The organism is Nonomuraea sp. NPDC001699 (assembly GCF_053596455.1).
Genome location: NZ_JBSFGF010000019.1, coordinates 1 through 191260, shown reverse-complemented (window position 1 = coordinate 191260; position 191260 = coordinate 1). Strand labels below are relative to the sequence as shown.

169 protein-coding genes, 4 tRNA genes, 1 pseudogene and 1 riboswitch are annotated in these 191260 nt (G+C 71.1%); of the genes and pseudogenes, 95 read left to right on the top strand and 79 right to left on the bottom strand.

The genetic code is table 11. The features are described 5' to 3' along the window. Positions 1–340: 340 nt before the first annotated feature. Together ACWCSU_RS39490 and mgrA are read left to right on the top strand one after the other, a co-directional pair. A complete protein-coding gene (locus ACWCSU_RS39490) occupies positions 341–2431 on the top strand; it encodes a S9 family peptidase (RefSeq protein WP_449941940.1) in 2091 nt (696 codons plus the stop codon). Continuing rightward, positions 2428–3426: an L-glyceraldehyde 3-phosphate reductase gene (gene mgrA, locus ACWCSU_RS39485; protein WP_449941939.1), complete on the top strand. Its 999-nt coding sequence runs from the start codon at positions 2428–2430 to the stop codon at positions 3424–3426. The genes ACWCSU_RS39490 and mgrA overlap by 4 nt, the downstream gene beginning before the upstream one ends. Before the next feature lie 41 nt (positions 3427–3467). Here the strand turns inward: mgrA and ACWCSU_RS39480 are convergent, their stop codons facing one another. Further along, entirely contained in the window at positions 3468–5843 is a 2376-nt protein-coding gene (locus tag ACWCSU_RS39480) for a lysylphosphatidylglycerol synthase transmembrane domain-containing protein (RefSeq protein ID WP_357708098.1), read from the bottom strand. Between the two features lie 459 nt (positions 5844–6302). Between ACWCSU_RS39480 and ACWCSU_RS39475 the strand changes: the two genes are divergently transcribed. Then, positions 6303–8315 carry a molybdopterin-containing oxidoreductase family protein gene (locus ACWCSU_RS39475; protein WP_449941938.1) on the top strand — a complete coding sequence of 671 codons (2013 nt, stop codon included), beginning with the start codon at positions 6303–6305 and terminating at the stop codon, positions 8313–8315. Here ACWCSU_RS39475 and ACWCSU_RS39470 read toward each other — a convergent pair. Next, complete coding sequence (locus ACWCSU_RS39470) at positions 8293–9045, bottom strand: alpha/beta hydrolase (protein ID WP_357708094.1); 753 nt, start codon at positions 9043–9045, stop codon at positions 8293–8295. The two genes, ACWCSU_RS39475 and ACWCSU_RS39470, sit on opposite strands and share 23 nt — an antisense overlap. A gap of 93 nt (positions 9046–9138) precedes the next feature. On the opposite strand from ACWCSU_RS39470, the gene ACWCSU_RS39465 reads away from it, so the two are divergent. Further along, entirely contained in the window at positions 9139–9711 is a 573-nt protein-coding gene (locus tag ACWCSU_RS39465) for a PadR family transcriptional regulator (protein ID WP_449941937.1), read from the top strand. Here the strand turns inward: ACWCSU_RS39465 and ACWCSU_RS39460 are convergent. Beyond that, complete coding sequence (locus ACWCSU_RS39460) at positions 9698–10624, bottom strand: N-acetyltransferase family protein (protein WP_449941936.1); 927 nt, start codon at positions 10622–10624, stop codon at positions 9698–9700. The genes ACWCSU_RS39465 and ACWCSU_RS39460 overlap by 14 nt on opposite strands. A 75-nt stretch (positions 10625–10699) precedes the next feature. Between ACWCSU_RS39460 and ACWCSU_RS39455 the strand changes: the two genes are divergently transcribed. Further along, positions 10700–11149 (top strand): hypothetical protein, encoded by a 450-nt coding sequence (locus tag ACWCSU_RS39455; RefSeq protein ID WP_357708089.1) that lies wholly within the window; start codon positions 10700–10702, stop codon positions 11147–11149. On the opposite strand, the gene ACWCSU_RS39450 is transcribed toward ACWCSU_RS39455, so the two are convergent. From ACWCSU_RS39450 to ACWCSU_RS39435, 4 genes are all read right to left on the bottom strand, one after another. Further along, complete coding sequence (locus ACWCSU_RS39450; RefSeq protein WP_449941935.1) at positions 11115–12038, bottom strand: zinc-binding dehydrogenase; 924 nt, start codon at positions 12036–12038, stop codon at positions 11115–11117. The genes ACWCSU_RS39455 and ACWCSU_RS39450 overlap by 35 nt on opposite strands. A 24-nt stretch (positions 12039–12062) precedes the next feature. After that, the gene (locus ACWCSU_RS39445; RefSeq protein WP_357708087.1) at positions 12063–12446 is read right to left on the bottom strand and encodes a VOC family protein; all 384 of its coding nucleotides are present in this window, start codon (positions 12444–12446) and stop codon (positions 12063–12065) included. Between the two features lie 4 nt (positions 12447–12450). Further along, positions 12451–12771, bottom strand: coding sequence for a DMT family transporter (locus ACWCSU_RS39440; protein ID WP_364101167.1), 321 nt, complete (start codon positions 12769–12771; stop codon positions 12451–12453). 33 nt (positions 12772–12804) lie between these two features. Continuing rightward, a riboswitch (guanidine-III (ykkC-III) riboswitch) is annotated at positions 12805–12863 on the bottom strand. 25 nt (positions 12864–12888) lie between these two features. Continuing rightward, entirely contained in the window at positions 12889–13686 is a 798-nt protein-coding gene (locus ACWCSU_RS39435; protein ID WP_397045242.1) for a class I SAM-dependent methyltransferase, read from the bottom strand. Between the two features lie 103 nt (positions 13687–13789). Here ACWCSU_RS39435 and ACWCSU_RS39430 point away from each other — a divergent pair, with 103 nt between their 5' ends. The 3 genes from ACWCSU_RS39430 to ACWCSU_RS39420 all read left to right on the top strand — a co-directional run bounded on the left by ACWCSU_RS39430 (position 13790) and on the right by ACWCSU_RS39420 (position 16896). Beyond that, positions 13790–15595: an acyl-CoA dehydrogenase gene (locus ACWCSU_RS39430; RefSeq protein WP_357708084.1), complete on the top strand. Its 1806-nt coding sequence runs from the start codon at positions 13790–13792 to the stop codon at positions 15593–15595. Positions 15596–15661: 66 nt separating this feature from the next. Then, positions 15662–16600 (top strand): MBL fold metallo-hydrolase, encoded by a 939-nt coding sequence (locus ACWCSU_RS39425; protein WP_449941934.1) that lies wholly within the window; start codon positions 15662–15664, stop codon positions 16598–16600. A gap of 71 nt (positions 16601–16671) precedes the next feature. Then, entirely contained in the window at positions 16672–16896 is a 225-nt protein-coding gene (locus ACWCSU_RS39420; protein WP_364101178.1) for a hypothetical protein, read from the top strand. A gap of 6 nt (positions 16897–16902) precedes the next feature. Here the strand turns inward: ACWCSU_RS39420 and ACWCSU_RS39415 are convergent, their stop codons facing one another. After that, the gene (locus ACWCSU_RS39415; protein ID WP_357708081.1) at positions 16903–17196 is read right to left on the bottom strand and encodes a Dabb family protein; all 294 of its coding nucleotides are present in this window, start codon (positions 17194–17196) and stop codon (positions 16903–16905) included. A gap of 79 nt (positions 17197–17275) precedes the next feature. On the opposite strand from ACWCSU_RS39415, the gene ACWCSU_RS39410 reads away from it, so the two are divergent. From ACWCSU_RS39410 to ACWCSU_RS39395, 4 genes are read left to right on the top strand one after another with little or no spacing between them, the layout of a single operon-like run. Next, positions 17276–18007 (top strand): NUDIX hydrolase, encoded by a 732-nt coding sequence (locus tag ACWCSU_RS39410; protein ID WP_357708105.1) that lies wholly within the window; start codon positions 17276–17278, stop codon positions 18005–18007. Beyond that, entirely contained in the window at positions 18004–18858 is an 855-nt protein-coding gene (locus ACWCSU_RS39405; RefSeq protein ID WP_357708079.1) for a molecular chaperone DnaJ, read from the top strand. The genes ACWCSU_RS39410 and ACWCSU_RS39405 overlap by 4 nt, the downstream gene beginning before the upstream one ends. An 11-nt stretch (positions 18859–18869) precedes the next feature. Continuing rightward, positions 18870–19805 carry a hypothetical protein gene (locus tag ACWCSU_RS39400; protein WP_449941933.1) on the top strand — a complete coding sequence of 312 codons (936 nt, stop codon included), beginning with the start codon at positions 18870–18872 and terminating at the stop codon, positions 19803–19805. Then, positions 19802–20974 carry an adenylosuccinate synthetase gene (locus ACWCSU_RS39395; RefSeq protein ID WP_449941932.1) on the top strand — a complete coding sequence of 391 codons (1173 nt, stop codon included), beginning with the start codon at positions 19802–19804 and terminating at the stop codon, positions 20972–20974. Before ACWCSU_RS39400 ends, ACWCSU_RS39395 begins: the two co-directional genes overlap by 4 nt. Positions 20975–21015: 41 nt before the next feature. Here the strand turns inward: ACWCSU_RS39395 and ACWCSU_RS39390 are convergent, their stop codons facing one another. The 3 genes from ACWCSU_RS39390 to pdhA are packed head-to-tail and all read right to left on the bottom strand — an operon-like array spanning position 21016 to position 24547. Further along, complete coding sequence (locus ACWCSU_RS39390; protein ID WP_449941931.1) at positions 21016–22461, bottom strand: dihydrolipoamide acetyltransferase family protein; 1446 nt, start codon at positions 22459–22461, stop codon at positions 21016–21018. Between the two features lie 17 nt (positions 22462–22478). Continuing rightward, entirely contained in the window at positions 22479–23459 is a 981-nt protein-coding gene (locus tag ACWCSU_RS39385) for an alpha-ketoacid dehydrogenase subunit beta (protein ID WP_357708074.1), read from the bottom strand. Then, positions 23456–24547 carry a pyruvate dehydrogenase (acetyl-transferring) E1 component subunit alpha gene (gene pdhA, locus ACWCSU_RS39380; RefSeq protein ID WP_449941930.1) on the bottom strand — a complete coding sequence of 364 codons (1092 nt, stop codon included), beginning with the start codon at positions 24545–24547 and terminating at the stop codon, positions 23456–23458. Before pdhA ends, ACWCSU_RS39385 begins: the two co-directional genes overlap by 4 nt. Positions 24548–24775: 228 nt before the next feature. Between pdhA and purS the strand changes: the two genes are divergently transcribed. The 4 genes from purS (at position 24776) to purL (ending at position 28715) form a co-directional block, all read left to right on the top strand. Beyond that, entirely contained in the window at positions 24776–25021 is a 246-nt protein-coding gene (gene purS / locus ACWCSU_RS39375; RefSeq protein WP_357708072.1) for a phosphoribosylformylglycinamidine synthase subunit PurS, read from the top strand. Positions 25022–25242: 221 nt separating this feature from the next. Next, positions 25243–25632: an ATP-binding protein gene (locus ACWCSU_RS39370; protein WP_352320494.1), complete on the top strand. Its 390-nt coding sequence runs from the start codon at positions 25243–25245 to the stop codon at positions 25630–25632. 150 nt (positions 25633–25782) lie between these two features. Continuing rightward, positions 25783–26466, top strand: a complete 684-nt coding sequence (gene purQ, locus ACWCSU_RS39365) for a phosphoribosylformylglycinamidine synthase subunit PurQ (protein ID WP_357708071.1) — start codon at positions 25783–25785, stop codon at positions 26464–26466. After that, positions 26463–28715, top strand: a complete 2253-nt coding sequence (gene purL / locus ACWCSU_RS39360; RefSeq protein ID WP_449941929.1) for a phosphoribosylformylglycinamidine synthase subunit PurL — start codon at positions 26463–26465, stop codon at positions 28713–28715. Before purQ ends, purL begins: the two co-directional genes overlap by 4 nt. A gap of 56 nt (positions 28716–28771) precedes the next feature. Here purL and ACWCSU_RS39355 read toward each other — a convergent pair whose 3' ends face one another. Further along, positions 28772–29653, bottom strand: coding sequence for a hypothetical protein (locus ACWCSU_RS39355; RefSeq protein WP_449941928.1), 882 nt, complete (start codon positions 29651–29653; stop codon positions 28772–28774). Positions 29654–29849: 196 nt separating this feature from the next. Here ACWCSU_RS39355 and ACWCSU_RS39350 point away from each other — a divergent pair, with 196 nt between their 5' ends. Genes ACWCSU_RS39350 through ACWCSU_RS39340 form a run of 3 tightly spaced genes read left to right on the top strand, consistent with a single transcriptional unit; the run spans position 29850 to position 34072 of the window. Continuing rightward, positions 29850–31862 (top strand): adenylate/guanylate cyclase domain-containing protein, encoded by a 2013-nt coding sequence (locus ACWCSU_RS39350; protein ID WP_449941927.1) that lies wholly within the window; start codon positions 29850–29852, stop codon positions 31860–31862. Between the two features lie 32 nt (positions 31863–31894). Then, a complete protein-coding gene (locus tag ACWCSU_RS39345) occupies positions 31895–32557 on the top strand; it encodes a Crp/Fnr family transcriptional regulator (protein ID WP_449941926.1) in 663 nt (220 codons plus the stop codon). A 45-nt stretch (positions 32558–32602) separates the two neighbouring features. Next, complete coding sequence (locus ACWCSU_RS39340) at positions 32603–34072, top strand: MFS transporter (protein WP_357708064.1); 1470 nt, start codon at positions 32603–32605, stop codon at positions 34070–34072. Here the strand turns inward: ACWCSU_RS39340 and ACWCSU_RS39335 are convergent. Then, positions 34033–34779 (bottom strand): methylenetetrahydrofolate reductase, encoded by a 747-nt coding sequence (locus ACWCSU_RS39335; RefSeq protein WP_449941925.1) that lies wholly within the window; start codon positions 34777–34779, stop codon positions 34033–34035. The genes ACWCSU_RS39340 and ACWCSU_RS39335 overlap by 40 nt on opposite strands. Positions 34780–34789: 10 nt before the next feature. Continuing rightward, a complete protein-coding gene (locus ACWCSU_RS39330; protein ID WP_449941943.1) occupies positions 34790–35443 on the bottom strand; it encodes a TetR/AcrR family transcriptional regulator in 654 nt (217 codons plus the stop codon). A 72-nt stretch (positions 35444–35515) separates the two neighbouring features. Here ACWCSU_RS39330 and ACWCSU_RS39325 point away from each other — a divergent pair, with 72 nt between their 5' ends. Further along, entirely contained in the window at positions 35516–36937 is a 1422-nt protein-coding gene (locus tag ACWCSU_RS39325; RefSeq protein WP_449941924.1) for an MFS transporter, read from the top strand. On the opposite strand, the gene ACWCSU_RS39320 is transcribed toward ACWCSU_RS39325, so the two are convergent. Continuing rightward, complete coding sequence (locus tag ACWCSU_RS39320) at positions 36898–38778, bottom strand: ABC transporter ATP-binding protein (protein ID WP_357708061.1); 1881 nt, start codon at positions 38776–38778, stop codon at positions 36898–36900. The genes ACWCSU_RS39325 and ACWCSU_RS39320 overlap by 40 nt on opposite strands. Positions 38779–38812: 34 nt before the next feature. Then, complete coding sequence (locus ACWCSU_RS39315) at positions 38813–40891, bottom strand: PhoX family protein (protein ID WP_449941923.1); 2079 nt, start codon at positions 40889–40891, stop codon at positions 38813–38815. A 129-nt stretch (positions 40892–41020) separates the two neighbouring features. On the opposite strand from ACWCSU_RS39315, the gene ACWCSU_RS39310 reads away from it, so the two are divergent. After that, positions 41021–41443, top strand: coding sequence for a sterol carrier family protein (locus tag ACWCSU_RS39310; RefSeq protein WP_364101302.1), 423 nt, complete (start codon positions 41021–41023; stop codon positions 41441–41443). Here the strand turns inward: ACWCSU_RS39310 and ACWCSU_RS39305 are convergent. Beyond that, positions 41440–42882, bottom strand: a complete 1443-nt coding sequence (locus ACWCSU_RS39305) for a hypothetical protein (protein ID WP_449941922.1) — start codon at positions 42880–42882, stop codon at positions 41440–41442. The genes ACWCSU_RS39310 and ACWCSU_RS39305 overlap by 4 nt on opposite strands. A gap of 142 nt (positions 42883–43024) precedes the next feature. On the opposite strand from ACWCSU_RS39305, the gene ACWCSU_RS39300 reads away from it, so the two are divergent. The 4 genes from ACWCSU_RS39300 (at position 43025) to purM (ending at position 46781) form a co-directional block, all read left to right on the top strand. Then, a complete protein-coding gene (locus ACWCSU_RS39300; RefSeq protein ID WP_357708057.1) occupies positions 43025–43432 on the top strand; it encodes a MarR family winged helix-turn-helix transcriptional regulator in 408 nt (135 codons plus the stop codon). Positions 43433–43524: 92 nt separating this feature from the next. Then, positions 43525–44271, top strand: a complete 747-nt coding sequence (locus ACWCSU_RS39295) for an SDR family NAD(P)-dependent oxidoreductase (protein WP_449941921.1) — start codon at positions 43525–43527, stop codon at positions 44269–44271. A 51-nt stretch (positions 44272–44322) separates the two neighbouring features. Beyond that, complete coding sequence (gene purF, locus ACWCSU_RS39290) at positions 44323–45759, top strand: amidophosphoribosyltransferase (protein WP_357708055.1); 1437 nt, start codon at positions 44323–44325, stop codon at positions 45757–45759. Then, complete coding sequence (purM, locus tag ACWCSU_RS39285) at positions 45756–46781, top strand: phosphoribosylformylglycinamidine cyclo-ligase (protein ID WP_357708054.1); 1026 nt, start codon at positions 45756–45758, stop codon at positions 46779–46781. The genes purF and purM overlap by 4 nt, the downstream gene beginning before the upstream one ends. Positions 46782–46828: 47 nt before the next feature. Here purM and ACWCSU_RS39280 read toward each other — a convergent pair whose 3' ends face one another. The 3 genes from ACWCSU_RS39280 to ACWCSU_RS39270 all read right to left on the bottom strand — a co-directional run bounded on the left by ACWCSU_RS39280 (position 46829) and on the right by ACWCSU_RS39270 (position 49203). After that, positions 46829–47374, bottom strand: coding sequence for a CGNR zinc finger domain-containing protein (locus ACWCSU_RS39280; protein ID WP_449941920.1), 546 nt, complete (start codon positions 47372–47374; stop codon positions 46829–46831). A gap of 370 nt (positions 47375–47744) precedes the next feature. Continuing rightward, a complete protein-coding gene (locus ACWCSU_RS39275; RefSeq protein ID WP_357708052.1) occupies positions 47745–47972 on the bottom strand; it encodes a DUF3073 domain-containing protein in 228 nt (75 codons plus the stop codon). Between the two features lie 151 nt (positions 47973–48123). Then, complete coding sequence (locus tag ACWCSU_RS39270) at positions 48124–49203, bottom strand: Leu/Phe/Val dehydrogenase (protein WP_357708051.1); 1080 nt, start codon at positions 49201–49203, stop codon at positions 48124–48126. 106 nt (positions 49204–49309) lie between these two features. Between ACWCSU_RS39270 and ACWCSU_RS39265 the strand changes: the two genes are divergently transcribed. Together ACWCSU_RS39265 and bldC are read left to right on the top strand one after the other, a co-directional pair. Beyond that, complete coding sequence (locus ACWCSU_RS39265; protein ID WP_357708050.1) at positions 49310–50173, top strand: hypothetical protein; 864 nt, start codon at positions 49310–49312, stop codon at positions 50171–50173. Between the two features lie 322 nt (positions 50174–50495). Continuing rightward, a complete protein-coding gene (gene bldC / locus ACWCSU_RS39260; protein ID WP_013133571.1) occupies positions 50496–50699 on the top strand; it encodes a developmental transcriptional regulator BldC in 204 nt (67 codons plus the stop codon). A 121-nt stretch (positions 50700–50820) separates the two neighbouring features. Here the strand turns inward: bldC and ACWCSU_RS39255 are convergent, their stop codons facing one another. Next, the gene (locus ACWCSU_RS39255; RefSeq protein WP_357708049.1) at positions 50821–51408 is read right to left on the bottom strand and encodes a TetR/AcrR family transcriptional regulator; all 588 of its coding nucleotides are present in this window, start codon (positions 51406–51408) and stop codon (positions 50821–50823) included. Between the two features lie 281 nt (positions 51409–51689). Between ACWCSU_RS39255 and ACWCSU_RS39250 the strand changes: the two genes are divergently transcribed. The 4 genes from ACWCSU_RS39250 to ACWCSU_RS39235 all read left to right on the top strand — a co-directional run bounded on the left by ACWCSU_RS39250 (position 51690) and on the right by ACWCSU_RS39235 (position 55705). Then, on the top strand, positions 51690–52682 hold the full coding sequence (locus ACWCSU_RS39250; protein ID WP_364101235.1) for a LacI family DNA-binding transcriptional regulator: 993 nt from the start codon (positions 51690–51692) through the stop codon (positions 52680–52682). 208 nt (positions 52683–52890) lie between these two features. After that, positions 52891–53139 (top strand): hypothetical protein, encoded by a 249-nt coding sequence (locus ACWCSU_RS39245; RefSeq protein WP_357708046.1) that lies wholly within the window; start codon positions 52891–52893, stop codon positions 53137–53139. Positions 53140–53270: 131 nt separating this feature from the next. Further along, entirely contained in the window at positions 53271–54116 is an 846-nt protein-coding gene (locus tag ACWCSU_RS39240) for an N-acetylmuramoyl-L-alanine amidase (RefSeq protein ID WP_357708044.1), read from the top strand. Then, positions 54113–55705, top strand: a complete 1593-nt coding sequence (locus ACWCSU_RS39235) for a beta-N-acetylhexosaminidase (protein ID WP_449941919.1) — start codon at positions 54113–54115, stop codon at positions 55703–55705. The genes ACWCSU_RS39240 and ACWCSU_RS39235 overlap by 4 nt, the downstream gene beginning before the upstream one ends. 7 nt (positions 55706–55712) lie before the next feature. Here the strand turns inward: ACWCSU_RS39235 and ACWCSU_RS39230 are convergent, their stop codons facing one another. From ACWCSU_RS39230 to ACWCSU_RS39220, 3 genes are read right to left on the bottom strand one after another with little or no spacing between them, the layout of a single operon-like run. Further along, a complete protein-coding gene (locus ACWCSU_RS39230; protein WP_449941918.1) occupies positions 55713–56273 on the bottom strand; it encodes a GNAT family N-acetyltransferase in 561 nt (186 codons plus the stop codon). Positions 56274–56293: 20 nt separating this feature from the next. Further along, positions 56294–57346 carry a quinone-dependent dihydroorotate dehydrogenase gene (locus ACWCSU_RS39225; protein ID WP_357708040.1) on the bottom strand — a complete coding sequence of 351 codons (1053 nt, stop codon included), beginning with the start codon at positions 57344–57346 and terminating at the stop codon, positions 56294–56296. A 6-nt stretch (positions 57347–57352) separates the two neighbouring features. Continuing rightward, entirely contained in the window at positions 57353–58003 is a 651-nt protein-coding gene (locus ACWCSU_RS39220) for a response regulator transcription factor (protein ID WP_357708038.1), read from the bottom strand. A gap of 18 nt (positions 58004–58021) precedes the next feature. Between ACWCSU_RS39220 and ACWCSU_RS39215 the strand changes: the two genes are divergently transcribed. Continuing rightward, positions 58022–58396 carry a tautomerase family protein gene (locus ACWCSU_RS39215; protein WP_449941917.1) on the top strand — a complete coding sequence of 125 codons (375 nt, stop codon included), beginning with the start codon at positions 58022–58024 and terminating at the stop codon, positions 58394–58396. Between the two features lie 39 nt (positions 58397–58435). After that, entirely contained in the window at positions 58436–59815 is a 1380-nt protein-coding gene (gene lpdA, locus ACWCSU_RS39210) for a dihydrolipoyl dehydrogenase (protein WP_357708034.1), read from the top strand. Between the two features lie 56 nt (positions 59816–59871). Here the strand turns inward: lpdA and ACWCSU_RS39205 are convergent, their stop codons facing one another. After that, positions 59872–60336: an anthrone oxygenase family protein gene (locus ACWCSU_RS39205; protein WP_449941916.1), complete on the bottom strand. Its 465-nt coding sequence runs from the start codon at positions 60334–60336 to the stop codon at positions 59872–59874. 116 nt (positions 60337–60452) lie between these two features. Between ACWCSU_RS39205 and ACWCSU_RS39200 the strand changes: the two genes are divergently transcribed. Further along, positions 60453–60941, top strand: a complete 489-nt coding sequence (locus tag ACWCSU_RS39200) for a hypothetical protein (protein ID WP_449941915.1) — start codon at positions 60453–60455, stop codon at positions 60939–60941. Here ACWCSU_RS39200 and ACWCSU_RS39195 read toward each other — a convergent pair whose 3' ends face one another. Continuing rightward, entirely contained in the window at positions 60942–61772 is an 831-nt protein-coding gene (locus ACWCSU_RS39195) for a nucleotidyltransferase family protein (RefSeq protein ID WP_449941914.1), read from the bottom strand. It abuts the gene before it with no gap. A gap of 138 nt (positions 61773–61910) precedes the next feature. Here ACWCSU_RS39195 and ACWCSU_RS39190 point away from each other — a divergent pair, with 138 nt between their 5' ends. The 7 genes from ACWCSU_RS39190 to ACWCSU_RS39160 all read left to right on the top strand — a co-directional run bounded on the left by ACWCSU_RS39190 (position 61911) and on the right by ACWCSU_RS39160 (position 68748). Next, positions 61911–62678 (top strand): hypothetical protein, encoded by a 768-nt coding sequence (locus ACWCSU_RS39190; RefSeq protein WP_449941913.1) that lies wholly within the window; start codon positions 61911–61913, stop codon positions 62676–62678. Between the two features lie 79 nt (positions 62679–62757). After that, a complete protein-coding gene (locus ACWCSU_RS39185) occupies positions 62758–63225 on the top strand; it encodes a hypothetical protein (RefSeq protein WP_449941912.1) in 468 nt (155 codons plus the stop codon). Between the two features lie 76 nt (positions 63226–63301). Next, the gene (locus tag ACWCSU_RS39180) at positions 63302–64018 is read left to right on the top strand and encodes an ABC transporter ATP-binding protein (RefSeq protein ID WP_357708026.1); all 717 of its coding nucleotides are present in this window, start codon (positions 63302–63304) and stop codon (positions 64016–64018) included. Further along, complete coding sequence (locus ACWCSU_RS39175) at positions 64015–64740, top strand: ABC transporter permease (protein ID WP_449941911.1); 726 nt, start codon at positions 64015–64017, stop codon at positions 64738–64740. The genes ACWCSU_RS39180 and ACWCSU_RS39175 overlap by 4 nt, the downstream gene beginning before the upstream one ends. Continuing rightward, entirely contained in the window at positions 64737–65918 is a 1182-nt protein-coding gene (locus tag ACWCSU_RS39170) for a sensor histidine kinase (RefSeq protein WP_449941910.1), read from the top strand. Before ACWCSU_RS39175 ends, ACWCSU_RS39170 begins: the two co-directional genes overlap by 4 nt. 3 nt (positions 65919–65921) lie before the next feature. Beyond that, positions 65922–66548 carry a response regulator transcription factor gene (locus ACWCSU_RS39165; protein ID WP_357708022.1) on the top strand — a complete coding sequence of 209 codons (627 nt, stop codon included), beginning with the start codon at positions 65922–65924 and terminating at the stop codon, positions 66546–66548. Between the two features lie 157 nt (positions 66549–66705). Continuing rightward, on the top strand, positions 66706–68748 hold the full coding sequence (locus tag ACWCSU_RS39160; protein WP_449941909.1) for a cellulose binding domain-containing protein: 2043 nt from the start codon (positions 66706–66708) through the stop codon (positions 68746–68748). 54 nt (positions 68749–68802) lie between these two features. On the opposite strand, the gene ACWCSU_RS39155 is transcribed toward ACWCSU_RS39160, so the two are convergent. Next, positions 68803–70632 carry a protein kinase domain-containing protein gene (locus ACWCSU_RS39155; RefSeq protein ID WP_449941908.1) on the bottom strand — a complete coding sequence of 610 codons (1830 nt, stop codon included), beginning with the start codon at positions 70630–70632 and terminating at the stop codon, positions 68803–68805. Between the two features lie 151 nt (positions 70633–70783). Beyond that, a complete protein-coding gene (locus tag ACWCSU_RS39150) occupies positions 70784–71767 on the bottom strand; it encodes an ArsR/SmtB family transcription factor (RefSeq protein WP_357708019.1) in 984 nt (327 codons plus the stop codon). 141 nt (positions 71768–71908) lie between these two features. Between ACWCSU_RS39150 and ACWCSU_RS39145 the strand changes: the two genes are divergently transcribed. Beyond that, the gene (locus ACWCSU_RS39145; protein ID WP_449941907.1) at positions 71909–72757 is read left to right on the top strand and encodes an isocitrate lyase/PEP mutase family protein; all 849 of its coding nucleotides are present in this window, start codon (positions 71909–71911) and stop codon (positions 72755–72757) included. Here the strand turns inward: ACWCSU_RS39145 and ACWCSU_RS39140 are convergent. Then, entirely contained in the window at positions 72697–73275 is a 579-nt protein-coding gene (locus tag ACWCSU_RS39140) for a hypothetical protein (RefSeq protein ID WP_449941906.1), read from the bottom strand. The genes ACWCSU_RS39145 and ACWCSU_RS39140 overlap by 61 nt on opposite strands. A gap of 186 nt (positions 73276–73461) precedes the next feature. Here ACWCSU_RS39140 and ACWCSU_RS39135 point away from each other — a divergent pair, with 186 nt between their 5' ends. The 3 genes from ACWCSU_RS39135 to ACWCSU_RS39125 all read left to right on the top strand — a co-directional run bounded on the left by ACWCSU_RS39135 (position 73462) and on the right by ACWCSU_RS39125 (position 76556). After that, on the top strand, positions 73462–74070 hold the full coding sequence (locus tag ACWCSU_RS39135) for a DUF6461 domain-containing protein (RefSeq protein ID WP_449941905.1): 609 nt from the start codon (positions 73462–73464) through the stop codon (positions 74068–74070). Between the two features lie 294 nt (positions 74071–74364). Then, positions 74365–75174, top strand: a complete 810-nt coding sequence (locus tag ACWCSU_RS39130) for an endonuclease/exonuclease/phosphatase family protein (RefSeq protein WP_449941942.1) — start codon at positions 74365–74367, stop codon at positions 75172–75174. Positions 75175–75977: 803 nt separating this feature from the next. Continuing rightward, positions 75978–76556 (top strand): site-specific integrase, encoded by a 579-nt coding sequence (locus ACWCSU_RS39125; RefSeq protein ID WP_449941904.1) that lies wholly within the window; start codon positions 75978–75980, stop codon positions 76554–76556. 32 nt (positions 76557–76588) lie between these two features. On the opposite strand, the gene ACWCSU_RS39120 is transcribed toward ACWCSU_RS39125, so the two are convergent. The 5 genes from ACWCSU_RS39120 to ACWCSU_RS39100 form a co-directional block, all read right to left on the bottom strand. Then, positions 76589–76903, bottom strand: a complete 315-nt coding sequence (locus ACWCSU_RS39120; protein ID WP_449941903.1) for a hypothetical protein — start codon at positions 76901–76903, stop codon at positions 76589–76591. 123 nt (positions 76904–77026) lie between these two features. After that, positions 77027–77103: transfer RNA gene (locus ACWCSU_RS39115), tRNA-Phe, on the bottom strand. A 5-nt stretch (positions 77104–77108) separates the two neighbouring features. Continuing rightward, positions 77109–77183 (bottom strand) — tRNA-Asp (locus tag ACWCSU_RS39110). A gap of 91 nt (positions 77184–77274) precedes the next feature. Further along, positions 77275–77347, bottom strand: a tRNA-Glu gene (locus ACWCSU_RS39105). After that, positions 77348–78853 (bottom strand): metallophosphoesterase family protein, encoded by a 1506-nt coding sequence (locus ACWCSU_RS39100; protein WP_364101293.1) that lies wholly within the window; start codon positions 78851–78853, stop codon positions 77348–77350. Positions 78854–78940: 87 nt separating this feature from the next. Between ACWCSU_RS39100 and ACWCSU_RS39095 the strand changes: the two genes are divergently transcribed. Then, positions 78941–79291 (top strand): metallopeptidase family protein, encoded by a 351-nt coding sequence (locus ACWCSU_RS39095; protein WP_397045324.1) that lies wholly within the window; start codon positions 78941–78943, stop codon positions 79289–79291. Positions 79292–79400: 109 nt separating this feature from the next. Beyond that, entirely contained in the window at positions 79401–80687 is a 1287-nt protein-coding gene (locus ACWCSU_RS39090; protein WP_357709938.1) for an MFS transporter, read from the top strand. Here the strand turns inward: ACWCSU_RS39090 and ACWCSU_RS39085 are convergent, their stop codons facing one another. Continuing rightward, positions 80688–80981 (bottom strand): PspC domain-containing protein, encoded by a 294-nt coding sequence (locus ACWCSU_RS39085; protein ID WP_357709940.1) that lies wholly within the window; start codon positions 80979–80981, stop codon positions 80688–80690. It lies immediately after the preceding gene. Between the two features lie 91 nt (positions 80982–81072). Between ACWCSU_RS39085 and ACWCSU_RS39080 the strand changes: the two genes are divergently transcribed. Further along, positions 81073–82227 (top strand): acyl-CoA dehydrogenase family protein, encoded by a 1155-nt coding sequence (locus tag ACWCSU_RS39080; protein ID WP_449941901.1) that lies wholly within the window; start codon positions 81073–81075, stop codon positions 82225–82227. Positions 82228–82276: 49 nt separating this feature from the next. Continuing rightward, a tRNA-Lys gene (locus ACWCSU_RS39075) sits at positions 82277–82349 on the top strand. Positions 82350–82711: 362 nt separating this feature from the next. On the opposite strand, the gene ACWCSU_RS39070 is transcribed toward ACWCSU_RS39075, so the two are convergent. The 3 genes from ACWCSU_RS39070 to ACWCSU_RS39060 all read right to left on the bottom strand — a co-directional run bounded on the left by ACWCSU_RS39070 (position 82712) and on the right by ACWCSU_RS39060 (position 84993). Beyond that, positions 82712–82834: a hypothetical protein gene (locus ACWCSU_RS39070; RefSeq protein WP_449941899.1), complete on the bottom strand. Its 123-nt coding sequence runs from the start codon at positions 82832–82834 to the stop codon at positions 82712–82714. Between the two features lie 172 nt (positions 82835–83006). Beyond that, the gene (locus ACWCSU_RS39065; protein ID WP_449941897.1) at positions 83007–84434 is read right to left on the bottom strand and encodes a DEAD/DEAH box helicase; all 1428 of its coding nucleotides are present in this window, start codon (positions 84432–84434) and stop codon (positions 83007–83009) included. A 352-nt stretch (positions 84435–84786) separates the two neighbouring features. Further along, on the bottom strand, positions 84787–84993 hold the full coding sequence (locus ACWCSU_RS39060) for a cold-shock protein (protein WP_020545593.1): 207 nt from the start codon (positions 84991–84993) through the stop codon (positions 84787–84789). A 948-nt stretch (positions 84994–85941) separates the two neighbouring features. Between ACWCSU_RS39060 and ACWCSU_RS39055 the strand changes: the two genes are divergently transcribed. Both ACWCSU_RS39055 and ACWCSU_RS39050 read left to right on the top strand, forming a co-directional pair. Continuing rightward, positions 85942–86307, top strand: a complete 366-nt coding sequence (locus ACWCSU_RS39055; protein WP_357706770.1) for a hypothetical protein — start codon at positions 85942–85944, stop codon at positions 86305–86307. Positions 86308–86415: 108 nt separating this feature from the next. Beyond that, positions 86416–86856 carry a hypothetical protein gene (locus ACWCSU_RS39050; protein ID WP_449941894.1) on the top strand — a complete coding sequence of 147 codons (441 nt, stop codon included), beginning with the start codon at positions 86416–86418 and terminating at the stop codon, positions 86854–86856. Between the two features lie 26 nt (positions 86857–86882). Here the strand turns inward: ACWCSU_RS39050 and ACWCSU_RS39045 are convergent, their stop codons facing one another. Beyond that, on the bottom strand, positions 86883–88004 hold the full coding sequence (locus ACWCSU_RS39045) for an FAD-dependent oxidoreductase (RefSeq protein WP_449941893.1): 1122 nt from the start codon (positions 88002–88004) through the stop codon (positions 86883–86885). Between the two features lie 63 nt (positions 88005–88067). Here ACWCSU_RS39045 and ACWCSU_RS39040 point away from each other — a divergent pair, with 63 nt between their 5' ends. Further along, entirely contained in the window at positions 88068–88520 is a 453-nt protein-coding gene (locus ACWCSU_RS39040; protein ID WP_364099435.1) for a MarR family winged helix-turn-helix transcriptional regulator, read from the top strand. 42 nt (positions 88521–88562) lie between these two features. Here ACWCSU_RS39040 and ACWCSU_RS39035 read toward each other — a convergent pair whose 3' ends face one another. Next, positions 88563–89501: an alpha/beta fold hydrolase gene (locus tag ACWCSU_RS39035; protein WP_449941892.1), complete on the bottom strand. Its 939-nt coding sequence runs from the start codon at positions 89499–89501 to the stop codon at positions 88563–88565. Between the two features lie 90 nt (positions 89502–89591). Here ACWCSU_RS39035 and ACWCSU_RS39030 point away from each other — a divergent pair, with 90 nt between their 5' ends. Together ACWCSU_RS39030 and ACWCSU_RS39025 are read left to right on the top strand one after the other, a co-directional pair. Beyond that, positions 89592–90179 carry a TetR/AcrR family transcriptional regulator gene (locus ACWCSU_RS39030; protein ID WP_449941891.1) on the top strand — a complete coding sequence of 196 codons (588 nt, stop codon included), beginning with the start codon at positions 89592–89594 and terminating at the stop codon, positions 90177–90179. A gap of 167 nt (positions 90180–90346) precedes the next feature. Beyond that, positions 90347–90934, top strand: coding sequence for a hypothetical protein (locus ACWCSU_RS39025; RefSeq protein WP_449941890.1), 588 nt, complete (start codon positions 90347–90349; stop codon positions 90932–90934). Here ACWCSU_RS39025 and ACWCSU_RS39020 read toward each other — a convergent pair. Next, positions 90894–91805, bottom strand: coding sequence for a LysR family transcriptional regulator (locus ACWCSU_RS39020; RefSeq protein ID WP_364099444.1), 912 nt, complete (start codon positions 91803–91805; stop codon positions 90894–90896). The genes ACWCSU_RS39025 and ACWCSU_RS39020 overlap by 41 nt on opposite strands. Before the next feature lie 250 nt (positions 91806–92055). On the opposite strand from ACWCSU_RS39020, the gene ACWCSU_RS39015 reads away from it, so the two are divergent. Continuing rightward, on the top strand, positions 92056–93816 hold the full coding sequence (locus ACWCSU_RS39015) for an adenine deaminase C-terminal domain-containing protein (protein ID WP_449941888.1): 1761 nt from the start codon (positions 92056–92058) through the stop codon (positions 93814–93816). A gap of 62 nt (positions 93817–93878) precedes the next feature. Then, complete coding sequence (locus ACWCSU_RS39010; RefSeq protein ID WP_357706784.1) at positions 93879–94547, top strand: YczE/YyaS/YitT family protein; 669 nt, start codon at positions 93879–93881, stop codon at positions 94545–94547. Between the two features lie 77 nt (positions 94548–94624). On the opposite strand, the gene ACWCSU_RS39005 is transcribed toward ACWCSU_RS39010, so the two are convergent. Both ACWCSU_RS39005 and ACWCSU_RS39000 read right to left on the bottom strand, forming a co-directional pair. After that, positions 94625–95209 carry a hypothetical protein gene (locus ACWCSU_RS39005; protein ID WP_449941886.1) on the bottom strand — a complete coding sequence of 195 codons (585 nt, stop codon included), beginning with the start codon at positions 95207–95209 and terminating at the stop codon, positions 94625–94627. Positions 95210–95233: 24 nt separating this feature from the next. Beyond that, positions 95234–95404: a hypothetical protein gene (locus ACWCSU_RS39000; RefSeq protein WP_357706786.1), complete on the bottom strand. Its 171-nt coding sequence runs from the start codon at positions 95402–95404 to the stop codon at positions 95234–95236. A 266-nt stretch (positions 95405–95670) separates the two neighbouring features. On the opposite strand from ACWCSU_RS39000, the pseudogene ACWCSU_RS38995 reads away from it, so the two are divergent. Both ACWCSU_RS38995 and ACWCSU_RS38990 read left to right on the top strand, forming a co-directional pair. After that, positions 95671–96168, top strand: a pseudogene (locus ACWCSU_RS38995) (RNA polymerase sigma factor); the annotation flags it as partial. Continuing rightward, a complete protein-coding gene (locus ACWCSU_RS38990; protein ID WP_449941884.1) occupies positions 96165–96770 on the top strand; it encodes a hypothetical protein in 606 nt (201 codons plus the stop codon). The pseudogene ACWCSU_RS38995 and the gene ACWCSU_RS38990, both read left to right, overlap by 4 nt. Before the next feature lie 127 nt (positions 96771–96897). Here ACWCSU_RS38990 and ACWCSU_RS38985 read toward each other — a convergent pair whose 3' ends face one another. The 3 genes from ACWCSU_RS38985 to ACWCSU_RS38975 form a co-directional block, all read right to left on the bottom strand. Next, a complete protein-coding gene (locus ACWCSU_RS38985) occupies positions 96898–98070 on the bottom strand; it encodes a sensor histidine kinase (protein ID WP_364099459.1) in 1173 nt (390 codons plus the stop codon). A 75-nt stretch (positions 98071–98145) separates the two neighbouring features. Next, positions 98146–99657, bottom strand: coding sequence for a glycerol kinase GlpK (glpK, locus tag ACWCSU_RS38980; protein ID WP_357706791.1), 1512 nt, complete (start codon positions 99655–99657; stop codon positions 98146–98148). 21 nt (positions 99658–99678) lie between these two features. Then, positions 99679–100524 (bottom strand): MIP/aquaporin family protein, encoded by an 846-nt coding sequence (locus tag ACWCSU_RS38975; protein WP_357706793.1) that lies wholly within the window; start codon positions 100522–100524, stop codon positions 99679–99681. Between the two features lie 83 nt (positions 100525–100607). Here ACWCSU_RS38975 and glpD point away from each other — a divergent pair, with 83 nt between their 5' ends. Next, positions 100608–102278 carry a glycerol-3-phosphate dehydrogenase gene (gene glpD / locus ACWCSU_RS38970; protein WP_449941881.1) on the top strand — a complete coding sequence of 557 codons (1671 nt, stop codon included), beginning with the start codon at positions 100608–100610 and terminating at the stop codon, positions 102276–102278. A 10-nt stretch (positions 102279–102288) separates the two neighbouring features. On the opposite strand, the gene ACWCSU_RS38965 is transcribed toward glpD, so the two are convergent. The 3 genes from ACWCSU_RS38965 to ACWCSU_RS38955 form a co-directional block, all read right to left on the bottom strand. Next, the gene (locus tag ACWCSU_RS38965) at positions 102289–103275 is read right to left on the bottom strand and encodes a S66 family peptidase (protein WP_364099467.1); all 987 of its coding nucleotides are present in this window, start codon (positions 103273–103275) and stop codon (positions 102289–102291) included. Next, a complete protein-coding gene (locus ACWCSU_RS38960; RefSeq protein ID WP_364099470.1) occupies positions 103276–104433 on the bottom strand; it encodes a HesA/MoeB/ThiF family protein in 1158 nt (385 codons plus the stop codon). It lies immediately after the preceding gene. 151 nt (positions 104434–104584) lie between these two features. Continuing rightward, positions 104585–105865 (bottom strand): MFS transporter, encoded by a 1281-nt coding sequence (locus ACWCSU_RS38955; protein WP_449941878.1) that lies wholly within the window; start codon positions 105863–105865, stop codon positions 104585–104587. A gap of 419 nt (positions 105866–106284) precedes the next feature. Between ACWCSU_RS38955 and ACWCSU_RS38950 the strand changes: the two genes are divergently transcribed. The 4 genes from ACWCSU_RS38950 (at position 106285) to ACWCSU_RS38935 (ending at position 108899) form a co-directional block, all read left to right on the top strand. Further along, entirely contained in the window at positions 106285–106875 is a 591-nt protein-coding gene (locus ACWCSU_RS38950; RefSeq protein WP_449941876.1) for a hypothetical protein, read from the top strand. Positions 106876–106882: 7 nt separating this feature from the next. Then, the gene (locus ACWCSU_RS38945) at positions 106883–107377 is read left to right on the top strand and encodes a hypothetical protein (RefSeq protein ID WP_449941874.1); all 495 of its coding nucleotides are present in this window, start codon (positions 106883–106885) and stop codon (positions 107375–107377) included. Between the two features lie 84 nt (positions 107378–107461). Then, positions 107462–107965 (top strand): hypothetical protein, encoded by a 504-nt coding sequence (locus tag ACWCSU_RS38940; RefSeq protein ID WP_449941872.1) that lies wholly within the window; start codon positions 107462–107464, stop codon positions 107963–107965. 25 nt (positions 107966–107990) lie between these two features. Next, the gene (locus ACWCSU_RS38935; RefSeq protein WP_449941870.1) at positions 107991–108899 is read left to right on the top strand and encodes a cation diffusion facilitator family transporter; all 909 of its coding nucleotides are present in this window, start codon (positions 107991–107993) and stop codon (positions 108897–108899) included. On the opposite strand, the gene ACWCSU_RS38930 is transcribed toward ACWCSU_RS38935, so the two are convergent. The 11 genes from ACWCSU_RS38930 to ACWCSU_RS38880 form a co-directional block, all read right to left on the bottom strand. Then, positions 108872–109657, bottom strand: coding sequence for a hypothetical protein (locus ACWCSU_RS38930; RefSeq protein WP_449941868.1), 786 nt, complete (start codon positions 109655–109657; stop codon positions 108872–108874). The two genes, ACWCSU_RS38935 and ACWCSU_RS38930, sit on opposite strands and share 28 nt — an antisense overlap. Then, the gene (locus ACWCSU_RS38925; RefSeq protein WP_449941867.1) at positions 109654–110547 is read right to left on the bottom strand and encodes a hypothetical protein; all 894 of its coding nucleotides are present in this window, start codon (positions 110545–110547) and stop codon (positions 109654–109656) included. Before ACWCSU_RS38925 ends, ACWCSU_RS38930 begins: the two co-directional genes overlap by 4 nt. After that, entirely contained in the window at positions 110544–111398 is an 855-nt protein-coding gene (locus tag ACWCSU_RS38920) for an ATP-binding cassette domain-containing protein (protein WP_449941865.1), read from the bottom strand. Before ACWCSU_RS38920 ends, ACWCSU_RS38925 begins: the two co-directional genes overlap by 4 nt. Beyond that, the gene (locus ACWCSU_RS38915) at positions 111395–112198 is read right to left on the bottom strand and encodes a zf-HC2 domain-containing protein (protein ID WP_449941863.1); all 804 of its coding nucleotides are present in this window, start codon (positions 112196–112198) and stop codon (positions 111395–111397) included. Before ACWCSU_RS38915 ends, ACWCSU_RS38920 begins: the two co-directional genes overlap by 4 nt. Continuing rightward, the gene (locus tag ACWCSU_RS38910) at positions 112195–112722 is read right to left on the bottom strand and encodes an RNA polymerase sigma factor (RefSeq protein ID WP_357706814.1); all 528 of its coding nucleotides are present in this window, start codon (positions 112720–112722) and stop codon (positions 112195–112197) included. The genes ACWCSU_RS38915 and ACWCSU_RS38910 overlap by 4 nt, the downstream gene beginning before the upstream one ends. 184 nt (positions 112723–112906) lie before the next feature. Next, entirely contained in the window at positions 112907–113830 is a 924-nt protein-coding gene (locus tag ACWCSU_RS38905; RefSeq protein WP_449941861.1) for an ABC transporter ATP-binding protein, read from the bottom strand. Beyond that, a complete protein-coding gene (locus tag ACWCSU_RS38900) occupies positions 113830–114771 on the bottom strand; it encodes an ABC transporter ATP-binding protein (RefSeq protein ID WP_449941859.1) in 942 nt (313 codons plus the stop codon). The genes ACWCSU_RS38905 and ACWCSU_RS38900 overlap by 1 nt, the downstream gene beginning before the upstream one ends. After that, positions 114768–115733 carry an ABC transporter permease gene (locus ACWCSU_RS38895; protein ID WP_364099505.1) on the bottom strand — a complete coding sequence of 322 codons (966 nt, stop codon included), beginning with the start codon at positions 115731–115733 and terminating at the stop codon, positions 114768–114770. Before ACWCSU_RS38895 ends, ACWCSU_RS38900 begins: the two co-directional genes overlap by 4 nt. Further along, positions 115730–116647: an ABC transporter permease gene (locus ACWCSU_RS38890; RefSeq protein WP_357706819.1), complete on the bottom strand. Its 918-nt coding sequence runs from the start codon at positions 116645–116647 to the stop codon at positions 115730–115732. Before ACWCSU_RS38890 ends, ACWCSU_RS38895 begins: the two co-directional genes overlap by 4 nt. 34 nt (positions 116648–116681) lie before the next feature. After that, the gene (locus ACWCSU_RS38885) at positions 116682–118322 is read right to left on the bottom strand and encodes an ABC transporter substrate-binding protein (RefSeq protein WP_449941858.1); all 1641 of its coding nucleotides are present in this window, start codon (positions 118320–118322) and stop codon (positions 116682–116684) included. A 79-nt stretch (positions 118323–118401) separates the two neighbouring features. Then, entirely contained in the window at positions 118402–120915 is a 2514-nt protein-coding gene (locus tag ACWCSU_RS38880; RefSeq protein WP_449941856.1) for a collagenase, read from the bottom strand. 153 nt (positions 120916–121068) lie between these two features. Between ACWCSU_RS38880 and ACWCSU_RS38875 the strand changes: the two genes are divergently transcribed. Further along, a complete protein-coding gene (locus ACWCSU_RS38875; RefSeq protein ID WP_357706823.1) occupies positions 121069–122025 on the top strand; it encodes a LysR family transcriptional regulator in 957 nt (318 codons plus the stop codon). Between the two features lie 9 nt (positions 122026–122034). Here ACWCSU_RS38875 and ACWCSU_RS38870 read toward each other — a convergent pair whose 3' ends face one another. The 4 genes from ACWCSU_RS38870 to ACWCSU_RS38855 are packed head-to-tail and all read right to left on the bottom strand — an operon-like array spanning position 122035 to position 128109. After that, positions 122035–125031 (bottom strand): alpha-mannosidase, encoded by a 2997-nt coding sequence (locus ACWCSU_RS38870; RefSeq protein ID WP_449941854.1) that lies wholly within the window; start codon positions 125029–125031, stop codon positions 122035–122037. A gap of 25 nt (positions 125032–125056) precedes the next feature. Then, positions 125057–125938, bottom strand: a complete 882-nt coding sequence (locus ACWCSU_RS38865; protein WP_364099523.1) for a carbohydrate ABC transporter permease — start codon at positions 125936–125938, stop codon at positions 125057–125059. 1 nt (position 125939) lies between these two features. Further along, positions 125940–126812, bottom strand: coding sequence for a carbohydrate ABC transporter permease (locus ACWCSU_RS38860; protein ID WP_397045177.1), 873 nt, complete (start codon positions 126810–126812; stop codon positions 125940–125942). Between the two features lie 7 nt (positions 126813–126819). Next, a complete protein-coding gene (locus ACWCSU_RS38855) occupies positions 126820–128109 on the bottom strand; it encodes an ABC transporter substrate-binding protein (protein ID WP_449941851.1) in 1290 nt (429 codons plus the stop codon). Between the two features lie 100 nt (positions 128110–128209). Here ACWCSU_RS38855 and ACWCSU_RS38850 point away from each other — a divergent pair, with 100 nt between their 5' ends. The 3 genes from ACWCSU_RS38850 to ACWCSU_RS38840 all read left to right on the top strand — a co-directional run bounded on the left by ACWCSU_RS38850 (position 128210) and on the right by ACWCSU_RS38840 (position 132999). Continuing rightward, a complete protein-coding gene (locus ACWCSU_RS38850) occupies positions 128210–129235 on the top strand; it encodes a LacI family DNA-binding transcriptional regulator (protein ID WP_449941849.1) in 1026 nt (341 codons plus the stop codon). 114 nt (positions 129236–129349) lie between these two features. Continuing rightward, positions 129350–130582, top strand: a complete 1233-nt coding sequence (locus ACWCSU_RS38845) for a glycoside hydrolase 5 family protein (RefSeq protein WP_449941847.1) — start codon at positions 129350–129352, stop codon at positions 130580–130582. 14 nt (positions 130583–130596) lie between these two features. Continuing rightward, positions 130597–132999 carry an endo-beta-N-acetylglucosaminidase gene (locus tag ACWCSU_RS38840; protein WP_449941845.1) on the top strand — a complete coding sequence of 801 codons (2403 nt, stop codon included), beginning with the start codon at positions 130597–130599 and terminating at the stop codon, positions 132997–132999. Positions 133000–133039: 40 nt separating this feature from the next. Here ACWCSU_RS38840 and ACWCSU_RS38835 read toward each other — a convergent pair whose 3' ends face one another. The 4 genes from ACWCSU_RS38835 to ACWCSU_RS38820 all read right to left on the bottom strand — a co-directional run bounded on the left by ACWCSU_RS38835 (position 133040) and on the right by ACWCSU_RS38820 (position 138787). Continuing rightward, the gene (locus ACWCSU_RS38835) at positions 133040–135031 is read right to left on the bottom strand and encodes an ABC transporter ATP-binding protein (RefSeq protein WP_449941843.1); all 1992 of its coding nucleotides are present in this window, start codon (positions 135029–135031) and stop codon (positions 133040–133042) included. A gap of 12 nt (positions 135032–135043) precedes the next feature. Next, positions 135044–135949 (bottom strand): ABC transporter permease, encoded by a 906-nt coding sequence (locus ACWCSU_RS38830; protein WP_449941841.1) that lies wholly within the window; start codon positions 135947–135949, stop codon positions 135044–135046. Then, entirely contained in the window at positions 135946–136908 is a 963-nt protein-coding gene (locus tag ACWCSU_RS38825; protein ID WP_357706836.1) for an ABC transporter permease, read from the bottom strand. The genes ACWCSU_RS38830 and ACWCSU_RS38825 overlap by 4 nt, the downstream gene beginning before the upstream one ends. 67 nt (positions 136909–136975) lie before the next feature. After that, positions 136976–138787 (bottom strand): peptide ABC transporter substrate-binding protein, encoded by a 1812-nt coding sequence (locus ACWCSU_RS38820; RefSeq protein WP_357706837.1) that lies wholly within the window; start codon positions 138785–138787, stop codon positions 136976–136978. Positions 138788–139007: 220 nt separating this feature from the next. Between ACWCSU_RS38820 and ACWCSU_RS38815 the strand changes: the two genes are divergently transcribed. The 15 genes from ACWCSU_RS38815 (at position 139008) to ACWCSU_RS38745 (ending at position 162230) form a co-directional block, all read left to right on the top strand. After that, entirely contained in the window at positions 139008–140156 is a 1149-nt protein-coding gene (locus ACWCSU_RS38815) for an ROK family transcriptional regulator (RefSeq protein ID WP_357706838.1), read from the top strand. Between the two features lie 17 nt (positions 140157–140173). Further along, positions 140174–141640: a M81 family metallopeptidase gene (locus ACWCSU_RS38810; protein ID WP_364099554.1), complete on the top strand. Its 1467-nt coding sequence runs from the start codon at positions 140174–140176 to the stop codon at positions 141638–141640. Between the two features lie 222 nt (positions 141641–141862). Next, positions 141863–143656 (top strand): S1 family peptidase, encoded by a 1794-nt coding sequence (locus ACWCSU_RS38805; protein ID WP_449941838.1) that lies wholly within the window; start codon positions 141863–141865, stop codon positions 143654–143656. 133 nt (positions 143657–143789) lie between these two features. Further along, positions 143790–144179, top strand: coding sequence for a VOC family protein (locus tag ACWCSU_RS38800; RefSeq protein WP_364099560.1), 390 nt, complete (start codon positions 143790–143792; stop codon positions 144177–144179). A gap of 211 nt (positions 144180–144390) precedes the next feature. Beyond that, positions 144391–144597, top strand: a complete 207-nt coding sequence (locus ACWCSU_RS38795) for a cold-shock protein (protein ID WP_055509312.1) — start codon at positions 144391–144393, stop codon at positions 144595–144597. A 153-nt stretch (positions 144598–144750) separates the two neighbouring features. Continuing rightward, entirely contained in the window at positions 144751–146565 is a 1815-nt protein-coding gene (gene asnB / locus ACWCSU_RS38790) for an asparagine synthase (glutamine-hydrolyzing) (RefSeq protein ID WP_449941836.1), read from the top strand. Between the two features lie 16 nt (positions 146566–146581). Beyond that, the gene (locus ACWCSU_RS38785) at positions 146582–147472 is read left to right on the top strand and encodes an SseB family protein (RefSeq protein ID WP_357706845.1); all 891 of its coding nucleotides are present in this window, start codon (positions 146582–146584) and stop codon (positions 147470–147472) included. Beyond that, entirely contained in the window at positions 147469–147876 is a 408-nt protein-coding gene (locus ACWCSU_RS38780; RefSeq protein ID WP_357706846.1) for a hypothetical protein, read from the top strand. Before ACWCSU_RS38785 ends, ACWCSU_RS38780 begins: the two co-directional genes overlap by 4 nt. A 91-nt stretch (positions 147877–147967) precedes the next feature. Beyond that, the gene (locus tag ACWCSU_RS38775; protein ID WP_357706847.1) at positions 147968–148363 is read left to right on the top strand and encodes a YbaB/EbfC family nucleoid-associated protein; all 396 of its coding nucleotides are present in this window, start codon (positions 147968–147970) and stop codon (positions 148361–148363) included. Continuing rightward, positions 148360–148695: a hypothetical protein gene (locus tag ACWCSU_RS38770; protein WP_364099573.1), complete on the top strand. Its 336-nt coding sequence runs from the start codon at positions 148360–148362 to the stop codon at positions 148693–148695. Before ACWCSU_RS38775 ends, ACWCSU_RS38770 begins: the two co-directional genes overlap by 4 nt. 3 nt (positions 148696–148698) lie before the next feature. Further along, positions 148699–158988: a WXG100-like domain-containing protein gene (locus ACWCSU_RS38765; RefSeq protein WP_449941833.1), complete on the top strand. Its 10290-nt coding sequence runs from the start codon at positions 148699–148701 to the stop codon at positions 158986–158988. A gap of 46 nt (positions 158989–159034) precedes the next feature. Then, positions 159035–159559 carry a hypothetical protein gene (locus ACWCSU_RS38760; protein ID WP_357706851.1) on the top strand — a complete coding sequence of 175 codons (525 nt, stop codon included), beginning with the start codon at positions 159035–159037 and terminating at the stop codon, positions 159557–159559. Continuing rightward, positions 159552–160103: a hypothetical protein gene (locus ACWCSU_RS38755; protein WP_449941832.1), complete on the top strand. Its 552-nt coding sequence runs from the start codon at positions 159552–159554 to the stop codon at positions 160101–160103. Before ACWCSU_RS38760 ends, ACWCSU_RS38755 begins: the two co-directional genes overlap by 8 nt. Before the next feature lie 119 nt (positions 160104–160222). Beyond that, on the top strand, positions 160223–161338 hold the full coding sequence (locus ACWCSU_RS38750) for a family 2 encapsulin nanocompartment cargo protein terpene cyclase (RefSeq protein ID WP_449941830.1): 1116 nt from the start codon (positions 160223–160225) through the stop codon (positions 161336–161338). Between the two features lie 37 nt (positions 161339–161375). Next, positions 161376–162230, top strand: a complete 855-nt coding sequence (locus ACWCSU_RS38745; protein ID WP_357706856.1) for a geranyl diphosphate 2-C-methyltransferase — start codon at positions 161376–161378, stop codon at positions 162228–162230. Here the strand turns inward: ACWCSU_RS38745 and ACWCSU_RS38740 are convergent, their stop codons facing one another. Both ACWCSU_RS38740 and ACWCSU_RS38735 read right to left on the bottom strand, forming a co-directional pair. Beyond that, positions 162231–163034: an MBL fold metallo-hydrolase gene (locus ACWCSU_RS38740; protein ID WP_449941828.1), complete on the bottom strand. Its 804-nt coding sequence runs from the start codon at positions 163032–163034 to the stop codon at positions 162231–162233. Positions 163035–163076: 42 nt separating this feature from the next. Next, a complete protein-coding gene (locus ACWCSU_RS38735) occupies positions 163077–164267 on the bottom strand; it encodes a 4-hydroxybenzoate 3-monooxygenase (RefSeq protein WP_449941827.1) in 1191 nt (396 codons plus the stop codon). 151 nt (positions 164268–164418) lie between these two features. Between ACWCSU_RS38735 and ACWCSU_RS38730 the strand changes: the two genes are divergently transcribed. Continuing rightward, positions 164419–164778, top strand: a complete 360-nt coding sequence (locus ACWCSU_RS38730; RefSeq protein ID WP_364099591.1) for an arsenate reductase family protein — start codon at positions 164419–164421, stop codon at positions 164776–164778. A 5-nt stretch (positions 164779–164783) separates the two neighbouring features. Here ACWCSU_RS38730 and ACWCSU_RS38725 read toward each other — a convergent pair whose 3' ends face one another. Both ACWCSU_RS38725 and ACWCSU_RS38720 read right to left on the bottom strand, forming a co-directional pair. Next, positions 164784–165638 (bottom strand): FRG domain-containing protein, encoded by an 855-nt coding sequence (locus ACWCSU_RS38725; RefSeq protein WP_449941825.1) that lies wholly within the window; start codon positions 165636–165638, stop codon positions 164784–164786. Positions 165639–165704: 66 nt separating this feature from the next. Further along, entirely contained in the window at positions 165705–166577 is an 873-nt protein-coding gene (locus tag ACWCSU_RS38720; protein WP_364099597.1) for a patatin-like phospholipase family protein, read from the bottom strand. 71 nt (positions 166578–166648) lie between these two features. On the opposite strand from ACWCSU_RS38720, the gene ACWCSU_RS38715 reads away from it, so the two are divergent. Next, positions 166649–167215: a hypothetical protein gene (locus ACWCSU_RS38715; RefSeq protein WP_449941822.1), complete on the top strand. Its 567-nt coding sequence runs from the start codon at positions 166649–166651 to the stop codon at positions 167213–167215. Positions 167216–167232: 17 nt separating this feature from the next. Here ACWCSU_RS38715 and ACWCSU_RS38710 read toward each other — a convergent pair whose 3' ends face one another. Then, positions 167233–168072, bottom strand: coding sequence for an NmrA family NAD(P)-binding protein (locus tag ACWCSU_RS38710; RefSeq protein ID WP_364099603.1), 840 nt, complete (start codon positions 168070–168072; stop codon positions 167233–167235). Positions 168073–168295: 223 nt separating this feature from the next. On the opposite strand from ACWCSU_RS38710, the gene ACWCSU_RS38705 reads away from it, so the two are divergent. The 4 genes from ACWCSU_RS38705 (at position 168296) to ACWCSU_RS38690 (ending at position 171534) form a co-directional block, all read left to right on the top strand. Further along, positions 168296–168979: a response regulator transcription factor gene (locus ACWCSU_RS38705; protein ID WP_449941820.1), complete on the top strand. Its 684-nt coding sequence runs from the start codon at positions 168296–168298 to the stop codon at positions 168977–168979. Positions 168980–169067: 88 nt separating this feature from the next. After that, positions 169068–169667, top strand: coding sequence for an NADPH-dependent FMN reductase (locus ACWCSU_RS38700; RefSeq protein WP_357706868.1), 600 nt, complete (start codon positions 169068–169070; stop codon positions 169665–169667). 11 nt (positions 169668–169678) lie between these two features. Further along, positions 169679–170695 (top strand): ATP-binding cassette domain-containing protein, encoded by a 1017-nt coding sequence (locus tag ACWCSU_RS38695; RefSeq protein WP_357706869.1) that lies wholly within the window; start codon positions 169679–169681, stop codon positions 170693–170695. After that, positions 170692–171534, top strand: coding sequence for an ABC transporter permease (locus tag ACWCSU_RS38690; protein ID WP_364099615.1), 843 nt, complete (start codon positions 170692–170694; stop codon positions 171532–171534). Before ACWCSU_RS38695 ends, ACWCSU_RS38690 begins: the two co-directional genes overlap by 4 nt. Before the next feature lie 90 nt (positions 171535–171624). Here the strand turns inward: ACWCSU_RS38690 and ACWCSU_RS38685 are convergent, their stop codons facing one another. Continuing rightward, complete coding sequence (locus tag ACWCSU_RS38685) at positions 171625–172272, bottom strand: hypothetical protein (protein WP_357706871.1); 648 nt, start codon at positions 172270–172272, stop codon at positions 171625–171627. Positions 172273–172924: 652 nt separating this feature from the next. On the opposite strand from ACWCSU_RS38685, the gene ACWCSU_RS38680 reads away from it, so the two are divergent. Beyond that, entirely contained in the window at positions 172925–173386 is a 462-nt protein-coding gene (locus tag ACWCSU_RS38680) for a hypothetical protein (protein ID WP_449941817.1), read from the top strand. Between the two features lie 73 nt (positions 173387–173459). On the opposite strand, the gene ACWCSU_RS38675 is transcribed toward ACWCSU_RS38680, so the two are convergent. Together ACWCSU_RS38675 and ACWCSU_RS38670 are read right to left on the bottom strand one after the other, a co-directional pair. Continuing rightward, positions 173460–176651 carry an ATP-binding protein gene (locus ACWCSU_RS38675; RefSeq protein ID WP_449941815.1) on the bottom strand — a complete coding sequence of 1064 codons (3192 nt, stop codon included), beginning with the start codon at positions 176649–176651 and terminating at the stop codon, positions 173460–173462. A gap of 48 nt (positions 176652–176699) precedes the next feature. Beyond that, positions 176700–177896 (bottom strand): cytochrome P450, encoded by a 1197-nt coding sequence (locus ACWCSU_RS38670; protein WP_357706874.1) that lies wholly within the window; start codon positions 177894–177896, stop codon positions 176700–176702. A gap of 141 nt (positions 177897–178037) precedes the next feature. Between ACWCSU_RS38670 and ACWCSU_RS38665 the strand changes: the two genes are divergently transcribed. Genes ACWCSU_RS38665 through ACWCSU_RS38655 form a run of 3 tightly spaced genes read left to right on the top strand, consistent with a single transcriptional unit; the run spans position 178038 to position 181329 of the window. Next, a complete protein-coding gene (locus ACWCSU_RS38665) occupies positions 178038–179555 on the top strand; it encodes an FAD-dependent monooxygenase (protein ID WP_449941813.1) in 1518 nt (505 codons plus the stop codon). A gap of 19 nt (positions 179556–179574) precedes the next feature. After that, positions 179575–180528 (top strand): NAD-dependent epimerase/dehydratase family protein, encoded by a 954-nt coding sequence (locus ACWCSU_RS38660; RefSeq protein ID WP_357706876.1) that lies wholly within the window; start codon positions 179575–179577, stop codon positions 180526–180528. 51 nt (positions 180529–180579) lie between these two features. Then, the gene (locus ACWCSU_RS38655) at positions 180580–181329 is read left to right on the top strand and encodes a sulfite exporter TauE/SafE family protein (RefSeq protein ID WP_357706877.1); all 750 of its coding nucleotides are present in this window, start codon (positions 180580–180582) and stop codon (positions 181327–181329) included. 14 nt (positions 181330–181343) lie between these two features. Here ACWCSU_RS38655 and ACWCSU_RS38650 read toward each other — a convergent pair whose 3' ends face one another. After that, positions 181344–182063 (bottom strand): hypothetical protein, encoded by a 720-nt coding sequence (locus ACWCSU_RS38650; RefSeq protein ID WP_449941811.1) that lies wholly within the window; start codon positions 182061–182063, stop codon positions 181344–181346. A gap of 197 nt (positions 182064–182260) precedes the next feature. On the opposite strand from ACWCSU_RS38650, the gene ACWCSU_RS38645 reads away from it, so the two are divergent. Next, a complete protein-coding gene (locus ACWCSU_RS38645) occupies positions 182261–183820 on the top strand; it encodes a cellulase family glycosylhydrolase (RefSeq protein WP_449941809.1) in 1560 nt (519 codons plus the stop codon). Positions 183821–183898: 78 nt separating this feature from the next. Here the strand turns inward: ACWCSU_RS38645 and ACWCSU_RS38640 are convergent, their stop codons facing one another. Then, a complete protein-coding gene (locus ACWCSU_RS38640; RefSeq protein WP_449941807.1) occupies positions 183899–184477 on the bottom strand; it encodes a TetR/AcrR family transcriptional regulator in 579 nt (192 codons plus the stop codon). 143 nt (positions 184478–184620) lie between these two features. On the opposite strand from ACWCSU_RS38640, the gene ACWCSU_RS38635 reads away from it, so the two are divergent. Together ACWCSU_RS38635 and ACWCSU_RS38630 are read left to right on the top strand one after the other, a co-directional pair. Next, positions 184621–186150: an MDR family MFS transporter gene (locus tag ACWCSU_RS38635; RefSeq protein WP_449941941.1), complete on the top strand. Its 1530-nt coding sequence runs from the start codon at positions 184621–184623 to the stop codon at positions 186148–186150. 162 nt (positions 186151–186312) lie between these two features. Beyond that, complete coding sequence (locus tag ACWCSU_RS38630) at positions 186313–189216, top strand: helix-turn-helix transcriptional regulator (protein WP_449941805.1); 2904 nt, start codon at positions 186313–186315, stop codon at positions 189214–189216. On the opposite strand, the gene ACWCSU_RS38625 is transcribed toward ACWCSU_RS38630, so the two are convergent. Continuing rightward, positions 189213–191260: M28 family peptidase (locus tag ACWCSU_RS38625; RefSeq protein ID WP_449941803.1), on the bottom strand; the 2048-nt coding region annotated here is incomplete at its 5' end. The two genes, ACWCSU_RS38630 and ACWCSU_RS38625, sit on opposite strands and share 4 nt — an antisense overlap.

Here is a 191260-nt window from a genome sequence, read left to right as displayed (position 1 = left end):
TGCGTTCTTTCGTTGTGTCTTAATTCTTTCAGCCGTTCAAGTCTCTGTCAAATTGACCGGACTTGCTCGACCTGCGGTAATTAAGTCGCGCCCCGCTTCCGGGACAACCCCTCTAACTTACCAGCCTGTCGCTCGGTTAGCGAACCGATCTTCAAACCCGCGAGCCAGAAGGGATTGCCGTCGTGGGACGTCGCAACGCACCAAAGTCACCGGAGTGAAGGGAGTGGGTTGCGCCGCACCTCGTCGGCTCCTAAAGATTAGCAGCGCTCCTGAGCGCTCGGGACGCGTTCGTCATGTCTCCCGGCCACAGAACGATCACGGCCGAACATAGACTCCCCCCGTGAGCAGCAACACGCCGCCAGTGGCGAAGAAGGTACCGACTGAGCGCAACCATCACGGCGACACGTTCATCGACGAGTACGCCTGGCTAAGCAACAAGGACGACCCGGACACAACGGCGTACTTGGAGGCAGAGAACGACTTTCTCAAAGAGCACACCGCGCATCTCGCCGAGCTCCAGGAGCAGGTCTTCCAGGAGATCAAGGGACGCACCCAGGAGACCGACCTGTCGGTGCCGAGCCGCAAGGGGGCGTGGTGGTACTTCACGCGTACCGAGGAAGGCAAGCAGTACGCGGTGTCCTGCCGGGTGCCGGCCGACAGTGACGCGCCGCCGCAGATCACCCCGGGCGAGCGCCTTGAGCGCGAGCAGGTCGTGCTCGACGGCAACGAGCTGGCGGGCGACAGCGCGTTCTTCTCCGTCGGCACCAGCGCCGTCACGCCCGACGGGACGATGCTGGCCTACTCGACCGACTACAAGGGCGACGAGCGCTTCACGCTGCGGTTCAGGAACCTTGAGACGGGCGAGGTGCTGCCGGACGAGATCGAGGGCATCTTCTACGGCGGCGCGTGGTCGGCCGACGGCTCGGCGTTCTTCTACACGCGGGTGGACGACGCCTGGCGTCCCTACCAGGTGTACCGCCACACCCTCGGCACGGAAGAGGACGTCCTGGTCTACGAGGAGACCGACGAGCGCTACTGGGTGGGCATCGGGCTGACCCGCAGCGAGCGGTACCTCGTGCTGGGCGCGGGCAGCAAGATCACGAGTGAGGTGCGCATCCTCGACGCCTCCGACCCCACCGGCGAGTTCCAGGTCGTCAGGCCCAGGAAGACCGGCGTGGAGTACGGCGTCGAGCACGCGGGCGACTTCTTCTACGTCCTGCACAACGAGAACGCCGAGAACTTCGAGCTGGCCACGGCCCCGATCGACGAGCCCGCCACCTGGACCCCGCTGATCGGGCACCGCGAGGACACCCGGCTGCTGGAGATCGACGCGTTCTCCGACCACGCCGTGGTGCACTTCCGCCGCGACGGGCTGACCGGCCTGCGGGTGCTGCCCTACAGCGCCGCCGGCGCCGGCTGGCGCGAGCGGATCGAGGCGGCCGAGCGCAACGCGTACGAGATCGACTTCCCCGAGCCCCTGTACGACGTCGGCCCGGCGGGCAACCCCGAGTTCACGACGACGCGGCTCAGGCTGGCGTACACGAGCATGGTGACGCCGCCGAGCGTCTACGACTACGAGCTGGACTCGCACGAGCTGATCCTGCTCAAGCAGCGTCCGGTGCTCGGCGGCTACGACGCGGGCGACTACGAGCAGTTCCGGGAGTGGGCGACGGCCGAGGACGGCACCCGCGTGCCGATCTCGATCGTCAAGCGCAAGGACACCACGACGCCGGCCCCGACGCTGCTCTACGGCTACGGCAGCTACGAGACCTCGATCGACCCCGGCTTCTCGGTCCCCCGGCTGTCGCTGCTCGACCGCGGGTTCGTCTTCGCCATCGCGCACGTCAGGGGCGGTGGCGAGATGGGCCGTCACTGGTACGAGGACGGCAAGCTGACCAGGAAGCGGAACACGTTCACCGACTTCGTGGCCGTGGCGCGGCACCTGAAGGAGAGCGGCTGGAGCGGGCGGGTCGTCGCGCGCGGCGGCTCGGCGGGCGGGCTGCTGATGGGCGCGGTGACGAACCTGGCTCCCGAGCAGTTCGCGGGGGTGGTGGCCGAGGTGCCGTTCGTGGACGCGCTCAACACGATCCTCGACCCGTCGTTGCCGCTGACGGTGATCGAGTGGGACGAGTGGGGCGATCCGCTGCACAACCCGGACGTCTACGCGTACATGAAGAGCTATTCGCCGTACGAGAACGTGGACGGGAGGGCGTACCCGCCGATTCTGGCGATCACCAGCCTGAACGACACGCGGGTGCTGTACCACGAGCCGGCCAAGTGGATCGCGCGGCTGCGCGCGACCGCGTCCGGCGGGCCGTTCCTGCTCAAGACTGAGATGGGCGCGGGGCACGGCGGGCGCAGCGGGCGGTACGACGCCTGGCGCGAGGAGGCGTTCGCGCTGTCCTGGATCATCGAGAGGGGAACGGCGTGAGCTACCGGGCCGATGAGCGGCGTTACGAGCGCCAGCCGTACAACCGCAGCGGGCGCAGCGGGCTGAGGCTGCCGGCGGTGTCGCTGGGGTTGTGGCACAACTTCGGCGACAACCGTCCGATCGAGAACTCGCGGGCGGTGCTGCGGCGCGCGTTCGACCTCGGGGTGACGCATTTCGACCTGGCCAACAACTACGGCGTGCCGTACGGGTCGGCGGAGCGGAACTTCGGGCGGATCCTCCGGGAGGACTTCGCGGCGTACCGGGACGAGCTGGTCATCTCCACCAAGGCCGGGTACGACATGTGGCCGGGGCCGTACGGGGAGTGGGGGTCGCGCAAGTACGTGCTGGCCAGCCTCGACCAGTCGCTGATCCGCATGGGCCTGGAGTATGTGGACGTGTTCTACAGCCACCGTCCCGATCCGGAGACGCCGCTGGAGGAGACGATGGGTGCGCTGGACCGGGCGGTGCGCTCGGGCAAGGCGCTCTATGCGGGCATCTCCAACTACTCGGCCGAGCAGACCGCGCAGGCCGCGCGGATCATGCGCGAGCTGGGCACGCCGCTGCTCATCCACCAGCCGTCGTACTCGATGATCAACCGCTGGATCGAGGACGACGGGCTGCTCGACGTGCTGGAGGAGGCGGGCATGGGCTGCATCGTGTACTCGCCGCTGGCACAGGGGCTGCTCACCGACCGCTACCTGGAGGGCGTGCCCGAGGGGTCGCGGGCGGCGACGAGCCGGTTCCTGAGCGCCGACCAGATCGACCGGGACCTGGCGCGCGACCTCAACGAGATCGCCAGGGGCCGCGGGCAGACGCTGGCCCAGATGGCGCTGTCGTGGACGCTGCGGGACCCGCGGGTGACCAGCGTGCTGATCGGCGCGAGCAGCGTCGGGCAGCTTGAGGACAACGTGGCGTGCGTGGACGGCCCGGTGTTCACCGAGGACGAGCTGGCGGCGATCGACAAGATCACCGCAACGGTCGCGTCGGGACGCTGATCAGCCGTGGCGCGTGGGGCCCTGTGCCGCCCGAGAGCGGTTCACAGGGCCTCGTGCCGCTGGAGGTAGGTGAAGGCGGCCCAGCCGGGCAGCACCGGCAGCCAGAACGTGAGCAGCCGGTGCAGCAGCACGGCCGAGGCGGCCAGGTCCCATTCGAGGCCGGCCGCGACCAGGCCGAGGGTGAGCGCGTACTCGACGGCGCCGAGGCCGCCCGGCGTGGGGGCGGCCGAGCCGATGGCGTTGGCCGTGAGGTAGACGACGGCGACGGCGGTGAAGCTCAGCTGGCCGCCGAAGGCCGCGACGCAGGCGTCGAGACAGGCCACGAACGCGATCGTGATCATGAGTGTGCCGAAGGCGGCCTCGATCATCTTGGCCGGCGACTGGAGCACGTCGAGCAGGCGGGGCAGCACGTTCGAGAACAGCCTGCGCATCCGCACGGTCACCATCCGGCGCAGCGGCGGCACGCCGAGCACCACCGCGACCAGCAGCGCGATGGCGAGCATCGCCACGACCAGGCCGCGCGAGGGGGTGAACGAGGTGGCCGCGTCGGAGCCGGTGATGTAGGCGAACAGCAGCAGCAGGGCGATGTGGAAGACCAGCATGATGAGCTGCGAGGCGCCCACGCTGGCCACCGCGAGCGCCGGCGCGATGCCGCGCTTCTGCAGGTAGCGGGTGTTGATCGCGACCCCGCCGACCGCGGCGGGCGCGACCAGCTTGACGAACGACGACGCGAACTGCACCAGGACGGTACGCCAGAGCGGCAGGCGTTCGGGCACGAAACCGCGCAGCATGAGGGCGGCGGCGACGAAGCTGGTGAACGAGGCGATCAGCGCCAGGCCGGACCAGGCCCAGTTGGCGGTGGTCGCCACCTTGTAGAGGTCGACCTTGCTGAGCTGGGACAGCACGACGTAGGCGGCGACCGTGCTGGCGATGATCGTGATCAGGGTGCGCGGCCGGAAGCGCTCCAGGCGCACCTCTTCGACCTTGCCCTGGGGCTTGAGCGCCACGATGTGGTCGCGCAGGCCCGTGAGCACGTTCTTGGCCTTGGACAGGGCCGAGCGGGTCTCCCTGGTCAGGGCGATGCGCTGGAGCAGCGGCATGGCGGCGGCCAGGGCGTCGGGGCCCATCACGGCGGCGGCGGCCCGGACCGAGCGCTCGGCGCCGACGCGCAGCGCCAGGTAGGTGAGGAGCTGGGCGATGTCGAGCCGGAGCAGCAGGTCGCCGGCGGCGATCTCGCCGCTGCGGGCGTCGGTCAGCACGACCCGGCCCGCGCGGTCGAGGTGGATGCTGTCGCCGGTGAGCCGGCGGTGCGCGAGCCGCTGGATCTGCAGCAGTTCGACCTGCTCCCAGATCTGGGCGAGCAGGGCGTCGTCGATCTCGGCGTCGGGCACCTCGTCGAGCGGGCGGGTCTCGATGTGCTCGTAGGCGAGCAGGGCGGCCTCGGTGCCGATCTCGCTGGTGCCGAGCAGGCGCGGCGTGCTGGCGCCGGCGGCCTGGGCCGCGTACGCCATCAGCGCCTCGCGTTCCAGTTCGGCCCGCAGCGAGCGGATGGCCCTGCGCCTGGTCTCGGAGTTGAGCCTGATGCGCCGCCACAGCCGGTACGGCAGCCCGGCCACCTGGCGGTCGCGGTCGAGGACGGTGACGTCGAGGCTGGTGCCGTCCTTCAGGCCGATGGCGTAGCGGCGGCTGCCCTGGTGGTCGTCCTCGATGCGGCGGGCGGAGACGGGCGAGAACGACAGCTTGCGCAGCGCGGCGACCACGGCGCTGCCGGGCGGGCGGGTGTTGGGGCTGCCGACGCCGTAGAGGGTGGCGTAGCCGATGGCCATGCCGACCAGGACGGTCACGATGGCGCTGGGCAGGGTGATCTGCCTGCCGGAGAAGTAGGTGAGGATGTAGAGGGCGATCGAGGTCCACATGAGCATGCGCCACGTGGGGCGGCGGGCGATGCGGACCGCGGTGGTGTAGGCGATGACCGAGGTGAGCAGCGTGTTCAGCGGCTCGATCTCGCGGTCGCCGGTGAGCAGGATGCGCAGGTCGGTCAGGCTGCTCGCCTCGATCCACTGCCCGAGCAGGAACGATCCGGCCATGCCGATGATGGCCGCGATCAGCCCTTCGGCGACGCGCAGGCCGTCGCGGTGGAAGACGCGCTCCACGGCGAACGCGGCGGGCACGATCAGCACGGCCGCGCTGCCGATGAAGGCGGCGACCCGGCTGAGCAGCGGCACCATCTCGGCGCCCACCTTGACGTCCTGCTCCAGGCCGTTGAGCGTCTGCTTGGCGACGAGGGCGAGCAGGATCACCGCCGCGAGCACCGCCAGCGTCGCGAAGAAGCGCAGCAGGTCGGACGGCCGCCGCAACCGCTGGGGAAGGAGCGGCTCGACTACGTAGACGCCGCCGTCGGCGCGTGGCTCGGCCACGGCTGGATCCCCCTCCGCGAGGTCCTCCGTGTCATCATCTCGTTCCCTGATTTCGGCCACCGACAGTGATTCTGCACCTTCCCGGCCGGACCGTACGATCTCTGTTCTCCAGTGTCCTCGTTCCTGGTCCCGGCGAGCGCACCGGGTGAGGATTCGACCAGCATTGACCTGCCCGCGGGTGGAGGCCGTGAAGCCCTGGGACGTTCATGGCATGTTCACTCTCGCGATGCCGCCGTCGGCCCCCGTGGCCCCCGACGCCTGGGCGGCCCGGTCGTGACGTGTCGGCCGAGTACGTCGTGTCCAGGCTGCGCGAGGCAGGGTACACGGTGGAACTCCGACCCTTCACCTTTGCGTTCTTTCCCGAGGTCGGATCGGCGGTGTCGCGGGGGCGGGCCGTTCACCGGCGCGTCGGCGCGGGCGGTCGACCGTCACGCCCGGCCCTCGACGTAGGCTGTCCGCATGTCGGGTGATTTGAGGGTTTTGGGGGCATGTCCGCTTGACTGCCCGGACACCTGCTCGTGGGTCGTCACCGTCCGGGACGGGCAGGCGGTCAAGATGCGCGGCAATCCCGACCATCCCTACACCCGCGGCGCGCTGTGCGTGAAGGTCAACCGGTACCTGGAGCACACGCAGGCGGACGACCGCATCCTGTACCCGATGCGGCGTACCGGGCCGAAGGGTTCGGGGCAGTTCGAGCGGATCACCTGGGACGAGGCGCTCGACGAGATCTCGACGCGGCTGCGCGCCATCGTGGACGAGCACGGCGGCGAGGCGATCTGGCCCTATCTGGGCACCGGCTCGCTGGGCTACCTCCAGGGGTGCGAGGGCGTGGCCGGGCGCCGGTTCTGGAACGTGCTGGGGGCGTCCAAGCACTGGCTGAACATCTGCTCGGCGGCCGGCAGCAGCGGGCTGATGAAGGCCAACGGCACCGCGGGCGGCATGGACCCGGAGAACTTCGCCCAGGCCAGACTGATCCTGCTCTGGGGCACCAACACGCTGACCAGCGGCCACCACCTGTGGAAGTTCATCCAGGACGCCCGGGCTGACGGCGCGTACGTGGTCGCCATCGACCCCATCCGCACCAGGACCGCCGACCAGGCCGACCAGCACCTGGCGATCAGGCCGGGCACGGACGCCGCGCTCGCGCTCGGGCTGCTCAACGTCGTGCTCGCGGAGAACGCCCAGGACGAGGAGTTCCTGGCCGAGCACACCGAGGGCTGGGAGGACTTCCGCAAGGAGATCCTGGAGCACCCGGTGGAGCGGGTGGCGGAGATCACCGGCATCCCCGCCGAGGACGTCCACAGCCTGGGGATGCGCCTGGCCCACACCCGGCCGACCGCGATCCGCGCCACCATGGGCATCCAGCGGCACGCGGGCGGCGGCGCCGCGATGCGCACGATCGCCGCGATCCCCGGTGTGACCGGCGACTGGCGGCATCCGGGCGGCGGCGTGGCGTACTCGACGAGCGGTCACGTGCGGGTGAACGTCGACACCCGGAACGACCTGCTGGCCAAGCCCGTGCGCACGCTGGTCATGACCAAGCTGGGCTCCCAGCTCGACGACGTCAAATGCCTGTGGGTGTACGCCGCCAACCCGCTCGGCTCGACCCCCGACGCCAACACGATCAGGCGGCAGCTCGCCCGCGAGGACCTGTTCACGGTCGTCATGGAGCAGTTCCCGACCGACACCGTGGACTACGCCGACATCGTGCTGCCGGCGACCATGCAGACCGAGCACATGGACCTGCACGCCGGTTACGGCCACATGTACCTGCTGTGGAACGAGCCCGCCGTGCCGCCGCCCGGCGAGTGCCTGTCCACGACCGAGACCTTCCGCCGGCTGGCCGCGCACATGGGGCTGACCGAGCCGTCCCTGTACGACTCCGACCTGGAGCTGGCCGAGTCGCTGCTGGCGAGCGGGCATCCGTCGCTCGAAGGCGTGACGCTGGACCGGCTGCGCAAGGAGGGGTGGGTGCGGATGAACTACCCCAAGCCGTTCGCGCCGTTCGCCGAGGGCTTCCCGACGCCTTCCGGGCGGCTGCGCTTCCCGCCCTCGGGGAAGGCGTACGTGCCGCCGCACACGGCCGGCGCCGAGCGGTCGGCGTACCCGCTGACGCTGGTCACGCCGGCCTCGCACACGTTCCTGAACACGATCTTCGCCAACAACCCGGAGCTGCGGCGGCGGGCCAAGGAGCCGGCGGTACTGGTGAACCCGGCCGACGCGGCGGCCCGCGGGCTGACGTCCGGGCAGCGCGTACGGGTGCACAACGACGGCGGCGAGTTCCTGGCCGACGTGGAGATCAGCGACCGGGTCGCGCCCGGCGTGGTGGCGACCCCCAAGGGCCGGTGGCCGAAGCTGAGCCCGGGCGGCGCGAACGCGAACGCGGTCGTGGCCGAGCGGGACGCCGACATGGGCAAGGGGCCCGCCTTCCACGACAACCTGGTCGAGGTCAGCCCTTGTGCCGGTCCATGAACGCCACGACCGTGTCGAGCACCTTGGTGGCGTGAGGGCTGCCGAACAGGGCCGAGGCGTGCAGCGACTCGCCGGGGATGACCATCACCTGGTTGTCCGGGGCCTTGGTCGCGGCGGCCTCGGCCGCGCGCATCGACTCGGCGCCGCCGTAGGAGTCGTGCTCGGAGCCGATCTGCAGTAGCGGCACGGTGAGCGCGGCGGCGTCGCCCTGGTCGATCTCGCCTGACAGGGCGACGACGCCGGCCACCTTCACGCCTGCCTTCCCGGCCAGCCTCTCGGCCGCCGGGACCGAGGCTGTGGCGCCGATCGAGCCGCCGACCAGGAACAGCCGCTCGACGCCCTTCTCCTTGGCCAGGCGCCTGCCCATGGCGACCGCGCCGTCCTCGGGCAGGAGGCCGGCGTCCCTGGCGTAGAGCAGGACGCGGTAGCCGGCGGCGACCAGGCGGTCGGACAGCGGGCGCCAGGAGCACACGGTGCCGCGGCGCTCGTAGCTGATCACCACGCCCACCGGGCCGTCGCCGGTGATCACGCCGGGCAGGCCGCGGACGTGGGTGAAGATCTTGCCGTCCTGCTCGGTGAAGCAGCCCGAGACGTTGGGGCCGGTGGGCGGCGGGCTCGGGGTGGGGGTCGGGTCAGGGGAAGGGGCCTCGGCGGCCGTGGTGCGGACGGCGGTCGCGCCGGTGCCGACCGTGCCCCCGCAGCCGGTCAGCCCCAGTGTGAGGAGTGCCATCCATCCGATGATCTTCCGCATGGCCGCCGCGCCCTTCTTCTGACTATGTCTGAACTGACATAGTGCCGCAAGCACCATATCCTTGGACCCACCATGACCTCAACGCTCGGATACGCGATCCTGGCCGTGCTGGCGCGCGGCGACCGCACCGGATACGACCTGGCGGCGGCCATGCGGCGGCCGGTCGGCTACTTCTGGACGGCCGGGCACAGCCAGATCCACGCCGAGCTGCAGAAACTCCGGGCGGCCGAGCTGGTCGGGTTCGAGAGCGCGCACGGGCCGGGGCCGCAGGCCAAGAAGGTCTACCACCTGACCGCCGAGGGGCTGGCGGCGTTGCGGGCATGGGTCACCGAGCCGCCGCGCGAGCGGCCGGAGCGCGACGAGCTGGTGCTCAAGACGTACGCGGCGTGGCTGGCCGAGCCGGAGCTGCTGCGGCGGCTGTTCGCCGAGCAGCTCGCCGCCCATGAGGAGCGGCTGGCCGACTACGAGCGGCAGGAGGCGTCGTTCGGCGGGCAGCCGGCCTTCGGTGACCCGAGGTTCGGCGGCTACGCGACGCTGCGCTGCGGGCTGAGCTACGAGCGGCACCGGGCCGAGTGGTGCCGCTGGATGCTGACCCAGCTCGGCGGCGGCCTTCAGCCGGAGGCCGTTCCGCTCAGCTCAGGGTGAGTTTGTAGCCCTCGTGGGAGGCGGTGAAACCGAGGGCGTCGTAGAAGCGGTGGGCGTCGGCGCGCGACTTGTCGGAGGTGAGCTGGACGACGGTGCACCCCCTGGCCCGCGCCCGGTCGATCGCCCACTGGATCATCTTCCCGCCCAGCCCCTGGCCGCGCGTCGTGGCCGCCACCCGGACGGCCTCGATCTGGCACCGCTCCGCGCCCAGCCTCGACAGCCCGGCCAGGTACGTGAGCTGCATCGTGCCCACCACCTCGCCCTCCTGCTCGGCCACGATCAGCTCGTCGTACGGGTTGGCCTCGATGCGGTCGAAGGCCATCAGGTAGCGGGTGTCGTCGGGCTCCCCCTCGCGGGCGGCGCCGAGCGGGTCGTCGGCCAGCATCCGCACGATGGCCGGGACGTCCTCCTTGCGCGCCTGGCGGAACAGCAGGGACAACACGTAGTGGGACTCCATGAGGGACGGGTTGGAGGGCAGGGCCATGACCTTGCCGCTGCGGGTGAAGCCCTTGGCCGCGTAGAGCGCGCGGGCGGCGTGGTTGGCGTCGACGGCCCACAGCTGCACCTGCTCGGCCCCGGACGAACGCGCCCACCCGACGGACCGGTCCACCAGCCGGGAGGCGAGGCCGCGTCCCCTGGCCTCGGGGGCGACCCACATGGACAGCAGGTGGGCGCCGGACTCCTCCAGGAGCATGCACACCAGGCCCACATCACCCAGGCCGTCGCCCTCGGCCACCCACCAGCGCGAGTGCGGGTTCTTCAGCCGTTCGGTCCATTCGTCGGCGGAGAACCCGGCCTCCCGCGCGTACGAGGAGCCGAACGCGTCCGGTGACTCCTGGAGCGCCCGCAGCCGGACCTCCTTCAGCCGCTCCCCCTCGTCCGGCCCCAACTGCACAATGGCGATTTCCGTCATATGGGAATCATGTCAGGGACAGGTCAGGGTCGGTCCCCGATGCCTCCAGGGGGGTCGCGGCGGCACCATGAGGACATGAACGAAATCAGTAGACGCGATGAGGTCTCACTGTCCGCGGCGGCCCTGCGGGGCGCCCCTTGGAAGACCGCAGCCATCGGCGGCGTCGTGGTCTCGGCCGCCAGCTTCGGGATGGGCGCGCTCACCGGCACCGGCGACCTGGTCTGGGCCCTGGGGCTCGGTATCAGCCTCTTCGCCCTGATCGCCGCGATCGGCTCGGTCGCCAAGCCGAACGAGGGCGACCGCGTCACCCGCCAGGCCCGGCTCTGGTCGCTGCGGCATCCGTGGAAGTTCGCGCTCCTGCCCGCCGCGATCACGGCGGTGCTCGACTACCCGGTGCAGCTCGTGCTCGACGGCGAGGGCGTGTTCGGCTCGGCCGTGCAGGCGATGTGGCACGGCGCGCTGGTCTACCTGATCGCCGCGATCCTGACCGTCACGATGAAGGGACGAGCACAATCTTCCCGGTGACCCGCCGCTCCAGCAGGTCGTCCATGGCCCGGCCCGCTTCCGCCAGCGGCCTGACCTCCGGCGCCTCCGGAACGATGCCCGGCATCGCCAGCAGACCTTCGAGCAGGGCCCGGTTGTCCGCCGGGTGGCCCAGCGACCACGCACCCCAGTCGACGCCCACCACCGCCCGGTCACGCAGCAGCACCTGGTTGGCGGGCAGCCTCGCGATGCCGCCGGAGGCGAATCCGACGACCAGGAGCCGCCCGCCCTCGCGCAGCCCGCGAAGGGCCTGTTCGGACAGCTCGCCGCCGACCGGGTCGACCGCCACGTCCACGCCCCACGCCCTGGCCGCGTCCTTCAGACCGTCGTAGCCGGTCACGTCGTCGGCTCCCGCCCGCCGGGCGCGCTCCCTCTTGTCACCGGTGGACGCCGCCGCCAGCACGACGGCCCCGAGCGCCTTGGCGACCCGGACCACGGCCAGACCCACACCGCCGCCCGCCCCGAGCACGAGCACCCGCTCGCCGGGGAGCAGCCGGCCGCGCTCCTTGAGCGCGTACATGGCGGTGCAGTGACTCTGCGGGAACGCCGCCGCCGCGAGCACGTCGAAACCCTCGGGCAGCGGTACGGCCTGCGTCCGGTGCACCAGCACCCGTGTGGCGAACCCGCCCAGCCCGGTGACCGCCACGACCCTGCGTCCGTCCGGCAGCCGCCCGGCCACCTCGTAGCCGGGGGTGAAGGGCAACGGCGGCCTGATCTGGTAGCCGCCGCGCACCATCAGCCCGTCCACGAAGTTGACGCCGGCCGCCTCGACCTCGACGACCACCTGGTCGGGACCGGGGATCGGATCGGGCAACTCGACCAGTTCGACCGGCTTGCCGTATTCGGTGCAGACGACGGCCCTCACGCTCATGGGGCCAGCTTCACCGACAGAACATCATTCCGGCAAGGCCCTCTCGGCCTCGCTCCTGCACACGCAGAACTCGTTCCCCTCGGGGTCGAGCATCGTCACCCAGCCCGAACCGTCGGGCCTGCGCTGGTCCTGGAAGAGGGTCGCGCCGAGGCCGAGCAGCCGCTCGACCTCCTCGTCACGCGTCCTTCCGTCTGCGTTGTTGACGTCGAAGTGCACGCGGTTCTTGGCGGTCTTGGCCTCGGGCACGCGGATGAACAGCAGGAACGGGTCCTGGGGCGTACGCAGCATGACCTCGTCGGCCCCCGGCTTGTCACCCTCGCCCAACGGCCACCCGGTGGCCTGGCTCCACCAGTTCGCGATCTCGTAGGGATCGGCGGCGTCGACGGTGATGGCATGGATCTCAATCATCGCACTAGTGTCCACCAGCCAGATTGAGCCCCACGACACCGGCCAGGATGAGCGCGATCGAGGTCAGGCGCAGCGGCGACACGTCGTCGCCCATGGCGACCATGCCGAGGATCGCGGTGCCGACGGCCCCGATGCCGGTCCACACGGCGTACGCGGTGCCGACCTCCAGGGACTTGAGCGCGTAGGCGAGCAGCCCGAAGCTGAGGGCGGCCGTGGCCAGGAAGGACACGGTCCACCACAGGTTGCTGAGGCCGTTGCTGAGCTTGAGCGACAGTGCCATGGCCACCTCGAACAGGCCGGCCAGCACGATGAGGATCCACGCCATGATCAGTTCTCCTGAGGACGAGACGTACAGGTACGTGCGTCGTCTTGGCGTTCCGGGTACGGCGCGTCTCGTCCGGGAGCAGTCAGCTCAAGTGTTCCAACGACCCAGAGAAGCGGATCATTCCCACCAGACGGTGACCCAGCGGTCGCGTGGCACCGGCCACATCCCCAGTTCGACCGCCGTCTCGGCCACCTCCTCCACCCTGGACGGGTCGAGGCACACCCGGCGGCAGGCGCTCTCGGCCAGCTCCTCGACCGTCGTGAAACGTTCCAGGGGCGCCTCCCGCTCCTCCACGCGCACGGCGAAGCCCAGCGCCGCCGCCAGGGCCACGCAGTCCTCGGCGATGGGACGGACCGGGCGGTCGACGCCGTGGAAGTGCTGCCAGAGCGGCGTCATCCAGCTCATGGGATGGCGATGCGACAGTTCGAGCACCACCCGGCCACGGGTGTGGCGGTCGAGCGCCCGCAGGAACTCCGCCAGGTCGGGCACGTTGTAGACCACGTGCGCGGCGACGGACACGTCGGCCACCGGCACCTGGCCGGCCACGTCGGGCCAGCGCCCCTCGACGGTGGTGGCCGGCACGCCCAGGTCCATCGCCCTGACCTTCAGGTGCTCCAGCATGGGCGCGGAGGTGTCCACCGCGTAGAGGTGGCCGATGCGCTCGCGCAGCGGCAACGACGCGGCGCCGGGGCCCGAGCCGACGTCGAGGAGCGTGCCCTTGTCGGGCAGCGCCTCGGCGAGGCGGGTCATGGTCGGGCCGTCGTCGGGCTCGGCCAGCGCCCGGTCGGTGCGCGTGGCGAACCGGGCCGGTGAATGGCTCCACGGATCGGCCGGAGCCTTGGCCAGGATCTCCTCGGGGATGGCCCAGGATTCCAGTCGCTCCCGCCACCTGGTGGCGAGTTCTTCGGCGTCCATGGAGTCGAGCATGCCATGCATGGCCGGGGTTACTCGCGGGTAGCATTCCAGGTAAGGTTACTGGCCAGTACATGAAGACCTCGGTTCAAGGAGATCTGCACCCATGGGCCACTACAAGAGCAACGTGCGTGACCTGGAATTCAACCTCTTCGAGGTGTTCGGTCGACGCGAGATCCTCGGCACCGGGCCCTTCGGCGAAGTGGACGAGGACGTCGCGCGGAGCATCCTGGACGAGGTCAACAGGCTGGCGACCGGCGTGCTCGCCGACTCCTTCGAGGAGGGCGACCGCACCCCGCCGGTGTTCGACCCCGCGACGAGCACGGTGACCGTCCCGGCGGGCGTCAAGAAGTCGTTCAAGGCGCTCGTGGAGGGCGGCTGGGCGCACCTCGATCTGCCCGCCGAGCTGGGCGGCCCCGGCATCCCGCGCAGCCTCGCCTGGGCGACCGCCGAGATGGTGCTCGGCTCCAACCCGGCCCTGTACATGTACGCCGCCGGCCCCAACTTCGCCTACACCCTGTGGAAGCTGGGCACGCCGGAGCAGAAGCGCTTCGCCGAGCTGGCCATCGAGCACAACTGGGGCGCCACCATGGTGCTCACCGAGCCGGACGCGGGCTCGGACGTCGGCGCCGGCCGGGCCAAGGCCGTCCAGCAGCCCGACGGCACCTGGCACATCGAGGGCGTCAAGCGCTTCATCACCAGCGCCGAGCACGACATGGCCGACAACATCTTCCACCTGGTCCTGGCCCGTCCCGAGGGCCACGGTCCCGGCACCAAGGGCCTGTCGATGTTCCTGGTGCCCAAGTTCCACGTGGACCTGGAGACCGGCGAGCTGGGCGAGCGCAACGGCGCCTACGTCACCAACGTCGAGAAGAAGATGGGCCTGAAGGTCTCCACGACCTGCGAGCTCACCTTCGGCGACAAGCACCCGGCGATCGGCTGGCTGGTCGGCGACGTGCACGAGGGCATCAAGCAGATGTTCATGGTGATCGAGCACGCCCGCATGATGGTCGGCACCAAGGCCATCGCCACGCTCTCCACCGGCTACCTGAACGCCCTCGACTACGCCAAGTCCCGCTACCAGGGCGCGGACCTGACCAAGATGGCCGACAAGTCCGCCCCCCGGGTGACCATCACCCACCACCCGGACGTGCGCCGCGAGCTGATGCTGCAGAAGGCGTACGCCGAGGGCATGCGCGCCCTGGTCCTCTACACGGCCACCTTCCAGGACGCCCTCCTCATCGACCCGGCGGACCGGCACGCGGAGGCCATGAACGACCTGCTGCTGCCCCTGGTCAAGGGCGTCGGCTCCGAGCGCTCGTACGAGCTGCTGGCCCGCTCGCTGCAGACCCTCGGCGGCTCGGGCTACCTGCAGGACTACCCGATCGAGCAGTACATCCGCGACGCCAAGATCGACTCCCTGTACGAGGGCACCACCGCGATCCAGGGCCTCGACCTGTTCTTCAGGAAGATCCTGCGCAACCAGGGCGCCGCGGTCGGCGCGCTGCTCGCCGAGATCAACGAGTTCGCCGCCTCCGAGGCGGGCAACGGCCGGCTCAAGGAGGAGCGCAAGCTGCTCGCCGAGGCCGCCGCCGAGGTCAAGGCCATGGGCGACACCATGGCCGGCTGGGCGCTCGGCTCGCTGGAGAAGCCGGAGGAGGTCTACAAGGTCGGCCTGAACAGCACCCGGTTCCTGCTCTCGCTGGGCGACCTGGTGATCGGCTGGCTGCTGCTGCGCCAGGCCGAGGTGGCCCTGGCCCGGCTGGCCGAGGGCGAGGACCCGTTCTACCAGGGCAAGGTGGCCGCGGCGGCGTTCTTCGCCGGGACCGTGCTGCCCAGGCTGACGACCGAGCGGCGCATCCTGGCCGCCACCGGCCAGGAGCTCATGGAACTTCCCGAAGAGGCCTTCTGAGCCTCGGAACCTGACGGCGACGCCCGCTTCCCCTCCGGGAGCGGGCGTCGCTGTTAGGTTCCGGGCATGAGCTCGTCATCTCATGACCACCCCCTGCCCCCGCCGCGCGTCGTAGAGGTCTCCGAGGGCGTCTACGCCTACGTGCAGCCCGACGGGAGCTGGTGGATCAACAACACCGGATTCCTGGCCGGGCGGCGCGGCGTGATCTGCGTCGACGCCTGCTCGACCGAGCGCCGCACCCGCGACCTGCGCGAGGCCGTCGGCAAGGTCAGCGGCAGGCCGATCACCACGCTGGTCAACACCCACCACCACGGCGACCACACCTTCGGCAACTGGCTGTTCCCCGAGGCCACGATCGTCGGGCACGAGGGCGTACGGGCCCAGATCCTGGCCGACGGGGTCCCGGCGTACCGGGGGGCCTGGTCGGCGGAGGTGGTGTGGGGGGCGATGGAGGTCGCGCCGCCGTTCCTGACGTACACCGAGGGGGTCACCCTGTACTCCGACGACCTGCGGTGCGAGGTGCGGCACGTCGGGCCGGCCGCGCACACGACCAGCGACTCGATCGTCTGGATCCCGGAGCGGCGGGTGCTGTTCTCCGGCGACCTGGTCTTCAACGGCGGCACGCCGTTCGTCCTGATGGGATCGGTGGCGGGGACGATCGCCGCGCTGGACACGCTCAGGGGGCTGGACGCCGAGACGATCGTCCCCGGGCACGGCGAGGTGTGCGGGCCGGAGGTCTACGACCGGGTCGAGGGCTACCTGCGGTTCGTGCAGGAGGCCGCCCGGCACGGCCGTGAGGCGGGCCTGACGCCGCTGGAGGCCGCGCGGGAGACCGACCTCGGCGAGTGGGGCGGGCTGCTCGACCCCGAGCGCATCGTGGGCAACCTCCACCGGGCCTACGCCGAGCTGGACGGACGCCCGCCGGGCGCGCCGATCGACGTCGGCGCGGCCGTGCAGGACATGATCGCCTACAACGGCGGGCGGCCATTGTCCTGTCTCGCCTGACCCGGCGAGGGTGTGATCACCGATACCCGGGTATGACCGTGGGCGTACTTCGCCTTTGCCTGGAGGTCGTCATGGGTGTCGGGGTCAGCATCTTCTTCCTCACGCTCGGCGCCATCCTGAAGTTCGCCATCGAGCCGGACGTGTTCGGCCAGAGCGTGCACATGGACATCATCGGCGTCATCTTCATGATCGTCGGGGGCGTCGGCGTCGTGCTCAGCATCGTGCTCGCGCCCCGGCGCGGGCGCACCTCCGACGACCGGCTGATGCACCGCGAGAACCACCCGCCGGAGCTCTAGAGGGCTCTAGAGGCTGAGCTGCACGGCGGCGCGCGTCGCCAGGATCGGCTTGATGTACTGCGCGATCACGGCCTGGTGGCGGGGATGGTCGCGGTAGATCACGAAGTCGTCCACGCTGTCGAGGTCGGCGACCACGGCGAACTCGTGGTTGCCCTCGGTGATGCCGGCGTCGGGACCCACCGTGTACGCCCGTAGCTGCGGGATCTCGCCCGGCAGCTTGCGCAGCTCGGTCGCGACCGCGGCCTTCTGCTCGTCGGTGGCGTCGTCGGCCCAGGTGAACAGCACAATGTGACGGATCATGCGCCAACCCTATCGACACCCACCCTTCCCGAGAGTTATTCTCATGTCGAGATTGACTCACATTGAGAAGGACGTGGGCATGGACGAGTTCCTGGCCGGCTACAACCCCCGGCTGTACGCGCCGGTCGCGGTCACCGTCGACGTGGTGGCGCTGACCATCCGCGACCGGCGGCTGCACGTCCTGATCGTCGAGCGCGGCGTGGAGCCGTACGCGGGCCGGTGGGCGCTGCCCGGCGGCTTCGTCAGGCCGGACGAGGACCTGCCCGAGGCGGCGGTGCGCGAGCTGGCCGAGGAGACCGGCGTGTCCACCAGGCCGGCGCACATCGAGCAGCTCGCCAGCTACGGCGGCCCCGGCCGCGACCCCCGCATGCGGGTGGTGTCGATCTCCTACCTCGCCTTCGCCCCCGACCTGCCCGACCCCGAGGCCGGCACGGACGCGGCCGCCGCCGTGTGGCACCCGGTCGACGACGTGCCGCCGCTCGCCTTCGACCACGCCCGCATCCTGGCCGACGGCGTCGAGCGGGCCCGGTCGAAGCTGGAGTACACGCCGCTGGCCACGGCCTTCGCCGGCCCCGAGTTCACCGTCTCCGAGCTGCGGCTGATCTACGAGACCGTGTGGGGCACGCCGCTGCACGCGGGCAACTTCCACCGCAAGATCCTGTCCGTCCCCGGGTTCGTCGAGAGCACCGGCCAGACCACCGAGACCGGCGGCCCCAGGGGCGGCCCGCGCGCCAAGCTCTACCGCGCGGGCGACGCCCGGCTGCTCCACCCCGCGCTGCTGCGGCCCGCGCGGGAGGAGGAGGTGCGATGAACACGGCGGAGGCGGCGGCGATCGTCGCCGGGGCGCGATCGGCCCAGGAGCTGTTCGCGGGCGGCTCTCCGGCCCGCGTCTACCGGCGGCTGGCCAGGGCGTTGCACCCCGACCTCGCGCCGGGCGGCGAGGAGGCGTTCAAGCGGCTGGTCGCGCTCTGGGAGACCTACCACCGGGGGCAGCGGGTCGGCGACTTCCTGGTCGGGCCGCCGCTGCACAAGGGCGGCACCGCCGTGCTCTACCCGGCCGGGCGCGGCGCCGGGCGCGACTCGCTGCTCAAGGTGGCCCGCGACCCGGCCGCCGGCCGGCTGCTGGTCCGCGAGGCCGCCGCGCTGCGGAAGCTCGCCTCGGACGGCGACCCGCGCCTCCTGCCGTACGTCCCCCGCCTGGTCGAGAGCTTCCGCTACCGGAGCGGCGAGGTGGTCCGGCAGGCGAACGTGCTCAGCCGGGCGCCCGACGGGTTCGTCACCCTCGAACGCGTCGGCACCGGCCGCGACCCCCGCGACGTGGCCTGGATCTGGCGGCGGCTGCTCGTGGCCGCCGGGTTCGCCCACCGGGCCGGCGTCGCGCACGGCGCCGTGCTCCCCCGCCACGTCCTCGTCCATCCCCTTGACCACGGGCTCGTGCTGGTCGACTGGTGTCACGGCGACCGGCTCGACGAGCGCGCCGACATCACCGCCCTGACCAGGTGCGTCGAGCGCCTGCTGGGCGAGTGCCCGCGCCGGATGCGCGCCTTTGTCCGCGGCTGCCTGCTGCGCCCGCCGTCCGACGCGTGGGAGCTGCTGCGCGAGCTCGACGACCTGCTCGACGACCTGTATGGACCCCGCACGTACCGTCCGCTCCACCTTTGAGGGAGGCTGCCATGGGCAGCGGAATCTGGTCCACGAATGTCTACGACTCCGCCGCGCGCTACCGCGCGGCCACCGGCTCCAGCGCCTTCGCCTACAGCGACGGCGGAGCCCGGCAGGTCCACCCCGACCTCGACCCCTGCGGCGTGACGCGGGAGAGCCGCGACTCGGCCGAGCACCCCGACTCGCTGGCCATCGCCGTGCTCTTCGACGTGACCGGCTCGATGCGCGCGGTCCCCCGCGGGCTGCAGACCCGGCTGCCCGACCTGCTCGGGCTGCTGCTGCGCAAGGGGTACGCCACCGACCCGCAGATCATGTTCGGCGCGATCGGCGACGCCACCTGCGACCGGGCGCCGCTGCAGGTCGGCCAGTTCGAGTCCGACAACCGCATGGACGACCAGCTCGGCCTGATCCTGCTGGAGGGCGGGGGCGGCGGCCAGAAGCGCGAGTCCTACGAGCTGGCCATGTACTTCATGGCCAGGCACACCTCCATCGACTGCCACGAGAAGCGCGGCAGGCGCGGCTACCTGTTCGTCATCGGCGACGAGATGCCCTATCCGCGGGTGTCCAGGAACCAGGTCGGGGACCTCGTCGGCGACCGCCTGACCGCGCCCCTCGGGGTGGCCGACATCGTCGCCGAGCTGACCCGCAAGTACGACGTCTACTTCATCCTCCCCCAGGGGGCCAGCTACGCCGGCGACCCCGAGGTGCTGGACGCCTGGCGCGACCTGCTCGGCCAGAACGTGCTGGAGCTGGACGACCTCGACGCCGTGTCCGAGACGATCGCGCTCACCGTCGGGCTCGGCGAGGACGCGATCGGCCTGGACGAGGGCCTGGAGGACCTGGCCGAGCTGGGCTCGACGGCCGGCGCGTCCGTGTCGCGGGCCCTGGCCAGGCTCGACCGCGGCACGGTGGTCACCGCCGAGCCGCTCGACGGGCTGCGGCCATGAACGACCACCTCGTCGTCGTCGACCTCGGGTACGGCGACGCCGGCAAGGGCACGGTCGTGGACTGGGCGTGCGCCACGCTGCCCGTCCACGCCGTGGTCCGGTTCAACGGGGGCGCGCAGGCGGGGCACAACGTCGTCCTGGACGACGGGCGGCATCACACGTTCGCGCAGTTCGGCGCGGGGACGTTCCGAGGGGTTCGTACGCATCTGTCGAGGTTCGTGGTGGTCGATCCGCTGGCCCTGTCGGCCGAGGCGGAGCATCTGGCGCGGCTCGGCGTGCCCGACCCCTTCGGGCTGCTCACGGTGGACCGGGACTGCCTGCTGGCGACGCCGTACCACGTGGCGGCCGGGAGGAGGCGGGAGCTTGCGCGGGGGGCCGCGCGGCACGGGTCGTGCGGGATGGGCGTCGGGGAGGTGATGGCGTACCGGCTGGAGCACGGCGCGCTGGCGCCCCGGGCGGGCGACTCGCCGCGTGAGCTGACGCGGAAGCTGACCGTGCTGCGGGAGGCGCTGGGGGGCGAGGGGCCTGCGGTGGCCGACTGCGTGGCCGTCTACCGGGCGTTCGCCGAGCGGGTGCGGCTGGTGGACTCGTCGTACACGGCCGGGCTGGTCAGGCGGGGGCCGGTCGTGTTCGAGGGGGCGCAGGGGGTGCTGCTGGACGAGCGGTGGGGGTTCGACCCGTACACGACGTGGAGCACGACGACCTTCGCCAACGCGCTGGAGTTGCTGGAGGGGGCGGGGGCGGCGCGGCTGGGGGTGCTGCGGACGTACACGACCCGGCACGGCCCCGGCCCGCTGGTGACCGAGGACCCCGCGCTGACGCTGCCCGAGCCGCACAACCCGGCCGGGCCGTGGCAGGGAGCCTTCCGGCTCGGGCACTTCGACGCGGTCGCCCACCGGTACGCGGCCGAGGCGGCGGGCGGCGTGGACGGCCTCGCCCTCACCCACCTGGACGCGGACGTCTCGCGCATGTGCGTGCGCTACGACCGGCCCGTCACGTTCGCCGAGCCGGACCGCACGTCCCGGCTGCTGCGGGCCGTCCCCGTGTACGAGGAGGGTGTATCAGACTGGCCCGCGGCGGTCTCTCATGTCGTGGGCGCGCCCGTGTGGCTGGAGTCGTACGGCCCCCGCGCGAGTGACAAGAAGGCGCCCTGGCCGAGCCTGCGGTGACCGCCGGGGAGAGGGGTCCTCCCGGCGGTCACCGCCTGGCTCTAACTCCAGGCGAGCATGCGGAGCGGGTCCTCCAGCATGGCGCCGACGTCGCGCAGGAACATCGAGCCCAGCTCGCCGTCGACGATCCGGTGGTCGAAGCTGAGCGCGAGCGTGGTCACCTTGCGCACGGCCAGCTCGCCGTCGACCACCCACGGCATGTCCCTGACCTGGCCGAAGGCCAGAATGGCCGACTCGCCCCGGTTGAGGATGGGAGTGCCGGCGTCGACGCCGAACACGCCCACGTTGGTGATCGTGATCGTGCCGCCCAACATCTCGGCCGGCTGGGTGCGGCCCGCCCTGGCTGCCTCCGCCAACGCGCCCAGTTGCCTGGCCAGCTCGGGGAGGGAGAGGGCGTGGGCGTCCTTGACGTTGGGCACCACGAGGCCGCGCGGGGTGGCGGCGGCGATGCCCAGGTTCACGTACTGCTTGACCACGATCTCCTGGGCCGCCTCGTCCCACGACGAGTTGATCATCGGGTAGCGCCTGACCCCGGTGAGCAGGGCCCGGCAGACCAGCAGGAGCGGGGAGACCTTGACCTCGGCGAAGTCGGGCAGGGCACGCAGGCGCCTGACCGCCTCCATGGTCTCCGTCACGTCCACCTGGAGGAACTCGGTGACGTGGGGGGCCGTGAACGCGCTGGCCACCATGGCCTGGGCGGTCATCTTGCGCACGCCCTTGACGGGGACGCGCTCCTCCCGCTGCTGGGGCTGAGCCTGCCGGACGGGCTCGGGCGCCGCCTGGGGGCCGCCCTCGGCGGCGGCGTGCACGTCGTCGCGGGTGATGGACCCCTGGGGGCCGGTGCCGGTGAGCGTGGTGAGGTCGACGCCCAGGTCCTTGGCCAGCTTGCGGACCGGCGGCTTGGCCAGCACGGCCACGCGGCCCGGACCGACGGGCGCGACGACGGGCGGGGGCCCGGCCGGCTCGACCGGGCGGGCCGTCGGGGCCGGGCCGGGGACCTCCACGCGGGCCGGGTTGGCCACGGGCGCGGCCGCGATCGGCTCCGCCGGCTGCTTGCGGGGACGGCGCTTGGAGGCGCCGGTCTTGACGCCGTAGCCCACCAGGACAGCCTGCCGCTCCTCCTTGGGCGCGGGGCTGCCGTGGGCGCCGGGCTCGACCGCGCCCTCCTCCGGCGGCTTGGGCACCATGTCGTCGGCCAGCGCCTTGAGCCCCTGGTCGCCGCCGCCTCCCTCACCGGCCATCTCGCCGCCGCCGGTGTCCACGGAGACGATCGGCGTGCCGACGTCGACCGTGACGCCCTCCTCGACCAGCACCCCCGAGACCACGCCGTCCCAGGGGATCGGCAGCTCGACGATGGACTTGGCGGTCTCGATCTCCACCACGATCTGGTTGACCTTGACCTCGTCGCCCGGCCGCACGTGCCAGCGGACGATCTCGGCCTCGGTCAGCCCCTCCCCGACGTCGGGGAGCTTGAACTCGCGTCGCATGGAAGCACGTCCCCCTTTCAGAACCCGAAGGCGCGGTCGACGGCGTCGAGCACCCTGTCCAGGTCGGGCAGGTAGTGCTCTTCGAGCTTCGACGGCGGATAGGGGGTGGAGAAGCCGCCGACCCTCAGGACGGGCGACTCCAGGTGGTAGAAGCACCGCTCGGTGATCCGGGCCGCCAGCTCGGCGCCGAACCCGCTGTAGACGGGGGCCTCGTGGACCACGACCGCCCGTCCGGTCCGGCGTACGGACTCCATGACCAGCGGCTCGTCCAGCGGGTTGAGCGAGCGCAGGTCGATCACCTCCAGCGAGCGGCCGTCGTCCTCGGCGGCCGTGGCGGCCTCCAGGCACGTCTTGACCATCGGGCCGTAGGCCAGCAGCGTGACGTCGGACCCCGGCCGGACGACCCTGGCCTTGTCGAACGGCGTCCACCAGTCGGTCGAGGCCGTGTCGATGTCGGCCTTCTCCCAGTAGCGGCGCTTGGGCTCGAAGAAGATGACCGGGTCGTCGCTCCGGATGGCCTGCTGGATCATGGTGTAGGCGTCGGCCGGGTTGGAGCAGGCCACCACGCGCAGGCCGGCCGTGTGCGTGAAGTACGCCTCGGGCGACTCGCTGTGGTGCTCGACCGCGCCGATGCCGCCGCCGCACGGGATGCGGACGACGACGGGCAGCTTGATCGCGCCGAGCGAGCGCATCGGCATCTTGGCGAGCTGCGTGATGATCTGGTCGGCCGCCGGGAAGACGAACCCGTCGAACTGGATCTCGCACACCGGCCGGTAGCCGCGCAGCGCCAGGCCGATCGCGGTGCCGATGATGCCGGACTCGGCGAGCGGCGTGTCGATCACGCGGTCCTCGCCGAAGTCCTTCTGCAGGCCGTCGGTGACGCGGAAGACGCCGCCGAGCTTGCCGACGTCCTCGCCCATGATGAGGACCTTGGGGTCGTCCTCCATGGCCCGGCGCATGCCCTCGTTAAGCGCCTTGGACAGGCTCAACACCGTCATTTCTCGAAGCCCTCCAAGTAGGCGGCGAACTGCGCGCGCTCCCCGTCGATGAGCGCGTGGGGCTCGCGATAGACGTGGTCGAAGATATCGAGCGGCTCGGGGTCGGGCATCGCCAGGCACCGCCTGCGCAGGTCGGCGCCGAGCTGGTCGGCCTCCGCGGTGACGGAGTCGAAGAACGCCTGGTCGGCCAGCTCGTTGCGGAACAGGTACGCCTTGACCCGCTCGATCGGGTCCTTCAGCTTCCACGCCTCCAGCTCGCTGGCCACCCGGTAGCGGGTCGGGTCGTCGGTCGTGGTGTGGGCGCCCATCCGGTACGTGAACGCCTCGATCAGCGTCGGCCCCTGGCCCGTACGGGCGGCGTCGAGCGCCTTCCTGGTCACCGCGAGGCAGGCGAACACGTCGTTGCCGTCGACCCTGATGCCCGGGAAGCCGAAGCCCGAGGCCCGGCGGTAGAGCGGGATGCGGCTCTGCTTCTCCAGCGGCTCGGAGATGGCCCACTGGTTGTTCTGGCAGAAGAAGACGATCGGCGCGTTGAACACGCCGGCCCAGATGAACGACTCGTTCACGTCGCCCTGGCTGGTGGCGCCGTCGCCGAAGTAGGCGATCGTGGCGGCGGAGGCGTCGTCGCGCTGGATGCCCATCGCGTAGCCGACCGCGTGCAGGGTCTGGCTGCCGATCACGATCGTGTACAGGTGGAAGTTGTGCTCCTCGGGGTCCCAGCCCCCGTGGTTGACGCCCCTGAACAGGCCCAGCAGCTTCACCGGGTCGACGTCGCGGCACCAGGCGACGCCGTGCTCGCGGTAGGTGGGGAAGGCCATGTCGGTGTCGGTGAGCGCGCGGCCCGAGCCGATCTGGGCGGCCTCCTGGCCGAGCAGCGAGGCCCAGATGCCCAGCTCGCCCTGCCGCTGGAGCGCCACGGCCTCCAGGTCGATGCGCCGGACGAGCACCAGGTCGCGGTAGAGCGACCTGACCTCTTCGGGCGTCAGGTCTATGTCGTAGTCGGGGTGCTCGACCCGTACTCCTTCGGGGGTGAGCAACTGCACGAGCTCAGGGGGTGCTTCGGCACCACGAGAGGCGTCGACTGTCACGTGCCGCTCCTGTGCGATCGGGGCCGGTGTCGATGGGGTCGCCACCTGGGGCCAGCCGTGGGTGCGTGCGAACCATGTGGTGGTGGTTCGTACGCGTTTGGGGACATCGTGGCAGACGTCACAGCCCTCCGCGCAAGCCCCATGTCCTCCCCGTTCCCGTTGTGTCGACGGGCATGCACGCCGGTAGGCTTGCTTTCCCAAGCACCCACTCCACCCAGGAGGAACGCAGTGGCGCGCGTCATCGTAGACGTCATGCTGAAGCCCGAGATCCTCGACCCGCAGGGCCAGGCCATCGCCAGGGCGCTGCCCAGGCTCGGTTTCGCCGGCGTCTCGGCCGTCCGTCAGGGCAAGCGGTTCGAGGTCGAGCTGGAGGGCCCGGCCGACGAGGCGGCTCTCGACGAGGTACGGAAGATGGCCGAGACACTGCTGGCCAACACCGTGATTGAGGACTACAGCGTCCGAGTTGAGGGGTAGAAGGCACATTTGATGCCTGGTTTTACCCCTGGTGGGTTAAAGTCGCGTTCGGCCATGCCACAATGCCACGGGCGTGCCAACACTAAATAACAACAACGTGATTTTGCGGTTAGCCCCGATTTCACAGGGAAACCTACTCCAGGTGACATTCCGGAGCCCGGAGGAGTCCGGTGGATATTGAGTTCTCGTTGGCGCTGCCTCGGGATGCGATCGGCATACCGATGGTCAGGCGGGTGCTTGGCGATGCGATGCGTTCACTCAACGTGAGCGAGACCTGCATCGCCGACATGCTGCTCGCCGTCTCCGAGGCGTGCTCCAACGCGGTGCGACACGGCGGCCCGGCCAATCGTTACGAGGTCTCCGCGTCGATCGGCTACGGCCGCTGCGACGTGCGTGTCGCCGACAGCGGCGACGGCCTCCCGTCGATGCCGCTGCACTTTCCTCCGCCCGACACCGAGAACGGCCGCGGCCTGCTGATCATGCGGTCCGTGGTGGACGAGATCTCCTTCGGCACCACCCCGGGCCGCGGCACGACGGTCCACCTGCGCAAGATGCTCGCCTGGGACGACGAGGCCGAGGGCGCCCGTCACCGCGAGCTGGCCGCTGTCTGAGCGCTGTCCGAGCGCTGTCTGAGCGCTGTCCGACCCGCTGCCCGGAACACAGCCGCGCACCCGATAATCTGAGTACACCGCCGTAGACCGCCGTCCGCCCCTAAGAGACGGTGGCACGCGCGTGCGCATTCCTCGGAGGGGACGACTGTCATGAGCGCTGCCCGTGTGGGCGTAGTCACGTTTCCAGGAACTCTCGACGACCAGGACGCCGCCAGAGCCGTGCGCCTCGTGGGCGCGCAGGCGGTCCCGCTGTGGCACGCCGACCACGACCTGAAGGGAGTCGACGCCGTCTTCCTGCCCGGCGGCTTCTCCTACGGCGACTACCTGCGCTGCGGCGCGATCTCCAGGTTCGCCCCGCTGATGGACGAGCTCATCCCGGCCGCCAAGGCCGGCCTGCCGGTGATCGGCACGTGCAACGGCTTCCAGATCCTCTGCGAGGCCCACCTGCTGCCCGGCGCGCTCACCCGCAACGCCTCGCTCCACTACGTCTGCCGCGACCAGCGGCTCACGGTCGAGCAGCCCGCCACCGCCTGGACCGGCTCCTTCGAGCAGGGCCAGGAGATCGTGCTGCCGGTCAAGCACGGCGAGGGCCGCTACGTCGCCTCCGAGGAGACGCTGGCCGCGCTGGAGTCCGGCGGCCACGTCGTCGTGCGCTACGCCGGGGGCAACCCCAACGGCTCGCTCAACGACATCGCCGGCATCCGCAACGAGGCGGGCAACGTGGTCGGCCTCATGCCGCACCCCGAGCACGCCGTGGAGGAGCTGGTCGGGGCGCCGAGCACCGACGGGCTCGGCTTCTTCACGTCCATCCTGAAGAATCTGGTGAACGCATGAGCACCGACAACGTCAAGCGGGCCGCCGAGACCCCCGACGAGCCGATGCCCTTCGCCGAGCTGGGCATGAAGCAGGACGAGTACGACCGGGTCAAAGAGATCCTGGGCCGCCGTCCCACCGGGTCCGAGCTGGCCATCTACAGCGTCATGTGGTCCGAGCACTGCTCGTACAAGTCGTCCAAGGTGCATCTGAGGCAGTTCGCCACCAAGGCGCCCAAGTCCGAGGCGCTGCTCGTGGGCATGGGCGAGAACGCGGGCGTCGTCGACATCGGCGACGGCTGGGCGGCCACGTTCAAGATCGAGTCACACAACCACCCGTCCTACGTCGAGCCGCACCAGGGCGCGGCCACCGGCGTCGGCGGGATCGTGCGCGACATCATGTCGATGGGCGCCCGCCCGATCGCCGTCATGGACGCGCTGCGCTTCGGCGGCGCCGACGCCGTGGACACCCGGCGGGTGCTGCCCGGCGTGGTCGAGGGCATCAGCCACTACGGCAACTGCCTGGGCCTGCCCAACATCGGCGGCGAGGTCGTCTTCGACCCCTGCTACATCGGCAACCCGCTGGTCAACGCGCTCTGCGTCGGCCTGCTGCGCAAGGACCAGATCAAGCTGGCCACCGCGCCCGGCCCGGGCAACCAGGTCGTGCTGTTCGGCGCGTCCACGGGCCCCGACGGCATCGGCGGCGCGTCCGTGCTGGCCTCGGCGACGTTCGAGGACGAGTCGCAGGCCAAGCGGCCCGCCGTGCAGGTGGGCGACCCGTTCATGGAGAAGCTGCTCATCGAGTGCTGCCTGGAGCTCTACGCGGCCGACGTCGTCGTCGGCATCCAGGACCTCGGCGCGGCCGGCGTCTCCTGCGCCACCACCGAGCTGGCCGCCAAGGGCACCGGCGGCATGAAGGTCGACCTCAACCTGGTCCCGCTCCGCGACCCCTCGCTCAGGCCCGAGGAGATCCTGATGAGCGAGTCCCAGGAGCGGATGATGGCCGTGGTCCGGCCCGACGACATCCCCGCGTTCCTGGCGATCTGCGCCAAGTGGGACGTCCCGGCCACCGTCATCGGCGAGGTCACCGACACCGGTCGCCTGATCATGACGTGGGACGGCGAGGTCATCGTCGACATCCCGCCGGGCACCGCCGCCGACGACGGCCCGGTCTACGAGCGTCCCTTCCACGAGCCGTCCGGGCAGGGCGCGCTCAACTCCGACACCCCCGACCGGCTGGCCCGTCCCGACGACCTGCGGGCCACCCTGCTGCAGCTCCTCGGCTCGCCCAACCTGGCCTCCAAGGAGTGGGTGACCTCCCAGTACGACCGGTACGTCCGTGCCAACACCGTCCTGGCCCAGCCCGCCGACGCGGGGATGCTGCGCATCTCCGAGGTCATGGCCGGGGCCGAGCCGACCACCCGGGGCATCGCGCTGTCCACCGACGGCAACGGGCGTTACGCCAAGCTCGACCCCTACGCGGGGGCGCAGCTCGCGCTGGCCGAGGCGTACCGGAACGTGGCCGTGACCGGCGCCAAGCCGCTGGCCGTCACCAACTGCCTCAACTTCGGCTCGCCCGAGGACCCCGAGGTCATGTGGCAGTTCGCCGAGGCCGTACGCGGGCTCGCCGACGCCTGCCGCACCCTCGGCGTGCCGGTGACCGGCGGGAACGTCTCCTTCTACAACCAGACCGGCTCGACCGCCATCAACCCCACGCCGGTCGTGGGCGTGCTCGGCGTCATCGACGACGTGGCCAAGCGGGTGCCGTCCGGGTTCACCGCCGAGGGGCTGCGGGTCGTGCTGCTCGGCGACACCGGCGAGGAGTTCGGCGGCTCGGAGTGGGCCCACGTCGCCCACCGCCACCTGGGCGGCCTGCCGCCGCACGCGGACCTGGAGGCCGAGCAGGCGCTGGCGACCGTGCTGGTCGAGGCGGCGGCGCGCGGGCTGCTGGAGGGGTCGCACGACCTGTCCGACGGCGGCCTGGCCGTGGCGCTGGCCGAGTCGTGCCTGGCGCGCGGCGTCGGGGCCACGGTGGCGCTGAGCGGCGAGCCGTTCACCGACCTGTTCAGCGAGTCGGCCGCGCGGGCCCTGGTCGTGGTGCGGCCGGAGGCGTTCGACGAGTTCGCGGCGCTGTGCGGGCGGCACGAGGTGCCGTGTTACGGGCTCGGGGTCACCGGCGGGGAGTCGCTGGTGGTCGAGGGCGTGTTCGAGGTGGGGATCGAGGAGATCCGCGAGACCCACTCGGCGACGCTGCCCGCGCTGTTCGGCTGAGATCCAACGAGAAGGGCCGGTGCGGGGTGACCCCGCACCGGCCCTTCTATGTGTCGTCAGACCTTCTTGATGCAGACGACGTAGACCTTGCCGGAGACGCTGGTGCCGTTGTTGCCGCCACCGTGGGTCTGCGTGTCGGCGGTGAGGTTGTTGCCGCCGCCGTTGTCGTCCTTGGCGACGGTCACCGTCCAGCCGCTGGCGCCGGGGAAGCTGCCCATGACTTCGGCGTTCTTCAGGGTGCTGAAGGAGAAGCCGCCGCCGGTCGGGGTGCCGCCCTTGTCACAGGTGGCGGTCACCGGGCCGAGGCCGCTGATGGTCGCGTCGTTGGTGTAGGTGCCGTAGGCGGCGCCGGCGCCGTCCTTGCCGGGATCACCCTTGGGGCCCTGCGGGCCCGTGTCACCCTTCGGTCCCTCGGTCCCGCGCGGACCCGTGTCGCCCTTCGGACCCTTTTCGCCCTGCTTGCCGTCCTGGCCGTTCTTGCCGTCGTCGCCCTTGGGGCCCTGAGGACCGGTGTCGCCCTTGGGACCCTGCGGGCCGGTGTCGCCCTTGGGGCCCTGCGGGCCGTCCTGGCCGTTCTTGCCGGGGAGGCCCTGCTTGCCCTGGGGGCCCACCGGGCCGGTCTCGCCCTTCGGGCCCTGGGGTCCCTGCGGGCCGGCGACGCCCTGCTTGCCCTGCGGGCCCGTGTCGCCCTTGGGGCCGGACGTGGCGCCGTTCAGCTCCGTCGTGCTGCCGCCGATCACGACGCGCTCTTCGGTCTTCCGGCACGGCGTGGTCGGGTTGACGATGCGGACGTACCGCGTCTTCTTGTGCACGCAGGCGTAGACCTCGCTCGCCGCCGACGAGGCGGTGGCCACGCCACCGACGGCGAGGAGCGAGGCGGCGAGCGCTCCGACAGTGGCGAGGGTGAGCGTACGCCCACCGCGAACCTTGATAGCCACGGCTTTCCTTCCAAGGGACAAGTGATGCTCAGGTTGTGCATGAGATTCACGTTTCGACCGTTCCAAAGGTTGGCAAGAACTACATAACGTGTATGTCACGAAACGGAGGGTTACTGACCAGATTGACCGACTGTCGCGCTGCCAGTGGGTAAAAGGACGCATTGGCGGCGGCGATCCCGCGTGGATAATCGGGTCTGTGCCCAGCCCCTACCTGCCGCCGGCCACGCAGCCCGTCCGAGGCGCGGTCTGGGGCATCCACCTCGTTCTCCCCCTGCTGGGGCTCTGGTTGCTGCTCGCGCAGCAGCACCTCAACGTCGTCTGGCAGCACAACGCGAGCCACTTCTGGATGATCCTCGCGGTGGCCGGGATCAACGTGGCGCTCGGCGGCCTGATCACCGAGGCCGCGCGCCGCCGTCAGGACGCCCGGCTGTTCCTGGTGTCCATGGTGTTCCTCAGCAGCGCGGGCTTCTTCCTGCTGCACGGCCTGGCCACGCCCGGCGTCATCCTGCCGACCGGCTCGCTGGGCTTCGACCTGGGCCAGCAGGTGGGGCTCACGATCGCGTCGATGTTCGCGTTCGCCTCGGCCCTGCCGCTGGGCGAGCGGGCGGCCAGGGCCGTCCTTGACGCGCAGCACTTCGTCCGGGCGATGTTGTTCGGCTTCCTGCTGCTGTGGGGGCTGGTCTCGCTGGTGCCCGAGCTGACCGCGCTCAGCGATCCGCCCCTGGTCGCGCCGGTGGGCTGGCTGGGCCTGGCGTCCGTCCCCGGCGTCCTGCTGTACGGCGCGGCCGGCGTGATGATGTTCCTGCTCCACCGCCGCCGCCCCTCGGCCATGCTGGTCAGCCTGATCACCGCGTACGCGCTGCTGGCCGAGGCGATGGTCGCCGGGATGTCGCAGCTCAACTGGCACCTGTCGTGGTGGGAGTGGCACGTGCTGCTCACCCTCGCCTTCGTGTTCGTGGCCTACAGCGCCTACCTGCAGTTCAGGCGCGAGGGGTCGAGCGCCGGCCTGTTCGACTCGGTGACGCTGGCGGCGACGGTCGCGCGCCTCCAGCAGGACTACGACCAGGCGCTGGAGGAGCTGGTCGAGCACGTACGAAGGGGCGAGCCGCTGGCCGCGACCCGGCTGTCGGGCAAGTTCCGGCTGAACGAGAGCCAGGCCGCCGTGCTCGACCGGGCCGGGGAGGCGCTGGCCCACGAGCGGGAGCTGTCGGAGCGGCTGGCCGCGCTGGTGGCGGTGAGCGCGCAGACCCGCGTGGGCCTGCCGGAGGGCGAGCTGCTGACCACCGCGCTCGACCGGGTCAGGCAGGCGTACGGTGACGTCAAGATCGCGCTGGTGTCGGAGGGCCGGACGCAGATCGGCTCCCGCGCGTACGAGTTCGACGGCGACGGGCCGATCCGCCGCGACCACCGGCTGGCCTACCCGCTCAGGGTCAGGGGCCACCTGGCCGGCGTGCTGGAGGTGCCGGTGGGCCGCACCGGCCAGGACGAGGCGCTGGCCGCCACCCTGGCCGGCCAGCTGTCCATCTCGCTGGAGAACGCCCGCCTCTACCAGGAGCTGGACACCCTCTTCCGCCAGTACATGTCGCCCGACGTGGCCAACGCCCTGCTCGCCGACCCCGCCCGGGCCGCGCTCGGCGGCGAGCTGAAGGAGCTGACCGCGCTCTTCGCCGACCTCAAGGGCTTCACCTCCTTCTCCGAGCAGGTCACGCCCGGCGAGATCGTCGAGATGCTCAACCGCTACCACACGGCCGCCGTGCCCTGCGTGCTGAACAACGGCGGCACGATCGTGCAGTTCGTCGGCGACGCGATGCTGGCCCTGTTCAACGCGCCGGCCACGCAGGCGGGGCATGCCAGGGCGGCCTGCCGGGCCGCGCTGGAGATGCAGCGGGCCGCGGCCGAGGTGGCCGAGGAGATGGCCTGGAAACGCGCGGACGACGTGGAGTGGCCGACCTTCCGGGTGGGCGTCAACACCGGTCCCGCGCTGGTCGGCAACATCGGCAGCCCCGAGTTACGCGGCTTCAACGCGATGGGCGACTGCGTCAACGTGGCCGCCAGGTTGCAGGCCCTGGCCGAGCCGGGGACGGTGGTGATCGGCGAGACGACGCTGCGGCAACTCGGCCGCGACGTCTCGGTGGACGCCCTGGGACGGCTCACCCTGAAGGGCAAGGAAGAACCCGTGGCCGCGTACGTTCTGACTGGAATGCCATAGAACGGCAATGGCCGTCCGTACATAATCGGCGCATGACTCCAGAGCCCGGCGAATTTCTTTCCCTGCTCACCGCCGAGGAGATCGACACCCTGCGAGCCGCCGGGCGCCCGCGGCAGTGGGATCGCGGCACGACGGTGATCGGCGAGGGCGACTCGGCCGACTGGGTGGTCGTGCTGACGCGGGGCCGGGTCAAGGTGTCCTCGCACACGAGCAGCGGCACCGAGGTGGTCCTGGCGGTACGCGGCCCCGGGGCGCTGCTGGGCGACATGTCGGCCGTGGACGGCTCGCCGCGCTCGGCCACCGTCACCGCGCTGGAGCCCGTCCAGGGCATCGTGATCGGCGACTTCAGCGGCTTCCTGGCCGCGCACGGCCGCATCGCCGTCCTGCTCCTGCAGCTCGTCGTCGGCCGGCTGCGCGACGCGGACCGCAAGCGCGTCGAGTACGGCGCGTTCGACACCACCGGCCGGGTGGCGACCCGGCTGCTCGAACTGGCCGACCGGTACGGCGAGCCGACCACCGCCGGCGTGCGCGTGACCCTTCCGCTCAGCCAGGACGAGCTGGCCGGCTGGACCGGCTCCTCCCGCGAGGCGGTCAGCAAGGCGCTGCGCAGCCTGCGCGACCGCGGGCTCATCGAGACGGGCAGGCGGCGGGTGGTCATCCACGACGTCGAGGGGTTACGCAGGCGAGCCAGATAACCCCTGCCACAAAACGGACGTACGACGTACGTCATAGTGGGAGTCATGGTCGCGGTCACCCCCGAAACCGGCACCTCCATGCGTTACGCGTGGCGCGTCTGCTCGGTCACCAGCCTGGGCCTCGTCCTCATCGGCATCGCGGGCAGCACGCTCAACGTCGCGCTGCCGACCGTGGTGCGGCACTTCCACGCCGACGCGACGCAGTCGGGATGGATCCTGCTGGCGTTCCTGCTGGTCAACACCGCGAGCCTGGTGTTCTTCGGCCGGGTCGCCGACCTGCTCGGCAGGCGCGAGGTGTATCTGGCGGGGTTCGCCTTGTTCACCGCGGCCTCGCTGCTGGCCGGGCTGTCACCGGACGTCTGGTTCCTGGTCGGCATGCGCGTGGTGCAGGCGATCGGCTCGGCGATGATCCTGGCCAACGGCACGGTGATCATCACCGACGCGTTCCCGCCCGAACGGCTCAGCCAGGGCATGGGCGTCTACATCGGCACGCTGTCGGTGGCCCAGCTCGCCGGTCCGACGCTCGGCGGCCTGATCGCCGAGACCGCAGGCTGGCAGTGGATCTTCTGGGTGAACGTGCCCGCCGGGCTGGTCGCGCTCGGCTGGGGTGCGGTGATCTTACGCAAGATGCCCCGGAGGCCGAAGCAGCCGGTGGACGCGCTCGGCAACGTGCTGGTGTTCGCCGCGCTGTCGGCGGTGCTGCTGGCGGTCAACGAGGCCGGGTCCGGCGGCCTGACCAGCCCGGTCGTCCTGACCGGAGCGGCGCTGTTCGTGCTGCTGCTGCCGCTGATCGTGCTGGCCGAGCGGCGTTCGGCGAACCCGGTGCTGGACCTGCGGCTGTTCGGCGGCCGGCTGCTGGCCTATGCGAACCTGGCCTCCTTCTGCAACGCGCTCGCCCGTTCGGCGCTGATTCTGGTGGTCGCGCTCTACTTCCAGGCGGCGCGCGGGCTCGACGCGTTCTCGGCCGGGCTGAGCGTGCTGCCGGTGCCGGTGGGCATCGGGCTGGCCTCGCCGATCGCGGGCCTGCTCGGGCCCCGGGTCTCGCCGTACGGGCTGTCGATCGGCGGCGCGGCGATGAGCGCGCTCGGGCTCGGCACGCTGATGCTCACGGCCGACCCGGCGACGCCGTACTGGGTGACCGGGCTCGCCCTGTTCGTGGCCGGGTGCGGCAGCGGGACGTTCCTGACCGGCAACACCACCCAGGTCATGGCCGCCCTGCCCACCGGCAGCCTGGGCGTGGTCAACGGCTTCCGCGTCATGATCATGAACGTCGGCATCGTGATCAGCGTCGGCCTGTCGCTCAGCGTCGTGACCAGCTCCGTCGGCCCGGCGCTGCGCGCCCAGGTGTACGCGGGCACGCTGTCCACGCTCTCCCCGGTGGCCGTCGGGCAGCTCATGGACGGCTTCCAGCGCGCGTACGCGGTGCTGTTCGCCGTGGCGCTGGCCGGCGCGCTGCTGGCCGCGCTCGCCAGGTCTCAGAGGGCTCCGGCGAGCCTGGACTCCACGTCGCGGTAGCGGGAGACCGGGATGAGGTGCACGCCGTCGAACGCGCCGGACTCGCGCAACGCGAGCACCTGCTCGCAGGCCGCCTCGACGCCCGCCATGCGGTCGGCGGCCACCCGTTCGACCAGCTCGGCGGGCAGGGCGATGTCGGGGATGGCGGCGGCCAGCGTACGGGCGTGGCGCTCGCTGGCCAGCACCATGACGCCGGCGTAGACCGGCACGTCGATCCGGTTGGCCTCGCGCCAGCGCACCTGCGCCTCGACCGAGAAGCTGACCTGCGAGAACAGGAAGTCGGCCGCGCGCTTCCAGTCGGGCAGCGGGCGCAACCCGGCCGCCGCGCCGACGCGGACGGCCGCCGAGAAGCCCCTCGCCTCCTCGATCATCGAGCGGACCGTCAGGTCGCCGGTACGGCTGCCGCCGGCGGGCTTGTCGCCGTGGACGAACAGGAACTGGTCGACGCCGTACGCCGCGGCCGTCAGCAGGTCGCGGTGGAAGCCGAGCAGGTTGCGGTCGCGGGAGTTCAGGCAGGCGATGCTGCGCCCGCCCATCGCCTCGACCTCGTGGGCCACGGCCACGCTCGACACGGTGGCCCGGCCGATGTGGTTGTCGGGGATGAGGAAGGAATGGGCGACCTGGCTGAGCGTGCCGATCTGGTGGCGTACGCGCTTCAGGTCGGGCTTGGTGGGAGGTTCGATCTCGCAGACCAGCTCGAAGGGCATGATCCCGACTTTAACGTCCGGCGGCCAGCGCCTCGATGCCGCGCAGCACGAGATCGACGCCGAAGGAGTCGTAGAAGTCCGGGTCGGCCCCCGCCACCAGCGGTGAGGCCATCTCGACCAGGTACGGGTACTTCTCCGGCGACAGCGACTGGAGGCCGGCCCGCTTGACCCGGACGGCCTCCGCGATCTCCTCGCCGGTCCGGCCGGCCTTGAAGTGCACGGGCGCATCGGCGATCGACAGCGCGCTCTGCAGCAGGTACTTGGTGATCAGGCAGCTCTCCTCGACGCCGAACCCCGCCGTACGGGCCAGGCCCAGGGCCTTGTCCCAGACGACCAGGAAGTTCGGGACGGAGATCGGGTCGATCTGCTCGATGACGTTCTTGGCGCAGGGATGGGCGCGCAGGGTCCTGATGAGCCCCTGGGTCAGGTCGCGGAGCTGCTGCTGCCAGGGCCGCTCGTCGGCCGGCGCGGGCACGAACCCGCCGATCAGGTGATCGGCCATGCCGAACAGGAGCTGGTCCTTGTTCTTGTAGTGCCAGTACAGGGCCATCGGCGTCACGCCCAGGTCGGTCGCCAGCCGCCGGATCGTCACGGCGTCGAGCCCCTCGGTGTCGCCGATCTCCAGCGCTCGCTCGGCGATGACCTGCGCGGTCAGTTTTCCCATCACGGTTGACAACTATACGTCGTACAAGTTGAACTGTACGACGTACAAGTACGGCGTATAGGAGGTTGTTCCATGCGATGGTGGGCGCTGGGTGCCGTGACGTTGGGCACCTTCATGACCTATCTCGACAACAACGTGGGTAATGTCGCGTTGCCGACGATCCAGCGGGAGCTCGGGCTGACGATCTCCGGGCTGGAGTGGATCGTGAGCTCGTACATCCTGGTCTTCGCCGGGCTCATGCTGGTCGGCGGCCGGCTCGCGGACCTGTTCGGCGCCCGCAGGGTGTTCCTGGCCGGGCTCGCCGTCTTCACCGTGGCCTCGCTGGGCGCCGGGCTCGCCACCTCGGGCGGCATGCTGATCGCGGCACGGGCCGTCCAGGGCGTGGGGGCGGCGCTGCTCACGCCCACGTCGCTCACCTTGATCAGCCAGATCTTCCCCGACCCCGGCGAGCGCGGCAGGGCCGTGGGCATCTGGAGCGCGTCCGGGGCGCTGTCCATGGCGCTCGGCCCGGCGGCCGGCGGATTCATCAGCGAGAACCTGCACTGGGGCTGGATCTACCTGATCAACGTGCCGATCGGCGTCGCCACCTTCGGCCTGGGGCTGTGGGCGGTCCGGCCCGCGTTCACCCGCCTGCGGCACCGGCTCGACCTGCCCGGCCTGGCCACCTCGGCGCTCGCGCTGGTCTCCCTCACCTACGCGCTCATCGAGGGCGACCGCGCCGGATGGACGTCGGCCGAGATCCTGGCCGCGTTCGGTCTCGCGGCGGCGGCGGCCGTGGCGTTCGCGCTGGTCGAGACGCAGGCCGAGCGCCCGATGATCGACCTGTCGCTCTTCCGCGCCCGCGTGTTCAGCGGCGGCGCGCTGACCATGGGCATCTGGTCGTTCGGCGTGTTCGGCATCTACTTCTTCAGCGCCCTGTGGCTGCAGAACGTGCTCGGCTTCTCCCCCACCCAGGCCGGCCTGGCGTTCGTGCCGATGGCCCTGGTCATGGCGGTCGTCGCCATCCTGTCGCAGCGGATCTCCGCGCGGCTCGGCACCGGCCCGACGGTGGCGCTCGGCATGGCGCTCATGGGCGCGGCGATCTACCTGATCTCCGGCGTCGGCGCCGACGGCGACTACGCCGACGTCGCGCCCTGGTTCCTGCTCTACGGCCTCGGCGGCGGCATGCTGGTGCCGCTCACCTCGGCGATCCTCGGCGGCCTGCCCAAGGAGCGGACCGGCGTGGCCTCGGGCGTGCTGAACGTCTCACGCGAGGTGTTCGGCCTGCTCGGCATCACCGTGCTGGGCGCGATCCTCAGCTCCAGCCAGAGCGGCAGCGACCGGCCGCCGCTGGCCGCCTTCCTGGACGCCTACCAGTTCACGCTGGTCATCGCGGCGGTGATCGTGCTGGCGGCCATCCCGCTCAGCCTGTACGCCCTGCGCCCGTCCCGCCGCCCGTCGGAGGCGGACGGTCCTCAGGCCACCGCCTCCGCCACCGTCGGCTCGTCGAACTGAGTGCGGTACAGCTCCTCGTAGCGGCCGCCCATGGCCAGCAGCTCGGCGTGCGTGCCGCGCTCGGCTATGCGGCCGTCCTCGATCACCAGGATCTGGTCGGCCGCCCGCACGGTGGACAGCCGGTGGGCGATCACCACGGCGGTCCGGCCCGCCAGCGCCTCCCCCAGGGCCGCCTGCACGGCCGCCTCGGAGGTGGAGTCGAGGGCCGCGGTGGCCTCGTCCAGGATCACCACGCGCGGCCTGGCCAGCAGGAGCCGGGCGATCGTGAGCCGCTGGCGCTCGCCGCCGGACAGGCGGTAGCCGCGCTCGCCGACCACGGTGTCGAGCCCGTCGGGCAGCGACTCGATCAGCGTCCGCAGGCGGGCCCTGGTGAGGGCGTCCCAGATCTCCTCCTCGCTCGCCGTGGGCCTGGCCAGCAGCAGGTTCTCCCTGATCGTCTCGTGGAAGAGGTGGCCGTCCTGGGTGACCATGCCGAGGGTGTCGCGGACGGCGTCGAAGGTCAGGTCCCGTACGTCCACGCCGCCGAGGCGGACGGCGCCTGAGTCGACGTCGTACAGCCTGGGCAGGAGCTGGGCGATCGTGGACTTGCCGGCCCCCGACGAGCCCACCAGCGCCACCATCTGGCCCGGCAGGGCCGTGAACGAGATCCCGTGCAGCACCTCCTCGCCGCCCCGCGAGTCCAGCGTGGCGACCTCCTCCAGCGAGGCCAGCGACACCTTGTCGGCCGCGGGGTAGGCGAAGCGCACGTCGTCGAACTCGACGGAGACCGGGCCGTCGGGGACCTCGCGGGCCTCCGGACGTTCCTGGATGAGCGGCTTGAGGTCGAGCACCTCGAAGACGCGCTCGAAGCTGACCAGGGCGCTCATCACGTCCACGCGGGCGCTGGCCAGGGCGGTCAGGGGCGCGTACAGGCGGGTCAGCAGGAGGGCCAGCGACACGACCGCGCCGGGTTCGAGCTGGTCGCGCAGGGCGTAGAAGCCGCCGAGGCCGTAAACGAGGGCCAGCGCGAGCGCCGAGACCAGGGTCAGGGCCGTGACGAACACCGACTGGTTCATGGCCGAGCGCACGCCGATGTCGCGCACCCGCCGCGCCCGCGCGGCGAACTCGGCCGACTCGCGCGCCGGCCGGCCGAACAGCTTCACCAGCGTCGCGCCCGGCGCGGAGAACCGCTCGGTCATCTGGGTGCCCATGGCCGCGTTGTGGTCGGCGGCCTCGCGCCGCAGCCGCGCGATCCTGACGCCCATCCGCCGCGCGGGCAGCACGAACACCGGCAGGAGCAGCAGCGCGAGCAGGGTGATCTGCCACGAGATGCCGATCATCACGCTGAGCGTCAGCACGAGCTGCACCACGTTGCCCGCCACGCTGGACAAGGTGTCGGTGAAGGCCCGCTGCGCCCCGATCACGTCGTTGTTCAACCGGCTCACCAGCGCCCCGGTACGGGTCCGCATGAAGAACGCGACCGGCATCCGCTGCACGTGGTCGAAGACGGCCGTGCGCAGGTCGAGGATCAGGCCCTCGCCGATGGTGGCCGACTGCCAGCGGTTCAGCAGGCCGAGCCCGGCCTCGGCGAGCGCCAGGCCCGCGATCAGCACCGCGACCACCACGACCACGTCGAGCGGCTCGGCGTTGAAGATCGCATCGACCACCCGCCCGGCGAGCAGCGGCGACACCACGGCCAACCCCGCCAGCACCACGCTGAGCACGAGGAACAGCACGATCCTGCGGCGGTGAGGGCGGGCGAACCCGCCGATACGCCGGAGCGTCGCCCTGTTCAGCGGGCGACGCTCCGGACGGTTGTTCATCGAGTAAAGCTGATGCCAGGCGGTCACTTCCATGCTCATGGCATGGAGACTATTTCCTCAAGTTAACTTGAGGTCAACTGCCGATCTTCTTGCCCCTGCCGTGCCAGACCACCGCGACCGACGGGCGCGGCTGGTCACCGTCGGGCCAGCGGCTGGCCGGGTTGTCCGGGGTCGCGCCGTCCAGCTCGCCCGGGTGCTGCACGGCCACGAACACGCTCTTCTGGTCCGCGGTGACCAGCGGCCCACAGGTCTCCGCGCCCAGCGGGACCGTGAGGAACTGGCGCAGGTGGCCGCGGTCGGAGCCGCGTACCGGCATGACGAACAGGCCGTCGTTGCTGCCGAGCTGGTTGCCGTCGGTGGAGATCCACAGGTTGCCGTCGGCGTCGAACGTCACGTTGTCCGGGCACGAGATCGGCGAGACCCTGGTCTTGTCGAAGCCGGCGAAGTAGGTCGCGGGGTCGTTCGGGTCGCCGCAGATCAGCGGGAGCGACCAGGCGAAGGTGGTCTCGCCGGCGTCGTCGCGCCGCTCGGCGATCTCCAGGATGTGGCCGTGCTTGTTGGACGCGCGCGGGTTGGCCTCGTCCACCTGGGCGGCGGTGCGGTTGGAGTTGTTGGTCAGGGCCACGTAGACGCCGCCGGTGACCGGGTTGCGCTCCATGTCCTCGGGACGGTCCATCTTGGTCGCCCCGACCTTGTCGGCCGCCGTACGCGTGTGGATCAGCACCTCGGCCGCGGTCATGCCGTCCACGTACGACCTGTCGCCCGACACCAGCGGGATCCACTGGCCCGAGCCGTCGAACAGCCCGTCGGAGGGCGGCTTGCCGGATCCGTCGATCTCGGCGGCCGGGCTGTCGCCGGTGAACTTGGCGACGTACAGGGTGCCCTCGTCCAGCAGGGCGCGGTTGTGCCGGTCGAAGCCGGGGATGTACCGGTTCTTCGAGACGAACTTGTAGATGTACTCGAAGCGCGAGTCGTCACCCATGTAGACGACCAGGCGGCCGTCCCTGGCCAGGGTGGTGTTGGCGGCCTCGTGCTTGAACCGGCCGAGCGCGGTGCGCTTGATCGGCGTGGAGTCGGGGTCGAACGGGTCGATCTCCACGATCCACCCGAACCTGTTGGCCTCGTTCGGGTGCTTGGCCAGGTCGAAGCGCTCCTCGATCCGGTCGAACCGGCGACTGCTCGCCGGGGTGCTCGTGGTGATCGTGTAACGCGAGATGTACGGCCGCTGCGCCTCGGGCACCTTGTCGCCGTTGACGAAGTACTGGTCGAAGTTCTCCTCGGCGGTCAGGACCGTGCCCCAGGGGGTGGAACCGCCCGAGCAGTTGTTCAGCATGCCGACCGGCGCCAGGCCCTTGGGGTCGGCGGCCGTCCTGAGCAGGTCGGAACCGGCGGCGGGGCCGGAGAAGCGCATCGGCGTCTGCGCCGTGACGCGCCGGTTGTAGCGGCGGCGGCCCTTGGTGGTGAGCTTCCACTCGCCGGTGCCGTGCGCCCGCTCGATCTCCACGACCGAACCGCCGTGCGCGGCCAGCGCGATCCTGATCTGCTCCTCGGTCGCGGCCGCGCCGCCCGTGTAGCCGCGGAACATCAGGTTCTCGTCGGTGTACTCGTGGTTCACCCACAGCAGGCCGCGGTTGTTGCCCATGGGGAAGAACGTCACGTAGTCACAGTTGTAGCCGAACTGCTTGTTCTGGGCGTCGGCCGTCTGGTTGTCGAAGTCGAAGGCCGGCGCGCCGGGCAGCACCGGGTCGCCCCAGCGCACGACCACGGAGGAGTTGTAGCCGTCGGGGATGCGCAGCGCGTCGTCCTTGTTCGGCGGCACGGAGGTGAAGGCGATCCCGCCACGGCCGCGCAGGCTCTCGGCGGCAGGCGCGGCCGCGGTCTCGGCCTCCGCCCCCGGCTCGTCGGCGAACGCCGGAACCGCACCCGCCACGCCGACGCCCGCCACCAGCGCGCCGAGCGCGCCCGCGCGCAGCATGCCGCGGCGCGACAGCGCCTCCTTCACCACGTCGCCGAAGTAGGCGTTGCCCGTCGTGTTGGCCACGTCGTGCGCGCACGCGTTCCCGCAACGGAACTGACAGGTCAGAGCGGATCGGCCACCTTTGTGCGGGGTGGAAAGCAGCGGCAGCAGCCGCCCCGCCTCAGGGTTCGCCACAGGTCCTCCAGATATGTGCGCAGTTGTACGGCGGGGACGTTACGGTCGCCGACGAAACCCGAGGTGAACGACGACCTCCGTCCCGGTGAACGCTTCCCGCGAGACAATGGACCCGTGCCACCACGCAAGATGGACCCGGAGAAGTTGCGCGCGGCCCTCGACGGCCAGCTCGTCGCCCTCGACCAGCCGCCCTACGACGGCCCCGCGTCGGCCCTGCCCGACGCCCTGGTCGCGGCGGTGCTCACCGCCTACGACCGCGGGCTCGTCCCCGAGCGCGACGCGGCCAGGCAGGCGGTGCGCCACCTGCTGGAGAAGCTGGCCGCCGCGGCTCCCGGCCGCACGGTCGAGGTGCGCGTGCCGCCTTACGCCGCCGTCCAGGCCATCCCGGGCCCCCGCCACACCCGCGGCACGCCGCCGAACGTGGTGGAGACCGACGCCCGTACCTGGCTGGAGCTGGCGCTCGGCCGACTGACCTGGGACGAGGCCATGGCCAGGGGCTCGGTCGCGGCGAGCGGTTCCCGCGCCGACCTGTCAGCCCACCTGCCGCTCTAGCGTCCCCTGCCCATCCAGGGGAACTTGCTCTCGAAGCACTGGTCGGCGAGCTGACCGGGAAGATCGCCACATTCCTGGACCACCTTCCAGAACCAGATCGCGACGATCGCGAACAACACCAGCGAGAGCACGCTGATCACGATCCCGGCGATGGCCCGGCCCCTGCCCACCCGCTTGGCGAGCGCCACGCAGCCGAAGACGATCGACAGGATCGCGGTGAGCACGCCGGTGAAGCAGACGAACACCAGGAACGGGCTCGCCACGCCCAGCACCAGCGAGGCGGTGGCGAGGCCGCTGCCCGGTGGCGAGGGCGGCTGGGTGCCGTAGGGGCCGTACTGGCCGTACGGAGGGCTTCCCGGGGGCGGGCCGTAGCCGGGCGGGCCGCCGTAGGGGCTGGAGGGGGTGGTCCCGGGGACGGACGTGTCCCGTCCGCCTTCGTACGAGCCCGCTGGGCCCTCGTACGGGCCCCCCGAGGCGCTGGGCCCCCCGTAGGCGCCCTCTCCCCCGTACGGCGCCCCTGGCCCCGCCCCGCCTCCTGCGCCTGGCGTGCTCGGCGTTCCCGGCGTGCCGGGGGCCTCCGGCGGGCCGCTTTCCTTGCCGGGCTGACCGCGCAAGGGGGTGGTCGTCTCGGAGGGGGTGCCGCCCGGGGCGGGGGGCGGCTCCTCGGGGCCTCCGGCCGCGTGGATGCCGGCGGGAGGGGGTTCGAAGGTGGGCACGTCGCCGTACTCGTAGCGGGACGGCGCGGGCCGGCCCGGTTCCTCGTCGGGCTGCGTGCCCCAGCCCGGGTAGGCCGGGGTCGCGCCGGGCATCGGATAGACCTGCGTCTCCTCCGCGTCCCCCCTGCCCCAACGCGCCTCCCCCGTGTCGCCGACGGCCGGCGCCGGTGTCTCGGGCGAGGTGGGCAGGTCGGGATGGTGGGGCTGTCCCGTGGGCCTGGGCTCGTGCGTCGGCGGCACGTCGGGCGGCGGCACCACGGGCGGCGCGGGCGCGATCGGCTCCTCGCCCTGCGGCTCCTCGCCCTGCCGTTCCCCACCCTGTCGCTGCTCGCCCTGTCGCTGCTCGGCCTGACGTTCGTCCTCGAACGGCCACTCGTCCGCCCACCGGCCGCCACCGGCCTGTTCCCCGGCCCCTTCGCCCTCATGCCGCCCGCCGCCGGGCCGGCTCCCCTCTCCGTGGCCGGCTCCGTGGCCGGCTCCGTGGCCGGCTCCGTGGCCGGCTCCTTCGCCGGGGGGCCCGCCCGCCCGTCCAGGCGCCGGCTCGTATCCAGGGACGTGGTCGGGGTCGGCGGCGGTCTCCGCCTCCTCGGCCGTCCCCTCTCGCCACCATTCGGGTGTGTGCTGCGGCGGAGCGTGTTCGGGCCGGCCCTCTTGGGGGTGGCCTTCGCGGTGCTGCGGGTCCTGCCCCTCGCGGGGCTCGTTGGGGTCCCCAGGTGTGGTCACGTCTGCGTCTCCCGACGGGTCTGCATGCCGGATACTTCACCCTTTCGCGGAGGGCATCGGCTATAGCGCACGACACGGTAAGACGGGTGCCATCCTTGGGTCACCATGCGCCAAAGCGGCAGGCGGCGGGCAAGATGAGTGCATGCTGGACGAGACCCTGACGTACGCCCTGATCATGGTCATGAAGACCCATCGCAACCGGATGGCCGCCGCCCTGGCGCCACTGGGCCTGCACGTGGGCCAGGAGCTCCTGCTCAACCAGCTGTGGCGGCAGGACGGCCTCACCCAGAGCGAGCTGATCGCCCGTCTGGGCGTGGAGCCGCCGACCGTCACCAAGACCCTCCAGCGCCTCGAACGCGTGGGCCTCGTCTACCGCTCCCCCGACCCCGACCGCCCCCGGGTGGGCCGCGTCCACCTGACGGAGGCGGGCAAGGCGCTGCGCGAGCCGGTCGAGGAGATCTGGGCCAGGACCGACGAGGAACTCCAGCAGGGCCTGAACGACGCCGAACGCCACCTCCTGGCCCGCCTCGTACGCGCGATCCCCCAATAGCCCGCTTCACCAAGAGCGAAACCCCCTTGCCGGAAGGGATCAAAAGCGACTTAGCTGGCTAATTAGTCGGCTAATCAGAAAGAGGCATCCCCATGCACGCGTTCATCACCGGCGGCTCCTCCGGCATCGGCGCCGCCACCGCGCTCGCCTACGCCAGGGCCGGCGCGCGGGTCACCATCACCTACAACACCGGCCCCGGCCGCGCCGCCGAGGTCGTCAAGCGCATCGAGGAGGCGGGCGGCGAGGCGACGGCCGTCCACCTGGACCTGGAGGACCACGCCACCATCGCGCCCGCCGCCGCCCAGGCGGGCCCGGTGGACGCCCTCGTGCTCAACGCCGTCCGCTGGGGCACGATCATGCCCAACAGCATGGACTTCGAGGACGTCCCCGCCGCCGAATGGACGGCCGCCCTGCACGCGAACGTCGTCGGCAACGCCCTGCTGGTCCAGGCCGTACTGCCCGGGATGAGAAGGAACGGCTTCGGCCGGATCGTCTTCGTCTCCTCGGGCGCCGCCGAGGAGGGCCGGCCGGGCCCGGGCCCGTACGGCACCGCCAAGATGGCCCTGCACGGCATGGCCCGAGCCCTGGCCTGGGAGGCCGGCGGCGACGGCATCCTGGTCAACGTGGCCGTGGCCGGGCTCACGATCACCAAGGCCGAACGCCCGGTCACCCAGGAGGCCCTCGACCGCATCGCCGCCCGTACGCCGAGCCGCAGGCTCTCGACCGCCGACGACATGGCGGCACTGATCCACTTCCTCGGATCGGCGGCCAACCGCAACGTCACCGGAGAGTTCGTCCGCGACGGTTCCAACGCCGGCAGATCGTCCCACGCCGGCTGATGGAGCACCCGGGTGTGCGAGCACGGAAGCCCGCAACCTAAACTGAGGCATGTGCTGAAGGGCGACGGCCGGCTCGGCCATGACCTGGACCCCCACGACCGCGCTCCCAAAGACGCCTGTGGCGTCTTCGGCGTATGGGCACCAGGCGAGGAAGTTTCCAAACTCACCTACTACGGGCTGTACGCGTTGCAGCACCGCGGCCAGGAGTCCGCGGGCATCGCGGTCAGTGAAGGCAGCCGCATCCTCGTCTACAAGGACATGGGCCTGGTGGCCCAGGTCTTCGACGAGTCGGTGCTCGGCACCCTCCGCGGCCACCTGGCCATCGGTCACTGCCGTTACTCCACCACCGGTTCCAGCGTGTGGGAGAACGCCCAGCCGACCCTCAGCTCCACCGAGGTCGGCGGGCTCGCGCTCGCGCACAACGGCAACCTGATCAACACGCCGGAGCTGGCCGAGCGCCTGGCTCCCGGCTCCACGAGGGCGACCACCGACACCGAGGTCCTGACCTCGCTGCTCGCGCAGGACCGCACGCGTTCCATCGAGGACTCGGCGGCCGAGCTGCTGCCGCAGGTCAAGGGCGCGTACTCGCTCGTGTTCATGGACGAGAAGACCCTCTACGCGGCCCGCGACCCGCAGGGCATCCGCCCGCTGGTCCTGGGCCGCCTGGAGCGCGGCTGGGTGGTGGCCTCGGAGACGGCGGCCCTCGACATCGTGGGCGCCACGTTCGTCCGCGAGATCGAGCCGGGCGAGCTGCTCACCATCGACGAGGACGGCGTCAGGTCGCGCCGCTTCGCCCTGCCCGACCCCAAGGGCTGCCTGTTCGAGTACGTCTACCTCGCCCGCCCCGACACCACGATCGCGGGCCGCGGCGTGCAGGTCACCCGGGTCGAGGTCGGCCGCGTGCTGGCCCGCGAGCACCCGGTCGAGGCCGACCTGGTCATCCCCACGCCCGAGTCCGGCACCCCCGCCGCCGTCGGCTACGCCGAGGAGAGCGGCATCCCCTACGGCCAGGGCCTGGTGAAGAACTCCTACGTGGGCCGCACGTTCATCCAGCCCTCGCAGACCATCCGCCAGCTCGGCATCCGGCTCAAGCTCAACCCGCTGCGCGAGGTCGTCGAGGGCAAGCGCCTGGTGGTCGTCGACGACTCGATCGTGCGCGGCAACACCCAGCGCGCCATCGTGAAGATGCTGCGCGAGGCGGGGGCGCGCGAGGTGCACGTCCGCATCTCCTCGCCGCCCGTGAGCTGGCCCTGCTTCTACGGCATCGACTTCGCGACCAGGGCCGAGCTGATCGCCGGTTCGCTGTCGGTCGAGGAGATCCGGGCCTCGCTGGGCGCCGACTCGCTGGGGTACATCTCCCTGGAGGGCCTGACCAAGGCCACCACCATCCCCGCCGAGCGGCTCTGCCGGGCCTGCTTCGACGGCTCGTACCCGATCCCGATCGACCAGGACAACGTGGGCAAGTTCGTGTTGGAGAGCAAAGCGTGAGCACATACGAGGCCGCCGGCGTCGACATCGAGGCGGGCGAGCGCGCCGTCACCCTGATGAAGGACAAGGTGGCGCGGGCCCGCCGGCCGGAGGTGGTCGACGACGCCAGCGGCTTCGCCGGGCTCTTCGACGCCTCGGCGCTGCTGCGTTACCGGCGTCCGCTGCTGGCCTCCTCCACCGACGGCGTGGGCACGAAGGTCATGATCGCCCAGCGCTACGGCAAGCACGACACGATCGGCATCGACCTGGTCGGCATGGTCCTCGACGACCTGGTGGTCTGCGGGGCCGAGCCGCTGTTCATGACCGACTACATCGCCGTCGGCAAGGTCGTGCCCGAGCGCGTCGCCGAGATCGTCGGCGGCGTGGCCGAGGGTTGCCGTCTGGCCGGCGCGGCGCTGGTCGGCGGCGAGACCGCCGAACACCCCGGCGCCATGGGCCCCGACGAGTACGACCTGGCCGGAGCCGGCACCGGCGTGGTCGAGGCCGACGCCATGCTGGGCCCCGACCGGGTCCGCGAGGGCGACGTGGTCCTCGGGCTCGCCTCCTCCGGCATCCACTCCAACGGCTACTCGCTGGTACGGCACGTGCTGCGCGAGACGTCGCTCTCGCTCGACGCGGTGCTGCCCGAGCTGGGCCGCCCGCTGGGCGAGGAGCTGCTGGAGCCCACCCGCGTCTACTCGCTCGACTGCCTCGACCTGGCCCGCAGGTCCGAGGTGCACGCCTTCTCCCACATCACGGGCGGCGGCCTGGAGGCCAACCTGTCGCGGTCGCTTCCCGGCCACCTCGACGCGCTGCTCGACCGCTCGTCCTGGACCCCGCCCGCGATCTTCGGCGTGCTGGCCGGGCACGGGCGGATCGCCCAGAAGGACATGGACCGCACATTCAACCTCGGCGTGGGCATGGCGGCCGTCGTGCCCCCCGGCTCGGTCGACGAGGCGATCCGCCTGCTCGGCGAGCGTGGGCTCGACGCGTGGGTGCTGGGCGAGATCGTCCAGGGCTCGGGCCAGGCCCGCTACCGCTGACCCTCTTGGGGGCCGGACCTGGTTCGGTCCCCACGTCCGGTTCCCGGTCAGGCCGGCTTGTGGCGCCGGTAGTGGCGGGCGACGCGCACCCGGTTGCCGCACAGCTCGGGTGAGCACCAGCGGCGCCGGGGGTGGGCGGGCAGGAAGATCATGCGGCACCGGGGGCCCTCGCAGGCCCGGATCCGGCTCGCCGCCGGATCGGTGAGCAGGTCGGCCGCGGCCTCGGCGAGCTGCGCGAGCAGGCGGGCGAGCCGGTCGCCGTCCCTGCGCGTGCCCTTGGCCGGCCCGGCGTCCGTCACGTCCAGATGCCCGTACGCGGGCGCGGCGCGCATCGCGTCGTTGATCGCCCCGACCGCCTCGCCGGACGGCCCCTCACCCCGGCGTACGGCGTCGACCGCCGCCTCCACGTGTGCCCGCAGTTCCCGGACCGCCCCCAGCTCCTCCGCCGCGAACGGCCTCTCGACCGCCGCGAGCCGGCCCGCCTGACGATCGATCCAGTTCGCGAACCCCTCGGGCGTGTCGAGAACGTCGAAGTCGTGGGCACGGGTGTTCACCAGGTCCAGCGCGAGCGGCTCACCGGTCAGGAACTCCATGGTTCCTAATGGTACATCCAGCCCCATGACGCGTTAGAAATGCGATGGGAGAACCCGACACTCAGACTTCATGCCGACCGGCGGGCATGACTGCGCCAGCACCGGCCACCCACGCCGATCAAGCGGGACGACGCCTTCTCCCCGGAGCCGGGCACGCACGCCTACCCGCGGGACCCGCCGGACACGCTCGACACCGGGCGCTCAGCACCAGAAACCACTCAGCGCCGGAAGAGAGGATCGCCAAGATCGCGGGCCCTCTCGACCGCACGCAAGCGTGACGAAAGCCTCACGGTTGCCCGTGAGGCCCGACGATCATGAACGAGGATCCGGCAGCACGCCGGACCCTCGGCCACGTCACTCTGAAGAACGGCTATCGGCGACCGGAAGGACGGTCGTCCTCGTCGTCCCCGGAGCCGTAGTCATCGGCGTAATCGGCATAGCGATCCGCCAGCTCATCGTTGAGGTCGTCGGCGTCGTCATTGCTGGAGTCGCCGACCCCGAGTTCGTCGCGAAGTCGGTCAAGATCCGTGCCACCGCTGTTGTACTTCAGCTGGCGAGCAACCTTGACCTGCTTGGCCTTTGCTCGGCCGCGCCCCATTGGCTCGACCCCCTCGTGTGGGATCGTCCCCGACCCCTCGTCGCTAACGCACCACACACTGACGCCGCCTGACTTTGGACGTCAGCCTATCGTTCGCCTATTACCGTACCTGTTTTGTGCCCAGCTCGGTACGTCGTATGGGCGTGGGGCGTCAGTGGCCCAGCCAAATGGCCCTAATACGCCCGACTTCCGACATTCTGCGCTCGGCTAGCCTATCCGCTGCCACAGCCGGAGGAACGCCCTCGTCCGCCGCGATCCCGAAGATCTTCAGGGTCGTGTCGTAGATCTGGGTCGCCTTCGCCCTGGCACGATCCATGCTGAAGCCCTCGATCTCGTCGGCGACCTGGATGACGCCGCCGGAGTTCACCACGTAGTCGGGCGCGTACAGGATCCCGCGGTCGGCCAGCTGCTTCTCGACCCCGGGGTGGGCGAGCTGGTTGTTGGCCGCGCCGCAGACGATCCTCGCCCGCAGTCCGGCCACCGTGGCGTCGTCGAGCGCGCCACCCAGCGCGCAGGGCGCGAAGACGTCGATGTCGGACGTAGTCAGCGCCTGGGCGTCGGCGACCACCTCGACCTCGGGGTACCGCTGGCGCACCCGCTCGACGGCCCGCGGGTCGACGTCGCAGATCACGACCTCGGCCCCGTCCTCGCGCAGGAGCTCGACCAGGCGGTGGCCCACCTTCCCGACCCCTTCGACGCCGACCCGCCTGCCGTGCAGCGACGGCGTGCCGAAGACCCGTTCGGCCGAGGCGCGCATGCCCTGGAAGACGCCGAACGAGGTGAGGACGGAGGAGTCGCCGGCGCCGCCGTGGGCCAGGGTGCGGCCGGTGACGTGGCGGGACTCCCGGGCGACGATGTCCATGTCCTCGCTGAAGGTGCCGACGTCGCAGGCGGTGATGTAGCGCCCGCCGAGCGACTCGACGAATCTGCCGTAGGCGCGCAGCAGCGCCTCGCTCTTCTGCCTGGCCGGGTCGCCGATGATGACGGCCTTGCCGCCACCGAGGTCGAGACCGGCCAAGGCGTTCTTGTAGGACATGCCCCTGGCCAGGTTGAGCACGTCGGCCAGGGCCGCCTGCTCGCTCTCGTACGGATAGAACCTGGTGCCCCCGAGCGCGGGGCCGAGGGCCGTGTTGTGGACGGCGATGATGGCACGCAGGCCGCTCTGCTCGTCTGCGCAGAAGACGACCTGCTCGTGGACGTCCTTGTGGGACGTGCCGAAGACGTCGGTCACGGTAGTGACTCCCTGTCCGGCCCGCCGCACCTTCGCGGCGGGGATCACTCTCAGACTAGTAAGCCTCAACGGTGCACGCAGGTGCTCTTCGTGACACGATGCCTCCGTGCTGCCCTATGCCGCCTACCTCCGCGTCTATGAGCCACTGACCGCGTTCGCCGAGTCCGAGCGCAAGCTGTGGGCCGACTACGCCGACTCACGTGACCGTCCGCGCCGGGCGAACGCGCTCAACGCGGAGCACGGCGAGTCGGTCATGCGCCTGCTCGGCATGCCCCCTGAGCCCGTTCCCGCCCAGGAGAGCCCCAATGCCTATCTGCGGCGCGTTGAGGACCGTTTGTACGTGTGTCCCTGGCAGACCCGGTTGCGGTCCTGGCTGGCCTTCTCACGGCTTCGTGGCGCCACTCCTGTGAAGCTGATGGACCGGCTCGTGCCCAAGGCCATCGCCGAGCAGACGGCCGACGACTTCGACCGGTTCAAGCGCCGGGCCGGTTCGTCCGCCTTGCGTACGCACATTCGCACCACGGCGTGGCATGTGCCGCCATCGTGGTTCGTACCGTTTGATGGGAACGAGCGCTGGCTGGTGCTCGGCTCCTCCACCCCGGGACAGGACGTGACGACCGCTACGGGCCGTAACCTCATCTACGTCACCTCCATGGCACAGGCCAGGAGGCGGGCCGCCCGCGCCCTCAACGTGATGCGCCGGCACCTCGGCGACACGTCGTCCAACCTCGACGTGGAGGACATCGCGCGCTGGCTGGAGGAGTTCCACCCGCACTCGCTGGTCGAGCTCGACTACGGCGGCCTGGTCCGTCTGATGAACGACGACGCGCTTCAGGCCGACCAGTCGGTTGCTGAGCTTTCGGCCGCTTTGACCGGTCTGGACACGGGTCAAGAAGAACTTGCCTATGCCATGTACCAGCGCGTCATCCTTCGGTGGAAGTCAATGCAACAGCTGGAATCAGCCAACTGAGCCCCAAAACAACCGTCTGACCTGCATGAGTAGGTCACGTCTCGCGGCTGCTCTCTTCTGCGAACTGAGTAGTTTGCCGTTTTCACTGCGATACCACGAACCGTGTCGCTAGAATCACCGAGCGTGACATCGCCATGGGGGCGGGCAGTTGGGTCAAAGAAGGGCTCGCCAATCGCTCTGCGTGGCGGTATGGTCACATCGGGTGATGCCGCATATGGCTCAGAAAAGCCGCACGCTCTGCGCCATAGGGGGACATCCGTGACACGCGCAAAGGCAGTCACAGGATCGCTAAGCCGGTCCACACGGAGGAGAGGCCGCACAAATGTCAGCTCGTACACCCGAGGCCGAGCCGCTGCTCACGCCCGCTGAGGTCGCGACCATGTTCAGGGTCGACCCCAAGACCGTTACGCGGTGGGCCAAGGCGGGCAAGTTGACGTCGATTCGCACCCTCGGTGGTCATCGGCGTTACCGGGAGACCGAGGTTCGCGCACTGCTGGCGGGCATTCCGCAGCAGCGTTCCGAGTAGTCGCAAGGGTCGTCACGAACCTCAGGGGGGTTGAGGGTGGACCAGGTACGCATGCCCGGTCCACCGACGTGACGTCGCACGGGGAAGTTGGCGTCGCCCGCCCGGCGCCACTCTTCCCCCGCTACGCCAGTTGCTCGCCGGTCAGCACGTCGAGCAGCTCGCCGACCCCGCCGTCGTAGGCGGCGGCGACGCCCAGCAGGGCCACCATGTGATCGACGAGCATCTTCTCCAGGATCGGCCGCTCGACGTCGCGATGCTCCAGCCAGTCGAGACCGGCCGTCTCCACGGAGGCGATCCACGAGCGCAGCGTGGTGCGCAGCACCGGGCTCGGCTCCTCGACGCGCATCTGCTTCTGGATGAGGCGGAACAGCCTCCGGCGCACGCCGTCGACGATCTCCCCCACTTCGCCCGCCCGGTTGGCGGGCCCACCGCGCAGCAGCGCGGCGAAGCCGGCGGCGTGCTCCTCGACGAAGTCGAAGTAACGCCCGAGGCCCGCGGCCAGCTCGTCGAGCGGCCTGCCGCCCTCGGCCGGGCGCAGCCGCGACTCCAGCTGCTCCGCCGCGCTCCTCAGCGCGGCCACGTAGAGCTCCTGCTTGCCGCCGAAGTAGTGGTAGACGAGCGCTCGTGAGGCGCCTGCCGCCGAGGCGACGTCGTCGATCGAGACGGCCTCCGCGTCACGGGTGCTGAACAGCTCCAGCGCAGCCGCCATGAGCTCTTCGCGACGGCGGTCCACACTCAGCCTTCGGCGTGCGGGCCGTGCCGTCTCGGCCGACTTCCCGGGTGTCACACCTGCACAGTATCCGACGACGTGCCCAATAGCGGACGTGTGGCGAATGGGTCAATATCAGGCTTCCCTAACCCGAAGCCGTACCCTGCGGCTTACTCGATCGTTTGGTGAGACAGGTGCCCATATCCGCATCGCGGGGGAGACACATGTCAGGACCGCCCGTCAACACTTCAACCATCGCCGAGCTCCGCGAGGTAGAGCCATTGCCTCGGCCACGACCCACCATCCGCAACGTCGCCGAGCGAGCCGGCGTCTCGAAGTCGCTGGTCTCACTCGTGCTGCGCGGATCCCCGCACGTGAGCGAGCATCGGCGGCAGGCAGTGCTCCAGGCGGCGCGCGAGCTCGGCTACCGGCCGAACGCGGTCGCGCGCAGCCTGGTGGAAGGACGTACCCATCTGGTCGGGGCGCTCGTCGCCGACCTGCACAACCCGTTCTACGCCGAGTTCCTCGACGGCCTGCAGGAGAGCCTGCACGGCGACGGGCTGCGCATGCTGATCGGGAACAGCCAGTGGGACCCGGCGTTCGAGGACGAGGCCGTGGAGGCCTTCCTGGAGCTCCGGGTCGACGGGCTGGTGCTCTTAGGCATCGCGCCGACCAGCGAGACGCTGATCGAGGCCACCGCCTACACCCCGACCGTCGTCGTAGGGGAACGTGACATCGAGCTCGACGGCGTCGACATCGTGGTCGACGACGACCAGCTCGGCGCCCGTCTGGCCATCGACCACCTGGTGAACCTCGGGCACAAGCGGATCGCGCACATCGAGGGCCCCCGGTCCTCGCGCTGCGAGGGCTACCTCGTGGCGATGCGCCGGCATTCGCTGGCGCCGTACATCATGGTCGAGGCGGCGGACGCGACTGAGGAGGGCGGCCGGGAGGCGGCGATCGCCCTGCTGACCCGCGACCCGCGGCCGACGGCCGTGTTCGCGGCCAACGACGTGGTGGCGCTCGGCGTGCTGGCCGCCGCGGCCGAGCTGGGGCTGCGGGTGCCGGACGACCTGTCCGTCATCGGCTACGACAACACCCACCTGTCGGCCTCGCGGCACATCTCGCTCACCTCGGTCGACCAGCCGCGCCGCGCCATGGGCAGGTCGGCGGCCGCGCTGCTGAGCGACAGGATTGGCGAGCCGGCCAAGGGCGCCCGGCTGCGCGAGATCCAACCCGAGCTGATCGTGCGCCGCAGCACGGGACCTGCCTGAGGGATATCTGCCGGTTGCGCTGCCGTTGCGGGCCTTCGCCGGGCGCCGCAATGGCACGGCAGGCCCATGCGCAGGTCTCTCGTCAGCAAGGCCGCCCAAAGCCTGGGTCAAGCCGTACGGCAGCGTCGCCGCACGGCGGTTTACTCGTCAGGGTCATGCTAATTGTGGCCGAATCTGGTTCGGTCACGATCTGATCCGGGGGACAGTCATGCGTGATCCAGAACTGGTGTCCTGCGCCCAGCGCGCGGCGGCCGAGCTCGAACGCGCCTGGGGGCACTGGCGCGCCGGCAGGGGGCGGGGCGCCGACGTCGGCGCCGAGTCCGTCGCCAGCTACGTGGCGCACTCCCTCGACCATCCGTGGGGCCGCCCCCGCGTCGTCCTCGGCCTCGACGCCGAGGACGCGCGGGAGCTGGCCGCCCTGCTCGAACGGCAGGAGGTCGGCGAGCACGTGTGGTGAAGCGGACGGCGAAACCGCCAGGCGGACCGCCCCAGCGGTCCCGGCCGGACGCTTCGGTGGGGCGGCAGGCCGACTCGCAGGATTCCTGTTGATACGGGCCTGAACGCGGGGCTTCACGTAAGTTGGAGCTCATGCGTGCTCTACCAGCCACCGTCCTCGCCGTCTGCGGCCTGATCGCCTCCGCGTGCGGCGGCACCGAGCCCGGTGGCGTCGCGGCAGGTCAGGCCGCCTCCTCCGCCGAGGCGCCGGCCCAGCCACCCGCCCAGGACGGGCCCACCCAGGGGACGCCCGCGCAGCAGGCACCACCCGACGCCAAGCCGCTCAACGGCAAGGTCGTCGTCATCGACCCGGGGCACAACGGCGGCAACTTCCGCGACCCGAAGGCCATCAACCGCAAGGTCAACGTGCTGACGCAGTGGAAGCCCTGCGACACGACCGGCACCGAGACCAACAACCACTACACCGAGGCCGCCTTCGCCTGGGACGTCTCCAACCGCATGGCCAAGATCCTCAGGGGCCGCGGCGCGACCGTCAAGCTGACCAGGTCCGACAACGACAGCGTCGGGCCGTGCATCACCCAGCGGGCCGCGATCGGCAACAAGGCCAAGGCCGACGCCGCGATCTCGGTGCACGCCGACGGCGCCGCCGCCGCGGGCCACGGGTTCCACGTGATCATCCCGAAGAAGATCAACGGGCCGGTGGACAAGGTCGTGGCGCCCTCCACCAGGCTGGGGGTGGACGTGCGCGACGCCTTCGCCAGGGGCACGGGCCTGCCGTACTCCACCTACGTCGGCAGCAAGGCGCTCAGCTTCCGCAACGACCTCGGCGGACTCAACCTCTCGACGGTGCCGAAGATCTTCGTCGAGTGCGGCAACATGCGCAACGCGGGCGACGCGGCCAAGTTCCAGGATCCGAAGTTCAGGCAGCGGATCGCCTTGGCACTCGCGAACGGGATGCAGCACTATCTCGAAGCATGATTCCTCGCCCAGAGCTGCTCAATGATCTTTCCGGATCCTTCGAACTGACCTCGGGCGCGACCGTCGCCGGTCCCTTCGCGGACGCGGTACGTCGCGCGCTCCCCCTCCTCGACCTCCGTCCGGGAGACTCGGGCGACATCGAGGTACGTCAGGATCCCGCGCTCGGCGAGGAGGCCTACCGGCTGACCACCGGGTCGCGCGGGGTCGAGATCGTCGCGGGCGGGGCGGCGGGCGCGTTCTACGCCGCGCAGACGTTGCACCAGTTGCTGCCGGACGCCTCCTACCGGTTCGCCGCGGGCGCGTCGTGGCCCGTGCCCGGGGTGCGGGTCGAGGACGCGCCGCGGTTCGCCTGGCGGGGGCTGCACCTCGACGTGGCCCGGCATTTCTCCCCCAAGCGGGAGGTGCTCCGGCTGATCGACCTGATGGCCGTGCACAAGCTGAACCGGTTGCACCTCCACCTGGTCGACGACCAGGGCTGGCGGGTGGAGAGCAGGGCGTACCCGCTGCTGCACGAGGTCTCCTCGCACCGGCCGCGCACGGCCAGCAACTACTACCGGGAGCCGGAGGCGTACGACGACGTCCCGCACGGCGGCTACTACTCGCTGGACGACCTGGCCGAGATCGGCGCGTACGCGCGGTCCAGGTTCGTCACGGTGGTGCCCGAGATCGACGTGCCGGGGCACGCCTCGGCGATCCTGGCCGCCTACCCGTCGCTCGGCGCCACCGGCGAGCGCTACGACGTGCTCGACCGGTGGGGCATCTCGCCGGCGATCCTGTCGCCGCTGCCGCCGACCGTCGAGTTCCTGACCACGATCTTCGACGAGGTCATCGGCGCGCTGGGCGAGGTGCCCTTCTTCCACATCGGCGGGGACGAGGTCGTCCTCGACCACTGGGCGCAGTCGGCGGAGATCACGGCCTACCGCGACTCGCTGGGGCTGTCCACGGTGATCGACCTTCAGTCGTGGTTCCTGCGCGCGCTGGCCGACGCCCTGGCCGAGCGCGGCTCGCGCGCGGTGGTGTGGGACGAGGCGTTCGTCAGCGGCGGGCTGCGCCAGGACACCGTGGTCATGCCGTGGCGCGGCATGGGCGTCGGGCGGCGCGCCGCCGCGGCGGGTCACGACGTGGTCGCCACTCCGGTGTTCCCGCTCTACTTCGACTACGCCGAGGCGGCCTCGGCCGACGAGCCGATGGCCATCGGCGACGCCACCACGGTGGCCGACGTGGCCGCGTTCGCCCCGGCCCCCGCCGACTGGACGGACGAGGAGCGGGCGCGGGTCATGGGCGTGCAGGCCCAGCTCTGGACCGAGCGGGTGCCCGACCCGAGGACCGTCGACTACCGGCTCTGGCCGCGGTCGTGCGCGCTGGCGGAGGTGGCCTGGGCCGGCTCGGCCGGCGACGGGTTCACCGAGCGGCTGGAGGAGCACCTCGGGCGGCTCGACGCGATCGGCGTGGAGTACCGGCCGACGGCGGGCCCGCACCCGTGGCAGCGGCGGCGTCCGCACCGGCCGAGCGGCGTGCGGGTGAGCGAGGTGATGGAGCGCATCGACGCCATGACGCACGACGCGGAGTCGACCAGGCCGAGCGTCTGACCGGCGGTCACATGGGCGCGGGGCGGTCGTTGAGGATGAGCTGGAACAGCACGTGGTCCTGCCACGCGCCGTCGATGCTGACGGCGCGGGGGGCCATGCCGTACTCCTCGAAGCCCGCCTTGCGCAGGACCGCCTGGGAGGCCTTGTTGTGCGGGAGCGTGCCCGCCTCGACCCGGTGGAGGCCCAGGTCTTCGTCGGCGGCCCGGCACGCCTCCAGCACCGCCTTGGTGGCCAGCCCCCGCCCGTTGTACGCGGCGTCCACCCAGTAGCCCAATGACGCGCTCTGGGCGGCGCCGCGGATGATGCTGTTCAGGTTCATCCTGCCCACGACGCGGTCGCCGTCCGCGAGCACCCACGGCATCACGAACCCGGCCGCACGGTCCTCGGCGAGTCGTTCGAGGCGTGCGGCCTGGCCGGCGGACGTGAAGAAGTCGGCCGGCCTGCGGGGCTCCCAGGGGCGCAGGAAGTCGCGGTTGCGGCGGTAGGCGTCGGCCAGCGCCTCCGCGTCGGACCTGGCGATCGCGCGCATGACGACGTCATCGGTGAGCCTCACCTCGGCATTGATCACGATCCCACGATAGGGGAGCCCTAGGCGGTGCGGCCGATCGCCTCGGTGACGGAGGACAGGCCGTGGCGGCGGACCCGGCGGGCGAGCTGCCGGTGGATGCGGGCCGCCCACAGCGGGCCGCCGTAGATCCAGCCCGTGTAGCCCTGGACCAGGGTGGCCCCGGCCAGCAGGCGCTCCCAGACGTCGTCGACGTCCTCGACGCCGCCCACGGAGATCAGGGTGAGCCGGTCGTCGACCTTGGCGCGCAGCCGGCGCAGCACCTCCAGCGAGCGCGCCTTGAGCGGGCGCCCGGACAGGCCGCCGGTCTCGCCGCCGTGCCTGATGGTGGTGTTGGTCGCGATGATGCCGTCGAGGCCCAGCTCCACGGCCAGGTCGGCGACCGCGTCGATGTCCTCGTCGGCCAGGTCGGGGGCGATCTTCACCAGCAGCGGCGTGCGGCGCGGCGTCGCGTCGGCGACCTCCTTGACCGCGACCAGCAGCGGGCGCAGCAGCTCGACCGCCTGGAGGTTGCGCAACCCGGGCGTGTTGGGGGAGCTGACGTTGACCACCAGGTAGTCGGCCAGCGGGGCCAGCTCCCTGGCGCCGGCCACGTAGTCGGCCACCGCCTCGGACTCCGGCACCACCTTCGTCTTGCCGATGTTGACGCCGACCACGACGGGCACCCCGCGCGTACGGCGCAGCCGGCGGGCGGCGGCGCGGGCGCCGGAGTTGTTGAAGCCCATCCTGTTGATCACCGCCCGCTCCCCCGGCAGCCGGAACAGGCGAGGGTGCGGGTTGCCCGGCTGGGCGTGCGCGGTGATGGTGCCGACCTCCACGTGGCTGAAGCCGAGGGCGGCGATCGCCTCGGCGCAGGCCGCGTCCTTGTCGAACCCGGCGGCCAGGCCGAACGGGCCGGGGAAGTGCACGCCGAACGCGGTCACCCGCAGGACCGGGTCGTGCGGGGCGAACGCTCGGTGGAGCAGCCGCTTGAGCAGGGGCAGCCGGGCGAGCACGGCCAGGCCCCTGACGGTGAGACGGTGCACGGCCTCGGCGTCGAACCGCCGCAGGACCTGTGTGAACACGAGGCGATACATCACAGGTCAGGCTACCAATCCCGCTTCGTGGGCGATGATCGCGGCCTGGACGCGGTTGCGCACGTCGAGCCGGGTCAGGATCGTGCTCACGTACGCCTTCACCGTGCCCTCCACGATGTGCAGCCGCTTGGCGATCTCCGCGTTGGACAGGCCCGCGCCGAGCAGGGCCAGGACCTCCCGCTCGCGGTCGGTGAGGCCGCCGACGCGGTCGCGGGCCTGGGCCTCGCGCGTCATCCTGCCGCCGGCGAGCTGGGCGATCACGCGCTGGGCCACCTTGGGCGACAGGTACGCCGCGCCGTCGGCGACCGCGTGGATGCCGGCGATCAGCTCGCGCGGGTCGCCGGACTTGAGCAGGAACCCGGCGGCGCCCACCTCCAGCGCCTTGGAGATGTAGTCGTCCTCGCCGAACGTGGTCAACATCACCACGGCCGTGGCGGGCGCGACGCGGCGCAGCTCGGCCGCGGCGGCCAGGCCGTCGAGCCGTGGCATGCGGATGTCGAGCAGGGCGACGTCGGGACGGTGGCCGATGGCCAGGTCGACGGCCTGCCTGCCGTCGCCGGCCTCGGCCACGACCTCCAGGGACGGGTCGGAGTCGAGGATCGCCCTGACCCCGGCCCGGATCATGGCCTCGTCGTCGGCGAGAAGTACGCGGATCACACCCTCTATATTGCCGACATGGCACAAGTGAAGGTTTACGGGCGGCGTGACGTGTGGGGCGGACGGCAGCGGGAGATCTCCGATCTGCTGCAGTCGTGCCTGGTGAGCGCGTGGGGCGTGCCTGAGGAGAAGCGCTTCCACCGGTTCCTGCTGATGGACGCCGACGACTTCGTCTGCCCTCAGCGAAGCGCGAACTATCTGATCATCGAGGTCGTGTGCTTCACGGGACGCAGCGACGACGCCAAGCGGGCGCTGATCCGGGCGATCTACGAGAAGTCGGGCTTCGACCCCGAGGACATGGAGATCACGATCATCGAGATGCCCAAGGTGAACTGGGGGATCCGCGGGGTTCCGGCCGACGAGCTGACGCTGTCGTACAAGGTGGAGGTCTAGCGTCAAGGGTGACCTGGGGCGGGCGGTATGGTCCGAGTCATGAGCACTCACTATGACGTCGTCGTTCTCGGCGCGGGTCCCGGAGGATACACGGCCGCCGTCCGCGCCGCCCAGCTCGGGCTGCGTACCGCGGTCGTCGAGGAGAAGTACTGGGGTGGCGTCTGCCTGAACGTGGGCTGCATCCCGTCCAAGGCGCTGCTGCGCAATGCCGAGCTGGCCCACATCTTCCACAACGAGGCCAAGACGTTCGGCATCAGCGGTGAGGTGAGCTTCGACTACGGCGCGGCCTTCCAGCGCAGCCGCAAGGTGGCCGACGGCCGGGTCAAGGGCGTTCACTACCTGATGAAGAAGAACGCCATCACCGAGTACGACGGCCGCGGCACCTTCCTCGACGCCAACACGCTGCAGGTCAACGACGAGACGATCACGTTCGACCACTGCATCATCGCGGCCGGCGCCACCACCAGGCTGATCCCGGGCACGCAGTTGTCGGAGCGGGTGGTGACGTACGAGGAGCAGATCCTCACCGAGAACCTGCCGCGCAGCATCATCATCGCGGGCGCGGGCGCGATCGGCGTCGAGTTCGCCTACGTGCTGCACAACTACGGCGTCAAGGTCACGATCGTGGAGTTCCTCGACCGGGTCGTGCCGCTGGAGGACGAAGAGGTCTCGGCCGAGCTGGCCAAGCGCTACAAGCGGCTCGGCATCGAGGTGCTGACCTCGACCCGCGTCGACGGCATCGAGGACACCGGCGGCTCGGTCAAGGTCACCGTCACCCGCGACGGCCAGACCCAGGTGCTGGAGGCCGACAAGGTCATGCAGGCCATCGGGTTCCAGCCGCGCGTCGACGGCTACGGCCTGGAGAAGACCGGCGTGCAGCTCACCGAGCGCGGCGCGATCGCCGTCGACGGCCGCTGCCGCACGAACGTGCCGCACATCTTCGCCATCGGCGACGTCACCGCCAAGCTCATGCTGGCCCACGCCGCCGAGTCGATGGGCATCATCGCCGCCGAGACCATCGGCGACGCCGAGACCATGGAGCTCGACTACGTGATGATCCCGCGGGCCACCTACTGCCAGCCGCAGGTGGCCAGCTTCGGCTACACCGAGGCGCAGGCCCGCGACCTGGGCTACGACGTCAAGGTGGCCAAGTTCCCCTTCACGGCCAACGGCAAGGCCCACGGCCTCGGCGACACGGCCGGGTTCGTCAAGATCATCAGTGACAACACCCACGGCGAGCTGCTCGGCGCCCACCTGATCGGCCCCGAGGTCACCGAGCTGCTGCCCGAGCTCACGCTGGCCCAGCAGTGGGACCTCACCGTGCACGAGGTCGCGCGCAACGTGCACGCGCACCCGACGCTCGGCGAAGCGGTCAAGGAGGCGATCCACGGCCTCGCGGGCCACATGATCAACATGTGATCCCGTCGCGCGGATGCGCATCCCGGTGCCCGTCCATCGGGATGCATCCGGCCGGTTCAGACCCAGACGTACAGGGCCACGCCCAGCAGCGCCACGGCCAGCGCCGAGGCCCATCCGCGCAGCGTGTTCCACCGGGTCCAGCGCGGCGCGTACGCCTTCCACGCCAGCTCGCCCGCCTCGATGGCGTTGTTCATCGGCACGTTGACCGCGGCCGTGACGACGATCGAGCCCGCGAAGTAGACGGCGGCCGCCGCGAACGCCAGGACCGCGGGCCCGCCGTCCCCGCCGATCAGCAGGAACACGCCGGCCAGCAGTGAGGCCACGGGCGCGAGCGTGAACGTCGACAGGAACCCCGGATTCAGGATCTTCCTGTTCATGCTGCGCATGGCGGCCGTCGCGCCGTCCTCCCCCACGGCGTCCAGGCCGGGCATGACCGAGGTGGAGAAGGCGAAGAACACGCCCGCCATCAGTCCGTTCAGGACCAGGGCGAGCACCGAGAGGACGACCGCGACTACGCTCACGTCCCTATGATCCCTTAAGTCACAGTTGTCCGGAAACGAGGGGCAAGCCGCGATTCTCATTGAACGTTCATGTATTCCTGAGATGTCTCTGAGACCGGGGGCGCAGCGTGGTGCGCGTGCCTCCAACGAACGCGCAAACGCAGATCGCACGGCTCGGCGCCGTCACGGTACGCCTGGGGCTCTTCGGCCTGGTCGCGCTGGGCATCCTGGGCGCGGCCCTGGAGCTGGCCTTCGAACGTCACTGGCAGTCCTGGCAGCAGTTCGTCCCGTGGGTGGCGCTGCTGGCGCTCGGGGCCGCGCTCGTGGTGCTCGCCCTGGACGCCTCCCCCCTCACGCTCAAGGTCGTCCGCGGGATCGCGCTGGTGGTGCTGCTCGCCTCGGCCTACGGCGTGTACGCGCACATCTCGGCCAACCATGACATGGGCGCCTTCGACCCCCGATACGCCGACACCTGGCAGACCCTCTCCCCCCTCACCCAATGGTGGTACGCGCTGACCAAGTCCGTCGGCCCGGCCCCGCCGCTCGCGCCCGGCATGCTCGCCCAGAGCGCGCTCCTGCTGCTGCTGACCACCCTGGCCCCCGCCAGGGCCAAGGAGAACGGCTGATCACACCCCGCAGGCGGCCCGGACGTCGGCGACGAGCCGTTCGGCGGCGGCCACCGTACGGGTGATCTCCTCCCGCGTGCCGCCGACGGACGCGAACAGCGCCTGGGCCCGCTCCCCGAACCCGGCGGGCGCCGAGGGCAGCCGGTCGGCGGCGGCGACCATGCCCTTCTCGTTGATCAGCCAGGCCCCGTCGGCCGCGTGCAGGGCGTGACAGGCGACGCCGATCGCCCGGAACAGCGCCCCGGCCGCGTACGCGGGGTCCTGGCCGGCGGCGCCGTACCCGGCGATCGTCAGCGAGAAGCCGGCCTCCCACAGCCCCTGGACCAGCGCCTCGCGCAGCGCGGGCGGGTACTCGGCCGTCTCGGCGCGCAGGGCCGCCAGCTCGCCGGACGGATCGGCGAGCACCTTGCACAGCGCCACCTCGCCCGCGTAGGCGTGGGAGTAGAAGCCCAGCGGATGGCCTGCCTGGACGCCGACCTCGTACCGGCCGGCGCGGCAGTCGTGCCAGACGCGGCGCACGCGGTCGAGGTCGCGGTAGATCCAGTCGACCCGCAGACCGTCGATGGTGAGCCAGCCGCCGCCGTCGACCCACGGGCCCCAGCCGCCGGGCTCGGTCACGTCGGTCGACTCACCGGTCATCTCCCGGGCCAGCTCGCGCAGGTCGGCGACGGCCAGGCGCCCCCGGTAGTAGAGGCCGAGGTCGATGTCGGAGTCGGGCCGGTGGGTGCCGCGTGCCCGGCTCCCGCCGAGCGCCACGGCCACCACGCCGGGCACCTCCGCCAGCCTTCCGGCGATCTCCCGCAGCCGTTCGTCAGTCATCTCGTCCGCCATTCAGCCCACCCTAGCGAGGCTCAAACCGCATATTTCTGAACCACTCCGACATCTTTCGCGTCACACTCATGCACCGCCCGGTGTGTGACCCGTGAGACTGGAGACACCGAAGTGGCTTTAGGTCGCAAGCTCGTAGCCATGGCCGTGATGACGGCCGCCGTGCTCACCACGGAAGGGGCCGTGGCCCGGGGCGAGGCCCGCCCGCCGGCCGCCGCCGCCCAACAGCCGACCCCGGTGACCACCACCGCCCTGACCGCCGCCCTCACCACCGGCCCCATCACCGGCGCCGAGCCCACCTGCATGCGCGTCAAGGGCGCCGAGGCGTGCGTGGGCCCGGACGGCAGCGACCGGCCGGGCATCTGGATCGAGGACACGCGGAACGACAAGCTGCACGCCGCGGTCGAGTACCACCTGAACGAGTACCTCGGCACCAAGTACGTCATCCACAACCTGGGCGGCAAGGGCGAGATCCGGGGCAACCGCGAGATCGGCAGGACCGTGACGTTCCGGGCCGCCGTGTACGAGGGCAACCACCGCGTCAAGGTGGGCCGCTGGAAGACGGTCCGCAACCTCACCAAGTACCCGGTCAGGCGCGACACCGAGGTCACCCCGGCCGCCGCGCGGGGACGTTCGGAGCGGTGCACGTCCACCAAGGGCGGGGCGAGCGTGTGCTTCCACGAGCGCGACACCTACGTCTTCGCCTGCGACACCAGGGCCGACGAGTACCAGGCGCGCGCCGAGTACTTCGTGGCCGGGGACCCGACCGCCCGGTACGAGATCCACCAGCTCGCCGGCCTCGGCACCTGCGGCAAGGCGGAGCACGGCGACAGGTCGATCAGCATGTACCGCGCCTCGGTCTTCAACGGCTCCCATCGGGTCGCGACGAGGCAGTACAAATACAACTAGTTTGCAAGCGGCCCGGCAAGCCGGATGAAATCGGTCCAATGCACCGTGTGGTCATCCCCCGAGAGGAAGGAACCCCTCGATGACCACCTCCCGTACCGCCGCCGTCCTGACCGGTGTCGCCGCCGCCGCCCTGCTCGCGCTCGCCGCCTCCCCCGCCCAGGCCGCCTCGGCGGCCTCGTGGGGTCCCTACTACGCCCCCGGGCACGCCGCCAAGGCGACCGGCTCGCTGAGCGCGACCGGCGAGGACCACGCCGACCTGCCGACCGCCGACGCGGTGCGGATCTCCGGCAAGCTGACCGACCAGACCCGCAAGGACTCGGCCTGCGGCTGGGCGGTGTTCCGGATCACGTACCGCGACGGGAGCAACCTGCCCTTCAAGGAGCGCAGCGTCCGTAACTGCTCCTACGGCTCGGCCAAGCGGTTCTCCTTCGAGTACAGCGACGTCTACCAGGTCGAGCTGAAGGTCTGCGCCGAGGGCAGGGGCTCCAAGCCGTCCCTGAACTGCCTGTACGCGGGCACCTGGAAGACCCTCTACCTGTCCAAGTGACGCATCGGCGGCGGCGTCCCGGCCATCCACCGATCGGTGGATGTCGCGGCCGCCGCTCCGCCGTGATGCTCAGATCATGACAGTCATCGAGATCGACGACCTGCGCAAGAACTACAGACACACCCGGGCGCTCGACGGCGTCTCCCTGACCGTGGAACGCGGCGAGATCTTCGGGCTCGCCGGGCCCAACGGCGCGGGGAAGACGACGGTCGTGGAGTGCGTGTCCGGGCTGCGGCGTCCCGACGGCGGCAGCGTGCGCGTGCTGGGCCTCGACCCGCAGGGCGACCGGCGGGCGCTGCTCCAGCGCGTCGGCGCCCAGTTGCAGGAGGCCGCCCTCCCCGACGGCATCAAGGTCGGCGAGGCCCTGCGGCTCTACGCCTCCCTGTACGACCACCCCGCCGACTGGCGGGCCGTCATGGACGAATGGGGCCTGACCGAGAGGAAGGACGCCCGCTTCGGCGGCCTGTCCGGCGGCTGGAAGCAGCGCCTGTTCATCGCGCTGGCCCTGGTCGGCGACCCCGAGGTGGTCCTGCTCGACGAGCTGACCACCGGCCTCGACCCCGACGCCCGCCGCACCACCTGGGGGCTGATCAGGGCCATGCGCGACCGGGGGATCACCGTCGTCCTGGTCACCCACTTCATGGACGAGGCCGAGGCCCTGTGCGACCGGATCGCCGTCATCGACCGCGGCCGGGTGGTGGCCGAGGGCAGCCCGCGCGAGCTGATCGGCGAGGCGCGGGCCGCCTCCCTGGAGGACGCCTACTTCACCCTGACGGGGAGGGCCCAGGCATGAAAGGCTTCACGCGAGTCATCGCCGTCGAGCTCAGGCTGGGGTTGCGCGATCCGATGTCGGCCTACTTCGCACTGGCCTTCCCGCTGGTCATGCTCTGGGTCAAGCTGCGCGGCGGCGACCGGCCGCTGCCCGGTGGCGAGCGGCTCGTCGACGCGACCGTGCCGATGCTGACCGTCTTCGTCGTGGGGCTGGCCGCGCTGGTCGTCCTGCCCGCCACGCTGGCCCAGTACCGGGAGCGGCGGGTGCTCAAGCGGCTGCGGGCCACCCCGGCCACGCCGTTCATGCTGTGCGGCGCCCAGTGGGCCGCGCACATGCTGCTGGCCGTGCTCGGAAGCGTGCTGCTGGTCGTCCTCGGCGTGGCCGGCTACGGGCTGAGCGCGCCCGCGAGCCTTCCAAGCGTGGTCCTGGCCTGGTTGCTCGGCGCGCTCAGCCTCGGCGCCGTCGGGCTGCTGCTGGGCGCGCTGGCCCCCAGCGGCCGGGCGGCGACCGTGATCGGGCTCGCCCTGTTCTTCCCCATGGTGTTCCTGTCCGGCGCGGTGATCCCACGCGAGACCATGTCGGGGTCGATGCGGGCGATCGGGGACCTGACGCCCATGGCGCCCGCCGTCCAGGCGATCCGCGACGGCTGGTCGACCGGCGCGCTTCCGCCGCTCGCGCTCGGGATCATGGTGGCGGTCGGCGTGGTCGCCGGCGGCGTCGCGGTGAAGGCCCTGCGGTGGTGAGCCGGTGGGAGCGGGTGACCGCGGCCCTGCCGTACCTGCTGGTGCTGCTTCCCGCGCTGTTCTCGCTGCTGCGGGCCTGGCGGGTGGAGGTGCTGGCGCTGGCGCTGTTCGCGGCGGCCTGGCACTGGTTCGTGGTGGCCTACCGTCCCGGCTGGACGGCGCGGGCGTGGGTGGTGGCCGGCTACTTCGTGGTGCTGCTGGCGGTGGTCGTGGCGCTGGTGCGGATCGACACGGTCTTCACCGTGACCGGGGTGGGGGTGTTCGTCCAGTGCTTCGCGCTGCTGCCGGGGTTGTGGGCGTACGCGGGGGTCGCCGTGACGGTCGGGACGCTGGTCGCCGCCCGTCCGCCGGACGGTCGCGGCCCGGTCGAGCTGCTGGCCTCGTTCGTGGTCGGGGTGCTGGTGGCGTCCATGACCGGGCTGGTGTTCCAGACCGTCTCCGAGCAGAACACGCAGCTGAAGGAGAAGAGCGCCCGGCTGGCCGCGCTCGCCGAGGAGAACGCCGACCTCCAGGCCCGGCTCCTGGTCCAGGCCCGCGAGGCGGGCGTGCTCGGCGAGCGGCAGCGGCTGGCCAGGGAGATCCACGACACCGTCGCCCAGGGGCTGACCGGCATCCTCACCCAGCTGGAGGCGGCCGACGAGGCCGTCGGAGCGGCGCCGGCGGTGCGCGCGCGGCTGGCGACCGTACGCGAGCTGGCCAGGGAGAGCCTGACCGAGGCCCGCCGCTCGGTCCAGGCGCTGCGCCCGGCGCCGCTGGCCGCGGCGCAGCTCGGGACGGCCCTGTCGGAGGTGGCGGCGGCCTGGTCGCGGGCGTCGGGGGTGCCCGCCCCGGTGTCGGTCACGGGCGACGCCCGGCCGCTGCACACCGAGGTGGAGAGCACGTTGTTGCGGGTGGCCCAGGAGGCGCTGGCCAACGTGGGCAAGCACGCGCGGGCCGCCCGGGTGGGGATCACGCTGTCGTACATGGAGGACGTGGTGGCGCTCGACGTCCGTGACGACGGGTCCGGCTTCACCCCCGGCGCCGGCTCCACCGGCGGGTCCGGCGGCGGGTTCGGGCTGGTGGCCATGCGGCAGCGGGTCACCCGCCTGGCCGGCAGCCTCGCCGTCGAGAGCGCCCCTGGCCAGGGGACGGGCATCTCCGCCACCGTTCCGGCCATCCCCGCCGACCCGGGAACGTGAGCCATGCCCGTACGCCTGATCATCGTCGACGACCACCCGGTGGTCCGCGACGGGCTGCGCGGCATCTTCGAGACCGACGGCTTCGAGGTGGTCGGCGAGGCCGCCGACGGCGCCGAGGCGCTCGCGGTGGCCCTGCGCACCGGCCCCGACGTCGTGCTCCTCGACCTGCGCATGCCGGGCACGAGCGGCGCCGAGCTCATCCGCCGGCTGCGCGAGCAGTGCCCCGGCACGCACGTGCTCGTGCTGACCACCTTCGGCGACGACGCCGACGTGGTGCCCGCGATCGAGGAGGGCGCCACCGGCTACCTGCTCAAGGACACGCCACGCGCCGAGCTGCGGCAGGCCGTGCTGGCGGCGTCCCGCGGCGAGACCGTGCTGTCGCCGGCCGTGGCCGGGGTGCTCACGCGGCGCGCGCACGCGCCGGAGCAGCGCACGCTGAGCCCGCGCGAGCTGGAGGTGCTCGCTCTCATCGCCCGCGGCGCGACCAACCGCGAGGTGGCCAGGCGGCTGTTCGTCACCGAGGCCACGGTGAAGACCCACCTGCTGCACGTCTTCGCCAAGCTGGAGGTCAAGGACCGGGCGGCGGCCGTCGCGGCGGCGTACGACAGGGGCCTGCTCAAGCCCGCCTGACCGGCGTCACGCGTGAAAGTTTCAGCGCCGATTGACGGGCCGGAGCCGACGTCGCATGATCATGCTTGCCTCCTGGTCAGGAGGGGGCGTCGAGTCACACCGCTACCCACGGCTTCTTCTCACGGCTTCCCACGGCTTCCCACGGCGAGGTACCCCGATGCCTGGCATGACCCTGCCCCGGGCCGCGACCGCGGCCCTCCTGACCCTGACCGCGCTGATCGCTCCCCCGGCGCGCGCCGACGACGTCACCCCCGTCGCGGTGACCGTCAACGCCCGCGCCGCCCTGGCCACCGCCCCCGAGACCGGCATCGGTTCCAACCATGCCATCTGGGACTCGAACCTGGGCACCGACCAGACCGCCGACCTCCTCAAGGACGCGGGCGTCAAGCTGCTGCGCTACCCCGGCGGCTCCTACTCCGACATCTACCACTGGGCCACCCACACCGCCCCCGGCGGGTACGTCGCCCCGAACACCGACTTCGACACCTTCATGCGCGGCGTACGGCGTACCGGCGCGCAGGCCATGGTGACCGCCAACTACGGCACCGGCACCGCTGAGGAGGCCGCCGCCTGGGTCCGGCACGCCAATGTCACCAAGGGCTACGGCGTCAAGTACTGGGAGATCGGCAACGAGAACTACGGCAACGGCCACTACGGCAGCGCCTGGGAGGCCGACGACCACGCCGACAAGAGCCCGGCCGAGTACGCGCGCAACGTCGTCGCCTACGCCGACGCCATGAAGGCGGCCGACCCGTCCATCAAGATCGGCGCGGTGCTGACCACCCCCGCCAACTGGCCCGACGCCATCACCGCCGAAGGCGACGACGGGAGCTGGAACAAGGTCGTCCTGTCCCTGGCCGGGCCGAAGATCGACTTCGTGATCCTGCACTGGTACCCCGGCGCCCTGGACAGGGCCGGCCAGATCCCGGACATGATCCAGCTCACCCGGCGGCAGATCGCCGCGTACGCCGGGCCCGGCTCGGACCGGATCGGCCTCGCGATGACCGAGTTCAACACCGGCTCCAGCAGCAACGGCACGAACACCCAGCCCGGCGCCCTGGCCGCCGCCGACGCCTACGCGAGCCTGCTGGCGAACGGCGTGTTCACCGTCGACTGGTGGAACGTGCACAACGGCATCGGCAACGTCACCCAGGTCGAGGGGCACACCGACTACGGTGACTTCGGGCTGCTGTCCAGCGGGGTCTGCAACTCGTCCGGGGTGTGCGAGCCGCCGTTGAACACGCCGTTCGCGCCGTACCACGCGCTGCAGATGGTCAGCAGGTTCGCCCGTGCCGGTGACCAGTTCGTCCGGGCCGGGACCGACCAGCCGAAGGTCAGCGCGCACGCCGTCCGGCGGCCCGACGGCGGCCTCGCGGTCATGCTGATCAACACCTCGCCGGACACGTCCTACCCGGTCGCCGTGGACTACGCGGGCTTCACGCCGGCCGCGGGCGCGCCCACCGTACTGACCCACACGAACGGCGCCACCTCCATCACCACCGCGACCACCGGCACCGCCACCAGCCAGACGCTGCCCCCGCTCTCCCTGACCACCTTGGTCCTGCGCCCCGCCACGCCGCAGACCGGCCTCCCCGGCGCGCCCGGCCGCCCCACGGCCTCGAACGTCACCGACAAGGCCGCCACCCTCTCCTGGCCCGCCGCCGCCCCCGGCGCCCGCCCGATCGCCAAGTACGAGCTCCACCGCCAGAACGGCGCCGTCAGCGAGCAGCTCGGCGAGACCGCCGGCACCTCCTACACGGTGGGCAACCTCAGGCCCGACAGCACCTACACGGTCAACGTGATCGCGCGCGACAGCGGCGGCGGCGTCTCCTGGGCCTCCCCGCCCCTGACCTTCACCACCGGCACCCCCGCCACCAGCTCCTGCGCCGTCCGCCTCACCGACCAGACCGACTGGGCCAGCGGCTACGTCGGCGCCATCGAGATCACCAACAACGGCGCCCCGGTCAACGGCTGGACCCTGAGCTTCACCTGGCCGAGGCCCTGGCAGAGTCTGGGCAGCGGCTGGAGCGCCACCTGGACCGAGACGGGCTCGAACGTCAAGGCCGTCAGCGAGCCCGGCAACGCGTCCCTGGGCACGGGCGCCTCGACGACGATCGGATTCGTCGGCAACTACGCCGGCCCGAACCTCCTCCCCACCACCTTCACCCTCAACGGCGCCGTCTGCACCACCAGACCGTGACCACTGGCTTGACCGCGCGAAGGGCCGTTCCCCGTCGGGCGGCCCTTCCGCTGGTCACCAGAGGAGCCAGGGGCTCTCCGCGCCACCGCCGAACGCCGCCGTCCCCGCTCGCCGCCACCGCTGCCGTACGTCGTGCTTGGCCCGGATGGCCGGTGCCGTGGTGGTGAACGGCCCGCAGGTGGCGACCTCCCCGTCGTTGCGCGGGGCCACCCCGGAGCAGATGAACGGCTGAGAGGCGTTCTGATCCGCGTCGGTGTTGTAGAGCTGGACGTGCACGTCCGAGCGAACCGTACTCGCCCCTCTGATGCGTCCCTTCAGGTAGAAGACATCGCCCACCATGGCCATGCAGGGCGACATCTCCACCCCCGAGCCGTTGCCTGCCGAGATCCACGAACGGCACTTCCAGTCCGGCCGGGAGCTGCGCGGCGGAGCGCTCGTCCCTTCCGTGCCGGGGTCCACGGTGTGCGGGGCCTCCGTCTTCCGCCCTGTCGGCGTCCGGCGGGGCTCGGCCGTACGGGCCGGCGTGGGGTCCGTGGTCGCGCTGGGCGCCGCCGTGCGTTCCGAGCCGCCCGTTCCCGGTGTACGGACCGGCTCCTTCGGCGTCTTCTTCGGCGATGACTTGAGCGGTTCCTCCTCCGCCTCGTCCGGCTGGGACGTCTTCTCATCCGGCTCGGACGGAACGGGCGTCGCGGTCCCGGCCACTTCGGCGGTCGCGGTCCCCGGAAGCCCTGCCGCGTCGTTCACGGCCCCCGCGTCCGGCGTACGCCATGGCGCCATGACGGCCACCGCGGCCGCGGTGAGCACCACCGCCGTGGCGGTGCTCGCGACGACGATCCACTGACGAGACCGCCCCCGCCGCTGCGCAGTCGCCCCGGAAGGAACCGTTCCGTCCCCACCGCCTGCACCGGCGGACGGCACCGAGCCCCCGCCACCACCCGGCCCAACCCCAACTGCACCCCCGGACGGAGGCCCCGCCCCACCGGCACCCGCGGGCGGCGGCAACGGCTCGGACGTCGCGGACGGAGCCTCCCCCTTCGCGACCCGCGGCAAGGCGGCCAGCCCGGTCACCGACGGCACCGCCTCCCGCAACGCCACCGCCACCTGCCCCGCCGCCGGACGCCCGGCCGGATCCTTGACCGTGCAAGCGGCGATCACCGCCCACAGCGCGTCGGGCATCCCGGGCAACCGCCGGGGCATGGCCATCGCATGCTGCCGGAGCAGAGCCATCGGATGCTCACCGACGAACGGCGGACGCCCGGCCATCAGCTCATAAAGGATCAGACCGACCGCATAGACGTCCACCGCGCCCGTGGGAGGGCCACCGTCGGCCACCTCGGGCGACAGGTACGCGGGCGTCCCGATGATCGAGGTCGTCTGCGTCAGCCCAGGCCCGAGGACGATCCGCGCGACCCCGAAGTCCGTCAGCCGCACCTGCCCCGTGGGCCCGTCGATCAGGACGTTCCCTGGCTTGACGTCCCGGTGCACGACACCCATCGCGTGCGCCGCCGCCAGCGCCTCGGCGACCTGGGCCATCAGCTCGGCGGCCACGGCCGGGGGCAGCGTGCCGTGCTGCTGGAGCCGGCCGCGCAGATCCCCGCCCTCGACCAGGTCCATCACCAGGGCGAGCCGCTCCCCCTCGATGACGAAGTCACGCATCGTGACGATGTGGGGATGGCGTAGGGTCCGCAACACATTGCGTTCCTGGACGAACCGCAGCACCAGGTCCTGGTCACCGGCGAGGTTGCTGCGCAACATCTTGACCGCCACGGTCTCCCCGGTCTCCCGGTGCCGCGCCCGCCAGACGGTCCCCATCGCCCCGGCGCCGATCTCGTCGAGCAGCACGTACCGGCTGCCCAGGAACGCCTCGGCCCCATCCGCGTCCATCGCCCGCCTTCCCCCCGAACAATGGGGATCACAATAGTCAGGATGATCGGGACAAAAAAGATCAGCGCCCTCGCGGCCTCACACCGCACCCCCGGCTGACCAGGCCCGGCCCCGGCCGCGCGAACGCACCCGGAACCAGCCGGCCTTCAGCTCACACCTGAGCCGTGAGCAGAGCGTCCGCGAGCCCCGTACGGGCGTAGAACACCGTGCGGCCGGCCCGATGGGTGCTGGTCAGCCCGGCGGCCCGCAGCGCGGTGAGATGCTGCGACACCCCCGCCGCGGAAAGCCCCGACCGCTCGGCCAGCTCGGTGGTGGAGGCGGGCGAGTCCAGTTCGGCCAGGAGCAACGCCCGGGACCGGCCGATCACGGCGGCGAGGGCGTCCATCGGCGCGTGCCTGCGCGACTCCCACAGCACGCCGATCCCACGGGCCGGATAGGCGAGCTGAGGCGGCTCCGACGGGACGGACCGCGTCAGCACCCGCGGCCACGCGAAGACCGACGGCACCAGGAGCAGCCCCGCCCCGGTCTCGATCCTGGTGATGGCACAGTGCCGCTGCGCCAGCTGGAGCCCTCCGCTGTCCCAGCGCACGGTGGGGTGCAGCTGGTCGAGCGTCCGGGCCGTACCGCTCTCGGCCACCTGACGCCCCCGATGGAAGACGTCCGCCTCCAGCACCGACCGGATCCGAGCCCAGTAGGGCGCGATCGCGAGCTCCCAGTACGCCTCGATCTCCGCGACGACCCTGGGCAGGTACGTCCGAGGGTCGCGGTGCAGGTTGCGCAGCCGGGGCGACAACCGGCCGCCCCGCTCGGCGGACAACAGGTCGAGGTCCCGCCGAACCCGCTCCGGGTCGCCGGCCTCGATGGCCGCCAGCTCGTCGGGCAGCTCATGGGACGCGGTCGTCGGATTGAGAAAGTCGGGAAGGTGACCGGCGGACGGAACCATGTCGGCCAGCCACCCACGATCGAGCCCCGCCGCCGCCAGCCGCGGACGCACCTGCTCGGCCCACCCACGATGAGGATCGGCCACCGTGGCCCCGGCCAGCACCCGGCAACTCGTGACGACCTCCCACATGGGAGAGACCGCGAACCGGGTCTCGGCCAGATCGTTCACCGAAAAGGCCAGCCGCGCCTTCATGCCGCCTCCAGAGCGTCCAGGATTCGGTCAGAGCTTAATCAATGGACGCCTACTCCTCCGCCCGGCAACATCCCGGAGCAGGCACCCACCGAGCCATGGTGCCGGACTCCGAACACCCCGAAGGCGGTCACGCACATGCCTGTGGACAACTCTCCCGCCACTGCCGCGACGGCGACGGAAAAGGCCGATCTGTTCAGAAAGCTCAGCACCGACTCCGTCCTGATCCTCCCCAACGCCTGGGACGCCGCCAGCGCCGCCGTGATCGCCGCGGCCGGGGCCTCGGCCATCGCCACGACCAGCGGCGGCGTCTCCTGGTCCCTCGGCCGCGGCGACGGCCAGCACCTCACCCGGGACGAGATGCTGCAAACCGCCCGACGCATCGTGAACACCGTCGACGTACCCGTGACGGTCGACGTCGAGGGCGGCTACGGCCCCACCCCCGAGGACGTCGCCCAGACCGTCCGGGCGGTGGCGAAGGCCGGCGCGGTGGGCGTCAACCTGGAGGACTCCCAGGCCGTCGGCGGCCCGCTGTTCGACCTCTCCGACCAGACCGCCAGACTCCGCGCGGCCCGGGAGGCGGCAGCCTCGGCAGGTCTCCCCGGACTCTTCGTCAACGCCCGCACCGACGTCTTCCTCTTCGCCATCGGCCCCTCCTCCGGCCGCCTGACCGAAGTGATCAGGCGCACGGCGGCCTACGCCGAGTCCGGAGCCGACGGCATCTTCGTCCCCGGCCTGCTCGACCTCGACGCGCTGGCCACCCTCTGCGCCGAGTCCCCGCTCCCGGTCAACGCGATGGCCGTCGCCGGCGGCCCCACGGTCGCGGAACTCACGCAGGCAGGCGTACGCCGGATCAGCCTGGGCACCGCCCTCGCCCAAACCGCCTACACCGCCGCCCGCAGGGCCGCCGAAGAACTCCTCACCACCGGCACCTACGAAGCCCTGGCCGACTCCTTGGACTTCGGCGAACTCAACACCCTCTTCCACCCCTGATCCCCACCACTCCGCCACCCGGCCCGGCCGATGCGGAACCGCGGCCGCCGCAATTCCAACATCGCGTTCCGACGATTCATGCGACGCCACTGATCACTGAACGTGCATTCCTTCCGATGCACCTCGAAATCGACGAACTCGATGACGATCAGGGTGATGTCGTCCGAACCAGCGCGCCCCACAGCAATGGCTTCGAGACGATCAGCCGCTTCTGCCGATCCGCCTGGCCCACTCAGACTCTCCATCAGGAGCGCGTGAGAAACCACCGCGCCGAGTCCGCCCGTGCACAGCGGGACCCGGTCACCGGCGGACAGACTGAGGGCTACCAGGCCAGGGGCGTGACCCTCGGGCCGTCCGTCGAGGAAGTGCGAGATCCGTTCCGGCGGCATCGGCAGGCTGTCGGCCTCAGCCATACCGTGGGCGTGCCCCTCGGTCCTCCAGATGAGCTCAGCGGTCCCGTTCTCCGTTCGCCGCACGACGTACGCCTGCGTATCGCCCATGTTCGCAAAGGCCGTCATGGTCCCAGGTCTGCGGCGCGGACGTACAGGCGACCTAGGCGGCCACGTGGCGGCTCACGTACGCGGTCGGTGCTCAGCCCTCGTCCTTCGGTGGCAAGTGGACCCGTACCGCAGGGCCGCCAGGCCCGAGGAACGGAAGCCACGCGGCAGCCACTTTTTGTCATTCTCGGCTGGCAGCATGTCGGCGTGATCGCGACTGCCGCTGACTACGCCTGGTTCACCTTCGGCCGGTTCATCCACGACCAGTACACCGATCTTCGGGAGGCATACTGTTTCACCCTCGTTCGCGGGCTGACACCTGAGCAGGTCCTGGCCCGGACTGGGGCCGAAGGCTTTCCGCCCATGGGGCTCAAGGAGCTGATCAAGGCAGGGGTCTCCGACCTCGGTAGGTCCCGCTCCGGATATGGCCACTTCTTCGGGGTCGCACCCATCGGTGACTGGGCGTTCATCGTCGAACCCAACGGCTTCATGGGCGTTCTCCCCAGCATCGCCGGACGGTTGTCGGCGGGCACCCGGCTGGTCTCCCATTTCCGCAATGTCAACGGGCGGGAAGACTTCCTCTGGATGGAAGACGGCCAGGAGCGTCTGGCCTTGGAGCCGAGCTTTTCCGACATCGACTCCTTCACCAAATGGGATGAGGAATTCACCGAGATCGCGCGGCAGGTCGAATTCGACGCCGCACACAGCAGCGAGTCGTTCTTCGCGATGGCCGAGTACCTGACTGGGGTCAAGGTGACGCCGGAACTGCTGGAACAGTCGGTCTACCTGTGTGGAGCCGCGCCCGACTCACAGTAACCACAGCCATAAGCGAACCAATCAGCCGGAATTCTCCGTGCCATTCGGCCCGCGGCTGGCCACCTACGTCCCCAGCGGCGCCGCGCTCGAACAGATCAGCCGTCCACACTGAGGCTTTTCCAACCTGATCGGGCCGATCAAGCAGGAGAGAACCGGGACGGGTTGGCATAAGAGGCTCTCGGTAGCTCGTACGCCCGGGTCTGACCCCATGAAGACCCATAGGCTGCTGATTGCCAGATGTGCCGGTTGAGCGGTCTTTTGACGGCTCGGATCATGTGTGGAGGGATCTCGGTGATGATGATCGGCCAGCTCGTGATCGCCGGACTGTTGTTACCGAACCTGTCCGTACAGGCACAGCCCCCTCTCCTCCACGTGATGACGTGGAACGTCTGTGCGGGCACCAACGCCGGGTGCGCGCTCTTTCGCCGCTCGAACGCCGAGCTGGCCTGGCACGTGGCAGTGCTGGCGGCCGAGGCGGACGTGGTCTTCCTTCAGGAGTTCTGCACGGGCGCCGACGCCGACCTGGAACACGAGCTCGAACGCCGTACCGGCCGGAATTGGAGCGTCCGGTCGGCCGGGCTGATGTACTCGGACGGTTCCCCGTACCAGTGCCTGCCTGACAGAAACGGCAGGCCGCGTGGGGTGCTGAGCGTCACCCTGGCCGTGGCCGGAGCGGACACCGGCCTCGTCGTGCACCCGCTGACCTCGCCGCCGTGGGGAGCCCGCAGGTACGCCGTCTGCACGGCCGACCGGGCGTTCTGCACCGCGCACTTCTCGTCGGGATCGAGCTACGACGACAGGCAGAAGGGCAGGCCCTACCGCCACATCCAGTTGCGCGAGCTGTTCAAGCTCGGACGGGGTGTGATCGGCGGCGACCTCAACCTTGTGCCGCGCGACGCCGCCGCGGCCTACAAGGGCCGCGACGAATGCGACCCGCGCCGGCGCTGGACCTACGTGACCCGCAAGCGGAAGATCGATTACGTGTTCGCCGGCGAGGGCCGCGTACGGAAATGCTTCGTCGATTACGCCCGGAGCACGTGGTCTGATCACGTCCCGTTGCACGCCTGGGTGAGAGCAGGCTCAACGCCGCCTGCACCACGCTGAGCCGGCCCAGCACCGGGCTGTTCGTCATGCCCTACCAGCGAAACCCGAATTTTGCGCATCCACGCTGCCGGCCGGGGACGAATTGATACGCCCTCACTGAGGCTCTTTCATGGGTCCACCGAGGATGAAATCAGCTCACTGTCGCTGCTCATGGCGGTCTTGCGGCACTCCGGCGCTGTCTGTGGTCAGGCTCCCCCGGCGTCACTGAGCCTGCGCTCGATGTGCGGTGGGCCGGTCGGTGGGATCGGCCCGAAGAGGCCGCACGCCCGCCCGGTCCGGCGGCCGCCGCCGCCTCATCGAAGCCGGAGCCCTGACCGAGTGCATCAAGGCCCTGGCGGAGGTGGCCTGATGACCGAGGCCGTGCGCGACCCCCCTGAAGAGGAACCCAAGCGCCGGACCCATCACCGCTCTCGTAAGCGCTCGAATGGCGAAGGGACGATCTGTCAACGGAAGGACGGCCGATGGGAAAGGGGCCGCCTTCGTCCTCACGACAGCTGGCACATACAAGCGCGTCCGCGCGTACGGCCACACCCATGAAGAAGCTCACCAAGCTGATCGCACAAGCTGATCAGGGCATGCCAGTGCTGCAAGCATGGATGGGACGCCTCCCGCGAGCGGCCCACGTGCTGGTCTCTCAAGACCCCGAAATGCTGCGGTTCACATCTGTCCACGCGAATGATCCAGTCCAACTCGAACGGGCCGTACGCGAGGAGATCATCTCTCGAAACGTCTCGAAGCTAGTCACGGTCTCCGTTCCCTCGTACAAGGTCAACCGTGGTCTGACGACCGAGCAGGCGCGACGCGTGCTGAGGGTTTCTCGCGAGGACCGGTTCCACGCGCTGTACGTCCTGGCCCTCTACCTCGGCCTGCGCCGAGGGGAACTGCTCGGCCTCCGCCGGGAGGACGTCGACCTCGACGCGGGCACTCTGGAGGTGGTCCAGACCCTCCAGCGCGTCGGTGGCGAACTCCGGGTCGTCCGCCCCAAGACGGAGAACTCCGAGCGCACGATCCCGCTGCCCGAGATCTGCGCCGACGCCCGCAAGGAGCACCGCAGGCGGCAGCTCGCTGAGCGGTCGGACGCCTGGCCTGACTGGGAGGATCACGGGCTCGTCGTCCCGTCCCGGCGCGGAACGCCGATGGAGCCCGACAATCTCCGCCGAAGCTGGGGAGCCGTCCGCCAGGCCGCAGATCTCGGTGAGATGCGCCTCCACGACATGAGGCACACCTGCGTGCCCCTCCTCCTGGACCTCGGCGTCCCGCCGCACATCGTCCGGGAGATCGTCGGCCACAGCGACATCGAGATCACCATGACGATTTACGCGCACGCCTCCCTGGAGGAGAAGCGCAAGGTTCTCGGCAAGCTCGGTGACGCCCTGGCGTAGAGCAATCCCGTTCTCTTGACGTCCCGGAGTCTTCACTCCGGGACGTCTTTGTGTCCAACCATTCCGATTCTCACCTGATGGTTGTGCTCGGCGTGCCCGATGACCTTGCCCTCGATCACCGCACCGATCTTGGGAAGCTCGCAGTCGGCAGGCATCCCGACGAGCTCCGCGAGTCCGATCGCGTCAGGAACACCGGGGAACCGCAGGAACACCCCGAAAGGCTGCCGGCCGACGACCGTTCCCGTCACTCGCGTCCCCACCGGTAGAGCTTGACGTGTCGCGGTCCATGCATGGCGCACCCGCTCGGCGAATCCGGGCCCCTCGTCGGGCCACCTGTATTCAGACACGTTCGGATCCTAGGAGCCGAAAATCAGGAGCCGTATGCCGACGTTGCCGTCAGGGTTGCCGTCAGCGGACACAAAAATGCCCCGGAGCGATAATCGCTTCGGGGCTTTCTTGCTGTTCAAAGCTGGTGGTCAGGGGCAGGGTCGAACTGCCGACCTTCCGCTTTTCAGGCGGACGCTCGTACCAACTGAGCTACCTGACCCAGAGCGGTCCTGACGGGACTTGAACCCGCGACCTCCACCTTGACAGGGTGGCGAGCACTCCAAACTGCTCTACAGGACCTTGCGTTTCTTTCTGTTTGCGCTCGCTTAGCTTACCAGCTTTCCGGTGGCCTTTCGACCAGCCGGTTCGCGGTGCGCCAAGCGCTCGCAAGTGCCCCCAACGGGATTCGAACCCGTGCCGCCGCCTTGAAAGGGCGGTGTCCTAGGCCGCTAGACGATGGGGGCTCAGGATTCCCTGTCGCCTTCCGTCGGAGACCTCTGAAGCATAGGGGACGATTGCCCCTGATGCCAAAGTGGCTGACCGGCGGTCGGTGACGCGGTGCCGATGATCGATCCCGTTGGAGACGGGGCGTTCGTTGGCTCCGGAGAAATCATACGTTGTGGGTCGGCCTCCACGTGACGCTGGATGTACACCGACTGCTCCCCCAGCCCGCCCAGCGTGATGTCGTCCCAGGCGCGCAGGCGTCTGGTCTCGCGGTCGAAGTACAGGACCGAGGCCTGTACGGGCGTGGGCTGGGCGTGTTCGAGCGCCCGAAGGCCGGCGCCGCCGGTCGATCCCTGGACGAGCATGCGCGAGCCGGACGGCAGCATGGACGTCGAGCGGTCATGCGTGTGACCGGCCAGGATCATGGGCGCGGCCCCGCTGAACCCCCGGCCGACGTCGGGGTCGTGGACGGCCACCACGTCCGCCTTGTCCACGTTGGCCAGGCGTGCGCGGGCGAACCGTTTGAGCGCGTCCGGGTCCGAGTCGACGGCCACCGATTTGTCGGGGGTGAAGCGGGGGTCGCCCAGGCCGTAGATGCGCAGGCCCGCGACCTTCTCCACCCGGTCGTCCAGGACCACGGCGTTCTTCTGCCGCTCGACCGCCCTCTGCGTGATCATGGAGTCGTGGTTGCCCCGTACGTACACGTACGGCACCCCGAGGCGGCTGATCTCGTCGACGAACTTGTTCTCCGGCTTGGTCCCGTGGTCCGAGATGTCGCCGGTGTCGATGATCATGTCGACGGCGAACTGGTCCTTGAGCGAGCGGATGACGTTCCAGGCGATGGGGTTGATGTGGATGTCCGAGACGTGCAGGACGCGGATGGATTTGGGGTCGGCGTCGTACAGGGGCAGGGTCGAGACGGTGTCGTACAGCTTCGAGACGTTCGTGACGAGCTTGGTGAGCTGCGACCGGTACGACTCGAACTTCGTCACGATCGACTCCGCGCTGCCCACCAGCGACGGCGCGGCGGCGACGAGCCCCGAGTAGCGCGGCTCCACGAGCGAGCTCGGACGGAACGTGAGGGCGGCGAGCGCCCCGGTGCCCGCGAGGCCCACAGAGGCCGCCAGGAGGCCCACCAGAGCCGTCCTGGGGCGCCTGTAGACCATCAGGACGGCTATCAGGGCCCCCGCCCCGGCACAGAGCATGCTGCGGACCGCCAGGGCCCGCACGCCGTCCAGGAGGTCGCTCTCGATGAGGCCCGGCAGGCGGTCGGCCAGTTTGGGGTCCTCGATGAGCGCCTTGGCGCGCTCCTGGTCGATGTTCTCCAGGGTGATGCGGAGCCTGAGCGGGGCGTCGTGGGTCCGGAAGGTCAGCGTGCCGAGAGGGCTGGCGTCGACGACCGTCTCGCCGCGCCAGGCGGGCCTGAGAGACATGCCCGTCTCGACGGGACCGACCTGGGCGTGCACGGTGCCGCTCAGGAATATGCCCAGCCAGGCGCCGGCGGCGGCCACCATGAGCACCGCCACGACCCTTGTCGCGCGCGACCGAATGACTGCTTTCGACCTGTCAACGAACTTCATACAGTTTCTTGCATACCTGACCGGCAGGGCAGAATGGCATGCGTGATCGAGGTTTCGCGGGAGAAGTTCGAGGAGCTCGTGGCCCAGGCTCTGGACACGATCCCCGCCGAGCTCACCCGTGTCATGAGCAACGTCGTCGTCACGGTCGTCGATGATCCGCCGGAGCCCCACCTGCTCGGCCTGTACACCGGTGTCCCCCTCACAGAACGCGGCGACTGGTACTCAGGTGTCCTGCCCGACCGGATCGAGATCTACCGCAATCCCATATGCCAGATATGCAGGACAGAAGAGGAAGTCGTTAACGAGGTGCGCATCACTGTTGTCCACGAGGTGGGACACCATTTCGGGATCAGTGATGACAGACTTCACGAACTGGGCTGGTGACCCTTTGCTTCTCGTTGACTTCTTTGGGTTGCGCCTTGCCTCATGATCGGGCACCTTAGGTCACATAGCGAACACGGTGAGTCAGGCACAGCGGAGTCCAATGGGGGCCATGCAGGCAGGTAGGCCGCCGGGACGGCATCGCCGTGCCGAGACAGATCAGGCCACCTACGGCGAGGTCATCGCCATCCGGGAATTCCGGGCGCTTTGGTACGGCCAGGGCCTGTCCCTGCTCGGTGACCAGCTCGCCCAGGTCGCGCTCGCCGTCCTCGTCTACTCCCGCACCGGGTCGGCCCTGGCCACCGCGGCCGTCTACGCGCTGACGTACCTCCCGTCGATCGTCGGGGGGCCGCTGCTGGCGGGGCTGGCCGACAGGTTCGCGCGCCGGGGCGTCATGATGACCTGCGACGTCGTCCGCGCGGTCCTGGTCGGCGTGATGGCGCTGCCGATGATGCCGTTCTGGGCGTTGTGCGTGCTGGTGTTCTTCGTGGTGCTGCTCAGTGCCCCGTTCTCGGCCGCGCGCGCGGCGCTGCTGCCCGAGGTGCTCGAAGGCGACCGGTACGTCGTCGGCTCCGCGTTGCAGAACATGACGAACCAGGCCGTACAGATGCTGGGGTTCGCTGCGGGCGGAGCGGTGATCGCCACCTTGGGCCCCTACCGGGCGCTCGCTCTCGACGCGGCCACGTTCCTCGCCTCGGCCCTGATCCTGGTCTCGGGCGTACGTCCGCGGCCGGCCGCCGACCAGGGGGGCGCGAAGCCGTCCATGTGGGCGATGACCAGGGCGGGAGCCTCACTCGTCTTCGGCTCGCGCAGGTTGCGAACACTGGTGCTGTTCGCGTGGTTGTGCGGCTTCTACATCCTTCCTGAGGGCATCGCCGTGCCCTACGCCGCCGAACTCGCCACGGGGACGCTGTCGGTGCCCGTGATCACCGGTCTGCTGATGGCCGCGATGCCGACGGGCACGGTGGTGGGCGCCTTCCTGTTCAGCAGGTACGTGACGCCGGCGCGGCGGCTGCGCCTGATGGGCTGGATGGCCATGCTGAGCTGTGCGCCCCTGGCGGTGACGGCGCTCCGGCCGCCGCTCGCGGTGGTGCTGGCCGCGTGGGTTCTGTCGGGGATCGGTGGGGCGTACCAGCTCGCGGCGAACGCGGCTTTCGTCCAGAGTGTGCCGCCGGAGCGGCGTGGCCAGGCCTTCGGGCTGGTGCAGTCGGGGCTGATGGCCGTCCAGGGGTTGGGGATCCTGGTCGGCGGGTTCGCGGCGGAGAGACTCGGTCCTGAGCTGGTGGTCGCACTCTCCGGCATCACCGGAGTGATCGCGGCGGCCGTGCTCGCCCTGATGTGGACCGAGTCCCGGGACGACCGTAATGCCCAGGAAGTGCCCGCCCAGGCGCCGGCCTGATCACTGCTGCGGCTTGTGCTCGCCGGTCCAGTCGGTGGCGTTCTTCTGCTGCTGCTGCTTGATCAGGTCCTGGACGATCGAGGTGTCCCGCTCCTCGGACGGCATCAGGAGCCAGCCGATCGCGTACACCCCGACGCCGACCCCGCCGAACAGGGTGGCGATGGCGAGGGCGACCCTGACCAGGTTCGCGTCGACGCCGACGTACTCACCGATGCCCGAGCAGACGCCCGCGACGACCCGGCCCTTGTTGGTGCGACGCAGCTTCTTGACGTTGTACTCGCTGAATTCGTTCATGTCTCAAGACTGCCCCTGGGGGTGGTGTTAGCACATCAGGATTCCCCCTGGTAGAACCCTGGTAACCCCTTACGCGAGGAGAGGACCCGCCATGGACGACCTGCTGCGCCTCGACGACCGACTCAACGGCGACCAGCGGCTGATCCGCGACACGGTCCGGTCTTTCGTCTCCGACCGCGTCCTTCCGCACGTGGGCGACTGGTTCGAGGAGGCCGTCTTCCCCGCGCGCGAACTCGCGCCGGAGCTGGGCTCGCTCGGCCTGCTGGGGATGCATCTGGAGGGTTACGGGTGCGCCGGCACCGACGCCACCTCCTACGGGGTGGCCTGCCGCGAGCTGGAGGCGGGCGACTCGGGCCTGCGCTCGTTCGTGTCGGTGCAGGGCTCGCTGGCGATGTTCCCCATCTGGCGGTACGGCTCCGACCAGCAGAAGGAGGAGTGGCTGCCGCGCATGGCGGCCGGCACGGCCATCGGCTGCTTCGGCCTGACCGAGCCGGACCACGGGTCCGACCCGGCGAACATGCGCACGTACGCCAAGAGGGACGGATCCGACTGGATTCTCAACGGCTCCAAGATGTGGATCACCAACGGCTCGATCGCCGACGTCGCCGTGGTGTGGGCGCAGACGGACGAGGGCGTCCGCGGCTTCGTCGTCCCCACCTCCACGCCGGGCTTCTCCGCCCCTGAGATCCACAAGAAGTTGTCCCTTAGGGCATCGGTCACCTCGTCCCTGTACTTCGACGACCTCCGCCTGCCCGCCTCCGCCGTGCTTCCCGGGGTCACCGGCCTCAAGGGCCCGCTGTCGTGCCTTTCCGAGGCCCGTTTCGGCATCCTGTGGGGGGTCGTCGGGGCCGCCCACGCCTGCCTGGAGTCGGCGGTGGACTACGCGAAGACCCGCGTGCAGTTCGACAAGCCGATCGGGGCCTTCCAGCTCACCCAGGAGAAACTGGCCTGGATGTACGTCGCCGCCGCCCAGGCCCAGCTCACGGCCCTGCACCTTGGTGCGCTGAAGGACGAGGGACGGCTGGAGCCCCGGCAGATCAGCTTCGGCAAGCTGGCCAACGTACGGGCCGCCCTGGACATCGCCCGCCAGGCCCGTTCCGTCCTGGGGGGAAACGGGATCACCCTGGAGTACCCTGTGATCAGGCACATGAACAATCTGGAGTCCGTGCTGACGTACGAGGGTACCCAGGAGATTCACACACTGGTGCTGGGCGAGGCTCTCACGGGGCTGGCCGCTTACCGGTGATGGAGGCGTCGCGGGCGGGGCGGTAATCTCTGTACCCTTGCTCGTGCGAGGGGCGTTAGCTCAATTGGCAGAGCTGCGGACTTTTAATCCGTAGGTTCCGGGTTCGAGCCCCGGGCGCCCTACCTCAACGACCTGGGCGGACTCCTCGATCTTCATGATCAAGAAGCCCGCCCGGTTGCCCTTCGAGTTGCAGTCATCCCCAGAGTGCACGGCCCATGCGGGCTGCGGCTTCGGTCGAGAGTGTGGCGGGCACGGCGACAGGCCGTGGTCGGTGTGGACGAGCTGGCAGGCAAGGGTAGTTCGCGTCGGTCGGTGTCGAGATCGATCCAGCGCAGGCCGGCCACCTCGGCGCGCCGCTCGTCGGTGCGCCTCCACGCGACCACCCGCCGGAGAGTCCACACCACCGGGTAGACGTGGCGGGGTGACGGTAGCCGTAGCCCGCGTGCCGGGTTGTCGCGGATCAGGTCTTCCCGGACGGCTTCGTTCAGCGCTCGACCTTGAGCCGGTCGTCCATCGACCCGGCCGAGCGCCGCAGACACAACAGGTCCTGGCCCTGCTCCACCATGACCCCAACCGCCCCTGACCAGCCCGGGACATCGCCCGCCACTTCCGCGATGTCACCCTCGACACCATGTACCGGCAACTGTCTCGCTGGGCCGGCAGCCAACTCATCTGCAAGATCGGGCCGGGTATCCACACCGCCCGGCCAATCTCTTCAGCACTCCTGCCAACAGCCCAAAAGCCTTGACCACCTGGCCTTGGGCGAGCCCCATCCGCTGCTACCGGAATCGTCTGCCGTTCCGTCCCGACCGACGACTGACAACCGGTGCTGTGATGGTCACGGGGACGCCTGAGGGAGCCTGGGCGCCCGTGATACGCCTCAGCTCGGCCTCGCCCGAACGGACCTCGCTGGTCTGCGGGACGATACCGGCGTCGGCCATCAAGCGGGTCATGTCACGGCGCTGATTGGGCAGCACCAGGGTGACGACGCTGCCGGACTCGCCGGCGCGGGCGGTGCGGCCGCCGCGGTGCAGGTAGTCCTTGTGGTCGCTCGGCGGGTCGACGTTGACGACGAGGTCCAGGTTGTCGACGTGGATGCCGCGGGCCGCGACGTTGGTCGCCACCAGCGCCGTGACGTGGCCGCTCTTGAACTGGGCGAGGGTGCGGGTGCGCTGGGGCTGGGACTTGCCTCCGTGCAGCGCGGCGGCGCGCACTCCGCTGTTCAGCAACTGTTCGGTGAGCCGGTCCACAGCGTGCTTGGTGTCCAGGAACATGATCACCCGACCGTCGCGAGCAGCGATCTCCACAGTGGTGGCCTGCTTGTCGGCACCCTGGATGTGCAGCACGTGGTGCTCCATCGTGGTGACCGCGCCCGCCGAGGGGTCGACCGAATGGACCACCGGGTCGCTCAGATAGCGGCGGACCAGCAGATCGACGTTGCGGTCCAAAGTGGCGGAGAACAGCATCCGCTGGCCATCTGGGCGCACCTGGTCGAGCAGGTGGGTGATCTGCGGCATGAAGCCCATGTCGGCCATCTGGTCGGCCTCATCCAGCACGGTGATGCCGACCTGGTCCAGGCTGCAGTCGCCGCGCTCGATGAGATCCCTGAGCCGTCCCGGGGTCGCGATGACGACCTCGGCACCGTTGCGCAGCGCATGGGCCTGGCGGCTGATCGACATGCCGCCGACGACCGTGGCCAGCCGCAGCTTCAGTGCTTGGGCGTACGGCGTGAGCGCATCGGTGACCTGCTGGGCCAGTTCCCTGGTGGGGACGAGGATCAGGGCAAGCGGTCGCCGCGATTGTGCGCGCTGTCCGGAGGTGCGGACGAGCAGGGCCAGGCCGAAGGCGAGTGTCTTGCCCGACCCGGTGCGCCCCCGTCCCAGGACGTCCCGGCCGGCCAGGGAGTTCGGCAGCGTGGCCGCCTGGATGGGGAACGGTTCGTTCACGCCCAGGCCGCTGAGCACCTTGAGCAGTGCGGGCGGCATGCTCAGCTCAGCGAATGTCGCGGCTGCCGGCAGGGCCGGGGTTACGGTGACCGGCAGCGCGAACTCTCTCTGGAGCGCGGCGGGACGCCGCCCGTTGCCGGACCGGTTGGAGGCGCCTGAACGGCCCTGAGCCGGAGAGCTGAATCGGCCGCCCCTGCTTCGGGCGGAGCCGCCCGTACGGGGCGAAGAGTTGCGATCGTGCGCGCGAGTTGCGTGGTTCATGCAGAACCTTCCTCGATGCGGCACGTGTCAGGATCCTCGGCGCGATGAGCGGCACAAGAACAGCTAGCACGAGCCGAAGAAAGACGAGTCGAACCGGCGGAAACAGCCTGGGCTCGTACGTCGAAATGGTCGGCTTTCGCCGGGAAGAACGCGGCTGTGATGCGGCGCCCTGGAACTGGAGCGGGCCTATGCCCGAACCGGAGCCATCGGTGGTGCATCCGGTGTGCGGCGGAAGAACAGACATGCTGTGCTTCTCGGGTTGTGAGGTCATCACGGCACGATGGATGCCACAAATGCAACGCGCCGGGGACCGCACCCTGCGGCGCGGGCCCCGGCTACGTGGTGCGCAGTGTCAGGCGGGAACGATGTTCTCGGCCTGCGGGCCCTTCTGGCCCTGCGTGACGTCGAAGGCCACCTTCTGGCCCTCGCGCAGCTCACGGTAGCCGCCGTTGGCGACGATGTTGGAGTAGTGCGCAAAGACGTCGGCGCCGCCGCCGTCCTGCTCGATGAAGCCGAAGCCCTTTTCCGCGTTGAACCACTTCACGGTGCCAGAAGCCATGTTGATCTCCTTCGATGGGTGCAAAGCCGAAATCCGCAACGAACGGATTCCGCGTCGCCGCGATAGGACCACACACCCGGAAATGACCGGAGAACAAAAAATGCACCTGAGGCTACATACCGTCAGGTGCACACAAGTCTTTATGGGTACCACAACTGCAACTGATCCCAATGTAGCACATGTGCCATCGTGCTGCGCATGCCCCCGCCAACGCCGACATCATCCGCGCGCCATCGCCGCCTTGACCTGCAAGTTCCAGGTTCAACTGCGCTGTTGCCCGCACCGCGCCACCCGACGCGGGCCTCATGGCCGAGTGACCGGCGACTTCCGGACCCGGCAATCAGCGATCCGAGCCGTCGAGATTCACCTGGCCCCTGCCCGACCGGCCGGTCATGACGCCAGCGGATGGATCATGCATCCCGGCCGGCCAATGGAATGAGAGTGCGCATGGCCAAGGGATGACACCCGTCCCATGGCTGCTCGTTGGATGCTCGTCGGCACCCGATACGACAGAGCACCGGACGGCACGCCGGTGCGCCCGGCTCGCGGCACGGGCGCGGTCGAAACTGGAGCGTGCCGCGCCCGGGTGCTCTCCCGCCGGGCGAACACCTCTCCCTTTCGTCGGCCGACGCTTCTAATGTGGCCGGCGTGACGACGAAGCGATCCTTTCTCCTGGCCGCCCTTTTATGCGGGACGCCATTGGTGCCCGCCCCCGCGATGGCCCACGACTTGTCCGCGGCCCCGTCCAAGGCCGCGCTTCTCGCCCCCGAGGACCTCGGAGACGAGTTCGCCCGTCGCGGATTCCGCACCCGAGGACTTCTGCACCCCGAATTCAGCCACACGAAGCCCTGCGCCACAGCCGTCGAAAAACTCGTCCCGGTCTATCGGACCAAGGTCTCGACAGCGCTGAAGCACACGGACAGGTGGGAGGGGATCAGCGAGTACATCGTGAGCGGCACCTCCCGTGAGCTGTCCGCCCTGGAACGCGCGGCCAAGGCCGTGATCCGCCATTGCGGCAGGATCACGATCAGGACCGGCGCCTCCAGGGAGATCATCCGCAGGCTGTCGATCGGCCGGCTCGGGGACGGCGCCTACGGGATCAGGTTCCGCAGCGGGCTCGTGAACAGCAAGCTGGAGTCGGATTCCCACATGTCAGGCATGATGATCGCGATCGACATCGTGATCGTCCGGGTCGGGAACGTCCTGATCGCGTTGGAGCACGACGGCAACGTCGGCGAGTTCGACCCCGCACTGACCAGGACCGCGGCCGAGCTGGCCGTGGCACGGGTCCAGGAGGCCGCGCAGGACGGTTAGCCGATCCGGGAGTGGGTCCAGGCCCACCCATCCGTACGGCCAGCCGCATACCGGGCCGAATCCCCTCTTCCTAGCATCGTTGACACAACGACACGGAGGAGAACGACCATGGCGAACACCGGCCTCAGCACGACCGCTACGGCGCCCCTCGGCGAGGCCCGCACCCAGGACGCCTTCGCCACGATGAACAAGTGCGTCACGCTCTTCGGCGTCATCGGTGTCATCGTCCTGGGGGTGGTCGCCGTGACGACGTTCGCCGGGCAGGAGGCGTCGGCGTTCATGTGGATCAGGGGAGTGATCCTGGTCGCGGTCGCCCCGCTGATCCACCGCATGACCGTCCGCGCCTCGCAGGGGTCGTACAAGGATTTCGACCGCGTACGCACCCTGTCGGCCACCCTGCCCATCGCGATCGTCGCCGTCGACCTGATCCCCGGCCTGTGCCCGGCCTGGTACGCCGTGCTCCAGGGCCTGTCCGCGCCGGCTCTGGGCGGGGTCGCCCTCATCACCCGCGGTTCGTCGCTGCGTGCCGCCTTCCCCGCCAGGAAGTGAACGCGGGCAGCGGCGCATCCCCGCTCTCAGCCTGCGAGGGCCGTGAGGCGGTTGCTGAAGCGGGCGAGCATCCCGCTCTGGGACGTCTCGGGCACCATCCGGCCGATGAACGGCGGGATGCGCCAGTTGGCCGGGCTGCGCCTGGCCATCCTGGACACCAGGTTGACGTGCGGGTAGCGGGCCCGCTCGTAGGCGCGTAGCCGTTCCGCCGGGTCGCCGCCCTTGGCGAGCTCGCGCCCGAGCACCCACACGTCCTCAAGGGTCTGGTTGGCGCCCTGTCCGAGGGTGGGCGGCATGAGGTGGGCGGCGTCGCCGAGCAGGGTGACGCGGCCCTTGCCCCACTCCCGGCGCACCTTCTGCCAGTGATGCCCGAAGAAGTCGAGGTCGTCCTCGGACGCCTGGGCGAGCAGCTCGGGGACGGGCGACGCCCAGTGACCGAAGCGGCGCCTGAGCTCGGCCAGGGGCGCGGCGGGGCGCGGCTCGCCCGGGGACCAGCGCACGTCGAACCACCACTGGAGTTTGCCGTCCCCGGCGGGGATCATGCCGCACGCGCCCTCCCGCCCGGTGATCATGAGGTGGAGGTGGGTGCGGGTGAGGTCGATGTCGATCGGGCTCAGGGCCTGCCAGGTGCCGAAGGTGGCCGTCCGGATGGGGACGTCGCCCCACAGCTCGCGCCGGACGACCGAGTGGTGGCCGTCGGCCCCGATGAGCAGGTCGGCCGTGATCGTCGAGCCGTCGTCGAAGGTCGCCGTGACGTGGTCACCGTCCTGGGTCACCGTCCTGAGGGCCGTGCCGTAGCCGATCAGGTCGTCGGGCAGCCCGTCGGACAGCCGTTCCAGCAGAAGGCGGCGGGAGATCGACTTGTTCGGGAAACCGTAGAGCGCGGCCGCATGGGCCATGTCGGAGCTGAGCCGCAGTCGTCCGTCGGAGGTCAGCGCGTCGATCCGGTCGAACCGGCCGCCGACCCCGTCGAGGCTGACACCGAGATCGTGCAGCACCGCCGCGCCGTTGCTGAAGATGCTCAGGCCCGCGCCGCCCGTCCGCAGGGCCGGCGCCTGCTCGAAGATCCGCACCTGGTGGCCGGCGGACAGCAGGCTCCGCGCCACGGCCAGGCCGCCCACCCCGGCCCCGATGACAAGAACGTTCATTTTCTCTCCAAACCGAAGTTACTTCGATTCAAAGATACATCGCGGTGAAGTACATTGGGCCGAGTGACCGACAAGCACCCAGAAGAGGACGTCTTCCGCGAGTTCCTGATCGCGGTCATGCTGCACATCGAGGCGATCGCGGACCGGCTGGGCGTGCACCACGTGGACGTGGCGGCCCTCATCCTGCTGGAGATGCGCGGCCCGCTTCCCGTGGGAGTCATCTCCGAGGAACTGGGGTTGCCGTCCGCCTCCGCGACCCGGCTCATCGACCGTCTGGAGAAGGCCGGCTACGTACGGCGGGTGCGCGGCGAGCGCGACCGGCGCATGGTCACCGTGGAACTGCTGGAGGGTGGCATGGCCGAGTACCACGCCACCCGCATCACCTCCGAGCGGCATTTGGGCGAGATCCGCGCCGACTACCCCCCGGAGCAGGTGCCGTTGATGCTGGGCATCCTCACCGGCGTCGCCCGCGCCTACCGCTCGGCGACCAGGGAACTGCGCGAGCAGTCCGGCTGAGGGGCCCCCTCACCTCCATGCGCTCTCACCGGCGCGGGTGCGTCACGGCGTCTCGCGGGTGCGGTCGACCTCGTCGACGAAGGCCAGGACCCGGGCGTTGACGCGCTCGGGGAACTCGCCGTTGATGGCGTGGGAGGCGTCCGGCCACAGTTCGACGACGCCTTTGGCAAGCAGCCGGCGGGCGCGCCGGGCGGCCTTGCGCGGGTCGTGGATGATGCTGCGCCCGGCGATCAGGGCGAGCACCGGCACGTCGAGTCCGGCCACCGTGTCGTCCGCGGGGTACGTCGGCGGCGGCAGGAAGGCGATGAAGTCCCGCATCCCGGCCGAGATCAGGTTGGCGACGGGCTCGTCGTCGGAGGCGTCGGCGCCGCCGGAGATCCAGCTCAACAGCTTCCTGCGCCACGACTCGGGGAAGAACGGCACCACCGAGCCCAGCGAGATGACGATGACCTTCCAGGTGATCCGGCCGAAGAGCACGGCGGGATCGAGCAGGCTCACCGAGGCGATCTTCTCGGGGACGTTCAGGGCGAGATGGAAGGCGCTCCATCCGCCGATGGACACCCCGAAGAGGTGCACCCGGTCGAGGCCGAGCCCGTCCAGCAGCTCCGTCAGCCAGCTCGCCTGGTCGGCCGCACTCGTGAACGCCCGCGTCTGCACCGAGAGGCCGGGCTCGCCGAGCAGGTCGATCGCGTAGACCGGGCGGTGGGCGACGAGCCCGGCCAGGTTCGCCTCCCACATCGGGGTGGACGCGGTGCGTCCCGGCAGCAGGAGAAGCGGCACGCCGTCGCTCGCGCCGAAGCGATGGACCCGGACGGTCCCGAACTCGGTCGCCACGTCCTGGACCAGATCCGGCTCGGGCAGTCGGGCCATGGCCTGGTCGTAGGCGGTCCGGTAGCGCGCGAAGGCGGACGCGTCACGGAAGTGGCCGAGCCGCCGCCCGCGGAACGCGGCTCCGATGTTGGGTTCCACAAGATCGTTCACGTACGGGACCTCCGCTCGCGCCCTTCGCGATACGATCGTATCGCATCAAATGTCACGATACACTCGTATCGCGAAGAGAGGGGCGGGCCCGTGCCGAAGCAGGTGGACCACGCGGCGCGGCGGGCGGAGATTGCCCACGCCGCACTCAGGTTGTGCGCCCACGACGGCCTGGCCGGGGTGAGCATCGGGCGGGTCGCCCAGGAGGCCGGCGTCTCCAAGGGGCTCGTGCAGCACTATTTCCCGGCGAAGGCCGACCTGCTGCGGGCCGGCGCACACCTGCTCAGGCAGGAGATCGAGCGCCATGTCCGCGCGGCGCTGCCGGACGCCGGCAGCCCGGCCGACACGCTGCGGCGCACGCTGCTCGCCGTCGTCGAGCTGGGCGCTCGCGCGCCCGTGCTCCTGCTCGCCGGACACGCGTTCCTGGCCACGGCCGTCGCCGACCCCGACGTACGCGAGCTGTACCGCGCGGGCGGCGACACGGTCCACCGCGAGATCGCCGCGCTCGTGACCGCCACCGCGTCGGAACCGGGCCTCGACGCGGGGGCCGAGGCTCACGTGCTGCTCGGGCTCGCGCGCGGCCTGGCCGACGGGGTGCTGGTCGGCGAACTGGACGTCACGGAGGCGGTCGCGGTCCTCGACCACCAGCTCGGCCGGATCGGCGTACGGGCGAACTCCTGACGACGGCTTCCGCAAGACGCCCTTTCCTATGAAAACGCCAAATACCCCGCGGAAAGACTGACAGGGACCTGCGACAATTCGACGGGAACAACCGATCCGTGCGCACCTCGTGGCCCGTACGCAGAATTCGGATGCCGGTTCGGTGTGCCCGATGCCAGACTTTTTGAATGGCCGGAGCAGAGCTGAGTGAGCCCGAATATCTTCGCCACATCGAGCACCTGGCCCGCGAGCTGGTGAACGCGGCACTGGACGAAGGCCGGCTCGTCCATGGCGGCCGGGTGACGCATCTGACACCGCTTCAGCGGGTGGTCGGCGAATTGGCCCATCAGACCCGTCACCACCATTTCGACGGAGACGGTTGCCTTGATCCGGAGCTGCCGCCGATGAAGCTGGCCGGTGTCGTCGTGCTCAGGCCGGATGCCGTCCCCGTGGGCATGGAGGGCGAATACGGCGAGGTCTGTGCCCGGCTGGGGGTCGGGCCACGGCCTGAAGGGTGGGCCGTCTGGAATGCCTGGGCCGAGGACGGACAGCCCGTCTCCATCATTTTGGTTGACCTGCGCGGGACCGAAGGGCTGCTGATGAACTGGGCGCGAGGGATCGAGGTCCATCCGGTCCGACCGATTCCCGCCCAGGTGGTGCTGACCCGCCAAGGGTGGGTCAAGCCGATGACCTTGTCCCCGTTCAGCGCGCGGGAACTCGGGGTGAGCCGGGGCGTCAGAGGGGTGGGTGGGCCACGGATTCCAGGGTCTGGATGATTTCGTCGGCGAACAGGAGGCCGGCCAGGCCGTGACCGTGTTTTTCGCGGCGGACGAGCGAGAGGATGTTGTCGCTGAAGGCGCGGTCGCGGACCGGGCGGAAGGCGAGCGTGCCGTTGTGGTGTTCCTCGGCCATGTCGAACCTGCTGAGAAAGGCGATGGCCTCCCCTGCGGCGGCCAGGCGTTTCATCGTCTCGATCGAATTGGTGTGGAAGGCGGGTTCGACTTTCAGGCCGGCCTCGGCGAAGGTGTCGGCGATGATGCCGTGGATCACCATCGAGCGGTCCGCGAAGATGAGCGGGTAGGCCGCACACTGGGCCAGCGGGATGGACTCCAGGCGGGCCAGCGGGTGATGCGGGGCGATGACCGCGCCGAGCCGGGTGTCCATCTGCCAGCAGAGTTCGAGCTGCGCCGAGGACGGGACGTTGAACCCCAGGCCCAGGTCGGCCTCGCTGTTCGCCACCGCGCGCAGGATCTCGTGGGTGGACAGCGCGCGGATGGAGATCCGCACCTCGGGGTGGCGGGCGTGGAAGTTCACCGTGGCGGTGGAGACGATGCTGCTGGCCAGGCCGGTCATCGTGGCGATCACCACCTCGCCGCTCGGCAGTGACTGCAGGTCGCGGATCTCCGTCACGGCCTCGCGGTACTCCTGCAGGGTCTTCCGTACGTGGGCGAGGAGGAGCTCGCCCGCCGGAGTGGGCCGCATGCCGCGCGGCAGGCGTTCGAAGAGAGGCTCGCCGAGCTCTTCCTCAAGCAGCAGGATCTGCCGGTTGATGGCCGACGGCGCGACGTGGAGCCTTGCCCCGGCGGCCCGGATGGAGCCGTACCGCGCGACCTCGTCGATGTAGTGCAGCAGGCGTGAGTGGAGCATCGGGCCTCCCGGGCCGGCCGGACCGTGCGCAGAAAACTGGACTGTGCGCAAAAAGAGTACAGTCCGTGCGAAAACGGCTGCTTGTCAGCAACGGTGCGGTGCCATTTCATAGCCACAGCGCGTACGAGCGACACGGCCCCGGCGGCCTCTGATCAACTCCGCGACCTGGCCGCCGGCATCCCGGAGCCGCGTCCTTGGAGCTCGTTCCGCCGGCGGAATCGCAACAGCCGAGTATTGAAGCGAGGAAATCATGCTCCAGCAGGAGAAGACGGGCCAGACCGGTAGGGCGGACCGGGTCTCGGTCCACTACGACCACGTGCGGGCGGTCTTCGACATCCTGAACGGGGAGAGGGAGGCAGACCTGCTGCTGCGCAACCTCAGCGTTCTGGACGTCCACAGCGAGACCGTCTACCAGGGTTCGATCCTCGTCTACAACGAGCGGATCATCGCGCTGAACCCCGACGAGTCGATCGTGCGGGTACGCGAGGTGTTCGACGGCGAGGGCCTTTACGCGATCCCCGGGCTCATCGACGCGCACCTGCATTTCGACGCCCAGTTGGCCCACCCGGCGGCGTTCGGGGAGGCGATCGTGCCGAGCGGCACGACCACCATTTTCGCCGAGACCCTGGACTTCGCCAGCGCGGCGGGCGACGAGGCCGTGGCGGCCGCCGAGGCGTTGTTCAAGGACTACGAGAAGCTGCCCTACCGGATCTACGCCTTCGCGCCGGGCAAGAAGACGTCGGTCGAGGTCACCGACGCCATGCTGAAGATGGACCCGGTGATCGGGCTGGGCGAGCTGGCCCACCTCTCCTACATGACGGGCAACGAGGACGACTTCCGCAAGTCCGCCCTGGGCCGCGCCAAGGGCGGCTTCGTGAACAGCCACTGGGGTGTGACGGCGCTGTCGGACATGTTGCTGAACTACATGCCCGCGATCGGCGCGCACAACAACCACGATGTCTGGAACGAGGACGACATCGAGAAGAGCATCCGGTACGGCTTCCAGACCCAGATCAAGTTCGGCGTCGGCAGCCCCGAGGTGATCAAGACCATGCTGCGCGCCATCGTCAAGCGCCGCTGGCCGGCCGAGAACTTCCAGATGTGCGCCGACAACATCTCCGTCGACCGCGTGCTGACCAGGGGGCACATCGACTGGGTGATCTCCCTGGCCGTCGAGATGGGCCTCAACCCGATCCAGGCGATCAAGATGGGCACGCTGTACTCCGCGCGCTCCTTCGGCATGGACCACGACTTCGGCTCGCTCGCCCCGGGCCGCTTCGCCGACATCGTGCTCACCGACAGCCTGTCGAAGATCAACCCTCGGTACGTGTTCAAGGGCGGCGAGCTGGTCGCCAAGGACCGCAAGCTCCTCAAGCCGGTCGACCTCGACTATTCGGTCATGGTCCAGGAGCCCAGGCCGGGCCTGGCCGATCTGGCTCCCGGGCAGCTCGACCTCACGCCGATCGAGATCTCCGAGGACGGCGGCCGGGCCAAGGTCCTGCTCTTCGACGTCTACGGGCGCGGTCATCTCAAGTTCGCGCAGGAGGTCTGGGTCCCGTTCGCGGACGGCGCCGTCGTGCCCGAGGTGGACGGGGTCACGCTGAACCGGATCTCCGTCGTGCAGCGTTACGCGGACGGCACCCGCCATGTCGTCAACGGCCTGTTCAAGGGCGTCTCGATCGACCGGGGGGCGGTCTCGACGTTCTGGCCGGCGCCCTTCGCCTACTTCGTGGTGGTCGGCACCGACAGCGCCGAGATGTGCGACAACCTCAAGCAGCTCGACGCCTACGTCGGCGGCTGCGTCGTGACCGAGGACGGGCAGGTGAAGGCCGCGCTGCCCCTCGACATCTACGGCGTCATGGCGAACATGAACCTGCCCGAGCTGGTCGACGCGACCCGGTCGATCGACGCCGCGCTGGAGAAGCTGGGCAACCACAACGAGGGCGAGCCGGTCGTCAACAAGCTGCTGACCCTCTTCATCTCGCTCGACCGCTTCGGGTTCATGGTCTGAGGCGTACACCGCGTCATCCGGCAGGCTCCGGCCGGACCAGCAACACAGCCAAGGAGGCAACTGTGCTACAGCATGAAAAAGAGGCCGGAGTCGTCGACACCGGAAGCCTGGTGCGGCGTTGGATCACCTACGGCGCCGGCATCTACCTGCTGACCCTGGGGGTCAGCCTGGCCATCAGGGCGGGGATCGGCATCTCGCCGCAGAGCAGTCTCACCCGGACGATGACGCTGGTCTTCCCCTCGGTCAGCCAGGGGACGTTCAACTTCGCCCTTGAGCTGCTGATGTTGCTGCTGACCTATCTCGTCCTGCCGAAGGATTTCAAGCTCAGGAACTTCCTGGCGTTGATCCCGGCCCTCGTCCTGGCCACGTTCCTCGACCTGAACCTGATGCTGACGAGCTGGATCGTGCTGGACGTGTACGCCGCCAAGTTCGTCCTCCTGGTGGTCGCGGACGCGACGTTGGCGTTCGGGCTGTTCCTGATGATCCGGGCGAACCTGGTGCTCATGCCGGTCGACATGTTCGTCAACACGGTCTTCAAGCGGACGGGCTACAAGTGGGGCAACATCAAGACGGCCTTCGACTGCACGTTGCTGGTCGTCTCCGCCGGAATCGGGCTGATCTTCCTGGGCGGGCCGCAGTTCATCCGCGAGGGCACGATCATCAACGGCATCCTCGTCGGGCAGTACATCAAGCTCTACTTCTACCTGTTCAAGAAGTTCTCGCGGACGTGAGCTGACGTCAGTCACGAGAGGGGCCTCCGGGACCGGGCACAAGCCCAGGCCCCGGGGGCCCCCGTCGTTTCAGGAGGTCAAGCGCCCGGGACGAGAAGGTTCTGCATCGGCTGCCGGCGGGCGGCCGGGACGTCGCAGGCGTCCATCGCGCGCCGCAACAGGTCGGGGTCGAAGCCGTGGACGCCCAGGTGGTCGATGATCGGGCCGTACCGGTCGGCGCGGTCGCGCAGGAGCTCGGTGGCCAGCCGGATCTCCAGCCGGACCGCCGGCACCTGGTGGGAGCCGCACGCGACCAGGACGTGATGCCGCCACGGCCCCTCCCCTACGCATTCCAGGACGTCCGAACCGGCCGGCCTCTCGACGGTGCTGAGCTCGACCTCGACCCCGTTCACCGCGAACCTGGCGAAGTACTGCGCCGACTCCGGCATCCAGGCGGCGGCGTGCAGGCGGGGGAACGCCGAGAGGGCCGCGGCGAACGTGTCCAGTTCCGCCCGGCCGGGCATCAGCAGGTCGATGTCCCCGGCCGGCAGGGGGACGCCTTGCAGGAGCGCCGCGCTCGTGCCACACAGGCGGTAGGGGACGGCGGCGCCCGCGGCGTCGAGTGTCATGGCCAACGCCGTGGTGACGTCCGCCCGGCTCAGCGATCTCGTTCGGTGGCCCATGCCGGGCACCGTAGCAACGCGCGGCTAGCTCTTGTCACGCTCGTGCAGGAACTCGGCGATGGAGATCCAGGAGTCGGCGAGGCGCTCAAGGCGTTCCATCAGCGCCAGGTCGGTGATCGTCTCCGCGTTGTAGAGCAGGCGCGCGGCGTTCGCGATGGCGATGTCCACCGTGGTGGTGACGTCTGGCTGGTTCACCGTGCGTTCCGTCCGTCTTCGCTGCTGGGGGATGGCCGACGGTTTGCCGTGGCATCAGGAGCATAAGCCACGGTCGTGCCGGGTGTCGTCCGGGTTTCGGTGTCCGGACGCGGGCGGCGCGAGGCGTCTGTTCTGTCAGCTCTCATAACGTTTTCTCGGCTACTGACCAAGAAGGGGGGTAATCGACGAAGGGAGCACGGCCGGTGCGTCGCAAACAGCCGGATATCGCCACAGATCCGGACGCTTTCTAGGCTTTCTACCGGCGTCACGTCGATGCGATCACCTCGTTCCTCGCACGCCGGATCGACGATCCGCACACGGTCGCCGACCTGGTGGCGGAGGTGTTCGTGGCGGTGCTCGACTCCGCGCACACCTATCGGCCCGGACGCGGCAGTGAGATCGCCTGGCTGTACGGCGTGGCGCGCAACAGGCTCCCGGCCGAGCGGCGCCGGGCGTTCAAGGAGACGAGACTGCCCGATCGGGTGGGCGGGCGACGGCAGCTCGCCCCCGACGACATGACCGAGCTGGTGGAACGCATAGACGCCGAGAACCTGGCCAGAGGCGCCTTCCAGGCCATGGCCGGACTGCCCGACGGTGACCGCGCGATGCTCGAACTGGTCGTCATCGACCAGCTCACGATCGGCGAGGCGGCCACCGCTCTGGGGATCCGGCAGGGAGCCGCCCGCGCCAGGTTGCACCGCGCCCGCCACGCGCTCAGGGACGTACCGGAGATGGCCCCCTTCGTCATGGAAGGAATCCGATGAACTTCAAGGAGCACGTACTGATGGAGCTCAAAGCCGAGATCGAGGCCCGCAACGGGGCCCGGAGCAGGCGCACCAGGCGGCGCCTGCTCACCGGCACGGCGGTGGCCGCCGTCCTGGCCGCCGCGGCCGTCGCGACGCCTTTCCTCAACGGCTCGGACGCCCCCGCCTACGCGGTCAGCAAGAACACCGACGGCACGATCACGTTGAAGATCAACGAGTTCCGGGACCCCGTCCAGGTGGAGAAGGACCTGGCGGCGCTCGGCCTGCCCGCCGACGTCTCCTACCTCAAGCCCGGCACCCGCTGCGCCCCCGACCGCGCGCCCGCCGACGCCGGCCCCTCCTTCACCAAGGAAGAGCTGCAGAGCAAGGACCCCGCGGTCCACGAGAGGATCAGGAAGGCGATCGAGAACAGCCCCAACGCCAAGACGTTCCGGTTGGGCAACGGTCAGGTGCAGATCGACCCGAAGCGCATCAAGACGGGCAGACCGCCGTCATGGAGGTCACCGAGGACGACGACCAGACCTCGGGGCCCGAGAAGCCCAGGGCGCTGTGGCAGTTCGGCGGCTTCGCGGTCGACGGGCCGGCCAAGCCCTGCAAGGTGATCGACGACCCGTCCTGGGACCAGATGCCCGACCCGAAGGAGCACCCGGAGGCGTACCCGCCGTCCGGCAAGTGACCCTCCGAGATCCCCCGCGACGGCCTCCAGGCAGGCCGCCGCGGGGTCGTCCCTCAGCGGTTGGGCAGGCTGATCGTGACGGAGAGGCCGCCGCCCTCGCGCGGGGACGCGGTCACCTGGCCGCCGTGCGCCTGGACGACCGCGCGGACGATCGACAGTCCCAGCCCCGAGCCGTTCGCCGAGTCCACGCGGTCGGAGTTGAGCCGCCGGAACGGCTCGAACAGGCTGCCGATCTCGTACGCCGGCACGGGCTGCCCGGTGTTGGCCACGTGGACGACGACCTCCCCGGTCAGCGTCTCGTCGGTGCTGATCCAGATCTGCCCGTTCTGCGGGAGGTTGTACTTGATGGCGTTGTCCACCAGGTTGCCCACGGCGTGTTCGAGGAGGACCGGGTCGCCCTGCATGGTCGTGCCGCCGAGGCGCGAGGTGACGGTGACACCGCGCCGGTCGGCGGAGGGCGTCAGTTGTTCCACCGCCGTCAGCGTCACGTCGTTGATGTCCACCGGCCTTCTGCGCGCGAGCTCCCGTTCGCTTCTGGCCAGCAGCAGCAGCCCTTCGATGAGTTTCTCGTTGCGCGCGTTCACTTCGAGCAGGGTGCGGGCGAGGGCCTTCAGGTCGGGTGAGGCCAGCGGGTCGGAGAGCGCGATCTCCAGGACCGTGCGGTTGATGGTCAGCGGCGTACGAAGCTGGTGGGAGGCGTTGGCGACGAAACGGCGCTGGGAGTTGAAGGCGCTGTTGAGCCTGGTCAGCATCGAGTCGAAGGTGTCGGCCAGCTCCTTCAGCTCGTCCTCGGGGCCGTGGAGGTCGATGCGCTGGTGGGCCAGCGTGCTCTCGGAGAGTTTGCGGGCCGTCGCGGTCATCTTGGCGACGGGCCGCAACGCCCGGTCGGCGACCAGGTAGCCGCAGACGAGCGCGAACAGGCCGACGCCCAGCAGGATCAGCACGGACTGCTGGACCATGAGACGCAGTATCTGCTCGTTCAGCTTGACGGCCTGGATCTCGATCTGGTGCCGCCAGATCGTCACCAACGCGTCGGGCGTGCCCGGTGGCACGTCGAGCGAGAACTCCACGTTGTCCAGCACCGAGCGCAACAGCAGGTAGGTGACGGTCAGGAGGAGCGTGCCGCCGACGAACAGCATGGACCCGTACGTGAGCGTGAGGCGGGCGCGGATGCTCAGCCTGCCGAACAGCTCTCCGAGCGGTTTTCCGTGGAACGGTAATCGCACGCGATCTCCTTCTGCCGGAGATCTCATTGTGGGGACCGCGGCGGTAAGCGCACGGTAAGGGCGTCCCGCGGGCGGTCAGGACTCCCAGTCGAGGGTGCGGCTCACCGCGCGTTTCCAGCCCTCGTACCCCTTCTCGCGCTGCTCGTCGCTCCACTCCGGGTTCCAGCGCCGGTCCTCGGCCCAGTTGGCGCGCAGTTCGTCGGTGTCCTTCCAGTAGCCGACGGCCAGCCCGGCGGCGTACGCGGCGCCCAGCGCGGTGGTCTCGGCCACCACGGGACGGCTGACCGGCACGCCCAGGATGTCGGACTGGAGCTGCATGCACAGGTTGTTCGCGGTGACCCCGCCGTCGACCTTCAGCACGTCCAGCACCACGCCGGAGTCCTGCTGCATGGCCTCCACGACGTCCCTGCTCTGGTAGCAGATGGCCTCCAGGGTGGCCCGCGCGAGGTGGGCGTCCCTGTTGTACCGGGACAGGCCGACGATCGCGCCGCGCGCGTCGGGCCGCCAGTACGGCGCGAACAACCCCGAGAACGCCGGGACGAAGTAGATGCCGCCGTTGTCGGTCACCTGCCGGGCCAGGTCCTCGCTCTGCGCCGAGGTACGGATGATGTGCAACTGGTCGCGCAGCCACTGCACGGCCGACCCCGTCACGGCGATCGAGCCCTCCAGCGCGAACACGGCGGGCTGGCCGGCGAACTTGTAGGCGACGGTGGTGAGCAGGCCGCGCTCGGAGCGTACGAGGTCGGTGCCGGTGTTGAGGAGCATGAAGTTGCCGGTGCCGTAGGTGTTCTTGGCCTCGCCGGGCGAGAAGCAGACCTGGCCGACGGTGGCCGCCTGCTGGTCGCCGAGGATCCCGGTGATCGGCACCTCGCCGGCGAACGGGCCGTACGCGCTGGTCACGCCGTAGGACGCGGGCTCGGACGACGGGCGGATCTCCGGCAGCATCTCGTGCGGGATGCCGAAGAAGGACAGCAGCTCGTCGTCCCACTCCAGCGTCTCCAGGTCCATGAGCATGGTGCGGCTGGCGTTGGTCACGTCGGTGACGTGCACGCCGCCGCGGACGCCGCCGGTGAGGTTCCACAGGGTCCAGGTGTCGGTGTTGCCGAAGACCGCCTCTCCCCGCCCGGCCGCCTGGCGCACGCCCTCGACGTTCTCCAGGATCCACTGGATCTTGCCGCCGGAGAAGTACGCGTCCGGCCGCAGGCCCGTCTTCCTGCGGATGACCTCGCCACGGCCGTCCTGTTCGAGCTGCGCGGCGATCCTGGCGCTCCTGGTGTCCTGCCACACGATGGCGTTGCAGTACGGGCGGCCGGTGCGCGGGTTCCACACGACCGTGGTCTCGCGCTGGTTGGTGATGCCCACGGCGGCCAGGTCGGTGTCGTGCAGCCCGGTGCGCTGGAGGGCGGTCTCGATCACCGCGGAGGTCCTGGTCGAGATCTCGATCGGGTTGTGCTCCACCCAGCCGGCCCTGGGCAGGATCTGCTCGTGTTCGAGCTGGAACTTGCACACCTCCAGGCCACCGTGATTGAAGATCATGAATCTGGTGCTGGTGGTGCCCTGGTCGACGGCCCCCACGAAATCGGGCATGGTCGTTCTCCTCCGGTCGGGTCAGACGCGGCCCGCGTCCTCAAGGTCGGGCTCGGGCTCGGGGAGGAACCGGGCGATCATCAGCTGGTAGAGCCCGGCGCCGGCCACGCCGCCGAGCAGGGGGCCGACGATGGGCACCCAGAAGTACAGGTCGCCGTACTGGTCGCGCCAGGCGCCCGAGTAGCCGGTGAGGAAGCTGGCCAGGCGCGGCCCGAAGTCGCGCGCGGGGTTGATCGCGTAGCCGGCGTCGGCGCCCCACGCCATGCCGATGCCGACGATGAGCAGGCCGATGACGACGGGGCTGAGGTTGGCGCTGGGCGCGAGGTTGTGCGAGTCGGACAGGGCGTACAGGACGAACATCAGGATGGCGGTGCCGATGATCTGGTCGCGGAACCCGCCCCACATGCCCACCGGCAGCTCGCCGTTGCCGGGCAGGGTGGAGAAGACGATCTGGGTCTTCAGCGTGTGCCCGGGGTCCACCTTGGTCAGCACCTCCGTGTAGTTCCACCGCACCAGCAGCGCCCCGACGAACGCCCCCACGGTCTGCGCCAGCGAGTACGGCAGCACCTTGGCCCAGGGGAACCCCCGGAAGGCCGCGAACGCCAGCGTGACGGCCGGGTTGAGATGGGCGCCGGTGATCCGGCCCGCGACGTAGACGCCGAGCGCGACGCCGATGCCCCACGCCCAGGCGATGCTGTCGTGGTCGCCGATGCCCGCCGCGACCACCTGGGCGACGACGCCCACCCCGAACAGGATGAGCACCATCGTGCCGGCGAACTCGGCGATGAGCTCACCGGCCAGTTCCCGCCGCTTGACACGTTCGACCACCGCTGCCCCCGCTTCCGTGGTGTCGGCGTTGTGTGCCATTCCCCGATCAGGGAAACGTATACGGATTGTGAGCAGTTGAGCACAAAACGTGGTTCGGGGGATCAATGAACATGACCGGGGCGATGGACGCCAGAAACCGTCAGGCCGCCATCGACCGGCTGGCCGAGCAGTCCTTCGACGTGCTCGTGGTCGGCGGCGGCGTGACCGGCGCGGGCGCCGCGCTGGACGCCGCCTCCCGCGGGCTGCGCGTCGCGCTCGTGGAGAGCCGCGACCTGGCCTCCGGCACGTCGAGCCGGTCCAGCAAGCTCATCCACGGCGGGCTGCGCTACCTGGAGCAGTTCGACTTCAAGCTGGTCCGCGAGGCGTTGAAGGAGCGCGACCTGCTGGTCTCGCGGCTGGCCCCGCACCTGGTCAAGCCGGTCACGTTCCTGTACCCGCTGCAGCACGGGCTCATCGAGCGGCCGTACGTGGGGGCCGGGCTCACCCTGTACGACACGCTGGAGGGCATGCGCCGGCCGATGCCCCGGCACCGGTACCTGTCGGTCAAGGAGTCCCGCCGGATGGCCCCCGGCCTCCGCGCCGACGCCGTGTCCGGCAGCATGATCTACTTCGACGCGCAGGTGGACGACGCCCGCTTCACGCTCGCCCTGGCCAGGACGGCCGCCGCGCACGGCGCCGTGGTCGCCACCCGGACGCGGGTCGTCGAGATGCTGCGCGACCAGGGCAACGAGCGGATCGTCGGGGCCCGCGTACGTGACGAGGAGACCGGCCGCGACCTCGACGTCAGGGCCGACGCCGTGGTGGTGTGCGCGGGCGTGTGGACCGACCCGATCAACGGGCTGCCCGGCTCGGCCCCGGCCGGCTTCAAGGTCAGGATGTCGAAGGGCGTGCACGTCATGGTGCCCGGCGAGGCCATCGACGCGTCCACCGGCATGATCATCCCTACCGAGAAGAGCGTGCTGTTCATCATCCCTTGGACGCGGCGGCGGTGGATCGTCGGCACCACCGACACCGAGTACGACGGCGACCGGGAGGAGCCGTCGGCCACCGGCGAGGACATCGACTACATCCTCGACCACGCCAACGCCGTGCTGGCCCGGCCGCTGACCCGCGACGACGTAGTGGGCGTCTACGTGGGCCTGCGCCCGCTGGTGGCGGCCGACGAGAGCTCGGCGACCACCAAGCTGTCCCGCGAGCACGTGGTGGACGTGCCGATGCCCGGCCTGGCCACGATCGCCGGGGGCAAGTTCACCACCTACCGGGTCATGGCCAAGGACGTGGTCGACGCGGCGCTGGAGGGCTTCGACGTGCCGGACTCGGTGACCGACCGGCTGCCGCTGATCGGCGCGGACGGGCTGCCCGCCGTGCGCGTGTCCGTACGGCGCCTGGCCGAGGACCACGACGTGGACGCCGACGTCGTGGAGCACCTCGTCCAGCGCTACGGCACGCTGGCGCCGGAGGTGCTCTCCCTGGTCGACGGCGACCGCACGCTCGGCGAGCCGCTGGTGGAGGGATGCCCGTGGATCAAGGCCGAGGCCGTGTACGCCGTCACGCACGAGGGCGCGCTGCACGCCGAGGACGTGTTGTCGCGGCGGACCCGGATGCTGATCGAGGCGATCCCCGCCGCGCTCGACGCGGCCCCCGTGGTGGCGCGGCTGATGGCCGGGCTGCTCGGCTGGGACGGGGCCCGGGTCGAGGCGGAGGTGGCGCGCTGCCGCACCCTGGTCGAGGCCGAGCAGAAGGCCCTGGCCGAGGCCACGGCTCCGCGCCGGGAGGCCGCCGCCGCGTCGTGAGGGCCGGTGGTCAGTGGCGCAGGAGGGTCAGCGACGGTTCGGGGGTGACGGTCAGGCGGGCCCGGCCGCCGATCGGGAAGGTGGCCAGCGGGTTGGTGTGGCCGACCTCGACGTTGGCCAGGACGGGGACGTCCCGCAACCCCGGCTGCGTCTCGACGATCTGCTCCAGCAGGGCGCGGGTCATGCGGCTGGCCTGCTGGAACCGTCCGATCACCAGGCCGCGGACGGTCTCGGCGCCCGGCTGCTGGAGCAGCGAGGTGAGGTCGCGGGCGAAGGTGGCCGGGTGCGACTCCAGGTCGTCCTCCACGACGAGCAGCGCGTCCTCCAGTGACGGCATGTACGGCGTGCCCTGAAGCAGGTTCAGGGTGCAGAGGTTGCCGCCCACGACGCGCCCCTCGGCGGCGCCGGGCCGCAGCGGCCACCAGCCTTCGCCGGGGATCGGCTCGCGCTTGTCCTGGTCGAGGAACCACAGGTCGTCGGTCCAGTACGCCGCCGCCGAGAGCTCGACCGGCGCGTCACCGAACAGGACCGCGGTGAACCACTCCAGGGTCTGCTCGAAGTGGTCCCGCATCCCGAACGTCGACCAGTGGGGCCCCGAGTACGTGACCAGCCCGGTGCGGGCGAGGAAGGCGTTCTGCAGGGCGGTGATGTCGGAGTAGCCGCACACGATCTTGGGGTTGGCCCGGATCAGCTCCCAGTCGAGGTGCGGCAGGAGCTCGTTGCTGTTGTAGCCGCCGATGACCGTCAGGATCGCCGCCACCGACGGGTCGGCGAAGGCGTCGTGCAGGTCGGCGACGCGGGAGGCGACGCTGCTGGAGTTGAAGGCGTCCCGCTCGTCGACGTGGCGGCCGTAGGTGAGCGTCAGGCCGAGCTCGGCGAAGCGGGCGTCGATGAGCGCGGTGTGGTCGTGCTCCATGACCATCGCGCGCGAGCAGGCCGGCGCGACCACGCGGACCACGTCGCCCGCCTTGAGCTTGGGGGGATGGATGACGTCCATCTAGCGAAGCATAGGGGAGTCGTTCTCCGCCTCCGCCCACACCGCGAACGAGGCCGCGTCGGCGCCGTCGCCGCAGACCGGGCAGCCGTCCGGGTCGCGCGGCCACTGGGACATGACCTCCAGCTCGCCGGTCTCGAAGTGCACGTCGAGCTGACGGCCCAGGGCGATCGGCTCGGCGTGGCCGGTCACCAGCCGGATCGCCTCGCCGGTGATCAGCGACGCGACCAGCGCGATGTGCGGGGCGAAGGCGATGGTGACCCGGCCGTGCTCGACCCGCAGCGCCCCGGCGAGCTGGGACAGGTAGCTCGGGTCGGCGCGCGTGTAGTACAGGTGCAGGCAGTCCATGCAACCCGTCTCACGCGGGCGCACCGAGAACAACCGGCCGCGGGTGACGAACGAGCCGCCGCAGACGTAGGGCACCCCCTCCTTCACGCAGGCCGCGTTCACCCGCCGCTGCGCGACGAACGGCGGCTCGTCGATCGCGCAGATCGCCACGTCGGCGCCCCGGACGAGCGGGGCGACGTCCGCGGCCGACTCGATCCGGCGCTGCACGGCGGTGAACTCGACGTCGGGGTTCACCTCCTTGGCCAGCCGGGCGGCCACCGCGGTCTTGTACGCGCCGATGTCGCTCTCGCGGTAGAGGGACTGCCGGTTCAGGTTGCCCAGCTCGACCCGGTCGTAGTCGACGGCCGTGATCCTGCCGAACCCGGCCGCGAGCAGCATGGGCAGGATGTAGGAGCCGCCGCCGCCCAGCCCGAGCAGCACGCAGTGGGCGGACCGCAGCCGGTCCTGCGGCTGCTCGCGCGCGGCGGACAGGCCGGCGTAGTGGCTGAAGTAGTTGACGTTGCCCTCGTAGCGGCCGTCCTCGTAGGGCGTGGGCCGCGCTTCCTCAAGGAAGCCGCGCCCGTCCAGGTCGCGGACGGCGGTGAGCACGTCCTCGACGCCGATGCCCGGGTGCGCCCGGCCGACCGCCGCTGCGACCTCGCCGAGCGGCCGCGCGCCGTCCAGCGCCTCGACGAGGGTCCAGAGCTGCCCGTACGGGTCGGTGAAGTCCACCGTGACGCCGGCCTGGGCGCCGATGCGGAAACGCCGGTCGTCCAGCCGGTACACGGGATAGATGGGTTTGACGCGGATGTGGCTGTCCAGGGAGGGGGTCATCGTCGTCCTTTCTTTTCGCGGTCGCTTCGGAAATGGCCGAGCGGGCATCCGGGGAGCGGCCGTTCTCCCCGGATGCCCTGAAACTGTCTGCCGCTGTGTGCGGGTCTACCGTCGGGCTCAGAAAACGATCCAGCTCACCTCGACCGGCGCGTCAGTGCCCAGGTCGCTCATCTCGTAAGTCATGCGATTCACCTCCCTTCGCGAAGTTCCGGACCGGCCCGGAGACGAGGCCGGCCACACCTGCCGCGGCCACCAGTACGGCGCCGAGGACGAACACCGTCCTCGGACCGGCCGCGGAAGCCATGAGTCCCGCGAGCAGCGCGCCCACGGGGAAGATCCCGAACGAGGCCACCAGCAGTGCCCCGGACACCCGCCCGCGCACCGCCGCGGGCAGCGTGGTGTGCACGACGGTGATCAGCAGCACGTTGCCCGCCGCGTTCGCCGCGCCCGCCCCGAGGAAGAGCGCCGCGGGCCAGACCTGGCCCTCGATCAGGCCGACCGCGCCGAGCAGCGCGGCCTGCGGGAGCATCAGCAGCACCGCCGCCCGCACCGGGTTGCGCGGGGCGCGCAGCAGGCCCGCCACGACGCTGCCCGCGAGCGCGCCGAGCCCGAAGGCGCCCAGCACGATCCCGTACACGGTGGAGAACGTCGCCGGCGCGGTCTCGTGCAGCAGCGCGGGCAGCCCGACCTCCAGAATCCCGGCGAAGCCGAGATTTCCGGCGGCGGCCAGCGTCAGGATCACCCTGAACAGCGGGAACCCGCGCACGACGGCCCACATGCCGGCCCCGCCGCCGCCCTGCTCAGGACGCACCCGTCCGGGGCGCGGCCGGACGAACCAGAGGGTCGCGACCGACACCGCGAACGAGGCCGCGTCCACGGCGAGCGCCGGCCCCGGGCCCAGCCGGGCGACGAACACGCCCGCGACCACCGGCCCGGTCAGCGCGACGGCCTGCGCGGTCGCGTAGTTGCGGCTGTTGGCGCTCTGGACGTGCCGCTCCTCGACGATGTCGGGGATGACGGCGAAGTTCGCCGGCAGGAAGACGCCTCCGGCCAGGCCGAGCACCGCCGTGCCCGCCGCCAGCGCCCACAGGCGGTCCTCGCCGTTCCAGGCCAGGGCGCACAGCAGACCGGCGGCCGGGGCCCGCACGACGTCGGCCGCCAGCATGATCGGCCTGGGCGTCCAGCGGTCCGCGAGCGGGCCGCCGAGCACGAGACCGAGCAGCCGGAAGAGGCCGTAGACCGTCAGCACCGTCCCCAGGGCCGCGGTGCCGTGCCGCAGCAGCACGATCCCCGGGAGGGCGACGACGTAGAACTGGTCGCCGAAACCGGACAAGCCCTGGCCGGTGACGAGCAGCGCCAGCGACGACACCGGAGAACGGCGGCGCCCGGTGACGTGTCCGGCGGGGATCGAGTGTTTCGACGAGTGGCTCACGTCATGGAGGGCGTTCCACCCCGTTCCAGGGCCGTTCCATGGAGGCGCCGAACGGTCGTCCGCCATCAGCCCGAAACCGGACGTTGCTCAATAATTCCGGCGACAGTGTGCACGTTTGTTATGGACGGCCGATAAACGTGCGACCACAATGCCGCCGACGGGACTATTGATAAAGTTGCAAACCCCTGTCAATCGAGCCGAAGAACTGGCAAATGTAGGCCGAATGTAGCCATTCGTGTTCCGCTAGCACACGGGCCGGGGCCGGACAAGGAGTTGCTCGCCGTTCAGCGGCGTGAATAACTGACGCTCAATACCCGGCGGAGAGCCGGGGAGACATTCAAAAAGCTGCACGGACGGGTGCCGCGACCAACGATCCCCGTCCGTGGAGCACCATTCGATGCAGAGGGAGCCTACCCACGATGTCGCTGAAACGCACGCTCTCGACAACCGCGCTGATCGCACCGCTCGCGATTCTGGGCGCGACGCCGGCCTTCGCCGACGAGCCCCGGCCCGTTCCCGGCAATCCGAACGTGGTCGTCGGCTTCGACGACGACACGGAGATCTTCCGCGCCAAGTCCTCCGCTCCTTCCCTGGCGATGGCCTGCCCGCCTGGGGAGGTCAGTTATCGGGTCTCCACCTACAGCAACAGCCACAAGGCGATCGGCCCGACGCAGTCGAACCACAACAGCACCTCGCACGCCGCGACGTCCACCTTCACCGCCACCGTCTCCGGCACGGTCTCGGTCTCCTGGAACGTCTCCGGCAGCCTGAAGGTGGACAGGCTCATCGCCGGGGCCGAAGTGGCCACGGGCGTGAATCTGTCCGCCAGTCTCACGGCTTCATTGGGCAACACCATCTCGATCCCGACTCCCGCCCGCAAAACCACCACCGCCACGTACGGCGTCTGGCGCAAGAAGACCAACGGCGTTTATCACGTATGCGGCCAAAAGCCGAAAAACGTAACCGCCTGGACTCCATGGCGCGTCGGCTGGTACCTCAAACAAAGGTGATCTCGACATGATGATCCGACAGGTGGCGTCTCTCGCCATTCCCTGCTGCCTTCTCGCCCTGGCGACGGCCTGCACGGCTGCGCCTCCGACCGATCCGGCGGCTGAGCGGCGGGACGCCACCCCGTCGGCCCCTCCCAGCAAGACAGCGGCGGTCCCTCCCACCGAGACCCCGGCGAGCACGCCGCCGCCCGAACCCGCGTCCCTGCGCCTGCCGGGCATGGAGGCCGGCACCATCACCGTCCTCAAGGCGGGCCCGAGGAAGGGGTCCATGGTCGTGGGCGACGTGCCCCCCGGCAAGGACGAGCTGTGGGTCCTGTTCCGCTGCCGGGGGGAGGGCAAGGCGGAGATCATCCTGGAGCCGGGCATCGACATGCCCTTCACCTGCCTCGACGACATGATCAGCCCCATCATGAACCGCCTCGATCTGGGCCGCAGGAAGACCCTGACGGTACGGGTCCAGGCCCCGGACTCGGTCGAGTGGGCCTTGCGCGTGACACGCTGAGGATGGTGTTCGCGGCGGGGTGCGGCACGCCGGGTGAGGAGGAACTCCGGGGTGAGATCCGTCCTGGAGCCTAGGGTGTTTGCCATGGTCAAGTGGCTTGTACTCCTGCTCGCTTGCGCGTTGACCGGGTGCGCCGGTCCTGTCGGGACGGCCGGGCGCACGTCGGCGCCCACTTCCGAATCCGCGTCCGAACCCGCGTCCGAATCCACGTCCGGCTCGTCCACGTCGCCGCCCGACGCCGCCGGCGGCGCGGGCGGGCGGGAGTTCGGCGGGTGCGGGGACGCCCGGTGCGAGGTCACCCTCAGGGCGGGGGACGTCCTGAAGTTCGGGCAGCGTCACGGGATCTCCCGCTTCGCCGTCGGGAGCGTCGAGGGCGACAAGGTCACCTGGGAGGCGGACTTCACCGGGGCCGGGGACATGAGCTCCCAGGGCGAGCAGGGCGGCTCGTCCACCTGCAAGTTCGACGAGGGCGGCGGCTGCACGGGCTACATCCGGGGCGTCACCACGCTCACCCTGAACGACGTCGTCCTGCGCTTCCTCTCCTTCGACCGCGGCCGCGCCGTCGTACGGGTGACCCCCAAACGATGATCGCCTGCCGGGAGGCCGTTCCGGCATGAGCGCGCAGCCGAGCAGCCGGACCAGCGTGATCGTCACCATGGTGGTCGTGGCGACGCAGGCCGTCGTCCTCGGGGTGCTGGCGGCGGCCACCGGCTCGGCCATCCTGTACGCCGAGGCCATGTTCAGCGTGGCCGACCTCGGGGTGGAGGCGTTCCTGCTGATCGGGCTGGCGCGGGTGGCGCGTCCGGCCGACGAGCGCCACCCGCTGGGCTACGGGCAGGAGATCTTCTTCTGGTCGTTGTTCGCCGCCGTGGGGCTGTTCGTGGGCGGGGGCGTCGCGTCGATCGTGGAGGGCCTGGGCGAGCCGTCGGCCTCGGGCGGTACGTACGCGCTGGGCTACCTGGTGATCACCCTGATCACGGTCAGCGACGGGTGGGCGCTGGCCGTCTCGGTACGGGCCCTCGGCGCGCGGGCCGCGGTGACCGGCCGGTCGTTGTGGTCGGAGCTGCTGGCCGGGAGCGACCCGGCGGCCAAGACCGTCACGCTGGCCAACGCGGCGGCCGTGGTCAGCGGCCCGATCGCGCTGGCCGGGCTCGGGCTGCACCAGGCGACCGGGAACGAGGTCTACGACTCGCTGGGCAGCGTGCTGATCGGGATCCTGCTGGTCGCCGTCTCGGGTCTGCTGCTGCGGCTCAACCAGAACCTCGTCGCCGCGCCCAGCGTGGACGCCGCCGACCTGGCCCGCATCCGCCGCGCGATCGCCGAGGTGCCCGGGGTCGCCGGGGTGCGCAGGGTGATCGCGGTGATCGTGGGCCCTCACCAGGTCATGGTGGCCGCCCGGGTGACCCTCACCTCGGCCACGGACCTTCCCGGGGCCGAGCGGGCGATGTCGGCAGTGGAGGAGCGGCTGCGGCGGCGTCCGGAGATCCGCGAGGTCTACGTCACGCCGGTCGCCCCGGAATGAGCCCGCGCCCTGTCACGTCGCGGCGACGGCACCCGGGGGTGCGGGTCCTGGAGAGCTTCCTGGAGGAGGCTCGGGTTCTGGAGGAGGGCTCTGATCTCCTGGCTGATCGTGTTCATGGCGGCGCTCAGGTCGAGCAGGAGCCGGTCGGCCGCGGCGGGGTCGGTGCGGTGGCCGGTGGCGGCCGCGTCGACCGTCCCTGCCAGGTCGCGCAGGGCCCTGCCGAGCCCTTCGTGCAGGTCGTGGTGGAGGCGGCGGCGCTCCTCATCGCGAATGGCGAGCACGCGTTCCCTGGTCCGGCGCAGGTCCGCGACGACGGCCGCGGTGTGGGCGGCGTCGGCGACGTACGGGGTGACCGCGGCGACCGCCCGCGGATCGGCGAACGGGGTGATCAGCAGGCGGCCCACCGCCCGTCCGTGCCACACCAGCGGCACGTCATGAGCGACCGGCCCGGGATCGCCCGACGTGATCCGGACACCGGTCAGATCGTGGACGACCGGCCCGGGATCGCCCGACGTGATCCGGGTGCCCGGCAGTTCCACGGCGACCGCGGTGGCCGGCAGTCCTTCCCGTACCAGCTCGATCACGGCGGCCAGCGCGGCCTGCGGGCCGTTGGCGGAGATGGCCCGCTGGAGCCGCCGGACGAGCAGCGCACGAGCCCGGCCCCGCACGCCGGGCAGCCGGTCGAGCAGGCGCCGCGCGGCGGGCGGGGTCATGGCGGTCGTGGCGGTCGTGGCGGTCGTGGCGGTCGTGGCGGTCATGGCAGTTGCCGGATCGCGGCCACCGACGCGGTCACGACCAGGGCGGCGCCGATGCCGACCCAGAGCCCACGCCGGTCCGAGTCGCGGGTCATCGCCAGCGCCCCGGCCCCCAGGCTCAACGCCAGCAGGTAGAGGGCGTGCCAGGCGGGCGAGCCCGGCAGGAAACCCACGCCCTCCAGGTACGGCGGCGGCCCCCACCGCGCGAACTCGACGTACAGGCCCAGCATGGACAGCGTCGAGTGGTGCGGCTCCACCCGCTGGTTGACGACGATCAACGCGAGCATCACCAGGACGGACACCCCGGGCCACGGCAGCCACCGGGCCACCGCCACCCCCAGGAAACAGGCGCCTAGCATGCACAACGGCCCCGCCGCGATCTCGTGGACGCTCGGGAAACGCTCCACCTCGACGTCGGCGACCACGTAGACGGTCACCATGACGGCCTGGATCGCGCAGGCCAGCAGGAACGGCCCCAGCCCGGCCAGGCAGCAGGCCGCCGTGCGCAGGTTCCGGCCGACGGGGGTGACGGCCAGCAGTTCGTCCGTGCCCGCGCGTCTGGTGGCCGAGGCCGTGAGCGTCGCGGCGAAGAAGATCGGCAAGCCCCACAGGACGACGAAACCGTTGGTGAGCGCGCTGTAGGCGGGCCGGGGCGCCCATTCCGTGGTGGCGAGGCCGAGCAGGTACAGGGCCAGGCCCGCGATCGCGAGCGGGTGCAGCATCAGCCGCCGCGTCTCGGCCAGCGCGAGCGCGGGCAGCAGGTGCGCGGGCAGCGGATGGACGGGCTCGCCGCCGTTCTCCAGCGAGTCCGGTGCGTCCGGCGTGCGAGGCGTGCGGGGGGTGGCCGACTTGCGGGGGGTGTCCGGAGGGGAGGCGTCGGGGTCGCGGGTCATGCCGAAGCCTCCGTGATGTCCGTGGTGTTGGTGGTTGTGGTGAGGAGCAGCAGGTAGCCGTCCTCCAGGGTCGGGTCGGCGGGGCGGGCGTTACTGGGGGCGGGGCCGAGGCCGCGGTACAGGCCGTCGCCGGTCCGCCGCGACGTCCCTGCCGCCTTCTCCGCCGACACCCAGACCTGCCCCTCGGCCAGCGCCCGGAGCTCCCGAGGAGCCCCCGCGAACACGCACCGGCCCGCCTTGAGCACGGCCACCCGGTCGCAGAGGGCGGCGACGTCGTCGGTCTGATGGGTGGACAGCACGACCGTACGGTCCTGGCCGAGGCGCGCGACCAGCTCGCCGAACAGCAGCCGCTGCTCCGGGTCCAGCCCGGCGGCGGGCTCGTCCAGGAGGATCAGCTCGGGCTCCCCCAGCAGGGCCTGGGCGATGCCGAGACGCCGCCGCATGCCGCCCGACAACGTACGGACCCGCCTGCCGCCGACGGACGTGAGCCCGACCTCCTCGATCACCCGGCGCACCTCGTCGTGCCTGGACCGGCGGTGTGTCATCTCCTTCAGGATCGCCACGTAGTCGACGAACTCGAAGACGGTGACACCGCGTTGGAAGCCCAGGTCCTGCGGCAGGTAGCCGAGCCGCCGCCGGATCTCCAGCCGTCCGGCGGCCGGGTCGCGGCCGAGCAGCCGCAGCTCGCCCTCGTCCGGCGCGAGGACGGTCGCGAGGACCCGTACCAGGGTGCTCTTGCCCGCGCCGTTCGGGCCGAGCAGGCCGGTGACGCCCTTGCCGGCGGTGAGGGTGAGCCCGTCCAGGGCCCGGACGCGGCCGTAGGTCTTCACCAGGCCGACTGCCTCGATCATGAGAACTCCCTGCGCCGGACGACGAGCAGGACGACGGACACGACGGTGACGGCCAGGTAGCCGGCCTGCCCGGCGGCCCCGAACATGGCCAGATCCGGCTCGCGTACGTTCGTGCCGAGGACCGCGGCCACCCAGGGGACGGTCACCGCGATCGCGCAGCGGCGCGGGTCGTACCGGCTGGACAGCGCCAGGGTCAGCGAGGTGAGGGCGAGCGAGGGCAGCAGCCACGCGGCGGTCGCCCAGCCGCCGCCCGGCAGGGTCAGCCCGGCCGCCAGCGCCAGCGCCGACGAGGACGCCACCACGGCGGCGGCCCGCATCAGCATCAGCCGGAACGTCGAGTACGGCGCGGCCAGCCCGATCTCGTAGGCCGGATCCCCGTCCCGCCCGAAGGCCACGGCGACCCCGGCCACCGGCACGACCGGCGCCAGCGTGAGGAACGTCAGCAGCCCCCACCGGTTCGTCTCCCCTGAGGCCAGCGCGGCGAAGAACAGCGCCACGGCGCTGGCGGCCAGCCACGGCAGCCGCAGCGAGACCGTGGCCCCGAGCAGCCGGGCCGTGTGCTCGCGCACCCCGGCGGCCCGCACCAGCCGTTCGACCGGGCGGGGCGCGGGGGCGTCCACGGTGTCGGCGATGTCGTCCCAGACCCGGTCCAGGCGGGCCCGCGGCACCCGCGGGGCCAGCAGGAGGCGGCACTGCTCGCAGGCCAGCAGGTGGGCCTCGACGGAGGCGGCCGGCGTCGCGGGCAGTTCGCCCGCCGCGTACGCCGCGGCCATGCCGTCGTCCATGTGCCAGGTGCTCACGCCAGTTCCTCCCTCAGCAGCGCGCGGGCGCGCATCATCCGGGTCTTGACCGTCCCCACGGGGATGCCGAGCAGCCGTCCGGCCTCGCGGGTGGTCAGGCCGTCCAGGACGGTCGCCTGGACCACGGCGCGCAGCTCCGGGGAGAGCCGGTCGAGCGCCCGGCCGAGCTCGCCGTACTCGATGCCGAGCAGCACCTGCTCCTCGGCGGAGACCATGACCTGCTCGTGGGCGGGCAGCACCGCCGCGGGGCGGCGGCGTAGGTGGTCGAGCAGGCGGCGCACGCCGATCCCCCAGATCCAGGCCGCGACCTCGCCCTGCCCCTTCCAACTGCGCGCGGTACGCCAGACCGCGACGAAGGTGTCCTGGACCGCCTCGTCCACCAGGGCGGGGTCGGCGCAGCGGCGGGTGAGCCGGAGGAGGAGCCAGGGCGCGTGCCGGGCATAGAGGACTTCCAGCGCACGCCGGTCGCCGTCGGCCACGGCCTCCAACAGCCGGGCGTCCTGCCACGTCTCGTGCTCGCTCACGGGAGCCCGTTCATCGGTGTCATGCCTCTCTGTCGCATCCCTCCGCTCCGGCGGTTCACGAACTGGGATGCGCGTTTCGCACGACAAGGGGGATGTGAGAGGAAAGGTACTGGTGACACCGACCCGACCGAGCCCCCGGGAAGCCGGTCCGCTCAGGGAACCGGCCTCCCGGAGGCAGGCCCGGTCACTCCTCCGGGAAGTGGCAGCTCACCTGTCGTCCCCGTACCGTCGTGAGCACGGGCGGCTCCGTCCGGCACAGCGACCGGGCCTTCGGGCAGCGCGGATGGAAGGCGCAGCCGGGCGGCGGCGCGAGCGGGCTGGGCGGGTCGCCGTGCAGGACGATGCGCTCCCGCGTCGCCTCCACCTCCGGATCGGGCACCGGCACGGCCGACAGCAGCGTGCGCGTGTACGGATGGGCGGGATCGGCGTAGACGGTGGCCGAGGAGCCGGTCTCCACGATCCGGCCCAGGTACATGACGGCGACCGTCTCGCACATGTGCCGCACCACCGACAGGTCGTGCGCGATGAACAGGTAGCCGAGCCCGAGGTCGGCCCGCAGGTCGGCGAGCAGGTTGACGATCTGGGCCTGGATGGACACGTCCAGCGCCGAGACCGGCTCGTCGCAGACGACCAGGCGGGGACGGGAGGCGAGCGCGCGGGCGATGCCGATCCGCTGCGCCTGGCCGCCGGAGAACTCGTGGGGGTAGCGGTCGGCGTGCTCGGCGTCCAGGCCGACGAGCCTGAGCAGCTCGACGACGCCGTCCCGGTCCACGGTCCGGCGCGGTCCGGCGACGATCTGCCGGACGGTGTGGCGCGGGTTGAGCGACGCGTACGGGTCCTGGAAGATCATCTGGAGCAGTCCGCGCATCGGCAGCAGGGCCCGGGGGCCCAGGTGGGTGATGTCCTGGCCGTCGAAGGTGACGGTCCCGCCGGTGGGCTCCAGCAGCCGGACGATCATGCGCCCGGTCGTGGACTTGCCGCAGCCCGACTCGCCCACCAGCCCGAGCGCCTGGCCCTCGGGCACGTCGAAGCTCACGCCGTCCACCGCCCGGACCCGTTGCCCGCGGCGTACGGGGAAGGTCATCCGCAGGTCGCGTACGGAGAGCATCAGTGGTCGGCTCCTTCCAGATGGCACGCGACCCGGTGGGGCTCGCCCGCGAGCGGCGGTCGCGTGGTCGCGCAGACGTCGAGGGCGGCCGGGCAGCGCGGGTGGAACCGGCAGCCGGATGGCGGCGCGAGCAGCGAGGGCGGCGCTCCCGCGATGGCCCGCAGGCGGGCACGGCCCGGGTCCGCGCCGGGCACCGAGTCCAGCAGGGCCCGCGTGTACGGGTGCAGCGGCCGTTTGAAGATCTCCCTGGCCGGCGCGTGCTCCACGGTCCGGCCGCCGTACATGACCAGGACGTCGTCTGCCATGCGCGCCACCACGCCCAGGTCATGGGTGATCAGGACGACCGCGAGCCCCCGGTCGCGCTGGATGCGCGCGATCAGGTCGAGGATCTGCGCCTGGACGGTCACGTCCAGCGCCGTCGTCGGCTCGTCGGCGATCAGCACGCCCGGCTCGCAGGCCAGCGCCATCGCGATCATCACCCGCTGCCGCATGCCGCCCGAGAAGCGGTGCGGATGCTCCCCGGCGCGCCGCCGCGGCTCCGGGATGCCCACCTCGGCCAGCATCTCGACCGCCCGCTCACGAGCCACCCGCCTGCCGGTACGGCGGTGCAGCCGGTACGCCTCGGCGATCTGCTCCCCCACGGTGAAGAACGGATGCAGCGACGACAGCGGATCCTGGAAGATCATCGAAACCGCGCTGCCGCGCAGCCGGCGCAGCCGTTCGGCCGGGGCGCCGACGAGCTCCTCCCCGTCGAGCTCGATCGACCCGGCGACGGTCGCCCGGCGGTGCAGCCCGAGCACGGACAGCGCGGTCACCGACTTGCCCGACCCGGACTCGCCGACGACGCCCAGGGTGCGCCCCCGCGCCACGCCGAACGACACGCCGTCCACGATCCGGACGTCGCCGAAGCTCACGGACAGGTCGCGCACGGAAAGGATCACGAGTACCTCACCCTGGGGTCGATGACCGCGTAGACCAGGTCCACGAGCAGGTTGGCCAGCACGATGAAGAAGGCCGCGAGCAGCGTCGTGCCGAGGATCACGGGCTGGTCGGACTTGACGATGCCGTCGTAGGCCAGCCGTCCCACGCCGGGCAGGCCGTACACGGTCTCGGTGATCATCGCGCCGGCGAGCAGGCCGCCCAGGTCCATGCCGAAGACAGTGACGACCGGGGTCATGGCCGCGCGCATGCCGTGCTTGGCGACGACGGTCCGCTCGTGCAGGCCCTTGGCGCGGGCCGTCCTGATGTACGGCTCGGCCATCGTCTCGATCATCTGCGCGCGGGTGAGCCTGGCGTACATGGCGGCGTACAGGGCGGCCAGCGTGACCCAGGGCAGGATCAGGTTGCCGGCCCAGGCGGCGGGGTCGTCGGTGAGCGGCACGTACGCCGGGTACGGCAGCAGCCCCGTCACCCGTACCACCAGCAGGAGCAGGACCATCGCCACGAAGTAGACCGGCAGGGAGGCGCTGGTCAGCGTGGCGATCATCAGCGTCCGGTCCAGGGCGCTCCCCCGGCGCAGCGCCGACACCACCCCGACCGTGACGCCCACGACCAGCCACAGCAGGGCCGCGCCGATCGCCAGGGACGTGCTGGCCCCCAGCCGGTCGATCAGCAGGTCCCAGACCGGCAGCGCGTTCTGGTAGGAGAACCCGAGGCAGGGCACGTGGCAGCCGGGACGTCCGGCGAAGATGCCCGCGACGTAGCCGCCGAACTGCTCCCACAGCGGCCGGTCCAGCCCCATCTGCGCGCGCACCTCGGCTACCCGCTCGGGCGTGCAGGTCTTGCCGCACGCCTGGACCGCCGGGTCCGACGGCAGCACGTAGAAGATCACGAAGGTCACCGCGCAGATCACCAGCAGCACTCCGGCGACCGCGAGGGCCCGCCTGACCAGGTACGACGTCACTGCGCCGCCCCCTTGGGGTCGATGGCGTCGCGCAGGGCGTCGCCGAGGAGCGTGAAGGCGAGCACGGTCAGGAACAGACAGGTGCCTGGGATGAGCAGGTACATCGGGTCCACCTCGTACCAGAGCATCGCCTCCTGGATCATCTGCCCCCAGGAGGCGGTCGGCGGGCGCACCCCGACGCCGAGGAACGACAGCGCCGCCTCGGTGCCGATGTTGGCGGGCACGGCGAGCGTCGCGTACACGAGGATCGGCGCGGTGATGTTGGGCATGATCTCGCGGAAGACGATGACGCCGTTCAACGCGCCGCCGACCCGGGCGGCGTCCACGTACTCGCGGTGCTTGACGGAGATCGCCTGCCCGCGCACGATCCGCCCGATGTACGGCCAGCCGAACCCGCCCATCACACACACGAGCAGGACCATGCGGTCGCCGTCGGGCATGACCGAGATGAGGGCGATCATGAAGATCAGGCTCGGGAACGACATGAGCAGGTCCATGGTCCGGCTGATCACCGCGTCCGCCCAGCCGCCGAGGTAGCCGGCCAGCAGGCCGAACACGGTGCCGAGCAGCACCGACACCAGGGTCGCCAGGGTGGAGACGAGCAGCGAGACGCGGGCGCCGTACACGATGCGGCTGAAGACGTCGCGGCCGTTGACGGGCTCGACGCCGAGCCAGTGCTCGCCGCTGACGCCGCCCAGCATCCCCTTGGGCACGCCCGCGAGCTCCTGGTCGATCGCGGCCGGGTCGAAGGCGTCCGGCGGCCAGCCGTTCACCTGGGTGAGCAGCGGCGCGGCGAGCGCGACCAGCACCAGGACCGTCACCACGGCCAGCCCGAACCGGGCGGCGGCGCCGCCCAGCAGGCGCCTGCGGACCAGCCGGGCGGGCGGGCTCGCCGTGACGACCGTCGCCGTCATGTCCGGATCCGCCGGAATCCGGGGTAGCCGTTCCTCACTGCTGCTTCACCCCCAGGACGGCGAAGTCGAGCTGCCCGGACCAGACGGGATGGCCCACGGCGCCGGAGACGCCCTTGCCGACCAGGATCGGCTTGCGGTCCCACGCGTACGGCACCGCCGGCGAGGACTGCATGACCTGCCGGTCGAGGTCGATCCAGGCGGCCTCGGCGGCCTTCGGGTCGCTCATCGCCTGGATCTCGTCGATGCGCTTCTGCACGGCCTCGTCCTTGAACTGCCAGACGTTGCCCGAGTTGCCCTTCTCGACGATCGTGCGCCCGTCGAACAGCAGCGGCAGGAACGTCGCCCCGGACGGGTAGTCGGGGCACCAGCCGTAGGTGAACAGGTCGGGCGTCTTGGCGGTGTCGCCGACGGTGTCGTAGTAGACCGAGGGATCGACGGGGGTGAGCACGACCTCGACGCCGGCCCGCTTCAGCGACGCCTGCACGGCCTCGCCGAGCGCCTTGTCACCGGTCGAGATCGTCATCCGGACGTTCAGGGTCCGGCCGCCGAGCAGGGCCTTGGCCTTCTCGACGTCGCCGCCCGGGGGCAGGCGGAACACGTCCTGCGGCGTGCCGCCCGACAGGGCCGGCGGCAGGTACGAGGTGGCGATCGAGGTCATGGCCGGGCCGCCGGCGGCGGTCTGGAGGGCCTGCTTGTCCAGGGCGAAGTGCACCGCCTGCCGGGCCTTCACGTCGTCGAAGGGCGGCTTGGAGGTGTTGAAGCCGATCATGTCGGTGCACCCCGACATGGCGTTGACCAGCCGGGACTTCACGTCGGGCCGGGGCAGGATCTTGGCCAGGCTGGCGGCGCTGACGTCGGTGTAGGCGATCGAGGTGGCGTCCTCGCCCCTGCTCTCGATGAGCCGGTCGTCGATCACGCCCTGCCGCAGGCCCTGCTTGACCACGATGCGGTCGGGCGCGGCCTTGCGCACCGGGTCGGTGGCCGCCGACCAGTGCGGGTTGCGGACGAGGACCATCTCCTTGCCGCGGTCGTAGCGCTCGATCTTGTACGGCCCGGAGGAGAAGGGCCGGTTGTCGTACTGCGCCACGGTCTCCTTCGCGGCCGGCACCGGCGCGAACGTCGGCAGCGTCACCGTGGAGGAGAACTCGGCGACCGGCCGCTTGAGGCGGAAGACGATGGTCCTGTCGTCCGGGGTCTCGATCGAGTCCAGGTGCCTGCCCTTCAGCGGGCCCTTGTAGCCGTCGGCGTCGGCCAGGTAGAGCTGGGCGTAGTTGGGGCCGCCGGGCAGCTCGGGGGCGAAGGAACGCTCCACGTTGTACTTGATGTCCTTCGAGACGACCGGGGTGCCGTCCTCGTACTTCACGCCCTCCTTGAGGGTGAAGGTCCACACCTTGCCCCCTTCGGAGGCGGTCCCCAGGTCGGTGGCCAGATCCGGGACGATCTCGTGGCTGCCTGCCTTGAAGGTGGTGAGGGTGCGGTACAGCAGCCGGATGCCGAAGTCCATCTGGGGCATCGTCCAGTTGCGGGCCGGGTCCAGGTGGGAGAAGTCCTGGTTGGACAGGATCGTCAGGGTCCCGCCCCCGGCCGCCGCCGGCGCGGGCGCGGCGGCCTTGCCGCCGCCGCAGGCCGCCACGCCGAGCAGCAGCCCCGCGGTCAGCACGTTACGGAGAGTCACGGATCACTCCAGTGAGGTGAGAGGGGCCAGGGCCGGGACCGGCGGGAGGGGGGTTCGCCGGCCCCGGCGCCCGGGCGGTCTAGTACTCGGTCTTGACGCTCGCGCCCGAGAAGGTCTGCGCGGCGTGGAGGCTGATGTAGTTGTAACCGGCGGGCGGGTTGTTGATCACCAGGGTCTCGGCGTTGCCCGACGCGGTGGAGCGCTGGGTGTAGGCCGAGGTGGTGGCCCAGGTGGCGGCGTTGTAGTAGAGGTCGGCGTTCCCGGTGCCGCCGGAGGCGGTGATGGTCAGCCGGGCCGTCCCCGCGGGCAGGTAGATGTAGAGGTAGGCGTAGTTGCCCTGGGTGGCCGACAGGTTGCCGCGCTTGCAGTTCCTGTCGAGCTTGCGGGTGTCGGAGGCGGTGCACTCGGGCGTCGAGCCGCCGCCGGTCGAGACGGTGACCTGCTTCGACGTCGTCCCGGTGGCGCCGCCGTTGTCGGTGACGGTCAGCGTGACCGTGTACGTGCCCTGCGCCGCGTAGGCGTGCGACGGGTTGGCCGTGGTGGAGGTGGCGCCGTCGCCGAAGTCCCAGCGGCGGGAGGCGATGGTGCCGTCGGAGTCGGTGGAGGTGTCGGTGAAGGAGGCGGTCAGGCCGCTGGCCGTGGAGGTGAAGTTCGCGGTGGGCGCCTGGTTGCCGGTGCCGCCTCCGGAGCACGCCCCGGCCGCGCAGGCGGCGAGCCAGGTGTTCCAGTCGGAGTCGTAGCGGCTGCCGATCGTGCTGGTCAGGAAGGACCTGGCGGTGCTCCACGCGCCGCTGCGGTACGAGCCCAGCAGCGTCGCGACGTCGGCCGGGTGCTTCTCGAACATGTAGCGGACGGCCAGGTAGCCCCACCGGTAGATGCGGGTGGTGTCATGGTCGTAGGTGGTGTTCCACAGCGTGCTGAGGGCGTACGTGCGGTTGCCGGCCTCGGTGATCGCCGCGTCGTAGACGACCTTGCGGTAGGAGTAGGAGACGTACTCGGCGAAGCCCTCGATCCACCAGATGGTCGGCGTGCTCACCCCGGCGTTGAAGTCGCCGTACATGTCGAAGCGGCCGTCGAGGTAGTGGGTGTACTCGTGGTTGAGGTTCCAGATCTGGAAGTCGGGGCGCAGCCACTCGGCCTCGTAGGCGATGAACCTGGGCTGGTTGCCCGCGGCGGCGGGGTCGCCCTCCAGGTACATGCCCCCGTTGTTCGTGTCGATCCCGAAGATCGCGCCGGCGTAGGTCTGGTAGTCGGTGCTGGAGTCGAAGACCACCACTTCCAGCGTGGTGTTGTTGTCGTTCGCGACCGGGCCGTTGTCCTTGACCAGGTTGTGGAAGAAGGCGTCCTGGTTGGCCAGGCTGGCGCAGGTGGAGGCGAGCTGGCCGGCGGTGACGTCCTGGGCGCGGATCCTGATGCTGGCGCTGCACGTGTGGGTGATCGGCAGCACGGTGGTCGCCAGGCGGTTCGCCAGGTCGCAGGTGCCGTAGTAGGAGCAGTTGGCCTTGTCGTAGGCGTCGGTCATCTCGGCCACGCCCACCCACAGCGGCGCGGTGGCGCCGGTGATGGCGCTGCGGCCGATCAGGTTCTTGGCCAGCGGCCGGACGACGGCCTGCATGGCCGTGTGCTGCAGGAAGCGGCCCAGCTCGCGCCCGGCGTTGGAGACGAGGTAGGAGCGGTCGGTGCCGAGCATGTTGAGGTGGTTCGTGGCGAAGGAGTTGAGCGAGTCCAGGACGCTGCGGTCGGCCTGCACGGCGCTGACGAACGCGGGCACCTGGTGGCCGCGGAACAGCACGGTGTAGACGTTGTTGACCGCGTTGAGCATCCACCACGACGCGTCGTAGGAGCTGTTGTAGCCGTCGAGCAGGCGCTTGACCACGTACAGGTAGCGGTCGTTCTGCTCGGCGCTGTCGATGAGGGTGACGGCCTCGCCCAGCACCTCGCCGTTGGCGTCGCTGACGGTCGAGGACCGGGAGGAGGCGAAGAAGGCGTCCAGGCCGGACCGGATCGCGGTGATGAGCGCCTGGCCGTAGGTGCCGACGTCGCCGGAGTTGTACCAGTGGACGTAGTAGCCGGCGCGCAGGTAGAGGACCAGTTGCGCGGTGCCGGTGGAGTTGTCGCCCGGGTAGTTCGCCGAGTTGTCGCGCAGGGCGTAGGCGACGGTCGTCATCTGCGCCTCGCGGAAGGCGTTGTAGGCGTCCGTGCCGGTCAGCATGAACAGGGTGTTGACGCAGTCGGTGGCGCTGGCCTTGATCTGCTGGACCAGGGCGCTGCCGGTGCGGCTGGTGAAGTCGGAGACGTTGCAGGCGGCGGCCGCCGCGACGCCCTTGCGCGCCGACGGTCTCGGGCGCTGCGGCTGCGTGGCGGGTTCGTCGTAGTCGCGGCGCAGGGCGTCCTTGGCCGCGGGCTGGGGGGCCCGGTCACGGGTGTCGAGCCGGGTCTTGCCGACGTGCGGGGCTTCGTCGGACGGGGCCGCGAGGCGGGCGGCCGGGGGCGGTTCGGCCTTCGCGCTCGCGGGTGCCGCGGCGAACGGGGAGAGAAGGGCTAAGGCGGCCAGGGGAACGACGAGCCGCCAGCCGTGCAGGACCTTGCGCACAAGAACCTCCGGGGGGTATCCGCATGGATGCGAGGTCGGGTACGAGTGTGCGGTCCGTCCGGAGGGCGTGGTCATACGACGCCGCATAAGTGTTGCCTATGGGCGTCCCGAAGACGTCGCCAAGAGCCATCACATGTCACATAATCCTGAGCTATGGACCTGGATCTCCGGCATCTCCGAATGGTCTGTACGATCGCCGAAGCGGGCAGCGTCACCAAGGCGGCCGCGCGCCTGGGGCTGTCCCAACCGGCGATCACCACCCAGCTCCGCAGAATCGAGGAGATGGTGGGTGGTGAGCTGTTCACCCGCAGCCGGAACGGCGTCCAACCCACCCAGCTCGGACGTCAGGTCATCGCCCGCGCCCGGATCGTCCTGTCGGAGATCGACGCGCTCTTCGGCGACCTGCACGACGCGAACCCGTCCGTCACCGGGCTCCGGCTCGGCTGCAGCCACCTGGCGTGCGTGGCCAGCGTGGTGGACCGGGTCGGCGAGGCGTTACCCGGCCGGTCGATCTCCCTGCGCATCGAGCCGTCCAGCGTGCAGCTCGCCGACGCGCTCACCCACGGCCAGCTCGACGCCGCGCTCATGGGCATGATCGAGGGCTTCGACGTCACCCTCACGCCGCCCGTCGTCACCCGCACGCTGGTGCCCAGGTATCCCATCTTCGTGGCCATGTCCGCCGGGCACCCGCTGGCCGAGCAGCCCCAGGTGCACCTGTCCGACCTCAGGAACGAGCGCTGGATCAGCCCGCCCGGCGCCGACGACGGCTCGCTCGCCGCCCTGCGCGCCTCCTGCCGGGCCGCCGGATTCGAGCCGGACGTGCGCTACGACGCCCCCAGCGGGGCCGGGCGCCCGCTGGTCGCCGCCGGGCTGGGCGTGCGCCTGGTGGACCCGACCTGGCCGGTGCCCGAGGGCACCGCCGTACGGCCGCTGGTGGGCGAGCCGCAGGTCGGGCACCTGGTCATGGCCTGGCGCAGGGACCTGATCGGCCCCGACGCGGCGGCGGCCATCTACCGCGGGCTCGCCGCCGCCTTCGAGGACCACATCGACGACAACCCCATCTTCCGCCAGTGGTGGGACGAGCACCCGGGCGCCCATCCCCTCCCCTGACGCCCGCGATCAGCGCGCCAGCCGCAGCGTGACCAGCTCGAACGGCCGCAACGTCACCGGGATCGACGGGCCGGGCCGCTCGGGCTCGGCCAGCGGGCGCTCCAGCAGGTCGGTCACGGTCACCGAGGTGACGGGGAAGCCGGCCGTGAGCGTGGCCGCCGCCCGTCCGCCGCGCGACTCGTGGAAGCGCACGACCACGTCGCCGCTGCCGTCGTCGGCGAGCTTGACCGCGGTGATCACGACCGCGTCGTCGTCCACCGTGACCAGCGGCGCCACCTCGGCGTCGCCGGACAGCACCCGTTCGGGCAGGTTGACGAACCAGCCCTCGCGCACCGCGTCGCCGATCGTCGCGCCGGGCAGCAGGGCGTGCCGGAAGGTGTGCCTGCCCTGGTCGGTCTCGGGGTCGGGGAAGCGGGGGGCGCGCAGCAGCGACACCCGCAGGGTCGTGGTGGTGCCGCCGTCCTCGCGGACCGTGCGGGTCACGTCGTGGCCGTAGGTGGAGTCGTTGACCACGGCCACGCCCCAGCCGGGCTCCTCCAGGTGCACGAACTTGTGGTTGCACGCCTCGAACTTGGCCGCCTCCCAGCTCGTGTTGGTGTGGGTGGCGCGGTAGGCGTGGCCGTACTGGCTCTCGGAGGCGTAGCGCTCGGCCCGCACGTCGAGCGGGAAGGCCAGCTTGAGGAACTTCTCGGTCTCGTGCCAGTCGACCTCGGTGGCGATGTCGACGCGCCGCTCGTGCAGCGAGATCACCTGCGTGACGGACGAGCCGCCGAACGAGCGGGTGACCCGGACCGAGCCCGGCCGCTCGCCTGCCGTCACCTCGTCGGCGTCGGTGAGGTCGCGGACGGTGTTGCGGTAGAACTCGTCCACGTCCCAGGCGTCCCACATGTTGGGGAAGTCCTGGTGGAGCTGGAGCAGGTTGGCGGCCTGGCCGGGGGGCAGGGTCTCGCGCCGGGCGCGCAGGTCGTAGGCGGAGACGATCAGGCCGCGCCCGTCCACCTCGACCCGGAGCAGGCCGTTGTCCAGCACGTAGCCGCCGCCCTCCCGGGGCTCCCTGCCGGTCGCGGCCCCCGGTACGGCCGCGGCCGCGCCGCCGGCCGGGACGCCGTCGCGGGCGTGCGGGGCCGCGTTGAAGACCAGTTCGCGGGAACCGTCCCCGGCCAGGGCCCGCTGGGCGCCGGCGATCAGGCCGTTCAGCTCCTCGGCCAGCGCCGCGTAGGTGTTCCTGGCCTCGCGGTGCACCCAGGCGATCGACGAGCCGGGCAGGATGTCGTGGAACTGGTGCAGCAGCACCGTCTTCCAGATGCGGTCGAGCTGCTCGTACGGGTACGGCGCCCCGGCCCGTACGGCGGCCGTGGCGGCCCACAGCTCGGCCTCGCGCAGCAGCGACTCGCTGCGCCGGTTGCCCTGCTTGGTCTTGGCCTGGCTGGTCAGCGTGGCCCGGTGCAGCTCCAGGTAGAGCTCGCCCACCCAGACCGGCGGGCTGGGATACTCGGCCTCGGCCTTGGCGAAGAAGTCGGCCGGGGTCTCCCAGGTGACGGTGGCCGAGCCCTCCAGGTCTCGCAGCCGGGCGGCCTTGGCCACCATCTCGCGGGTCGTGCCGCCGCCGCCGTCGCCCCACCCGGTGGGGGCCAGCGAGTGCCGGGCGACGCCCTTGTCCTTGAAGTTGCGGGCGGCGTGCGCGATCTCCCTGCCGTTCATCGAGCAGTTGTAGGTGTCGACCGGCGGGAAGTGGGTGAACACCCGCGTCCCGTCGATGCCCTCCCACAGGAACGTGTGGTGCGGGAACGTGTTCGTCCGGCTCCAGGAGATCTTCTGGGTGAGCAGCCGCTTCGAGCCCGCCGCCTTGATGATCTGCGGCAGCCCGGCCGCGAAGCCGAACGTGTCCGGCAGCCACACCTCCTCGTTGTCGACGCCGAACTCGTCGATGAAGAAGCGCTTGCCGTGCACGAACTGGCGGGCCATGGCCTCGGAGCCGGGCATGTTCGTGTCGGACTCCACCCACATGCCGCCGGCCGGGACGAACCGCCCGGCCGCCACGGCCTTGGTCACCTTGGCCCACACCTCGGGCCGGTGCTCCTTGATCCACGCCCACTGCTGGGCCTGCGACATCGCGAAGACGAACTCCGGCTCGTCGGCCAGCAGCGCCGTCATGTTGGAGGCCGTACGGGCCACCTTGCGGACGGTCTCGCGCAGCGGCCAGAGCCAGGCCGAGTCGATGTGCGCGTGCCCGACCGCGCTGATCCGGTGGGCCGAGGGCACGGCGGGCGCGGACAGCACGCCGGCCAGCTCGGCGCGGGCGGCCTCGGCGGTGGCGTTGACGTCCTGGAGGTCGATCGTGTCCAGGGCGCGGTCGATCGCCCGGGTCAGCTCGGAGCGGCGGCCGCTGTCGGCGGGCAGCTCGTGCATCAGCTCCCCGGCCACCTCCAGGTCGAGGATCAGGTTCCACACCGTCTCGTCGAACACGGCCAGGTCCATGCGCACCAGCCGGTACTGCGGCTCACCGCCCGCCGTCTCCCTGTCGCCGAGCGGGGTGGGCACGAACGGCTTGTAGCCGAGCACGACCGGGTTGGAGGCCGCCTCGATCCGCAGCTCGACGTGCTCGCCGCCGGTCACCGGCGCGCCGACGCGCACCCACTGGTTACGCGGGTTGAGCCCCTTCACCGGCGTGCCGTCGGGCAGGTAGACCAGGCCCTCGCACTGGAAGCCCGGCATGTTCTCGTCGAAGCCGAGGTCGAGCACCGCCTCGACGGTCCGGCCCGCCCAGTCCTCCGGGACCGTGCCGGTCACCGTGAACCAGCTCGTGCCCCACGGCGCGCCCCACGCCGTGCCGACCGCGATCGGCTCGGCGGGCGCGGCCAGCCCTTCGGCGACGGGCACGGGCTCGCCCGGCGCGTGCCAGACGCGTACGTCCATCGGCACGGACTCGGGGTAGACGGCCGGACGCAGACGTTCGTCCAGCACGCGCTTGAGACGGGCCTCGACCAGTGTGCGGTCGTCATGCATCGGAGAGCTCCCTAGAGGTGGCGGGTCAACCCTTGATCGCGCCTTCCGCGACGCCCCTGAAGAAGAAGCGCTGGAGGGACGCGAACACGATCACGATCGGCAGGAAGGAGATCATCGTGCCCGCCGCGATGAGGCGGGGGTTGGCCGTGAACGTGCCGTTGAGGTACTGCAGGCCCACGGTCAGCGTGTAGTGGTCGGGGTCGTTGAGCACGATGAGTGGCCACAGGAAGTCGTCCCAAGCGCCGATGAACGCGAAGATCGTGATCACACTCAGCATGCCACGGACGTTCGGCAGCCCGATATGGCGCAACCGCTGCCATGCGGTCGCCCCGTCGATGATCGCGGCCTCGTCCATCTCGGGCGGGATCGAGCTGAAGGCGACCCGCATGAGCAGCACGTTCAGCATGCCGATCGCGCCGGGCAGCGCCACGCCGGGCAGCGTGTCGGCCAGGCCGAGGTCGCGGACGATCACGTACTTGGACACGATCGTCACCTCCTCCGGCAGCACCAGTGTGGCCAGGAACGCGCCCAGCAGCAGCTTGGCGCCCCGGAAGCGCAGCTTGGCCAGGGCGTAGCCGGCCAGCGTGGCGCCGACGGCGTTGCCGGTGACCACGATGGCCGCCACGACCACCGAGTTGGCGGCGTACGACCAGACCGGGATCGTGCGGGCGACCTCCACGAAGTTGTCCAGCGTGGGGTGCTCGGGCAGGAAGGCCGGCGTGCTGGTGTAGATGTCCTCGTCCAGGCTCTTCAGCGACGTGGACAGCTGCCACAGGAACGGCGAGACGGTGATCGCCAGCATCAGCAGGAGCAGCGCGTACCGCAGCGCCCGCTCCCCCGGCGAGATCGTGTTGAGCGAGCCCCCGCCCATGGGGCGGCGCCGGTGGGCCGGGTCGGTGCGCGCCACCTCAGGCCGCCTTCCTGTCGAGCCGCAGCAGCAGGAGCATCGGGCCGATCGTGATCACCAGCAGCACGAGGCTCAGCGCGGAGGCGTAGCCGAGATGGCCGGAGAAGCCGCGGCTGTACATCTGGATCAGCATGACCAGCGACATGTCGCGTCCGCCGGGGCCGCCGGTGCCGTTCGACAGCACGTACAGCTCGGAGAAGACGCGCAGCGCCGACACCGACACCAGGACCGAGACCAGCAGCATGGTGTTGCGCACGCCGGGGACGGTGACGCTCCAGAACCTGCGGATCGCGCTCGCGCCGTCCACGGCGGCCGCCTCGTGCAGCTCCCGCCGGACGTTCCCGAGCGCCGACAGGTAGATGATCATGTAGTAGCCGAGGCCCTTCCAGACGGTCAGGCTGATCGCGCTGAACAGCAGCAGCCACCGGTCGGTCAGGAACGGCACCGGCGCGGCGACCACGCCCAGCCACTGCGCGAAGCCGTTGACCAGGCCCCGGTCGTCCAGCAGCCAGCCCCAGATCAGCGCCACCACCACGGCCGAGGCCACGACGGGCGTGTAGAAGGCGGTGCGGAAGAACATGATCCCGGGCAGCCGCTTCTCCACCAGGATCGCGATCAGCAGCGGCAGCATCGTCAGCAGCGGCAGGCAGACCAGCATGAACACGACGCTGTTGACCAGCGCGTCCACGAGCTGGTCGTCGTTCAGCACCCGTTCGGCGTTGGCCAGGCCGGTGAAATGCCCGCCGCCGAGCGGCTTGGCGTTCGTGAACGACAGCACGATCGTGTTGATCGAGGGCCAGACGTTGAACGCCACCAGCCAGACGGCGGCGGGCAGCACCAGCAGCCACGGCGTGAACCAGCGGCGGTGGGTCATCGGCCGCTCAGCTCGTGAGCAGTTCGTCGCACTTCGCCACCGACTTGTCCAGCGCCTCCTTGGAGCCGATCTCGCCGCTGATCGCCGCCGCGAACTGCTGCCTGATGTACTTGCTCATCGCCTCGGTCACCTCGTACGGCTGCAACACCTTGGCCTTGGCCAGCGAGGTGAACGCGGTGACCTTGGCGTCGCCGGAGTTCGTGCCGTCGCTCTTGCTGAAGAACGGGTCGGCCGACGACGCCTTGGTGCTGGGGAAGATGTTGACCAGGTGGGCGAAGGCGGCCTGGTTCTCGGCGTTGGTCACCCAGCGGGCCAGGGCGAGCGCGGCGGGCGGGTTCTTGGTCTTCCCGGAGACCGACAGGCCCTGGACGTACAGCGGGGGCACGTCCCAGACCGGCGAGGAGACCACCTTGGGCGCCAGCGTCGGGTTGTCGGTGGCCAGGCTGGTGATGTAGTTGCCGCCGCCGGTCGTCCAGGCGACCGTGCCCTCGTTGAACAGCTTGGCGTTGCCCGCGTAGGTGTCGGTCAGCACGTCGCGCGGCAGCAGGCCGTCCTTGAACGCCGCCCGGTAGCGGTCGAGCACGGCGACGGCCTCGGGGGTGTTGAAGACGAAGCTCTTGCCGTCGTCGGCGAGGATCTTGACGCCCGCCTGGGTGAGGTCGCCCAGCTCGGGGCGGCGGCTCATCAGGTAGACCTTGCCGCCGGACTTCTCCTTGACCGTCCTGGCCTGCGCGATCAGCTCGTCCAGGGCCGCCGGCGGCTTGGCCGGGTCGAGGCCGTACTTCTTGAGCAGCTCGGAGTTCCAGTAGTTGACGTCGGTGTTGAGGTACCAGGGGTAGCCGTAGACGCCGTCGTGGCCGGAGAACCGGTACGCCTCGACGCCGCCGGGGACGTACTCGTCGGCCAGCTTGGCGTCGGCCCGGCCGACGTCGAGTAACAGCCCCTGCTTGACCAGGGGCAGCGCGAAGTCCGGCGGCAGGTTGGTGACGTCGGGCAGGGTGCCGCCGGCCGCCTGGCTCAGCACCTTCTCGGAGTAGCCGTCGGCCGGCTGGTCGAGCCATTCGACGTCGACGCCCGGGTACTTCTTCTCGAAGGCGTCGATGACGCCCTGGACGTAGTCGGTGAACTTGGGCTTCAGCGCCCACGTCTGGAGGCTCACCTTGCCCTTGACCTCGCCGGTCAGGCTCGCGCTCGGCACTGCCGGTCCTTGTCCCGAACCCTGCTCCGCGCCGCCGAGCCCGCAGCTCGTGGTGATCATCGTGGCGGCCACGGCCAGTCCTGCCCAGTACCTTCGCATGAAGCACTCCTTCTGGGAACTAAACCGCTCTAGTTGCGGGACTATCCACCGGGCTACACTGCGGTGTCAATAGATGAGACGAATCCGTGAGGAGCCAGCCGTGGGCCGACCGACGATCGCCGACATCGCCGAGAGGGTCGGGGTGTCGAAGGGCGCGGTGTCGTTCGCACTCAACGGCCGTCCCGGCGTCAGCGAGGCGACCAGGGCCCGCATCCTCCAGGCCGCCAAGGAGATGAACTGGCGGCCCCACAGCGCGGCCAGGGCGCTCGGCGGGTCCAGGGCCGAGGCCGTGGGGCTGGTCCTCGCCCGGCCGGCCAGCACGCTGGGCGTGGAGCCGTTCTTCGCCCAGCTCCTGTCGGGGCTGCAGGCCAGCCTGTCGGCCCAGTCGGTGGCCATGCACCTGCTGGTGGTCGAGGACGTCGAGGCCGAGATCGAGGTCTACCGCGAATGGGCCTCCGCGCACCGCGTGGACGGGTTCATCATGGTCGACCCGCAGGTCCGCGACCCGCGCATCGACGCCCTCCAGGAGTTGGAGGTGCCCGCCGTGGTGCTCGGCGGGCCGGGCGGCCACGGGTCGCTGTCGAGCGTGTGGGCCGACGACCGCGAGGCGATGCTCTCGGTGGTCGACTACCTGGCCGCGCTCGGCCACCGGCGCGTGGCGCACGTGGCCGGGCTGCCGCGCTTCCGCCACACGCAGCGGCGGATGCGCGCGCTGCGCGACTCCGTGCGCAGGCTCGGGCTGGTCGAGGCGGTGTCGGTGCCGACCGACTTCAGCGACGCCGAGGGCGCCGCCGCCACCAGGGCGCTGCTGTCGCGCGGGCGGCGGCCCACCGCGATCGTCTACGACAGCGACGTGATGGCGCTGGCCGGGCTCGGGGTGGCGGGCGAGATGGGGGTGCGCGTGCCGGACGAGCTGTCCATCGTGGCCTTCGACGACTCGGTGCTGACCCGGGTCACGCATCCGGCGATCACGTCGTTGTCGCGGGACACGTTCGCGCTGGGCGGGCAGGTGGCCGAGGTGCTGCTGGAGGTGATCGCCGACCCGGGGCGGCGGCGCGACCTCAAGACCGCCACGCCGCGCCTGGTCGTCCGCGAGAGCACCGCGCCGCCGTCCCGCGACGCCTGACCGCCTTCCGGCCGGTTCCGGCGGGCCGCCGCGCCCTCCTGGGGGCGGTGTCTTGGCAAGCGGACTAAACCGATTTAGGGTTCGGGGAGTTCCGATCGACTCCTCGGAGGACGTGTGCCCTTCCCCTTGCGTTTCGGCGCCAACTACGTGCCCGCGGAGGGCTGGTTCTACAGCTGGCTCGACTTCTCGGCCGACGCCGCCCGCCGCGACCTGGCCGACCTGGCCGGGATCGGCCTCGACCACATCCGGATATTTCCGGTCTGGCCGTGGATTCAGCCCAATCGCTCGCTGATCCGGCAGCGCGGCATCGACGACGTGCTCGCCCTCATCGACCTCGCCGCCGAGTTCGGCCTCGACGTCTGCGTCGACCTCCTCCAGGGCCACCTGTCCAGCTTCGACTTCCTGCCGTCCTGGGTGCTCACCTGGCACCGGCGCAGCCTGTTCACCGACCGGGACGTCCGCGACGGCCTGGCCGCGTACGTCGACCGGCTCACCCGCGAGGTCGCCACCCGCGGCAACGTGTTCGCCGTGACGCTGGGCAACGAGGTCGACAACCTCTTCCCGGCCAACGGCACCACGCCGGACGCGTCCTCGGCCTGGGCCGCCGAGCTGGTCGGCGTGGCCCGCGCCGCCGCCCCCCGCCTGCTCGCCCTCCACTCCCTCTACGACGCCACCTGGTACGACCCCGGCCACCCCTTCCACCCGGCCGACACCGTCGAGCTGGGCGACCTGACCACCGTGCACTCGTGGGTGTTCAACGGCGTGTCCGCCCTCGACGGCCCGCTCGGCCCCGCGACCGTCTCCCACGCCGACTACCTGGTCGAGCTGGCCGCCGCCACCAGCGCCGACCCGGACAGGCCGGTGTGGCTCCAGGAGGTCGGCGCGCCCGCCCCGGACGTGCCCGCCGCCGACGCGCCCGCGTTCGTGCGCGGCATGCTCGACCTGGTCACCGCCAACCCGGCGCTCTACGGCGTCACCTGGTGGTGCTCCCACGACCTCGACCGCTCGCTGGCCGACTTCCCGGAACGCGAGTACGACCTCGGCCTGTTCACCGTCGACCACCGGATCAAGCCGGCCACTCGGGAGCTGGCCGCCGTGATCGCCGAGCACCGCCGCTCCGGCGGCGCCCGGCAGGGGGACGGCGGCGGCAGGCCCGCGCTCGTCTGCGAGCCCGACCTCGCGACCGAGCCCGGCCGGCGCGGCGAGGTCGCGCCGGGCAGCCCCTTCCACGCCGAGTGGGTACGGCTGCGCCGATCGGGGCCGGTGGCCATCGTCACCAAGGCCCGCAGCGCGGACGCCGCGCATCTCCAAGCTCGGGGGATCGACACCGTCCTGACCCAGGCATGAGACAAGGAGCTCAGATGCCACGCAGGCTGTTATCCACCTTGTGCGCGGCGGCCTCATTGGCCGCCGCGCTGGTCGCGGGCCCGGCCCAGGCCGCCGCGGCCCAGCCCGGCGACCAGCCGTACGCCTCCTACTGGTACCCGGACACCATCCTGTCGTGGGACCCGGCGACCGACCCCGACGCCCGCTTCAACCGTTCCCGGGTGCCGCTGCGGCCCAGGATCCAGGACCCGGCGCTGAAGGCCAACGCGAACGCCCGTGCCGGGGAGGGCCGCATCGCCTCGCTGGTGTCGTTCGGCCCGACCTCGAACAACCCGTCGCAGGGCTCGTCCGACCCGGCCTACTACGCCTTCGGCTACTGGCAGTACGTCGACACGCTGGTCTTCTGGGGCGGCTCGGCGGGCGAGGGCCTGATCCTGGCCCCCAACCCCACGGTCATCGACGCCGCCCACCGCAACGGCGTCAAGGTGTACGGGACGGTCTTCTTCCCGCCCACCGCCTACGGCGGCCAGATCCAGTGGGTGCGCGACTTCGTCCGGAAGTCCGGTTCCTCGTACGTGGTGGCCGACAAGCTCGTCCAGGTGGCCCAGCACTACGGGTTCGACGGCTGGTTCGTCAACCAGGAGACCGCCGGCGGCGACGCGGCCCTGGCGACCGAGCTGCGCTCGCTGATGAAGTACGCCAGGGCCAAGGGCCCGGTCGAGTTCATGTGGTACGACGCCATGACCGAGAGCGGCTCGGTCGCCTGGCAGAACGCCCTGACCACCGCCAACGACGCCTTCCTGGCCGATCCGGCCAAGGTCTCCGACTCGATGTTCCTGAACTTCGGCTGGTCGGCGAGCGGTCTGGCCTCCTCCCGCGACCGGGCCGGCTCGCTGGGCCGCAGCGGGTACGAGCTGTACTCCGGCATCGACACCGAGGCGAACGGCTACGGGACGGGCGTGTCCTGGGACGCGCTGTTCCCCGCCGGCCGGCCGCACGTCACCTCGCTCGGCCTCTACCGCCCGGAATGGACGTGGAAGTCCTCCTCCGGCCGCGACGACTTCCGCGCCAAGGACGCCCGCTACTGGGTGGGCGCGAACGGCGACCCGTCGAACACCTCGACGTCCTCCTCGTGGAAGGGCCTGGCCACGTACGTCGCGGAGTCCAGCGCGGTCACCGCGAAGCCCTTCGTGACCGGGTTCAACGCGGGACAGGGCGACTTCTACAACGTCGGCGGCGTCCGGGTGCGGACCGGCGGCTGGAACAACCTCTCGCTCCAGGACGTGCCGCCCACCTACCAGTGGCTGGTCTCGTCCGCCGGGACCAGGCTCACGCCCTCGATCGACTTCGGCGACGCCTACGAGGGCGGCTCCTCTCTGCGTCTGCGCGGCCGTCTGGACTCGGTCAACACCGTCCGGCTCTACCAGACGAAGCTGCCGGTGGCCGCCGACACCACGCTCTCGGTCGTGTTCAAGGCTCCGGCTGCGGGCGCGACGAACCTGCGGGCGGCCGTCGCCTTCACCGACGCGCCCACCACGTTCACCACGTTCGACCTCGGCTCGGCGGCGGGCACCGGCTGGGAGCGCAGGACGCTCGACCTGTCCGCCCACGCCGGGAAGACGATCGCCCAGCTCGGCCTCCAGGCCGCCGGGAGCAACGACGCCTACGACATCCGCGTCGGCCAGCTCTCTGTCCACGACGGCGCGGTGGACGTTCCCGCCGCGCCCACCGGCGTGAGCGTGCTCGGTGTCACCGACGTGTCGGCCGGCCGCAAGTCGCTCCGCCTGTCCTGGTCGGGCTCCGGCCAGGCCCACCACTACGACGTCTACCGGCGCAACCCCGACGGGACGCGCACCTACCTGGGCGGCACCCCGAACGACGCCTACTTCGTCCCGCAGCTCGACCGGGTGGGCACGGAGACCTCGACCACGATCGACGTCGAGGCGGTCTCCCCCGAGTACGGCCGCTCCCCCGCCGCCTCCACCACGGTCACCTGGGGGGGCGACCCCGGCGAGAGCAACCTGGCGCTCGGCCGGCCCGCCACCGCCTCCGGCCAGTGCAACGCGGACGAGGGCCCGGCCAAGGCCGTCAACGGCAGCGTGACCGGCGGGAACGCCGACAAGTGGTGCGCCCTGACCAGCACGAAGTGGCTGGAGGTGGACCTCGGCTCGGCAAAGCAGCTCACCCGGTTCGTGGTCAGGCACGCCCAGGCCGGCGGCGAGCAGGCGAGCTGGAACACCCGTGACTTCACCGTCCAGGTGCGCTCGTCCGCCTCGGACGCGTGGACCACGGCGGTCACGGTCACCGGCAACACCGCCGGGACCAGCACGCACCCGGTCACCGCGACCGCCCGGTACGTGCGGCTGAACATCACCAAGCCCGCGCAGGACTCCGACCCCGCGGCCCGGATCTACGAGTTCGAGGTCTGGGGCTCCTGACGGGGGGCGAGGTGCCGGCCCGCCTGCCCGGGCCGGCACCTCAATCCGCCGTGCGCAGCGGGAAGTGGCAGGCCACCTGATGCGCGCCGCCCGCCAGCGGCGGTTCGGTCTCGCAGATCTCCTGGGCGAGCGGGCAGCGCGTCCTGAACCGGCATCCCGTGGGCGGGTTCTGCGCGCTGGGCAGCTCGCCCTTGATCGCCACGCTCTCGCGCGGGGCCACGCCGGGCTCGGCGGACGGCACGGCCTCGATCAGCGCCTGCGTGTACGGGTGCCGGGCGGCCCTGACGACGTCGCGGGCGGGCCCGACCTCGACGAGCTTGCCCAGGTACATGACGCCGATCCGGTCCGACATGTAGTCCACGACGGACAGGTCGTGGCTGATGAACACGTACGACAGGCCCAGCTCGCGCTGGAGGTCGCGCATGAGGTTGAGCACCTGGGCCTGGATGGAGACGTCGAGCGCGCTGACGGGCTCGTCGCACACGATCAGCCGCGGCTCCAGGGCCAGCGACCTGGCCAGCCCGATGCGCTGGAGCTGGCCGCCGGAGAACTCGTGCGGGTACCGGTCGAGCACCCGTCGCGGCAGGCCCACCTGGTCCAGCAGGGTGCCGATGCGGGAGCGGCGGCCGGCCCGGTCGCCGGCCTGCTGGATCTCCAGGGGTTCGGACAGGATGGAGTCGATGCGCATGCGCGGGTTCATCGCCGCGTAGCTGTCCTGGAACATGAGCTGGACCCGCCGGTGCATGCGGCGGCGGGCGCGCCGGTCGAGCGTGGCGATGTCGGCGCCGTCCACCACGATCTGCCCGGAGGTCGGCTCCTCCAGGCCGACGATCAGCCGGCCCACGGTCGACTTGCCGCAGCCCGACTCGCCCACGAGCCCGAACGTCTCGCCGGGGCGCACGTCGAAGCCGACCCCGGCGACGGCGCTCACCTGCGGCGCCTTGCGGCCCAGCGACCCCGTGCCGTCGTAGTTCTTGACCAGCTCGCGGACGGACAGGATCGGCGCGACCTCGTCCTGCGGCCCGGCCCGGCCGGGCACCGGCGCGGCGACCTCGGCGCGCGCCCGCGGCTGGAGCACCGGGTGCAGGCAGGCGTGCTGGTGCTCGTCGCCGGACAGGGTCACATCGGTGGTGCGGCACTCCTCGGTCGCGAACCGGCAGCGGGGTGCGAACCGGCAGCCGGTCATCGGCCGGGACAGGTCCGGCGGCAGGCCGGGGATGCTGTAGAGCGCGCCGCCCTCGTGGCCGGCCGCGCCGGGCAGCGACTCCATGAGCGCCTCGGTGTAGCGGTGGCGCGGCTGCCGGAACAGCTCGGCGGTGCTCGCGGCCTCGACCACGCGGCCGGCGTACATGACGGCGACGCGGTCGGCGCGGCTGGCGATCACGCCCAGGTCGTGGGTGACCAGGACGACCGCCATCTGGAACTCCTCGCGCAGGTCGTCGATGAGTTCGAGGATCTGGCGCTGGGTGGTGACGTCGAGCGCGGTGGTCGGCTCGTCGGCGATGAGCAGCCGGGGCGAGCAGACCAGGGCCATGGCGATGACCACGCGCTGGCGCATGCCGCCGGAAAGCTGGTGCGGGTAGGCGTCGGCGATCTTGTCGGGACGCGGCATGCCGACCCGCCGCAGGATCTCGATCGCCCGCTCACGCGCCTGCGCCTTGCCGACGCCCTGGTGGACCCGGAGCGGCTCGGCGACCTGGGCGCCGATGCGCATGGTGGGGTTGAGCGAGGTGAGCGGGTCCTGGAACACCATGCCCATCTCGACGCCGCGGATCCTGCGCATCTCGGCGGGCGGCAGGGACAGCAGGTCGCGGCCCTCGAACAGGATCTCGCCGCCGACGACGTGGCCGCCGGACGGCAGCAGGCCCATGATCGACAGTGCGGTCATGGTCTTGCCGCTGCCCGACTCGCCCACGATGCCGAGCGTCTCGCCCTGCCGCACCTCCAGGTTGACGTGGTCGAGGGCGTGCACGACGCCCTGACGCAGCGGGATGTCGGTGCTGACGTCGCGCAGGCGCAGCAAAGGGGTCATGTTCCGTTCCTCCTAGCGCCGCCGGAGGCGGACCTCGAAGACGTCCCTCAGCCCGTCGCCGATGAAGTTGAAGGCGAGGACGATGAGGATGATGGCGATCCCGGGCGGGTACAGCAGCCACCAGTAGCCGCTGTAGGTGTTGGCGAGGCCGTCGGAGAGCATCCCGCCCCAGTTCGCCGCGGGTGGCGGCACGCCTAGGCCGAGGAAGGACAGGTAGGCGACGTACAGGATGGCGTCGGCGACCTGGAAGGTGGCGTTGACGATCACGGTCCCGATGGCGTTGGGGATGATGTGCCGCCGTACGGCCCTGCCGCCGGTGCCGCCCATCGACCGCATGGCCTGGACGTACTCGCGCGAGCGCAGGGTCAGCGCCTCGCCGCGGACCAGCCGGGCCGGGCCCAGCCAGGCGAAGGCGCCGATGATGAGGATGAGCATCGGCACGGTCGGCGTGACGATGGTCGCCATCAGCATGAACAGGAACAGCGAGGGGATCGACATCATCGCGTCGACGACCCGCATCATGGCCGCGTCCACCCAGCCGCTGGTGAAGCCGGCGATGGCGCCCCAGATCGTGCCGACGACCGTGGCCAGCACGCCGGCGGCCAGCCCGACCACGATGGACGTCTGCCCGCCGAGCAGCAGGCGGCCGAGCTGGTCGTAGCCGACGCCGTCGGTGCCCAGCGGGTGCCCGGGGGTGCCGGGGGCCAGGTAGACCGAGGCGAGGTCGGTGTGCACCTGGTCGGTCCGGTAGAACAGCGGCCCGAGGAAGCACAGGGCGCCCAGCACGACGAAGATGACCAGGCCCACCAGGGCGAGGCGGTTCTCGGCGAAGACGGTCAGCGCCTGGCGCCACTGGCCGCGTACGGGTGCCTCGTCGGCGGAGACCGGCGTGCCGGCCGCCTCGGCGGGTGCGGTCATGAGCGGGCCGCCGTCCTGAGCCGTACGCGGGGGTCCACGGCGGCGTACAGCAGGTCGGCGAGCAGGGCGCCGAGCACGGTCGCGACCGCGATGATCAGGGTGACGCCGAACAGGATCGGGAAGTCCCGCTTCAGCGCCGCCTGCCAGAAGAGCTGGCCCATGCCCGGGTAGTTGAACAGGGCCTCGACGACCAGGGCGCCGCTGAACAGCGCGGGCAGGTACATCCCGAGCAGCGTGATGACCGGGAACAGGCCGTTGCGCAGCGTGTGCCGGGCGACGACGCGCGCCTCCGACAGGCCCTTGCTGCGGGCGGTGCGCACGTAGTTCTCGTTGAGGTTGTCGACCATCGAGGAGCGCACGTACCGCGAGTAGACGGCGACGGTCACGATGGCGAGCGTGATGGTGGGCAGGACGAGCCCGGCCGGGTCGGCGAGCACCTCGCCCAGGGTGAACCCCTGCGAGGCCTCCGGCGGCAGGATCGGCCAGACCTGGGAGAAGAGAATGATCATCATGAGACCCATGAAGAAGATCGGCGTGGCGTAGGCCAGCAGCGACAGGGTGGTGATCGTGTAGTCGGGCCACCTGTTGCGCCGCATCGCCTGGACGACGCCGAGCGGGATGGCGACGACGACGGCCAGCATCGTCGAGAACAGCGACAGCACCATGGTCTTGGGCAGCCGCTGGCCGATGGCCTCGGCCACCGACTGGTTGAGCTGGAAGGAGTAGCCGAGGTCGCCGCGCAGGAGGCGGCCGACGAACATGACGTACTGCTGGATCCAGGGGCGGTCGTAGCCCATCTCGTGGTCGAACGCCGCGAGCTGCGCCAGCGTCGCGTCCTTGCCCAGGGTGGCCCGCGCCGCGCCGCCCGGCAGGAGATGCAGGATGACGAACGTGATCATCGTGACCAGCACGACGATGATCAGGGCCTGGCCCAAGCGGGTGATCAGATACCGGGCCACGCGTGGACCCTCCTTGCTCCGGGGACCCCGGCGGCCCCCGCACGGGCCGCCGGAGTGGGGGACTGTCTCAGCTCTTCCAGGACCAGTCCTGGAAGAACATGTTGTTCATCGGGTCCTGCGTCACGCCCTGGAGCCCGGAACGGTACGCCGAGATCTGGTAGACGGGGTTCGGCATCCACAACACCGGCAGGTCCTGGGCCAGACGGTCGTTGTACGCCTTCAGCGTCGCCTCGTCGTCGGAGAACTGGGTGGCCTCGATGAGCTTGTCGGACTCGGCGTCGCTGTAGCTGCCCAGGTTGACCGGGGCGCCGGTGGCGAACAGCCGCTCGCCGCTGGGGAAGGCCGGGTAGTACCAGCTGCCCTGCGAGCCGAAGTACGACATGTCCCACGAGCACTCGGAGTCGGAGGACTTGCAGGCCGGGGTGACCGCGACCGAGTCCGGCACCTCCTTGATGGTGAGCTGGATGCCCAGCTTGGCCATCTGCGACTTGATCTCGGCGAACATCTTGGTCGTCGCGGAGAAGCCGGTCTGGCTGGTGACGGTGAAGGCCAGCTTCGCGCCGGACTCGATGCCCTCACCGCACTGGTCGGCGCCGGCGCCCGGCTTCTGGCAGGTCGTCTGGCCGTCGGGGGTCACCTGCCAGCCGTGGCTCTCCAGGAGCTGCTTGGCCTTGGCCGGGTCGAAGGGGTAGGCGCAGCCTTCGCTGGACCCGTTCGTGCCGGGCTTGGCCGGGACGGGACCGCAGGTCGGGGCGGCCATGCCGGACCAGATGGCCTTGCTGATGGTCGGCTGGTCGATGAGCGACTGCAGGGCCTGGCGCAGGTAGAGCTGCTTGAACAGGGGGCCCGAGGCGGGGTTGTTGAAGTTCAGCTGGAGGTAGGTGATGGACCAGCCGTACCAGGGGGCGATCTGGTAGCCCTTCGACTCCAGGTACTTCTGCTGCGACAGGTTGGCCGGCGGCACGTAGCCGTAGTCGATCTGACCGGCGCGCAGCACGTTGAACTCGGAGTCGTCGCTGGTGAAGGGGCGCAGCGTCACCGACTTGAGCTTCGGCTTGTCGGAGCCGGAGTAGTTCGGGCGCGCGGTGAGGACGACCTCGCCGTTCGGCACGTACTTCTCCAGCTTCCACGGGCCGCTGTTGACCTGCCACAGCTCGTTGGTCGCGTACGTCTTGGGGTCCTTCGACGCGGCGGTGAGGAAGTCGAAGACCTTCCTGGCGCCCTCGGGCGTGGTGTCGAGGTCGCTCACCTTGCCCGTCGCCGAGTCCTTGTCCCAGACGTGCTGGGGCAGCGGCACGATGCGGTTGAGCTGGTTGCCGACGAACCACCCGGTGTTGTACGTCTTCGTGGTCGTCAGGGAGAAGGTCTTGTCGTCCTTCACCTTGAACTCGGCGATGTTGTCCGGGAAGCCGCCTTCGCGGTAGGACGCCCACTTGTCCTTGTTCGCGGTGACGAGGTTCCACCAGAACTGGATGTCACGGGTGGTGACGGGCTTGCCGTCGGACCACGTGTTGTCCTTCAGGGTGATCGTCAGCGTCTTGCCGCCGTCGCTCACCTCGGGCGGTCCGGCCATCGAGCGCTCGGGGTCGATGTTGTACTTCGCCGAACCGTCCAGCAGGTACTCGTACACGTGACGGTACTGGGCGGAGCCGAAGATGACGTTCTCGCCCTGGGTGAAGCCGGGCGCCGAAATCGGCAGGATCCAGTTCGGGGTCCTGAGGGCGACGGTCACGCCGTCCTTGGTCTGGCCCCCGCTCTGGGCGCCCTTCTGCGCGCCGCCGGCGGACCCGCTGCACGCGGTCAGCGCCAGCCCGATGGCCAGCACGCCCGTCAGGGCGCCGGTGCCGCGGAGCCCGCGCCGGTGGAATCTGCTCCCCATGGGATCTCCTCGGTTGACGTCGCACGGCGCCCTGCGCTTTCCGGGGGGCCTGGTGCGTTCAATGCGGAGAATGTATAGATGGTCCCGTATGAAGTCAACGGAAGTAACACACTTTGTTCGCTTACTTCTTTCAGGTTAGAGTCGAAGTCGCCGGTGCCTCATGATGGGGCTCTGTTGCGACGACGGGCCTGCCGGGAGACCGGCCTGAAGAAGGAGCGGCATGCCGGAGCCATCGAGTCCCGCCAACCTGCGTGAGCAGGCGCTCGACCTCTTGGCCAGCGGTGCGGCGACATCGCGCGCCGACCTGGTCGAGACTCTCCAGGTGGCTCCGTCCACGGTCTCCAGCGTGGTCCGGCGGCTGCTGGAGGAGGGCGCCATCCTGGAGGAGGGCGTGGGCCGCTCCACCGGCGGGCGGCGGCCGCGCATCCTGCGCCTGCGCGACGTCCAGGGCGCGTTCGCGGTGTCCGAGCTGGGCGCCCAGCACGCGCGCGTCGGGCTGTGCTCGCCCGACGGCCGGCTGCTGGCCGTACGGGAGATCGCCACCGACATAGCGGACGGGCCCGGCCAGGTCTTCGACGCCATCGGGCAGGCGTACGAGCAGCTCAGCACGGCCAAGGCCCCCGGTCAGCCGCTGCTCGGCATCGGCGTCGCGCTGCCCGGCCCGGTCGAGTACCCGCACGGCCGGCTGATCGGCCCGGCCCGGATGCCCGGCTGGAGCGGCTTCGACGCCCAGACCCACCTCAGGGAGCGCTTCGGCGTGCCCGCGGTCGTCGACAACGACGCCAAGGCCGCCGCCATCGGCGAGTACGTCGGCCGGGGCCGCGACCCCGGGGACATGATCTACGTCAAGGCCGGCACCGGCATCGGCGGCTGCCTGGTCAGCGGCGGCCAGATCTACCGCGGCGGCCGCGGCCTCAGCGGCGACGTCACGCACGTCCGGGTGGCCGACAGCGGCGAGCGCGAGTGCTCCTGCGGCAGCCGCGGCTGCCTGGAGACGGTGGCCAGCGGCGCCGCCCTGGTCCGCCAGCTCCAGGACCGGGGCCTGCGGGTCAGCACGCCGCGCGACGTCATCGCCGCCACCGTCGACGCCGAGCCGTCCGTCGTGACCCTGGTCCGCCACGCCGGCGGCCTGCTCGGGGTCGCCCTGTCCGGCCTGGTGAACTTCCTCAACCCCGACGCCGTCGTCATCGGCGGCGCCCTGTCCAGCCTCGACGTCTACGTGGCCGCCGCCCGGAGCATGCTCTACAAGCGCTGCCTGCCGTCCATGACCCAGTCACTCTCCATCGAGGCCAGCGCCGCCGGCCCGGACGCGGCCCTGATCGGCCTCGGGCATCTCGTGCGCGCCTCGGCCGACGTCCGTCCCTCCTAGGCAAGGAGTCCCCGCCCGTGTCCCGTCCCCTCCGCGTCGCCGTCGGCGGCGTGCACATCGAGTCCAGCACCTTCTCCCCGCACCTGAGCACCGCCGCCGACTTCGAGGTCACCCGCGGTGACGCCCTGCTCGCGCGGTACGGCTGGCTCGCCGAGCCGTGGGCGGCCGACGTCGAGTGGATCCCGCTCGTCCACGCCCGCGCCCTGCCCGGCGGGGCCGTGGCCAGGGAGACGTACGACGCCTGGGCCGCGGAGATCGCCGCCGGCTTGGCCTCGGCCGGCCCGGTGGACGGCGTCCTGCTCGACATCCACGGCGCGATGAGCGTGGTCGGGCTGGAGGACGCCGAGGGCGACCTGATCACGGTGGTCCGCTCGGTGACCGGCGGGGGGCCGTTCGTCTCGGCGGCCATGGACCTGCACGGCAACGTCTCCCACCGCTTCTTCGACGGCTGCGACCTGCTCACCTGCTACCGCACCGCCCCGCACGTGGACGTCTGGGAGACCCGCGAGCGCGCGGCGCGCAACCTGGTGGAGGCCCTGCGCCGCGGGCAGCGTCCGCACAAGGCCCTCGTGCACGTGCCGATCCTGCTGCCCGGCGAGATGACCAGCACGCGCGTCGAGCCCGCCAAGGGCCTCTACGCCCGCGTCCCCGAGATCGAGGCCAGGGACGGCGTCATCGACGCGGCCATCTGGATCGGCTTCGCCTGGGCCGACGAGCCCCGCTGCCGCGGCGCGGTCGTCGCCACCGGCACCGACGCCGCCGCCACCGCCGAGGCCGCCCGCGAGCTGGGCGAGCACTTCTGGGCGGCGCGCGACGCGTTCACCTTCGTCGCGCCCACCGGTTCCATGGACGAATGCCTCGACCAGGCGCTGACCGCGGTCAAGGACCCGGCCCGGCGCCCGTTCTTCATCAGCGACTCGGGCGACAACCCGGGCGCGGGCGGCGCCGACGACGTCACCTTCGCCCTCGAACGCATGCTGGCCCGTCCCGAGATCGCCGGCGGCTCGGTCCGCGCGGTCTACGCCTCGCTGGTCGATCCCGAGGCCGTGGCCCAGGTCGCCGGCCTCGCGCCCGGCTCGCCGGTCGCCCTGCGCGTCGGCGGCCGGATCGACGCCCGCGAGCCGGGGCCGCTGCCGATCGAAGGCGTGCTGGAGGCAGTCGCCGACGACCCCGACGGCGGGCTGTGCGTCAGCGTGCGGGTGGGCGGTCTGAGCGTGTTCGTCACCTCGCGCCGCATGCAGTACCGCGAGCTGGCCTCCTACGCCCGCCTGGGCGTCTCGGTGGACGACGTGGACCTGGTGACGGTCAAGATCGGCTACCTTGAGCCCGAGCTGTTCGACGCGGCGGGCGACTGGCTGCTGGCCCTGACGCCCGGTGGCGTCGACCAGGACCTGCAGCGCCTGCCGTACGAGCGGCTGGCCCGGCCGGTCTTCCCCCTCGACCGCGACTTCGACGCCGACCTCACCGTGATCACCGCACGTTAGCCCCCCGACGGACGAGCCCCCGCCGCCCGGGCAGAAGGGCGGCGGGTGGGGGCGCCGGGGCTCGGACCTGAGCCTGGCGGGGGCTTGCACCCGGTGGCCCGGCAAGGGCTTCGGACCTGGGCCTGGTGAGGGCTTGGAGGGGGCTCCCAGTCGGCTCCAAGCCAGGAACAAGAGGGCTAACTCATCATTCCGCCTGTGAGCGGATATTTCAGGAAAAGGCTGATGAGGGTCGCCGCGGGTGCGGCGGTCGTCGCGGCGGTCATGCTGCCGGCGCTGCCCGCGGCCGCCGACGACTCCCCCGACGAGCGGCCCGACGTCCCGGTCGGCACCTGGCTGGCGGCGCGTACGCAGCCCGCGGTGCAGCTGACCAGCTTCACCTACACGGCGACGGTGTCCGTCCCGTCCAACACGATCAACGAGGCGGCCTACAACCAGATCGTCCAGGAAGCCGTCACCGCCGTGCAGTCCGGCAAGATCTCCTCGGACGAGCGCAGCATCGGCAAGTGGGTCTTCCAGCAGATCGCGGCCAACGTGGACACCTACGTGTCCGCGACCACCCCGATGCGTACGGTCGAGGCCGAGGTCGGCGGCATGTGCACCGGCTGGTGGGTCACCCCCGACGGGTACATGGTCACCGGGGCGCACTGCGTCCAGATCGGCGACACCGAGCTCAGCCAGCTCTTCGCGCAGCAGGCGCTGGCCAAGTTCAACAAGAAGGACGCCAAGGAGATCATCAGCGGCCTGGGCGACCTCAAGAACGACGAGGAGATCGTCAAGCTCGCCCAGCAGATCTACGTCACGTTCAACTCGACCCACATGCAGCTCGGCAACCTCAAGCAGAGCCTGTCGGTCATGCAGAGCCTGCCGGGCGGCGGCGTGGACAAGACGGCCAAGGCGGTCCCGGCCGAGCTGGTGTCGGTGGGCGAGAGCTACCCCGGCAAGGACTTCGCGCTGCTCAAGGTGAACGGCCAGCAGAACCTGCCGACCGTGCCGCTCGGCGACGACGCCGACGTCCGCACCGGTGACACCCTCTACATCAGCGGCTTCCCCGGCCTGGTCACCAACACGCCGTTCTTCAGCCTGGAGTCGAAGCTGGAGCCGGCCCTGACCGAGGGCCCGTACAACGCCAAGCGCACCACGCAGACCGGCGTGCCGTACATCCAGACGCAGGCGCCGTCCTACCACGGCAACTCCGGCGGCCCGGTGTTCAGCAAGGACGGCAAGGTCATCGGCATGCTGATCGCGGGCACGGTCAGCGAGGGCGGCGAGGCGTCGGAGAGCGAGAGCTTCGTCCTGCCGGTGGGCATCATCAAGGAGAAGCTCGGCGAGAAGAACGTCAAGCCCGCCCAGGCCGTCACGACGACCCGGTACAACGAGGCGCTCAACGACTTCTTCCGGCGCTACTACTCCGCCGCGCTGCCGAAGTTCCGCGAGGTCCAGGCGCTGTTCCCGAACCACCCGTACGTGGCCAAGTACATCAGCGACTCCCAGCAGGCGATCTCCGCGGGCAAGGACGAGACGCCCAAGCCGATCCTGATGTGGGTGCTGATCGGCGGCGGCGTGCTGCTCCTCCTCGTGCTCGTCGCGGTCCTGGTCAAGGTGCTGCGCGGGCGGCGGCGGTCCCAGCCGGCCGTCATCTCGCCCCAGCCCGGGTACGGCGCGGTGCCGCCGCCCCCGTGGCAGCAACTTCCCGCGGCCCAGGCCCAGCTCTCGCCGCCGGTCCAGCCGATGTACCCGGCCCAGGGCCAGTACGGCCACAACGGCTCCGACGGCCACGGCGGGTACGGCCCCGGCGGGTACGCCGCGGGCGGTCACGCCGCGAGCCCGTACGGATCGGCGCCGGACGACCGGTTCCAGCAGCCCCCTCACCAGCAGGCCGGCGGCGACCAGACCAGGTCCGTCCGCTACGGCCAGTTCGCCCCGCCCTCGGACCCCAGGTCCGGGCAGGTCGCGGACCTGGAACGGCAGATCGCCGACCTCCAGCGCCGGCTCGGCGACCAGCCCCCGAACTCCTGACGGGCCCGCGTGAGCCAGGTCCCGCCAGACACGTCAGGATGCGCGGCCCCGGAACCCCATGACGGGTTCCGGGGCCGCGACATGCGTCCGTCCGATCCGGCCCGCCACGCCCCCCGCGGCCTACGATGACCTCGTGGACGTGCTGAGCAGCCGCGTGCTCCTGCGGCCGAGCGACCCCGGACGCACCCGCCGCTTCTACGCCGAGACCCTCGGCCTGGCGGTCTACCGCGAGTTCGGCCCCGACGACGATCCGGGCGTGGTCTTCTTCCTCGGCCAGGGCTTCCTTGAGGTCGCCGGGCGTTCCGACGGCCCCGCGACCGGCGGCACGCTGTCGATCTGGTTGCAGGTGCGCGACGTCGGGCGCGAGGAGGAGCGCCTGCGGCAGGCGGGCGTCACGGTGCTGCGCGAGCCACGGCTGGAGCCGTGGGGCCTGGTCGAGATGTGGATCGCCGACCCCGACGGCCATCGCATCGTCCTGGTGGAGGTGCCGCCCGGCCATCCGCTGCGCCGCGACCCGCGGTGAAGGCCCCCGCATTTGCGTCATGCGCGATGGGTGTGCTAGCGTTAGCTGCGTTGCAGTTGTGGTACCCATAAAAGACTTTGTGCGCACCTGAAAGGGCTGGATCTTCAGGTGCGTTTTTGTTTTCCGGTCATCTCCGGGATGGGCTCAACGCGGCGACACGGGGGTCCGCGCGGTGCGGATTCCGTCTCTGCACATCTGAAGGAGATCCGATATGGCAACCGGTACCGTGAAGTGGTTCAACTCCGAAAAGGGCTTCGGCTTCATCGCCCAGGACGGCGGCGGCGCCGACGTCTTCGCCCACTACTCCAACATCGTCTCCAACGGTGGCTACCGTGAGCTGACCGAGGGCCAGAAGGTGGCCTTCGACGTCGTGCAGGGCCAGAAGGGCCCGCAGGCCGAGAACATCGTTCCCGCCTGACCCACGCAGCCCGCGTCTGGGCCCGCACCTCTCCGGGGTGCGGGCCCAGACCGCTTTCAGGGGCCTTTATCGGGTATGGACCGAGCAGCTCCGTACGGTTATGTTGCGAGGGCGTCAGGCAAGTTGTCAGACTTCGTCTGAGAGGACCCTCGTATGTGCGGCATCGCCGGATGGGTGGACTTCGACCGCGACCTGACCAGCGAACGGGCCACCGCCCTCGCCATGACCGAGACCATGAGTTGCCGGGGCCCCGACGACCAGGGCCTCCATCTCGAACCCCACGCCGCGCTCGGCAACCGCCGGCTCGCCGTCATCGACGTCGAGGGCGGCCACATGCCGATCGAGGCCGAGGGCCTGGCCGTCATCACCTACAGCGGCGAGGTCTACAACTTCCGGGAGCTGCGCGAGGAGCTGGCCGCCAAGGGCCACCGCTTCCGCACCAGGAGCGACACCGAGGTCGTGCTGCGCGGCTACCTGGAATGGGGAGAGGGCGTCGCCGACCGGATCAACGGCATGTACGCCTTCGCCGTCTGGGACGAGCGCGAGCAGGAGCTCGTCCTGATCCGCGACCGCATGGGCATCAAGCCCCTCTTCTACTACCCGCTGCCCAACGGCGTGCTGTTCGGCTCCGAGCCCAAGGCGATCCTGGCCAACCCGCTGGCGCCGCCCGTGGTGAACCTCGACGGCCTGCGGCAGTTGCTCAGCCTGGCCAGCCTCCGGCAGCGGTCGGTCTACCAGGGCCTGTTCGAGCTGCCGCCCGGCCATCTGCTGCGCGTGGGCAGGCAGGGCGCGCGGCTGCGCCGCTACTGGTCGCTGGAGGGCCACGAGCACACCGACGACCTGGACACGACCGTCAGCACGGTGCGCGAGCTGCTCGACGACATCATCGGCCGGCAACTGATCTCCGACGTGCCGATCTGCACGCTGCTCTCCGGCGGCCTCGACTCCAGCGTCGTCACCGCGCTGGCCAGGACGCACGGCCCGATCCGCTCCTTCGCCGTCGACTACGCCGGTTACGCCGAGCACTTCCGGCCCGACGAGTTCCGCGGCGACCCCGACCGGCCGTTCGTGCGGATGCTGGCCGAGCACGTCGGTTCCGAGCACACCGACATCGTCCTCGGGCCGGCGGAGCTGGCCGATCCGAAGCTGCGGGCCTCGGTCGTACGGGCCTGGGACGCGCCGAGCTTCATGGGCGACATGAACTCCTCCCTCTACATGCTGTTCCGGGCCATCCGCGAGCATTCGACCGTGGCGCTGTCGGGCGAGTCCGCCGACGAGATCTTCGGCGGGTACGCCTGGTTCCACCTGCCGCAGACGGTCGAGGCCGACACCTTCCCCTGGCTGGCGATGGCGATGCGCGAGCAGCAGCCGTCCGACCTGCTCGACAAGTCGCTGATCCGGCAGCTCGACCTGGACGCCTACACGGCCGACGCCTACCGTACGGCGCTGGCCGAGGTGCCCCACGTACCCGGTCAGGACGCCCGCGAGCGGCGCATGCGCGAGATCTGCTACCTGCACCTGACCCGCTTCCTGCCCTTCCTGCTCGACCGCAAGGACCGGATGAGCATGGCCGTCGGGCTGGAGGTGCGCGTGCCGTTCTGCGACCACCGGCTGGTCGACTACGTGTTCAACACGCCCTGGTCGATGAAGACGTTCGACGGCAGGGAGAAGAGCCTGCTGCGGGCGGCCGGGGCCGACCTGCTGCCCGAGCCGATCCTGCGCCGGGTCAAGGCGCCGTACCCGGTGACCCAGGACGTGGGCTACGAGCAGGCGCTCCGCGCGGCGCTGCGCGAGCTGGCCGCCGACAAGGACGCTCCGGTGCTGCGGCTGCTCGACCCCGACGCCGTCCGGGAGGCCGCCTCGGCGCCGCCCGAGAAGGTGACGACCACGATGAGCAGGTACAGCCTGGAGCTGGCGCTCGACCTGAACGTCTGGCTGACCGCCTATGGCGTGCGCCTGGAGTTGTAGCGGGCAGACTGGGCGGATGACGTCCAGTGATCATTTGCCGGCCACGCCGTTCGAGGAACAGCTGTGGGCGGCCCGCCAGGACGGGCAGGACGCCCTGTGCCTGGGCCTGCTCCGCGACGCCGACCTGGCGTTGCCGATCACCGCCGCCGCGGCGGCCGGTACCGAGCCGCCTGCCTGGGCGACGGCCACGGACTCCGGCCGCACCTGGGTGGTGGCCTTCACCTCGGTCGAGGCGATGATCACCGCGACCGGCGGCGCCGCCACGCACTGCCGGGTCGTCTCGCCCGCAGAGCTGGCGGCCGGCTGGCCCGACCCGCGATGGGGGCTGGCGGTCAATCCGGGGCTGGGGGCGGCGTTCCTGCTGGAGCCGGGGACGCTGGCCAGGCTGGCGGTGCCCACGCTCGTCCAGGACCTGCTGCTCGCGCCCGACTCGGGGGTGCCGGTGGTGCAGAAGCTGCTGTCCCCGTCCGACATCGGGGACCTCCTGGCGACGGGCGAGCCGCGCGTCTCCGGCTACTGCCACCATGCCCTCGACGTCTCCCACATCGCCACGCCCGCCGTGCTGGCCGACGCCCTGAAGCAGCCGGAGATGCTGACCGAGAGCGGCTCGCTGAACATCCTGCGCTGGCGTCCCGTCGGCCTCGACCTCTACCGCACCCCGTACGGCGGGCGCGACGAGGAGGGCCGGGTCGCGGTGGCCGGCTGGGTGGTCGAGGAGCCGCCGTTCGTGGGCATGGGCCTGGTGCCCAATGTCGACCAGGTCATCCGCGAGTACAAGGTGTACGGCGTCGGCCTGCCGCACGGCTCGGAGATCTGGGAGCTCACCGTCCAGGGCGCCGAGCACCGGCGCGCGCTGTACCACGGTGACCTGCGGCGATGGCTGCTGATCGGCAGGGGGGAACGATGACCTGGCACTTCTACCGCGCCCACTGGCAGGGCGCCGACTACGTGGCCAGCCCGGAGCCGCACGCCCTGGAGCTGTGGGTACGCCTGCGCACCACCGGCCCGGCCGACGGCTTCGAGGAGGTCGAGCCGGGCTGCCACGTCCGCACGGTGCCGGTGACCGAGTGCGCGTCCCTTCAGTTCGTGACCACGGAGTGCATCTGGCGGGACGAGCGGTTCCAGGTCCACGACGAGCGCGACGGTCTTCTCCTGCTCGAATACCTGGGCGGCTCCGCGCCCGCGGCGCTCGCACTGGGGCTGGAGCGCATCGAGCGGGGCGTGTACCGGGCGTGGGTCCCGCGGGCGGAGATCGCCGAGCTACGGGAAGAAGTTGTGGCGATAAGTCCGCCGAACGGCCATTTTTCGTGATTGGCTCTTGTCTCCTGTTGTTCATGTGACGGAAACTGACCTGAAAGGTCGGTGTGGCGTAAGAGTCACGCGGCATGGGGCCGGGGGTGTCATGGATTCTCCTGACGTGGCGGGGATGCGGGCGTACGGCGACGAGCTGCGCGACATGTTCCGCCAGATCCAGGACGTGGGCATGGAGCTGCACGAGCAGGCCAAGGCCGTCCAGGTGACCGAGACCTCCCGGGACGGCCTGGTCTCGGTGACCGTAGGCGCACGCGGCGAGCTGGTACGGCTCGACCTCGACCCGCGCATCTACCGGCGCCCCGACGCCCGCCACCTGGCCGACACCATCGCCGAGACCGCCCGGCTGGCCACCGAGCGCGCCCAGGAGCGCATCACCGAGATCTTCGAGCCGGTGATCCCGCGCGAGGACTTCCAGGCGCATCTGAGCGGCGACCTCGAAACCGTCCTGACCCGGCTCGCCGACCGCATGGGAGGCGGCCGATGAAGCCCTGGGACGGCACCCAGATCATCAAGCCCGTCGTGGACTCCGGCATCTCCCAGTGGACCACCATGGCCGAGGACTGGGAGAAGGAGTCCAAGCGGCTGGTCGCCGCGGTCGTCGAGGCGCTGGCCGCCGCTCCCTGGGGCGGCGGCACCGAGGGCGAGTCGTTCAAGTCCTCCCACTTCCGCGACGACGGCCCCAACCGCATGCTCAACCAGTACGTCGACCTCTCCAAGCAGATCAACGACGCGTGCGGCAGGCTCCGCGCGAGCATCGACAACACCCTCGGCACGGACGCCGACATCGAGCAAGAGCTCAAGGCGCGAGAGGTCTGACGCGTGTCGCACAGCGCCACCGGCCCCCAGGGGCCGACTTCTGCGGGGTCGTCGGGCCAGGCCACCGTCCAGCCCCCGGTCCGCATCGACCGGGACGTGGAGCCGGTGTGGGAGACCGAGGCGCTGCCCGACTGGGTGGTCAACTGGCTGCTCCCGATGTTGTCGGCCGGTCAGAAGTGGCCGGACGCGAGCGAGAGCGGCATGTCCAAGCTCGCGCACACCTACCACGCGCTGGCCGCCGGGGCGATCGCCACCGCGCCGCGCGCCGGCTCGGCCGTGCGCACCGTGGCGACCGGCTGGTCCTCGCCCGCCAGCGCCGACTTCGTCACCCGCGCCAAGTTCCTGTACGGCCAGGAGGCCGGCATGGCGGGCGCGGCCAGGGTGTCGCAGTCCCTCCAGATGCAGTCGGACAACTTCGCGGTCGAGACCCAGTACTCCAAGCTGTCCGTCAACGTGGCCTTCTGGGTCACGGTCGTCGCCATCGCCATCGCGCTCATCGTCGCCTTCTTCTCCGCCGGCACCTCCGCGGCGATCATCGGCCCGTACGCGGCCGCGGGCCGCGCGGCGATCAGCCGCATCCTCGTCAGGCTCGCCATGATCGGCGCCAGGGAGCTGGGCGCCGGCAAGCTGGCCCGGGTCACCACGCTCAGCGGCGCCACCGGCCGCGGTCTGATCGCCAGGCTGCTCGGCTCCTCGATCGGCCGCGAGCTGATCGAGGAGATCGGCGAGGAGTTCTTCATCGACGCCGCCGCCCAGTACCAGCAGATCAAGATGGGCACCAGGAAGGACTGGGACTGGAAGAAGTCCCAGGCGGCGATCATCGGCGCGGGCGGCGGCGCGCTCTTCGGCACCGCGCTGTCCGGGCCCATCTCCAAGGTCACCCGGCACATGCCGGGCTTCCCCGGCCGCGCGATGACCACCGGCCTGACCAACACGATCGCCTCCCCGGCCGGCAGCTTCCTCGCCAACGGCCTGGTGTACGGCCAGTGGAACAACCCGTTCTCGGTCGACTCCCTCATGGGCGGCTTCATGGGCGGCGTCGGGCGTACCGGGTCGATCAGCCCGTTCAACCCCGAGGTGTACACCGCGCTGGGCAACCCGGTCAGCACCCTGGCCTCCGCCTACGACACCGCCGCCCGTTCCGACGCCGCCCGCGCCGGAGGCGGCGACCCCAGCACGGGGGGCGGGAACCCGCCGGTCGGCAGCCCGGCCCCCACGGGTGGCGGCGGGCCCATCGTCCCCGCCTCGGCGCAGGCGCCCGCGCCGAACCAGGGCGACGACGTCAGGCGCGGCACGCCGTCCACGTCTCCCCCCGACTCGGACGCGAACCCGCGCCGCGGCTCCTCCTCGCGGGACGGCCGGACGGACACCGACCGCGAACCCCGTGCCGACGCCGACCAGAACGTCGACGAGGACACCGACGAGAACACCGACGACGACGACAAGCAGCAGCGGCGGCCGAAGAGCGACCCCGCGCCCGCTCCCCAGTCCACCACCGCCCCGGCCTCCCCCCAGGCCCAGGACGGCTCGCAGGACACCCGCCAGACCCGCGACACCCAGCAGAACGACCAGACCCAGCAGAACGACCAGCAGAACCCCCGGCAGGACGCCGAGCAGGACACGCAGCAGAACCCCCAGCAGGACGCCCAGCAGAACGACCAGCAGGACGCTCAGCCGGACAACCAACAGGACAACCAGCAGGACGGCCGTCAGGAGCCGATCGCTCAGCAGGGCGACCAGCAGGGCGACCAGCAGGGAACGACCACCGCCCAGGACACGAACACCCCCGCCACGACGTCGGCCGCCGCCCCCGACGCCACCTCGCCCGTGCCCGTCACCGGCCCCGTCCGGGCCCGTACCGCGCTGATGGACTCGCTCACCCTGGACTTCCCCGGCGCGGTCGTCGGCCCCACCGGCGACCTCCTCATCCCCTCCCCCGACGGCACCGTACGGGTGATCCGCGCCGCCACCATGAAACGCGTGCGCGCCGCCCTGGACACCCGCGCCGACGAGGTCACCGACGCCGACGAGCTGCGCGCGGAGGCCACCGCGATGGTGCTGCTGGCCCAGGAGGGCGGCGAGACCCTGCAACCGGCCACGAGCAAGCCGGGCACGGTCACGTCCAGGCCGGTCCCGGGCACCCGGCACGTCCCCGACGCCCGGCCGGACACCCCGTTGGAGCCCGGCGACGTCCGTACGGGAGCCGACGCGGTGCGGCCGTCCCACTTCCTCAACCAGGACGTGGAGGAGATCACCTGGTCGGCCGACGGCACGCTCGTCGTCCGCACCAGGAACAACGGCACCCACCACTTCCGCCCGGTCATCGGCGGGCTGACCGAAGGGCTCATGGGCGAGACCGAGCTCTCGACCGGTGAGGACGCCGCGCACGCCCACGTCGTGCACTTCGCCCCCGGCATGAACCCCAGCCAGGTGTCCCGGGTCTGGCTGCACGAGATCACCGACACCCTGCAGAAGACGCAGGAGGACAACGGCGGCAAGCGGCGGGGCTTCCTGCGCCGCAGGAAGGCGACCAGCGAGCCCACGCAGGACATGTGCGCCCAGGCCCAGCTCAACGAGCTGGCGTTCATGGCCGAGCAGTGGCACGCGGCGCAGACGCCGCAGGAGCAGCGACTCCTCGCCCTCGACATCGACGGCGTGTCCCGCCAGCTCATCGAGCGCGGCCACACCCCGCCGCTGCCGCCCTGGGCCCCCAAGCCGGGGACCCGGCCCACGTACGCGCCGCAGTTACCGCAGGGCCGTCCGTCCCAGGAGGAGCTGCCGGCCGTCATCGACGCGCTGCAGCGGGCCGAGCGGGCGCTCAAGGAGCAGGTCGACGCGAAGCGGAAGACCGCCCAGGAGGCCCAGCAAGCGGCACGCGACGCCAACAAGAAGATGCGGAAGGCGCAGCGGCAGCACGACCAGGGCCGCCAGGCGCGGGCGACCGCGGCGCGGAAGGAGGCGCTCCAGCAGCGGGCCACCCGCAGGCGGCACAACAGGATCGCCGACGCGTACGAGGCCGCGCTGCGCGAGGCGACGCGGACCCGGCAGACCTACCAGCAGCTGCTCACGGCGATGAACGAGATCCAGAACCCGAGCGCGCCCAACGGGCCGGTCAGCATGCGGTCCGTCGCCGAGCGGCTGGCCGCCCAGGTCCTTGAGCAGCACGCCGCCTACCTGAAGGCGCTGGCCGCCGCGTTGCCCCAGGAGATCAGCCTGGCCGCGGCCCAGCCGACGGGCCGGCTGGCCCACCTGTCGGCCCTCACCACCGCCGTCAACGACCTGCTGGCCGACAACGGCGTCAATCACCAGTTCTCCGCCGACCAGCTCGAACGGGCGATCCGGGCCGACTTCCACAAGGCCGTCTCCCCCGACGGCCTCGTGCTGACCGTGGGGCACCACGGCAAGGCGGCCGAGGTGCGGATCAAGCTGACGCTCGCCGACCTGGTCGAGGTGCTCGACCCCGCCATCAAGGGGTCGGAGATGATGGTGGGCCTGTTCTACCAGGCCGCCCGTACGGCCTCGATCAGCCAGGCGGGCAGCGGCGGCATGTCGGCGGGCTTCGACACCAGCGTCCTGGCGCAGTTCCTGCCGGAGGACCACGTCGCCAGGACGGTGAGCGAACTGCTGGGCGTCGGCCTCGGCGCCTCGCTCGGCCGCAACTGGTCCACCAGCGGCGGGGCCGGCATGTACGCCCAGGGCGGCTCGGTCACCGACAACCGCAACGAGTCGCTGCTGTTCGACGCCGCCGCCACCTGGACGGCCGAGATCCGCACCGGCCAGGACGCGAGGTGGCAGGGCACGGTCACGGTCGACTCCGGCGCCCCGGGCGACTCCTCGAGCCAGCGGCTGTGGTTCTCGCACCCCGCCACCGACCAGCCGGCGCGCGTGCTGGACTGGATCGACAGGGCCAAGCGGGGCAAGACGATGCCCAACGTCGTCGTCCAGAGCATGACCGACCTGGAGGGCGCCCTCGACGCGCTCGCGGAGGAGCTCGGCGGCGACTACGCCGAGGTCGGCACCGTGCCCCGCGACCAGCTGCGCTCGTTCGTCACCCAGGAGCTGCCCCACCGCCTGCGGACGTCGGTCAACGAGGGGCTGGAGCGCGTCTTCACCAAGAACGGCGAACCGCACGTCCGGGTGCGGGCCGAGAGCCGTGTCGTGGTGGAGACCGCCCAGCCGATCGGCGGCGCGTCCTCCGAGGAGTGGGAGGAGGAGGTGCTCGTCGACTTCGTCCAGACACCGGGGGGCGCCTCGTCGGGCTCCTCGCTCGACGGCAGCGCCTCGGCCGGGTTCAAGGCCCCCGGGCTGCAGGCCGTGGACCTCGGCCCGTACCAGCCTGCGATCGGCCCCAAGGCCAACGGGGGGAGGGGGGCGTCGCGGTCGTACTCGGCCACGGCCAACAAGCAGGCGATCCACCCCAGCGTGCACCGTAAGTCCCACCCCAAGCAGAGCTACCGGCTCACGGTGGTGACCACGTTCACGGTGGAGGTGATCGGCAAGCCCCCGGTCACCCTGCCATCGGTGCGCAGCACGGCGCTGGTGGACATGCGCGAGTCGGCCGCCTACCGGTACGGCCTGCCCGTGGACAGCGCCGCGCTGGTCCGCAAGGACGGCCGGCCGGTCACCGACGCCAACGGCGACCAGGTCCTGCGCGGCGACCCGCACCCCGGCCCGCCGCCCGGCCGCAAGCCGGAGCTGCCCGCATGGCTCGGCGACGGCCCCGGGCAGATGCGCGGCGCGGGCCCGGCGCTGGTGCAGGAGATCGAGGGGCTGGCGGAGTTCCGGCAGAAGGTGCTGGACGAGCTCGCCGAGCGCGGGCTCATCCCGAAGACCGTGAACGGCGTGCCGGAGTACTCCTCCAACAAGCTCGCCCGCGCCAGCCAGATCCTCAACCGCCAGGAGGTCCTGGAGCAGCTGTCGGAGCAACGCATCCGCGCCGCCTACGACTCCCTGGCCCAGGACGGCATCGTGCTGGACCTGACGCTGCAAGGGCTCAACTCCGCCCCCGAGCACTACATGCTGCGCCTGTCGCTGAAGCAGGACTTCAACGACATGACCTACGTCGGTCACACCGACACCCAGACGGTCGTCAACCTCGACATCGGCTCCGACACCTCCGCCCGCGGCATCGGCAGGTCCAGGACGTACAGCGGCGGCGCCGGGGTCAGCGAGAGCGACGGCCCGGACAAGGGGCAGGACGGCCTCACGAACGAGGTCGGCGTCAAGGGCGGCGGCAACCGCACCCGTACGGCGGGCTCCAGCGCCGGCGGCACGACCAACGTCGTGACCCTCCAGGAGAGCAACAGCACGGTCGCGATCTTCACGCTGGGCCACCAGATGACCGCCGACCTGCTGCACAGGGGCACGACGACGACGATCGCGACCAGCGACGGATCGGCCCAGCTCGTCTTCGCCGCCGACATGCTCCCCTCGACCAAGCCCACGCCGCCCGCGCCGATCGGGCGGATGTCCCAGAAGCTCAGGGCCAAGGCGCGGCTGCTGCACGTGGACGTGGGCCGCCCCCTGGACGCGGCCCGTCAGGTGCTGCCACGCGGCATGACCGCCGACTCCGTGGCCTTCCAGCACCTCATGGCGTTCCTGAACGTGCGCAACCTGGTCGCCCACCCCAAGCTGCTGAACAGGCCGCTGACCACGGATGTCGCGATCCGGCCGAACGGGCCCACGCGCTCGTCGCTGTCGGTGTCCGGCGAGGTCGGCGAGACCGAGGTGCTGGGGGTCGTCGACCAGGTCACGGGCAACATCCTGTTCGGGCTCGGCAGCGCCGGCATCTCGTGGGGCGGCTCGTCCGGGCTGTCGGCCGGCATGTCGACGTCCGTCGGCGACCTCGACGACGGCGGCACGACCGGCGACAGCGGCTCGCTCTCGCTGCCGTCCCGGTCCGGCGGCACGTCCGAGTCCACCTCGATCCTCGACATCTGGGGCAGCGAGGAGCTGACGATCGAGTTCGGCCGCCAGTACATCCTGCGCAGCACGGTCGACCTCACCCTCACCGGTTCCGAGAGCGCCGAGCACGGGGTGCCGACCGGCGAGCAGATCCCCGTCAGCGGCTCGAAGACGACGACCACGTCCGGCACCGCGCTGTTCACGGTCTCGGAGTACGACGCGCTGCTGATGTACGCGGAAGGCGACCTCGACCTGCCGGCCCACCTGGTCGGCGACGCGGTCGAACGGTTCCTCAACGGCAGCCTGACCCTCGACCGCAGCCTCGCGGTCCCGCTGGTCCAGCGCTACGTCCTGGACATGGCCCAGTCGGGGACGACCAACGAGTACACCGAGCGGCACACCCCGGAGGCCCTGCTGGCCAAGCTCAAGGAGGTGACCGGGCTCACCGCCCCTGACAGCGGCAGCCCGCAGCAGAAGCTCGACCAGACCCTGGACAAGGCCGCCGAACAGCTCGAACGCTCCAGGGACGTGGTGCTCGCGCCGTCGTACGACCGGTCGGTGGGCGCGAGCTCGACCGAGTCGCTGACGCTGACCGACGAGAACGGCGACCCGGTCGACGTGATGGACGCCGTCCGGAAGGCCGTGCAGGACGCCGTGCCGGGGGCGCTGGACGAGAGCCCCACCCTCGGCGAGGAGTTGAACGTCGACTTCTCCGAGGACGCCGCGCTGATCCACGTCACCGACATGTGGTCCTCGCGCGGCTTCGAGCGCAGCTACCACGTCCAGCAGGGCGCGCAGGTCACGCAGGCCGAGGAGGTGACGGTCCGGGTACGCCTCGAACCCGTCGGCGACTCGCGCAGGGCCACGATGCTCAGCCAGACGTCGCAGTCCGGACTGATCGTCCAGCACTACCGGTACACCGACCTGTCGCATTCGGAGTCGTACAACGGGTCCTACTCGGCGGGCTTCGACCAGGGCGCCAGCGACCCGACCGGCGGCCAGGGAGCCGGCCTCTCCACCGACCGGGGCCGCGGCTATTCGGGCTCCACCAACCACCAGAACACCAGGTTGCAGCGGATCGGCCTGTTCAACGGGCTGACCCGGGTGCAGCAGGAGATGCGGCTCGTCATCGAGGTCGAGCGCAGGCCGGTACGGGGCGGCAAGGTCTCCGGCGCCGCCAAGCGCGTGGCGGACGTGCTCCAGGGCAAGCGGCGCGCCGCGCCGCCGGTCGTCTACAACGCCACGGTGGTGCGGCGCATCCCGACCGGCATGACCAGGCCCGCCGCCGAGGACCCGGGGCCGGTCGTCATGACCACCGACCCCCGGCAGGCCGAGCTGCCTCCCGGTTTCTTCCCGGCGGCGTTGTGGGAGAGCCCGGCCAAGCCGAGCCTGTACGAGGTCGTCACCACCCAGCTCACCAAGATGATCGGCGCGGCGGCGGTCGAGGAACGGCGTCCCGAGCTGATCAGGCGGCTGGCGCCGTCGGCGCTGCTGACCGCCTTCGAGCGGATGACCGGGCCCTCGGGCGAGCCGGTCGTCCGGGTGTCCAGGCAGAAGTTCAAGGACCAGGGCGTGAACGTCACCGTCCACGCCCGCACGTCCGACCTGACCATCGTGGCCGGCCCGTACGACGCGGAGAAGGGTCAGGTCGACCGGCAGGCCGACGCCCAGAACGTGAACGTCTCCCGCGGGCGGACGACCCCGGTGGGCTGGGGCGCCAACGGGTCGGACAGCTCGACCGGGGTCAACGGCGGCGTCCGGGGCGGGGAGCAGACGTCCGAGGGCGTCGGCGACCACCACGGGGCACGCCGCGAACGCAGCATGTTCGAGAAGGGCAAGGCCTACACCGTACGTCTCCGGGTGGACTACGACCTTGAGTTCCAGTACATGGCGCGGCTGCGCGACGGCAACGAGCGGCCGGTCGGCGAGGCCGTCCACCTGCCCTCCGCCTCGACCGGCGAGGTGGACGTGGTCATGTTCGGCGAGGAGATCGAGGAGCTGCGCGAGCGCATGGCGGCGGGCGTACGGATCGCGCCGCCGCGTCCCGGCGGCCCGCCGCCCGCGACGTTCAATTTCGTGCCCACGTCCGAGCGGCAGAACCCGATCCAGACCCTCCAGGAGGCCCGCGTGGCCGCCCGCGACCGCGGCGAGGTGGCCCGGGTGGCGGTCTGGGAGACGGACGGCCTCCACCGCTACCGCGTCATGCCCGACGGCTCGCTATACAGCGAGACGCTGGACGGCGGCTTCGCCGAGGCGTTCGCGGGCCTCGCGCCCGACCTCCTGGACGCGGCCCGCGGCGCCGGCCTGAACCTGCGCGACGTCTTCATGAACCCGAGCACGGACGGCACCTTCACCGAGCAGGTCGAGGCCGCGCTCGACGCCGTCGGCGCCCTTCCCGCGCCCGCCGCCCCGGCCGCCTGGCCCGCCGCCGCCCCCGACACGCACGTGAACCCGGTCGGCGGCAGCGTGTCGCAGGGCGTGACGCCCGCCGCCGGGATGCCGTCCCCGGCGATCGAGGACAGCCCGTTCAGCAGGTCGGCCCGCCCCGAAGGGGTTCCCGACCTGACCCTGGACGAGCTGCACGACCAGCCCGTCTCGGCCGTCGACCTCGGCGGCACCGCCGCCCACGTCGGCTGGACCGGGGACGACGTCCTGACCGTCCAGTTGCCGGGCGTGCCCGACCAGCACGTCCGCGTGGTGGTGGCGGACCCGGGTGACGGCCTGAACGCGCTCACCGAGCCGCGCACGGGCACGGCCGAGGACCCGCACCTGCTGCGGATCTGGGGACGCGTGCATCCGGACCTGGTGTCGTCGATCCTGGTCCACGACCTCTCGCACGTCGCCCAGACGGCGACCGCGGCGGCGGCCGGCATGCCGCAGGGCGTGCTCAGGACGTCCCCGACGGGCGAGCACACCGAGGGCACCGACCTCTGCCTGCTCCCCCGCCTGGACGAGCACGCCCACCTGTCCGACAAGTGGCACGCCACCACCGACCCGGCCCGCCGGGAGCGCCTGGCGGCGGCCATCGACGCCCTCGCCGACGACATCCGCCGGCGCGGCCACACGCCGCCGCCCCCGCCGTGGGGCACCGGGCCCCGCGCACCGGCCGCCCCCGAGCCGCAGAGCCGGATCGCCCGCCTGCTCAACGGCGATTCGGCCACCGGCCTGGACACCTCGCCGCCCGGCCTCGGCAAACTGGCCGAGATCGCCGGCGTCCCCGCCATCACGCCCGGGGGCGTCCCTGCGAACGGCACGGCGCCGCAGATGGGACCGGTGGACACGTTCACGGTGACCACCCCCGAGGGTGAGTTCACGCTGACCCTGGCCGAGGCCGCTCCCGGCACGGCCGGGGTGACCGTCGAGTCGAGCGTTCCCGGCCACCTGACACTACGGGTGCCCGCCGACGACGGCCCCAGGGCCACGACCGCCGTCGCCGAGCAGGTCGCGGCCCACGCCGCCACGCTCGCGGGCGACACCGCCGCCGGCCGGCCGCAGGACACCGGCCCGGCCCGGCCGGCGGCCCCCGGGCGGCCCGGCCCGATCGAGGCGGCGGCGCTGGCGCGGCTGCGCGGGCTGGCGCGGGCGGTCGCCGAGGCGGGCCCGGTCCGCTCGCGCACCGAACGGGCGGCGCTCCAGGAGGAGGCCAGACGGCTGGGCCTGGCGAACGGCCGGCAGGGCGCGTCGTCCAAGCTGGTGGAGCTGTCGCGCGCGGGCTATCTCACCCCCGCCCAGGTCACGGCGATCCGCGGCCACGCGACGCTCCCCGCGACGGCCGCCGCCGGAGCCGTCGGACGGGCCGCCGCCCTCATGGGCGCCCGCGTGCACACCCACGGGCCCGGCCTGCTCGACATCGTGCTGCCGGGCCGCGCGCCCATCGCCGTCGAGATCCGGCAGCCGGGAACGGGCGCGAACGACCCGGGCGTGCTCACCTACGAGGTGGACCCGGCCCGCACGGTCGGCGCGAACGAGCGGGCCGCCGCCGCGACGGCCGCCGCCGCGGTGGCCGACGCGCTGGGCCTGCCGCCCGCCGACGGCCAGGAGCTGGCCGAGCTGAACGAGGCCCTGCGCCAGGCCCGTACGGCCAATCCCAGGCAGCGCCCCGGACGCCTGGGCGTGCTGTACGACCTGGTCACCGAGGCCCGCCCGGAGATCCTGCGGATGTTCCCCCCGCAGGTGGCCACCGAGCTGGCCACCCTGGCGGACGGCCGCCGTCCCCGCGACTGGCCGGCGATCATCGAAAAGCTCCGCGTGATGGCGGACGGGACCGGCTGGGACGTGCCCGACGCCAAGTGCGTGTGCCCGCCCGACGGCCCGTGCACGTGCGGCCGCCGCCTGGACGAGGCCCCGCCGGTGACGCTGGAGCCCGACCCGCAGGCGATGGCGGTGTGACGGACGGGACGTCGGGCATCATGGGAACCCCGAGGAGAGGACGACTATGGCTTTCGCGGTGGCGCGGACGAGGGACGAGGCGCATCTCTACCTCGACCTCAACCCCTGCGCCTGCGGGTCCACCGACACGACCTGGCGCAACGGGCTGATCGACGTCGAGGGCGAGCTGGCCAACCGCTACTTCGGCCCGTGCGAGCAGTGCGGCACGCCGCGCGAGTTCGTGTTCGGGCTGCCGGAGACCCCCGTCATGCCCGCCGGGTTCCCGACGTTCGGCGGCCCGGAGCCGTCGGAGCTGCTCGACGCGGGCGAGTGGTTGTGGGTGGCCGACCTGACGGCGAGCGACGTGCCGGTGTCCGACCGGGCCGAGGCCCTGCGCACGCTCAGGATCGCCGCCGCGGCGGTGGAGGAGGTCGTCAAGTTCGTGCCGGCGGGCGCGGACTCGGTGCCCGACCAGGGGTTCTGGTCCGAGCGCGGGCAGGGGGTGCGGGCGGCCGAGCCGGGCAGGTTCCAGCTCGACCGGCTGCTGGTCGTTCGCGACACCTACCAGACGCTGGCGGGCGAGTATGCCTGAGCAGGGTCTGGGCCGCTCGCTCGTCGAGGCGTACGTCTACATCGACCTGGTGGCCCACTCCGGCCTGCCGGGCGCCTCCCGGAACGCCACGGTCTCCCAGGACCCGGAGAACCTGCGGGTGCGGCTCGACGACGTGGAGGTCGTGGTCCCGGTCGAGGCCGAGCGCGCGGCCAGGGAGACCGGTGCGACGTTCGGCACCGGCCTGTCCGAGCTGCTCGACCCCGGCCAGTGGGTGCTGATCGCCACCACGTACGCCAGCCGGGCCCTGGAGGAGGGCCTGTTCTACGCCGTCGGCCCGGCCTCCCCCGAGCGGTACGACTCGGTGGCGACCGGTTGGCTCTTCGCCGCCGACGCCGTGGCCGAGGCGCTGAAGTTCTTCCCGCCGGAGGCCGCCGAGCTGCCGCCCGACGACTTCTGGAGCGACCTGGGCAGGACCGTGCGCGAGACCGAGCCGGAGCGCCTGACCAGGCAGAAGCTGGAGGACGACCTGGCCTTCTACCGCAAGAGCCTCGACGACTTCGAGGGCCTGCACACAAGGCCCTGACCGCCAGAGTGCGCCCGCAGGAGGGTAAGGCTCTCATTACCGATTGGCTACTCTACTTTTAGTAGCTGAATAACTACTTTCGGTAATGTCCTGCTCCTCCTCAAGGGAAGAGGCGCGCCATGCCCCAGTACGCCGCGGCCCCGCGGCTCCCGACCGGCCCCACCGGCCTCGGAACCTCCGCGCTCCACCTTCCGGCCCCCGCCCCGCCCCCCGCGCCGCCTCCCGGACCACGGCAGCTCCTGGCCCCCATCCCCTACGCGGAGCGGGAGTGGGGCGACGGCTCCTACCCGCCGCTCTACTGCCCCGAGACGGTCCGCGACGACCCGGCGCTCGGCGCGGAGGTCGACCGGCGGCTCGTGGCCTGGGCCGAGAAGGTGGGCCTGCACGCCGGGCGGATGGACGAGTTCGCCGCCACCGGGTTCGGCCGGCTGGTGATGCTCGCCCATCCCGACAGCGACGACCCCGACCTGCTGCTGATCGCGGCGCAGATGAACACCGCCTGGTGGGCGGCCGACGACTACTACGCCGACGAGACCGACCTCGGCGCGAGCCCCACCGAGCTGCCGCCGCGCCTGGCGCTCGTCATGTCGGCCATGGACCCGCCGCCGCCCGCGGGCGCGTACACCGGGCAGCTCGAAGAGGCGATCGAGGCCGACCCCGTGCTGGTCTCCCTGCGCTCGGCCACCGACCACCTGTCCCGCCACGGCACCCCGTCGCAGGTCATGCGGGCCTGCAACACCACCTTCCAGATGTACGTGAGCTGGGCGGCCTACGCCGCCTGGCGCTACCTGGAGACGCCGCCGCCCGTCTGGCGCTACCTCGCGGCCCGGCAGCACGACAGCTTCTACACGTCCATGACCCTCATCGACGTCGTCGCCGGCTACGAGCTGCCCGCCGATCTCTTCTACGACCGGCGTTTCCACACCGCGCTCATGCAGGCCGGCACGGCCAGCGTCATCGTCAACGACCTCCACTCCGTGGCGAGGGAGGCGGCCGACGAGCTGCCCGACTCCAACCTCGTCCTGCTCATCGCGGAGGAGGAGAAGTGCTCCACGCGCGAGGCCACCGAACGCGCCGTCGCGCTGCACAACGACTTCGTCAAAGGCTTCGAGACCAGCCAGCGCGAGCTCGCCGCAGTTCCGTCCGTGGAGCTGCAGCGGTTCCTGCGTGGCGCCCAGGGCTGGATGGCCGGGTGCCTCGAATGGCACGGCAGCAGCAGCCGCTACCACTCATGACACCGGCCGCCCCTGGCCGGGAAGGAGCTCTTCCCAGGTGACCGTCAACACCCATTCCCCCGTCCTCACCAGCCACTACCAGCACTCCGTCGCCAGCTACTGGAACGCCGAGAAGAACCCGGTCAACCTTCGTCTGGGCGACGTCGACGGCCTGTACCACCACCACTACGGCATCGGCGAGGTGAACTGGACGGTACTCGACGGCCCCGAGGACACCCGCGAGGACCGCATCGTCAAGGAGCTCCACCGCCTGGAGACCGCCCAGGCCGACCTGCTGATCAGCCACCTCGGCCCGCTCGAACCCCACCACCGGGCGCTCGACGCGGGCTCCGGCCGAGGCGGCAGCAGCCTCCTGGTCAACATGCGGTACGGCTGCGAGGTCGACGGCGTGTCCATCTCCGAGTCGCAGGTCGCCTTCGCCAACGACCAGGCCAAGAAGCGCGGCGTCGACGACAAGGTGCGCTTCCACTTCCGCAACATGCTGGAGACCGGCTTCGAGACTGGATCGTTCCAGGCGAGCTGGAACAACGAGAGCACCATGTACGTCGAGCTGTCCCTGCTGTTCGCCGAGCACTCCCGGCTGCTGCGCCGGGGCGGCCGGTACGTGTGCGTCACCGGTTGCTACAACGACGCCTACGGCCTGCCGTCCCGGGCGGTCAGCCAGATCAACGCCCACTACATCTGCGACATCCACCCCCGGAGCACGTACTTCGAGCAGATGGCGGCCAACCGGCTCGTCCCGGTCAGCGTCGTGGACCTGACGGCGGCCACGATCCCGTACTGGGAGCTGCGCGCCCGTACCCATCTGGCCACGGGCATCGAGCAGTCCTTCCTCGACGCCTACAAGAACGGCAGCTTCCAGTACCTGCTCATCGCGGCCGACCGCGTCTGATCAACCGGCCACCGCGGCGGCCAGCTCCCACGGGTCGTGGGCCGAGAAGACGCTCACCTGGTCGCCGTGGTCCCGTACCAGCTCCCGCAGCCGGGCCTGGGTGCCGAGCCGCAGGTCGTGATGGACCTCCGAGCGGGTCTGCACGACGTCCATCAGCGGGTGCGGATGCGGATCCTGCTGCAGCTCGCGGTGGTAGTAGTAGGCGTCGCCGCAGTGCAGCAGCCAGCGGTCCCCCTCGCGGACGGCGACGCCGGTGTGCCCGGCGGTGTGCCCGCCGAGGGGGACCAGCCTGATGTCCTCGGGCAGCCCGTCGAGCTCGATCGAGGCGAAGCCGAACCAGTCGTCGTTCGGCTGCGGGGTGTAGGTGACCCAGTCGGGGCCGTGCGCCCAGTGGGCCGGGCGGTAGCGGTAGCTCGGGGCCTCGGCCAGCGCCGCCTCCAGCTCGGCGGCCAGCAGGTGCACCCGCGCGCCGGGGAAGTCGGGCAGCCCGCCGCAGTGGTCGACGTCGAGGTGGGTGACGATGACGTGGCGCACGTCGTCCGGGCGGTAGCCGAGCCGGGCGACCTGGCGGACGGCGGTCTCCTCCTCCTTCAGCGCGGGCTCGGCCATGGCCACCCAGTCGGCGCCCAGCGTGCCTGCCGGGTCGCGCACATTGCCGAGCCCGAGCCCGGTCTCGACCAGCACGAGCCCGTCGGCCGGGGTCTCCACCAGCAGGCAGTGGTTCACGGCGGGGGCGGCGGGCGGGCCGTCGTAGGTGGCTTCGATCGTCCGTACGGATCCGCAGTTCAGGTGATGAATCCTCATGGGGACGATCGTCGTACTTGAACCGCGGTTCAAGTCAACTCGTCAGCCGCCCGCCATCATGTCGCCGAAGGCGCGGGCCGCCGGGCCCGAGGTGAACAGCCGGTCGAGCCGCGCCCTGGCCAGCCGGCGGCGGAACGGCCCGGCCAGGCTCTCGTCGCCGGCCTCGTGGGTCATCTCCGTCATCCAGCGGGAGAACTCCTGGTGCTGCCACACGCGTTCCAGGCAGGTGGCCGAGTAGGCGGCCAGCGGCTCCTCGTCGCCCTCCCGTACGGCGGCGCGCAGCGCGCGGGCCAGCACGTCGGCGTCGGCGACCGCCAGGTTCATGCCCTTGCCGCCCATGGGCGTGATGATGTGGGCGGCGTCGCCGACCAGGAAGAGCCGGCCGTAGCGCATCGGGTCGACGACGTGGCTGCGCATCTCGACGAACGCCTTCTCGCCGATCGGGCCGTCCGGCAGGTCCTTGTCGGCCAGGCGCAGCCGCAACTGGGCCCAGATCCGCTCGTCGGGCCAGTCGGCGGCGGTGGCGTCGGGGGCGCACTGGAGGTAGAAGCGGCTGGCCCGCGGGCCGCGCGGGAAGTGGGCGGCGAACCCGTGGGCCGTGATCGCCATGAGCGGGAAGCCCGGCGGCGGGACGTCGGCCAGCACCGTCAGCCAGCCGATGCCGTAGTCGTGGGAGTAGGTGGTCAGGGCGTGCGCGGGCACGCCGGCCCGGCTGACGCCGTGGTGGCCGTCGCAGCCGGCGACGTAGGAGCAGACGATCTCGTGCGTGCGGCCTTCGGCGTCGCGGTACGTGACCGTCGGGGCGGCTCCCCCGACGGCGTGCGGGGTCACCTCGGCCGCCTCGAACCGCAGGTCGCCGCCGGATTCGAGGAGGCGGGCGAGCAGCCGGCCGACGAGGACCTGCTGCGGCACGAGCCGGCCCGATCGGCCTTCGGTGATCGCGGAGACGTCGAGGAAGCGCTGCTCGCCGTCGACGCGGAACTCGAACCGGGTCTCCTGCGGCATGCCCGCCAGGACGGTGTCGGCCAGGCCCCACTCCTCGAAGACGCGGGCGCCGTGGTGGTCGAGGATGCCGGCGCGCTGGCGCTGCTCGACGTACGGGCGGCTCTGCCGTTCGAGCACCACGCACTCGACGCCGGCCTGGCGCAGCAGGTTCGCCAGGGTCAGGCCGGCCGGACCGGCTCCGATGACGACGACCTCGGTGCTCTCTCGCCTGCTGGTCTTCCCGGACATGGCGGTCCTTTCGCCTCGGTGACGCGCAGTGGTACCCGGCCAGGATGATCACGATGATAGTCCGCGCGATCACCCGCCCACCGGGAGATCGTGCGCTTCGGGGCCCCGGCTGACCTCCGCCGGGGCGCCCAAGCGTGAGAACCTCGGCGTCATGGAAATCTGGATCAACCCCGACTGCTCCAAGTGCCGCTCGGCCCTGTCGATCCTGGACGCCGAGGCGGCCGACTACGAGGTCCGCCGCTACCTGGAGGACCCGCCGTCGCCCGACGAGCTGCGCGCCGTCCTGGCCAGGCTCGGGCTGGAGCCGTGGGACATCACGCGTACGGGCGAGCCGGTCGCGGCCGAGCTGGGCCTCGACGCCTGGCCGCGCGACCCGGACGCCCGCGAGCGCTGGATCGCCGCGCTGTCCGCGCACCCGGTCCTCATCCAGCGGCCGATCATCACCGCCGACGACGGCCACACCGTGATCGGCCGCACCGAGGAGGCCGTGCGGGACACGCTGTCCAGGTGACGCGGTCAGTCGTCCATGCGGCCCTCCCGCTGGCCTGGGCGCTCGGGGCCGGCCATGCTGGAGCCGCCCGCGGGCACGTCGACGCTGCCCGGCGAGTAGTAGCGGCGCAGCCATTCGGCCAGGCCGTCGAGGCCCCCGAGCAGCACCCGCTCGGTGATCCCGGCCTGGTCGAGCCGCCGCCGGATCTCGACCTTGACCTCGGCCGGGATCGACCAGCCGCGCCACAGCCCGGGATGGGCGGCCAGCCAGTCGTCGAGCTGGTACGTCGCCCCCGACATCGCCGACAACACCGACGACTGGTTGACCATGCGCTCGTCCAGCGAGGGCGGCTCGAAGAAGACCACGAACGGGCGCTCGCGGCCGAGGGCGTCGAAGCGGGCCAGACCGGCGGCGCGTTCGGCGAGCATCTCGGTGCTGAAGAGCAGCGCGCCCTCGCCGTCGAGCACCTCGCGCAGCGGCTCGGGCAGCAGGCGGTGCGCGCCCGCGCAGTCGACGGCCAGCAGGACGGCGTCCTCGCCGGGCCAGGACGCGGTGGCGAAGTGCAGGGCGACCAGCGGGGAGAAGGTCCAGTCCAGGAGGCGGGTGGGCAGGCCGTGGTGCTGGCCGAGGGCCAGCCAGTCCCAGACGGTCGGGCCGGGGGCGGCTCTGTGCGCGTATTTTCTAAAATTTCGTATCAAGTGGGCTTCTAGGGTGGCGTAGTCGCCCGCCAGCCGCGCGAGCCTGTGCACGTGCGAGTACGCGCTCTTCGCCAGGCCGCGGAAGACCAGCGGCGAGTGCGCGTGGGCCGGCCCGTCGCCGTGGCCGGCCGCGCCGATCGCGTCGTCCAGCTCCCGCCAGGACGACACCGTCACCATCCCCATCCGCCTCCGGTGCCCCTGTGCGCCCTGGTCACACCTGCCGCCACCAGGGCGCCCGGGTGCGCCCGGCTAGGTCCACATGCTGTGGACGGCGGCGGCCACCCGCCGGCCCTGCTCGCGGCCCGCGTGGGCCGCCGGTGACCGTACGGCGGGGTCGAGCGGGTTGGGGCCCATGGCCGCGACGGCTCCCTCGTCCGGGCTGACGACCTCGACCGTGGAGCCTTCCTTGCGCAGCTGGGCCACCTCCTGTTCGAGCGACGTCCAGGGGGAGGCGGGGGCGCCCGGCGGCTGCGGCGACACCACCAGCACCCGCTCGAAACCGGCGGCCAGGTCCGCGTTGTCGCTGGACCGCACGCCGCCGTCGACATAGCGGCGGCCCTCGATGGTGACCGGCGGCCAGACCCCCGGCACGGCGCAACTGGCCGCCACCGCGTCCACCAGCTCCACCCCGGACGCCCGGTCGAACAGGCGCGTCTCTCCGGTCACCGCGTCGAGCGCGACCAGCACGAGCGGCCGCTGCGGCCAGCCGGTCTCCGGCAGGCGGGAGGCCACCGCCGCCCGCCGCTCCGGCTCGCCGAGCGTGGGGGCCTTCAGCGCCCAGGCGCCGATGCGGCGGTGCAGCTCGTCCCGGTCGTGGGCGCCGGCCAGGATCTCCTGGAGGCTGCCGGCGAAGGAGGCGGCGTCGAACACCGCGGGGATCTCCCTGGCCTGCAGCGCGGGATCGACCTGCCGCTGGAACAGCTCCTCGACGGTCAACCCGCTGCGGGCCTGGGCGCCGACGGCCGACCCGGCGGAGGTGCCCACGATCAGGTCGGCGTCCCGTACGTCCACGCCTTCGTCGGCCAGCCCGGCCAGCACGCCGGTCGCCCACGCGATGCCGGCCACGCCGCCGCCCCCGAGCACCAGGGCCCGCCGACGGTCAGAAGCTTCAATTCGGTCCATGAGGATCATCATTCATCAATCAGGAACAAAGCGCGCGTCTCATCCGGGCCGTCCGTGTGTATGGTGAGTCAGTGGAACGTACTCATGATTTTGGGTACAACCCCGCCGTCGAGAGCCTGCGACTCATCGATCACGGGCTGCCGAGGTCCCTGCCCGGCAACCTGAGCGGACGCTTCCGCTTCACCCCTGCCTCCCTGTACGTCGGCGACCGGATCGCGGCGACCGCCTTCGCCCGCCTGGACGGCTTCGGCCTGTCCTGGGTGGACGTCTGGCTGCTGTCACTCCACCGCGGACGCTGGGCGTTGCGCGCCGGCGACAGCATGTCGGCCGCGCGCAGCGACGACCTGCTGGCCCATCGGCAGGGGGTCTCGGTGCTCAAGGAGCACGCGCTGACCGACGAGAACGGGCGCTTCGACACCAACGCGGGCCGCTGGCTGCCCCGGCCGAAGCGGTGGGTGGCCTACGGGCTGCTGCGGCTGTCGGCCGAGGTCGAGACCGTCAGGCTGGGCGGGCGGGAGGTGCCGGTGCCGGGACACGGCCTGCAGGCGCTCGCCTGGCGGCTGCGGGCCGGCCCGGTGGTCGCCGACCTGCTCGACGACCTGGGCGAGACGATCGCCGCGGTGAGCCTGACCCCGTAGCCCCCGGGCGTTTCACGTCAGGCGGGGAGGAAGTCTGTCGCGTGGTCGTGGGCCCAGGTGCGGAACGTGCGCGCGGGCCGGCCCAGCAGCTCCTCGACCGTGCCGGTCACGCGTTCGGGGGTGTGCGTGAACGACTCCCACGCCCTGAGCCGGGCCTCCACGAACGCCGGATTCCCCCAGGCGGCCGTCAACTGCTCGCGGGCGACCTCCGGCGGCAGGTCCTCCCAGCGCACCTCGCGTCCGATCACCTCGCCGACGGTCCGCGCCAGCTCCTCCTGGGTGATCGACTCGGGGCCGGTGATCAGGTACTTGGCGCCGTCGTGGCCGGGGGTGGTGAGCACGTGGGCGGCGACGTCCGCGATGTCCCGCTCGTGGATCACCGATCTGGCGGCCTTGCCGTACGGGAGCCGCACCACGCCCTGCCGGATCTGGTCGGCCCAGGCCAGCGTGTTGGTGGCGAAGTCGATGGCCCGGACGAACGTCCACCGCGTCCCGGACGCCCTGATCAGCCGCTCGATCTCCTGGTGGTAGATCGTGGCCGGCTCGCCGTCCTCCAGGTCGGTCACGTCCGCCGACAGGTACGCGACCTGCCCGGCTCGCTCGGCCACCGTCGTCACCACCCGGGGATCGACGGGGATGCCGGGCCACATCAGGTACACACCGTCCACGCCGTGCAGGGCGGGCCCAAGGGAGTCGAAGTCCGCCAGATCCCCGCGTACGGGCTCGGCCCCCTCGGGGAGCACCGCCCTGGCCGGGTCGCGGACCAGCGCCCGCACCTCGTGCCCCGCCTCCGCCAGGGAGGAGACGACATGCCTGCCCACGTTGCCGGTCGCGCCGGTCACCAGAATTCTGCTCATGAGGGCAGCCTAGAACCTAGACCCCAGTCAAGGTCTATTCAAAGAACCGACTCACTCAGGTGATATGCCGCACATTCCGGGTAGCGGCGGTATTGGTGATCGCGCTTCAAGGGATGAGAAGGGCCCGGCCCCGGCCGGGCCCTTCTGCTTGCCCCAGGACCTCACATGCGATTCACAAGCGGTCCTCAGACAAACCTCATGCACGTCCGGCATCGTTCCCGGCATGCACCCGACCGCCTCGACCGTCTCGCCCGGATCCGCGCGCGGCTCGTACGCCGTCCTCGTCGTGGACGAGCGTCCGCTCGGCGAGTCCCTCTCCCGCGCGATGCGCCGCTGGGACGTGCGAAGCCTGCGGGGCGGCGAGGCGGTCAAGGCGGTACGCGGCTTCCGTCCCCGCGCGATCGTCCTGGACGCCACGACCGGCGGACGGCTCCTGCCCCGCCTGCGGGCCGCGCTGCCCGGCGTGCCGGTGCTCTTCCTGACCCCGCCGGACTCCCCGCCCGACCGGGCGACCTGGCTGCGCGCGGGCGCCGACGACTACGTGACGCGCCCGTTCAGCGTGGACGAGGTCGTGATCAGGCTGCACGGCCTGCTGCGCCGCTCGGCCGCCCCGCTGGCCGTCGGCGACCTCACCCTGGACCAGGAGACCCGCCAGGTACGGCGGTCCGGCATGGAGATCCGGCTGACCCCGACCGAGTTCGAGCTGCTGCGGCTGCTCATGCGCCATCCGGGACGCGCCCTCAGCAAGGCGCAGATCCTCGACCGGGTGTGGGCCTACGACTTCGCCGGCCAAGGCAACATCGTCGAGCTGTACATCTCCTACCTGCGCCGGAAGATCGACGCGGACCGCCGTCCGATGATCCACACCCTGCGCGGCGTCGGCTACGTGCTCAGACCCGCCGCCTGACGGCCCGCTAGATCCCGTCTAGCAACCTTCTGGCGGCCGTCTCGCGCCTCCTGTGTGAGAGCCCGCAACGGGCCGAGGGAGGTGGACGATGGCGAGCGAAGAGCACACCGCCGGCGGGAGCGCCGTACCGCTCCGCCTCGCGGTGATCATCGGAAGCACCCGCGTCGGGCGGATGGGCGAGACGGTGGCGAAGTGGTTCGCCGGCCGTGCCCGTGACCGTCCCGACCTGGCGGTCAGCCTCGTCGACCTGGCCGACTACGCCTTCCCCGGCCGCTACCCCGAGCAGAGCAGCCCCTCGATGCGCCGCTTCACCGCGGCCGTCGGCGAGGCCGACGCCTTCGCCGTCGTCACTCCCGAGTACAACCGCAGCTTCCCGGCCTCGCTCAAGCAGGCGATCGACTACGCCTACGACGAATGGCAGGCCAAGCCGGTCGGCTTCGTGGCCTACGGCTCGGGATCGTCCGGTCTGTACGCGGTCGAGCAGCTCCGTACCGTCTTCTCCGCCCTGCACGTCGTGACGGTGCGCGACTGGGTAGGTCTCGACCTGCTGGGGGACGACGTGGCCGGGAGCGGCGAACCGTACGACACCGACGACCGCGTACGCGCGGTCGCGGCCATGCTCGACCAGCTCACCTGGTGGGGACGGGCGTTGCGGGACGCCCGGCACGCCCAGCCGTACTGCTCATGAGAGGAACACCCATGCGAGACCTGGCGATACAGACCTCCGGCCTGGTCAAGGTCTTCGGCGACAACCGCGCCGTGGACGGCCTCGACCTGGAGGTGCCGGCCGGCACCGTCTACGGCGTGCTCGGCCCCAATGGCGCGGGCAAGACCACCGCCGTCCGCATGCTGGCCACCCTGCTCCGGCCGGACGGCGGCGAGGCCACCGTGTTCGGGCACGACGTGGTGCGCGAGGCCGACGCCGTGCGCAGCCGCGTCAGCCTGACCGGCCAGTACGCCTCCGTCGACGAGGACATGACCGGCGCCGAGAACCTGATCCTGCTCGGCCGCCTCCTCGGCCACCGCAAGCCGGCCGCCAGAGACCGGGCGGCGCAGCTCCTGGAGGCGTTCGGGCTGACCGAGGCCGCCGGGCGGCAGGTCAAGACGTACTCGGGCGGCATGCGGCGGCGCATCGATATCGCCGCCAGCATCCTCAACACGCCTGACCTGCTCTTCCTCGACGAGCCGACGACCGGCCTCGACCCGCGCAGCCGCAACCAGGTCTGGGACATCGTCCGCATCGTCGTCGCCCACGGCACCACCGTGCTGCTCACCACCCAGTACCTGGAGGAGGCCGACCGGCTGGCCGGCCGAATCGCGGTCATCGACCACGGCAGGGTCATCGCCGAGGGCACGCCGGGCGAGCTGAAGTCGTCGGTCGGCTCCGGCTCGGTGCACGTACGGCTGCGCGACCCCGGCACCCGTCCCGAAGCGGAACGGCTGCTGGCCCAGACCCTCGACGCGCCCGTCTACCTGGACGCCGACCCCGTGTCGCTCACCGCCCGCATCGCCGGGAACGGCCGCGAGGCCGCCGCCGCCGAGCAGGCCTCGCGCGCGCTCGGCCGCCTGGCCGAGGCCGGGATCGTCGTCGACGACTTCTCCCTCGGCCAGCCCAGCCTGGACGAGGTCTTCCTCGCCCTCACCGACCACCCCGCCACTGGGCCCGCCACCGAGACCGCCACTGAGTCCGCCACCGACCGGGAGGCCGCAGCATGACCGCCACCACCGAGACCGCCACGACCTACTCCCCCGCCGCCGACGTGCTCGGCACCGTGCTGGCCCCCGCGGCGAAGCCGCCGCGGCCGAGCGCCTGGTCGGCTTCGGTCACGTTCGGCTGGCGGGCCATCCTGAAGATCAAGCACGTGCCCGAGCAGCTCTTCGACGTGACCGCCTTCCCGCTCATGATGACGCTGATGTTCACGTACCTGTTCGGCGGCGCCCTGGCCGGCTCCCCGACGGACTACCTGCAGTTCCTGCTTCCGGGAATCATGGTCAGCAGCGTCGTGATGATCACCATGTACACCGGGGTCGAGGTCAACAAGGACATCGAGAAGGGGGTGTTCGACCGCTTCCGCACCCTGCCGATCTGGCGTCCCTCGACCATGGTGGGCTACCTCCTCGGTGACGTGCTGCGCTACACCATGGCCTCGACGGTCATCCTCGCCGTCGGCCTGGCCCTGGGCTTCCGTCCGCAGGGGGGCGTCACGGGCGTGCTGGCCGGGATCGTGCTGCTGCTCGGCTTCTCCTTCGCCTTCTCGTGGGTGTGGACGATGTTCGGCCTGCTCATGCGGAGCGAGAAGTCGGTGATGGGCGTGAGCATGCTCGTCCTGTTCCCCCTGACCTTCCTGAGCAACGTCTACGTCGACCCGGCCACGATGCCCGGCTGGCTACAGATCTTCGTCAACGTCAACCCGATCACCCGCCTGGTGGCCGCCGTCCGCTCCCTGATGGCCGGCACCCCGGACATGGCCGAACTGGCCTGGGTCCTGATCGCGTCGGTCCTCCTCATCGCCGTCTTCGGCACCCTGACCATGCGCCTCTACAACCGCAAGTAGCCAGCACGCTCGAAGAGCGGGCGCGAAGAAGGCATCCGATGCCCTTCGCGCCCGCTCTGCCGCGTCGGCAAGGGTGTGCGACTCGGCCTTTCAGGATCGTGTGAATGCCCACCGGCCGTCGGCGTGGATCGTCACCAGAAGCGTGCCGTCCGGCAGCAGCACCTCGCCACGGTAAGAGCCGATCTCGTTGATCAGCCCGTTCTGCATCTCTTCTGTGTAGGAGTGCACGATGAAATTGCTGCTTCCCGAATGATCGGCCTTCACCGTGCTCAGGCCCGAACTGGCCGGGGACAACAGCAGCACGTCGTCGCCGCGGCCCGATATACGTGACCCCGTCCACTGGCGGGCCATCGTGATCGGTTTGAGCGTGAGGGTCCATGCCCCGTCAGCCTTGATCGTGAAGCCGCGAAGCACCTTGCCGTTGTCCTCGTTCACGATGACCGTGCCTTGGTACGCGCCGATCTCGTTCACGATGGACACCTGTTCCGCTCCTCCAGGGTCGAGAGGATGCACGATGAAGTTCGCCGATCCCTGGTGCGTGAGCGTCGCCAGCAGGACGTGCTCGGTCTCCTCCACCTTCACCACCTTGTCGCCGACTCCGCGATACGTGCGCGGTTGCATCGTCGGCGACGGCGACGGGCTGGGTTGTTCTTCCTCGACCGGCGCGCCTGCTTCTGCCTGGCCCGCGGAACTGCTCGAGGACTGTTCGGCCACAGTGAGCCGTTCCCTGCCGTCCACCGGACGTCCCCCCGACAGGACCGCCGCGAACACCAAGAGGACGAGCAGGCCGCCTACGATTCCAGCCGCCACCTTCAGGCCGGTGTGCTTTTTCGGCGGCCGACGCGCCGGCGGGAACCCCTGCCCGTAACCGGGCGGAGGTCCCGATGGCGGAAAGCCTCCTGGAGGAGGACTCTGGGGCGGATACCCGTGCGGAGGCGGGCCTGGCGGCCGGTAGCCACCCGGCGGTGGCCCCTGCGGCGGCCCGTACGGGTACGACATGGCGACTCCAACGAGGATGACCGGACGTACCCGCACATCGGTGCCGCCTGGCGGGTTCGTTACAAGCCGTGCTGCTATGAGTGCTGGTCGTCAACGCGGGCTCCGCAAGAGTCACCCTGCTACGTCTTCACAGCTCGCGTCGCCGATTCGGAGAGCCTTCGTACGCGCTGTGCACCGTTCCGCGGAATCACGCGTCCAACCGCGTCCGTACCCTTCTGCTCAGGAGTCACAGATGTGTTTACATTCCCGCGTTGTCCTCGGCCTTATCGCGCTTGCCGGAGCGCTCCTCGTCTCACCGGTCCCCGCGCAGGCGGCCACTGCGCATTCGGGTGTCCTTCGAGGCGAAGGTGACGACGTCGTCCGCATCCCTGTCACGTCCAGGCCCAGCGTCGTGAAGCTGACCCACCAAGGCGAAAGCAACTTCGCCGTATGGACACTGACGACGAGCGGCAAGCAGGTGGATCTCCTCGCGAACGTCATCGGCGACTACAAGGGCACGGTCGCGTTCAACGTCAGCGGCCTTCACAAGATCCAGTCGATGAGCGTGAACGCCGACGGCCCTTGGACCCTGCAGGTCCTTCCACTCGCCAAGGCTCGCCACTGGCCGATCAACGCGCAAGGAACGGGTTCGGACGTGCTGCGGCTCACCACGGCCAGCAAGGGACTGCGTCGCCTGGCGCTTCGTCACGACGGGGAGTCCAACTTCGCGGTGTGGGCGCTCGACAATCGCGGCCAATACACCGACCTGCTCGTCAACAAGATCGGCACGTACAGGGGACGTGTCGCCCTTCCTCCTGGCACCCGATATGCCGCCATCACGGCGGACGGCACTTGGAGCATCACTCGCAACTAGGTAGCCCAAGACTCTGCACCGTGGGGCAACGGGCCCCGACCCGACATCCTGCTTGGCCGGCCCGTCGTAGGCGTCACAGGCGCCAGGTGATGGGGGTGGTGGGCTGGTAGCGGCAGGTGGCGCCGGTGGAGATGGTGGCGCGGAGGTGGGTGGCGAGTTCGGGGTGGGTGTGGGTGAGTTTGCGGAGGGTGTCGCGGATTCTGGCGGTCACCGTCTTGCGGGCGCGTTCGGCTTCGTCGCCCAGGCGGCGGGAGCGGCCGCCCAGCCCGGCGGCCGTGCGGAGCTCCTCCAGCAGGGCCGCTCGTTCGCGGTCGTACTCGGCCGCCCGGTCGTCGTCGCCGCGTTCGGCCGCCCGGTCGATCTCGTCGTCGAGGACGGACAGGCGGCGGCGGTAGCCGGCCTTGGCCTCCTCGTCGAGCACGGCGTCGCCGCCCATCCCGCGGGCGGCCAGCACGAGGTCGCCGCCCTCCGGGGCGAGCAGGTGCACGGCGGGGATGTCGGCGCCTGGATGGCCGAGCAGGTTGTGCAGGTCGCGCAGGCCCTTGGCGTCGGGCATGTGGGCCAGCCGCCCGGCGAACCCGAGGGTCCAGACCTCGCCGTCCTTCCGGAAGTCGCCCGTGGGCGGGCCGAGGCCCTCGTCCGGTTCGGGGGCCTCGGGAGGCGCGGGACGGTCGTCGGCGACGGGCCGGGGGACGTCGGGCGCGGGCAGCGCCGGGAGGGTGTCGAGGACGTGGTGCATGCCGAGCTCGGCCGCCTCCCGACGGACCTCCTCCAGCAGGGGACGGGCCCGGCCCGGGTCGCCGCCGCCCAGGAGGGCTTCGGCCAGGCGGGCGCGGGCCAGGACCGACCACGGGCGGGCCCGCATGCGGTCGGCCGACCGGTAGGCCCGGGTGAACCCCTCGGCCGCCTCCTCCCACCGCTCCTCGGCCAGGTCGAGCACGGCGATCCACAGGTCGTAGGGCCCGCTGATGTCCCACCCGTAGTAGGACACCGCCCACCGCCCCCGGTACGGCAGCAGCGCGGCCCGCGCCCCGGCGGCCAGTTCCCGGTCGCGGGTGGCGGCGGCCAGCTCAGCCTGGAAACGCAGCCACAGCGGCTCGGTCATGCGCCCGACCGCCGCGCCGGCCAGGTGGTGGCGCAGCGCGGTGCCGACGTCGCCGGCCTGCAGGGCGGTCAGCGCCTCCAGCAGGGCGCGGTCGGGATGGCGGCCGGCCCTGAGCCTGCGCAGGGTGTCTTCCTGCTCCTCCACCCTGCCCTGGAGCCAGAGCATCGCCCAGCGGTGGTGGTCGAGCATGACGTCGAAGTCGTGGCTCTTGTCGTCGAGGGAGAGCCCCGTCATCAGCGACTCGGCCTCGGCGAAGCGGCCCGCGAGCGCGGCGACGATGCTGGCGTCGACGGACGTGGTGACGTTGAGGTGGGCGTCGTCGGTGCTGCGGCCCTTGGCCGCGTAGTCGTGGAACTGGGCGAGGTAGCGGGGGTCGCCCTCCTCGATCATGGCGACCCAGCGCAGGGCGCCGGCGTAGTGTTCGAGCTCCCGGTCGGAGGTGCGCCGGGCGACGGCGAGCAGCTCGTCGGTCAGGGCCACGCGCTCGCCCGCCGTGCCGGGGCCCCAGATGATGTCGTGGTGGGCCCACAGGCTGAAGGCCAGGACGTCGTCGTCGCCTCCCTGGCGGGCCTGGGCGGCGAGGTGGAAGACCAGGTCGAGGGCCAGGCGGTCGTCGGGGACCGGCTCGCCTACGAGGTCGGCGTGGGCCCGGCGCAGCCGGTCGAGCGAGGCGTCGTGGCCGTAGTGGGAGCGGAAGACCAGCGCGACGCGGGCGGTCAGCTCGGGGTCGCCGAGGCCGGCGGCAAGGGCGCCGGCCTCCTCGAACAGGGCGCGGGCCTCGTCGCGCTCGCCGCGGTGGTGCAGCTCTCTGCCGAGGTCGAGGCAGCTCAGCACGCGCCGGCGCGGCCCGGCGGCGGCGCTCACCTCGTGGGCGCGGCGCAGGTGGCCGAGCTCCTCCTCACCGGCGAGCCGGCTGCGGGCGGCGCGGGCGGCGGCCTTGAGGAGGTCGATCGCCCGCTCGGGGTCGAGGCGGTCGCCCGCCAGGTAGGCGTGCCTGGCCAGGTCGCTCGGCAACATCCGGCGGGCCAGGTCGGGGGTGCCGTCGAGGGCGCGGACGATCGCCGCGTGCAGGTCGCGGACGTTGGCGACGGCGTCGTAGAGGGTCTCGCGGACCAGGTCGTGGGCGAAGGCGAACCGGCCGCCGCCCTTGGTCACCATCAGCTTGGCGATCACGGCCAGGTCGAGGAGGCGGTCGACATGTGCGACGGGGGCGGCCACGGCGGCGGCCAGCACCTGGCGGTGGAACTCGCGCCCGAGCACGGCCGCGGCGGGCAGCAGCTCCGACACCGGACGGGGCAGCAAGGACAGGCGGCGCAGCAACGCGTCGCGGACGCCCGGCGCGACGGCGGTGGCCGAACCGCCGCTGCGCCACAGCCTGGCGGTCTGCTCGACGAAGAACGGGTTTCCGCCCGTGCGCACGTGGACCTCGGCCACCAGGTCGGCGGGCGGGTCGTGACCGGCGGTGCGGGCCATGAGCGCGCCCACCCCGGCCTGGTCGAGGCCGGTGAGCGTGATGGAGGTGGCCTTGGCGACGAGCGGGGACAGCAGGTCGCGCAGCGGGTGGTCGACCGGCTCGACCTCGGCGTCGCGGTAGGTGCCGATGAGGAGCAGGCGCTCAAACCAGGTCTGCCGGGCGGCGAACTCCAGGAGCCTGAGCGAGGCGGGGTCGGCCGCGTGGAGGTCGTCGATGACGATCACGAGCGGGTGGTGCTGCGAGAGCGCCACCAGGGCGGTGGTGACCGCGTCGTAGATCTGGAACGCGGAGGCGGGGTCGGTGTCGGCGGCGGTGACGTCGATGTGCGGCTGGGCGAGCGCCGCCGCCTCGCCGAGGAGGGCGGCCAGGCTGCCCCCGGCCGCCTGCTCGGCCTCGGCCCATTCCTGGGGGGCGGCCGCGCGGCGCAGGGCGCGGATGACCTGGACCCAGGGCCAGTAGCCGGGGGCGCTGCCGGAGTCCCAGCAGGCGCCGCCGACCACGAGGGCGCCCCTGCGCCTGGCCTCGGCGGCGGCGCTGGTGACGAGCGTGGTCTTGCCGATGCCGGCCTCGCCGGTGACGAGGACCAGGCCGCCGTGGCTGTCGATCACCCGCGAGACCTCGGCACGCAGCAGCGCGGCGGGGTGGTCCCTGCCGATCAGCTCGTGTGGCCTGGCTTCGGTTGGCATGACACCCGCACGTTATCCGCCGCCACCGACAAAATCGCGTGGACGCCGCTACCAGGCGACCTCCAGCGCGGTCAGGCCGTACACGACGTTGAAGGAGCGGAACTCCGGCGTGGCCTCGGTCGGGCGCAGGCCGGGGAAGCGCTCGAAGAGCGCGGGGAAGGCGATCTTCATCTCCATGCGGGCGAGCGGCGCGCCCAGGCAGTGGTGGACGCCGTGGCCGAAGGCGACGTGGCCGGGGGCGCCGCGGGTGATGTCGAGGGTGTCGGGGTCGGCGATGAAGGCGGGGTCGCGGTTGGCGGCGGGCAGCGAGCACAGGATCATCTCGCCCGCGCCGATGGTCCGGCCGCCCAGCTCGACCTCCCTGGACGTGAACTTGATCGTGCCGGAGTGGACGATGCTGAGCCAGCGCAGCAGTTCCTCGACCGTCGCGTCGATGCGCTCGGGCTCCTTGCGCAGCAGGGCGAGCTGGCCGGGGTTGCGCAGCAGGGCGAGCGTGCCGAGCGAGAGCATGTTGGAGGTCGTCTCGTGCCCGGCGAGCAGCAGCAGGTTGCCGATGCCGACGAGCTCGCTGGTGGTCAGGTCGTCGCCGTGCTCGCGGATGAGCATGCCGAGCAGGTCCTCGCCGGGGTCGGTGCGCATGCGGGTGACCAGGTCGCGCATGTACGCCCGCGACTCGAAGTTCGCCGCCACCCGCTCCTCGACCGGCAGCGACAGGTCCAGCATGCGCCCGGAGCGCCGCTGGAAGTCGGCCCGGTCCTCGTACGGGACGCCGAGCAGCTCGCAGATCACCAGGGACGGGATCGGCAGCGCGAACGACGACACCAGGTCGGCCGGGGAGCCTGTGGCCTCCATGGCGTCGAGGTGCTCGTTCACGATGTCCCTGATGCGGGGTTCCAGCCGCTTCATCCGGCGGATCGTGAACTCGGGCGTCAACATCCTGCGCAGCCGGGTGTGCTCGGGCGGGTCCTGGCCGAGGAGGTTGCCCGCGCGCAGTTCGGCGAGCTGTTCCTCGCTCAGCTCGGGTGCTCCCGGCATGCGGGCGGCGCCCTGCCTGGCGAGCTTGAACCGTTCGGCGTCGCCGAGGACCTCGCGGACGTCGGCGTACCGGGTCACCACCCACGCCTCCAGGCCGAGGAGGGCGTCGATGCGCTTGATCCGTTCCTGGTCGCGCACCTCGCCCAGCTCGGGGGCCGGATCGAACTCCACCCGCCGCATGTGCAGCGGCACCGCCGAGGACTCAGTCATGCAACGACCGTAACAAGTCCGGCGGCCGTCCTCTAGATCGTTTCCGTTCGGTGATCCGGCCGGCGGTTTCGGCCCGAGCTTGACGTGGGACGCGCGGCGCTTGGAGTATGCCGCTGATCACCGTGACGAATGGGAGCTAGTGTGCGCCAGACCGACATACCGGTACTGATCGCCGGAGGCGGGCCCGTAGGACTGGCGACGGCCGTGGAGCTGGCCCATCACGGGGTGCGCAGCATGGTCGTCGAGCCGCGCGAGAGCGTGTCGTGGCTGCGTCCGCGCGCCAAGACCACGTCGGCGCGGTCGATGGAGCTGCTGCGCAGGTGGGGGCTGGCCGGGACGTTGCGCGCCCGTTCGCCGCTCGCGGTCTCCTGGTCGGACGAGGCGGTGTTCACGACCGGCCTGCTCGGCCGCGAGATCACCAGGATCGGCGGCTGCTTCGGACTCGATCTGACCGGCTCCGACCTGGCCGCCGAACCGGGCCAGCAGGTCGCGCAGCCGATCGTCGAGGAGGTGCTGCGCGAGGCCGCCGGTGACGCGCTGCTCACCGGCTGGCGGTTGACCGGCCTGCGCGAGGACGCCGACGGCGTCACCGCCGACCTGGCCTCCGCCGACGGCGACACCCGTCAGGTACGCGCCGCGTACGTCGTCGGCTGCGACGGCGCCCGCAGCGTGACGCGCGCCGCCATCGGCGCCCGCTACGAGGGCAGGCAGGACGCCAGGCCCAACTTCAACGTCGTCTTCCGCGCGCCCGGCCTGGCCGACCTGGTCCCCCATGGCCCCGCCGTGCACTACTGGGTGCTGAACCCGGCCCAGCCCGGCATGCTCGGCCGGCTCGACCTGGAGGACCTGTGGTGGTGCATCGCCCAGGGCGTCCCGGCCGAGGGCACCGACCCCGTACGCCTGGTGCGCAACCTGGTCGGGGCCGACGTCGAGGTCGAGATCCTGGCCACCGACCCGTGGACCGCGCGCATGCTGCTGGCCGACCGGTACGCCGGCGACCGGGTGTTCCTGGCGGGCGACGCCGCGCACCAGAACCCGCCCTACGGCGGCCACGGCTTCAACACCGGCATCGGGGACGCGGTCAACCTCGGCTGGAAGCTGGCCGCCGTACTGAACGGATGGGCGCCCGCCACCCTGCTGACCAGCTACGAGGCCGAACGGCGGCCGATCGCGGCGGACACGATCGAGGCCGCCGCCGCCAACATGGCCACGCTCGCGCCCGAACTGGCCGATCCCGCGCTGATGGGCTCGGAGGCGGAGTTCGCGCGGGTGCGCCCGGCCGTCGCGGAGGCGGTGCGGCGGACCAAGGACAACGAGTTCCACAGCCTGGACCTGGTGCTGGGGTACACGTACGCGGGGTCGCCGGTGGTGGCGGACGGGTGCGGCGAGCGGCTGCCGCACCGGTGGCTCGCTCCCGGCGAGTCGCTCTACGACCGGCTCGGGCCCGGGTTCAGCCTGGTGGGCGACCTGTCGTCGCCGGAGGCGAAGGTGCTGGTGGAGCGGGCGGCCGAGCTGGGCGTGCCGCTGCGGGAGGTGGACCTGCCGGACGCGGCGGGCACGCTGGCGCTCGTACGTCCCGACCAGCACGTGGCCTGGCGCCCGTCGTCCGGCCGGGACGCGGCCCACGCCCTGGACCTGGCGATCGGACGTACGGGGTGAGCCGGTCTAGGGTGGGCGCATGCGTGTAGTGGTGATCGGGGCGAGCGGGCACATCGGCACCTACCTGGTCCCGCGGCTGGTGGACGCGGGGCACGACGTGGTCGCGGTCAGCCGGGGCAGGCGGGGGCCGTACACGCCGCACGGCGCGTGGGAGCGGGTCGCCACCGTGGTCGCCGACCGGGAGAGCGAGGAGGCCGAGGGCACGTTCGGACGGCGGATCGCCGAGCTGGAGGCCGACGTCGTCATCGACCTCATCTGCTTCACCGAGGCGAGCGCCCGGCACCTGGCCGGCGCGCTGGCCGGGCGGGTCCGGCAGTTCCTGCACTGCGGCACGATCTGGGTGCACGGCCCGAGCACCCGCGTCCCGACGACCGAAGACCGCCCGAAGCGTCCCATCGGCGAGTACGGCCGGCAGAAGGCCGCCATCGAGGCGTACCTGCTCGACCTGGCCGCGCGGGAGGGATTCCCGGCCACGGTCGTCCATCCCGGGCACATCACCGGCCCCGGCTGGATCCCGGTCAACCCGGCCGGCAACCTCGATCCGGCCGTGTTCCAGGCGCTGGCCGACGGCGCGGAGGTGCGGCTGCCCAACCTGGGCATGGAGACCGTGCAGCACGTCCACGCCGACGACGTCGCCCGGCTGTTCGTGGACGCGCTGAACAACCCGGCCGCCGCCAGGGGCGAGAGCTTCCACTCGGTGGCCGTGACCGCGCTGACGCTGCGCGGCTACGCCGAGGCGGTGGCGGGCTGGTTCGGCAGGGAGGCGCGGCTGTCGTACCTGCCGTGGGAGCAGTGGCGGGAGACCGTGCCGGAGCGGGACGCCCGCGTCACCCACGACCACATCGCGCACAGCCCCCACTGCAGCATGGAGAAGGCCGGACGCCTGCTCGGCCACCGTCCCCGTCACACGTCGCTGGAGGCGGTCGCGGAGGCGGTCGACTGGCTGGTGGCGGCGGGCACCCTCACCCGCTGACCCCCACCTGACCAGCGAGCGCACCGGACCCACGCACTAGAGTCACCCGCCATGACACCTTGGGAGATGGCCGCGGTCTTCGCGGCCGGCATCGGAGCAGGGGGCATCAACGCCGTCGTCGGTTCCGGGTCGCTGATCACGTTCCCGACGCTGCTGGCCGTCGGCCTGCCGCCGATCACCGCCAACGTCTCGAACAACATCGGCCTGGTGCCCGGCGGCGTGACCGGCGTCCTCGGCTACCGCACCGAGCTCCAGGGTCAGCGCGGCCGGCTGCTCCGTCTGGCCTCGGCCTCCGCGCTGGGTTCGCTGATCGGCGGGCTGCTGCTGCTCAACCTGCCCGAGCGCACGTTCACGGGTGTCGTCACGGTGCTGATCGGGCTGTCCTGCGTGCTGGTCCTGGCCCAGCCCAGGATCAGCCGGATGCTGGCCAGCCGCCCGCGGCAGGCGCACGGCGGGCCCTGGTTGTGGCTGGGCGTGCTGGCCGCCGGGGCGTACGGCGGCTACTTCGGGGCGGCGCAGGGCGTGCTGCTCATCGGCCTGCTCGGCATCTTCCTCGACGAGGAGCTCCAGCGCGTCAACGCCGCCAAGAACGTGCTCTCGCTCGTGGTCAACGCCACGGCCGCCGTCCTCTACACGCTGGTCGCCGACGTCGACTGGTGGGCCGTGCTGCTGGTGGCGCTCGGCTCGACGGTCGGCGGGTTCCTCGGCGCGCGGGTGGGACGCAGGCTGCCCGCGCCGGTGCTGCGCGGCGCGGTCGTCTGCATCGGGGTCGTGGCGATCGTCAAGCTCCTGACCGCCTAGCCGGCGTAGCGGAGTCAGCCCGCCATCCCCACGAAGAACGCCACCGGGACCAGCGCGAGGGTGAGGGCGAGCGCCCACCAGCGGGGCGCGGGGCCCGTCCGCAGCACCGCGACGCCCATGGGCACGAGCGCGACGGCGAGCCCGGCCAGGGCGGCCAGCGCGATCGGGTCGCTGCTGCCCTTGAGCACGCCGAGCGGCAGCCCGGCCGCCAGCGCCGGCGCGACGCATCTGGCCACGCCGACCGGCCCGGCCCCGAAGGCCCTGGCACGGAACGCGCCGACGGCCAGCACGAGCCAGCCGCCCATGATGCAGACGTTGACCGCCTTGAACACGTGGAAGGCCCCGTAGGTGCCGGCGACGACCCGCTGGGCCGCGTCCGGGCCGAGCGCGTCCACCAGCTGGAAGGCCAGATGGCTCACCCCTGCGTGGAACACCCTGCCGAACAACCCCAGCACCGCCAGCGTCACGCCCCACCTGGCCAGGGCCGGGTGGGCGGCGCCGATCACCCGGCCGAGCGCGGTCACCGCGGGCCACAGCAGCACGGCGCCCGCGGCGTACAGGCTGTAGGAGAGCACCATGCGGCCCGGGTCGGCGGCGTAGGCGGCGAGCTGGCCGGGGAAGAAGTCGTCGGCGCCGAGCCGGAGCAGGACCCCGGCGAGGAGCAGCGCCGGGCCGAGCACCAGCCCGGTCCCCTCCGCCCAGCGCCCGGGGACCGTGATGTGCGTGATCGTCATGACCACCATCCAAGTGACGGACGCGTCCGGGCACATTGGCGCGGCCGCGAGGACCCGTACTCCACCTGGCACTACTCCGGCATGAAAGTTTCAGACGTTCTCGCAGGTCAGGACGGCTGGTGGGCGTCCTCGCATTGACGGGCCCGAACGCGGCGGCCCAGCATGACGCCGCGTTCCCCTCCTGGAAAGGGCACCCCATGCAGACCTCGAAGGCGGCACTGACCGCCCTGGCCACGGTGGTGGCCGGAGCGGCTGTCGCCGTCGCGCTGACCACCACCCCGGCGGGCGCGGCGACCGGCACAGGGACCGGCTACCTGCACACCAGCGGCAACAAGATCCTCGACAGCACCGGGGCGACCGTCCGGCTGACCGGGATCAACTGGTTCGGCATGGAGACCGACAACAAGACCTTCCACGGCCTGTGGTCGAGCAACCCCTGGAAGGGCCAGATCGACAAGATGGCCTCGCTGGGTTACAACACGCTGCGGGTGCCGTACTCGAACGACGCGCTCAAGCCGGGGGCCGTCGCCACCGGGATCAACGACTACGTCAACCCCGACCTGGTCGGCCTGTCCCCCATGCAGATCCTGGACAAGGTCGTGGACTACGCGGGCGTCAAGGGCATGCGGATCATCCTCGACCGCCACCGCCCGACCGCGGCTGGTCAGTCCCCGCTCTGGTACGTCAGCGCCACGCCCGAGAGCACCTGGATCAACGACTGGAAGACCCTGGCCCAGCATTACGCGAACAACCCCACGGTCATCGGCGCCGACCTGCACAACGAGCCGCACGCCGAGGGCACCAACCCCGCCGCGACCGGCGCCTGCTGGGGCTGCGGCGACCAGGCCCGCGACTGGCGCCTGGCGGCCGAACGGGCGGGCAACGCGGTCCTGGGCGTCAACCCCAACTGGCTGATCTTCGTCGAGGGCGTGAGCTGCCCGAGCGGCGGCCTGTCGAACGTCTGGGACAACGATCCCAGCAACGACGAGGACTGCGGCTGGTGGGGCGGCAACCTGTCGAAGGCCGGCCAGTACCCGGTACGGCTCAACGTGGCGAACCGCCTGGTCTACTCCCCGCACGAGTACGCGACCTCGGTCTACCACCAGACCTGGTTCGACGCCCCCGACTACCCCGCCAACATGCCCGCCATCTGGGACAAGTACTGGGGATACCTGTACAGGCAGAACATCGCGCCGATCATGATGGGCGAGTTCGGCACCACGCTGGCCTCGAACGTCGACAAGGTCTGGCTCCAGGAGCTCATGAAGTACACCGGGACCGGGGTGAACGGCATGTCGTTCACGTACTGGTCGTGGAACCCGAACTCGGGCGACACCGGCGGCATCGCCAATGACGACTGGACCACGATCAACCAGGCCAAGCAGGACATCCTGCAGCCGTACCTGATCCCGCCGGCCGGGGGCGGAAGCAACCCGACCACGTCGCCGACGGTGAACCCGCCGGGCCAGTGCACGGTCGCCTACAAGCAGACCAACGCCTGGCAGGGCGGCTTCCAGGGCGAGGTGACGGTGAAGAACACCGGCACGTCCCCGATCGGCAACTGGACCGCGACCTGGACGCTGCCCTCGGGGGTCACCCTGAACAACGCCTGGAACGCGGTGGTGACGGTGTCGGGCACGACCTGGACCGCCAAGGGGCCCGACTGGGCGAGAAGCCTGGCGCCGGGGGCGTCGGTGGCGATCGGCTTCACCGCCAACGGCCCGGCGGCCACCCCCGCGAACACCACCTGCTCCTGACCTCCCGCCGACCTCCCGCCCGCGTTCCCCCGCCCGGGGACGCGGGCGGGCGCTTTCCCCCGGAAGGGGGCGGCTCGGTCAGGTGAAGGGCCGGGACATCTCGTCGAGCATCTCGGCCATGACCTGCCGCAACGAGCGCGACTGGCGCTCGTCCACCCACAGGTGCGACCCGAGACGCAGGGCCGTGAGGAACCCGGCCGCCACGACCCGGGGACGCACCGGGCTCTCCCGCTCGGAGATCGCCTCGGCCAGGTCGCGCTCCAGCGCCGCGTGGTTGGCGAGCTGCCGGGCGAGCAGCGACGGGTGCTGCTTGGCCAGGCGGGCGCGTACGGCCCACTCCCGCGCCGGCTCGCCCACCTCGTCGAACACGTCGTCGATCGCGCCGCGCAGCGCCTGCCAGGCGGTCCGGCCGGCCGGCTGGGCGCGCACCTTCTCGACCAGGTCGCGGATGCGCTGCTCCTCGCCGTAGAGGACGGCGTCCTCCTTGCCGGCGAAGTAGTTGGAGAACGTGCGGCGCGAGATGTTGGCGGCGTCGGCGATGGTCTCGACGGTGACGGCGTCGAGGCCGTGCTCGCCGACCAGCCGCATGGCCGCCTCGTGCACGGCCTGCCGCGTCTCGGCCTTCTTGCGCTCGCGCAGCCCGCCGGTGCTGTCCATGATGCGCCAAGCCTACCGTTCGAGAATATATGCTCAGCGGGCAAACTTTCCCATTGGGCATTGTTTTAACTTAGAGGAGGCCGCGCGTGAGCGCACCGACCGTCCCGGCCGCGCCGCCGGGTCAGATGAGCCATCGGCAGATCATGGAGGCCCTGAGCGGGCTGCTGCTCGTCCTGTTCGTGGCGATGATCAGCGGCACGATCGTGTCGGTCGCGCTGCCGCAGATCATCGGCGCGCTGAACGGCACGCAGTCGCAGTACACGTGGGTGATCACCGCGTCGCTGCTGGCGTCCACGGCCTCCACCCCGATCTGGGGCAAGCTGGCCGACCTGTTCAGCAAGAAGCTCCTGTTGCAGATCTCCATCGTGATCTTCATGGTCAGCTCGGTGGCCTGCGGCTTCGCCCAGGACACCGCCCAGCTCATCGCCTTCCGCGCCCTCCAGGGCCTGGGCATGGGCGCGTTGCAGGTCCTGGTCCAGGTGATCATCGCGGCGATGATCAGCCCGAAGGACCGGGGCAAGTACAACGGCTACCTCGGCGGCGTCATGGCCGTCGCGACCGTGGCCGGGCCGCTGCTCGGCGGCCTGATCGCGGACACCTCCTGGCTCGGCTGGCGCTGGTGCTTCTTCGTCGCGGCGCCGTTCACCGTGATCGCCTTCTTCCTGCTGCAGAAGACCCTGCGGGTGACCCACGTGCGCCGCGAGGGCGTCAAGGTCGACTACGTCGGTGCCACGCTGATCGCGCTCGGCGTCAGCGTGCTGCTCATCTGGGTGACCTTCGTCGGCAACTCCTTCGACTGGCTGTCCTGGCAGACCGGCGCGATGGTGCTCGGCGGCGTCGCCGTCCTGGCGATCGCGACCTGGGTGGAGACCGCGGTCAAGGAGCCGGTCGTGCCGCTGCACGTCATCCGCCGCCGTACCCCGGCGCTGGCCATCCTGGCGAGCCTCGCGGTGGGCATGGCGATGTTCGGCGGCTCGGTCTTCCTCGGCCAGTACTTCCAGATCGGCCGCGGCTACAGCCCGACCGAGGCGGGCCTGCTGACGATCCCGATGATGCTCGGCGTGCTGCTGTCCTCGGCGATCTCCGGGCGCATGGTGTCGAGGAGCGGGAACGTCAAGCCGTACATCGTGACCGGGTCGATCGTGCTGACCGTCGGGTTCCTGGTGCTGTCCCTGATGGACCACGAGACCTCGCTCGTGCTCATCGCCGGCGCGATGGTGCTGGTCGGCGCGGGCGTCGGCATGTCGATGCAGAACCTCGTCCTCGCGATCCAGAACACCGTGCCGCTGCGGGAACTGGGCGCGGCCAGCGGGGCCGTGACGTTCTTCCGCTCGCTGGGCGGCACGGTGGGCGTGTCGGTGCTCGGCGCGGTGCTGGCCAACCGGGTCGCGACGGGCATCGCCGAAGGGCTGGCCAAGGCGGGCATCGACCCGGCCAAGGCGGCCGCGGGCGGCAAGAGCACGCTGAACATCGCGGCGCTGCCGGAGCCGTTCAAGGGCATCGTCCGGGCCGCGTACGGGGACGCCACCGGGCACATCTTCCTGATCTCGGCGGGCATCGCCGTGGTCGGCGTGATCGCCACCCTGTTCCTCAAGCCGACCAAGCTCCGCGACAGCGTGGACCTGGCCGAACCCGCCCCGGCGAGCGACGGCAAGACCCCCGTCGCCCCCTGAGGCGCCGCCCGCGCGGGTCAGGGCGGTGGAGGGCGCCGGGACCACCGGCGCCACCAAGGGCATGTCATTTGACCGGAAAACAGAGGGTTGACCCGCGATGACCTGTGATGGATAACAGTATTCCGACAGGGGGAGTAAACCTGCACTGTTACGGAGACCCCGATGACAAGCCTGGCTTCTCCTGGGTTGATCGGGCGTGACGTTCAGTTACGCTCACTCACCGACGCCATCACCGGCCCTCCGGCCGTCATCCTCGTGCAGGGCGAGGCGGGCATCGGAAAGACCCGGCTGGTCCGAGCCGCGCTCGACCAGTTGCCCGACGGCGAACGCACCGTCCTGATCGGCCATTGCCACCAGATCCGCGAGCCGTTCCCGTACGGCCCGGTGTTCGACGCCCTGCGGCACGTCGCGGGGGCGCTGCCGGAGACCGGCACGCTCAACCCGGTCACCGGCGCCCTGCGCGGATACCTGCCGGAACTGGCCGGGCATCTGCCGCCGGCGCCGTCCCCGCCGCCCCTGGACGACCCCCGCGCCGAGCGCCACCGCCTGTTCCGCGCAGTGCACGCGCTGCTGGCCGCGGCGGGCCCCGCGGTGCTGGTGATCGAGGATCTCCACTGGGCCGACGACGGCACCCGTGACCTGCTGCGCTTCCTCACCGACCAGCCGCCGGCGGGGCTCGCGCTGGTGGTGACGTTCCGCCGGGAGGGGCTGCCGGTGCCGGGGCTGCCGTTCGGGCGCGCGTACCGGCGTCCGCCGGGGGTGCGCAGCGAGGTGATCTCGCTGTCGCCGCTCGACGTCGAAGGGGTGCGCAGCCTGACCGGGGCGTTGCTCGGCCGTTCGACGCTGACCTCCGAGTTCGTCACGAAGCTGCGCGACCGCACGGCGGGGGTGCCGTTCGTGATCGAGGAGGTGGTGCGCTCGTTGCTCGACGACGAGGGCCAGTTACTCGGCGGCGAGGAGGAGCCTGAGGTCCTGGAGCGCATGGCCGTCCCGCTGCTGCTGCGCGAGGCGATGGCCGAACAGCTCACCGGGCTCTCACCGGCCGCGCTGCACGCCGTGCACGCCGCCGCCGTGCTCGGGCTGCCCGCCGACGAGCAGCTCATCGCCGCCGTCTCCGGCCACCCGCTGGGCGACGGGCTGAGCCAGGCGCTGAAGGCCGGCGTCCTGCTCGAACAGCACGACGGCCAGTACGGCTTCCGCCACGCCCTCGCCCAGCAGGCCGTCTACGACGCGATCCCCGGCCCCGACCGGCGGCTCACCCACCAGCGGGCGGTGAGCGCGCTGTCGGCCCTCGCCCCGCCGCCGCTCGTCCAGCTCGCCTACCACGCTCGGCGCGCGGGCGACTTCGAGTCCTGGCAGCGGCACGGCCCGGCGGCGGCCGACCACGCCGCCGCCATGGGCGACATCCCGCTCGCCGTCGAGGTGCTGGCCGGCATGCTGGCCGACCCGAAACTCCCGCACGACGCCCGCGGCCCGCTCGCGCTGCGGCTCAGCAGGGTGGCCGCGATCGGGCTGTCCTACCGGCGGGTGGTGCGCTCGCTGCGCCACCTGCTGGCCGAGGACTTCCTGTCCCGGCACGTACGCGGCGAGGCCCGGCTCAACCTGGGCGTGCTGCTGTCCAACCAGGCCGGCGTGGTCGCCGCGGGCCGCCAGGAGATCCTGCTCGCCCTCCCCGACCTGCACGACCGGCCGAGCCTGGCCGCGCGCGGACTGGCGCTGCTGGCGATGCCCGCCTGGGGCGACGAGCCGCTGGCCGCCCACGAGGAGTGGATGAACCAGGCGGAGAAGCTGCTGGCCACCGTCGAGCACCAGGATCCCGAGCTCACCGCCGCCGTGCACGCCAACAAGATCAGCCTGGCCATGATGCTGGGCTCGGCGGACGCCTTCGACCTGGCCGCGACGCTGCCCGCGAACGACCCGTCCACGGCGGTGCGCAGGCAGGTCGCCCGCGGTTACGCCAACCTGTTCGACGCGGCCATCGCGCTCGGCCACTACGCGACGGCCGAGCGCTTCGCCGACCAGAGCAGGCGCATCGCCGAGGAGACGGGCGCGCAGTACCCGGTGTTCCTGGTGGAGATGTCCTCGATCCGGCTCGCCCTGCTGACCGGCCGCTGGGAGGGCCTGCGGGAGCGGGCGGTCGCGGCGGTCGAGATGACGGCCGAGGCGCCGCTGCTGGCCGTGGACGCCCGGCTGGCGCTGGGCGTGCTGGCCCTGGCCAGGGGCGAGTGGGAGGAGGCCGCCGAGCACCTGATGGCGACGGGGGTCAACGACCTGGAGTCGGGGTTCCTGCCGGTCGCCGCCGTGGCCTCGGGCGGCCTGATCGAGCTGCACCTGACCCGCGACTGCCCGCACGAGGCGCTGGCCGAGGCCGAACGGGGGGTGGCCAGGCTGCGGCGCAAGGGCATGTGGGTGTGGGGCGACCAGCTCGTGCCGCCGGCCGTGGCCGCGCTGCTGAAGGCCGGACGGGCGGAGGAGGCGGAGGAGCTGGTGGCCGAGTTCGCGGCGGGCATCGAGGGCCGGGACGCCCCCTCCGCGCACGCCGGCCTCGACGCGGCGACCGGCTCGCTGGCCCTGGACCGGGGCGCGTACGAGGAGGCGGCCCGGTGTTTCGCCAGGGCGCGGGCGGCGTACGAGGCGATGCCCAGGCCGTACAGCGTGGCCAGGACGGCCGAGTCCGAGGCGGCGGCCCGGCTGGCGACGGGCGACCGGGCCCGCGCCGCGGACCTGATCGCGGACGCCTGCGAACGGTACGCCGGCCTCGGCGCGACCCACGACGCCGCCCGCTGCCGCCACCTGCTGCGCGAGATCGGGCCGGGCAGCGCGCCGCGCAGGGGCAGGAAGGGCCGCAGCGGGGTGTTGTCGCCGCGCGAGGCCGAGGTGGCCCGGCTGGTCGCGCTGGGCCGGACGAACAGGGAGATCGCCGAGGTGCTGTTCCTGTCGCGGCGGACGGTGGACACGCACGTCGCGCGGGTGCTGCAGAAGCTCGGCGTGCGAACCCGCAACGACGTGAAGGAGCCCCGGCCGGATGACCGGCCGGGGCCCCCTGCCCCTGAGTCCGACGGTTAGACCGTGATGCTCCAGGAGTCCAGGAAACCGGTGTCACCGAGGTAGACGTCCTCGATGTCGAGGGTCCAGGTGCCGGCCGCCTGCTGGCTGACCGGGACCGAGAAGGTCCTGGTGCCGTACTGCGTGCAGGTGGTGCCGCCGTAGGCGTCGACCACGTACCAGGTGCCGTTGGGGCCGCGGAGCCAGATGTCGAGGTCCTCGGCGCAGGTGTGGCTGATCGTGATGGACACCTTGACCGGGGAGGCCGCGGTGCCCGACGCCGTGGACGTGATCGAGCTCTGGGTGTTGGCGTAGTCCCTGATCTGGTAGTCGGTGTCGTTGGTGAACGTCCGGCCGCCCGAGGTGCCCTGGACGGTCAGCGTGTACGTCGTGGTGTGGTTGATCGTCTCGCCCGTGCCGGTCACGGTGATCGGGTAGGCGCCCGCCGGGGTGGTGGGCGAGGTCGCGATCGACAGGCTGGACGAGCCGCCCGACGTGATGCTGGCCGGGTTGAACGAGGCCGTGGCGCCGGTCGGCAGGCCGCTCGCGGACAGGTTCACCGTCTGGGCGGTCCCGTTCGTGGTGGTCGAGCCGATCGTCGTGGTGGCGGTGGAGCCGGCCTGCACCGTGCCCGAGCCGGGGTTGGCGGAGAGCGAGAAGTCACGCGGCTGCGTGGTGCCGCCGACCGCCTGCTTCCAGATGGCGTACGCCGCGGCGTCGGCCGCCCGGTCGAGAACGGTGTCGTTGATGTTGGAGGTGGTGTCGCAGGAGGAGTGGTAGCAGGAGTCGTAGGCCCTGTTGGCCGTGCCGCCCCACTTGGTCGCCTGCGCCGAGGTCTTGATGGCGCTCGCGCCCGCCGCCACGCCCGAGCTGGCGATGCCGGCGTTGCGGAAGGAGGCGTCGTCGGAGCGGTTGGCGCCCTCGGTGTTCTCCTCCGGCTGCAGGTTCAGCTTGTCGTAGAACTCCTTCAGGTAGGACGCGCCCGTGGTGGTGATGTTGTTGATGAAGTAACCACCGTTGGGCGAGCCGACCATGTCGTAGTTGTAGTAGACCTTGATCTTCGAGCGGTCGGCCGAGCTCAGCGAGGCGACGTACGCCTCGGAGCCGTTGAGGCCCTGCTCCTCGTCGGTCCACCAGCCGAACCGCACGTGCTTGGTGAGCGTGGGGTTCTTCTGGGCCAGGGTCAGCGCGACCTCAAGCAGGGTGGACGAGCCGGAGCCGTTGTCGTTGATGCCCGGTCCCGCGGACACGCTGTCCAGGTGGGCGCCGGACATGATGACCTGGTTGGCGTCGCCGCCGGGCCAGTCGGCGATCAGGTTCGGGCCCGCGCCGCTGGTGCAGTAGGAGACGCTGCAGGTCTGGCGGGTCACGGTGTACCCGGCCGCCTGGAGCTTCTGCTCGACGTAGGAGACCGACTGGAGGTAGCCCTGGCCGGTGGACCTGCGGTTGCCGCCGTTCGCGGTGGCGATGCTCTGGAGCTGCGCCAGGTGCGTCTTGATGTTGGTGACACTGACGTCAGGCGGGTCCTGGCCGCCGGGGCCGCCGCCGACCGTCAGGGTGTACGTCGCGGTGTGCGTGGTCGAGCCGGTGCCCGTGATGGTGATCGGGTAGGTGCCCTGCGCGGTGGACGCGCCGACCGACAGCGTCAGCGTCGAGGAGTTGCCGGAGGTCACCGACGCCGGGTTGAAGCTGGCCGTGGTGCCGCTGGGGAGGCCGGAAGCGGTCAGGTTGACCGTCTGGGCGCTGCCCGAGGTGGTCTGGGTGTTGACCGTGGTGGAGGCGGTCCCGCCCGGCTGGGCGCTGCCGGAGGAGGAGCTGAGTGTCAGCGAGAAGTCGGGGCCGGCGGTGCCGCAGGCCGGCTCGCCGGAGGCCGCGGTGACGCTCACCGCGCTCCAGGCCGCCTTGGTGCTGTTGCACTCGGCGCTGTTGGCGCCGTACAGCTCGATGGCCGCGGCCACCGAGGCCGCCCTGATGTTGGTGTAACGCCAGGAGGACGTCTTGCGGTTGAGGGCGCCCATGTAGATCTTGCCGGCCTTCTGGATGCTGACGCCGGTCACCGAGGAGG

Coding starts and splice junctions, on each gene's coding strand:
- ACWCSU_RS38750 (WP_449941830.1), top strand. CDS start 160,223: ATGCCCCAGTACGCCGCGGCCCCGCGGCTCCCGACCGGCCCCACCGGC.
- ACWCSU_RS39235 (WP_449941919.1), top strand. CDS start 54,113: ATGATTCCTCGCCCAGAGCTGCTCAATGATCTTTCCGGATCCTTCGAA.
- purL (WP_449941929.1), top strand. CDS start 26,463: ATGAGCACCGACAACGTCAAGCGGGCCGCCGAGACCCCCGACGAGCCG.
- ACWCSU_RS38930 (WP_449941868.1), bottom strand. CDS start 109,657: ATGACCGCCACGACCGCCACGACCGCCACGACCGCCACGACCGCCATG.
- ACWCSU_RS38670 (WP_357706874.1), bottom strand. CDS start 177,896: ATGACTGAGTCCTCGGCGGTGCCGCTGCACATGCGGCGGGTGGAGTTC.
- ACWCSU_RS38650 (WP_449941811.1), bottom strand. CDS start 182,063: ATGACGATCACGCACATCACGGTCCCCGGGCGCTGGGCGGAGGGGACC.
- ACWCSU_RS38660 (WP_357706876.1), top strand. CDS start 179,575: ATGCGTGTAGTGGTGATCGGGGCGAGCGGGCACATCGGCACCTACCTG.
- ACWCSU_RS39065 (WP_449941897.1), bottom strand. CDS start 84,434: ATGAACCACGCAACTCGCGCGCACGATCGCAACTCTTCGCCCCGTACG.
- ACWCSU_RS38735 (WP_449941827.1), bottom strand. CDS start 164,267: ATGTCCGGGAAGACCAGCAGGCGAGAGAGCACCGAGGTCGTCGTCATC.
- ACWCSU_RS38730 (WP_364099591.1), top strand. CDS start 164,419: ATGGAAATCTGGATCAACCCCGACTGCTCCAAGTGCCGCTCGGCCCTG.
- ACWCSU_RS38770 (WP_364099573.1), top strand. CDS start 148,360: ATGAAGCCCTGGGACGGCACCCAGATCATCAAGCCCGTCGTGGACTCC.
- ACWCSU_RS38820 (WP_357706837.1), bottom strand. CDS start 138,787: ATGGGGAGCAGATTCCACCGGCGCGGGCTCCGCGGCACCGGCGCCCTG.
- ACWCSU_RS39405 (WP_357708079.1), top strand. CDS start 18,004: ATGAACACGGCGGAGGCGGCGGCGATCGTCGCCGGGGCGCGATCGGCC.
- purQ (WP_357708071.1), top strand. CDS start 25,783: ATGAGCGCTGCCCGTGTGGGCGTAGTCACGTTTCCAGGAACTCTCGAC.
- ACWCSU_RS38905 (WP_449941861.1), bottom strand. CDS start 113,830: ATGCTCTCCGTACGCGACCTGCGGATGACCTTCCCCGTACGCCGCGGG.
- ACWCSU_RS39080 (WP_449941901.1), top strand. CDS start 81,073: ATGGACGACCTGCTGCGCCTCGACGACCGACTCAACGGCGACCAGCGG.
- ACWCSU_RS38875 (WP_357706823.1), top strand. CDS start 121,069: ATGGACCTGGATCTCCGGCATCTCCGAATGGTCTGTACGATCGCCGAA.
- ACWCSU_RS38705 (WP_449941820.1), top strand. CDS start 168,296: ATGCACCCGACCGCCTCGACCGTCTCGCCCGGATCCGCGCGCGGCTCG.
- ACWCSU_RS39165 (WP_357708022.1), top strand. CDS start 65,922: ATGCCCGTACGCCTGATCATCGTCGACGACCACCCGGTGGTCCGCGAC.
- ACWCSU_RS39385 (WP_357708074.1), bottom strand. CDS start 23,459: ATGACGGTGTTGAGCCTGTCCAAGGCGCTTAACGAGGGCATGCGCCGG.
- ACWCSU_RS39435 (WP_397045242.1), bottom strand. CDS start 13,686: ATGGACGCCGAAGAACTCGCCACCAGGTGGCGGGAGCGACTGGAATCC.
- ACWCSU_RS39175 (WP_449941911.1), top strand. CDS start 64,015: ATGAAAGGCTTCACGCGAGTCATCGCCGTCGAGCTCAGGCTGGGGTTG.
- ACWCSU_RS39370 (WP_352320494.1), top strand. CDS start 25,243: ATGGTCAGGCGGGTGCTTGGCGATGCGATGCGTTCACTCAACGTGAGC.
- ACWCSU_RS39440 (WP_364101167.1), bottom strand. CDS start 12,771: ATGGCGTGGATCCTCATCGTGCTGGCCGGCCTGTTCGAGGTGGCCATG.
- ACWCSU_RS38740 (WP_449941828.1), bottom strand. CDS start 163,034: ATGAGGATTCATCACCTGAACTGCGGATCCGTACGGACGATCGAAGCC.
- ACWCSU_RS39245 (WP_357708046.1), top strand. CDS start 52,891: ATGCGTGATCCAGAACTGGTGTCCTGCGCCCAGCGCGCGGCGGCCGAG.
- ACWCSU_RS38640 (WP_449941807.1), bottom strand. CDS start 184,477: ATGGACAGCACCGGCGGGCTGCGCGAGCGCAAGAAGGCCGAGACGCGG.
- ACWCSU_RS38760 (WP_357706851.1), top strand. CDS start 159,035: ATGGCTTTCGCGGTGGCGCGGACGAGGGACGAGGCGCATCTCTACCTC.
- ACWCSU_RS39415 (WP_357708081.1), bottom strand. CDS start 17,196: ATGATCCGTCACATTGTGCTGTTCACCTGGGCCGACGACGCCACCGAC.
- ACWCSU_RS38780 (WP_357706846.1), top strand. CDS start 147,469: ATGACCTGGCACTTCTACCGCGCCCACTGGCAGGGCGCCGACTACGTG.
- ACWCSU_RS39015 (WP_449941888.1), top strand. CDS start 92,056: ATGCTCCAGCAGGAGAAGACGGGCCAGACCGGTAGGGCGGACCGGGTC.
- bldC (WP_013133571.1), top strand. CDS start 50,496: ATGTCAGCTCGTACACCCGAGGCCGAGCCGCTGCTCACGCCCGCTGAG.
- ACWCSU_RS39335 (WP_449941925.1), bottom strand. CDS start 34,779: ATGCCCTTCGAGCTGGTCTGCGAGATCGAACCTCCCACCAAGCCCGAC.
- ACWCSU_RS39225 (WP_357708040.1), bottom strand. CDS start 57,346: ATGTATCGCCTCGTGTTCACACAGGTCCTGCGGCGGTTCGACGCCGAG.
- ACWCSU_RS38945 (WP_449941874.1), top strand. CDS start 106,883: ATGATGATCCGACAGGTGGCGTCTCTCGCCATTCCCTGCTGCCTTCTC.
- ACWCSU_RS38830 (WP_449941841.1), bottom strand. CDS start 135,949: ATGACCGCACCCGCCGAGGCGGCCGGCACGCCGGTCTCCGCCGACGAG.
- ACWCSU_RS38960 (WP_364099470.1), bottom strand. CDS start 104,433: ATGACCCCCTCCCTGGACAGCCACATCCGCGTCAAACCCATCTATCCC.
- lpdA (WP_357708034.1), top strand. CDS start 58,436: ATGAGCACTCACTATGACGTCGTCGTTCTCGGCGCGGGTCCCGGAGGA.
- ACWCSU_RS39190 (WP_449941913.1), top strand. CDS start 61,911: ATGGCCGTGATGACGGCCGCCGTGCTCACCACGGAAGGGGCCGTGGCC.
- ACWCSU_RS38990 (WP_449941884.1), top strand. CDS start 96,165: ATGAACTTCAAGGAGCACGTACTGATGGAGCTCAAAGCCGAGATCGAG.
- ACWCSU_RS39455 (WP_357708089.1), top strand. CDS start 10,700: ATGAACGAAATCAGTAGACGCGATGAGGTCTCACTGTCCGCGGCGGCC.
- ACWCSU_RS38855 (WP_449941851.1), bottom strand. CDS start 128,109: ATGCGAAGGTACTGGGCAGGACTGGCCGTGGCCGCCACGATGATCACC.
- ACWCSU_RS39005 (WP_449941886.1), bottom strand. CDS start 95,209: ATGGGCCACCGAACGAGATCGCTGAGCCGGGCGGACGTCACCACGGCG.
- ACWCSU_RS38890 (WP_357706819.1), bottom strand. CDS start 116,647: ATGACGGCGACGGTCGTCACGGCGAGCCCGCCCGCCCGGCTGGTCCGC.
- ACWCSU_RS38935 (WP_449941870.1), top strand. CDS start 107,991: ATGAGCGCGCAGCCGAGCAGCCGGACCAGCGTGATCGTCACCATGGTG.
- ACWCSU_RS38695 (WP_357706869.1), top strand. CDS start 169,679: ATGCGAGACCTGGCGATACAGACCTCCGGCCTGGTCAAGGTCTTCGGC.
- ACWCSU_RS38755 (WP_449941832.1), top strand. CDS start 159,552: ATGCCTGAGCAGGGTCTGGGCCGCTCGCTCGTCGAGGCGTACGTCTAC.
- asnB (WP_449941836.1), top strand. CDS start 144,751: ATGTGCGGCATCGCCGGATGGGTGGACTTCGACCGCGACCTGACCAGC.
- glpK (WP_357706791.1), bottom strand. CDS start 99,657: ATGCCCGATTTCGTGGGGGCCGTCGACCAGGGCACCACCAGCACCAGA.
- ACWCSU_RS39320 (WP_357708061.1), bottom strand. CDS start 38,778: ATGAGCATGGAAGTGACCGCCTGGCATCAGCTTTACTCGATGAACAAC.
- ACWCSU_RS38840 (WP_449941845.1), top strand. CDS start 130,597: ATGCCACGCAGGCTGTTATCCACCTTGTGCGCGGCGGCCTCATTGGCC.
- ACWCSU_RS39275 (WP_357708052.1), bottom strand. CDS start 47,972: ATGGGGCGCGGCCGAGCAAAGGCCAAGCAGGTCAAGGTTGCTCGCCAG.
- ACWCSU_RS38815 (WP_357706838.1), top strand. CDS start 139,008: ATGCCGGAGCCATCGAGTCCCGCCAACCTGCGTGAGCAGGCGCTCGAC.
- ACWCSU_RS38950 (WP_449941876.1), top strand. CDS start 106,285: ATGTCGCTGAAACGCACGCTCTCGACAACCGCGCTGATCGCACCGCTC.
- ACWCSU_RS39420 (WP_364101178.1), top strand. CDS start 16,672: ATGGGTGTCGGGGTCAGCATCTTCTTCCTCACGCTCGGCGCCATCCTG.
- ACWCSU_RS38785 (WP_357706845.1), top strand. CDS start 146,582: ATGACGTCCAGTGATCATTTGCCGGCCACGCCGTTCGAGGAACAGCTG.
- ACWCSU_RS39325 (WP_449941924.1), top strand. CDS start 35,516: ATGCGATGGTGGGCGCTGGGTGCCGTGACGTTGGGCACCTTCATGACC.
- ACWCSU_RS38655 (WP_357706877.1), top strand. CDS start 180,580: ATGACACCTTGGGAGATGGCCGCGGTCTTCGCGGCCGGCATCGGAGCA.
- ACWCSU_RS39240 (WP_357708044.1), top strand. CDS start 53,271: ATGCGTGCTCTACCAGCCACCGTCCTCGCCGTCTGCGGCCTGATCGCC.
- ACWCSU_RS39430 (WP_357708084.1), top strand. CDS start 13,790: ATGGGCCACTACAAGAGCAACGTGCGTGACCTGGAATTCAACCTCTTC.
- ACWCSU_RS38795 (WP_055509312.1), top strand. CDS start 144,391: ATGGCAACCGGTACCGTGAAGTGGTTCAACTCCGAAAAGGGCTTCGGC.
- ACWCSU_RS39470 (WP_357708094.1), bottom strand. CDS start 9,045: ATGGCACTCCTCACACTGGGGCTGACCGGCTGCGGGGGCACGGTCGGC.
- ACWCSU_RS39095 (WP_397045324.1), top strand. CDS start 78,941: ATGGCATGCGTGATCGAGGTTTCGCGGGAGAAGTTCGAGGAGCTCGTG.
- ACWCSU_RS39410 (WP_357708105.1), top strand. CDS start 17,276: ATGGACGAGTTCCTGGCCGGCTACAACCCCCGGCTGTACGCGCCGGTC.
- ACWCSU_RS38710 (WP_364099603.1), bottom strand. CDS start 168,072: ATGAGCAGAATTCTGGTGACCGGCGCGACCGGCAACGTGGGCAGGCAT.
- ACWCSU_RS38725 (WP_449941825.1), bottom strand. CDS start 165,638: ATGGGGATGGTGACGGTGTCGTCCTGGCGGGAGCTGGACGACGCGATC.
- ACWCSU_RS38775 (WP_357706847.1), top strand. CDS start 147,968: ATGGATTCTCCTGACGTGGCGGGGATGCGGGCGTACGGCGACGAGCTG.
- ACWCSU_RS39130 (WP_449941942.1), top strand. CDS start 74,365: ATGATGATCGGCCAGCTCGTGATCGCCGGACTGTTGTTACCGAACCTG.
- ACWCSU_RS39460 (WP_449941936.1), bottom strand. CDS start 10,624: ATGACGGAAATCGCCATTGTGCAGTTGGGGCCGGACGAGGGGGAGCGG.
- ACWCSU_RS39425 (WP_449941934.1), top strand. CDS start 15,662: ATGAGCTCGTCATCTCATGACCACCCCCTGCCCCCGCCGCGCGTCGTA.
- ACWCSU_RS39395 (WP_449941932.1), top strand. CDS start 19,802: ATGAACGACCACCTCGTCGTCGTCGACCTCGGGTACGGCGACGCCGGC.
- ACWCSU_RS39085 (WP_357709940.1), bottom strand. CDS start 80,981: ATGAACGAATTCAGCGAGTACAACGTCAAGAAGCTGCGTCGCACCAAC.
- ACWCSU_RS38645 (WP_449941809.1), top strand. CDS start 182,261: ATGCAGACCTCGAAGGCGGCACTGACCGCCCTGGCCACGGTGGTGGCC.
- ACWCSU_RS39160 (WP_449941909.1), top strand. CDS start 66,706: ATGCCTGGCATGACCCTGCCCCGGGCCGCGACCGCGGCCCTCCTGACC.
- ACWCSU_RS39185 (WP_449941912.1), top strand. CDS start 62,758: ATGACCACCTCCCGTACCGCCGCCGTCCTGACCGGTGTCGCCGCCGCC.
- ACWCSU_RS39060 (WP_020545593.1), bottom strand. CDS start 84,993: ATGGCTTCTGGCACCGTGAAGTGGTTCAACGCGGAAAAGGGCTTCGGC.
- ACWCSU_RS39475 (WP_449941938.1), top strand. CDS start 6,303: ATGTCGGGTGATTTGAGGGTTTTGGGGGCATGTCCGCTTGACTGCCCG.
- ACWCSU_RS38975 (WP_357706793.1), bottom strand. CDS start 100,524: ATGGCACACAACGCCGACACCACGGAAGCGGGGGCAGCGGTGGTCGAA.
- ACWCSU_RS38920 (WP_449941865.1), bottom strand. CDS start 111,398: ATGATCGAGGCAGTCGGCCTGGTGAAGACCTACGGCCGCGTCCGGGCC.
- ACWCSU_RS38630 (WP_449941805.1), top strand. CDS start 186,313: ATGACAAGCCTGGCTTCTCCTGGGTTGATCGGGCGTGACGTTCAGTTA.
- ACWCSU_RS39090 (WP_357709938.1), top strand. CDS start 79,401: ATGCAGGCAGGTAGGCCGCCGGGACGGCATCGCCGTGCCGAGACAGAT.
- ACWCSU_RS39025 (WP_449941890.1), top strand. CDS start 90,347: ATGGCCGGAGCAGAGCTGAGTGAGCCCGAATATCTTCGCCACATCGAG.
- ACWCSU_RS39280 (WP_449941920.1), bottom strand. CDS start 47,374: ATGGAGTTCCTGACCGGTGAGCCGCTCGCGCTGGACCTGGTGAACACC.
- ACWCSU_RS39465 (WP_449941937.1), top strand. CDS start 9,139: ATGACCTCAACGCTCGGATACGCGATCCTGGCCGTGCTGGCGCGCGGC.
- ACWCSU_RS38925 (WP_449941867.1), bottom strand. CDS start 110,547: ATGACCCGCGACCCCGACGCCTCCCCTCCGGACACCCCCCGCAAGTCG.
- ACWCSU_RS38675 (WP_449941815.1), bottom strand. CDS start 176,651: ATGCCAACCGAAGCCAGGCCACACGAGCTGATCGGCAGGGACCACCCC.
- ACWCSU_RS39295 (WP_449941921.1), top strand. CDS start 43,525: ATGCACGCGTTCATCACCGGCGGCTCCTCCGGCATCGGCGCCGCCACC.
- ACWCSU_RS38860 (WP_397045177.1), bottom strand. CDS start 126,812: ATGACCCACCGCCGCTGGTTCACGCCGTGGCTGCTGGTGCTGCCCGCC.
- ACWCSU_RS38635 (WP_449941941.1), top strand. CDS start 184,621: ATGGAGGCCCTGAGCGGGCTGCTGCTCGTCCTGTTCGTGGCGATGATC.
- ACWCSU_RS39445 (WP_357708087.1), bottom strand. CDS start 12,446: ATGATTGAGATCCATGCCATCACCGTCGACGCCGCCGATCCCTACGAG.
- ACWCSU_RS39450 (WP_449941935.1), bottom strand. CDS start 12,038: ATGAGCGTGAGGGCCGTCGTCTGCACCGAATACGGCAAGCCGGTCGAA.
- ACWCSU_RS38805 (WP_449941838.1), top strand. CDS start 141,863: ATGAGGGTCGCCGCGGGTGCGGCGGTCGTCGCGGCGGTCATGCTGCCG.
- ACWCSU_RS39180 (WP_357708026.1), top strand. CDS start 63,302: ATGACAGTCATCGAGATCGACGACCTGCGCAAGAACTACAGACACACC.
- ACWCSU_RS39140 (WP_449941906.1), bottom strand. CDS start 73,275: ATGACGGCCTTTGCGAACATGGGCGATACGCAGGCGTACGTCGTGCGG.
- ACWCSU_RS38690 (WP_364099615.1), top strand. CDS start 170,692: ATGACCGCCACCACCGAGACCGCCACGACCTACTCCCCCGCCGCCGAC.
- glpD (WP_449941881.1), top strand. CDS start 100,608: ATGGACGCCAGAAACCGTCAGGCCGCCATCGACCGGCTGGCCGAGCAG.
- ACWCSU_RS38835 (WP_449941843.1), bottom strand. CDS start 135,031: ATGACCCCTTTGCTGCGCCTGCGCGACGTCAGCACCGACATCCCGCTG.
- ACWCSU_RS39150 (WP_357708019.1), bottom strand. CDS start 71,767: ATGAAGGCGCGGCTGGCCTTTTCGGTGAACGATCTGGCCGAGACCCGG.
- ACWCSU_RS38720 (WP_364099597.1), bottom strand. CDS start 166,577: ATGGACCGAATTGAAGCTTCTGACCGTCGGCGGGCCCTGGTGCTCGGG.
- ACWCSU_RS39300 (WP_357708057.1), top strand. CDS start 43,025: ATGCTGGACGAGACCCTGACGTACGCCCTGATCATGGTCATGAAGACC.
- ACWCSU_RS39020 (WP_364099444.1), bottom strand. CDS start 91,805: ATGCTCCACTCACGCCTGCTGCACTACATCGACGAGGTCGCGCGGTAC.
- ACWCSU_RS38965 (WP_364099467.1), bottom strand. CDS start 103,275: ATGGACGTCATCCATCCCCCCAAGCTCAAGGCGGGCGACGTGGTCCGC.
- ACWCSU_RS39045 (WP_449941893.1), bottom strand. CDS start 88,004: ATGAACGTTCTTGTCATCGGGGCCGGGGTGGGCGGCCTGGCCGTGGCG.
- ACWCSU_RS39050 (WP_449941894.1), top strand. CDS start 86,416: ATGGCGAACACCGGCCTCAGCACGACCGCTACGGCGCCCCTCGGCGAG.
- ACWCSU_RS39155 (WP_449941908.1), bottom strand. CDS start 70,632: ATGGACGCGGATGGGGCCGAGGCGTTCCTGGGCAGCCGGTACGTGCTG.
- ACWCSU_RS39400 (WP_449941933.1), top strand. CDS start 18,870: ATGGGCAGCGGAATCTGGTCCACGAATGTCTACGACTCCGCCGCGCGC.
- ACWCSU_RS39345 (WP_449941926.1), top strand. CDS start 31,895: ATGACTCCAGAGCCCGGCGAATTTCTTTCCCTGCTCACCGCCGAGGAG.
- ACWCSU_RS39255 (WP_357708049.1), bottom strand. CDS start 51,408: ATGGCGGCTGCGCTGGAGCTGTTCAGCACCCGTGACGCGGAGGCCGTC.
- ACWCSU_RS39330 (WP_449941943.1), bottom strand. CDS start 35,443: ATGGGAAAACTGACCGCGCAGGTCATCGCCGAGCGAGCGCTGGAGATC.
- ACWCSU_RS39215 (WP_449941917.1), top strand. CDS start 58,022: ATGGCACAAGTGAAGGTTTACGGGCGGCGTGACGTGTGGGGCGGACGG.
- ACWCSU_RS38700 (WP_357706868.1), top strand. CDS start 169,068: ATGGCGAGCGAAGAGCACACCGCCGGCGGGAGCGCCGTACCGCTCCGC.
- ACWCSU_RS38940 (WP_449941872.1), top strand. CDS start 107,462: ATGGTCAAGTGGCTTGTACTCCTGCTCGCTTGCGCGTTGACCGGGTGC.
- ACWCSU_RS39340 (WP_357708064.1), top strand. CDS start 32,603: ATGGTCGCGGTCACCCCCGAAACCGGCACCTCCATGCGTTACGCGTGG.
- ACWCSU_RS39195 (WP_449941914.1), bottom strand. CDS start 61,772: ATGGCGGACGAGATGACTGACGAACGGCTGCGGGAGATCGCCGGAAGG.
- ACWCSU_RS39390 (WP_449941931.1), bottom strand. CDS start 22,461: ATGCGACGCGAGTTCAAGCTCCCCGACGTCGGGGAGGGGCTGACCGAG.
- ACWCSU_RS38870 (WP_449941854.1), bottom strand. CDS start 125,031: ATGCATGACGACCGCACACTGGTCGAGGCCCGTCTCAAGCGCGTGCTG.
- ACWCSU_RS39310 (WP_364101302.1), top strand. CDS start 41,021: ATGGACCCGGAGAAGTTGCGCGCGGCCCTCGACGGCCAGCTCGTCGCC.